Source organism: Streptomyces doebereineriae (assembly GCF_031845645.1).
Lineage (GTDB): Bacteria > Actinomycetota > Actinomycetes > Streptomycetales > Streptomycetaceae > Streptomyces > Streptomyces canus.
In genome coordinates this window covers 228,988-430,585 of record NZ_JAVREZ010000009.1, presented here as the reverse complement: position 1 = coordinate 430,585, position 201,598 = coordinate 228,988, and the positions used below count along the sequence as shown (strand labels likewise).

Here is a 201,598-nt window from a genome sequence, read left to right as displayed (position 1 = left end):
CCCCGCCACCCGCCACCGCGGCCGCCGCCGAACCGCCCTGGTCGCCGCCGGAAGCACGGTCGCCGCAGGTGCCGCCGTGGTCGCGATCATCCTCGCCACCACCTCCGGCTCGCCCGGCGACGACAAGGCGGGCGGCTCCCCGTCCGCCTCGGGCTCCGCTTCCGTCTCCGCCCCGGAATCCGGCGCCTCCACCCCCGCCGGCACCCCGTCCTCCACCGTCGAGGGCACCTCCCGCCCCCGTTCGCTCCCGCCCGGCGCACACGAGGAGGCCGGTGGGTTCGCGTGGGCGACCCCGACCGGCTGGCGGCGGGACGTGAAGACCGGGGCGGAGGTCCACTACACCTCGCCCGACGGAAAGCAGGAGCTCGCGGCCAAGTCGTCCCTCGCCCGGGGCGACTTGATGGAGACCTGGCGGACCTCCGAGCAGAACGCCCACCAGGGCCAGGACTACGCCAAGATCCGCCTGGAGGAGACGACGTTCCGCGATCACCCCGCGGTCGTGTGGGAGTACACCTTCACCCTCGACGGCATCCCCTGGCACGCCCAGCTGCTCGGCTTCAACGCGGGCGACAAGTCGTACCAGATCAACACCTGGTACCAGCCGGACACGGAGACGCAGGCCCTCAAGACGTACGAGAAGGTGAAAGACAGCTTCACCGTGCTGTGAGTGCACAACGCACAACGCACAACGCACACGCGAAGGGCCCCGCGGCACACGCCACGGGGCCCCAATCACACGCCTGTTCAGCCGACGGAGACCTTGTCCGTCACCTCACCGGCCGAGGCGGCGGTCGCCCGCCCGCGCCCGACCTTCTCCTTCACCACGGCGATGACCAGCACCACCGCCGCGACGAGCAGCGACAGCAGCACGGTCTCCCGCCCGTCGTGCTCCGTGTCGGTCAGCATGTACCCGAGGACGAACACGATCAACGCGGCCGTCGCCCAGGTCAGATACGGGTACAGCCACATCTTCACGACCAGCTTCTCCGGCGCCTCGGCCTGGATGATCTTCCGCATCCGCAGCTGCGAGAAGCAGATGACCAGCCACACGAACAGGGCCACCGCACCGGAGGAGTTGACGAGGAAGAGGAAGATCTTGTCGGGGGAGAGGTAGTTGAAGAAGACGGCGACGAAGCCGAACACCACCGACGCGAGAATCGCGGCCATCGGCACACCCCGGCCGTTGACCCGAGCGAACGCCTTGGGCGCGTCGCCCCGCTCGCCGAGCGAGAAGGCCATCCGGGAGGCCGTGTAGAGACCGGAGTTGAGACAGGACAGCACCGACGTCAGCACGATGAAGTTCATGATCTGACCGGCGTGCGCGATCCCGAGGGAGTCGAGCGCGGCGACGTAGGAGCCGTTGTCCTGGATGGACTTGGAGTCCCACGGGATCAGCGTGACGACGACGAAGATGGAACCCAGGTAGAAGACCGCGATACGCCAGATGATGCTGTTGGTCGACTTGGTCACGGCCCGCTGCGGGTCCTCCGACTCACCGGCGGCGAGCGTCGCGATCTCGCTGCCCATGAAGGAGAAGACCACGAGCAGTACACCGGTGAGGATGGCGCCGGGCCCGTTCGGCAGGAAGCCGCTGTGGTCGGTCAGGTTGGAGAGCCCCGCCTGGTCGGCGTCGACACCGGGCAGGACACCGAACACCGCGAGCAGGCCGATGACGATGAACGCCCCGATCGCCACGACCTTGATTCCGGCGAACCAGAACTCGAACTCGCCGTAGGACCCGACGGAGACGAGATTGGTGGCGGTCAGCACCACCATCACGATCAGCGCCCACCCCCACTGCGGTACGGCGGGTATCCACCCTTCGAGGATCTTGGCGCCGGCGGTCGCCTCGACGGCGAGCACGACGACCCAGAAGAACCAGTAAAGCCAGCCGATGGAGAAACCGGCCCAGCGCCCGAGCGCCCGGTCGGCGTGTGCCGAGAAGGAGCCGGAGTTCGGATTCGCGGCGGACATCTCACCGAGCATCCGCATCACGAGGACGACCAGCGTGCCGACGAGCGCGTACGACAGCAGGATGCCGGGTCCGGCGGTGGCGATACCGGAGCTGGAGCCCACGAAAAGGCCCGCTCCGATGACACCGCCGATGGCGATCATCGAGAGGTGACGGTTCTTGAGTCCGGCCTGGAGACCAGTCATACGGGGAATTCCTTCGTGCCGGGTGTGGGGATCCCGTACGAGCGGTGTACGGGCCGGTCCAGTGAATCGGAGGCGAAGAAGTTCGTGAACCTTTGAATCCAGATCGTTACTTGAGGTTTGCTTGAGGTTCCATTGTTGGGTTCACGGTTTTCCTGGCTGACACCCGGGGCTGCTGCCCCGAAACAGCCGTGTCACACTCATCCCATGCGCGTGTATCTCGGCTCCGACCATGCGGGCTTCGAACTCAAGAACCACCTCGTCGACTGGCTCAAGGCGGCCGGTCACGATGCGGTCGACTGCGGCCCCCACATCTACGACGCCCAGGACGACTACCCGCCCTTCTGCCTCCGTGCCGCCGAGCGCACGGCTGCCGACCCCGATGCCCTCGGCATCGTGATCGGCGGCTCCGGCAACGGCGAGCAGATCGCGGCGAACAAGGTCAAGGGCGTCCGGGCGGCCCTCGCCTGGAGCGAGGAGACCGCGTCGCTGGGCCGCCAGCACAACAACGCCAACGTCGTCGCGGTGGGCGCTCGCATGCACACCGCGGAGGAGGCGACGAAGTTCGTCGAGACCTTCCTCGCGACACCGTTCTCGGGCGACGAGCGTCACCAGCGCCGCATCGACATGCTGGCCGACTACGAGACGACGGGTGACCTGCCCCCGATCCCGGCACATCACCCCCAGCAGTAGCAATTCAGCCCCTCCGGCGTTTGAGGAGCGGGGGTCCGGGGGCCGAGCCCCTGGGGCGGGGTCGAAGGGGGCGGCGCCCCCTGGGGATGGGACGGGTAGGGGCGGCGGGGGCGAGAAAGACCCCGGCGCTCACCCCCGACACACAACAGAGGAGCCACCGTGCCTGAGGGGCACACCATCCACCGCCTGGCACAGGACTACGCCGAAGCCTTCACCGGCACGAAACCCCGCGTCACCAGCCCCCAGGGCAAGTTCTCGGACGCCGCCGCCCTCCTCACCGGCTCCGAACTCACCCACACCGAAGCCCACGGCAAACACCTCTTCCTCGGCTTCCGCGACACCGACTGGATCCACATCCACCTCGGCCTCTTCGGCAAGGTCGCCTTCGGCGCGACCCCCGCACCCCCGCCCACCGACACGGTCCGCCTCCGCCTCGCGAACACCACGGCGTACGTCGATCTCCGCGGCCCCACGACCTGCGCCCTGATCACCCCCACCGAGAAACAGTCGATACACGACCGCCTCGGCCCCGACCCGCTCCGCGCGGACGCCGACCCGCAGGTCGCGTACCAGCGGATCTCCCGCAGCCGTACGACGATCGCCGCCCTCCTGATGGACCAGAAGGTCATTGCGGGCGTGGGCAACGTCTACCGGGCGGAGGTCCTCTTCCGGCACCGCGTCGACCCCTACCGCGCGGGCAAGGACGTCACCTCCGCCGAGTGGGACGCGATCTGGACCGACCTCGTCGAGCTCATGCGCGAGGGCGTGCGGAACAACCGCATCGACACCGTCCGCCCGGAGCACACCCCGGAGGCGATGGGCCGCCCGCCCCGCGTCGACGACCACGGCGGCGAGGTCTACGTGTACCGCAGGGCCAATCTGCCCTGCCACATCTGTGGCGGCGAGATCCGCACCGCCGATCTCGCCGCCCGCAACCTCTTCTGGTGCCCGGCCTGCCAGAAACCTTGAGCGGGGCCTAGAACCCGTGCGGCAGCCAGGGCGCCACCGCCGACCCGAACCCCACCGCCGCCTCGGCCAACGCCCCCTGCCGCACCTCCCGCACCAGCCCGGCCCCCGCCAGCGAGGCGAGGCTCACGCCGCCGAGATAGGCGGCCGCCAACTCCCTTACGGACAGGACGAGATCGGCCGGGTCCGTCGTACGGTCGCACGACGCGCCCTTCGCGTCCCCGCTGAGCCGCCAACGCCCGGAGTTCCAGGGGCAGAAGGAGTCCTCGACCTCCAACACCACGTCCACCGGCGTCTGATACGTCCGTGCCTCCAGTGCGGCCCCGACGTCCACAAGCCGCACATGCAGCGAGTCCCGCACCAGCAGCGAACAGCGCCGGACGTCGGAGACGAGGTACTGCCAGGTCTCGTCGACCGGCCGCCGCCGCACGTCGATCCGCGAGGTGAGGTCGAGGTCGAACAGGAACCGCCACAGCGCGCCGTGCGTGGCCGGATCCAGCGCCTCCAGGTCGGAGACCACCACCGTGCCCCTGGGCCCGGCCGGCTCCCAGTCCGCCTTGACCCGGTACCGCACGAACCCCACGACCTCCCCGTCCCGCTCCGCGACCACGCACTGCAGGGGTGAGGCGCCGTCCCGGTCGCTCTCCGGGTCGAGCAGCCACAGCCGCTCCCAGCCGGGGACCCGGGCGATCATCCCGGGCCGCCGCGGCACGAGCCGGGCGTACACCGCCTCGCACGCGTCGAGCACGTCGGCGGGTGCCGCGTACCGCAGCCGTACGTCGTCGGTGCCGGGCGGCACGGACAGCCGCACCCGGGTCGTGTCGATGTCGGCGTTGACGTGATAGGTGGCGGCGCCGTACCCGAACCGGCCGTAGATCACCGGCTCGGAGGCCGTGAGCACCGCCAGCGGCTCGCCCCAGGACCGTACGTCGTCCAGCTGGCGCCGCATCATCGAGGTCAGCACCCCGCGCCGCCGGTGCGTGCCGGCCACGCCGACCATGGTGACGCCGGCGGCGGGCACTGAGGCGCCGCCCGGCACGGTCATCCGGAAGGCGAACGCCCCCGCCGTGCCCACACACCGCTCGCCGTCCCAGGCGCCGATGAACCGGTCGTCCACGCTGAGCTCACGCCACAGCTCCCGCTCCTCGGCCGACTCCGGGACCCCGCCGAAGGCGCGGATCAGGTTGCCGTACCACTCGTCCCATTCGTCCTGCCGAAGCACCCGCAAGTCAGTCCCCATGAACCATGCCTACCAGGGCATTGCGGGACGAGCGAGGGAATTTCCCCGGCACCCGTCGCCGGCCGGGGCGTGCACGGCCCCCCGGAGACTGTGAAGTTGAACCTCGCACGGGGGACAAGTCGTACCTCCTGTGCCAAGCAGGGGGTTCGACGGATAAGGTCCCGAACTAATGGCAGCAGGACGAGAGCGGCGCGCTGAAGCCGAGACGTTCACGGCCCGGTTGAGGATGCAATGGCACCGGGTCCGCGTCGGCCTGCGCAGAAGTGCCGTGGACTACTTCCGCGGCGACGGCTCGGACTGGGTCGCGCTGGCCGGTCTGCTCCTGACCGTCCCGGTGATCGCGGCCATTACTTTGATGAACTCGGTGTGGTGCTCTCCGGCCGCGCTGGTCCTGCCGATCGTCGCCGGCGGACTGCTGCTGCGCCCGGCGAGCCTGCTCGGCCTGTACGCGGCGGCGGCGACGGCCCTGATCGTGGAGTCGGTACAGCTGGGGCCGTACACCGAGGGACCGTCCCGGGTCACCCCGGGCGTGGTCCTGGTGGTGGCCGCCTGTGGCTTCTTCGGCCTGCTGATCGCCCAGTTCCGCAGCCGGGTCGGTGTGCCCTGGCGGCGCGGCGGCACCATGCTGTTCGACCTGCGGGAACGCATCCGGGTGCAGAGCAAGCTGCCGCAGCTGCCGCAGGGCTGGCACCGGGAGATGGCGCTGCGTCCCGCGGGCGGGCAGTCGTTCTCCGGAGACTTCGTCGTCGCGGCCCGTACCAACGGCGGCCGGACGATGGAGGTCGTTCTGACGGACGTCTCCGGGAAGGGCATGGACGCGGGATCGCGTGCGCTGCTGCTGTCGGGGGCGTTCGGCGGCCTGCTCGGTTCGCTGCCCCCGCATGCCTTCCTGCCCGCCGCGAACGGCTATCTGCTCCGCCAGGACTGGGACGAGGGTTTCGCGACCTCGATCCACCTGGTCCTGGACCTCGACTCCGGCGACTACGAGCTCTACTCGGCCGGCCATCCGCCGGGGCTGCAGCTCAGCGCGGGCAGCGGCCGGTGGGAGGAGAAGGCCGCGGAGGGCCCGCTCCTCGGGGTCTACGACGGCGCCCAGTTCGACCCGGTGAAGGGCTCGCTCCGGCCCGGTGACGTGTTGATGCTCTTCACCGACGGTCTGGTCGAGACGTCCGACCGGGACATAGTGGAGGGCATCGACCGCCTGACGGGCGAGGCCGACCGTTATGTGGCGGGCGGCTTCCACGGTGCCGCGTGGCACCTGATCGAGGCGGTCGCGAAGGACGTCAACGACGACCGCGCGCTCCTGCTGATCTGCCGGGAAGGCCCTACGGCCCAGTCCGTGCCGCGCTGACCAGGAACCCCGGGGTGGGGACACGGCTGGAGCCGTGGACGACACTGGAGGCATGACCGACGAGTTGACCCTGGCCGAAGTCGAGGCCCTCGCCCGCGCCGCGCACGAGGGCCAGACCGACAAGGCAGGACGGCCCTACGCCGAACACCTGCGGGCCGTCGCCGAGGGCGTACGCGCGCGGGGCGGCGACGACGAGCAGATCGCGGCGGCCTGGCTGCACGACTCCGTCGAGGACGACGCGCTCTCCGCGCACTGGCTCGACCAGGCCGCGCTGAGCCGCCGTACGAAGGACATCGTGCTCGCCGTCACCAAGCGGGCCGGGGAGCCGCCGGAGGAGTACGCCCGGCGCATCTTGGCGACCCCGGGCGCGCTGCTGGTGAAGGAGGCCGACCTGGCGCACAACGCGGACCCGGCGCGCCTGGCGGTCCTGGACGAGGCGACGCGGAAACGACTGACCGAGAAGTACGCGGGGATGCGCGCGCTTCTCGGTCTGAGCCCGGGGTCTGTCTAGGCGTCGACCTTCTCGCGAGGAGCAGCCGTCGTCCGTTCGCGCACCCGGGCCACGTCGGTGGCGTCCTTCTTGAACGCCCAGTTCATGTCCGGCTCCATCGAGAACCGGAAGACCCGGCGCACCGGCGAGGTGCACAGCAGGGTGACGGCGATCGCGGCCAGGGCGCTCACGAAGAGCTCGCCGAGCGGCCGGTGCAGCCAGGCGTGGTCGAACCAGCCCGCGAAATCCACACCCTTGATCAGGAAGCCGTGCAGCAGATAGCCGTACAGCGTGCCCGCGCCGAGCGCCGTGAACCACATCCGCCGGCCCGGCACCCAGGCGAAGAAACAGGCCGTCAGCAGCAGCGAACTGCCGAACATGGCCAGCACCATGACCGGTCCCGTCCACCAGGGCGCGCCCATCTCCTGGACGGCGTTGCGGTGGTAGAACCACTCGGTGTTCATCCGCGGCACCGCCCACCAGCCGACGGCGAGGGCGGCCACGAACACCGGCACCGCCGCGATCCGCATCGAGCGGCGCCGCACCATACGGAAGTGCTCGGGCTTCATGACCAGGCCCAGCACGAAGTACGGCAGGAACTGCAGGACCCGCTGGAGGTCCAGGTCGTCGCCGATGTCCGGGGTCACGGACGCCAGCATCGCGATGCCGAGCGCGAGCGGCAGCGGCCACCGCACCAGCTTCCAGATCGGCGTGGTCAGCCGCCAGATGAACAGCGCCACCAGGAACCAGGTCAGGAACCACGGGTCCAGAAGGCTGATGTCCATGCCGGGATCGTGGTCGGCGTAGCGCTTGAAGAGGGAGTACGCCGTCTCGAAGAGGACGTACGGCACGGCGACGCCGGTGATCAGCCGCCGCAGCCGGTCCGGGCGCATGTCGAAACTGCGGGAGAAGAAGCCGGAGATGACGATGAACGCCGGCATGTGGAACGAGTACACGACCGTGTACACGCCCTCCAGGATCCGGCTGTCGCCCTTGAGCGGCTCCCAGGAGTGAGCGACGGCCACCAGGACGATCGCCAGGTACTTGGCGTTGTCGAAGAAGGCGTCGCGCTGCTTGCTGGGCGGCGGGTCCTGCGGCGAGCGCGGACGGGGGACTGCGTCGGCGGCGGCTGGAAACATCTGAGGCACCCTAGCCTCGGCTGTGTGTTCCCGTAAAACCGGTCGTCTCGTGGCCGGTTGTTCACTTCTGAGCCGACTTCAACAGGTCTGCATTGTCAGGATTCATCCATCTGAAATGCCGCATAGCGACAGCCTTCGCAGGTCTGTGTCGACCATTCGAATTTGCTGCGAACGGGATGTGCGGAAGCGGTGGGTGAATGTGGGTCAACACCGAAAGGAACCGGCCAGGGGGTGCGGAGCGTGTATCGGCATGGCCAAACGTTGCCTCACCGGCCGCATATGCGGGCCTCGTTGGTGGCACGATGGTTCTGGCGGGGGTCGCGGGGTCGCGTCCCCGGGCCGGGAGAGCGGGACCGACCGAGGGTGTGATGAGTTGTGGCCATTTCGCTGTCAGTGGTGCTGCTGTTGGGGATCATCCTGGTGGTGTTGATGCGGGGAGGATCCATCAAGGCCGGCCCCGCCATAGTCGCGGTGCTCTTCGGCTTCTTCCTCGCCTCGACCGGGATGGCCGACGACATCCAACGCTTCCTGGACTCGATAGCGGACACCATCAACTCGATCCAGTTCTAGCCCGGACCACCGGACGAACACGACGAAAGCGGGAGGAGTTCACGGTCTCGCCCCAGTCGCGGTGCCGAAGGATTGCGGTGATCCTGTCAGTGGAGCGTGGCCGGCGTCCGTTGCGCGTCGGCGACCGTGCTGTACAGGAAGGTGGCGGCCATGGCAGCGACGCCGAGCGAGACACGGCGAGGGTACGGGAGGCCGGGCGGCAGCGAAGGACTCAGCGGCCCGTCCCTGTTCGCCGGGGCCGCGCTGATGCTCAGCGGGCCGCTCAGCATTCTCATGGGTGCGTCCGGCATCGCGGACGACACCTTGTTCGCCGCCTCCCGGTACTCCTATCGGTTCGACCTGACCGCTTGGGGCTGGATTCACCTTGTGGTCGGACTGGTACTCGTCATCGCCGGCCTCGGGGTCGTGACGAACAAGAGCTGGGGGCGCGGGGCCGGCGCGGCGGCGGCAGGCATCAGCCTGATCACCCAGTTCATGTTCGTTCCGTACTACCCGGTGTGGGCCATCCCCGTGATGACCCTCGACCTCTTGATCATCTTTGCGCTGACGAGGTTCCATGTCGCAACCGACGGTCGGTGAACCAAAAACGATCAGGGTCAGGCGGAGGATTGATCCTCTGACCTGGCCCTGAGTCGTATGGAGCGGGCGACGGGAATCGAACCCGCGTAGCTAGTTTGGAAGACTAGGGCTCTACCATTGAGCTACGCCCGCACAGCACGCGCCGCGGTCCGGTGACCGACGGCACGAAGGCATCGTACCGGGTCGTCACCCCTCGTCGCACACCCCTTCCGCCCTGCCCGTCGAACGCACGGCCTACGGAAACGGCGCACCGGGGCGCGCAGGGGCGCTGTCGCAGGGGTCACGCGCCGCTGGCGACGGGAACGCCGCGCCCGGACACCAGTGCCGGGAAATCGTGTCCGTCGAACGCCCTGAGTGTCCTCGCCCCGGGCCACGCGCGGGCGGTCCCGATCCCGCCGACGCCCACCCGCGCGGAAGGGCCGCCACCGCAGTGGGCTGCGGAACACCGCGGTCCGCGCCATCCACATCGGCCGACGCCGCCCCGGCCCGCTGGTGGGTGCGCTCGCCGCGTGTGTCCCTTGCGGTGGGCGCCTCGCGCGTCGTGCGCAGCCTGTCGCCGGAGCATGAGCGGGCCGACCCGCGACGCGCCGCTCGCGAGGCGTGACAACCACTCCCACTCGGCTACCGAGGTCGGGGTGGGCTGCGGGAGGCCCGGCCTCGGGCGCCCGGGGCTCGCGGTACGTGTCCGTTTGCTTCGACGCGCGGTGCGTGTCGGGTGTGCTCCGTGTCGAAGTGCGGGCGGGCACTTCGTGACGGCGCGGCGTGGCTGCTCCAGGCACCCCGGGGGAGGCGCGCGGGGCATGGTTCTGGCTGGCGCTCGCGAAATGCGGCAACCCCGCTGCCTGCGGGCATGTACCCTACGTGTCGCACCAGACGGGGTGTGGCGCAGCTTGGTAGCGCGTCCGCTTTGGGAGCGGAAGGCCGTGGGTTCAAATCCCGCCACCCCGACCACCTGCGCGATCACCTCGCGCGGCCGTACACAGTGATCGCCTTTGGGGCGTGTCGCCGCTGCCGTTACTATGCAAGCTGCACGCCCGTGTGCCTCATCCTCTGGATCTCCACTGGAAGTCCTCCGGGCGGCGAATCCGCCGGAGCCGCTCTGGCTCCGGCAGAAACCAAGAAGTCAGCCCCCAAGGAGACCGAACCGTGAAGAGCGCCGTGGAGACCCTGAACCCGACTCGGGTTCGGCTCAGCATCGAGGTGCCCTTCGAGGAGCTCAAGGACAGCCTCGACGCGGCGTACAAGAAGATCAACCAGCAGGTCACGGTGAAGGGCTTCCGGAAGGGCAAGATCCCGGCGCGCGTCATCGACCAGCGGTTCGGCCGCGGTGCGGTGCTGGAGGAGGCCGTCAACGACGCGCTTCCGAAGTTCTACACCGAGGCGGTCAACGAGGCCGAGATCGACGTCCTCGGCCAGCCCGAGGTCGACATCACCGAGCTGAAGGACGGCGAGACGCTGAACTTCACCGCCGAGGTCGACGTCCGCCCGGCCATCGAGATCCCGGACTACTCCGGCATCGAGGTCGAGGTCGACGCGGTCGAGGTCAGCGACGAGGACGTCGACAAGGCCGTCACCGAGCTGCGTGAGCGCTTCGCCTCGACCTCCCCGGTCGAGCGCGCCGCCGAGGACGGCGACGTCATCACCATCGACCTGGAGGCCAAGGTCGAGGGTGAGGTGCTGGAGGACGGCGTCGCGAGCGGCGTCTCCTACACCATCGGCTCCGGCGAGCTGCTGGACGGCATCGACGACGCCGTGAAGGGCCTGGAGGCCGGTGGCGAGGCCACCTTCACCTCCGAGCTCAAGGGCGGCTCCGCGGCCGGCAAGGAGGCCGAGGTCACCGTCAAGGTCACCCAGGTCGCCGCCCGCGAACTGCCCGAGCTGGACGACGAGTTCGCGCAGCTCGCCTCCGAGTTCGACACCCTCGACGAGCTCAGGGCGGACAGCCGCAAGCGCCTCGAGAACATGAAGCAGTACGACCAGGCCACCCAGGCCCAGGAGCGCGTCCTGGAGAAGCTCCTGGAGCTCGTCGAGGTGCCCGTCCCCGAGAAGCTGCTCGAGGACGAGATCAACACCCGCAAGCACAACCTGGAGCACCACCAGCTCGGCCAGATGGGCCTCGACCTCGAGAAGTACCTCGAGATCCAGGGCAAGACGGCCGAGGAGTTCGACACCGAGACCAAGGAAGCCGCGGTCAAGGGCATCAAGACCCAGTTCGTGCTGGACGAGCTCGTCAAGCGCGAGAAGCTGAACGTCAACCAGGAGGAGCTCACCGAGCACCTCATGCGCCGCGCCGCCTCCTCCGGCATGTCCCCCGACCAGTTCGCCCAGGCGGTCGTCGAGGGCGGTCAGGTCCCGCTCCTCGTCGGCGAGGTCGCCCGCGGCAAGGCCCTGGCCGTCGTGGTCGAGGCCGCCACGGTCAAGGACACCAACGGCGAGGTCGTCGACCTGGAGGACGACGAGGACGAGACGGCCGCGGCCCCTGCCGAAGACGCCTCGGCCGCCTCCGAGGACGCCCCGGCCGAGGCCGAGGAGAAGACCGAGGGCTGAGCCCACGGCACCTTGCAGGTCGTAGGACGGGCCCCCGGGGACTTGCGTTCCCCGGGGGCCCGTCCCGTCGTACGGGACGGCGGCCGGCCCCAGGGGCGCTACGCCCCCGGCGAACACCCCGCTTACCGGGATTCTCCGAAGGGACCAGCGCGTTAGGGTCCATAACTACGAGGGCAGGGAAGTCCCCGACTGCCCCAGCCCCGCACGGAACACGCAGGGAAACGTGAGACGGCCCGGCGCCGTCGTAAGACGAGCAGGTGGATACGTGACGAATCTGATGCCCTCCGCCGCCGGCGAGCCTTCCATCGGTGGTGGCCTCGGCGACCAGGTCTACAACCGGCTGCTCAACGAGCGGATCATCTTCCTCGGCCAGCCGGTCGACGACGACATCGCGAACAAGATCACCGCACAGTTGCTGCTCCTTGCCGCTGCGGACCCCGACAAGGACATCAACCTCTACATCAACAGCCCCGGCGGCTCGATCACGGCCGGCATGGCGATCTACGACACCATGCAGTTCATCAAGAACGATGTGATGACGATCGCGATGGGCCTCGCCGCCTCGATGGGCCAGTTCCTGCTCAGCGCGGGCACCCCGGGCAAGCGTTTCGCCCTTCCGAACGCCGAGATCCTGATCCACCAGCCCTCCGCCGGCCTGGCCGGCTCGGCCTCGGACATCAAGATCCACGCCGAGCGGCTGCTGCACACCAAGAAGCGCATGGCCGAGCTCACGGCCCAGCACACGGGTCAGACCGTCGAGCAGGTCACCCGTGACTCGGACCGCGACCGCTGGTTCGACCCCGAGGAGGCCAAGGCGTACGGCCTCATCGACGATGTCATCGCCACGGCTGCCGGTATCCCGGGCGGCGGCGGCACCGGGGCCTGAGCCCCGTAGAGCCCCTCAGCCGACCGCCTAAGCCCCTAGGAGACAGACAGTGAACGACTTCCCCGGCAGCGGCCTCTACGCCCGCACCGAGGCCGAGTACACCGGCCCGCGCGCCGAGTCCCGCTATGTGATCCCCCGGTTCGTCGAGCGCACCTCGCAGGGCATCCGCGAGTACGACCCGTACGCGAAGCTCTTCGAGGAGCGCGTGATCTTCCTCGGCGTGCAGATCGACGACGCCTCCGCCAACGACGTCATGGCGCAGCTGCTGTGCCTGGAGTCGATGGACCCCGACCGGGACATCTCCGTCTACATCAACAGCCCCGGTGGCTCCTTCACCGCGCTGACCGCGATCTACGACACCATGCAGTTCGTGAAGCCGGACATCCAGACGGTCTGCATGGGTCAGGCGGCCTCCGCCGCCGCGATCCTGCTCGCCGCCGGTACGCCCGGCAAGCGCATGGCGCTGCCCAACGCGCGCGTGCTGATCCACCAGCCCTACAGCGAGACCGGCCGCGGTCAGGTCTCCGACCTGGAGATCGCCGCCAACGAGATCCTCCGGATGCGCGCGCAGCTGGAAGACCTGCTGGCCAAGCACTCCACCACGCCGATCGAGAAGATCCGTGAGGACATCGAGCGCGACAAGATCCTCACGGCCGACGACGCCCTGGCGTACGGCCTGATCGACCAGATCATCTCCACCCGGAAGATGAACAACGCCGCCGTCCGCTGACGCGGACCCCGTAGGATATGCCGCCCCTTGGCACAGTGCACGTCAAAGTGAACCCTGCCAAGGGGGGCCCGAACGGGGGGCCCGGCAAGGTACCGTCGGACATAAGGCAGCACCAGGAGCCGCTGGACCTAGGCGTCTCCCAGGCGAAGGGGAAGCACACCGTGGCACGCATCGGTGACGGCGGCGATCTGCTCAAGTGCTCGTTCTGCGGCAAGAGCCAGAAGCAGGTCAAGAAGCTCATCGCAGGGCCTGGTGTGTACATCTGCGACGAGTGCATCGATCTCTGCAACGAGATCATCGAGGAGGAACTCGCGGAGACGAGCGAGGTGCGCTGGGAGGAACTCCCCAAGCCCCGCGAGATCTACGAGTTCCTGGAGGGCTATGTGGTGGGCCAGGAGTCGGCCAAGAAGGCCCTCTCCGTGGCGGTGTACAACCACTACAAGCGCGTCCAGGCCGGCGAGAACGGCGGCGGCAGCAGCCGTGACGACGCGATCGAGTTGGCGAAGTCCAACATCCTCCTGCTGGGCCCCACGGGCTCCGGCAAGACGCTCCTCGCGCAGACGCTGGCCCGCATGCTGAACGTCCCGTTCGCGATCGCCGACGCGACGGCGCTCACCGAGGCGGGATACGTCGGCGAGGACGTCGAGAACATCCTGCTGAAGCTGATCCAGGCGGCCGACTACGACGTCAAGAAGGCCGAGACCGGGATCATCTACATCGACGAGATCGACAAGGTCGCGCGGAAGAGTGAAAACCCGTCGATCACGCGGGACGTGAGCGGCGAGGGCGTGCAGCAGGCGCTCCTGAAGATCCTCGAGGGCACCACGGCCTCGGTTCCGCCGCAGGGCGGACGCAAGCACCCGCACCAGGAGTTCATCCAGATCGACACGACGAACGTCCTGTTCATCGTGGGCGGTGCCTTCGCGGGCCTGGAGAAGCTCATCGAGTCCCGGGCGGGCGCGAAGGGCATCGGCTTCGGCGCGACGATCCGCTCCAAGCGTGAGCTGGAGGCCAAGGACCAGTTCGAGGACGTCATGCCCGAGGACCTGGTCAAGTTCGGCATGATCCCCGAGTTCATCGGCCGTCTCCCGGTCATCACGAGCGTGCACAACCTGGACCGGGAAGCCCTCCTCCAGATCCTGGTCGAGCCCCGCAATGCGCTCGTCAAGCAGTACCAGCGCCTCTTCGAACTCGACGGCGTGGAGCTGGACTTCGAGCGCGAGGCCCTGGAAGCCATCGCCGACCAGGCCATCCTCCGCCAGACCGGCGCGCGCGGCCTGCGCGCCATCATGGAAGAGGTCCTCCAGGGCGTCATGTACGAGATCCCGTCCCGCAAGGACGTGGCCCGCGTCGTCATCACGGCGGACGTCGTCCACTCCAACGTGAACCCGACCCTGATCCCGAGGGACGCCCGCGGGCGGGGCCCGGGCGAGCAGAAGACGGCGTAGCGACAGCACGCAGCACATCCGAAGGGGCCCCGGTCAACCGACCGGGGCCCCTTCGGTGTCGAGTCCTCGGCGTCAGGCCTTGACGCGAACTTCCTTGCGGAGCTTGGCCGTCATGTCGGCCGCGCCCGAAAGGTCCGCCGTCTTTCCGGCCATGGCGTCCGCCATGTCGATCGGGATGACCACACCCAGCGTGCTGTGGTCGCCCCAGATGCACACCGGCATGCTGATCGAGCTCGGACCGGAGCCGGAGCTGTCGGAGACCTTCGTCTCCTGGCACTTGAGGACCGCGCCGTCGAGGCCGGCAGGTGTGTACGCCTTCGGGCTGCCGACGGCCTCCCCCTCGGAGTCCTTCTCGGCGCTCTTCTTCATCTCGGCGAACATGGCGTCGACGACCTTCTCGGGGTCGTCGATGTCGCCGTAGACGCCCATGAAGTTGACCATCTTCATGGCGAGGTAATTGGTCGCGTCGCCGGACTGGTAAGTGGCGCTCACGTCCTTGGCGTTCTTCACGCCGTGCTTCTCGGCGTCCTTGACGTCGTCCGCGCTGAAGCCGTCGCCGTCGGCGCTCGCGGACTTCTTGTAGTCGGTGAGGACCGTGGCCGGCGTGCTCAGCGTGTGCGCCCCGTCGTCCGCGATGTCCGAACCGCCGCCGCCGTTGCCGCCCCCGCCGATCACGAGGTACGCCCCCACCGCGATCGCGGCCACGACCGCCACCGCGCCGATGATGATGCCGATCTTCTTGCCGTTGCCGCCGCCCGGCGCCGGGGGCTGCGGGGCGCCGTAGGGGGCCTGGCCGTACGGCGGCTGCTGGCCGTACGGGGCCTGCTGGCCGTAGGGAGCCTGCGGCTGGCCGTACGGCGGAGTCTGCGGCGGCACCCCGCCCTGCTGCGGATAGCCGTAACCCGGCTGCTGCGCGGGCTGCTGGGGCTGCGGTGGCTGCTGGGGGTAGCCGTAGCCGGGCTGGGGCTGGCCCTGCGGAGCCTGCGGCGGCTGGCCGTAGGGGCCCGGCTGGCCGTACGGCCCGGGCTGCTGCGGCTGACCGGGCTGCTGGGGCTGCCCGTACGGGCCCGGCTGGTTGTGACTCATCTCTGGGTTCCCCTCCAGATGCTTATGTGTTCCCGACATCCTGGCTCAGGTACAGGCGCCACACGGCATTGGGGCCCCCACCGTTACAGAGCAAACACGTTTCGGGACACGCCCGGGACACCTCTAAACTGACCCCGTGACCGAGAACGCTCAGCAGCAGCCCACAGCGCCCATCACCGAACTGCCGACCCAGTACACGCCGGCCGAGGTAGAGGGGACGCTGTACGAGCGCTGGGTGGAGAAGGGTTACTTCACCGCCGACGCGAAGAGCGACAAGCCCCCGTACACCATCGTCATCCCGCCGCCGAACGTCACCGGCTCGCTCCACCTGGGCCACGCCTTCCAGCACACGCTCATGGACGCGCTGACGCGCCGCAAGCGCATGCAGGGCTACGAGGCGCTGTGGCTGCCGGGCATGGACCACGCCGGTATCGCCACCCAGAACAAGGTCGAGCAGCAGCTCGCCGAGGAGGGCAAGTCCCGACACGACCTGGGGCGCGAGGAGTTCGTCGAGCGCGTCTGGCAGTGGAAGGAGGAGTACGGCGGCCGGATCCTCGGCCAGATGCGTCGCCTCGGTGACGGCGTCGACTGGAGCCGCGAGCGCTTCACGATGGACGAGGGCCTCTCCAAGGCCGTCCTCACCATCTTCAAGCGGCTCTACGAGGACGAGCTGATCTACCGCGCCGAGCGCATCATCAACTGGTGCCCGCGCTGTCTGACGGCCATCTCCGACATCGAGGTGGAATACCAGGAGGACGCGGGCGAGTTGGTCTCCATCCGCTACGGCGAGGGCGAGGACAGCCTCGTCGTCGCGACCACGCGCGCGGAGACGATGCTCGGTGACACCGCCGTCGCCGTCCACCCGGACGACGAGCGGTACAAGCACCTCATCGGCAAGCAGATCAAGCTCCCGCTCACCGACCGCACCATCCCGGTCGTCGCCGACACCCACGTCGACCCCGAGTTCGGCACGGGCGCGGTCAAGGTGACCCCGGCGCACGACCCGAACGACTTCGAGATCGGCCGCCGTCACGACCTGCCGTCCCTGACGATCATGGACGAGCACGGCGTCATCACCGTCCACGGCCCCTTCCTGGGCCTGGACCGCTTCGAGGCCCGCTCGACCGTCGTCGGCGCCCTCAAGGAGCAGGGCCGCATCGTCGCCGAGAAGCGCCCCTACATGCACTCCGTGGGCCACTGCTCGCGCTGCAAGACCACCGTCGAGCCGCGCCTGTCCATGCAGTGGTGGGTCAAGGTCGGCCCGCTCGCCAAGGCGGCCGGCGACGCCGTCCGCGACGGCCGCGTCAAGATCCACCCCGAGGACATGTCGAAGCGCTACTTCGACTGGGTCGACAACATGCACGACTGGTGCATCTCGCGCCAGCTGTGGTGGGGCCACCGCATCCCGATCTGGTACGGCCCGGACGGCGAGGTCGTCTGCGTCGGACCCGACGAGGAGCCGCCCACCGGCGAGGGCTGGACCCAGGACTCCGACGTCCTGGACACCTGGTTCTCCTCCGGCCTGTGGCCGTTCTCCACGCTCGGCTGGCCCGAACAGACCGAGGACCTGCGGAAGTTCTATCCGACCGACGTCCTGCTCACCGGCCACGACATCATCTTCTTCTGGGTCGCCCGGATGATGATGTTCGGCCTCTACGCCATGGACGGCGAGGTCCCCTTCCACACCATCGCGCTGACCGGGCTGGTCCGCGACGAGTTCGGCAAGAAGATGTCGAAGTCGAACCCGAACGCGGTGGACCCGCTGGTCTGGATGGACGCCTACGGCTCCGACGCCGTCCGCTTCACCCTCGCCAACGGCGCCAACCCGGGCGCGGACGTGCCGATCGGCGAGGACTGGGTCAAGGCCTCCCGGAACTTCACCAACAAGATCTGGAACGCCACCCGCTTCGCCCTCATGAACGGCGCCACGGTCGAGGGCCCGCTGCCGGATGCCTCCGAGATGTCGGCGACGGACCGCTGGATCCTCTCCCGCCTCAACACCACGGTCGCCCAGGTCGACGCGTACTACGACGACTACCAGTTCGCCAAGCTCGCCGACGCGCTCTACCACTTCGCGTGGGACGAGGTCTTCGACTGGTACGTCGAGCTGTCGAAGACGACGTTCTTCGCGGGCGGCGAGCAGGCCAGGGTCTCCGGGCGGGTCCTCGGCGAGGTCCTCGACGTGACGCTGCGGCTGCTGCACCCGGTCATCCCGTTCGTGACGGACGCCCTGTGGACCACCCTGACCGGCGGCGAGTCCCTCGTCATCGGCGAGTGGCCGGCCGACAGCGGCTTCCGGGACAAGGACGCCGAACTCGAGATCGAGCTGGTCCAGCGGGTCGTCACCGAGGTCCGCCGGTTCCGCAAGGACCAGGGCCTGAAGGACGGCCAGAAGGTCCCCGCCCGTCTGGAGCTCGACGGCACCGCCCTCGCGCCCCACGAGGCCGCCATCCGTCAGCTCCTGCGCCTCCAGCCGGAGGGCGAGGGCTTCGCGGCCACGGCGACCCTCCCGGTCGCGGGCGCCACGGTCGCGCTCGACCTCTCCGGCACGATCGACGTGGCGGCGGAACGCAAGCGCCTCGCGAAGGACCTGGCGGCGGCCGAGAAGGAGAAGGCCCAGGCGAACGCCAAGCTCGGCAACGAGGCGTTCCTCGCGAAGGCCCCGGACAACGTGGTGGACAAGATCCGCGGCCGCCTGGCCAAGGCGGACGAGGACATCGCGAGGATCAAGGCTCAGCTGGACGGTCTGCCTCAGCAGTAGTGCTTTTTAGGGGCGCGGGGAACTGCGCGATCAACCACAAACCTCCCCGCGCCCGCCAAACAGGACCAGCCACCCCCTTCCATAGGCGCGGCCCTAAACTGGCCATGTGAGTGACACGGACCCCTTCGACGAGATCGTCGCCGCCGAGACCGACCGAGACCCCGACCTCGCGGTCATCGAGGCCGGCAGCCGCACCTTGCGCACCCAGGGCGCCCCGCCGGAGGCCGACGTCCCCGGACGCCCCGAAGACCCCGAGGTCGACAAGGCCCTGCGTGCGGTCGAAGCGGCGCTGGCCGCCCGCTGGGGCGAGACCAAGCTGGAGCCCTCCGTCAGCCGCATCGCCGCACTGATGGACGTCCTGGGCGAGCCGCAGCGGTCGTACCCCTCGATCCACATCACGGGGACGAACGGCAAGACCTCCACGGCCCGCATGATCGAGGCCCTCCTCGGCGCCTTCGAACTGCGCACGGGCCGGTACACCAGCCCCCACGTCCAGTCGATCACCGAGCGCATCAGCCTGGACGGCTCCCCGATCTCGGCCGAGCGGTTCATCGAGACGTACGAGGACATCAAGCCGTACATCGAGATGGTCGACGGCCAGCAGGAGTACCGGCTGTCCTTCTTCGAGGTGCTGACCGGCATGGCGTACGCCGCCTTCGCGGACGCGCCCGTCGACGTGGCCGTCGTGGAGGTCGGCATGGGCGGCTCCTGGGACGCCACCAACGTCATCGACGGCGATGTCGCCGTGGTCACCCCCATCGACCTCGACCACACCGACCGGCTCGGCGAGACGCACGCGGCGATCGCCACGGAGAAGGCCGGGATCATCAAGCAGGACGCGACCGTCATCCTGGCCCAGCAGCCGGTCGAGGCGGCGCAGGTGCTGCTGAAGAAGGCCGTCGAGGTCGACGCCACCGTCGCGCGCGAGGGCCTGGAGTTCGGGGTCGTCTCGCGGCAAGTTGCCGTGGGCGGCCAGCTGGTGACCCTGCGGGGCCTCGGCGGCGAGTACGAAGAGGTCTACCTCCCGCTGCACGGCCCCTACCAGGCACACAACGCGGCCGTGGCGCTCGCCGCCGTGGAGGCGTTCTTCGGTGTGGGCGCCCAGCGCGCGGACCGCCTCGACATCGACACCGTCCGCAAGGCCTTCGCGGCCGTCTCCTCCCCGGGCCGCCTCGAAGTCGTACGGCGTTCCCCGACCGTCGTCCTGGACGCCGCCCACAACCCTGCGGGCGCCCGCGCCACCGCCGAGGCGGTCGGCGAGGCCTTCGACTTCAGCCGGCTCATCGGCGTGGTGGGCGCGAGCGCCGACAAGAACGTACGGGGGCTTCTCGAGGCCTTCGAGCCGATCTTCGCCGAGGTCGTGATCACACAGAACTCCAGTCACCGCGCGATGGACTCCGACGAGCTCGCCGCGATCGCCGTCGAGGTGTTCGGCGAGGAGCGCGTGCAGGTCGAACCGCGGCTGCCGGACGCGCTGGAGGAGGCGATCACGCTGGCCGAGGAGGACGGCGAGTTCGCGGGCGGCGGAGTACTCGTCACCGGGTCGGTCATCACGGTCGGCGAGGCCCGGCTGCTGCTGGGAAGGGGCTGAGTCCCGAGCATGCGTACGCTCTGTGCTTCCACGCTGATCGGCGAGTTGTTCGTCATCGGCTTCGCCGGACTGGTCGCGATGAAGGACCCCGACCTGGCCACCTCCACGGTGTGGACGGTCAGCGGTATCGCCATGTTCCTGTGCCTCGTGCTGTGCGGGCTGGTGACCCGGCCCGGCGGCGTCGCCCTCGGCTGGGCCCTCCAGATCGCCCTGATCGCCTCCGGTTTCGTCTTGCCGACCATGTTCTTCATGGGCGCGATCTTCGCGGCACTGTGGTGGGCCTCCGTGCACTACGGCCGGAAGATCGACGAGGCCAAGGCGAGATTCGCCGCCCAGGCCGACTCCCCTGCACCTGACGCTGTGTGACGAGCGCACCGACACGCCCTGTAATCTCGTCCCACCGCACATGTCAGCAGGCAAGGAGCCCCTCGTGAGCCAGCGCACCCTCGTCCTCCTCAAGCCCGACGCCGTCCGTCGTGGCCTGACCGGCGAGATCATCAGCCGTATCGAGCGCAAGGCCGGCTGGCAGATCACCGCGCTGGAGCTGCGCACCCTGGACCAGGACACGCTGGAACAGCACTACGGCGAGCACAAGGGCAAGCCGTTCTACGAGCCGCTGGTGGAGTTCATGGCCTCCGGTCCGGTCGTCGCGCTGATCGTCGAGGGCGAGCGGGTCATCGAGGGCGTCCGCGCGCTGGCCGGCCCGACCGACCCGATCGCCGCCGCGCCCGGCTCCATCCGCGGCGACTACGGCGTCATCGTCCGGGAGAACCTGATCCACGCGTCGGACTCGGAGGAGTCCGCCGAGCGCGAAGTGAAGATCTTCTTTCCTGGGCGCGCATAGGTTTCCTGCGTAGGTTCAGTGGCATTTTCTGACAGGCTGTCAGTTCATCCGCCCGTCTGACCTGGGACGGCCGTACATTTTCGGCCGTCCTTCGGCATATGCGTGCCGATCGGGGGAACGAGTGCTCCCTATGGACCGTCTCCACAAGCGGGGCGGCTTTACATCTGCTGACAATGGCGAAGACCCTCGCGCAGTGTTCGTGCAGGCGCGTCTACGATGGAAGCCTTCACGTCACAGCACCCACTTCGCCGACCTGAAAAGCCCTCAAAAGCTCCCGGGAAGGCCAGACGAATCCTGATGGGGAACTCAATGTCGTTCATCGGCCGTGACATGGCTGTCGACCTCGGGACCGCCAACACGCTGGTGTACGTCAGGGGTCGCGGGATCGTACTCAACGAGCCGTCCGTCGTCGCGATCAACACCAACACCGGTGGCATCCTCGCGGTCGGCGCCGAAGCGAAGAAGATGATCGGGCGGACCCCCGGCAACATCGTTGCCGTGCGGCCGCTGAAGGACGGTGTGATCGCCGACTTCGAGATCACCGAGCGGATGCTCCGCTACTTCATTCTGAAGATCCACAAGCGGCGGTATCTCGCGAGGCCGCGCGTCGTCGTGTGTGTCCCCTCGGGCATCACCGGCGTCGAGCGCCGCGCCGTCATCGAGGCGTCGTCCCAGGCCGGCGCCCGCCAGGTGCACATCATCGAGGAGCCCATGGCGGCCGCCATCGGTTCCGGCCTGCCGGTCCACGAGGCCACGGGCAACATGGTGGTGGACATCGGCGGCGGCACCACGGAGGTCGCGGTCATCTCCCTCGGCGGTATCGTCACCGCCCAGTCCATCCGCGTCGCGGGTGACGAGCTGGACAATGCGATCATCCAGCACATCAAGAAGGAGTACTCCCTCCTTCTGGGTGAGCGGACGGCCGAACAGATCAAGATCACGATCGGTTCGGCGTACGACCTCGACGCTGACGAGCACACCGAAATCCGCGGCCGGGATCTCGTCTCCGGGCTGCCCAAGACCGTCGTCATCTCGGCCGCCGAGGTCCGCAAGGCGATCGAGGAGCCCGTCAACGCGATTGTCGACGCCGTCAAGACGACCCTGGACAAGTGCCCGCCGGAGCTCTCCGGCGACATCATGGACCGCGGCATCGTCCTCACCGGCGGTGGCGCCCTGCTGCGCGGGCTCGACGAGCGGCTGCGCCGGGAGACCGGCATGCCGATCCACATCGCCGAGGACCCGCTCGACAGCGTGGCGCTCGGCTCCGGGAAGTGCGTCGAGGAGTTCGAGGCGCTTCAGCAGGTGCTGGACGCGCAGCCGCGCAGATGACGTAATTCTTCGATTCCGCCGTACGAGATGATCTCCTCTCGTACGGCGGATCGTTGATATAGAGGCATAAACTCCCACAAACGCAACTCCAATAAGAAGGGCACGGCCGCCGCACGTGAGGGACACACGAGAGAGCCGGCTGCTCCTGGTGCTGCTGATCGCCGTCGCGTTCGCGCTGATCACGGTCGACATCCGCGGCGGGGAGGACTCACCGGTCGACGGCGCCCGCCAGGCCGCGGCCGCCGTGTTCGGCCCGATCGAGGACAGTGTGTCGACCGCGGTCAACCCGGTCGGCAACGCCGTGTCGGCCGTCCGCGACTCCGGCGAGCGGCACGACCGGCTCGCCGAGTTGGAGAAGGAGAACTCGGCCCTCAAGGCGAGACTCGGCAGCGACGACCGCAACTCCAGCCGTCTCAAGCAGCTCGACAAGATGCTGAAGATCGCCGGGCAGGGTCAGTACGGCATCAAGGGCGCCGAGGTCATCGCCATAGGAGCGGCCCAGGGCTTCTCCTGGACGATCACCGTCGACGTCGGCGCCAACGACGGCATCCAGCGCGACATGACCGTCCTCAACGGCGACGGCCTGGTCGGCCGCGTCACCACGGTCGGCCCGAACACCGCCACCGTGCTCCTCGCCAACGACCCCGACTTCACCGTCGGTACCCGCATGGAGGCCACCGACGAGCTCGGCTTCGCCTCCGGCCAGGGCGACCGTCCGCTGCGCGTCGAACTCCTCAACGGCAAGGCCGAGGTGAAGAAGGGCGACCGCCTGGTCACCTTCGGCTCGCAGGCCGACAAGCCCTTCGTCCCCGGCGTCCCGGTCGGCGTGGTCTCCCGCGTCGACCCCTCCGGCGGCGACCTCACCCGCACCCTCTACGTCACGCCGTACGTCAGCTTCACCAAGCTCGACATCGTCGGCGTCGTCGTCCAGGCCCCGAAGAAGGACCCACGCGACACGGTCCTCCCGGCCAAACCGAAACCGACGCCCACGCCGACCGTGACGGTCACCGTCACCCCGTCCGCCAATGCGCCGGTCGACGGCGAGATCCAGCAAGAGCAGTAGGAGCTGTAATCATGCGCGTCAACCGGATCCTGCTGTCCTCCGCCCTGGTCGTGGTCGCCCTGGTCCTCCAGGTGAGTGTCCTCGCCCGCCTCCACCTCCCGGGCGCCGTCCCCGACCTGCTGCTCCTCACCGTCCTCGGCCTGGCTCTCGTCTACGGCCATGTCGGCGGCGCCCTCGTCGGCTTCGGCGCCGGCCTCCTCGCCGACCTCGCCCCGCCCGCCGACCACGCGGCCGGCCGCTACGCCCTGGTGCTGTGCGTCATCGGCTACCTCGCCGGCCTCGCCAAACCGGAGAACGGCAGACTCAAGTCGGCCACCGGCCCCATGGTCGTCGTGGTCGCCGCCGCCATCGGCACCACCCTGCTGTACGCCGGTGTCGGCGCCCTCGTCGGCGACACCGCCGCCCGCCATGTCGGCCTCGGCAGCCTGCTGTTCACGGCCGCCCTGTACGACCTGCTGCTCGCCCCCTTCGTCGTCCCCGGCATCATGGCGCTCGCCCGGCGCGCCGAGAACGACCCGCTCGCCGAGACCGGCTCCGCGGCCAAGTCGGCGAACATCTCCTCCGGGTGGCTGTCCTCGGGCACCGGTCTGAAGATCGGCGGCCAGCGGGGCGGCCTCGGGAGCCTGAAGACGAAGGCACGGACCCGGACCACGCGGGTGGGCCGCATCAAGGGGGTCAAGCGGCTGTGAGGGCGGGCGAGTTCAGCAGAGGCAATTTCACCCGAACGGGTGCGCCGGGGCGGAACGCGGGTTCACAGGTCCGCCGTTCATCATTCGTACGCGCACACACGTCGGCGCACTGAGAGGGGGCGGACACCGCAGTGACCAACATTCCCGAGACCGGGCGGACCCCACGGGTCCAGATCCGGCTCGTCGTGATCCAGATCCTCGTCCTCTCCCTCCTCGGCACCCTCGGCGGCCGCCTCTGGTACCTCCAGATCCGCGAAGGCGACGCGTACGCCAAGGAAGCCTCCGGAAACCACGTCCAGCAGGTCGTCGACCCCGCGGTGCGCGGCTCGATCCTGGACGCCCGCGGAGTGCCTCTCGCGGACAACGAGACCCGGCTGGTGGTCTCCGCCTCCCGCACCGACCTGCTGAAGATGAAGGACGACGGCAAGGCCGTCCTCACCAAGCTGGGCAAGGTCCTCGGCATGTCCGCCAAGGACGTCATGCAGAAGGTCCGGCTGTGCGACGCGAAGACGCCCCAGCCCTGTTGGAACGGCTCGCCGTACCAGCCGATCCCCATCACCGACGAGGCCACCCCCAAGCAGGCCCTGCAGATCCGCGAGCGCGCCGAGGACTTCCCCGGCATCACCGCCGAACCCGAGGCCGTGCGCCGCTATGCCGCCCCCGGCAAGTCCAACGCCGCTCAGGTCCTCGGATACCTCTCGCCGGTCACCGACGAGGAGATCACCAAGGCCCAGGACACCGATTCGCCCTACCTGCGCTCCGACCAGGTCGGCCGCTCGGGCCTGGAGCGCCAGTACGACAAGGCACTGCGCGGCAAGGCCGGCGTCACCCGCTACGAGGTCGACAACCTCGGCCGCGTCATCGGCGAGGCCGAGGCCGACGCGGCCCAGCCCGGCGCCAACCTCGTCACCAGCATCGACGCCCGCGTCCAGCGAGTCGCCGAGTACGAGCTGCACGAGGCGATGAAGACCGCCCGCAAGCAGTTCGACAAGATCACCGGCGAGAACTACAAGGCCGACTCGGGCGCTGTCGTCGTGATGGAGGCCAAGACCGGCCGGATCGTGGCGATGGCGTCCGCCCCGACCTACGACCCGAACGTCTGGGTCGGCGGAATCTCCGCCAAGGACTACAAGAAGCTCACCGGCAAGGGCTCCGACTACCCGCTGCTCAACAGGGCCATACAGGGTCAGTCCGCACCCGGTTCGACGTTCAAGGTCGTCTCCACGGCCGCCGCGGTCGAGGCCGGCTACGAGTGGGACGGCGGCTACCCGTGCACCAGCTCGTACTCGGTGGGCGGCCAGGTCTTCAAGAACTTCGAGGGGGAGAGCTTCGGCCCGATCTCGCTCGGCCGCGCCCTGGAGGTCTCCTGCGACACCGTCTTCTACGGCCTCGCCGACCGGGAGTGGAAGAAGGACGGCGGCATCAACCCCAAGAAGGGCGAGCCGAAGGACTACTTCTACAAGGCCGCCCACCAGTTCGGCCTCGGCAAGGAGACCGGCATCGACCTCCCCAACGAGGTCACCGGCCGCGTCCCCGACCGCCAGTGGAAGGAGTCGTACTGGAAGGCCAACAAGGACAGCTGGTGCAAGACCGGCAAGAAGGACGGCACCTACGTCGAGAAGATCGCGTACGAGAACTGCCTCGAGGGCAACAAGATGCGCGAGGGTGACTCCATCAACTACTCCATCGGTCAGGGCGACACCCTCGTCACCCCGATCCAGGAGGCCAGGATCTACGGGGCGCTCGCCAACGGCGGGACCATATACCAGCCGAGCATCGGCAAGGCGATCATCAGCGCCGACGGCAAGACCGTCCGGGAGATCAAGCCCAAGGCGACCGGGAAGCTTCCGGTCAGCCAGGCCGCCCTCAAGGGCATGGACACCGCCCTGGAAGGCGTCGTCACCCGCGGTACGGCCGCCTGGAAGTTCGGCGGCTGGCCGCAGGACAAGATCCCGCTGCACGCCAAGACCGGCACCGCCGAGGTCTACGGCAAGCAGACGACGTCCTGGCTGGCCACGTACTCCAAGGACTACACGGTCGTCATGACGATCGCCCAGGCCGGCACCGGCTCCGGCGCCTCGGGTGAGGCAGTGCGCCACATCTACAACGCCATGTACGGCGTCTCGGCCGACGGCACCATCGACAAGAAGAACGCACTGCTGCCGACCCCCGAGAAGAGCCTGCCGAAGGTCCAGACGGACGGGACCATCAAGTCCCCGAAGGTCGCCAAGGACCCGGCCAAGGACCAGCGGGTGAGCCAGGAGGGCGCGCCCGAGCCGGACGAGACACAGCAGGCGGCGACCGTGAACACGCCGACCACCGGGAACCGTGACACCCGGAGGCGGCGCCGCAAGAGGGGGAGCCGGAGGATGCTCACATGACCGGGGCGAACAGCTTCCAGGTCTCCGGGTACGGCCCCGCGCGCGCGGGCTGGACCCGGCTGCTGGCCCGCGACTCGCTCGCCCGCCGACTGGACTGGCCGATACTGTTCTCGGCCCTCGCCCTGTCCATGATCGGCTCGATCCTGGTCTTCTCGGCGACCCGCAACCGCACCGAGATCAACCAGGGCGACCCGTACTACTTCCTGATCCGCCACCTCATGAACACCGGCATAGGGTTCGCCCTGATGATCGGCACGGTGTGGGTCGGCCACCGCACCCTGCGCACCGCCGTGCCCCTGCTGTACGGCGCCTCGCTCTGCCTGATCCTGCTGGTCCTCACCCCGCTGGGCTCCACGGTCAACGGCGCCCACTCCTGGATCGTGATCGGCGGCGGCTTCTCGCTCCAGCCCTCGGAGTTCGTGAAGATCACGATCATCCTGGGCATGGCGATGCTGCTCGCCGCCCGGGTCGACGCGGGCGACAAGCCCTACCCCGACCACCGCACCGTGCTCCAGGCCCTGGGCCTCGCCGCCGTACCGATGCTGATCGTGATGCTCATGCCCGACCTCGGGTCGGTCATGGTCATGGTCATCATCGTGCTCGGGCTGCTGCTCGCCTCCGGCGCCTCCAACCGATGGGTCTTCGGACTGCTCGGCGCGGGCACGGCCGGTGCGATCGCGGTCTGGCAGCTGCACATCCTGGACGAGTACCAGATCGCCCGCTTCGCCGCCTTCGCCAACCCGAGCCTCGACCCGGCGGGCGTCGGCTACAACACCAACCAGGCGCGCATCGCCATCGGTTCGGGAGGTCTGACAGGCGCGGGCCTGTTCCACGGTTCGCAGACCACCGGCCAGTTCGTGCCCGAGCAGCAGACCGACTTCGTCTTCACCGTCGCCGGCGAGGAGCTGGGCTTCGTCGGCGCGGGCCTGATCATCGTTCTGCTCGGGGTCATCCTGTGGCGGGCCTGCCGGATCGCCCGCGAGACCACCGAGCTGTACGGCACGATCGTGGCCGCCGGAATCGTGGCGTGGTTCGCCTTCCAGTCCTTCGAGAACGTCGGCATGACCCTCGGCATCATGCCGGTCACCGGTCTGCCCCTGCCGTTCGTGTCGTACGGAGGATCGTCGATGTTCGCTACGTGGGTCGCGGTCGGGCTGCTGCAGTCGATCAGAGTGCAGCGGCCGATGTCGGCCTAGCCGGGTCGGCCGGGCGGCGGCGGCCCTCTGCCGTAACCGCCCGCTGACCACTAGATTCGAATCATGGCGGACACAAAGCGGGAGATCGAGCGGAAGTACGAGTCCGACGACAGCGGCCTGCCCGATCTGACCGGAGTCGCCGGAGTCGAGGCCGTCGTCGACAAGGGCGTCGCACACCTGGACGCCACCTACTACGACACGGCCGACGAACGCCTCGTGGCGTCCTCGATCACCCTGCGCCGCCGCACGGGCGGATCGGACGCGGGCTGGCACCTGAAGTTGCCCGTGTCCGAGGGCGTGCGCGACGAGATCCGGGCCCCGATCTCCGACACCCTCCCCGACGAACTCGCCGCCCTGGTCCGCTCCCGGGTCAGGGAGGTCGAGCTGCTGCCGGTGGTCCGACTGCGCTCCGACCGTGATGTGCGCCACCTCCTCGACGCCCAGGGGCGCTTGCTCGCCGAGGTCAGCGTGGACGCCGTGCACGCCGAGCGGCTCAGCGGCGGCGTCGGCGACGCCCAGTGGACCGAGATCGAGGTGGAGCTCGCCGACGGCGGCGACCCGGCCTTCCTCGACAAGGTCGAGAAGCGGCTCCGCAAGGCGGACGTACGGCCGTCCGCTTCCCCCTCGAAGCTGGCCCGGGCCCTCGCGGAGACGGCCCCCAAGAAGGAGAGCCCCGTCACAGCGGATCCGGTGACCGCCGGCGACCACGTCCTCGCGTACGTCCGCGCCCAGCGGGACGCGATCCTCGAACTCGACCCGGCCGTCCGCCAGGACGCCGAGGACTCCGTGCACAGCATGCGCGTCGCCACCCGCCGGATGCGCAGCACCTTCAAGTCGTACGGCACAGTCCTCGACCGGGACGTCACCGACCCGATCGGCGACGAACTGAAGTGGCTGGCCGGCGAACTGGGCGTGGACCGGGACCGCGAGGTGCTGTCCGAGCGCCTGACCGCGGCTCTCGACGAGGTGCCGCAGACGCTGGTCTACGGGCCGATCGCCTCGCGACTGAGCACATGGGCCGGTGACCGCCCCGGCGGAGCGAGCGCCCGGCTGATCGGCGTCCTGGACTCCCGGCGCTACCTCGCCCTGCTCGACACCCTGGACGCGCTGATCGCCGACCCGCCGCTGCTGAAGGCGGCCGGGAAGAAACCCCACAAGGTCATCGCCAAGGCCGTACGGAAGGACTTCCGGAAGGTCGCCGGGCTCGTCGGGCAGGCGCTCGAGCTGGAGCCCGGAACCGACCGGGACACCGCGATCCACGAGGCCCGCAAGAAGACCAAGCGCACACGCTACGCGGCCGAATCGGCCCGCCCGGTCCTCGGCAAGCCGGCCAAGACCATGGTCAAGTCCATGAAGTCGCTCCAGAACCTGCTGGGGGAGCACCAGGACAGCGTGATGGCCCGGCAGACCCTGCGCGAGCTGTCCGCGGTCGCCCACGCGTCGGGGGAGAGCGCCTTCACCTACGGGCTGCTCCACGGGCGTGAGGAACAGCGGGCGGCGGCCGTGGAGGCCGAACTGCCCGCCTTCTGGGACGGCATCAGGGGCGAGGCGGACGCCCTCTGACCTTCCGGGCGTACGGGGGGTGGTCGCAGCCGCGTTACGCTAGATGGTCACCCCTGTCAGTTCAGTCCAGCCCACCGAAGGTTCGCGAGATGCCTGCCGAAGTCGCTGCGGCCGCAGAGTCTGTGTTTCCGCAGCTCGAAGCTCTGCTCCCGCATGTGCAGAAGCCGATCCAGTACGTCGGCGGAGAGCTCAACTCCACCGTCAAGCCGTGGGAGTCCTGTGACGTCCGCTGGGCACTGATGTACCCGGACGCGTACGAGGTCGGTCTGCCCAACCAGGGCGTCATGATCCTCTACGAGGTCCTGAACGAACAGGAGGGCGTCCTCGCCGAGCGCACCTACAGCGTGTGGCCGGACCTGGAGGCCCTGATGCGGGAGCACCACGTCCCGCAGTTCACCGTGGACAGCCACCGGCCCGTGGGTGCCTTCGACGTGTTCGGCCTGTCCTTCTCCACGGAGCTGGGCTACACCAACATGCTGACGGCGCTGGACCTGGCGGGCATCCCGCTGGAGTCCAAGGACCGTACGCTCGACGACCCGATCGTGCTGGCCGGCGGCCACGCGGCCTTCAACCCCGAGCCGATCGCGGACTTCATCGACGCGGCGATCATCGGCGACGGCGAGCAGGCCGTGCTCGACATGACGAAGATCATCCGTGAGTGGAAGGCGGAGGGACGGCCGGGCGGCCGCGAGGAGGTCCTCTTCCGCCTCGCGAAGACGGGCTCGGTGTACATCCCCGCGTTCTACGACGTCGAGTACCTTCCCGACGGCCGTATCGCGCGCGTGGTCCCCAACAAGTCGGGCGTCCCGTGGCGTGTGTCGAAGCACACGGTCATGGACCTCGACGAGTGGCCGTACCCGAAGCAGCCCCTCGTCCCCCTCGCGGAGACGGTCCACGAACGCATGTCGGTCGAGATCTTCCGCGGCTGCACCCGCGGCTGCCGCTTCTGTCAGGCGGGCATGATCACCCGCCCGGTCCGCGAGCGCTCGATCACGGGCATCGGCGACATGGTGGAGAAGGGCCTGAAGGCGACGGGCTTCGAGGAGGTGGGTCTTCTCTCGCTCTCGTCGGCGGACCACTCGGAGATCGGCGACATCGCGAAGGGCCTGGCGGACCGGTACGAGGAGGACAAGATCGGCCTGTCCCTCCCCTCCACCCGCGTCGACGCCTTCAACGTGGACCTGGCGAACGAACTGACGCGCAACGGCCGCCGTTCGGGCCTGACCTTCGCCCCCGAGGGCGGCTCCGAGCGCATGCGCAAGGTCATCAACAAGATGGTCTCGGAAGAGGACCTGATCAGGACGGTCTCCACGGCGTACGGCAACGGCTGGCGCCAGGTGAAGCTGTACTTCATGTGCGGCCTGCCGACGGAGACCGACGAGGACGTCCTCCAGATCGCGGACATGGCGACGAAGGTGATCGCCGAGGGCCGCAAGGTCTCCGGCCAGAACGACATCCGCTGCACGGTCTCGATCGGCGGCTTCGTCCCCAAGCCCCACACGCCCTTCCAGTGGGCCCCGCAGCTCTCGGCGGAGGAGACGGACGCCCGCCTGGCGAAGCTCCGCGACAAGATCCGCGGCGACAAGAAGTACGGCCGCTCGATCGGCTTCCGCTACCACGACGGCAAGCCCGGCATCGTGGAAGGCCTGCTGTCGAGGGGTGACAGGCGGATCGGCGCCGTGATCCGCGCGGTCTACGAGGACGGCGGCCGCTTCGACGGCTGGCGCGAGCATTTCTCCTACGACCGCTGGATGGCCTGCGCAGACAAGACGCTGCCCGCCTTCGGCGTGGACGTCGACTGGTACACGACCCGCGAGAAGACGTACGAGGAAGTCCTCCCCTGGGACCACCTCGACTCCGGCCTCGACAAGGACTGGCTCTGGGAGGACTGGCAGGACGCCCTCGACGAGACGGAGGTCGAGGACTGCCGGTGGACGCCTTGCTTCGACTGCGGGGTGTGCCCGCAGATGGACACGGCTATACAAATCGGTCCGACCGGGAAGAAGTTGCTTCCGTTGACGGTCAAGAATGCTGGTCCGGCGCCGGCTTCGAGTGGTCACTCGCACTGAGGTGAGTGAGGCACTCGATCGGATGGTTGAGGCGCTGGCGGGGGCGGGTGAAGACGAAGTGGCTGCTGCGCTAGCTGCGGTCGGTGCCTCCCGCCCGCGCCCGTTGGCGTCGTCGGCTTTGTACAGGACGCCGCTTCCGGACGCGCGAGGGGGCTCGCAGATGATTTGCGAAGTGGAGTGGGTCGATTCCGCGGAGACCTCTTAACACTGACATGCGCACTGAGGACAGCAGCTTCAGCACGTCTGGAGGGGACGCGATGGCGGGGGAGCCGGCTGGTAAGCAGGACGTGAGCAACTCTGTATCGGGTGGTTCTCTGAGGAATCTCGTGCAGGCCGGAACTATCAACGGCCTCACCATCCAGCTGACATCCGGCGATGATGTTCCCCGCTACCTTCGGGACCCTGGGCTATGGCCGTTGTCCAATGAGTGGGACCCTGTGCAGGCAGGCGCTCACCGTGCCCGGCGCGGCACGGATGGCAGCCTCGTGCCCCCGTACATACCTCGGGACGTGGACTATGAGTTGCGGCGGCAACTGCAGCTGGCTGAGACCGAGGGTGGCCTCGTCCTGTTAGTTGGGGACTCAACGGCAGGTAAGACGCGCGCCGCATACGAGGCCATGCACGCCGAGTTGCCGGAGCGTCGAGTCGCGCGCCCGACGCAAAGCAGGGATCTATTTGCTGCAGTAGATGTAATGGGAAGAACTGCAGTGCCCTCGGTGCTGTGGCTTGATGATTTGGAACGATTTCTCGGGAATGACGGCCTCGATCTTGCTCTGCTCGATGAACTGATCCGCCTGCGGCTACCTGCCATTGCCACAATGCGCCTTCAACAATATGAAAAATTTAGCCCGCAGAATCGTGACCGTGCCGGAGCACAGGTACTTAGAGCGATTGATCCCATCAACATTCCGCGGATCTGGTCGGCGGAGGAGCTCGGTCGTGCTGCAGAGTGTGATGACGGACGCATCGTGGAGGCACTCACCCGCCACGGTCCCTACGGAATCGCTGAGTATGTGGCTGCAGGGCCATTTCTCCTTGCGGAGCTCGATCGGGCCCGCCAAGCGGCTGCTGGCCATGCGCGTGGGGCTGCCTTGGTCATGGCAGCTATTGACTTGGCCCGTACCGGGCTGCACCCGCCTTATTCACTCACCCTCCTAACCGCGCTCCACGAACACCACCTCTCCGCATATGGTGGCGCGCTGCTTCGCCCTGAACCTTTAGAGGACGCAATCCGTTGGGCCACAGAAATCCGCTACGGCGTCACGAGCCTCCTCCTCCCTGCAGAAGATCCCCAGGCGTGGGACGTTTTTGACTATTTGAAGGATCACATCAAGACTTCTGTGCCCAGGTGTGCATGGACGGCAGCCTTGGAGCACGCCACGGGCGAGGATCAATTCGCCGTAGGGCTCGCTGCTGCCGAGGCCGAAATTTATGACATCGCTGAAGCTGCCTGGCGTCCCCTTGCCGCAAAGAGTCTGATGGTTGCCCACAACCTCGGAGTTCTTATGTGTCACCAGGAAGGGAGGGAAACGGAGGCGGAAGCGTTCTTTCGTGCTGCACTCGCGGACGGGTACAAGAGTACCGCAACCAATTTGGGCCTCCTGTTGTCCAAACAACAAGGCAGGGAGGTGGAGGCCGAGAAGTTTCTCCGTGATGCACTTGATCACGGGCACGGCGTAGCGAACAACCTTGGTCTTCTGCTTGTCGAGCAGCAAGGGCGGGAGAGGGAAGCTGAAGAATTCTTCCTCATAGCGCTTTCCAATGAAGAAGCAGCTGATGCGAATAATAACCTTGGTCGTTTACTGTCGCGTCAGGAGGGGCGGGAGGATGAAGCCGAGGCGTATCTGCGTGCTGCTCTCGCTATGGAAGAACCTACCCATGCCATTTACAATTTGGGCCTTCTTCTGTACCGGCAGGAGGACCGTAGGGCTGAGGCAGAGGAGTACCTTCGTAGGGCGCTGGCCTCTGGAGATACTCAAGCGGCCTACTTCCTAGGGGACCTTCTCAGTGAACAGGAGGGACGGGAGACGGAGGCAGAGGAGCTTTTACGTGCTGCGCTGGTCACGGATCTTGCCAGCACGGCTGCGTATGACCTTGGTCAGTTAATGATGCACGCAGGGCGGCAAGCGGAAGCCGAGGCGATGTACCGCTTTGCGGTCGAGAGAGGAAACGCAAGCGCCGCAAACAATCTGGGCAACATCTTGTCCAAGCAGGAAGGGCAGGAAGCCGAGACTGAGGACCTGTATCGGGTTGCACTGGCGTCCGATACCGCGTCTGTTGATGCTGCCTACAACTTAGGCATATTTCTGTCAGATCAGCCTGGGCGAGAATCCGAAGCCGAGGAGCTCTACCGCACCGCGTTGAAATTTGGGCACGAGCAGGCTGCCAAAAACCTAGGGCACCTCTTGGCGAGGCAGCCTGGGCGGGAGGGAGAGACCGAAAACTACTTCCGCCTCGCTCTGTCCGCTGGAGATCCCGACGCCGCATTCAACCTCGGTGTTCTCCTGGCAGAGCAGGAGGGGCGAGAGGATGAAGCAGAGAAGTTCTATCGCATGGCCTATTTAGGAGGGGATGACGAAGCTGCAAACAATCTCGGCCTCCTTTTGGCCAGACAGAAGGGACGGGAGGCTGAGGCGGAGCGGTTCTTTAGTATCGCTCTTGCTGCCGGTGATCCTTACGCCGCCGAAAATCTGGAGATCCTTCGGTGGCTGACTGGGTAGATTTCTAGGCGTGCCGCGCACTCACTGTTCCCGAGGCTAACATATCAGGCGGCACACAGCCGCGCGGTGCCGTTGCACCGATCGGAATTTGTTCTATTGGGTACCTGCCAGAGACGCGATGGGCCAGGATGTAGGATTTGACTCATTCAGAGGGGGCGACATGCAAGAGGGGCGTATGGATCGCAATGCCCGCAGCCATGGTACGAATCAGACCAAGAATGAGGCTAGCGGTGGAACTTTTCACGGCCCGGTGATCATGGGTGGGCAGGTTCAGTTTGGGCCACCGCAACAGGAAATTCGCAGCGGCACTCGACTGGGAGCGCACGATCAGATGTTCTCCAGTGGAGATTGGGTTGACCTTGCCCACGACCCCGTTCCCGATACTGGCAGTGGCGACTTCAAAGAGGACCTCCAGGCGGCCGGTTCTCTCCGTGGTTCACGGCAAATGGTTTCGCTGATGAAGCTGAGAGTACTTACTCTCATGACCTGCATATACCGCTGAACCTGGTCGTCTACGAGCGCCATGCGCGTGTGCCTCGATTTGCAATCCAGTTGACTGGAAATACTTGGGGGGCCGTACTTACTACATACGCTGCTGCTCTTCCCGACCTTATGAACCTCCTTGCTCAGTGGACGCCGACTCTTAATGTGCTCGCTCAGATCGATCGGATAGCCCACGAAGAGCGAAAGCAGCAAGAATTGAAGGCCCTCCGAGGCCTGCCGTCGACCTAGATTCCATCTTGCAGGGTGCGAAGAAAAGCCAGCTCGGCTCTCAGCCGCCCTGAGTACGAACACCCAACTATGAGGGTGCCCTTTAGGCGTGGGCGACTCACCGGACGCGTCGCACAACCCGTATTGGTCCTACCGGCCCTCCCTCAGCCGAACCTTGCATCGAGAAACGGTCTGATCTCCTCCTCATGGTGCCGGGCGATGGGCGGGCGGCGTGTTGAAGGAGATACCGCTGAAGTCACGCCCTTGCAGCACCGGACCATTGAAGGTGCCGCCGCTGATCTCGTTACGAACGTCTCCATCACCCGTACGCACCAGCCGGGCGTGTTCGGACCACTGCTGCAGTGCAGTGGCAAAGTCTGCATCGAGCGCCGCCCGGACGGCGAGCGCTGCACTCAAGGCTTGTGCTCTTACCGGATCGGCTGGGTCCTGCTGGAGCCCGACCAGCTCCGCTTCTCCGGAGCTAACGCCTGGACGAGGCTCGGCTTGATCTGAACCACCGAACGGCCGGCGTACGAGTGCTCCGAGTGATGTCCACGCTTGCTTACCGACTTCTCCTGCTGCTCCACTTGCCAAGGCAGCCAGCAGTGTCAGCGATACAGGATCCATGCTGGGAGTCCTCCAATGAGGTCGATGTGTCAGAGAAGTAGACACCCAGCGCCCTCGTCCAGTTGCAGGAACTGGGTACCTCGTATCCGTTGACGGTAAAAACGGTGGTCCGACGCCGGCTTCGAGTGGTCACTCTCACTGAGGTGAGCGAGGCACTCGATCGGGTGGTGCAGGCGCTGGCACGAATGAGTGAAGAGGAGCTGGCCGCTGCACTGGCCGCGGTCGGCGTTTCGCGCGGCCGTCCGTCGGTGTCGGCGACCTCCTCCCCGATGCCGCTGCCGAGCCCTGGAAGCACCCCATAGATCGTCTCCGAGGTGGAGTGGGTCTGAGGGCTACCTCACGCTGTGTGACTCGTTGAGCCCCCTTCCATGGTTGGGAGGGGGCTCAATGGTGCTTTGCACAGTCCGCTGCCGGATCCAAGTACAACCTGCAACAATTCGCTCGCCCGTCCTCCGCTGCCTCTCGAAGGGGATGCTGTGCCTCGCTTGCAACGACGACTCAGACAGGCGCCGATATCCGTTCCCGGGGCGCCGCTTCTGGGGCTGTTCGTCGTGCTTCTTTGTCTGGACGGGTGCGCCACCGGCGCGCCTAGGCCGACGGTGACCCGCACGGTAACGGTGACCCCAACCGTGGTCGTGAATAGTGCCTTGGGTCAACAACCTGCGAGCACAGCCCCTACCCGCGCAACGTCGGCACCCGCTATCACCGGGTCACCGCCGGCGACTGCCGCCAGTGCCGTCAAGGCGCCCCAGGGGGAGGTGACTCTCGCGGAGTGGCACGATGAAGAGGCCAGTAATACGTGCGTCTCTGTCTCAACTCGCTATGAAAATCGGTCTGATACTGCCGTCAATACCATCAGTCAGACATTTCAGACTCTTTACACCCCTAGGCACAAGGATGGCGAATTTCCGGACCAGGTGAACGGGCCTGTGGAGACTCTCACCCAGGTGGCTGGCATCGCTCCGTACCAAGAGCGCAACCTCTACTGGAACGTGTGCGCGCCAGAGCTCGCCAGCAAGCAGAATCCTCCGCCATCGGACGGTATCGACGGATTCATGAGTGAGATTGGGGCGCAGCCGACACAGTACTCCTGGAACTGGAGCACACCGTAGCTGCGTCGTCGACGTGCCGCTTTCACAGCGCAGCGGACATGATCTGCCGCCTGCGCGGGTTGGGCTGGCCCGAGGGCCTCGCGAGACGATGTCGCAGAGTCCCCCATCATGTGACCTATGAAGGATCTCCAGGGAATCGGGGCAGTCGCTGCGGCCGTCGTCGCAGCCGTTGGCATCGCGTCAACCATCCTGATTGGACGTTGGACACTGCGGGGCGCCCTGCGCGGAGCGGAAGAGACTGCTCGTGCCGGTTTGGCACAAGCAGACGCGAGCTATCGGGCTGCACTTGATGCCGTGAAAGCGCAGGGACGGAACGACCACCTACAGTGGCGCCGTGGTGTCCAGCGAGACGCCTACGCGGCGTTCCTGCAATCCGTTCTCACTTACACCGACAACGCCCACAACGACCTCGGCCGCGCTTCTGGGCAGGAGGAAACCCGGGCTTGCATCGCTGCCCTGAGAGGTCTGGAGACGGACATGTCGCACAGAGCTTGGGTAGTGCGGCTGGAAGGACCCGACGACGTTGCCGGAGCAGCCATCAACCTTGAAACGTCTGCCAAGGTCCTGGTGGTGGTTGAACAGACCCACGCGCGCAAGAGGGCCGCGATGCACGAAGTCGGTCTCCGCGGTCGCACACATCGGCAAGAGGTAGCGCGCATCTGGGAGTTGGTCCCCGTCGCCCAAGGCTTCTGGCACACCATTGGCACTCCCGGGATGGAAGACAGCTCCAATGAGGTGTTGGCAGAGCTGCGTGCTCTGTTCAGCAGGTGTGAGCTACCGGCTGGCTTTATCGCCACGCTCTGCCAGCCGCACGACGACAGCCCACTGCCCGTGGACATTCCCACGTTTGATGAGGCCATCAGGGGCTTCATCCGTGCGGCACGTGAGGCGCTGCACCCTGCAGGAACGCCCACCCTATGAACCCTTGGCGCGTGCTGCCACGACTTCGGGGGCTCGTACCATTCAGGGTCGTCGTCCTCGTTGGCGTCTGACGCCGGAAGATACCGCAAGCTCTGTCGAGGATGAGCTCGATGAGTCATGCTGGGAGTATGCAGAGTGCCGAGGGGCTCGAGCAGCCCTCCCAAGCTCTCGGCTCCAAGGGAGCGGTGGGCGGAGCCGCAAACGAAATCGGTGCAATGCACCGTGCTGGTGTCGCTGCCCTTGTTGCCGTGCATGGCCTAAGAGGGGAGAGCGTACCTTGGCTGGCGTCGGATAGCCCTCCGGTGCAAATTGACCTCGAATCTGATTTCTCTGTTGACGATATACTCGTACGTTTCGCCGATGGTTCCAAAGTATTCATTCAGGCTAAGGCATCCAGCGATCTCGGCGCTCCATTCAAGTCTGCAGTTTCTCAATGGTGTGAGGCAGTCAAAAAGGAAGAGTGCAACGACGGCGATCAACTCCTACTAGTCGTAGCCGAACCATCTGGAACTCTGAGGAAACTCGCCCGCCATTTGGTTGAATATCAAAATGGAGTCGCACTCAGCAAAGAAGCTGCAGGGAGCTTGAAAGTATTTCGTAGCATATTTGCAGCAAGAGGAGTTGATGAAGCGGCTGCGGAGCGAGTTCTACGTGCGGCAGCCGTTCGCTTCATTGACGCCCGCCTTCTCGGATCGGAGGAGGGGCAGGGTGCGGCTTGGCTCGACGGGGCAGTTGTTGCGGCTGGACGAGGTATGAGTGCTTTTTCTGCATTGCGTGCGGCCATACGGGATGAAGCGACATCCAGGGGATCATCATCGAGTCTAGATAGGTGGCTCCACTGGCTCTCGAAAGCGGAAATTCCACTCCTATCAGATAAGGAAGGACTGCTGGCGGCACGTCTCCAAGCAGAAGAAGATGTTATTGCCGAGTACCGCAGCCGCTTGGCGCAGAACCGGGATATGCTTCCGCTCGCCGATCTAAATTTTGGGCTAACTTCGATCCGCATCCCAGGCCTAGCGGAAAACCTTAAAGCGACATGCATTGACGAGACGCTCAACGAAGTCAGGCAGGGGGAGAAAGAAGATCTTCTAAACCTCGTACGCCGTGAAGGGCGCATGGTGATAGTAGGTCTTCCCGGAGCAGGAAAGTCTGTAGCGCTTCAGCTAGTAGCGGCCGAGTGGAGTAGTAGGAAAAGTGCGCCACTTGCTGTGCAGGCAAAACTTTCCGATTTGGCTCGAATAATTCCAAAAGGAGGACCGTATCGTCTAAGCATTGAGGAAGTTGTTAAGTCTGCAACGCAGGGTGAAAATTCGCTACTGGCAGACGCGATGGCCCGCAAGTTGCAGCGTGGTGAAGCGGTGCTGCTCCTCGACGCCTTGGATGAAGTGCTTGATAATCGAGATGCAATCATTGAGGCAATTGAACGGCTTTTGCAGGACCTGCCAACCTCGACAGACATAGTAATAACCACCCGACACTCCTCATTCAAGGCGGCGGGACTTCTCAACCTTCCCACGTTTGAGCTAAATGAGCCTGAAAACCTTGACAGCACGTTGGACCTACTTCTGCAAGAGCTAGCCGAAAAAAGAGGCGCCGAGTCTACAGGCTGGTTGGAAGAGCGCAGACTCTATATAGAGGCTTCCCGAAGCATAGATCGGCACCTTTGGCAGGTTCCTCTCCTGGGAACGCTAATGGTTTTCCTGCTTGTGGAACGGGCTCCCCAAGCGATGCCTAATTCCCGAGCCATGCTTCTAGTGGAAATCATTGAGGCGAGCGTGCATCGTTGGGAATCTCGTCGGACTGTGACAGGCATACCTGGCATCAGCGCGTCACTCACTTCCCAAGTGCTACTCGACTGCTATGACGATATTGCCCATCATGTCGCATGCGATGAAGCTGAATGGAACGAAGTGATGAGTGCGGTCGATAAGCGGCTGCAAGAATATTGGGGGAAGTCGAAAGGAGAAGCTAAAGCTGCCGCTCAGGGCGTACTGAATCACTGGGATGCCACTGCTGGTGTGTTCGTCACCTCTCATCCGGGCGGACGTCTCTCGGCACGAACTCGACTCTTCGCTGAGATCGGAGAAGCACGGTGGGTACTCAGGAACGATGACAGAGCTGAAGAATGGTTGCGAGATTCCGTAGCAGACCCAGAGCTAAGAGAATGCGTAAGGCTAGCTGCTGGCCTTTCCCCACATGTGATGCGGTCTCTGTGTGATCTAGCCTTGGAGCAACGAAATGACCTTCTGGATCTAGTGCTATCCGCTATGGAAGATGGCGCTCAATTGGATGAGAATAGGGTGCAAAGTTTCAAAAGAATGCAGATCGATCGCATCTCCACACTTCCTTTGACGCCCACTCGGGAAAAAATAGGGAAACTAAGAATTCCTGGCGACTCTGCACCGGCGAAGCTAGCCATTCGCCTTGCTCGTCTGAATTTGAGCGAAGATGATTTGCTGCTTCTTCTTGACCGTGTCAACAGACTAGGGGCTTGGCAGTCTTCCGTCGTGCAAGCCATAGCTCTGGCATCGCAAGCAAAAAATAACGGGAGGAAGTTGACTTCTACGGGCCTCGACGTCCTTGAGCGAGCACTGTTTGATCCAGACCGCGAGGAGGAGGGTGCAAGCAGTAGACCAGCGGGCTTGGACCAAGTCGTTCAACTGGCCCTGGAAGAGTTGGTACCTATCCGCCCATCGACTGCTTTAAGGGTTGCCGCCACCGCGTATCGTTGCAGAGTCAGCACCGCTTCTAATGCTGAAGTCGAGCTCAAGCGACTCGGCCATGAGAGCGTCCTCCGGGATGCGCGTCCGGAGCGCAATCGGTTCATAAGTGATTCGACCCGAAGAGCCATGATGAGGCTTGGAGACTTCGATCGAAATTCTGTTTTCCGTCTCATGATACAAATCGCAGACGATCGAGTTGAGCTAACTCCCATGCAGGCCTGGCACCTGGATGAGGCGTCTGCACTCGTGCAAGCCCTAAATATAAATTACGCAGGAATAGGGATGCTGGATCATGCCACTTCTAAGGTGCCAAGGATCACTCTGGATTTGTTCCGCTGTATAGCTGCCGGATATGAGATTGATATGCAAAGAGTTACAGCAGAGCTTGAATCCCTTCAATGTGAAAATGTCGAGCGCCCTGACTGGTTCATTCTGGTAATTCCCTCTAGACGTCGACCTATCTCGAAGTCTAGTTTGCCAACAGGTTCTCCTGCACTCATCTTGCAAGCGTTCCAGACCAATAACGAGTGGCTTGCGGACCTTGCCGTAGACCTTGCGTGGGATGCCGTCGATCTAACTGAAGAATGGCGTGATCAAGTTATTAGGCTACGTCCACGGCTAGCTGCCAGGATACGACAGTCGGCAAGTGTAATAGTCGCCCAAAAGTGGCCCAATTACCCGGCCCCCAGCGATCCTGTCTCACGATCAGGTTTTGCGAGAGTTGCGGCACATCGGTTCGCTTCTCAAGGCAAAGTGGAAGACGCGGCGCACCTCCTGCGCGATCCTGACTTGCTTGTTCGTAAGAACGTCGCTGAAATCCTTTCAAAGACTCCTTTTGGGAAAAGTGAATACTTTTTCGAAGCTCTGTCATATCCTGCCGAGCAATGGACCTGTATCCACTGTGACCGTGTGATTGAAATCAGTTCTTCGGCGTGTGAGAATCACCATCCTAGGCCCGACCCATCTGTAACAGACTAGGGATGGTCAATCGCAGAGCAGGCTCCCTGCGGTCAGACTCGCGTCTCCCATCTGCTCTCGTTTTGCGTACGAAGTGCAGGTACGGTCGGGTCGTGTCCGGTGCATGTTGGGTTGGTCACCCGTTGACGTACGCCGGTTGATCGCGCGCGACTAGGGGAGCTGGTACGGGCATGGCGGTTGACGCTGCTCGATCGGAAGAGGGGTTCACGTCGGCGGGGGCTACGCGGGTGATGGTGGCCGCGTGCCTGGCGGCGGGGCTCGACGACAGAGACGCGGAGTTGATCCGGCTCGGAGAGAACGCGTTGTTCCGGCTGGCCTCTGCACCGGTGATCGTGCGTGTGGCCCGCGGGGAAGAGTGGCTGCCGAAGGCTCGTACGGAAGTCGCCGTCTCGAAATGGCTGGCGGAGGAAGGATTCCCTGCCGCACGCATCGTTGGGGATCTTGAGCAGCCGCTCTTGGTTGATGGTCACCCGGTGACGTTCTGGCACCTCATAGTCGAGGGTGATCGCAAGGCCACCTATGGAGAGTTGGGCGGTGTCCTGCGGGATCTGCACTCCTTGGAGGTGCCGGCGGGGCTCGAACTGCCGTCGTTCGAGCCGTTCGACAAGCAGGAACTACGGATGGAGCGGGCTGTGATCCCGCCAGATGACAAGGTCTTCCTGCGGAAACGGTGGCGGGAGCTGCAAGACAAGTACGCGGAGCTGCGGTTCGAGACGCCCAAGGGACCGGTGCACGGGGATGCGCACGTGCAGAACCTCATGGTGGATGATCGCGGGCAAGTGATCTTGATCGACTTCGAGGCTTTCTGCTACGACCATCCTGAGTGGGATCTGATGGTCACGGCTGTCGAGCATCACAGTCTTGGGTGGCAGACGGATGAGCAGTACGCCGACTTCGTGGCCGCGTACGGGCGGGACCTGTACGACTGGCCCGGGTACGAGACGCTGCGTGGTCTACAAGAGTTCGGCATGACGACGTGGCTCATGCAGAACGTGCAGGAGGATGAGGAGACAGCGGCTGAGTACCGCCGGCGCATCGCTGGTCTGCGGAACGATGACGCTCCTCGGGACTGGCGGCCCTGGTAGCCGCTAGTCGTCGTCCTCCAGGCGGGCGAGTGCGTCGCGCACCTGGTCGTTGAATGCGGCCACGGTGGGGATCGTCGCGTGGATGCTTACCTCGGCTTGGAAGTCGGTCACGTACCGCTGGAAGCGTGTTGATTGGAGTGTGTCGCCGCCGTCCACGGCCAGGCTGGCTGTCGTAACGGCGGCTTCCAATTCGCCGTTCAGGAGCTGGCTTTGAGCAAGCACCATGCGGCAGAACCCCAATGTGCGGGCGTACTTCGGATCGGTGCTGTCGACGGCACGCTGAGCCTGCTCGACGGCTTCGCGGCGCATCTTGAGATCACGGAAGCAGTGGCAAAGTTCGCCCATGAGCTCCGCGGAGTCGAAGTAGCCGAGCCACGCGGGGTCCTCAGCTGTGTCGGCTTGCTCAAAGTGGCGCTGTGCCTCATTCATGGCGCGGCCCGCGGCGATGCGATCACCTGCGTTGGACAGGGCGCGGGCCTCCATGGCTGCGTAGTCCGCCATTGCGCGCGGCGTAGCACGTCCCTTGGCGCCCTCGACGGCGGCGCGGGCCAGTTGGATGGCCTGAGCGTGGTTGCCGAGGTAGTTGGCTTGGTGGCTGAGGTTGCCGAGGATGCGGGCGCCGAACATGCGGTCGTCGATGACCTGGGACAGGCGCAGCGTGGAAGTCAGGTAGCGGTGGGCGAGGTGGTGGTTTCCGGTGTCGTACGCGGTCCACGCGAGCAACTGGGAGACCTCGGCGGCTGCACCGAAGAGCGCCGTGCCCACCTTCTCGCTGTAGCTGGCATCCAGCAGGGGTAGAACCTCGTGGCGGAAGTAATGGCGTAGGGCCTTGTGGCCATGGCCTCCGCCGTACTTGAAGTCGAGCTGCATGAACATTCCGGCCGCGTCCTTGATCGCGCGGACGTCGCGCATGCCGACGCGCTGATGACTGGGTCTGTCGGACTGAATACCGTCCGGACGCGCGATCATCCACGACAGGACGGCGGAATTTAGGTCGCCGTCCGCGATGGCCAACTGGTCCGATGCCACGGCGTCGGGGCTCTGGTCGGCAAGGCACTCCAGGAGGGACAGCACGTCGGGCACTGTGTCCGGGTAGCCAACGGGCTGGGGTGCCGGCTGCTGCGAGTGATCGAAGAAACCGAGATCGCCGGGTGTGATCCGACGGCCGGTTTTGGTGCTCAGTACGTCTGCCATGATCGCGGCGGTCTGAGGTGTAATGCCTGCCCCGTCCCGCCATCGCTGAACGGAAACGTGGGTTGTTCCGAGGTGCACACCGCGCTGAGCGGCGGCGTCCTTCATCCGCTTCGCAAGGCCCTTGTTCGAGACCTGCGCTTCGTCCATGACGGCAACTAAGTGCGCGTTCGGCTCTCGGCTCATGCTCCCCTGCCAACCCGAGAATGACGGCGAGTGCTCATCCTGTCACAGGAGTATCGCCCCAGGGGGTTCATTGGTGAACCCCCTTTGCCTTTGCTGGTGTTCATGTGAACCCCCTGGTGAACGCTCCCGGAACCAGTCTGCTCGCCGTGTACTGGCACGCGTGCAACAAGCGATGCCGTGAGGGCCGTGGGCGGCTCGGAGAGGGACGCAAATGGATGCGGGGAAAGCCAAGAGCGTGTCAAGGGAACTGGACGCCTACGCGCACTGGTTCGTGGCGCCGGATCCGTCCTCTGACGGGCACTTCCTGACGCTGACGCTCTTCGCCGAGTTCGGTGACACGGGGCGCATGGCGCGCGACATGACGGCCGTGTTCTTGCGGGGCGCTGGGCTGGATGCGCTGGTCGATGATGCTCGACTGGCCGTTTCAGAACTCGTGGGAAACGTGGTGAACCACGCCGTACCGGATCGGCACCTCAGCCGTCCTGGAGGCTGCCGACGTATCGATGTGATCTTCAAGCTGTACCCAAGATGGCTCTTTATCGGCGTTGCCGACGAGGACTCGACGCCCCCATTGCTTCCAGCAGGAGAGGCGTTCGCGCCGGGACTGCTCGGTGAACTGTCCGAGGCAGTGTTGCCTGACACGGGCCGTGGGCTGCACATCGTTCAGCGGCTGGCGACGTCGGTCTGGTGGTCGGCGGAGGATCGCGGAGGCAAGACCGTCTGGTGCCGCTTCGATCTCGATCCGTTGACGGCCGATCACGTGGCCTGACAGACGCCGGGGCACCGCGTCACCGTTGCTCTGCTCCTTCGCGATCGGGAGCAGAGGTGCCCCGGTTACCGGCCGGATCCTGACCGCTCCGGTCGAAGGGGCGCGGCTCCTCGAACGTTTCGGGAGCTCCCCTCCCGAGTGAGGGGCCGCGCTTCACAACCTCATACCGAGACCGGGCCACCCCATCAGCCCTGGAAAGCGAAGGGTGGCCCGGCTGGGAACACGGCGGTTCCCGGTGCCTGATGGTACCGGGGCCGTCGTGCTGCATTTCGGTCCTGGTCCAAGGAAGTTGACGATCCGTTACCTAGATCAGGACAGAGGTGGGCCAGGTGTCTGGCGCGGGTGAGGACAGGTTGAGCGACGGTCTGGACATCCCTGACAGCAACTCAGGGCTGTGGGTGTCTGGCGTCGACTACATCGCGGGCTGGCGTGTGGCGCGCGGGTCGGCCGACCGGTTCAACCGGGCGCTCCTGGCCGCGGGGTTCGAGTTGTCAGAGGTGCGTGCGGTGGCCTCGACGAACGAAGAAGGACGTGGCGTTGTACGCGTGGCCGGCTGGCCGGACGCCGTGGAACGGCTTGCCATCCTCCTGGAGACGCTCGCCGACAGCCAGGGCGGTCGGACATGAGAGGTCTTTCCGCTGGTGAGCGGGACACGTGGGCACGTCGCCGGCCGCAGAGACTTTGGGCGGGAGCTGTCATGGGGCGAGCGAACAGGGGGCCTTACGCTCGCCAGCGGATCGGGCAGTCCTTGGACCTGCCCGCAACAGCCCGATCGGCCCCCTGTTCTTCGAGGCTCGCCCCATGGCGGCTGCCTAAAGTCTCGGAGGTCGTCGACCCCCAGCCCCGAACGCCCGGGCATGCGACGGCCAGTCGACGCGTCAGGCCCTCCGGCGCTCTGCGGTGCGGGGCGCTGGCCGACCGGACGGGACCGGCGGTCACGCCGCACGCCCGGCCGGGGCGGCGGGGCGCCCTGGCACGCCGCAGGCGTGCCCTTGAGGAAGTGAAGAATGTTTCGACCGATTGCCGTTGCCGATCACGGCTGGCGGCGTTGAGCGAGCACCTTGTCGGCAGTGATCCGGTAGGCAAGCTCGGCGCGGTCGGCGCCGATGCGGATTTCTTCGAGGATCAGGGCCTGGTCGTCGGTGCCGCAGGTGACGCGGGACAGGTGAAGGACCGGGGTCGCATCGGGCAGGCGCAGGGCGGTGCGCTCATCCGGGAGCGGCATGCGCGCGCGGACCGTCTCGGACCACCACAGTTTGTGTCCGGCCTTCGTCAGCATCGCGTACACGGCGGCAGGTTCGGCATTTGGCGCTTCGGCAAGATCCGGTACGGCGTCGGCAGTGGCGAGCGGGATCAGCGTGCGGTGCATCGCGCGCGTGCCAGTGGCCGGATCAGTCAGCAACCTGTCGCAACCGAAGAGCGCTTCCTCGACCTGTACCTCAAGGAGGTGTGCCGTGGGTTCGGTCGCATGCGTGCGGTAGGTGCTCGGCTCCTCGGTCTGCTCCCATGTAGCTACGCCATGGAGTGTGAAGCGACCGCCGGACGTGCGGCCCACGTGGCCGGCGAGGCTGACGACAGGGCGGCCGTTGGAGCGTACGAAGCTCCCCTTGCCGTGCCGTACGTCGATGAGGCCTTCCGCCCGCAGTGCGGAGACGGCGTTGCGGACCGTGGGACGGGAGACCTGGTAGCGGGTCATGAGCTGGGCCTCGGACGGCAGGAGCGAGTCCGGAGCGAACTCTCCGGACAGGATCGCTTCCCGGATCGCGGCGGCCACCTGTTGGTAGAGGGCTCCGGGGCGCTGGATCTCTGTCATCTCGGCATCTCCGGGTTGGAGTCGTAGGCACGTCGCACGCGCGACATCACTCGTCAGCATAAGTAGTTGCTCTCTCGTCGTACAGGGCTTCATAGTCGTAACTCGTAAGGACAAGTGACGTCAGTACCTGACTGACGTCCTGACTGGCCAAGGAGGCCAACACCAATGCAGTCCATTCCCGTGGACGCGGCGCGACTCGGCGTACTGCGATGCGCCATCGCACCCGAAGCAAAGCTCAGCAACCCCGAGACACAGGAGGTGAAGAGGGACCGGGACGGAAACCCCGTCTACACGGTGGCCGTCACCGTGCGCCAGGACCGGCGGCGCATCTCCGTCATCGAGATCGCCGTGAGCGGCGAGCCGAAAGGCATCGAGGAAGGCCAGATCGTGAGAGTCACCGGGCTGACCGCGTTCGCCTGGTCGATGGGTGACCGGCACGGGATCAGCTTCCGCGCCGACGCGATCACACCCGTGCACGGTGCCGCCGCGCACACCAAGGGCGGTGATGCGTGATGGGGCCGTACCTGCTTGCCGTTGCCCTGGCCGCGCTCGCCTGGGTGCTGCTCGTCGGTGACCTGGTGCGTCGGCATCGTCCGGTCTGGCACTGGTACGTCGCTGGCTACCCGGTGACTACGTGCCGGGTGCTGTTCACCTGGCGCAGAGTCGCTCTGCTCAACGATCTGTCGGTGTCGCGACTTCCGTCGCGCACGGTGGTCGGGCATCTGTTGGTCAAGGGTGATCCGGTACGGCCAGTGGCTCCGCGGCTGTCGTTTCCGCGCGCTACGCGCATGGGGCTGGCCGTGACCGTACGGCTGCACGCGGGCCAGACCCCGGCGACGTACATGAAGGCGGCTGATGCCCTCGTGCACGCGTGGAAGGTCCACGCGGTGCGGGTCACCTCGCCGGAACGTGGGGTCGTGTTACTGACAGCCATGGCCAGTGATCCGCTGCAACGTCCCGGCCTGGCCACGGCCCCCACCGAACTGCTCTCTGCCCTCATCGGCGCTCTGGAAAGCGGCGGTGCCTGGGTCATGAACCTGCGGCTCGTGCCGCACTGGCTCATAGCCGGGGCCACCCGGTCCGGCAAGTCCACCCTGCTGGCCAGGTTGATCACCCAACTCGCGCCACAACCCGTCGCTCTGGTCGGCATCGACTGCAAGGGCGGTATGGAACTCGGGCTTTTCGCGGAGCGGTTGAGCGCGCTGGCGACGTGTCGCCGCGAAGCGGTCGCCACTCTCTCCGCCCTCGTCGTCGACATGCAGGACCGGATGAGCGCGTGCCGGTCGGCCGGTGTCCGTTCGATCTGGGAACTCCCTGACAGCCTCCGGCCGATACCCGTGGTCGTGATCGTCGACGAGATCGCAGAGCTGTACCTGTCTGACGGCACCCGCGAGAGCAAGGCGGAAGCCGATCAGTGCTCCACCCTCCTGCTCCGGCTGGCCCAGCTCGGGGCCGCCCTCGGACTGCACTTGGTCGTCGCCGGCCAACGCGTCGGATCCGACCTGGGTCCCGGCGTCACGGCGCTCCGGGCCCAACTCGGCGGCCGGATCTGCCACCGGGTGAATGACCCCGGCACGGCCGAGATGACCTTGGGCGACCTCAACAAGGACGCCGTGGCCGTCGCTCAGTCCATCACGGCGGAGGAACGGGGTGTGGCCGTGTGCAGCGGACCGGACGGCGGCTGGAGCCGTGCCCGCTCGCACCTGACTCCAGCGGAGGAAGCCGTCTCGACAGCCCGGAAGTACTCCGGCATGACCCCGGAACTGCCCGCCCTCGGTCATGCGCTCGTTGCGCTGGAAGGGGACGACAAGTGATCAGCGAAGGAACGGCGTTCACGTTTGCGGTGATCTTCGGGATCATCACCGTCCTCCTCGTCCGCTCCCGTGATGTCCGCGCCTGGGAAGCCGTGTGCGTCGGCCTCTTCGGCCTCTACCTCGGACAGACCCCCGTGCTCTTCACCGTCCACGGACTCGTGACCTGGTTCGTCAGCGGCTTCTCCCACACCTGAGCGGAAAGGACGTACCGCCATGCCTATGCCTCGCGTGAGGTGCCCTCACTGCAAGGGCGACGGCGCCCGCAGGACCTGGACCGGACGGCTGCACCGCTGCCGCGTCTGCCGGGGCACCGGAACCATCCGCTGACCGAAACCCACACACCACACCAGACGAGGGAGGACCCATGCCCCACGACGTGCCGTCACCCATCACCCGTGCCGCTACGGCGGCCCAACCCGGAAGGTCACCGCCATCACCGCGGACCTCACTCCGGCTGGCAGGCGCCCCGTTCTCGACCGGGCGGGGCGCCTGCGTCGGCTCTCCGAGACAGATCGCGACGCAATACGCGTTGCCCAAGATGCCAACTTCCAGCGCTGGTTGGAACAGATCACCGCCACAGGTGGGTGTGCCAACCCCGTCCACCTCTCCGGCTCGACTACGACCCTGGCCCCGGATACCGGCGAGATCTTCCGTCACTATGACACTCGCGATGAACCCGGAGAGCGCCTTCTCGTCCGGTGCCGCAACAGACGCGCGACCGTCTGTCCGGCGTGCTCCCGGCTACACGCTGGGGACACCTTCCACCTTGTCCGTGCGGGTCTCCTCGGCGGCAAGGGTGTTCCCGCCGCAGTCCGCGAGCGACCCCGGCTCTTCGTCACCCTCACTGCACCGTCCTTCGGTGCGGTTCACCGAGTCGGGGAGCGATGCCGCCCTCGTCGTGACGGCGGTGCCTGCGAGCATGGTCGTCCCCTCGGCTGCGACGTGCTCCACGCTCCCGATGCGCCGATTGTCGGTCAGCCGCTCTGTCCCAACTGCTACGACTACACAGCCCACGCGCTGTGGCACGCTCACGCTTCCAAGCTGTGGGATCGGTTCGTCATCGACGTTCGGCGGCGCCTTGCGGGCTCAGTCGGCCTCGTGCAGTCCCGCTTCGCACACCATGCCCGGCTGTCCTTTGCGCGTGTGGCCGAGTATCAGAAGCGAGCGGCCGTTCACGTACACGCCGTCGTCCGCCTCGACGGACCGAACGGCCCTGACGATGAACCCCCGGCTTGGGGCACTGCGGCTCTACTCATCAACGCGGTCCGTGCCTCCGCTGAACGGGTCCTGGTCCGCACGCCCCACAGCCCGGCCGTGGGTGAGCTGGGTATGCGATGGGGCGTCCAAATCGACGTCCGGCCCCTGCGGGCTGATGGGGGTGGACTCGAAGATGACGCCGTTGCCGCGTACGTGGCCAAGTACGTCACCAAGGGGGCGAGCGAGACCGGCGTCGGCCTGGACCACTCGCTCTCCACCTTCGCCGAAATCGACACGGCACCCGTCAACGATCACGTCCGCACCCTCATGCGTACCTGCTGGCGCCTCGGTGGGCTTCCCGAGTACGCGCCCCTCCGGCTTCGGGCCTGGGCTCACACGTTGGGCTACCGGGGCCACATCCTGACCAAGTCCCGCGTCTACTCGACGACGTACGCAGTGCTCCGCGCCGAACGCGCTGACCACATGGGCCATGGCGACCTGCCCGACGGGGTCACCGAGAGGCACTGGCGGTACGTCGGTTCCGGCCACACGCCAGGCGCTGCGCTCATCGCCGCCGGAATCGCCGATGACCTCGCGGAGTCCCGGCGGCTCGGCCTCGAAGCGAGGCATGAGGGGGAGTGGTGCGGATAGCTGCGCCTCCTGAACGTGAGCCCCGAAAGCCTCTGCGCTCGTTGTCCCTCGGACCTCACGACGATGGGGATCGGATCTTGATCGAAAGCGAGATCGTGATGGTCGATGACGACGGCACGGAGGAGCCGTTCGACCCCGAGTCGTGGTTCGAGTGAAGGCAGGCGCTGCCTCCTCAAATTCCTCAGGACGGCAGCGCCGCATTCATAGGCCACGCGTGTCCTCAGAAGGCTTCCGCGAAGTCGTCTTCCTTCAGTATCAGACGGTCCCGCACGTCCTTGGGAATCATGAGCTTCATGTGGATGCGCGGTGCGCGTACGCCTGGGACCTTGCTCCGCTTGATCTTGCACTTCACGCCGACGCGGAGCAGGTCTGCGGCCATGGCCTCCATGCCACCCTCCTCCCACTGAGATCGGAACGTCTTGCCGTTGTGCACGGCCACCCAACGGTCCTGGGTCGACTCGGGATCGATGGTCTCCAGTTGTTTGATGAGGTCGTCGAGTGTTTTCTCTGCCTGCTCCTTGGTGAACCGCGTCTTCGTGAAGCGGCCTCCGGGCTCAAGCCCCGTCATGTAGTAACTGATGGACTGTTCGAGACGCTGCTGTTCCTTCCGCGCCTCGGCGCCCTGACGGTACTCGCGCGTCATGACCGGCTCGTCCCCCAGCACCTTCAGGACGTCCTCGACGAGCTTGCTGTAGATGTCGTGGGGGTTCGGTGCGCCATGGCCTCCCGCCTTGCACTTACCGCACCGGAGGTACATGTAGGAACGATCTTTGACGCGGTTCCTCTGTACGGTCATGTTCGTGCCGCAGTCGGCGCAGATCAGGACACCGAGGAACTGCGTGGCTCCGCCGGGAGCACGGGTGGGCTGGTTCTTTGCGCGTCGGTCCAAGGCGGCCTGAAGGCTGTTGAACTCATCCTCGGTGAAGATCGGGTCAGCTACGCGGATGGGCTTGGCGTCGCTGCCAAGCACGATCTTCGAGCGGCGCACGCCTCCGTTCTTGTCCTCTTCTACGCGGTACCCCATAAGTGCTGGGTTCCGGAGTCGACGGAGCTGGGTCGACGTCGTCAGACCTGGTCCGCAGAGTCCGGCGCGGACGAGAACCTTGACGATGCGGCGGGCGGAAGCTTGCCTCGGCCGCATCGCGGCGTTGCGACACCAGTGCAGCGCTCTGTACGCGTCCTTGTTGATGACCAGTACGACCCTGCCGTTCTCGTCCTCTGCTGTCTCGTAGCCGTACGCGGGCTTGCCTACGAGCCAGGCGCTCTGCGTCTTGGTGTAGTCCCAGAGGCTTGTGACGCGGGTGCTCGTGTTGGCGGCCTCGATCTCGGCAATGCCGCCGACGATCGTGACCATGATCTTCCCGGCGGTCGTGGTCAGATCGATCGAGTCGTTCTTGGAGACCAGGTTCTTGCCGTACTTCAGGCACCAATCGATCATGGTGCTGAGGTCTGTAAGTCGTCGTACGAAGCGGTCGAGCTTCCAGAAGAGCAGTACGTCGAACTCAGGCGCCCGGTTATTGAGCCAGTCCCCGAGTTCCTTCCGCTTCCACGGCGGGACCTTCGTTGCCGAGACGTTGAGATCGCTGGCGACCCCCACCACTCGGTAGCCGCGTTCCCTGGCGAGTATGCGTAGATCGAGCTCCTGGCGTACCGGCGACGTGGTGTCGTCGGTGAGGACGGAGAGCCGCACGGACAACAGGGCCCGTGGGGCGTCGTCGGGTAAGAGGTCCTCCGCTCTCTTCAGATCGTCTAAGAGCGATAAGTCGGCGGTGCTCCACTCCGCCTCAACGTCGTACGATCCGCGGTCACTTGGCGTCCTCGCTCGTTTCCCCATGTCATCGAAGGTAGCGCGGTTTTAAGGCAGTTGGTATATGGCCTCAGATGGACACGCAGATTCAAATCGGCCCGACCGGCAAGAAGTTGCTGCCTCTGACGGTCAAGAACGGCGGCCCGACTCCCGCCGCGAGTGGTCACGCGCACTGATGTGAGCGAGCCGGTCGGCAGGGCGGTCGGGAACGGGGATTGTGTCCCTGTTCCCGACCGCCCTGCGTTGGACGGGCTTCACATGTGCGGTTGTGTGGTGTTGCGGCTGACGGCCTGGAAGTGCCGTCGCCTGTGCGTCAGTTGCAGAAGTTGAGGATGAGCAGGAGGCCGTTGTTGCACTGGTGATCCTCGCCGCCGCCGCCACCGTGGCCGCCGACCGGGGCGGCCTTGGTGACAGCGTGGGTGGCGGGCGTCGCGGCCACGGCGGACGTGGCGGTTGCCACCCCCGCCGCACAAGCGATGCCCAGGGCGACGGTCACCGCGAATACTCGCGGAATGCGGGAAACGGCCTTCTTGGAGAGAGGTGTTGTGTTCATGAACTCACCATGCACACCCCCGCGATCAGTTGCTTGCCGAGCGCATCTGAGTGGGTGAGCCGCCCTCGGGTCCGCTACTTGCTCGCGGCGAAGCGCATGAGGGCCAGTTGGTCGCCCTGCTTGATCTTGCCGGTGATGTTGATGACTTCGAGCTTCCAGGTGTTGCCGACCCGGACCGCCTTGGCGACCGCGCAGCCGTTGTCCGTGGTGAGCATGCTCGGCCAGATGTCGGCGACCTGCTGGGAGCTGCCGCCGCTGGCGTCGTAGACCTTGAAGCTGATGTTGCGGGCCTTCTGGAAGGAACTGCCCTTCTTGTAGGCGGCGGCGACGAAGACGATCGACGTGATGTGCGGCGGGATCTTCGCGAACTCGACGGTGACCGTCTCGTCGTCGCCGTCTCCGTGGCCGGTCTGGTTGTCGCCGCTGTGCAGCAGGGAGCCGTTGCCTATGGGGTCGAGCGAGTCGAGGCCCGCCAGGCGCACCGGGTCGCCGTCGTGCATGGCGATGGCGATGAGGTCGAGGTCGGTGCCCTTCTTCTGGCGGAGCTTGCCGAGCACTCCGCCGCTGGCGCCGACGCTGGGGTCCCAGGAGACCCCTATGGACAGATGGGTCACGCCGTCCAGGTCGGCGGGGCCGTCTTCCTTCGTAAGCGTAATCATGGGGACATAGTGCACGGGCGCCCGCCGGGTCAGGGAACGGACCCGTGAAACCATGAGGCGATGCCACAGCTGACCCTGCCCGACGTCCGGTTCCACGCCTCCTACCTCGACGCGGTACGCGAGTTCACCGAGGCGGGTCTCGACCCGGCCGTGCTGGAGAGCGGGGAGATCGGACCGTACGGGAGGACGTGGCGGGAGCCGGCGGGGTTCGCGTCCTTCGTGCTGGAGCTCGGTGGCCACATCGGATACGTGGTCCGCCCAGGCGCCCGGCGTCGGGGACACGCCACCGCCATGCTCGCGGCCGCCCTGCCCGTCTGCCGTCAACTGGGCATCGCGCGGGCCCTGGTCACCTGTGACGCCGGCAACACCGCGTCTCGTAAGGTGATCTAGGCCAATGGCGGAGAATTCGAGGACCGGCGCGGCATAAAGCTGCGGTTCTGGATCCGTACGGGGAACTGAGGCGTCTACGTCGTTATGGACCTGGAGAAGCAGCCCGCGCCGCAGGCGCCCCCGCCGGAGGGATGCCTGACCGTCGCGATTCGCATCCCCGTACGCATCGTCGTGCTCGTGCTGGTCGTGCCCGTGCGGATCGTGTGGGACGCGTTGGTCGTGGTGGGGCGGTTCCTGCGGGACAGTGTGCTGCGGCCGCTGTGGCGGGCGCTGGTCGTCTGGCCCTGCGTGGGCCTGTGGCGCTACGTGGTCGTGCCCCTCGCCAGGGCGGTCGGATGGCTCGCCAAGGTGCTTGTCGTTCTTCCCCTGGTGTGGCTGTACCGGCATGTGCTGACGCCGGTCGGGCACGGCATCGCGTGGGTCGCGCGGGGGATCGTGGCCGGGCTGGTGTGGGTGTACGCGCGCGTGCTCACTCCGGTCGGGCACGGGATCGTGTGGTTCCTCAAGGGCGTCGGCGCGGTACTCACACTGATCGGGCACGGCATCGCGTGGGTCGCGCGGGGGATCGTGGCCGGGCTGGTGTGGGTGTACGCGCGCATGTTCACTCCGGTCGGGCACGGGATCGTGTGGTTCCTCAAGGGCGTCGGCGCCGTGCTCGCCTGGATCTTCACGCCGATCGGGCGCGCGATCGTCTGGTGTGCCAGGGGGCTCGCATGGCTGGCGGGCGCCGTCGTCACCGGCATCGGTGTCGCCCTGTACTGGATCGCCCGCGTCCTGCTCGTCCTGCCCTTCGTTGCCCTGTGGCGCTGGGTCCTCGCGCCCATGGGAAGGGTCCTTGCCGTCGTCGGCCGGGAAGTGTGGGACGCGCTCGGGCACGCCTGGCGGATCGCCGGGCACATCTCCCTCGCTGTCGGGCGGTTCCTCGGGACCCTCTTCCGGTGGATCTTCGTCGAGCCGGTGCGCTGGGTGTACCGCACGGTGCTGACCCCGGTCGGGCACGTGGTCCGGGACGTGGTGCTGCGCCCGGTAGCGGAGGCCGCGCGCAGTGTGGGACGGATCACCCGGGCCGCTCTCGCCTCGGCCCGTGAGTCCGTACGGCAGGCCCGGGCCGACGTCCGGCGGATGCTCTTCGGCGACGCGGGCGCTGTGCGCGATGTCGGCGCCGTCGGCGAGACCCGTGAGCGTGAGGCGGTGGCCCTGCGGGAACCGACGGGCGCCGACACACGTACTCTTGGTAGCAGTACGACCGCACTCACGAAGGACTGAGCGACACTGGGCAAGCGACAGCCCGAAGGCCCGCCGCCCGCACCGGCGGTGCAGCGCATCCGACTGCGCTACACCAAGCGCGGCCGCCTCCGGTTCACCAGCCACCGTGACTTCCAGCGCGCCTTCGAGCGTGCGCTGCGCCGCGCCGAGGTGCCCATGGCGTACTCGGCGGGGTTCACGCCGCATCCGAAGGTGTCGTACGCCAATGCCGCACCCACCGGCACGGGCAGTGAGGCGGAGTACCTGGAGATCGCGCTCACGCAGACGCGCGACCCGGAGAAGCTCCGGCTTCTCCTCGACGAGTCGCTGCCCGCCGGGCTCGACGTCGTCGACGCGGTCGAGGCCAGGACCTCGGGACTCGCCGACCGGCTCACCGCTTCCGTGTGGGAGCTCAGGCTGGACGGCGTGGACCCGGCAGAGGCCGGGCGTGCGGTCGCCGTGTTCAACGCCGCCGAGGCGGTCGAGGTCCAGCGCACCACCAAGAACGGTCTTCGGACCTTTGACGCCCGCCCCGCGGTCGTACAACTTGAAACGCACAGTGATTCTGCTGATAGGCCGACCGACCAGCCCTGTGCGATACTGCGGCTGGTTGTTCGGCACGTGACGCCTGCCGTACGACCCGACGACGTCCTGTCCGGTCTCCGCGCCGTGGCCGACCTGGCGCCGCCGGTCCCCGCAGCGGTGACCAGGCTGGCGCAGGGGCTGCTCGATGAAGAGACCGGCACGGTGACCGACCCGCTCGCGCCCGACCGCGAGGCAGTCGAGGCCCACTCAACGGCCGAACCGACTGCCGCCGCGAAGGCGCCGGCGTAAGGAAGGTCCCGCGAAGGACGGGCGTCGTAGCGCAGCCCTCGTACTCGGGAGCCACCTGGGTCGGGCAGTGCACTGACCACAAGACTTTCGCCAGGCCGTACCCAACAAGGGCGTACGGAACCGGCGAGACAGGACACAGAGAGCTCCCGTGCGGCGCCCGCGCCCCGGACGGCGGCACCGCGCATCGCGCGAGCCGCGGACGTCACCGGCATCCCTGCCGGACCAGGTGCGGCGCCCGGGAGCCTGACGGGAGAAATGCCCGCATGCTCGAACCGACCGAACCCACCGAGGGTTCCGAACAGAACACTCCCAGCGACACCCTGCCGCCGCGTCGTCGGCGCCGTGCCGCGTCCAGGCCGGCGGGACCGCCGGTCGCCGCCGCCCCGGGCGGTGAGGAGGTCGTCGCTCCGGCCATACCGGCCGCGGAGGCGGAGGACCTCGTCACGGACGAGGAGGAGAAGCTCGACGAGAACGTCGAGACCACCGAGGCCGCTGCGCCCGCCGGGCGTCCGCGTCGGCGTGCGACGCGCCGGGCGTCCGCGCCTGCCGGTGCGCCCGCGGCGGCCGAGGCTGCCGAGACCGTGGTGCCGGTGGTCGCCGAGGCACCCGCCGAGACCGCGGCCGCGGAGAGCGCGCCTGCCGTCGAGGCCGAGGACGCGGCTCCGCCCGCCGGGCGGACACGTCGGCGCGCGACGCGTCGGGTGTCCACCCCCGCTGATGCGCCCGTGGCCGCCGAGGCCGAGGCTCCGGTGACCGCCGAGACGCCTGCCGAGGCCGAGACCGCCGATGAGGCGCCCACCGTCGAGACCACGGCGCCCGCCGGGCGTACGCGTCGCCGGGCCTCCCGGCGTGCCGCCGCGCCCGCCGGTGCTCCGGAGTCGACAGAGACCGTCGAGTCGCCTGCCGCCGCGGAGGTCGCCGAGGTCGTCGAGACCGTCGAGCCGGTGGTCGCGGAAGTGCCCGCCGAGACCGCCGATGCCGAGGACGCCGCCCCGCGTCGTTCCCGTCGCCGTGCCACGCGCCGCGTCTCCGCGCCTGCCGGTGCCCCCGAGGGCGAGGCCGCCGAGGCCCCCGCCGTGCAGGAACCCGCCACCGAAGCCCCCGCACCCGTCGCCGAAACCCCCACCGAGACCCCCGCCGAGGACGCCGCCCCGCGCCGTGCCCGTCGTCGGTCCGTCCGCCAGGCCGCCACCGGGTTCTCCGAGCCCGCGCGGCGCGCTCGCGTTGCCGAGACCGAGGACGAGGACGAGTCGGTGCGTCGGCCGGCGCGCCCCGCGGTCGCCGTGTTCCAGGCGCCCGTCTTCACCGAGCCGCAGTTCCAGACCGCGCAGCGGGCCGCCGCCGAGGCCGCCGCGGAGGCGGAGACCGAGCAGAGCGAAGAGCCGGTCGAGTCCGCCGAGCCGGTCGAGGAGATCGCCGAGGAGCAGAGCGGCTCGCGGCGCCGCCGCCGTCGTCGGGGTGCCGTTGACGAGCCCGAGGTGCAGGAGACCGCCGCCGAGACCGCCGTAGAGGAAGAAGAGACGGACGAGGCCGCCGACGAGGACTCCTCAGACGCGGACGACTCCGAGGAGACCGGGTCGCGGCGTCGCCGTCGTCGCGGGGGCCGTCGCAGGCGCCGTGGCGAGTCCGCCGAGGCGTCCGGTGACGAGGACTCGGAGGACTCCGACGAGTCCGCCGCCGGGCAGTCCGCCCAGGACGACGAGGGTGCCGAGCAGGACGACGAGGACGACGAGGACGCCCGTTCCGACGAGTCCGGCGGCTCCAGCTCCAGCCGTCGCCGTCGTCGCCGCCGGCGTCGGGCCGGGGACTCCTCCTCGGACACCGAGCCCGATGACGGCGACCCCGAGCGGACCGTCGTCAAGGTGCGCGAGCCCCGTCCCGCGCGGGAAAGGGTTTCGGAGCCGTCCGACGAGGTGCAGTCCATCAAGGGCTCGACCCGTCTGGAGGCCAAGAAGCAGCGCCGCCGCGAGGGTCGTGAGCAGGGCCGCCGTCGGGTCCCGATCATCACCGAGGCCGAGTTCCTCGCCCGCCGCGAGGCCGTCGAGCGGGTGATGGTCGTCCGGCAGAGCGGTGAGCGCACGCAGATCGGCGTGCTCGAGGACGGTGTGCTCGTCGAGCACTACGTCAACAAGGAGCAGGCCACCTCGTACGTCGGCAACGTCTACCTGGGCAAGGTCCAGAACGTGCTGCCGTCCATGGAGGCCGCCTTCATCGACATCGGCAAGGGCCGCAACGCGGTGCTCTACGCCGGTGAGGTCAACTTCGAGGCGCTCGGCATGGCCAACGGGCCGCGCCGCATCGAGAGCGCGCTGAAGTCCGGTCAGTCGGTGCTGGTCCAGGTGACCAAGGACCCGATCGGCCACAAGGGCGCGCGGCTCACCAGCCAGGTCTCCCTGCCCGGGCGCTACCTCGTGTACGTCCCCGAGGGCTCCATGACCGGCATCAGCCGCAAGCTGCCCGACACCGAGCGCGCGCGTCTGAAGACCATCCTCAAGAAGATCGTCCCCGAGGACGCGGGCGTCATCGTGCGCACCGCCGCCGAGGGCGCGAGCGAGGACGAGCTGCGCCGCGACGTCGAGCGGCTGCAGGCGCAGTGGGAGGACATCCAGAAGAAGGCGAAGAGCGGCAACGCCCCGACGCTGCTCTACGGCGAGCCGGACATGACCGTCCGGGTCGTCCGCGACATCTTCAACGAGGACTTCTCCAAGGTCGTCGTCAGCGGTGACGAGGGATGGGAGACCATCCACGGATACGTCTCGCACGTCGCGCCCGACCTGACCGACCGGCTGTCGAAGTGGACCTCCGAGGTCGACGTCTTCGCCACGTACCGGATCGACGAGCAGCTCGCCAAGGCGCTGGACCGCAAGGTCTGGCTGCCCAGCGGTGGTTCGCTGGTGATCGACCGGACCGAGGCGATGGTCGTCGTCGACGTCAACACCGGCAAGTTCACCGGTCAGGGCGGCAACCTCGAGGAGACGGTCACCAGGAACAACCTGGAGGCGGCCGAGGAGATCGTGCGTCAGCTCAGGCTGCGCGACCTCGGCGGCATCATCGTCATCGACTTCATCGACATGGTCCTGGAGTCCAACCGGGATCTGGTGCTGCGGCGCCTGCTCGAGTGCCTGGGCCGGGACCGGACCAAGCACCAGGTCGCCGAGGTCACCTCGCTGGGTCTGGTCCAGATGACCCGCAAGCGGGTCGGCCAGGGCCTGCTGGAGTCCTTCTCCGAGACCTGCGTGCACTGCAACGGCCGCGGTGTCATCGTGCACATGGAGACGCCGACCTCCGCCGGTGGCGGCGGCAAGCGCAAGAAGCGCGGGCGCGGTGGTGACGGGCACGAGCACGTCCAGGAGGCCGTGGCCGCGGTAGAGGCTCCCGAGGCGCCCGAAGAGGTCGAGACCGAGGCCGAGGTCGCCGCCGAGGTGGCCGAGCCGATCGCGCTCACCCCGGCCGAGTTCGCGCCCGACGAGGAGCTGTACAGCAGCGTCGCCGAGGCGGAGGCCGCGGCCACGCGTGGGCGTGGCCGTCGTAGGGCGAGCCGTCGGGCGTCCGCTCCGGCCGGCGCCCCGCGGGGTGGCGGGTCGAGGAGGTCGGGCGGTGCCGAGGCGCCGGCCGACCTGGAGAGCCCGGTCTCCGAGGACGTCGAGGTGCCGACCGCTCAGGCCGTGCCGGCCGAGGTGGAGGCCGAGCGTCCCGTGCAGCCGGAGACGGCCGCCGAGGCGCAGGCCGAGCCGTTCGCCGCGGAGGACCCCGTCGTGGAGGCGGTGTCCGCGAGCGAGCCGGCCGCGGACGAGGCCGCTCCCAAGGGCCGTACGCGCCGCCGGGCCACCCGAAGGGCATCGGCCCCGGCCGGTTCCCCGACGGGCGCCGAGCCCGCCGTGGTGACGGTCGCCGAGACCGCGCCGGTGGCCGAGCCGCAGGCCGAGCCGGCCCCGGCCGCGTCGGCCGAGCCCGAGGCGGTCGCCGAGAGCGCCGCCCCGGCCCGTCCGCGCCGTCGTGCCGTCCGCAAGGCCACCGCGCCCACCGCGTCCGAGGAAGCGGCCGTCGTGGTCGTGCCCTCGGCGGAGGCCCCGGCCGAGGCGGCCGCGGAGGCAGCCGCCGAGGAGGCGGCTCCGGCCAAGAAGACGGCCCGTAAGACGGCCAAGAAGGCCACGGCGAAGAAGGCCGCGACCAAGAAGGCCACCACCGCCAAGAAGACGGCCGCGAAGAAGACCGTGGCCAAGAAGACGACCGCGAAGAAGGCGGCGTCGAAGAAGACGGTGGCGGCCGAGCAGCAGTCGCCGCGGTCCGTCTCGACCCCGGCCGACGAGGCCTGACGGACGGTCACCGCATAGTTTCAGCCGTCTGAAGATCGAAATCCGCTCCCGGTTCGCCGGGGGCGGATTTCGTGATTCCGTGGGTATTGCGTCCGACCAAAAGTTGTCAATCGGTGATCGATCATGTGAATGGCTAGTGAATCTCTGGCCTGTCCACAGGGTTATGATGTGAGCCGAGATTGACGCTTAATTTAGACAAAAAGGGATTTTCGTGAAGGCTCTCGTGCTCTCCGGGGGAGCGGGCACCCGCCTCCGCCCGATCACCCACACCTCCGCCAAGCAGTTGGTGCCGGTCGCCAACAAGCCGGTGCTGTTCTACGGCCTGGAGGCGATCGCCGAGGCCGGGATCAGCGAGGTCGGCATCGTCGTCGGCGACACCGCGGACGAGATCCGTGAGGCGGTCGGTGACGGCTCCCAGTTCGGGATCAAGGTCACCTACATCCCGCAGGAAGCGCCGCTGGGCCTCGCCCACGCCGTCCTCATCGCCCAGGACTTCCTCGGTGACGAGGACTTCGTCATGTACCTCGGCGACAACTTCATCGTCGGTGGCATCACCGGCCTGGTGGAGGAGTTCCGCGGCGAGCGCCCCGACGCGCAGATCCTGCTGACCAAGGTCCCCAACCCCACCTCCTTCGGTGTCGCCGAACTCGGCGCCGACGGCCGGGTGGTGGGCCTGGAGGAGAAGCCGAAGCAGCCCAAGAGCGACCTGGCCCTCGTCGGCGTCTACCTCTTCACTCCGGCCATTCACGAGGCCGTCCGCTCCATCGAGCCCTCCTGGCGCGGCGAGCTGGAGATCACGCACGCCATCCAGTGGCTGATCGACCAGAAGCGCGACGTCCGCTCCACGACCATCTCCGGGTACTGGAAGGACACCGGCAACGTCACCGACATGCTGGAGGTCAACCGGTCGGTCCTGGAGACCGTCGAGCCGGTGGTCGAGGGCACCGTCGACGAGAGCAGCGAGATCATCGGGCGAGTGCGCGTCGAGGCGGGCGCCACCGTCAGTGGCAGCCGGATCGTCGGGCCTGCCATCATCGGTGCCGGCACGGTGGTCAACGACGCCTACATCGGTCCGTTCACGTCCGTCTCCGAGGACTGCCGGATCGAGGACAGCGAAATCGAGTACTCCATCGTGCTGCGCGGCTCCTCCGTGACCGGCGTGCGCCGTGTGGAGGCCTCGCTCATCGGACGTGACGTCGAGGTCACGCCCGCGCCCCGTAACCCCAAGGCACACCGGCTCGTGCTCGGTGATCACAGCAAGGTGCAGATCTCTTCATGACCACTCGGATTCTGGTGACCGGCGGTGCCGGCTTCATCGGCTCGCACTACGTCCGTACCGTGCTCGGCCCCGAGGGCCCCGGTGACATCGCCGTCACCGTCCTCGACAAGCTGACCTACGCGGGCAACCCGGCCAACCTCGACGAGGTGCGCGAGCACCCGGGCTTCGCCTTCGTGCAGGGCGACATCTGCGACCCCGAGCTGGTCGGCAAGCTGATGGCCGAGCACGACCAGGTCGTCCACTTCGCCGCCGAGTCGCACGTCGACCGTTCCATCGACGGCGGCGCGGAGTTCGTGCGCACCAACGTGGTCGGCACCCACACGCTCATCGACGCGGCCCACCGCGCGGGCATCAAGACCTTCGTGCACATCTCCACCGACGAGGTCTACGGCTCGATCGACGAGGGTTCCTGGCCCGAGACGCACCCGCTGGAGCCCAACTCGCCGTATTCCTCGGCGAAGGCGTCCAGCGACCTGATCGCGCTGTCGTACCACCGCACTCACGGCCTGGACGTGCGGGTGACCCGCTGCTCCAACAACTACGGGCACCACCACTTCCCCGAGAAGGTCATCCCGCTCTTCGTGACCAACCTTCTCGACGGCAAGAAGGTCCCGCTGTACGGCGACGGCGGAAACGTCCGCGACTGGCTGCACATCGACGACCACGTCCAGGGCATCGAGCTCGTGCGCACCAAGGGCCGCGCCGGCGAGGTCTACAACATCGGCGGCGGCACCGAGCTCTCCAACAAGGAGCTCACCGGTCTGCTGCTGAAAGCGTGCGGCGCCGACTGGGAGACCAGCGTCGAGTACGTCGAGGACCGCAAGGGCCACGACCGCCGCTACTCCGTCGACTGCACGAAGATCCGCGAGGAGCTGGGCTACGAGCCCCGTAAGAGCTTCGAGCAGGGCCTCGCCGAGACCGTCCAGTGGTACCGCGACAACCGCGCCTGGTGGGAGCCGCTGAAGGAGCGGGCCGCGCTGTGACCGACAACCGCACCTGGCTGGTCACGGGCGCGGGCGGCATGCTGGGCCAGGACGTCCTGGCCCGGCTGGCCCAGGCGGGGGAGCGGTATGCCGCCCTCGACCGCGCGGCGCTGGACCTCACCGACGCCGACGCCGTGAGCGCGGCGCTGGACGAGCACCGGCCCGCCGTGGTCGTCAACTGCGCCGCCTGGACGGCCGTCGACGACGCCGAGACCCGCGAGGACGAGGCGCTCGCCATCAACGGCGACGGGCCCCGCCACCTTGCCGAGGCCTGCGCCCGCACCGGGGCTGTTCTGCTGCACGTCTCCACGGACTACGTCTTCGCCGGGGACGCCCAGGAGCCGTACGCGGAGGACGCCCCCACCGCGCCCCGCAGCGCCTACGGCCGCACCAAGCTGGTCGGCGAGAAGGCCGTGCTCGGGATCGAGCGCGGGTACGTCGTCCGCACCGCCTGGCTCTACGGCACCGGCGGCCCGAACTTCGTCCGGACGATGATCAAGCTGGAGGGCGTCAAGGACACCCTCGACGTCGTCGACGACCAGCGCGGCCAGCCCACCTGGACCGTCGACCTGGCCGACCGCCTGGTGCGCCTCGGCCAAGCCGCCCTCGCGGGGACCGCTCCCGCGGGTGTGTACCACGGCACCAGCGGTGGCGAAACGACATGGTTCGGGCTCACCCGGGAGATCTTCCGGCTGCTGGGCACGGATCCGGAGCGGGTCCGGCCGACCACCAGCGCGGCGTTCGCCCGCCCCGCGCCCCGGCCCGCGTACAGCGTGCTGGGGCACAACCGCTGGCAGCAGGCCGGCATCGAACCGATTCGTGACTGGTCCGAGAGTCTCAGCTGCGCGATGCCCGTGTTGGTCGCGGAGCTCCAGGAGGGGAACCCATGACCGTGAAGGTCAGCATCATCATCCCGGTCTACAACGCGGGGGTCTACATTGAGCGCCCGATCAACTCGCTTCTGAAGCAGTCCATGCCGCAGGACGAGTTCGAGGTGATCTTTGTCGACGACGGATCAACCGATGACTCCGCGGAGCGGCTGAAGACAATAGCCGACAACACGGAGAACTTCCGGGTGTTCTCCATGCCGAACTCGGGCTGGCCCGGTCGTCCCCGTAATGTCGGTGTCGCCAACGCACGCGGCGAGTACATACATTTCCTCGACCAGGACGACGCCTTGGGACCGAAGGCGCTGCAGGTGATGTATGAACGGGCGCAGAAGAACAATTCCGACATAGTCGTCGGCAAGGTCAAGGGCAACATGCGTGGCCCCATTCGTCTTTTCCGCGAGTCGGCCGACAGCGTCGGCCCGGAGTTCGCCGAGCTGTACGAGACGCTGACCCCGCACAAGATGTTCCGGCGCCAGTTCCTGCTCGACAACGACATCAACTTCCAGGAGGGGCGCTGCCGCCTGGAGGACCAGATGTTCCTGGCGAAGGCCTATCCGCTCGCCAAGAGCATAACGATAGTCGGCGATGTCGTGTGTTACGACTGGAGCAAGCGCGACGACGGCAGTAACAACAGCAAGACCCGGACCGAGCCGGGGGACTACTATCCCTGGCTTGCCAAGACCGCGCAGATAGTCAAAGCCAGCACGAGCCCGGGACCGGTGCGCGACGCCTTCCTGACGCGCAACTACCGGGTCGAGGTTCTGCGGAACACCTCCACGCAGGGCTTCCTCAAGGGCGATCCCTTCAGCATGGGGCACTACGAGGCGGCCCGGAAGGTGGCGGTCGAGGAGTACTCGGATTCCGTCCGTGAGGGGCTGCCGCCGCTGTGGCGGTTCCGCGCCGAACTGCTCGAGGCGGACCGTGTCGAGGACCTGCGCAAGGTGGCCGAGCGTTACCGTGACACCGTCAGCGAGGTCGAGTTCAGCGGCCCGGTGCGCTGGCGGCGGGGTGTGCTGGTCGCGCCGTTCCGCGCGCGGTTGCGTTACCAGGACGGTGCCACGGTGAAGGTCAGGAAGCTGGGCGACGGCTATGGCCTCGACCTCGCCGTGGTCCAGGGGATCGACGGCGGGCCGGAATGGTCCTTCAAGGACATAGAGAACCGTGCGGTCGTGGATTTCCAGCTGCGCCAGCGCAACAAGGCGCAGGCTTGGTTCCCCGAGGTCGAGTACAAGCTGGCGGTTGCCGCCGACGGGACTGTGGAGATCACGGGAACCGTGAGCATCGATCCCGACACGGCGGCATGTGGAGGCCGGCTCCCCAAGGGGTTGTACGACGTCCACGTCAATGTCCAGTTGCTCGGGATCGAACGCATGGCCCGTATCGAGGGCGGCCCGGTGAGCGAGCTGCTGCCCTGCGGTGGTGAGCGGTCGCAGCGCCTGAACATCCAGGCCGCTCCCTACTGGACCAGGGACGGGCGGCTCGCTCTCGACATCGGCGGAAACATGCACCCGGTCCCGGACAAGTCCCGGGAGTCCCAGCCCGCTTGGCGCAAAATCGCCAAGAAGGTCAAACGAGTTCTCTCATCCTGAACCGGAGGTCCCGCTCCATCATGAAGCCCCTTTCGATCGAAGGCGCCTGGGTCCACGAGCCCAGCGTCTTCCCGGACGAGCGCGGCAGCTTTCACGAGTGGTTCCGCGGAGCGGATTTCCGCACGAGCACCGGGCACGACCTGTCGCTTGCCCAGGCGAACTGCTCGGTCTCCCGCCGCGGCACCCTCCGCGGTGTCCACTTCGCAGACGTGCCGCCCAGCCAGGCCAAGTACGTGAAGTGCGTACGCGGCGCCGTGCTCGACGCCATCGTCGACATCCGGGTGGGCTCCCCCAGCTACGGGCAGTGGGAGCTGGTCCGGCTCGACGACGAGACACACGCCTCGGTCTACCTGTCCGAGGGCCTCGGACACGCCTTCCTGGCGCTGACCGACGACGCGACCGTCGTCTATCTCTGTTCCGAGGGCTACGCGCCGGGGCGGGAGCACGGCATCCATCCCCTCGATCCCGAGCTGGGTATCGAATGGCCGGCGGATGTGGAGCCGCTGCTTTCGGACAAGGACGCCGCCGCTCCGACGCTGGCGGAGGCGGCGACGCAGGGGCTGCTGCCCCGTTACGAGGACTGCGTCGCCTATCGCTCGGAACTCTGAAGGCCTATGAAGTTACTGTCCGGTAGGTGTTTACTCCCCGGTCGAACCCCGGCTAGCTTCCGTAAATCGCTTAGTCGTCAACCATCCCTTGAAGGGCGCACTTTACGTGGATCGGCACGGGTTTCTCCGCCAACTGCACAAGGTCTATCGCCCCCGTAACTACCTTGAGATCGGAGTGAACGACGGCCGCAGCCTGACGCTCTCCCGCGTTCCCACGGTCGCCGTCGACCCGGCGTTCAAGGTGACGTCGGAGGTCAGCTGTGATGTGCACATGGTCAAGGCCACGAGCGACGACTTTTTCGCTCGCAAGGACCCGCTGATCCACCTGCGCAACGGCCGCAACCCGTTCCGCGCGCTCGCCCGCCGCGATCCGCTGAACCTCCTGGGTGCTGACCCGCGGCTCGAGATGGCGTTCATCGACGGCATGCACCTCTTCGAGTTCGCGCTGCGGGACTTCATGAACGTCGAGCGGCACTCGCGCTGGTCCAGTGTGATCGTGCTGGACGACATGCTGCCGCGCAACGTCGACGAGGCGGCCCGCGACCGGCACACGGGCATGTGGACCGGTGACGTGTTCAAGGTGGCGCAGGTGTTGCGGCGCTTCCGCCCCGATCTGGTGGTGGTGGAGCTCGACACCAAGCCGACCGGTGTCGTGGCGATCTTCGGAGCCGACCCGACCAGCACCGTGCTGAAGGACAACTACGACAAGATCATGGAGGAGTACCGCGCCGACGACCCGCAGGTCGTTCCGGAAGAGGTACTGCTGCGCAAGAACGCCGTCCAGGGCGAGATCCTGCTCGGGGCGGACTTCTGGCCGGCCCTCGTGCGGGCCCGCAATCTGCGCCGCCCCCGCTCGGCGTTCGCGCCGATCCGCCGCGGCATCCAAGCGGTGACCGGCTGACACCGGCTGATCCGCCGGGCCGGATACCTCCGGCCCGGCGGGCACCCTTGTGTGCCATGTCTGGTTCAGCCCTGCGGCCGCTCCCGCTTTCCGGCCGGTCCGGGGTCCGGTTTGACCCCCACGCCGGGGCCCCGTAACCTGGACCGTCGGCGTGTCCATCGTGGCCGCCACATCCCCGTAAACCTCTTCCTTCCGGGTGCTCCGGCTGTCCGGGAGAGGTCGTCCGTGCTCTGTGCCGGGCGGCTGGACTGCGGGGGTGCCGTCCCGAGCGAGAGAGTGAGATCCGCGTGTACGCCATCGTGCGCAGCGGTGGTCGCCAGCACAAGGTTGCTGTCGGCGACATCGTTGAGGTTGACAAGATTTCCACTGCCAAGGTTGGCGACACGGTCGAGCTCTCGACCCTGCTCGTTGTCGACGGCGAAGCTGTCACCAGCGACCCGTGGGTCCTGGCCGGCATCAAGGTCCAGGCCGAGGTCGTGGACCACCACAAGGGCGTCAAGATCGACATCCTTCGCTACAAGAACAAGACCGGCTACCGCCGTCGTCAGGGCCACCGCCAGCAGTACACGGCGATCAAGGTCACTGAGATCCCCGCGGCTGCGAAGTAAGGGACTGAGGAGAGATGGCACACAAGAAGGGCGCATCGTCCACCCGTAACGGTCGTGACTCCAACGCTCAGCGCCTCGGCGTGAAGCGTTACGGTGGTCAGGTCGTCAACGCGGGCGAGATCCTGGTCCGTCAGCGCGGCACCCACTTCCACCCCGGCGCGGGCGTCGGCCGTGGCGGCGACGACACGCTGTTCGCCCTCGAGGCCGGTTCGGTGCAGTTCGGCACCAGCCGTGGCCGCAAGGTCGTGAACATCGTTCCGGTCGCCTGATCGGAAACTTTCGCGAGGCGGACCTCACTTCCCTGGTGGGAAGGCGGGTCCGCCTTTCGCGTGTTAAGCCAGTAGTACTCGTGACGTTTTTGGAGGCACCGAACCATGACCACCTTCGTGGACCGCGTCGAACTGCATGTCGCCGCGGGTAACGGAGGCCACGGCTGTGCCTCCGTCCACCGTGAGAAGTTCAAGCCGCTCGGCGGCCCGGACGGCGGGAACGGCGGTCGTGGCGGTGACGTGATCCTCACCGTCGACCAGTCCGTCACCACGCTGCTCGACTACCACCACTCCCCGCACCGCAAGGCCACCAACGGCAAGCCCGGCGAGGGCGGCAACCGCTCCGGCAAGGACGGCCAGGACCTGGTCCTGCCGGTACCGGACGGCACCGTCGTCCTCGACCGGCAGGGCAACGTCCTCGCCGACATGGTCGGGCACGGCACCTCCTACGTCGCCGCCCAGGGCGGCCGCGGCGGCCTGGGCAACGCGGCGCTGGCCTCCGCCCGCCGCAAGGCCCCCGGGTTCGCGCTGCTCGGCGTGCCGGGAGACCTCCAGGACATCGTCCTGGAGCTCAAGACCGTCGCCGACGTGGCGCTGGTCGGCTACCCGAGCGCGGGCAAGTCCTCGCTGATCTCGGTGCTGAGCGCGGCCAAGCCGAAGATCGCCGACTACCCCTTCACCACGCTGGTCCCGAACCTGGGCGTGGTGACCGCCGGCTCGACCGTCTACACCATCGCCGACGTGCCGGGTCTGATCCCGGGCGCCAGCCAGGGCAAGGGCCTGGGCCTGGAGTTCCTGCGGCACGTGGAGCGCTGCAGTGTCCTCGTGCACGTCCTGGACACCGCCACGCTGGAGTCCGACCGCGACCCGCTCTCCGACCTCGACATCATCGAGGCGGAGCTCAGGGAGTACGGCGGCCTCGACAACCGTCCCCGCATCGTCGTCCTGAACAAGATCGACGTACCGGACGGCAAGGACCTCGCCGAGATGGTGCGGCCGGATCTGGAGGCGCGCGGTTACCGCGTCTTCGAGGTGTCCGCCGTCGCGCACATGGGGCTGAAGGAGTTGTCCTTCGGGCTCGCCGAGCTGGTCGGCAAGGCGCGGGCCGCCAAGCCCAAGGAGGAGGCGACCCGGATCGTCATCCGGCCCAAGGCCGTGGACGACGCGGGCTTCACCGTGGTCCGCGAGGAGGACGGGCTGTACCGGGTGCGCGGCGAGAAGCCGGAGCGCTGGGTGCGGCAGACCGACTTCAGCAACGACGAGGCCGTCGGCTATCTCGCCGACCGCCTCAACCGCCTCGGTGTGGAAGACCAGTTGATGAAGGCGGGCGCCCGCTCGGGCGACGGCGTCGCCATCGGCCCCGAGGACAACGCGGTCGTCTTCGACTGGGAGCCGACCGTCATGGCCGGCGCCGAGATGCTCGGCCGGCGCGGCGAGGACCACCGTTTCGAGGAACCCCGGCCGGCCGCCCAGCGCCGCCGCGACAAGCAGGCCGAACGGGACGAGGCAACCCAGGAGTTCGACGACTTCGAGCCCTTCTGAGTGAATGTCGGGCGACGTCCCGGCATACCGAAGGACGACGAAGAGGGTGACGCCGGGGCTCGCCGCCGCCCCGGTATGCCCGGCGAGGACCTGGGCACGCCCCACCGACCCGGACGTCTGGCCCGACGCGGGTTCCGCCGGCTCCCACCGCCTCGGCAGGACCGCGTCCATGTGGGTGACGCGAACGCGGGCGCGGGATCCCTGTGGTCCTTCCGCTCCCGGGGGGAGTACGTCGTGTCGCCTGGCGATGCGCCAGTTCCGGCCGCCATCCTGGCGCTGAACGGAACGTTCACCTTCGGCCACACCCTGCTCGGTACGACCGCCGCGAAGACCCGTCTGGGCTCGGGCTTCGCCAACTAAACCCAAAAGATCGTCAGTCGGCAGTGTCCTGAAGGCCGTTGCGCCGGGATCACCTTCATCATGTGATACCCGAGTCGCAACGGCTCTTCTGTTGTCTACCTATTTGTCATGTACGCGAACACTCTGGTTCAACGCACGGATCCCCCCGAAGCGTGAGCTTCCAGGGTGTCCAAGAGGTCAGCGATGCAAGGGAGTTCGCCCATGCACGGAGCAGCATCACCCGGCCGACGCCGCTTTCTGACCACCGGCGCCGCCGTGCTCGGCGCCGCTGCCGCTGCCCAGCTGTGGCTGCCGGGCACCGCGCGAGCGGCGGAGACCCCGCTGCCCGACGGTGTGTTCAGCCTCGGTGTGTCCTCCGGTGACCCGTTGCCGGACGGCATCGTGCTGTGGACCCGACTGGCCCCGGATCCGCTGAACGGCGGAGGCATGCCCGACAGAGTGGTGCCGGTGGATTGGGAACTCGCCGAGGACCAGCGTTTCAGAAAGGTCGTCCGCCGGGGCACCGCCCAGGCCCTGCCCGCGTTCGGACACAGCGTTCACGTCGATGTACGGGGCCTGCGCGCGGGCCGTGCGTACTGGTACCGCTTCCGCGCCGACGGCCAGCTCTCGCGCACCGGCCGCACCCGCACCGCCCCCGCCCGGCACACCTCCCTGGGCAGCCTGCGCGTCGCGCTCGCCTCCTGCCAGAACTGGCAGCACGGCTACTTCACGCCGTACGCCGACATGCTGGACCAGGACCCCGACGTCGTGCTGTTCGTCGGCGACTACATCTACGAGTCGGCGCCGTCGTCGGCCGGTCCGCGCCGGCACGAGGGCACGGGGGAGCCGTACACCCTCGTCCAGTACCGCAACAGGTACGCCCAGTACCGCACCGACCCGGACCTCGCCGAGATCCACGCGAACGCGCCCTGGGTGGTCACCTTCGACGACCACGAGGTGGACAACGACTGGGCCGGCGAGATCCCGCAGGACCCCGACAAGCAGCCGCACGACGCGTTCGTGGCCCGGATGACCGCGGCCTTCCAGGCGTACTACGAGCACATGCCGGTCCGCGCCACCGCCTTCCCGGACGGCCCGCACATCCAGATGTACCGGCGTCTGGAGTTCGGCCGTCTGGTCCGGCTGAACGTGCTCGACACCCGGCAGTTCCGCAGCGACCAGGTCACCGGTCAGGCGGCCGCTCAGGATCCCTCGCTCACCATGCTCGGCGCCGAGCAGAAGCAGTGGCTCCTGGACGGGCTGCAGGACTCGCCGGCCCGCTGGAACGTCATCGCCTCGCAGATCATGATGGCCGAGACCGACATCCTGCTCGGCGAGGGCAAGCTCTGGTACTACGACGCCTGGGACGGCTACCAGGTCGAACGCAACGCGCTCCTGGAGGAGCTCGGAAGCGTGGGCAACCCGGTCGTGCTCTCGGGCGACCGCCACTTCACGATGATCAGCGACCTCAAGGAGGACTACGCCGACCCGTCCTCCCGGGTGGTCGGCGCCGAGTTCGTCGCGACGTCCATCACCAGCAACGGCGACCAGGACCAGGCCGCCTTCCACGCCCAGTGGGACCCGCTGCGGGCCGACAACCCGCACTGGAAGTTCATCGACGCCCACCGCGGCTACCACCTCTTCGACATCGACCGGCACGGCATCGACGCCCAGGTCCGGGGCGTGGACACGGTGGTCGGACCGCAGGCGACGCCCAGCACGCTGGCGCAGCTCCGTGTGGACGCGGGCAAGCCCGGAGTCCGGCTGGTGTGAGGACGTTGCCTGAGCGGGGCGTGGTCCTCATCGCCGTCCCACGCTCCTCTCAGGTCACACTCAGGCACTTCTCTTACCGTCCTCTGACTATGGAGACGGACTGTACGAGTGACGACCTTCCGGTGAACGGCGTGACCGCTCCGCTGCCCGCCGGCACCCGCCTGCTGCACATCGGGCCCCACAAGACCGGCACGACCGCCATCCAGGGCGCGCTGTTCGCGGCGAAGGACCTGCTGCCCGAGCACGGCGTCGTGTTCCCGGCGCACAGCAGACACCCCATGGAAGCCGCCCTGGCCGCGTGCGCGAGGCCCGCGATGATCGGCGACACCGCGCCCACCGAGAAGCACTGGACGCGACTGCTGGCACAGGTCGAGGCCACCGGCGGGAAGACCTCGGTGATCAGCAGCGAGTTCTTCGCCGACGCCGAGGACGACGACACGATCGCGCGGATCGTCGAGCAGCTCGGCGGGATGGGGGTCCCCCCGCTCGAGCGAAGCCGAGAGTGGGGGAGCGTCCACGTGCTGGTCACCCTGCGTCCGCTGGTGAAGATCATGCCCTCGCAGTGGCAGCAGTACGTGCAGAACGGCCTGCGCATGGGCTACGACAACTGGCTCACCCACATGCTGAGGAAGGCGCCGTACGAGCACCCCAACCCCAGCTTCTGGCGCCGCCACCGGCATGACCGGCTCGTCGAGCGCTGGGCCCGGGCGGTCGGTGCGGAGCGGATCACCGTCGTCGTGGTCGACGACCGCGACCGCGAGGGGCTGATGCGCACTTTCGAACAACTCCTCGGGCTGCCGGCGAATCTCCTCCAGCCCGTTCCGGATGCGACGAATCGCTCTCTTACTCTCGCCGAGACCGAAATGCTGCGGAATCTTAACAAGGAATTCCGCGGCAATGGACTGCCGGACGAGTTGTATTCCAAGCTCGTCCGCAACGGCGCGGTCATGCATATGAAGAACGCGTGCAGTCCATCGCCCGAGGACGTGAAGATCCTCACTCCCGAGTGGGCCGTGGAGGCCGCCGCCGAGATCGGTGCCGGGATGGTGCGGCGCATCGGTGACCTGGGTGTGCGGGTCATCGGTGACCCCGCGCTCCTGGCCGCCGTACCGAAGACGCCTGCCCTGGACGGGATCCCCGCCCCGCGGATCGCACCCGAGGTGGCGGCCCGGGCGCTGTACGGGGCGCTCGCCGCGGCCGCCGAGTCGCCGGTGCGGCACACCTCGCCCGCCAAGGCGCGCACGGTGCACCAGACGTCGTCGAAGGAACTGATGCGGGTACTCGGACACCGCTGTCTGAAGAAGCTGCGCCGCCGCTGAACTCCCGCACGGCCGTCGTTACTGGCAGTGCAAGATGAATGACAGGTAGCGCGTACATATGCGGTGAACGGCGGTCGCCTTGCACAGCGGTAACCGCAAGTGGGACCATTTCCCCGTTCCCTGTCGCCCCGAGGTAGGTCTTCTGTGTCCCAGCACATCGCCAAGCCCCGTACCACCGCAGTGATCCTGGCCGGTGGTACCGGTCAGCGTGTGGGTCTCTCGATCCCCAAGCAGCTGCTGAAGATCGCCGGCAAGGCAGTCATCGAGCACACTCTGACCACCTTCGAGAAGGCCGACTCCATCGACGACATCATCGTGCTGATGGCGCCGGGTTATGTTCCGGACATAGAGAAGATCGTGGCCAAGGCCGGCTTCCGGAAGGTCAAGAAGATCATCGAGGGTGGCGCCACCCGGAACGAGACCACCGAGCGTGCCATCGCGGCCCTCGGTGAGGGTCTGGCCGAGGGCGAGGACCTCAACGTCCTGTTCCACGACGCCGTGCGCCCGCTGCTCTCGCGCCGTGTGATCGACGACTGCGTGGTCGCCCTGGAGCGCTTCCAGGCCGTCGACGTGGCCATCCCGTCCGCGGACACCATCATCGTGACGCGCACCCACGGCCTGGACGGCGAGTTCATCACCGAGATCCCGGACCGCTCCCGGCTGCGCCGCGGCCAGACCCCGCAGGCCTTCAAGCTGTCCACCATCAAGCGCGCCTACGAGGTCGCCGCCGGGGACCCCAACTTCCAGGCCACGGACGACTGTTCGGTCGTGCTCAAGTACCTGCCGGACGTGCCGATCCACGTCGTCGCGGGTGACGAGTACAACATGAAGGTCACCCAGCCCGTCGACGTCTTCATCGCCGACAAGCTCTTCCAGCTCGCCTCGACCGCGGCTCCCGAGCAGGTGAGCGACGAGGCCTACCGTGAGCTGCTCACCGGCAAGACCGTCGTCGTCTTCGGCGGCTCCTACGGCATCGGCAAGGACATCGGCGAACTCGCCGAGTCCTACGGCGCCAAGGTGTACGCGCTGGGCCGCTCCACCACCGGCACCCACGTGGAGAACCCGGAGGAGGTCGACGACGCGCTGTCCAAGGCGTACGCCGAGACCGGGCGCATCGACTACGTCGTCAACACCGCGGGCGTGCTGCGCATCGGCAAGCTGGCGGAGACCGACAACGCCACCATCGAGGAGGCACTGAAGGTCAACTACCTGGCCCCGGTGCAGATCGCGCGCTCCTCGTACAAGTACCTGGCGGAGACCAAGGGCCAGCTGCTGCTGTACACCTCCAGCAGCTACACCCGCGGCCGCGCCGAGTACAGCCTGTACTCCTCGACCAAGGCGGCGATGGTCAACCTGACGCAGGCCCTGTCCGACGAATGGGCGGGTGACGGCGTCCGGGTGAACTGCATCAACCCCGAGCGCACCGCCACGCCCATGCGCACCAAGGCCTTCGGCCAGGAGCCCACGGGCAGCCTGCTGTCCTCCGAGGCGGTGGCCCGCACCTCCCTCGACGTGCTGCTCTCCGAGCTGACCGGGCATGTCATCGACGTCCGCCAGCAGGACCCGACGGCCTCCGCGGGGCAGGCCTCCGGCTTCGAGGCCGCGCTGGCCAGTGTCCTGGACCGTCAGGACGGCGTGGCATAATCAGGGCCAATTAGTTTTCGGTAAATTCAGGCCTCTGTGGCTGCCCGTTCCTGGTGCATTCACAGGGGCCTGAACCTTAAGCACCGTCAATTCGTAAACAACCGGCATCCCTCCCAGAGCAGGTTTTCAGTGATAAGCACCGCTATTCGCGTCGCCCGGGTGGGCAGCGCGGCCGAGCTGGCCGCGGCGGTCCTCATGCTGGCGGGTTTCCCCGCCATAATGGTGGCCGCGCTCATTCCGAGCGTCCCAGCCTTCGCGGCCGCGACCGCCGTCACGTACCTTGCGGACCACTATCTGCACCGCCAGGGCAGTTATCTGATCAACCGCCTCAGCAAGGTGCGCGCCGGACTGTCGATCCGCTTCCTGATCAGACAGCTCCTGCTGATCCTGCTGCTGGCCCGGCTCGACCTCTCCGACAACCTGATCTTCTACGGGGCCACCGCCTGCTTCATCGCGTTCTACGGCCTCCAGGCCCCGCACGGCGCGCTGGTCACCCTGATCCGCAACCGCCGCCGGCTCCCGGTCGCCACCCGCAACGTCGACCTGGCCTCCCGTATCCGCATCCCGGACGCTCCGCCGATGGGCCTGCTGAACCGGTCGGCAGAGAAGATGCTCCACCTCGACCTCGCGGCCGTGGTCGGCATACTCGTCGCCGCCGCGATGGACTTCGCGCTGCCCGGCTTCATCGGCATCGGCGTGACGATCGCCCTGGGCTCCCTGTACGTCCTCGCGCTGATGCCGTACGTGAGCAAGAAGAAGATCCCGCCGAACGCCGACGAGGTCCTCGCCACGGTCGACGACTGGCTGAGCGACTACAAGCCGGAGACGGTGCTCTACTTCTCCGGCTCCAAGGACTCCGCCTACCAGGTCAACATGTGGCTGGAGACCATGGAGCAGCTGGACTCCAGGCCGCTGATCATCCTGCGTGAGCGCGTCATCCTGCAGAACCTCGCGCCCACCACGGTCCCCGTCATCTGCGTGCCCGGAGGGGTGCACCTGATGAACATGGACCTGTCCACGGTGCGGGTCGCGCTGTACGCGGCGAACGTCGGCAAGAACATCCACCTGCTGCGCGTCCCCACCATGAAGCACGTGTTCATCGGCCACGGGGACAGCGACAAGCTGGCGAGCGTCAACCCGTTCAGCAAGGCGTACGACGAGGTGTGGACCGCGGGCCGGGCGGGCCGCGACCGCTACGCCATCGCCGACGTGGGTGTCCGTGACGAGGACATCGTCGAGGTGGGCCGCCCGCAGTTGGCGCCGATCCAGAAGTCGCAGGGGACGCCGGAAGGCCCCCGCGGCGGAGCCGCTGATGGATACTGCCCGACCGTGCTCTACGCCCCCACCTGGGAAGGCTGGGACGGCGACCCGGGCAACACCTCGCTGATGCTGGCCGGCGAGAACATCGTGAAGAAGCTGCTGAAGGCCGACCCGCCGGTCCGCGTCCTCTACAAGCCGCACCCCTTCACCGGCACGGTCCTCGCCAAGGCGGGCGCCGCGCACCAGAAGGTCACCGCGCTGATCGAGAAGGCCGCCATCGAGCGCGCCACCGATCCCCGCTTCCAGGCCGACGCCGCGGCCCAGGTCGCCGCCAAGGCCGAGCTCGCCCGGATCGAGGCCCGGATCGCCGTCCTTGCCGGCAACGGCGGCGACAAGGGCGACGAGGCCGAGGCGAGCCGTGACGGCGTGGTCGACGTGGCCAAGTACGAGGAGATCGCCCGTCTGCGCGGCGAGTGGAACGACGCGTACTGGCGCTCCTTCCCCACGTGGGAGCACCGGGTGGTCACGGGCGCCGAGCCGCGGCTGTACGACTGCTTCAACGTCTCCGACGCGATGGTCTCCGACATCTCCAGCGTGGTCTCCGACTTCATCGCGAGCGGCAAGCCGTACGCGGTGACGGACTCCGCCGAGGTGGGTGCGGAGGAGTTCAAGCAGCAGAACACCGCCGTGCGCGCGGCGACGATCCTGTCCAACAGCGCCGCCGAGCTGGGCGAGCTGCTCCAGGCGGTCCGCGACCCGGCGGCCGACCCGCTGGCCGAGGACCGGGTGGAGCTCAAGCAGTACCTGCTCGGACCGGACGAGCCCACGTCCATCGAGCAGTTCAACACCGCGGTGGCGAACCTCGCGATCAAGGCCGAAGCGCGCAATGTCGGCCAGGAGTCACGGACGGCGGCCTCGGCGGCGGAGGCCACGACCAAGGCCTGACCTCCCCTTCGTAAAGAAAGGGCCCGGATTTCGGAGTGATCCCGAAATCCGGGCCCTTCCTGCGTATGTCCCGGTGCCGTGTGCAACCCTTTCCCCCGGCCGGGCGTCTAGGGGATTGCCCCCGAGCGAAACTGGGGGAAACAGACCGTGACTGGGGGAGACGTGACCGTTGTGCAGCCTGATGTGACCGTTGTCATCGGGGCGTACGAAGCGATGCCGTATCTGGTCGACTGTCTGGCCTCCGTCGAGGCACAGACCATCGGCCACGCGCGCATCGAGGTCATCGCGGTCGACGACGGCTCGGCGGACGGCACCGGGGAGTACCTGGAGGAATTCGCCGAGCGGACCTCCCTCGACGTCACGGTGATCCGTCAGGACAACTCCGGCGGCCCCAGCGGCCCGCGCAACGTCGGTCTGGGCAAGGCGACCGGGCGTTACGTCTTCTTCCTCGACGCCGACGACCGGCTCGGCCCCGAGGCCCTGGAGCGGATGGTCGCGATGGCCGACCGCAACGGCACGGACGTCGTCCTCGGCAGGGTCGAGGGCGTCAACCGCAAGCCCCCGACGTCGATGTGGGGGCAGACCCTGGAGCGCACCGACGTCTTCTCCTCCAACATCAAGTTCACGCTGAGCGCGCAGAAGCTGTTCCGCCACGCGTTCCTCGAGCGGCACAGCATGCGTTTCGACGAGTCCCTGTGGACCGGCGAGGACGCGCTGTTCACCATGGAGGCCTATCTGCGGGCCGACGGCGTCTCCGTGATCGCCGACCACACCTGCTACTACCTGGTGGGCCGCGAGGACGGCAAGCACGTCACCAGGACCGGCAGCCACACCCTGCGCTTCGACTCCGCGCGCGCCCTGATGAACCTGATAGCCGACATGGTCCCGGCGGGCGCGAGACGCGACGCCCTGATGGTCCGCCCCTTCCTCGTCACCCTGCTCCCGCAGTTCGGCCCGAAGTTCCTGAAGGACGGCGAAGCGGTACGCCGGGAGAAGCTGGAGTTGGCGAAGCCGCTGGTGGACGCGTACTGGACCGGTGAGGTGGCCCACCGCCTCCGGGTCCACGAACGTCTGCGGCTCCAGCTGGTGGCGATGGGCCGCTCGGATCTCCTGGTGGAGGTCCTGGAGTTCATGAAGGCGAAGAAGACCCCGGAGACCGTGTTGGAGAAGGGCGGCCGCCGGGTGTATTTCGCCTACCCGTTCTTCCGTGACCCGTCGGCGGGCCTGCCCGACGCGCTCTATCTGGCCGAGCCGCGCGAGGCCCGCAAGGTGCCGGGCTACAAAGAAGTAGGGGTCGACCAGTTGCTGCGCCGGGCCGTACGCAAGGCGCGAAGGGTCCTCACCCCGGCAGGGTGAGCGTCCCGGAGACGGACACGGTCTCCTCGTCCCGCCGCTGCCCGGGAACCCGCCGCTTCCGGGCCACGGCACACAGCGCCTGAACGGCCATGTCGAACCGTTCCTGCGAAGAAGGCTCGTCCGCCCCCAGCAACCGCCGCTTCAACTCGGCCCGCGCCTCGGCCAGTGCGTCCGGTTCAGGCTGTCGTACGGCATCCAGCAACCCTCGCACCCCCACCGCGTCCGGCGTCAACACGGTCGCCGCCCCCGCCGTGGGAAACGCCGCGCGAAACGCAGCCTCGCTCAGCCCGCTGGTGTTCGCGACAGCGTACGGTTTCCCGCTCGCCAGGAAGTCGCTGACCACGCTCGACACATCGCTGATCAGCAGGTCGGCCCGGTTGAAGCAGGCGTACAGCGCGGGCCGGGCGTCGGTCACGACCTGGTGCTCCCATTCCGGCAGCGAGGCCCAGTACGCCCGCTCCCAGGCGGCCGTCGCGCGGGCCACCGCCTCCGCACGGCCCGGCTCCGGCGTTGACTGCAGCAGCATCCGCTCGACCGAGTCCGCGGCGGCCCGGAACGACGCGATGGTGAGCCGGTCCAACTCACGTGTCCTGCGGGAGAGTTCACCGTCGTCGGCAGGTCGTTCCCCCGCCCGCTCCCGGTTCGCCGCCCGCACCAGCTCACGGATCCTGAGGTCCGCCGCGCCGGCCCGTGCGTCCACCGATCCGGTCAGCGGATGCGGCTTGTACAGCAGCCGTACCCCGGTATCGGCCAGCAGCGCTCGCACGATGTTCTCGCCCGCCTCGATCACCGAGGTGTTGCCGGGATTGCCGTCCCAGCCCTCCCAGGTCGGCGCGTAGAGCACCGTCGTGTACGGCCCGGTCGGCGGCCCCTCGTACGGCCGTACGGCGTCCAGCTGCGGGCGGCCGATCTCCACCACGTCCTTGTCCTCGACGCCCACCTCGGCCGCCGCGTACCGCTCGCGGGCCGCGGGACCGGCCACCCACACCTCGTCGTAGGCCTTGGCGTACGGGTTGCAGGAGGACAGCTTGTCGCTCTCGCCGTGGTTGACGAAGGTGTGCTTGATCGTGGGGATGCGCAGGACCTGGGAGGTCTTGCCGGAGTTCGACGGATGGATGAGGACCTGGAGCGTGGACTGCTCCAGGCGCAGCAGCGTGGACACCTTCGGCAGACAGACGATCGGGACGTCGGTCGCGGCGATCTTCTGCATCATGAACCGCTCGCGCAGGATGATGACCGGCCTCCCGTCGAGCTTCGCGAGCGGCTCCAGCCACATGTTGGCCTGGTAGGCGGAGGAGGCCCCGCCGGAGAAGTACAGGCCGACGGTCGGCCGGTACTCGGCGAGCCATGCGTCGAACCAGTCCAACACCTCCTGCTCGCCCGCCGGACGACGGCTCGGCAGCAGTCGTACGAGAAGGTCGTACAGACCCATGAGGGCGAGACCGAGGGACATCGCGATGCCGAAGGCCGCGCACCGGGGCTCGCCGGTGGCGGCCGTGACCAGCAGGCCTGCCGTGGCGGGCAGGCCGTGGACCAGGAGGCGGGGGCCGGGGCGGCGCAGCAGGGCGGGCGGGGCCGGGGTCAGGCGGAGCGCCGAGGAGTCGATGTTCCGGGTGACCACCGGCAGGGTCCGGGTGCGGCGGACCAGGACGGAGGCCGCCTGGATCGCGCAGTGCAGCGCGTAGAAGGCGAGCAGACCGGCCACCAGCACGGTGTACGCCGTCTCCTCGTCCTCCGGGGTCAGCCGCAGCAGGCCGAGAACCAGCAGCAGGTCGCGCAGGACGTGCCGCACGGTGATGTCCGCGTGGGACTTGGCGAACAGGGAGACCATGCCGCGCTGCCACCGGTGCAGGACGCCCTCGACGGCCAGGGAGGCGGCCGTCGCGGCGAGCAGCAGCGGGATGTGCGGACGCAGGGCGGCGACGGCCTGGGCGACGACGGCGGCTGCCAGGACGGCGGCGACGAGGACTCTCGTCGCGGTCTGCCGGCCCGGCAGCCGCAGCGCGGACCGGAGGCGGGGGAGGGGTTTTCGCACGGGGGTCTCTCCAAGGTCGTCGCGAGACGGACGCCTTGGTTAACGCGTGCCGACCTCCGGACGACACGCGCGTGTCCTCTGCCCTCCGGGCCGGGGAAGTGCTATGCGACGGGTTCGCGCTGTGCGGGGTGTGCGACCGGCGCGGCGAGATCCTCGGCCCGTTCCGCCACCGCCTTGTCGGCCAGGTCGCTCACGGCGACGTTGAACCGCTCCATGGACGTGGGCCGGTCGGGTCCCAGCACGTACTCCTTGAGGGTGCGGCGCTGCGGGGCCAGCGGGTCGTGACGGGGTTCGCGGACCGAGCGCAGGATCTCCGGCAGCCGGGTGCAGGCGCGGTCGAGCAGATACGCGCCGCCCGCGGTGGTGTAGGCGGCCCGGAACTCCTCGTCGGGCAGGTCCTGGGCGTTGGTCAGGACGTACGGCTTGAGGCCGGCCACGAAGTCGGCGACCACCGAGGAGACGTCACTGATGAGCAGGTCCGCCTGGTTGAAGCACGCGTACAGCGTGGGGAGTTGTCCGAGGATCACGTGATGCCGTGCGGTGCTCCGGCTCGCCCAGAAGATCCGGTGCCACTCGTCCCGCAGGTCCTGCCACTCGGCCGCGCCGTCCCGGTCGGGGACCCGCGACTCTCGCAACTGCTGGGCGTCGTCTCCCTCGTGACGCCCGGACATCTCGTCGAGACGGGCCCGGATCTCCCGCAGCCTCGGTCTCGCGGCTTCGGTGGCCTTCTCGTCGTCGGCCCGCAGCAATCCCCTGATGGCCCGGTCCGCGGCGGCCGCCTCGGGCGAGCGCTTGCCGGTGAGGGGGTGCGGCTTGTAGATGATCCGGACGTTCTCCGCGAGGAGCTTCTCGATCAGGGGTACGCCCATCGGGATCAGGGAGGTGTGGCAGTCGTCGTCGCTCCAGCCCTCCCAGGTGGGCGCGTAGAGGACGACGGGCACCGGGCCCGCGATGTGCTCGGCGTGCGGCCGGACCGGGGCCAGCTGCGGGCGGCCCACCTCGACGATGGCGTCGTCGCTGATGGCGTGCCGCACCCGCCGGTAGCGGTCCCGGCCCGCCCGTCCGGCCACCCAGATCTCGTCGTACACCTTGCTGACGCGGTTGCTGCTGGCGAGCTTGTCGCTGTCGCCGTGACCGATGAAGACGTGCTTGGCCTCGGCGACGCGCAGCATATGGACGTTCTTGCCGGCGTTGCCGGGATAGAGGACGACCCGGACGCCGGACAGCTCGAGCTCGGCCAGGTCGTCGGCCTTGGGCACGCAGACCACGGGGATCCGGGTGCGGCCGAGGAAGCGGAAGGAGGCCCGCTCGCGCAGGACGATCACCGGGCGCCGGTCGAGCTGCTCCAGCGTCTCGATCCACATGTTGACCTGGTACATGAAGTCCCGGGAGACCGCCGCGAAGCTGAAGTACAGGGCCACCTCGGGCCGGTAGCCGGCGAGTTGGCGGTTCACCTCGCCGATCACCGCGTCCCGGCGCGGCATCCGGCGGACCGCGCGGAACTGTCCCAGCAGGGCCAGGAGGGCGGCCGAGGCCGCGCCGATCGTCAGCGCGTAGCCGACATAGGCCGAATACCAGGTGCCGGTCGCCAGCGCGACGACCAGACCCGCGTGGGCCGGCAGATCGAGGTGGAGCAGCTTGCGCAGGAAACGCCGATAGAGGTAGGCGGGCGGGCGTTCCGGTATGTCGATCCCGCTCATGTCGAGATTGCGCACGATCACCGGGAGAATCCGACGCCTGCGGATTGCGTGATGCAGTGCCGAATACATCATCACGAGCAGGAAATGGGCGCTGAGGACGGCGAGCCCGGTGACCAGCACCGCGCCCGGCGCGTCCGCCCGGTCGGCCAGGGCGAGCAGCATCACCGTGCGCACGGCGAACCGCATTACGCGGCTGAGCTGCAGTGTCGCCAGGCGGCGGACGAATCCCGGGGCCTTGATGTGCAGGGCCTCGTCCGCCAGGTACGTCACGGCCCACGCCGCCGTGAAGCCCCACAGTGAGGGCAGCAACGCCAGGACGGGCAGCGCCGCGAAACCGGCACCGAAAAGGATCACCAGGAGAAGTTCGGTCTTCCCGGGAACGCGCAGGGCGGCGCACAACCGACGGATCGTCATGGGCAGGGCCTTCTCGAGCTACGGCAATGACCTTGTTGTCGGCAGTTGGACGCGAGGCGGAGATGAATGGTTGTACATCTTGGCGTCGAAAAGAATTCACTTCCGATTGAGAGGAAGGTGTAATTCCGCCTTTCCCGCAAAGGGAACCGGACCGGCCCCGGGACGCGTCCGGTACCGGGTCCGGGGACTGGACGGACGCGCGTCCCCGCGTCCCCTTCGCGTACATTGCGGACGAGGTACCCGAAGTGGCGCGAGGGGACAGGACACAAGGTGGCAGGGGCAAGGCAGGCTGTGGGCGAGGCCCGCAGGATCGTCGTCAAGGTGGGTTCCTCGTCGCTGACCACCGCCACCGGCGGCCTCGACGCCGACCGGGTCGACGCGCTCGTCGACGTCCTCGCCAAGAGCCGCAGCGGCGGAGAGCGCGAGATCGTCCTCGTCTCCTCAGGAGCCATCGCCGCCGGACTCGCCCCGCTGGGGCTGCGCCGCCGCCCCCGGGACCTCGCCCGTCAGCAGGCCGCCGCCAGCGTCGGCCAGGGCCTGCTCGTCGCCCGCTACACCGCCTCCTTCGCGCGATACGGCGTCCGCGTCGGCCAGGTGCTGCTGACCAGCGACGACATGAGCCGCCGCGCCCACCACCGCAACGCCTCCCGCACCCTCGACAAGCTCCTCGCGATGGGCGCCTTCCCGATCGTCAACGAGAACGACACCGTCGCCACCGACGAGATCCGCTTCGGCGACAACGACCGGCTGGCGGCCCTGGTGGCGCACCTGGTCCACGCCGACCTGCTGGTCCTGCTCTCCGACATCGACGGCGTCTACGACGGCGACCCCAGCAGGCCGGGGACCTCGCGGATAGCTCAGGTGCGGAAGCCGGAGGACCTGGCGGGCGTCGAGATCGGCAGCGCGGGGAAGGCGGGGGTCGGAACCGGCGGCATGGTCACCAAGGTCGAGGCCGCCCGGATCGCGGCCGCCGCCGGCATCCCCGTCGTGCTGACCAGCACGATCCACGCGGCCGAGGCGCTGTCCGGCGGTGACACCGGCACGTACTTCCACCCGGCCGGCAAGCGCTCCGCCGACCGGCTGCTGTGGCTCCAGCACGCGTCCACCCCGCAGGGCTCGCTGACCCTGGACGACGGCGCGGTGAAGGCGGTCGTGGACCGCCGCAAGTCGCTGCTGCCGGCCGGGATCGCCTCCGTCGAGGGCGAGTTCGTCGCGGGCGATCCCGTCGAGCTGCGTGACGGCACGGGTCACGCGGTGGCCCGCGGGCTGGTCAACTTCGACGCCAAGGAGATCCCGCAGCTGATCGGCCGCTCGACCCGGGAGCTGGCGCGCGATCTGGGGCCGGCCTACGAGCGGGAGGTCGTCCACCGGGACGATCTGGTGATCCTGCACCCCTGAGGGCCGCCGTCGGCGTCTTCCGGCGGCGCCCGGTGCCCCGGGCGCCCCGGGCGCCCGAAAACGGGGTGAACGCCCTGCCAAGAGCGTCGCCCTGAGGTGGACGTTCCGCAAAATCGCCCCATGAGCCCTTGCGGCCTGCTCAACTTTGTCCCAGGGACACATTCCGCCCGACCCTATGGGGTCGACCTGTGCATGAAGGAGGCCGTCGTGAGACGAGTGCGCCCTGGGGCGGCGGCGTCCCGCGATGGTGCGGCGGCTTCCCGCGGAGGGTCCGGTCCGCCCGGCGGGCCCGTCGTGCGGGCGTCCGGCGGTTCTGCGGTGCGGGCGGTGGGTGAGGTCGGTGGTTCTGCCGCGCAGGCAGTGGGTGAGGTCGGTGGTTCTGCCGCGCCCGCGGTGGGTGAGGCCGGTGGTTCTTTGGCGCGAGCTGCGGGCGAGGCCGGTGGCTCGGCGACGCGGGCAGTGGGTGAGGCCGGTGGCTCGGCGGTGCGGGCTGCCGGCGCGACCGGTGGCTCTGCTGCGCGGGCGGCCGGAGAGGAGCGGGCCCTGACGAGTGTCGCGGCCGGGGACCGGTTCGAGGGCGAGGAGCCCCGGGATCTGCCGCGTCTGTGGCATGTCACCCTCAGCGTCTCCGGTGAGGAGGCCCCGCTCAAGGAGGTCCGGCGCGCCCTCGAGCAGCTCGCCCACGACCACCCCTTCCTGCTGACCAGCCGCTACGCCAACGACCACGCGGAGATCAGGTACTGGGAGGAGGCCCGCGACCTGCACGACGCGGCCGCCGTCGCCCTGCGCCTGTGGGGGGAACACCGCCAGACCGCGGGACTGCCGCCGTGGGAGATCGTCGGCCTGGAGGTCATCGACCGCCAGACCTACCACCAGCGCATCGCCGAGGGGTACGGTCCGCCGCCGGCCACACCGGTCGGAGCGCACCCGTTCTGATCGAGGCACCCGGTGTCCCTTTGATCCCGTCTCGCGCTGTGGAACAACAGGTGGACGGCTCCGCCCGGCGCACTACCCTTCCGGTATGACCTCGCTCTCGCCGTACGACTCCATGACCCCGGTCACCCAGGCCGCCTACCGGGCCAAGGCCGCCGCCGCCGACCTCGCCCCGCTGCCCAGGGCCGAGAAGGACGACGCGCTGCTCGCCATCGCGGACGCCCTGGAGGTCCGTACGAGCGAGATCGTCGAGGCCAACGCCAAGGACATCGCCAAGGCCCGCGAGGCCGGGACCAGCGAGTCGATCATCGACCGGCTGACGCTCACCCCGGAGCGGGTGCGCGCGATCGCCTCCGACGTCCGTGACGTCGTCGCCCTGCCCGACCCGGTCGGCGAGGTCGTGCGCGGCTCGACCCTCCCCAACGGCATCGACCTGCGCCAGGTCCGCGTACCGCTCGGCGTGGTCGGGATCATCTACGAGGCCCGCCCGAACGTCACGGTCGACGCCGCCGCCCTCTGCCTGAAGTCCGGCAACGCCGTCCTGCTGCGCGGCTCGGCCTCCGCGTACGAGTCGAACGCCGCCCTGGTACGGGTCCTGCGCGACGCCGTGGGCGGCGCCGGGCTGCCCGCCGACGCCGTCCAGCTGGTCCCCGGCGAGAGCCGCGAGAGCGTGCGCGAGCTGATGCGCGCCCGCGGCCTGGTCGACGTGCTCATCCCGCGCGGCGGCGCCTCGCTGATCCAGACCGTCGTCACGGAGTCGATCGTCCCCGTCATCGAGACCGGCACCGGCAACTGCCACGTCTACGTCGACGCCCACGCCGACCTCGACATGGCGATCGACATCCTGATCAACTCCAAGGCCCAGCGGGTCAGCGTCTGCAACGCCGCCGAGACCCTCCTGGTCCACCAGGACATCGCCCCCGAGTTCCTGCCGCGCGCCCTGGACGCCCTCGCCGAGGCCGGGGTGACCGTCCACGCCGACCAGCGGGTGCTGGCGTACGCGAAGGACACCAAGGCGACCGTCGTCGAGGCCACGCTCGACGACTGGGACACCGAGTACCTCTCCTACGACATCGCCGCCGCCGTCGTCGACTCGCTCGACAAGGCCGTCGAGCACATCCGGCTGTGGACCTCCGGACACACCGAGGCCATCGTCACCACCTCCCAGCAGGCCGCCCGCCGCTTCACCCAGCTGGTCGACTCCACGACGGTCGCGGTCAACGCCTCCACCCGCTTCACCGACGGCGGCCAGTTCGGCTTCGGCGCGGAGATCGGCATCTCCACCCAGAAGCTGCACGCGCGCGGTCCGATGGGCCTGCCGGAGCTGACGAGCACGAAGTACATCGTGACCGGGGACGGTCACATCCGGCGCTGACGGCCTTCGCGCCCAGGGGCGCGCACCTGCGCATATGCGTCCGTCACGCGCCCCCGCCCCGCTTCCGCGGCGCACGAGAGGTGTCTCACCAGGCGGATGAATTTCCATACCGTCTGCCCAAATTGACCCCCCAGGTCTACTCTGGATCCGTGCCGGAGGACGTGGGGGGCACGCCGTTCCCTGACGGCTGGGAGCCCGACGACGACCACGACCGCGGGGTGTCGGACGAAGAGTTCGCCTCCGTGGTCTTCGACGAGGCCTTCGTACGGGCGGCCGTGGTGCACGAGCCGACCGCCGTCGAGCGCCTCCTGGCCGCAGCCCAGGCGAGAGCGGAGGCCTCCGAGGCCGAGGCCCGCCGCGCACGCCCCAGAGGCGAGCGGTACGAGGACGGCTACGGACCCGGCGGTTTCGGCCATGATCCCGAGCTCGACGACCTGGACGACACCGAGGTCCTCGAAGGCCGCTACGGCGCTCCGGGGACGTACGGCAAACAGGTCCGCTGGCACCGCCCCGTCGCCTGGATGCTCGCCCTCGTCATGGGTATCGGCATGGTCGCGCTGGCCTTCACGGCGGTCTACCGGGGCGCTTCCTCGGGCAGCCGCGACCGGGTTCCGCCCCCGGCCTCGACCGGCCTGGAACAGGGGAGCACGGTGACGCCCTCGGCATCCGCCGACTACTCCCAGCCAGCCGCCTCCGCCTTCCCGCGAACGCCCTGACACTCCTGGTGAGAACCTGTCAGAACTTGTCGCACAGCAGGGCGTTTACCTGAGCTCCCCGAGACCTACTCTGAAGATATGGGAGGGCCAGGAGACCCACCTGAGGGGACACCCGAGGGCGGCCCCGTGGGTGGTGAGGACGAGTACCGATCCGTCGTCTTCGACGAGTCGTTCGTTCGCGCTGCCCGACTCCAGGAGTACTCCGCGCAGGAGCGCATGACCGACCACGCGCCCGCCGTACGCCGTCGCCCGCCGCTGCGCCGGGGACTGTCCCGGCAGGCGCTGATCCTGTTCCTGCTGATCGCCCTCGCCTTCGGCACTGCGATCTACATGGGTGTACGGCACCCCTACCAGACCTCCGCGGTCCGGCAGCCTGTCGAGCCGCTGCGGATGACCGTCATCCCGCTGGCCCCCCAGGGCAAGGTCCCGGGGCACACCGACGCCGAGTACCTGTACGGGCACAGCCCGGCAGCGCAGTACCGCGTCGGCGCCGAGGGCATCCCGCTGCCGGCCTCCCGCCGCACCGCCCACTTCTCCGACAGCCAGGTCGTGTCCGCGCTGAGCACCGCCAAGGACTACATCGTGCGGTCCGCGCTCGACCCGGACGTCCTCGTCGGCGACCAGTTCCGTGCCGTGCGGGTGCTTCTCGACACGGACCAACTCGACCAGTTCGACCAGAGTTTCGCCCACCCGGCCGCGGACGGGCGGCACGCGCCGACCGGGTGGCTGGTTCGCTTCGACCCCGCGGAGACGCGGCTGGCCGACCACCGGATCCGGGTGCAGGGGAGCCTGCAGGCCGCCGAGACCGACTCGTCGACGCTGGAGGTCACGGCGGACCACACGTTCGTGTACGCGCTGCGTTCCGCGGCCGCGGACGCCAGGGCCGAGGTGTCGCTGTTCACCGTCCGGCGTGAGCTGCACTTCCGGTTCGACCGGGACGATCTGCGGATGCACACGGCTCAGCTGGTCGTGTCCTATGTCCAGGCCGGGCCGCTGTCCTGTGCGGAGGACTCCACGAATCGGCTGCATCCCTTGCTGGCCGGGGAGACGGCGAAGGCAGGCGGGCCGGCGGGGACGGATCCGTATGCGACGGGGAGTGCCACGGCACTGTGCGGGTCGTTGGCGACCGGTGCGCAGCCGAAGGTGTGACCGGGCGCAGGGTCGGATCGTCCCGTGCGGGCCCGTGCGGGCCGGCGGGGGGCCGGTCGCGCCCACGCGGCGGAGCCGCACAGCGACACAGCCCCCACACCCCGGAGCCTCAGTCCTCCTCGTTGTTGCGGGACGTGTCCGTCGGCGGCTCGTCGTCCCGTGGGGCCGAGTTCGAGAAGCCGCCGAAGCCCCTGCGCACCCTGCCGCCCAGATCGCCCGCTCCGCCCGCGATGTCGCTGACCAGCTTCATCAGGGGGTCCTTGGAGCCCTTGACGTTGGTCGCGTAGCTCGCCGCCGACTCGCGGAAGGAGTCCGTGACCGAGGTGTCCTTGTCCTCGGTGCGGCGAGGGTAGTGGCCGTCCATGATCCGCTGGTAGTCGCGTGACTCGGCCCACTTCTTCAGCTCGGCCGCCCGTACGGTGGTGAAGGGGTGGGAGCGCGGCAGGACGTTCAGGATCTTCAGCACGGAGTCGCGCAGGTCGCCGCCCGCCTCGTACTCCTCGGCCTGCTTCAGGAACGCGTCCACGTTCATCTCGTGCAGATGGTGACCGCCGGCCAGCTTCATCAGGCCGCGCATCGAGGCCTTCAGATCCTGGCCGACCAGCAGGCCCGCCCGGTCCGCCGACAGCTCCGACTTGCGGAACCACTCGCGCAGCGCGGTCACGATCGCCATGATCGCGATGTTGCCCAGCGGGATCCACGCCACCCTGAGGGCGAGGCTGGTCAGGAACAGCAGTATGGTCCGGTAGACCGAGTGGCCGGACAGGGCGTGGCCCACCTCGTGGCCGACGACCGCCCGCATCTCCTCCTCGTCGAGCAGGTCGACGAGACCTGTGGTGACGACGATGATCGGCTCGTCCAGGCCGATGCACATCGCGTTCGGCTGCGGGTCCTGGTTGACGTACATCGGCGGGACCTTCTCGAGGTCCAGGATGTAACACGCGTCCCGCAGCATGTCGTTGAGGTACGCGAACTGCTGGTCGGAGACGCGCACCGAGTCGGACAGGAACAGCAGCCTCAGACTCCGCTCGGGGAGCAGACCGCTGAGCGCCTTGAACACCGTGTCGAAACCGCTCAGCTTGCGCAGCGCCACCAGGGCGGAGCGGTCGGCGGGGTGTTCGTACGCACGGGAGGAGATTCCCGGGAAACGCTTGCGCTGCCTGCTCGGCACGTTCTCGTGCCCGTTGTTCTGATGGCCGTCGTCGGACATGTCTTCCCCCATGTGCGTCTTTGGCTGTGCCCTTTGACCTCTGTGATCCTTTGCGGACCCTTGTGCGGCCCTTTGCGCCCCCCGAAGCAGAGCCCAGCCTAGGCGGAGATAGCGTGGACGGGCAGTACAGCGAAGGAGTCCACGTCATGGAGCACACCCGGGCCGCCTGGCTCACCGAGGCCGCGAGCGCCGCCGAGCAGCAGGGGTCCGGAGATCTGCTCCGGGTGGTACTGATCGTGATGTTCGTGGGTTGTGCGTTCACCGCGTGGTTCCTGCTGCGGGGGTACAAGCGGAAGGACGACTGAGAAAGGGCGAAGGTTCCCCGCCGTCCCCCAACGGTGGAGTCGGCGTGTTCGCCCTCACCGCGCCCGCTTACGATGGGCCGACATCTTTATCCCGCCCACCGGATAGGTCCTGCCGAAGATGAGCTTCCACAGCACCGCTGCCCAGTTGGTCACCCTCGCCGCAGAGGGCGAGGAGCACGGCGGCAACCACGAGAGCCTCGACCCCTTGGTGACCGGCGGCGCCGCTTTCCTCATCCTGCTGCTCCTGCTGTGGATCACCACCCGTTTCAACCGCGACCGCTGAGGCGCCGAGTGCCCAAAGCGGGGCACTTGGGGCCTCCACCGGCCGGTGTCCTCAGATCGGGCCGGTAGGGTCTGCACGCATGGGAGAGCAGGACATGCCTACCGGCCCGGGCAACAGCCCGTCGAACCCCGGCAAGCGCCGCCTCGGCGTCATGGGCGGGACGTTCGACCCGATCCACCACGGGCACCTCGTGGCGGCCAGCGAGGTCGTCGCGCAGTTCCACCTGGACGAGGTGGTGTTCGTACCGACCGGCCAGCCGTGGCAGAAGACCCACCGCCGGGTCTCCCCGGCCGAGGACCGCTATCTGATGACGGTCATCGCGACCGCCGAGAACCCGCAGTTCTCGGTCAGCCGCATCGACATCGACCGCGGCGGCGCGACCTACACCACGGACACGCTGCGCGACCTCAAGTCCCTCAACCCCGACACCGACCTCTTCTTCATCACGGGCGCCGACGCCCTCGGCCAGATCCTCACCTGGCGGGACGCGGAAGAGCTCTTCTCCCTCGCGCACTTCATCGGAGTCACCCGGCCCGGCCACACCCTGGCCGACCCCGGGCTGCCCGAGGGCGGTGTCTCGCTCGTCGAGGTTCCCGCCCTGGCCATCTCGTCCACCGACTGCCGGGCGAGAGTCGCCAAGGGCGACCCCGTCTGGTACCTGGTGCCGGACGGAGTCGTGCGTTACATCGACAAGCGCGAGCTGTACCGCGGCGAGTGAGCCGAGAGGGGCACCGGTGAACGACCGATACGACGCGGGCTACGGCGACGATCAGGAGAACCAGTACGCACTCGTCGGCTACGACGAGTACGGCCGGCCGGTGTACCAGCAGGTCCCGCCGCAACAGGCCCCGCAGCAGCAGTACGACCCCTACGCGCAGCAGGGTTACGGCTACGACCCGTACGCCACGGACAGCCGACAGGCCGCGCCGTACGACACGGGCACCCAGAACCCCGTCCCGCCGTACGACCCCTACGGCGCCGGCGACACCGGTCAGCAGGCGCCCGTGCCGCCCTACGACCCCTACGCCAACGGGGCCCAGCAGGGCGGCGGTCCGGCGGCGTACGACCCTTACGGCCAGGCCGCCGCGAGCGGTCAGCAGCCCCGAGTCGCCGAACAGACCGCCTACATCCCGCAGCAGGGCGGGCCGGACCGGGGCAGGCAGGCCGGCCGGGGCCATGCGCAGGGCACGCAGGCCGACCAGAGGCACGCTGCGGGCCAGCAGGCCGGCCAGGGCTACCGCCCCGCGGTCGAGGAGGACCTTGCCGACGCGGGTCGTCCCGGCGCCGCCCGTCCCGGTGCGGACCCCGCCGACGGGGACGAACGGCAGTACCACACCGCACAGTTCGCGTTCGTCGAGGATCCCGACGGTGACTCCGAGGACGTCATCGACTGGCTCAACTTCACCGAGAACCGCACCGAGCGCCGTGAGGAGGCCAAGCGCCGCGCCCGCAGCCGGCTCGTCGCCCTGGTCGTCGTCCTCGCCCTGGTCGCGGTGGGCGGCGTCGGCTACCTCTGGTACGCCGGAAAGCTGCCCGCTCTGTCGGACCCGGAGAGCAAGAAGGGCACCACGATCGCGGCGAGCGCCCAGAACCGCGACGTGATCGTCGTCCATCTGCACAACACCGCGAAGGGCGGCACCTCCACGGCGCTGCTCGTCGACAACACCACCACCCAGCAGGGCACCACCGTCCTGATCCCCAACTCCCTCGCCCTGACGGCCGACGACGGCACCACGACGACCCTCGCCAAGTCGGTCGACGACGACGGCTCCTCCGGGACCGTCGACTCCCTCGACACCGCCCTCGGCACCGACATCGAGGGCACCTGGCGTCTGGACACCCCCTATCTGCAGAACCTGGTCGACCTCGTCGGCAACATCGACGTCGACACCAACACCGCCGTGCCCGACCCGGACGCCAAGAAGAAGGGCCAGGCGCCCCTGGTGAACAAGGGGAAGGGCCAGACCCTCAGCGGCAAGATGGCCGTCGCCTACGCCACCTACCGTGCCTCCGGCGAGGCCCAGAACGCTCAGCTGGAGCGCTTCGGCCAGGTCATGCAGGCTGTGCTGCGCAAGCTGTCCTCCGATCCGACGGCCGCGACCACCACCGTGCAGACACTGGCCCAGATCCTGGACCCGTCCCTGACCGACAAGGACCTCGGCACCTTCCTCGCCAAGCTCGCCGACCTCGCCAAGGGCGGCGACTACAAGACCGCGCTGCTGCCCGTCCAGCAGGACGGCACGCTGAGCGCGGCGGCCAGTGCGAGCGTGGTCAAGGACGTCCTCGGCGGCAAGGCGAAGAGCCCCGACAAGGACGCCGCCGTGAGCGTCTCCGTCCAGAACGCCACCGGCACCAAGGACAACACCGAGAAGGCCCGCGTCGTCCTCCTCAACGGCGGCTTCACCTTCGTCGACGGCGGCACGCCCTCCTCGGCGCAGGCCACCTCCAAGGTCGTCTACGCCGACGCCGCCGACAAGGCGAACGCCACCGAGGTCGCCAAGACCCTGGGCCTGCCCGCCGGCGCGGTCGCCAAGGGCACCCTGCAGTCGAGCGCGAACGTCTCCGTGGTCCTCGGCCGGGACTACAAGCCGTCCTCCTCGTCCTAGGCCCGGGCTCCGGCTCCGAAGCGGCACCCCGCGTGATCTCCACGATCACGTGGGGTGCCGTCGGCGGTCCGTGAGACCCTTGATGTCAATCGACCGCCGACCGAAAGCCTTGTAGTGACCGCCACTGACCGTTCTCTCGAGCTCATCAACGCCGCCGCGCAGGCGGCCGCCGACAAGCTCGCCCATGATGTGATCGCCTACGACGTCAGCGACGTCCTGTCGATCACCGACGCCTTCCTGCTGGCGTCCGCACCCAACGACCGCCAGGTCAAGTCCATCGTCGACGAGATCGAGGAGCGGCTCTCGAAGGAGCTCGGCGCCAAGCCGGTGCGCCGCGAGGGCGACCGCGAGGCCCGCTGGGTCCTGCTCGACTACGTGGACATCGTCGTCCACGTCCAGCACAGCGAGGAGCGGGTCTTCTACGCTCTGGAGCGGCTGTGGAAGGACTGCCCCGAGCTGGAGCTGCCGGCCGACGCCAAGGCGACCCGCGGCAAGGCGGAGGAGCACACCAAGCTCCGGGCCGAGGAGGACGCCGCCGAGTTCGGGGAGCCGCGGTGACCGCTCCCGCCGACCGCAAGGGCCGGGGCCGTCGCGTCATCCTGTGGCGGCACGGCCAGACCGCCTGGAACGTGGAGCGCCGCTTCCAGGGCACCACCGACGTCGAGCTCACCGAGACCGGTGTCGGCCAGGCCCGCCGCGCCGCCCGGCTGCTGGCCTCCCTCCAGCCCGACGCCATCGTCGCCTCCGACCTCCAGCGGGCCGCGAACACCGCGGCCGAGCTCGCCGCGCTCACCGGCCTGGACGTGGCTCACGACGAGGGCCTGCGCGAGACCTACGCGGGCGTCTGGCAGGGGCTGACGCACGAGGAGATCATCGCCCGGCACGGCGAGGAGTACGCCGCGTGGAAGCGCGGTGAGCCGGTCCGCCGCGGCGGCGGCGAACTGGAGACCGAGGTCGCCGACCGCGCCGCTCCCGTCGTGCTCCGGCACGCCGAGAAGCTCCCCGAGGACGGCACCCTTGTCGTGGTCAGCCACGGCGGCACGATCCGCACCACCATCGGCCGACTGCTCGGTCTGGACGCCCGGCACTGGGAAAGCCTCGGCGGCCTCTCCAACTGCTGCTGGTCCGTCCTCGGCCAGGGCGCCCGCGGCTGGCGCCTCATGGAGCACAATGCCGGCACCCTCCCGGAGCCGGTGCTCGGCGACGACGACTGAGGGCTCCGGACCGGATTTCACTTCCGGCAGGTCGCAGGCTAAAGTTCTTCTTGTTCGCCCGCCGAGCGGGAAGAACACAAGGGGCTATAGCTCAGTTGGTAGAGCGCCTGCATGGCATGCAGGAGGTCAGGAGTTCAATTCTCCTTAGCTCCACAGATCGACACTCTGTTGAGTTGTCAAAGATCGGTGATCATCAGGGTCCCGTCTCCTTCAGGAGGCGGGATTTTCTGTGTGCTCCCGCAGCCGCGCCGCTTTCTCCCGCGTCTCCTTGTCCTCAGGTGTGTAGACCACGATCCGGCACTCCGGCATCCCGTCGATCGACAGCGACTGGGACGTCATCCGCAGTTCGCCCACCGCCTTGTGACGGAACGTCTTGACCCGTGGCCCCGGTTGCACCACCTCTCCGCTCGCCCACAGTTCGGCGAAGTACGGGCTGGCCGCCGCCAGCCCGGCTATGAATCTCTCCCAGGCCGGCTCGCCCACATTTCTGCCGTACGAGGACCGCAGCGTCGCCACCATGACGGGCAGCTCGCGCTCCCGGTGCATCAGCGGACACGCCTGCTCGGAGACCGTGAACAGCGTCCACAGCGCGTTCGCCACCCCGATGTCGACGATCTCCGGGATCAGGAACAGGTCCCGGTAGCCCGGATTGGTGGCCAGGATGTCGTAGCGCGAGTTGTAGACGACAGCCGGGAGCGGATCGAGGGCGTCGATGATGCCCTGCACCTCCGGTCCCGTCGACCGCGTCAGGCTCTCCGGGTCCGGGGCGAACGGCACCTGCGCCAGGCGGTACAGATGCTCCCGCTCCGGGGGGTCGAGCCGGAGCGTGCGGGCCACGGCGTCCAGGACCTGCGCGGACGCGTTGATCGGCCGGCCCTGCTCCAGCCACGTGTACCAGGTCACACCGACGCCGGAGAGCTGGGCGACCTCCTCGCGGCGCAGTCCCGGGGTGCGGCGCCTGAGGCCCGGCGGCATGCCCACGTCGGCCGGAGTCACCCGGGCCCGCCTGCTGCGCAGGAACGTGGCCAACTCGGGCCGTCGTCGCTGTGTCGTCCTCATCGTCACGTCCCCCTCGTCACGACCATCCTCGGTCCCGCACCCAGCGCTTGCCAGGTGCTGGCAGTACCAGCATCGGCGGGCTCTCGGCACCCTTACCCAGATGTCCTCAGGCTCGACGGCATGACGACAACTCCCCGGACAGGACCGGATCCCGCACCCGTTTTCCCCTCTGCCAAAAGTGAAGCACCCGCCACTGACAACCGGCCCCGGCCGCTGCTCGCGCTCGTGCTCGCCGCCCAGTTCATGGCGCTGCTCGACGTGTTCATCGTGAACGTCGCGGCCCCGACGATCGGCACGGAACTGCACGCCTCGGGCGCCCAACTCCAGCTGGTCGTCGCCGGATACGCCATCACGTACTCGGTGCTGCTGATCACCGGCGCCCGGCTCGGCGAACGGTTCGGGCACGGCCGCGTCCACCTCGCCGGACTCGCCCTGTTCACGACGGCCTCGCTCGCCTGCGGGCTGGCGCAGGGAGCCACCGAACTGATCGTCTTCCGGCTGGTGCAGGGCGCCGGTTCGGCGGTGATGATCCCGCAGGTGCTCAGTCTGATCCAGCGCAACTTCACCGGCGAGGCCCGGATGAAGGCGCTCGGCGTGTACTCGGCGGTCCTCGCGGTCGGCGCCGCCGCCGGGCAGGTCGTCGGTGGAGTCCTGGTCGGCGCCGACCTGTTCGGCACGGGCTGGCGGCCGGTGTTCCTCGTGAATGTGCCGGTGGGTCTCGTCCTGCTCGCCGTAGGCACGCGTGTCCTGCTGCCCGGGGACCGTCCGACGCCCCGCGACCGGGCGCGCGGTCTCGACCTGCCCGGTCTGGTGCTGCTCGGCGCAGCCGTGTCGCTGTGCACGGTGCCGCTGGTGCTCGGGCAGGAGGAGGACTGGCCGCTGTGGTCCTGGCTGTCCCTGGCCGCCGCCGCGATCCTGTTCACCGTCTTCTGCGGCTACGAGTCCCGGCTGGCGAGGCGCGGCGGTGCCCCGCTGATCACACCGAGCGTGCTGCGCCATCCCGGCATGGGCCTCGCCGTCTTCCGGATCATGGCGGTCATGGCCGTCAACGGCGGCTTCCTCTTCGTTCTCACCCTGTACGTACAGGGCGGCCTCGGCTACAGCGCGCTGCGGGCCGGGCTCTCCTTCGCGCCGACCGCGGTGATCTTCGGCATCGTCGGACTGACCTGGCGCGCCTGGCCGGCCTCCTGGCAGCGGCTGTTGACGCCCGCCGGGTTCGTGATCACCGCGCTGGCCTCCCTGGGGGTGGGCCTGGCGCTGAAGGACGGCGGCGACGGCGGCGTCGCGCTGTACGCGGCGTACGCCGGGGTGGGCGTCGGGCTCGCGCTCGCCTTCAGCCCCACCCTCACCGGCGCCCTGGCCACGGTGCCGCCCCGGCACGCGGCGGACGCGAGCGGTCTGCTCGCCACGGTCACCCAGCTCGGCCAGCTGATCGGCGTCGCGGGCTTCGGCACACTGTTCTTGAACCGACTTGAGTCACTCGGCCCCTCTGAGGCGTATACCTCTGCGGAGGCGCTTTGGACGTGCATGTTCGCGCTGGCCGGGACCGCCGCGGTGGGCGCCGTGTCCGGACTGGTACTCAGGCGTCGCTGACCGTATTGGTCCGGCCGTGGCAGAATCAAACGGCCGGAAGGGGGCGCGGCCCGACGGGAGGGAGTAGTGATGCCTGCGAGCATCCTCGTGGAGGTCGGCCACCTCCGCGAAGCGGCGTCGACAAGGGACACGACGGTCCGCCTCATCTGCCCTTCCTGCGGTTCTGTCCATGTCGCCCAGGTACTCGGTGACAATGGCGGAATCTCCTACGTGTGCACGGCCTGCGGCCACAGCTGGAGCTGACGGATGGGTGCACACAGGCGAAAGTGCGACTGGTGCGGCAGCGGGACGCCGATCGTGCGGGACATGGAGCCGGTCAATCCCGACTACCAGTACTGGTGCGAGGAGTGCGCGCGGGCGCTGATCATAAAAGGCGATCCCATCGAGACGTACCGCGAACTCGAGGGTGAGCCGATCTACGGCCGGCTCCTCGAAGAACACTGCACGCTGAAGCGGTTCTACTCGTTCGTGACCGCTTGACGTTGCCCCTCCCGCCCCAGCGAAACGATTTGGTGTTCCACCCGGTGGACCGTGTAATGTTGGCGTCGCCGCCGGGGGAACCCGCGGAACACCGCTCGGGGCTATAGCTCAGTTGGTAGAGCACCTGCATGGCATGCAGGGGGTCAGGAGTTCAAATCTCCTTAGCTCCACAGAAAGATCCCGCCAGATCATCGATCCGGCGGGATCTCGGCGTTTTCAGAGGCAGTTGTGGCCGGACAGCCGAAAGGGCCGCCCTCTTCAGGGCGGCCCTTTCGTGGTGTCGGTTCAGCGGCCCAGCGCACGCCTCCCGCGGCCCTGGGAGAGGACCGGCAGGTTGCGGGAAGGGCCCTTGTCGCGCGCTGTCTCCTCCTCGAGGCGCAGGGCGAGCGCGGGGCAGCGACGCACCGCGCGTAGCGCCTTGGCCTCGGCGTAGCGCGGCACCTGCGCCTGGGCGACGGTCGGGAAGCCGTCGGCGCCGAGTTCGAAGACCTCGGGCAGGATGTCGGCGCACAGACCGTGGCCCCGGCAGAGTGTCCAGTCGACGTAGATCTTCTGACGGCTGGGACCGCTCTCCTCGGCCTCGGCGCCACCCGGGATGCCGGTGGGCGTCCTGCCGCCCTCGAAGAGCGGCAGAACGCCCTCCACGGGCCGTCCGCAGCCGTTGCCGAGAACATGGGCGGCCAGGTCGTCGGTGAACGCCTTGATGGTCGACTCCAGGAACATCGCGGAGCCGTCCGGGTGCGAGCAGGCGCCGCGCCGCTTCACGTTCTTGGCGACCTGCTTGAGGGCCTCCAGAGCGGCAGGCCCGCCGCCGTTGAGGATGTCCTCCAAGCCGCGCGCGGCGGCCGGCAGACCGAGATAGCAGGGCCCGCACTGGCCCGCGCTCTCCTCGGCCAGCCACTGCGCCACACGCAGCGACTCACCCAGCGGGCAGGTCTCCTGAGTGATCGGCAGGATCGCGCCGGCGCCGAGCGCGCCGCCCACGGCGTCCAGGGAGTTGCGGGAGACGATCGCCTCGTTGACCGTCGCCGCGTCGATCCACTTGCCGTGGTAGCCGCCGGTCAGCACGCCCTGCGGAACGGGCGGGGCGCCGGCCAACTGCAGGACGTAGCGCAGCGGTACGCCCGTGGGGACCTCGATCACCATCGGGCGAGCGACGGCGCCGGAGACCGTGAGCATGACGGTGCCCGGCTCGTCGTACAGCCCGGTGTTGCCGTAGCGCTCCGGGCCGATGCGGGCGGCGATCGCGAGCTGCGCGAAGGTCTCGGCGTTGGACAGCAGGGTCGGCGCCCCGCCGACGCCGCTCTGGGAGGCGCTGATCTTGCGGCCGGGCGGGATGGCCGGGCCGCCGTCGATGGAACGGATCAGCGAGGCCGCCGCTCCGGTGACCATACGGACGGGATTGCGCTGCACGCGTGCGCGTAGAGCCGATCTGCGGCCGTTGCTGAGACCGCGTTCGGCGAGGGCGGCCTCCATGGACCGCTGGGTGGACTCCCGGGTGACCCCCACCACGAGCGTGCGGGCACCCAGGGCTTCGGCGGCCAGGAGGGCGCCGTCCAGGATGAGGTGCGGGGCACGGTTGATGAGCACCGTGTCCTTGCGGCAGGCCGGTTCGTCCTCGCTGCCGTTGACGACGACGACCGGGCGGACGCCGCGCTTGATCGCTGCCTCGGCGACCGAGCGCAGCTTCTTGTGGAAGGGGAAGCCGGCGCCGCCGCGTCCCTTCAGGTTGATGGCTTCGGAGAGCTTCGCGAGTTGCTCCCCGCCCATGGGTTCGAGCGGCCCGTGCACCTTCAGGTGCATGGGCAGGTCAAGTCGTTCGACAAGGTCGAAACCCGACGTGAGCTGAGGAAGGCCGACCACGCGGACTTCTGGTACGTCGGGCAGGGCCTCGTTCACCTATAGCCTCCGGAAGGCGTGTTCCAAGGTTCGCCCGAGCCCGGTGCGTCGAAGTCGTACGACTGACCGGGCGTTGTATCCGTGGCGGGACCGCTGTTGTACGTGTCATTCGGGTTGTACGTGCCGTAAAGGGTGTTCGTCTCACCTGTGTCGCGCACATCACCTGAGAGATAGCTGGCCGTGCCCGAATTACCGCCATAGGTCGGGATGTTGTACCCCGTGTCCTGGAGCGGGTCGTAGGCGGAGGGGGGCGCTTCGCCGACCGGTGGCGGGGATGGGACCGGCCAGCTGCCGGAGGTGCTGCCGCCGCTGTCCATGCGCGCGATGGGGTCGGTGGCGGCCTGCATGTCCATCGGCATGTCCATGCGCGCGGTCTGGCCGGTGTCGAAGGGCTGCTGTGTGTTGGGTGACACAGCGCGATAGGCGGCGGCGAATCCGCTGCCTGCGGGCTCCGGGGCCGGTGGGGCCTGGTAGAGGGGCATGCCGCCGGTCTGCTGGGTCAGGCCCTCGTAGCCGGGCAGGGCGGACTCCGAACGCCGGCCGGCGGACTCGGCGGGCCGGCGGCTCTCGCGTCCCGGTGCGGCGGTTTCCGCGGCCCGCCTGGCGCGGCTGGCCTCCAGTCCCTCGCGGCCCGGTCGCTCCTCGGTGCCGAGGAGCATGGCGATCCGGTCGGTGACCTTGCGCTTGAAGGGGCGAGGTGCCGAGCGCAGGGCGAGGGCCGCGATGACACCGAGGACGCAGAGCACGTACATGTACGTGAAGATCGGGGCCTTCACCGCGCGCCCCGCGTACAGGCCGTGGATCAGCCCGGCGCACCAGGCCGGGTAGGCCAGCATGTGCATCGCCCGCCACCGTGCCGCGACCGGTGCCGGGGACGCGAACCGGTTGCGCAGGGCGCCGGTGATGCCGACGAAGATCATGAGCTGGCCGGCCAGGGTGCCGAGACCTATGAGGCCTCCGCTGCTGCTGAAGCCGAGCCCGAACGGGATGAACGCCGCGATCCAGGTGGTGTGGTCGAGGGTCAGTTTGATTCCGATGTGCAGCAGAAGGAACGCGATCGAGCCCACGGCGGTGATCCGGTGGATCCCCTGCGCGACGATCCGCTGCCGGGTGTTGAGGATCAGCCGGTCCTGTGCGACGAGCCCCCAGATCACGGAGCAGGTGAGGAGGACAAGCGTCACCACGCCCGCTCCGAAGTTGAGGAAGTCCTGGAGCGGGACACCTCCGTACACCACGACCAGAGGGATGGCCAGCAGAAAGACGGCCGTCGCCACCCCGTAGGCCGACCGGCCGGTCCTGGGGAGCGTGTTGCTAGTACTACGAGGGTTCATGGGGGCAACTCCGAGCGGTTCGGGAAGGCGGTCCCGCTGCCGCACTCTAAGTGGCGCCATACCGACGGGTACGGCATTTGAGTTATTGCGTTGTTATCAAACGACTGCGGGGCCGTTGTGATGTCCCTTAGTAGCTGTTACGCGAAGTAACCATTGGCCATGGCTCAGTTCCTGTGTCGGATCGGACGGTTGCGCTCGACTGCGGCGGCGAGTGCGGCACCCGGTGCCAAAGAGGCATACGTAAGCTCGTCGCGGCTTGCTCAACGGCTGCGGTACTCTGACGCCATGCGTGCCGTACGCCTTCTGCTTAGCGAGCCGCGCTGATCAGTCCCGACCACCGGTGAAGACGTGGTCGGAATCGGCGCGGCGTCCCCTCCTGTGCGAGGGGATTTTTCGTTTCCGGACGACACAGCCGCTGGCAGAGACGATCGATGGAGCTTTGAGGACCATGAGCGAGACGAACCCCGCTGCCGCCGAGGTGGCCGCGCCGCACCGCTACACGGCCGCCGTCGCGGCCGAGATCGAGGCACGCTGGCAGGACTTCTGGGAGGCCGACGGCACCTACGCGGCGCCGAACCCCAAGGGTGACCTGGCCGGCGACCCCGGGCTGGTCGCCAAGCCCAAGAAGTTCATCATGGACATGTTCCCGTACCCCTCCGGTGCGGGACTGCACGTCGGCCACCCGCTGGGCTACATCGCCACCGACGTCTTCGCCCGCTTCCAGCGGATGACCGGCCACAACGTCCTGCACACCCTGGGCTTCGACGCCTTCGGCCTGCCCGCCGAGCAGCACGCCGTGCAGACCGGCGAGCACCCCCGGGTCACCACCGAGGCCGCCATCAACAACATGAAGTCCCAGCTGCGCCGGCTGGGCCTGGGCCACGACAAGCGCCGGTCGTTCGCCACGATCGACCCGGACTACTACAAGTGGACCCAGTGGATCTTCGTCCAGATCTTCAACTCCTGGTACGACGACGTGGCGAAGAAGGCCCGCCCGATCTCCGAGCTGGTCGCGCGGTTCGAGTGCGGTGAGCGCGCGGTTCCCGGTGGCCGTTCCTGGGACGCCCTGTCCGCCGCCGAGCGTGCCGACGTCCTGGGCGAGTACCGCCTGGCGTACGCCTCCGACGCCCCGGTCAACTGGTGCCCGGGTCTGGGCACCGTGCTGGCCAACGAGGAGGTCACCGCGGACGGCCGCAGCGAGCGCGGCAACTTCCCCGTCTTCAAGGCCAAGCTGCGCCAGTGGAACATGCGGATCACCGCGTACGCCGACCGCCTGCTGGACGACCTGAACGAGCTGGACTGGCCCGAGGCCATCAAGCTGCAGCAGCGCAACTGGATCGGCCGCTCCGAGGGCGCCCGCGTCGACTTCCCGATCGACGGCGAGGCGATCACGGTCTTCACCACGCGCCAGGACACCCTGTTCGGCGCGACCTATATGGTGCTGGCCCCCGAGCACCCGCTGGTCGAGAAGTTCACCCCGGCCGCCTGGCCCGAGGGCACGCACGACGTGTGGACCGGCGGCCACGCCACGCCGGCCGAGGCCGTCGCCGCCTACCGCGCCCAGGCCGCCTCCAAGTCGGACGTCGAGCGCCAGGCCGAGGCCAAGGACAAGACCGGTGTCTTCACCGGCGCGTTCGCCACCAACCCGGTCAACGGCGAGCAGATCCCCGTCTTCATCGCCGACTACGTCCTGATGGGCTACGGCACCGGCGCGATCATGGCCGTACCGGCGCACGACACGCGTGACTTCGCCTTCGCGCGCGCCTTCGAGCTGCCGGTCCGCTGCGTGGTCGAGCCGAGCGACGACCGGGGCACGGACGCCTCGACGTGGGACGACGCCTTCGTCTCGTACGACGCCAAGATCGTGAACTCGCACGGCGAGGACGTCTCTCTGGACGGCCTGGGCGTGACCGACGCCAAGGCGCGCATCACCGAGTGGCTGGCGCGCAAGGGCATCGGCGAGGGCACCGTCAACTTCCGGCTGCGCGACTGGCTGTTCAGCCGCCAGCGCTACTGGGGCGAGCCCTTCCCGATCGTCTACGACGAGGACGGCATCGCCCACTCCCTGCCCGAGTCGATGCTGCCGCTGGAGCTGCCCGAGGTCGAGGACTACTCGCCGCGCACCTTCGACCCGGACGACGCGGACACCTCCCCGGAGACCCCGCTGTCCCGCAATCAGGACTGGGTCGACGTCACCCTGGACCTGGGCGACGGACGCGGTCCCCGCCCGTACCGCCGCGAGACCAACACCATGCCCAACTGGGCCGGCTCCTGCTGGTACGAACTGCGCTACCTGGACCCGCACAACAGCGAGAAGCTGGTCGACCCGGAGATCGAGCAGTACTGGATGGGCCCGCGCGCGGGGCAGCCGCACGGCGGTGTCGACCTGTACGTCGGCGGCGCCGAGCACGCCGTGCTGCACCTGCTGTACGCGCGCTTCTGGTCCAAGGTCCTGTACGACCTGGGGCACATCTCGTCGCCCGAGCCGTTCCACAAGCTGTACAACCAGGGCATGATCCAGGCCTTCGTCTACCGCGACAGCCGGGGCTTCCCGGTGCCGGCCGCCGAGATCGAGGAGCGCGACGGCGCCTTCTTCCACAACGGCGAGCAGGTCAAGCGCGAGCTGGGCAAGATGGGCAAGTCCCTGAAGAACGCCGTCACCCCCGAGGCGATCTGCGAGGAGTACGGCGCCGACACCCTGCGCCTGTACGAGATGGCGATGGGTCCGCTGGACGTCTCGCGTCCGTGGGACACGCGCGCGGTGGTCGGCCAGTACCGCCTGCTGCAGCGGCTGTGGCGCAACGTCGTCGACGAGGCCACCGGCGAGGTCACCGTCGCCGACGCCGAGCCCGACGAGACGACGCTGCGTGCCCTGCACAAGGCGATCGACGGGGTGCGCCAGGACCTGGAGGGCCTGCGCTTCAACACCGCCATCGCCAAGGTCACCGAGCTGAACAACCACCTGACCAAGACGGGCGCCGCGGTTCCTCGTCCGGTCGCCGAGTCGCTGGTGCTGCTGATCGCGCCGCTGGCCCCGCACATCGCCGAGGAGCTGTGGCGCAAGCTGGGCCACACCGACTCGGTCGTCCACCAGGACTTCCCGGTCGCCGACCCGCGGTACGTCGTGGACGAGACCGTGACCTGTGTGGTCCAGGTCAAGGGCAAGGTCAAGGCCCGTCTGGAGGTCTCGCCCGCCATCTCCGACGACGAGCTGGAGAAGGTCGCGCTGGCCGACGAGAAGGTCGTGGCGGCGCTGGACGGGGCGGGCATCCGCAAGGTGATCGTGCGGGCGCCGAAGCTGGTGAACATCGTTCCGGCGTAGGGTCCGCCCGGCGTGATCCGCCGACCAGGACCTCTGGCCCCTAGGGGTTGTGTGCGGGCAGGTTCGGGGTTCCTCCGGAACTCAGGGCCTGCCCGTGGCGTTTACCTTTGAAGAACGGCACGGCGACCGTCGGCCGGGCGGAGGAGGAGTTTCGTGGAAGCGGTGATCGCGATCGTGGCCCTGCTCTTCGTGCTCTTCGTGGCGCTCGGCGTGTACGCGACAGTGAAGGCCGTCGGCGCCGCCAAGCGCGGTGTGGACCGCACCATCAGTCAGGCCCGGCGCACGGTCGAGGACCACACCCTGCGCGCCAAGTCCTTCGCCCAGCTCGGCCCGGCGGGCGAACTGGCCCAGCTGCGGCTGAAGCTGCGCACCTCGATGCGGGCCACCCAGGACGCGCTGCACGCGGGCGTGGCCGAGGACGAATCCCTCAAGGAGTCCCTCGGCCTCTTCCAGCGGCTCAGCGCCCACGGTCACGAACTGGACGGCGAACTCAAGCGCCTGGAGTCCGAGCCCGACCGTGCGACGCTCGCGGAGCGCCTGCCCGGACTGCGGGAGCGCACCGAGCGCATCACACAGTCGGCGGACTCCCTGCGCTGGGCGGCACGCGACCGCGCCCGCCGTTTCGCCGACGATGACCTGGACACGCTGAGTGCGCAGATCGACGTCGAGTCCGGCGCCCTGCGGCACTGGACGAAGACCGAGCCCGCCGCGACACCGCCCCCGTGGCCCGAGACCCCCACCGTCGGCGGCAGCACCGAGCAGCAGACCTGGCCCGAGACGCCAAGCTCCCGCACCGCCGAGGAGCCGGCGCGGCCCGCGATCACCCCGCCGGGCCCTCGTCCCACCTACCCCTGGCAGAAGAAACCCCGTCCTGAGAGCACGACTTGATCGGGACACGGCGGCCCTGGGTGACAGGGGCCGGGCTGCCACCCGGGCGCTACGGCAGGTAACCTCCAGCTCATGTCCCGCCATGTCGCGATCGTCACGGATTCAACGGCCTACCTGCCGCAGGGGACGATGGAGCGGCACGGCATCACAGCGGTACCCCTGACCGTGGTCCTCGGCGACCGCGCGCTCGAAGAGGGCACCGAGATCTCCACCCGGTCACTGGCCCAGGCGCTCCAGAAGCGACGCCCCGTCACCACCTCGCGGCCCAGCCCCCAGGTGTTCGCGGAGCACTACCGCAAGGTCGCCGAGTCCGGCGCCACCGGCATCGTGTCGCTGCATCTGTCCGCCGAGCTCTCCGGCACCTACGACGCGGCGGTCATGGCGGCGCGTGAGGCGCCCGTGCCGGTGCGCGTGGTCGACACCGGCATGATCGCCATGGCTCTCGGGTTCTGCGCGCTCGCGGCTGCCGAGGCCGCGGAGACGGGCGGCACGGTCGACGAAGCGGTCATGGCGGCGGAGAAGCGGGCCGCGGGCACGTCCGCCTACTTCTACGTCGACACCCTCGACTATCTGCGCCGTGGCGGCCGGATCGGCGCCGCGCAGGCGCTCCTCGGTTCCGCGCTCGCCGTCAAGCCGCTGCTGAAACTGGTCGGCGGGCGGATCGAGCCCCTGGAAAAGGTGCGGACGGCGTCGAAGGCCATCGCCCGCCTGGAGGAGATCGCGGCCGACCGGGCCGGCAGCGCGCCGGTCGACATCGCGGTCCATCATCTGTCCGCCCCCGACCGGGCGGCGGCCCTCGCGGACCGTCTGCGGGCGCGGGTGACGGGACTTGCCGACCTGCATGTGAGCGAGGTCGGGGCGGTGATCGGGGCGCACACGGGACCCGGGTTGCTGGGGGTCGTGGTCTCGCCCCGGTGACGGAGCCACGCCGGGTGCCTGAATCACTCGTTCGGGTGGTGGAGTTTTCCACAACCAGTGGGTAATCCCCGGGAATTGACCAAGATCATCGCGAGAGTGCGGATGTGGCCGATCCTCGGCGCATGGCACTTCGATCACGCTCACGTACAGCGACGGCGACCAGCGGGCCGGGCCGCGGCCCTCGTTCCGACGGGCGCTCACGGCACCGCCGACCGCCCGGCACCCGAGGCCGGGTCCGGCATCGGCATGCCGCCTCGGCGGACGAACTCCAGCGGCGGGCGGAGGTGCTCTTCGCCGAACGGGCCGCGGAGCGGCGGGACTCGGGGAAGGGGCCGCCGCCGGGTGGGCCGGGCGTAAGCGACGAGGTGGCGGGGAGCGAACCGGAGCGTCTGGAGGCTCTCGGTGCCGGTGCCGGTGCCGGTGCCGGTGCTGGTGCCGGTGCCGTCGACGTCGCCGAGGCCGGTTCGCGCGCCGATGCGGTCGGGTTCGTGGAGAGGGCTCGGTGGGAGGCGGATGCTGCCGAAGAGAGCCGGCGGGACGGTGGTTCCGCGGCGGGGGGCCGGCGGGACGCAGGTTCTCGGGAGGGGATTTGGCGGGACGCCGATACCAGGGCTGGGACCTGGCAAGACACCGATTCCAGGAGCGGGAGCGGGAGCGGGTACGGGTACGGGTACGGGGACTGGCGGGAGCGGGCCGGGTCGGCTCTGCGGGAGCGGATGCCGGTGTGGCTGCAGGCGCGGTGCGGGCTGGAGCGGCGGAACGTGGTCGCCCTTTCGGTGCTGCTCGTCGTGGCCGCGGTGTTCGCCGTGCAGCACTTCTGGACGGGCCGCACGCAGTCCGTCCAGGCTCCCGAAGTGGTGCGCGCGGCGGCCCCGTTCGGGGAGAGCGGGGCGAGCAGCGCGGGTGGACGGCGAGGGGTGGCCGGGCCGGCCGACTCGGGCGGGATCCCGAACACGGCCGGACCGGCCGGGGCCGAGATCGTCGTGGATGTCGGTGGCAAGGTCCGTGAGCCCGGCATCCAGCGGCTGCCGGCCGGCTCGAGGGTCGCCGACGCGTTGAAGGCGGCCGGTGGAGTGCGGCCGGGCACGAACACCGACACGCTCAACCGAGCGCGGTTCCTCGTGGACGGCGAGCAGGTGATCGTCGGCGGCCCGGCCGCACCCGCCCCCGCGCCCGGCATGGGCGGCCCCGTCTCCGGCGGCCCGGCCGGCCCGGCGGCTCCCGTCTCCTTGAACACCGCCACCGTGGACCAGCTCGACACCCTGCCCGGCGTCGGCCCTGTGCTGGCCCAGCACATCGTCGACTACCGCACCCGGCACGGCGGCTTCCGCTCGGTGGACGAACTGCGCGAGGTCAACGGCATCGGCGATCGCCGCTTCGCCGATCTGCGGAATCTCGTACGGCCATGAGGCACGGCTCCAGGATGCGGCGAGACCATGAGAGCGAGGCGCCAGTGCGGGCCGCTGTGCACGCTGCCTCGGGGAAACGGCTGGGGGACGCCCACCCCCGGCAGGAAGGCCCTACGGATCTGCGGCTGGTACCGGCGGCGCTCGCGGCCTGGGGCACGGCCGCTGTGACCCTGGATGCCTCGTCGGGGTGGGTCACGGGGCTGGTGGCCGGGTCCCTGGTGCTCGCCTGCGTGTTGTTGTGGGGACGGTGGCGCGGAGTGCGGGGCCCGGGAAGGGGCGGCCGGGTGCCGGTCGCCGCTGTGCTGCTCTGTGTCGCCGCGGCCGCCGTATCCGCCGGGCTGCACGGGGCCGATCTGCGACGGGGGCCGGTGCCCGTGCTGGCCCGGCAGTACGCCACCGTGACCGCCGAGGTCGAGCTGACCTCCGACCCCCGACTGACCCGGCCCCGGATCACGGGGGACCACACGGCCCCGACCGCCGTCGTCATCAGCGCCGACGTCCGGCGGGTGGAGACGGCGCACGGCCGGGCGGTGGTGACGCGGGCGCCGGTGCTGTTGATCGTCGACGCGCGTGCGGGGGCCGACTCGGGTGCGCGGGGGGCACGTAGTGCGCCGTCCGCCGTGGAAGGTCCGGCTCGGTCGCCCTGGCTCGGCTTGTTGCCGTCCACGCGGGTGCGGGTCACCGCCCGTGCCGCGCCGGCGTTGGCCGGGAGTGACCGGGTCGCGGCCGTACTGCGGGTGCGGGACCGGGGAGGGCCCGAGGTGGTGGCGGAGGCGTCGGGGACGCAGCGGTTCGCGGGGCGGTTGCGGGGAGGGCTTCGGGAAGCCACCGACGGGTTGCCGGCGGATGCCCGGGCGTTGTTGCCGGGGCTGGTCGTCGGGGACACCTCGCGGATCACGCCCGAGTTGGACGAGGCATTCAAGGAGACCGACCTCGCGCACACGCTCGCCGTCTCCGGCAGCAATCTCACGATCCTGCTCGCCCTGCTCATCGGGCCACCCGGACTCGCCCAACTCGTCGAGCGACGGGGGCTGGCGCCGCGCCTAGGGGTGTCGCTGCGGACGACCGCGTTGCTCGGCGGAGGGCTCACGCTGGGCTTCGTCGTCGTGTGCCGGCCGGACCCGAGCGTGCTGCGGGCCGCGGCCTGCGGGACCGTCGCGTTGCTCGCTCTCGCGACCGGACGCCGCAGATCACTGATCCCGGCGCTGGCGACAGCCGTACTGCTGCTGGTGCTGTACGACCCGTGGCTGGCCCGCAGTTACGGCTTTCTGCTCTCCGTGCTGGCCACCGGCGCCCTGCTCACACTCGCGCCGCGCTGGAGCCTGGCGTTGCGTCGGCGCCGGGTGCCGCCGCGATCGGCGGAGGCGTTGGCCGCCGCGGCCGCCGCGCAGGCCCTGTGCGCGCCCGTGGTCGCCGTGCTGTCGGCGCGGGTGAGCCTGGTGGCCGTGCCATGCAATCTGCTCGTGGAGTTCGCGGTCGCCCCGGCCACGGTGCTCGGCTTCGCGGCGCTGGCGACGGCACCCGGGGCGATGCCGGTGGCCAAGGGGCTGGCCTGGTGCGCGAGTTGGCCTGCCGGGTGGATCGCGGACGTCGCCCGGGCCGGGGCGTCGCTGCCCGGCGGGGGAGTGGACTGGCCGGGCAGCTGGACAGGGGCGGGGCTGCTCGCTCTCGTCACCGGGCTCCTGCTGCTCGTCGGGCGACGGCTGCTGAGGCATCCCTGGTGGTGTGCCGTCTGCGCCCTGGCGTTCGTGCTGGCAGTCGTGCAGCCGCCACCCCTGACCCGGGTGATCACGGGCTGGCCACCGCCGGGCTGGCGGCTGGCGATGTGCGACGTGGGCCAGGGCGACGCGATGGTGCTGGCGGCGGGCGAGGGCGCGGGAGTGGTCGTGGACGCCGGACCCGATCCGAGGCTCGTCGACGACTGTCTGCGCACGCTCGGCATCACCAAGGTGCCGCTCGTGGTGCTGACCCATTTCCACGCCGACCATGTCGCGGGGCTGGCCGGAGTGCTGCGGGGGCGGTCGGTGGGGGCGATCGAGACGACGGGGTTCGAGGAACCGCTGGACCAGGCCGAGGCCGTACGGCGGGAGGCGGCCGCCCGGCGCATTCCGGTGACGCGTGCCGTGGCCGGGGAGGAGCGGTGTACGGGAGCGCTGGCCTGGGAGGTGCTGTGGCCGCCGGCGGGCCCGGCGGCGGTGGCGGCGACGGACGGGCCGAACGACGCCAGTGTCACGATGCTCGTACGGTCGGCCGGGCTGCGCTTCCTCCTCCTCGGGGACCTCGAACCCCCGGCCCAGCAGGAGCTGTTGAGATCACCGGCGGGTGCGCGGCTGGCCGGGGTGGATGTCCTCAAGGTCGCTCACCACGGTTCGGCCTACCAGGACCCGGAGCTGATACGCCGGGCCGCCCCGCGGCTGGCGCTCATCTCCGTCGGTGCCGACAACTCTTACGGCCATCCGGCTCCCAGCACGGTCGCCGCGCTGCGGGCCGGGGGCGCTGTGGTGCTGCGGACGGACCGGGACGGGGCGCTGGCGGTCGCCGGGGCGGGCGGCGGAAGCGGAGACGGAGGAGGTGCGGGGCGCGGCGCCGGTGGCGGTGAAGGCGGTGGCGCGGGCGGTGGGGAGCTGTGGGTGGCGCGAGACTGGAGGCATGAATCCCACACAGGTTGACGCGTATCTCCGCCGACTGGGAGTCCAGCACCCGGCGTGGCCCACCGTGGAGGTCCTGCGCGAGCTGCATCTGCGCCATCTGCAGACCGTGCCCTTCGAGAACCTGTCGATCCACCTCGGCGAGGAGATCGTGCTGGAGGAGGAGCGGCTGGTGGAGAAGGTGGTGGGCGCCCGGAGGGGAGGGTTCTGCTACGAACTGAACGGGGCGTTCGGGGCGTTGCTGGCCGCGCTCGGCTTCGACGTCGCGTTGCTCGCCGGCCGGGTGTACGGGGACGAGGGGCGACTCGGGATCCCCTACGACCATCTCGCGCTGCGGGTGCGGACGGTGGACGGGGGCGAGTGGCTGGCCGACGTCGGGTTCGGGGCGCACAGCCACTACCCGCTGGCGTTCGGGGCGCGGGGTGAGCAGGAGGATCCCGGCGGTACCTTCCGGATCGTCGAGGCGGGGCCGGATGCCGCCGGGGTGCGGAGCGGGGACGGTGCGGCGAAGAAAGGAGGCAGTGACGCCGCGGATCTGGATGTACTCATGGGCGGCAGGAGCCAGTACCGGCTGGAGGTGCGGCCCCGGGCGCTCGGTGATTTCGTGGCCGGTGCCTGGTGGCACAGCACCTCGTCGGCCTCGCACTTCACCCGGTCACTGGTGTGTTCGAGGGTGACGGAGGACGGCGGGCGGATCACTCTCAGCGGTCGTACCTTCAAGGTGACGGCGGCCGACGGGGCGCGGGAGGAACGGGAGTTGGAGACGGACGAGGAGGTGCTGGGGGCGTACCGGGAGAGGTTCGGCATCGAGCTCGACCGAGTGCCGACTGCGCGTCACCCCGACGGGAACGGCTGAGCGCAGGTCGTGTCGAAGGGGTGAGCGGTCGGGCACGGGGGCCGAGCTGGAAAATGGTGCCGTGAGCGATGTGAGACATGTGCTGGTGCTGCCAGATCGGGATGCCGCGGAGGAGGTCGTCGAGGCGCTCTCGGAGCGGTTCGGGGTGGACGAGGAGCCGCAGGTCGTTCGGGACGCTCTGGCGGGGGAGGACGATGCGGAGGACGCGCAGTGGCTTGTGGTGCTGCGGGATGCGGCGGGGCGGTTGGACGCCGGGGAGCTGAACGAGTTCGTGGGGGAGTGGGACGGGTGGCGGGAAGAGCCGTGATGCGCCGGCTCAGGGGTGCTTGAGGCGGGTTTCGCTCGCCGGCGCTTGGCCCCCACCGGCCCGCAGCCACGGCGCTGTCAGTGCCCCGTGCCATGCTGTACGCGATGGCCAAGAAGACTGCTCATGACGACCCTCTCGCCCCTGTGACCCTTGCCGTGGGCCAGGAGGAGCTCCTGCTCGACCGGGCTGTGCGGGAGGTGGTCGCCGCTGCTCGGGCCGCCGACGCGGATACGGATGTGCGGGATCTGAATCCGGAGCAGTTGCAGCCGGGGACGCTTGCCGAGTTGACCAGTCCGTCGTTGTTCGCGGAGCGCAAGGTCGTGGTCGTGCGCAATGCGCAGGATCTCTCCGCCGACACCGTCAAGGATGTGAAGGCGTATCTCGGGGCGCCCGCCGAGGAGATCACCCTCGTGCTGCTGCACGCGGGGGGAGCCAAGGGTAAGACACTGCTCGACGCCGCGCGGAAGGCGGGGGCCCGAGAGGTCCTCTGTCCGAAGATGACCAAGCCGGCGGACCGGCTGGCCTTCGTGCGGCAGGAGTTCCGGGGGACGGGGCGGTCCGCCACACCCGAGGCATGCCAGGCGCTGGTCGATGCGATCGGGAGTGATCTGCGGGAGCTGGCGTCCGCCGTGTCCCAGCTGGTCGCGGATGTCGAGGGGACGATCGACGAGGCCGTCGTGGGACGGTACTACACGGGGCGGGCCGAGGCTTCCAGTTTCACCGTTGCCGACCGGGCCGTGGAGGGGCGGGCCGCGGAGGCGTTGGAGGCGTTGCGGTGGTCGTTGTCGACCGGGGTTGCGCCGGTCCTGATCACCAGTGCGCTGGCCCAGGGCGTGCGGGCGATCGGGAAGTTGTCGTCGGCACGGGGCGGGCGGCCCGCTGATCTCGCGCGTGAGCTGGGGATGCCGCCCTGGAAGATCGATCGGGTGCGGCAGCAGATGCGGGGGTGGACGCCGGACGGGGTCGCCGTCGCGCTGCGGGCCGTGGCTGAGGCGGACGCGGGGGTGAAGGGCGGGGGGGACGATCCCGGGTACGCCCTGGAGAAGGCGGTAGTGGCGATTGCTCGGGCGGCGCGGTCTCGGGGGCGCGGTTAGCGTACGGCGTGCCTGTGCCTGTGCCTGTGCCTGTGCCTGTGCCCGTGCCTGTGCCTGTGCGGGAGCCGTAGGGCCATCGGGGGTGCTTCGCATTGCCGTAGTGCGTCTGCCGCGTGCGCTGTGGTCGGCCGCGCAGTTCCCCGCGCCCCTTCGGGCGCGACCCCTCACGCCATGCCCCACCTGGCTCCCCCCAGCGCTCGGGAGGAGAATCGTCGTGTCAGCCGAACATCGCCGGACAACGGAGAGGTGGCGGTCGTCATGGCTGAGCATCCGCACGCAGTGCTCGTTCGCAAGGGGTTCGAGGCGTTCATGCGGGGGGATCTGGACACCCTGCGGGAGTTGATCGCGAAGGACGCCACGCATCACGTGCCCGGTAGTCACCCGCTCTCGGGGGACTTCAAGGGGCAGGACGCGATCATCGACATGTATCAGAGGCTCGGGCAGGAGACCGGCGGTTCGATGCGTCTGGAGATGCTCGGGATCGCCGTGGACGGGCGTGGTCACGCCGTCGGGATGTGCCGGTTCACGGCCGAGCGGAAGGGCCGTCGCCTGGACGACACCGGGTGCATCGTCTTCCGGATCGTCGGGGACAAGGTCACCGACCTCGACGAGTGCGTCGAGGACATCGACAAGAGCAATGAGTTCTGGGCGGACTGAGCCCCCCGGCAGACAGGAATCCAGGCACGTCATGACGAAGGCCCCGGTCACCCTGCCCTGGGGAGGGCACGGCACCGGGGCCTTCGGTTCAAGCTGTCGGAGTCACGCCCGCGTGGCGAACGCAGGCCGCGCGTGACTCCTGGGGGCCGGTCGGGAGCGGATGAGAGAGGGCCCGCTCTGGGTCCTTCCGGCGGTTCGGTCCCGTAGGAACAGGACCGGTCAGATCAGAAAGAGTCAGCCTTAGACGCCGGCGACCTTCGAAGCAAGCGCCGACTTCTTGTTGGCGGCCTGGTTCTTGTGGATGACGCCCTTGGCGACGGCCTTGTCGAGCGCACGCGCAGCAGCGCGCTGGTACTCGGTGGCCTTCTCGGCGTCACCCGCGGCAGCGGCCTCACGGGCCTTGCGGATCGCGGTCTTCAGGGAGGACTTGACGGCCTTGTTGCGCAGCCGGGCCTTCTCGTTGGTCTTGATCCGCTTGATCTGGGACTTGATGTTCGCCACGAATGAGCCTCTACAGGTTCAGGCACGGGGCCAGGAGGATTTCCACGAAGGAAAACCCAGGGTCCCGTACCAGGTGATTTCTCGGAGTTGTGCCTCGCGCTGAGAGGGCATGAGGACACAGCCACTCAGAGTACCAGCGGCTCCGCGAGTGGCCCAAACCGGTCGCCGGTCCCCGCCCGTGGGACCATGGAGGCTACGTATCGATCCGACCCGAGACCGCAGACACTGCGGACGCCTCAAGAATCAGGACCCTGCGTGCCCGCGATCCCCAGCCACGTGCCCGAGCCGAGCCGTACCGACCCGGCTCAGATCCGCAACTTCTGCATCATCGCGCACATCGACCACGGCAAGTCCACGCTCGCCGACCGGATGCTCCAGCTGACCGGCGTGGTCGACCAGCGCCAGATGCGTGCTCAGTATCTCGACCGCATGGACATCGAGCGTGAGCGCGGAATCACGATCAAGTCGCAGGCGGTGCGTCTGCCGTGGGCCCCGACCCACGACAAGACCGACACGCACATCCTCAACATGATCGACACCCCGGGGCACGTCGACTTCACCTACGAGGTCTCGCGGTCGCTCGCCGCCTGTGAGGGCACCGTCCTCCTCGTCGACGCCGCCCAGGGCATCGAGGCCCAGACCCTCGCCAACCTCTACCTGGCGATGGAGAACGACCTCAAGATCATCCCCGTACTGAACAAGATCGACCTGCCGGCCGCCCAGCCGGAGAAGTTCTCCGAGGAGCTCGCCAACCTCATCGGCTGCGATCCCGAGGACGTGCTCAAGGTCTCCGCCAAGACCGGGCTCGGCGTCGAGGCGCTGCTGGACAAGGTGGTGGCGGAGGTTCCCGCCCCGGTCGGCGTCCAGGACGCTCCGGCCCGCGCGATGATCTTCGACTCGGTCTACGACTCCTACCGGGGCGTGGTGACGTACGTACGAGTCATCGACGGACAGCTCAACAAGCGCGAGCGCATCCGGATGATGTCCACGAACGCCACGCACGAACTGCTGGAGATCGGGACCAACTCGCCGGAGATGCTCTCCGCCGACGGTCTCGGCGTCGGCGAGGTGGGCTACATCATCACCGGCGTGAAGGATGTCCGCCAGTCCAAGGTCGGTGACACGATCACCACCCTGAACAAGGGGGCGACCGAGGCGCTCGGCGGCTACAAGGACCCCAAGCCGATGGTCTTCTCGGGTCTGTATCCGCTGGACGGCTCCGACTACCCCGAGCTGCGCGACGCCCTCGACAAGCTCCAGCTCAACGACGCCGCCCTCGTCTACGAGCCGGAGACCTCCGCCGCCCTCGGCTTCGGCTTCCGCGTCGGCTTCCTCGGCCTGCTGCACCTCGACGTGATCCGGGAGCGGCTGGAGCGCGAGTTCGGCCTCGACCTGATCGCCACGGCCCCGAACGTGGTCTACCGCGTCCTCATGGAGGACGGCACCGAGCACACCGTCACCAACCCGAGCGAGTTCCCGGAGGGGAAGATCAGTGAGGTGTACGAGCCCGTCGTACGCGCCACGATCCTCGCCCCGTCCGAGTTCATCGGCTCGATCATGGAGCTGTGCCAGACCCGGCGCGGCACCCTGCTCGGCATGGACTACCTGTCCGAGGACCGGGTCGAGATCCGCTACACGCTTCCCCTCGCGGAGATCGTCTTCGACTTCTTCGACCAGCTGAAGTCGAAGACGCGCGGTTACGCGTCGCTGGACTACGAGCCCACCGGCGAGCTGGCCTCCAGCCTGGTCAAGGTCGACATCCTGCTGCACGGCGACAAGGTGGACGCGTTCTCGGCGATCACGCACAAGGACGCGGCCTACGCCTACGGGGTGCGGCTCGTCGCCAAGCTGCGCGAGCTGATCCCGCGGCAGGCCTTCGAGGTGCCCATCCAGGCCGCCATCGGCTCCCGGGTCATCGCCCGCGAGACCATCCGCGCCATCCGCAAGGACGTCCTCGCCAAGTGCTACGGCGGTGACATCTCCCGTAAGCGGAAGCTCCTTGAGAAGCAGAAGGAAGGCAAGAAGCGGATGAAGATGGTGGGTTCCGTGGAGGTTCCGCAGGAGGCCTTCATCGCCGTGCTCTCCAGCGATGACAGCGCGGGGTCGGGCAAGGGCAAGAAGTAACCGCGGGTTACAGCCGGTTACCCGTCGAATCGGATGGAAAGGGGTCCGTCGTGCGAAAGTGCGGTGGACCCCTACGCGTGCGTAGGGTCGCGCTCTGTAGGAAGTGACAGGCCGCCGCCCCTTACGAACGGGTCGGCCGCGCTTTACTCTGATCCCTGCTCGATAGTTACTCGCGAGTTAAACAACAGCCGCAACCTGAGCCAGCCGCATTGTCGCGGGCCCGGAGGATGTCGTGAGCGACACACAGACACTGATCGAGAACCGTCCGCCGAGTGTGGCGACCGTCTTCCTGGAGCGCGTTGCGGCCACGCCGGACGCCGAGGCGTACCGGTACCCGGTACCGGCGGCCTCCGGGCAGGGCCCGGACGACTGGAAGTCGCTCAGCTGGGCGCAGGCCGCGGAGCGGGTGTACGCCATCGCGGCCGGACTGATCGAACTGGGAGTGCAGCCGGAGCAGCGGGTCGCCCTCGCCTCCTCGACCCGGATCGACTGGATCCTCGCGGACCTCGGCATCATGTGTGCCGGCGCCGCCACGACCACGGTCTACCCGCAGACCAACGCCGACGAGTCGGCGTTCATCCTCTCCGACTCCGAGAGCCGGGTGCTGATCGCGGAGGACGCGGCCCAGCTCGCCAAGGCGGTCGAGAAGCGCGGCGAACTGCCCGCCCTCACCCATGTCGTGGTGATCGACCCGGCCGGTGTCGAGACCGCCGACTGGATCCTGACCCTCTCCGAGCTGGAGGCCCGTGGTGCCGCCCGCCTCGAGAAGGACCCCGAGCTGATCAAGGAGCGGGTCGGCGCGATCACCAAGGACCAGCTCGCGACGCTGATCTACACCTCCGGCACCACCGGCCGTCCCAAGGGCGTACGGCTGCCGCACGACAACTGGGCCTACATGGCGAAGGCGACCGCCGCGACCGGCCTGATCAGCAGCGAGGACGTGCAGTACCTGTGGCTGCCGCTCGCCCACGTCTTCGGCAAGGTGCTCACCTCCGGGCAGATCGAGGTCGGTCACGTCACCGCCGTCGACGGCCGCGTCGACAAGATCATCGAGAATCTGCCGGTCGTGCAGCCGACGTACATGGCGGCCGTCCCGCGCATCTTCGAGAAGGTCTACAACGGGGTCGCCGCGAAGGCCCGTGCGGGCGGCGGCGCCAAGTACAAGATCTTCCAGTGGGCCGCCGAGGTCGGCCGCGCCTACGCCAAGGAGAGCCAGGACAACTTCCGGCGCACCGGCACGGCGTCCGTCCCGTTCTCGCTCGGCGCCAAGCACAAGGTCGCCGACGCGCTGGTCTTCTCGAAGATCCGCGAGGCGTTCGGCGGGAACCTGCGGGCGTGTGTCTCCGGGTCCGCCGCGCTCGCACCCGAGATCGGGTACTTCTTCGCCGGCGCCGGCATCCACATCCTCGAGGGCTACGGCCTCACGGAGTCCTCGGCCGCCTCCTTCGTGAACCCGGGCGAGGCCTACCGCACCGGTACGGTCGGCAAGCCGCTGCCCGGCACGGAGGTCCGTATCGCGGACGACGGGGAGATCCTGCTGCGGGGCCCGGGGATCATGGAGGGGTACCACGGGCTGCCCGAGAAGACCGCCGAGGTTCTCGAGGCCGACGGGTGGTTCCACACCGGGGACATCGGTGAGCTGTCGCCCGACGGGTATCTGCGGATCACCGACCGCAAGAAGGACCTCATCAAGACGTCCGGCGGCAAGTACATCGCGCCCGCCGAGGTCGAGGGGCAGTTCAAGGCGGTGTGCCCGTACGTGTCCAACATCCTGGTGCACGGGGCGGACCGGAACTTCTGCACGGCGCTCATCGCGCTGGACGAGGTGTCCATCCTGGAGTGGGCCAAGGAGAACGGGCTCGAAGGGAAGTCGTACGCGGAGGTCGTCGCCGCGCCCGTCACCGTCTCCATGGTCGAGGGCTATGTGAAGCAGCTCAACGAGGGGCTTCAGCGGTGGCAGACGATCAAGAAGTTCCGGTTGCTGCCGCGGGATCTGGACGTGGAGCACGGTGAGATCACGCCGAGTCTCAAGCTGAAGCGGCCTGTGGTGGAGCGGGAGTACAAGCACCTCATCGACGAGATGTACGCGGGGTCTCGGGAGGCGTAGCGCGTAAGCGGGAGGGTGGTGGGGGCTGCTTGGCGGCCGCGGGTTCGTCGTGGCTGGTCGCGCAGTTCCCCGCGCCCCTAAAATCGCCCCAGAAGCTGACGTAGTTCTCTCACCTGGGTGCGCTGGGGATCGGCCAACTCGGTCTCCAGCGCGGCCAGTTGCTTGTTCACCTCCTCGTAGTCAGCCCGTTGTCGCGCCAGCAGACTCTCCAACTGCTGCTTCTTCCTGTGCAGTTCCAGGAAGACGCTCACCTTCGCCCTCAGCACCCAGGGGTCGAACGGCTTGGTCAGATAGTCCGCGGCGCCTGTCGCGTAGCCGCGGAAGGCGTAGCCGGAGTCGTCCTCCGCGCCCGTGAGGAAGATGATCGGGACGTCCTTCGTCTGGTCCAGGCGTTTGATGTGCGCCGCCGTCTCGAAGCCGTCCATGCCCGGCATGCGGACGTCCAGGAGGACCAGGGCGAACTGGCGGCGGAGCAGGGCCTTCATCGCCTCCTCGCCCGAACGGGCGCGGAACAGTGGTTCGTTGAGAGATCCCAGGACGGCCTCCAGTGCGATCAGGTTGTCCTCCATGTCGTCGACCAGGAGGATGCCCGCGCTCTCGTCGGTCCTTGCCTCGGCGCTGCTCATGTGACTGCCTCATTCAGTCGTCGGTGGGCGGGACCACCGCTTCCTCGACGTCGGTCCGCTCCTCCGCCTGAGCGCCCTCGGGGTCCAGGAGTGCCCAGACGACGGTCAGCAGCTGGTCGACGTCCACCGGCTTGGGTACGTAGTCGTTGGCGCCGCGCGCGATCGATTTCTCGCGGTCTCCGGGCATCGCCTTCGCGGTGAGCGCGACGATGGGCAGACCGGACCAGCGCGAGGTGCGGCGGATGGCGGCGATGGTCTCGTAGCCGTCCATCTCCGGCATCATGATGTCCATCAGGACGAGTTCCACATCCGGGTTGCGCTCCAGGGTCTCGATGCCCTCGCGGCCGTTCTCCGCGTACAGGACCGGCATGCCGACCCGGCCCAGCACATGGGTGAGGGCGAAGACGTTGCGGATGTCGTCGTCGACGATCAGCACCCGCCGTCCCGACAGCACCTGCCCTGCCCGGCCCGCCGTCCACGCCTCCAGCTTGGTGGGGGCCGGCCATGAGTCCTCGGCGTCGTGGGCGGTCGGGTAGGGCTCGGTGGACAGGTCCTCCGGGGCCGGCAGGAGACGGTCCTCGGTGGTCGGGCCGGTCGCCGAGTGGCCGGGGCTGACGACGGGGACGTAGAGCGTGAAGGTGGAGCCCTTGCCGGGTTCGCTCTCCGCGACGATACGGCCGCCCAGCAGTCCCGCGATCTCCCGGCTGATGGACAGACCGAGCCCCGTGCCGCCGTACTTGCGGTTGGTCGTGCCGTCGGCCTGCTGGAACGCCTCGAAGATCACCGGGAGTTTCTCCCGCGCGATGCCGATGCCGGTGTCGGAGACCGCGAAGGCGACCACGTCGTCGCTGTCGCGGACGTGCTCGTGCTCGGGGTCCTTGATGCGGTTCACGCGCAGCTCGACCCGGCCGCCGGCGGTGAACTTGATCGCGTTGGAGAGCAGGTTGCGCAGAATCTGCTGGAGGCGCTGCTCGTCCGAGTACATCTCGCGCGGTACGTCCTCGCCCACCGCCACCTCGAAGGCGAGCCCCCGGTCCAGGGTGAGCGGGCGGAAGGTCGCGTGGACGTAGTCGAGCAGTTTGATGAGCGGCAGCTTCTTCGGGCGTACGTCCATCCGGCCGGCCTCGATCTTCGACAGGTCCAGGATGTCGTTGATCAGTTGGAGCAGGTCCGAGCCCGACCGGTGGATCGTCGTCGCGAACTGCACCTCCTGGTCGGAGAGATGGCCGTCGGGGTTGTCGGAGAGGAGCCTCGCCAGGATCAGCAGGGAGTTCAGCGGCGTGCGCAGTTCGTGCGACATGTTCGCCAGGAACTCCGACTTGTACTGCGACGAGGTGGCCAACAAGGCGGCCTTCTCCTCCAGCTCCGCGTTCGAGCGCTGCAACTCCGCCTGTTGCTTCTGGAGTTCGTCCGAGCGCTCCTGGAGCTGCATCGCCAGGCGCTGGGACTCGCCCAGCAGGGACTCGGTGCGGGAGTTGGCGATGATGGTGTTGATGGCGACGCCGATGGTGTTCACGAACTGGTCGAAGAAGGCCAGGTGGACATCGGAGAAGCGGGAGAAGGACGCCAGCTCGATCACGCCGAGGAGCTTGTCCTCGAAGAGGATCGGGATGATCACGACGCTGCTCGGGGCCGCCTCGCCGAGCCCGCTGTTGATCTTGATGTAGTCCGGCGGGGCCTCCTCCACCAGGATGCGCTTCTTCTCGCGGGCCGCCTGGCGCACCAGGCCGTGGACCGGCATGCCGCCGGTGTCGACGGTCGCGCCCTGCGCCGAGCCGTAGCCCGCGATGAACGCGAGTCCCTTTGCGGGAACGGTGGTGCGCAGAGCGGCGCCGTCCTCGTCCGGGTCGGCCAGGAAGAACGCCCCGTACTGGGCGTTCACCAGCGGGGTGAGCTCGCGCAGGATCAGGTCGGCGACCTCCATCAGGTCCCGGTGGCCCTGCATCAGGGCGGCCAGGCGAGCGAGGTTCGACTCCAGCCAGTCCTTGGCCCGGGTCGTCTCGCGGAGGTTGGCCACCATCAGGTTGATGTTGTCCTTGAGCTCGGTGACCTCGCCCTGGGTCTCCACGGTGATGGCACGGGACATGTCGCCCTGGGCCACCGCGGAGGCGACCTCGGCGATCGCCCGGACCTGGGTGGTCAGGTTGGACGCCAGCTCGTTGACGTTCGTCGTCAGCCGCTTCCAGGTGCCGTACACGCCCTCGACCCGTGCCTGGCCGCCGAGTTGGCCTTCGGAGCCCACCTCGCGGGCCACGCGGGTGACCTCGGAGGAGAAGGAGGAGAGCGTGTCGACCATGGTGTTGATGGCGGTCTTCAGCTCCAGGATCTCGCCGCGCGCGTCCACGTCGATCTTCTTGGAGAGGTCGCCGTTGGCCACCGCGGTCGTCACCTGGGCGATGTTCCGCACCTGCGAGGTCAGGTTGTCGGCCATGTAGTTGACGTTGTCGGTCAGATCCCGCCAGACCCCGGAGACACCCAGCACCTGGGCCCGCCCGCCGAGCCGGCCGTCGGTGCCGACCTCGCGGGCCACGCGGGTGACCTCGTCGGCGAAGGCCCGCAGCTGCTCCACCATCGTGTTGACGGTGTCCTTCAGTTCGAGGATCTCGCCGCGGGCGTCGACCGTGATCTTCTTCGACAGGTCGCCGTTGGCCACGGCCGTGGTGACCTGGGCGATGTTCCGCACCTGCGACGTCAGGTTCAGGGCCATGAAGTTGACGTTGTCCGTCAGGTCCTTCCAGACACCCGACACGCCCCGTACCTGCGCCTGACCGCCCAGGTTTCCCTCGGTGCCGACCTCGCGGGCCACGCGGGTGACCTCGTCGGCGAAGGCCGACAGCTGGTCCACCATCGTGTTGATGGTCGACTTCAGCTCGAGGATCTCGCCCTTCGCCTCGACCGTGATCTTCTTGCCGAGGTCGCCCTGGGCCACCGCCGTCGACACCAGCGCGATGTTGCGGACCTGCGAGGTCAGGTTGTCCGCCATGAAGTTGACGTTGTCGGTGAGGTCCTTCCAGACGCCACTGACACCCCGTACCTGAGCCCGCCCACCGAGATTGCCCTCGGTGCCGACCTCGCGCGCGACCCTCGTCACCTCGTCCGCGAAGGCGGAGAGCTGGTCGACCATCGTGTTGATGGTGGACTTGAGCTCCAGGATCTCGCCCTGCGCGTCGACGGTGATCTTCTGGGACAGGTCGCCGTTGGCCACCGCCGTGGTGACCTGGGCGATGTTGCGCACCTGCGACGTCAGGTTCGACGCCATGAAGTTGACGTTGTCCGTGAGGTCCTTCCAGACCCCGGACACCCCGCGTACCTGGGCGCGGCCGCCCAGCTGCCCCTCGGTGCCGACCTCGCGGGCCACCCGGGTGACCTCGTCGGCGAAGGCCGACAGCTGGTCGACCATCGTGTTCACGGTCAGCTTCAGTTCGAGCAGCTCGCCCGTCGCCTCGACCGTGACCGTACGGGTCAGGTCGCCGCGGGCCACCGCCGTGGTCACCAGGGCGATGTCCCGGACCTGGGCGGTCAGCCGGGACGCCATGGTGTTGACCGCCTCGGTCACGTCCCGCCAACTGCCCGACAGGCCCGTCACCTTGGCCCGCCCGCCGAGCCGCCCCTCCGTGCCGACCTCGCGGGCCACCCGGGTCACCTCGCCGGTGAACAGGGAGAGCTGGTCGACCATCTTGTTCACGGCCCGGCCGAGACGTCGTAGATCACCGCGCAACTGCCGGTTGCCGTCGTGCAGATCGACCCGCTGGGTCAGATCGCCGCCGGCCACCGCGTCCAGGACCCGGGTCGCGTTGGCGGCCGGGGCCACCAGGGCGTCGAGCAGCTGGTTCACGTCGTTCACCCGGGACGCCCATGATCCCTGACCGGGGCTGGGGGAGAGCCGCTCGTCGAGCCGGCCGTGCCGCACCAGCTCCCGCTTCACCCGGTTGACCTCGCCGGTGAAGTGGACGTTGCGGTCCACCAGCTGGTTGAAGACGGCCGTCAGTTCGGCCACGATCCCGTCCCCGGACTCCGGCATCCGGCGGAAGTCGCCGTCCCGGGCCGCGGTCATCGCGGCGAGCAGAGGGCGCAGATCCGATGCTCGCATCCGGTCGGCGTTCTGTCCGTCTTCGAGCACAGGCGTACCACTGTTCTCACTCATGGCGGCCCACTTCGGTAACTCGGCGCTTATGGGCGTGGCCAGTCTGTCACTCTGTCCGCATCGACTGAGGTGTATTCGTCCGAACTGGTTCGGGAGACGGACATGGGGGCCATTCCTGCGCAACGGGAGTCCGTTGCCCGTGCGTCCGGCGTGCCGACGCGCGACGGTGACGCGCTCCCGCCCGCCCGGGCGCACGCCCACGCCACCTTCTCCGGCGGTCCGCTCGCGGCGGGCTCGGCGCGGGCCCTGTTACGGGCCGCGTTCACCGAATGGGCCGAACTCGCCCTGCCCGGCACCGAGTTCCTCACCGACCGGCAGACCGACGACGCCGTGGTCGTGGTCAGCGAGCTCGTCACCAACGCCGTCATCCACGCGGGCACCGACGTCGAGCTCGACTGCCGCCTGGAGGCGCACACCGGTGCCCTCGTCGTCGAGGTCCTCGACCACCATCCCTCGCGTGCCCCTCGCGACGGTGACCCCGAACCGTCGTACGGCACACCGGAGTACGGGCGCGGGCTGCGCCTGGTCGCCGCGCTCGCCGAGACCTGGGGCATCACCTACCGCACGGGCGCCAAGACCGTGTGGGCGCAGCTGCCGGCCGGAGGGAAGGAGGCCCTCGACGGGATCCAGGCGTACGCCGGGGACCGCGCACGTGACCGGGCGCTGCGGGTCGCCGGGATACTCGCCCCGGAGCCGCCTCCGTCCCGGGCCCCGGTCTCGCCCGAGCCCGTCCCTCGCGGTGGGCAGGACCGGGACTGGCTGAACCGCGGTGCACTGTCCTTCCTCGCCGAGGCCTCCGACCTGCTCGCCGGCCAGCTCGACGAGAACCTGGTGGCCGCCCTCGCCGGCCAGCTGATCGTGCCGCGGCTGGCCGACTGGTGCGCGGTGTGGCTGGAGGACGAGGTCGCCGGGCGCTGGGGGTCCCCTCGCCCGGGTGAGGCCGAGAGCGGGACCGGCTGGAGCGAGGGCGGTGTGTCCGGGCCCCGGCTGGCCCGGGTCTGGCACTGCTCAGAGACCCGGATCGAGGATCTGCGGCAGGCGCTGGAGAAGGAGCCGCCGGGCACCTCGGGGCCGGACCATCCCGGGCCCGTCCCGTTCCCCTGGCCCGGCCAGGCACTGGGCCCGCACGGCACGCACGGCTCCGCGCTCGCCTACCGCCTCACGGCCGGCGGCCGCCCGCTGGGCACCCTGGTCATCGGACGGGCCGGGCTGGTCTCCTTCCCCGACGAGATCACCGGGCTCGTCGAGGATCTCAGCCGCCGGGTGGCGCTCGCCATCGGCGCGGCCCGCCAGTACGCACGCCAGGCCACCATCAGCGCGGTGCTCCAGCGCGGTCTGCTCCCCGGCGCGGTCGCCGAGATCCCCGGGGTGCGCAGCGCCCTGGTGTACGAGCCGTGCGACAAGGGCGGGCCCAGCGGCGACTTCTACGATCTCTTCCCGGCCGGCGACGGCCGCTGGTGCTTCGCCGTCGGTGACGTTCAGGGCAAGGGCCCCGAGGCCGCCGTGGTCATCGGTCTCGCCCGGCCCTGGCTCCGGCTGCTGGCCCGCGAGGGCTACCGCGTCGCCGATGTCCTCGACCGCCTCAACCAGCTGCTCCTCGACGACGCGACGGAGGCCGCGGACGCGGCGGCGCGGGCCCTGGCCTCCGCGGGCGGCCGCCCCATGAACCCCGGCGACGGCCCCCAGACCCGTTTCCTGTCCCTCCTCTACGGCGAGCTCGCGCCCTTCGACGGCGGAGTGCGCTGCACCCTCGCCTCCGCCGGACATCCGCTGCCGCTGCTGCTCGGATCGGATGGCGAGGTCCGCACCACCGCGCGGCCGCAGACCCTGCTCGGGGTCGTCGAGGACGAGACGTACACCAGTGAGACCTTCGAGCTGCGGCCCGGTGACAGCCTGCTGTGTGTCACCGACGGGGTGACCGAGCGGCGCAGCGGCTCCCGGCAGTTCGACGACGAGGACGGCCTCGCGGACGCGCTGGCCGGCTGCGCGGGGCTGGACGCCGAGCTGATCGCGGAGCGGATCAAGCGGCTGGTCCACGAGTTCGGGGCGCGGCCGCCGGAGGACGATCTGGCGTTGCTGGTGCTGCAGGCGGAGTAGGTGTCCGCCGGGGTGCGGGACAATGGAGGACATGCCTTCCGCACTCCCCGACGGCGAACCCGTCCCCGACGACGGTTCACTCCCCGCGTCCGCGCTCACCGGGTCCGCCGACCGCCCTCTCGGCTTCTATCTGCACGTCCCGTACTGCGCGACGCGCTGCGGCTACTGCGACTTCAACACCTACACCGCGACCGAGCTGCGCGGTTCGGGCGGGGTGCTGGCCTCCCGCGACAACTACGCGGAGACGCTGATCGACGAGATCCGCCTGGCGCGGAAGGTCCTCGGCGACGACCCGCGCCCGGTCCGCACGGTGTTCGTCGGCGGCGGTACGCCCACGCTGCTGGCCGCCGGGGACCTCGTACGGATGCTGGGGGCGATCCGTGACGAGTTCGGGCTGGCCGCGGACGCGGAGGTGACGACCGAAGCGAACCCGGAGTCGGTGGACCCGGCGTATCTGGCCGAGCTGCGGGCGGGCGGCTTCAACCGGGTGTCCTTCGGGATGCAGAGCGCGCGGCAGCATGTGCTGAAGGTGCTGGACCGTACGCACACCCCTGGGCGGCCGGAGGCGTGCGTGGCGGAGGCGCGGGCGGCGGGGTTCTCGCATGTCAACCTGGATCTGATCTACGGCACGCCCGGGGAGTCGGACGACGACTGGCGGGCGTCCCTGGAGGCGGCGATCGGGGCCGGACCGGATCATGTGTCGGCGTACGCGCTGATCGTCGAGGAGGGCACCCAGCTGGCTCGTCGCATCCGTCGGGGCGAGGTGCCGATGACGGACGACGACGTGCACGCGGATCGGTATCTGATCGCGGACTCGGTGCTGGCGGAGGCCGGGTTCGACTGGTACGAGGTGTCGAACTGGGCCACGTCCGAGGCGGGCCGGTGCCTGCACAACGAGCTGTACTGGCGGGGCGCGGACTGGTGGGGGGCCGGGCCCGGGGCCCACTCGCACGTGGGCGGGGTTCGTTGGTGGAACGTGAAGCATCCCGGGGCCTACGCGGCGGCGCTGGCCTCCGGGAAGTCTCCGGGAGCAGGGCGTGAGCTGCTGTCGGACGAGGACCGGCGGGTCGAGCGGATTCTGCTGGAGCTGAGGCTGCGGGAGGGTGCGCCACTGTCGCTGCTGCGCGAGGAGGGCCTGGCAGCTTCTCGGCGTGCGCTGGGGGAGGGCCTGCTCGAGGAGGCGCCCTACGGGGAGGGCCGGGCTGTACTGACGCTCCGGGGGCGGCTGCTGGCGGACGCGGTGGTGCGGGATCTGGTGGACTGAGCGAACCGGCGGGGCAGGTTCTTTAAGGATGTCCTAGGGCGCCGTGACGAAGTCGATCAGTTCCTCCACCCGGCCCAGCAGCTCCGGCTCCAGGTCCTTGTAGGACCCCACCCGCTTCAGGATCGCCTGCCACACCGCGCCCGTGTTCTCCGACGGCCAGCCCAGGGCTTTGCACACGCCCGTCTTCCAGTCCTGGCCGTGCGGTACCCGGGGCCACGCCTCGATGCCCAGGGAGGACGGCTTCACCGCCTCCCAGATGTCGATGTACGGATGGCCGACGACCAGGGCGTGTTCGCTCGTCACCTCCTGTGCGATGCGCCACTCCTTCGTGCCGGGGAGCAGGTGGTCGACCAGGACGCCGAGGCGGGCGTCCGGGCCCGGCGCGAACTCGGCCACGATCGACGGGAGGTCGTCCACGCCCTCCAGGTACTCCACGACCACGCCCTCGATGCGCAGGTCGTCGCCCCAGACCTTCTCCACCAGCTCCGCGTCGTGGCGGCCCTCGACGTAGATACGGCCCGCGCGGGCCACGCGTGCGCGGGCGCCGGGGACGGCCACCGAGCCGGACGCGGTACGGGTGGGTCGTACAGCAGCGCCCGAAGCGCCCGACGGCTTCACCAGCGTCACCACCCGGCCCTCCAGGAGGAAACCGCGCGGCTCCAGCGGGAACACCCGGTGCTTGCCGAAGCGGTCCTCCAGCGTCACCGTGCCCGCCTCGCAGCGGATCACCGCTCCGCAGAAGCCCGTCCCCGGCTCCTCGACCACCAGGCCGGGCTCGGCGGGGACCTCCGGCACCGCCTTGGGCTTCTTCCACGGAGGGGTCAGGTCGGCGGAGTACTGGCGCATTCGGATGACGATAGGAGAAGCGGCTCGGGAGTCATCACGACACGCCGAAGCGGGCCGCGAGCGCGTCCCGCTGCGCCCGGACGAACGCCGCGTCCACCACCGCTCCGTGACCGGGCACGTACAGCGCGTCCTCGCCGCCCAGGTCCAGCAGCCGGTCCAGCGCGGCGGACCAGTGCGACGGTACGGCGTCCGGGCCGGCCTGCGGTTCGCCCGACTCCTCGACCAGGTCGCCGCAGAAGACGACCTCCGGGGAGCCGGGGACGAGGACGGCGAGGTCGTGGGCCGTGTGGCCGGGGCCGACGTTCGCCAGCAGCGCCTGGCGGCCGCCGCCGAGGTCGAGCGTCCACTCGCCGGAGACGTGGTGCCGGGGCGAGACGAGGGCGTCCACCGCCTCGTCGGCCACCTCCGGGGCCAGTCCGTTGCGCAGCGCGTCCGCCCGCAGCTCCGCGCGGCCCAGCCGTCCCCTCAGCACCGTCTCCACGCCCACCGCGCCGAACACCTCCGCGCCAGCGAACGCCGCCGCCCCGAAGACATGATCGAAGTGGGGGTGGGTGAGCGCGAGATGGGTCACACGTTGGCCGGCGAGTTCCTCGGCCTGTGCGCGCAGGCGGGCGCCCTCCGCGAGGCCGGAGCCGGAATCGATCAGCAGGGCCGTCCCCTCGCCGATCACCAGGCCCGCCGTGCAGTCCCAGCCGGGCAGCCGGCACCGCCCCACCCCGGTCGCGACCCGCTCCCACCCCAGCTCTTCCCAAGTCACCGTCATACCGCGACGCTAGCCCTACAACCCGTCACGCCGGGACCAGCCTTGCCCAGGGACTACCCCACCGCCGTACACTGGCCGGGGAGCGCTGGCACTCGGACGGACAGAGTGCCAGGCGAGGCGCCAAGGGAACGACTTCTGGAGGTGTGCGCGATGCTGAGTGAACGCAGGCTCCAGGTGCTGCGCGCCATCGTCCAGGACTATGTCGGCACCGAGGAGCCGGTCGGGTCGAAGGCCCTGACCGAGCGGCACAACCTCGGCGTCTCCCCGGCGACCGTCCGCAACGACATGGCGGCCCTGGAGGACGAGGGGTTCATCGCCCAGCCGCACACCAGTGCCGGGCGGATCCCGACCGACAAGGGCTATCGGCTGTTCGTCGACAAGCTGGCGGGCGTCAAGCCGATGACCGCGCCGGAGCGGCGCGCCATCCAGAACTTCCTCGACGGCGCGGTCGACCTCGACGACGTCGTGGCCAGGACCGTGCGGCTGCTCGCGCAGCTGACCCGGCAGGTCGCCGTCGTGCAGTACCCGTCCCTGACCCGCTCGACCGTGCGGCATGTGGAACTGCTCTCGCTCGCCCCCGCGCGCGTGATGCTCGTGCTGATCACGGACACCGGCCGGGTCGAGCAGCGCATGGTCGACTGCCCGGCGCCCTTCGGGGAGGCCTCGCTGGCCGATCTGCGGGCCCGGCTCAACAGCAGGGTCGCGGGGCGGCGGTTCGCCGATGTGCCGCGACTGGTCGAGGACCTGCCCGAAGGCTTCGACGTCGAGGACAGGGGTACGGTCACGACAGTGCTCTCCACTCTCCTGGAGACACTCGTCGAGGAGAACGAGGAGCGGCTGATGATCGGCGGCACCGCCAATCTCACCCGCTTCGGACATGACTTTCCCCTCACCATCCGGCCCGTCCTGGAGGCTCTGGAGGAGCAGGTCGTCCTCCTCAAACTCCTTGGCGAGGCGGGGGATTCGGGCATGACCGTACGCATCGGTCACGAGAACGCCTACGAGGGACTCAACTCCACTTCAGTGGTGTCGGTCGGCTACGGTTCGGGCAACGAGGCAGTCGCCAAGCTCGGCGTGGTCGGACCGACCCGCATGGATTACCCGGGAACGATGGGAGCGGTACGCGCAGTGGCACGGTACGTCGGACAGATCCTGGCGGAGTCGTAAGTGGCCACGGACTACTACGCCGTTCTCGGCGTGCGCCGCGACGCGTCGCAGGATGAGATCAAGAAGGCGTTCCGTCGGCTCGCACGCGAGCTGCACCCGGACGTCAACCCGGATCCGAAGACCCAGGAGCGGTTCAAGGAGATCAACGCCGCCTACGAGGTGTTGTCGGACCCGCAGAAGAAGCAGGTCTACGACCTCGGTGGCGACCCGCTCTCGCAGGCCGGCGGCGGTGGCGCGGGCGGCTTCGGGGCCGGTGGGTTCGGGAACTTCTCGGACATCATGGACGCGTTCTTCGGTACGGCGTCGCAGCGGGGTCCGCGCTCGCGCACCCGGCGCGGCCAGGACGCGATGATCCGTCTCGAGATCGAGCTCGACGAGGCGGCCTTCGGCACCACGAAGGACATCCAGGTCGACACGGCGATCGTCTGCACCACCTGCAGCGGTGAGGGCGCGGCGCCGGGGACCTCCGCTCAGACGTGTGACATGTGCCGCGGTCGCGGTGAGGTGTCGCAGGTGACGCGGTCCTTCCTGGGCCAGGTCATGACGTCCCGGCCGTGCCCGCAGTGCCAGGGCTTCGGCACCGTGGTCCCGACCCCGTGCCCGGAGTGCGCCGGCGACGGCCGGGTCCGCTCGCGCCGCACGCTGACCGTGAAGATCCCGGCCGGTGTGGACAACGGCACGCGGATCCAGCTCGCGGGTGAGGGCGAGGTCGGTCCCGGTGGCGGTCCCGCCGGTGACCTCTACGTCGAGATCCACGAACTCCCGCACTCGCAGTTCCAGCGGCGCGGCGACGATCTGCACTGCACGGTCACGCTCCCGATGACGGCGGCGTCGCTCGGCACGAAGGTGCCGCTGGAGACGCTGGACGGCATGGAGGAGGTCGACATTCGGCCCGGTACCCAGTCCGGCCAGTCGATCCCGCTGCACAGCCGGGGCGTCACCCACCTGCGCGGCGGCGGCCGGGGCGACCTCATCGTCCACGTCGAGGTCCAGACCCCGAGCAAGCTGGACCCCGAGCAGGAGCGCCTGCTGCGCGAGCTGGCGAAGCTGCGCGGCGAGGAACGGCCCACGGGGCAGTTCCAGCCCGGGCAGCAGGGGCTGTTCTCCCGGTTGAAGGATGCGTTCAACGGCCGTACGTGAGCTGTGGGACGACTGCCGGGGGTCCGGGGGTCGTCCCCCGGGCAGACACAGTCAGCCGGGGCAGCAGGGGCTGTTCTCCCGGTTGAAGGACGCGTTCAACGGTCGTACGTGAGCTGTCGAAGGCCCGATTCGGACTTGTTCGGAGGACGTGACAACATGCCGTCATGTCCTCCGCGCTGACCGGTCTCTTCCGTCATCCGATCGTGCAGGCCCCCATGGCGGGCGGCGTCTCCGTGCCGCGGCTCGCCGCCGCCGTGTCCGAGGCGGGCGGGCTCGGGTTCCTCGCAGCCGGGTACAAGACGGCCGACGGGCTGTACCAGGAGATCAAGCAGCTGCGCGGGCTGACCGGGCTGCCCTTCGGGGTCAACCTGTTCATGCCGCAACCCGAGTATGCCGACCCGGCGGCCGTCGAGGTCTACGCCCATCAGCTCGCCGGCGAGGCCACCTGGTACGAGACCGAGCTGGGCGACCCCGACAGCGGCCGGGACGACGGGTACGACGCCAAACTCGCCGTACTCCTCGACAACCCCGTGCCGGCGGCCTCCTTCCACTTCGGCATCCCGAGCAGCGAGACCCTGGAGTCGCTGCGCCGCGCCGGCACCTTCACCCTCGTCACCGCGACCACCCCCGAAGAGGCCCTCGCCGTGCAGTACGCGGGCGCCGACGCCGTCATCGCGCAGGGCGTGGAGGCCGGCGGGCACCAGGGCACCCACCGGGACCTCCCCGAGCAGGACGGCTCCGGTCTCGGACTCCTCTCCCTCGTCGCCCAGATCCGGGAGACGGTGACCATCCCGATCGTCGCCGCCGGCGGCATCATGCGCGGCAGCCAGATCGCCGCCGTCCTCGCCGCGGGCGCGAGCGCGGCCCAGCTCGGCACGGCGTTCCTCGCCACACACGAGTCCGGCGCCCACGACGTGCACAAGCAGGCGCTGACCAACCCCCTGTACGTCCGCACCGAGTTGACCCGCGCCTTCTCCGGCAGACCGGCTCGTGGCCTGGTCAACCGTTTCCTGCGCGAGCACGGACCGTACGCGCCCGCCGCCTACCCCGAGGTCCACCACCTCACCGCCCCGCTCAGGAAGGCCGCCGCCAAGGCCAAGGACCCGCAGGGCATGGCGCTGTGGGCGGGCCAGGGGCACCGGATGGCACGCGAGCTGCCCGCGGGGCAGCTGGTGGAGATACTCGCCGCCGAACTCGACGCGGTCAGGACAGCGTTGTCAGGCACGGGGGACCCGCGATGACCGCACCGGTGTTCGTGGTCGAGCACTTCGACACGGGCGGCGGCGGACGCTACGTCCTCGACGGCGCCGAAGGCCGCCACGCCGTCTCCGTGAAGCGGCTCCAGCCCGGCGAGGACGTCATCCTCACCGACGGGGCCGGGCGCTGGGCCGACTGTGTCGTGCTCGGCACCGAGGGCAAGGACCGGCTGATCGTCCAGCTGGACTCGGTGGCCGAGGAACCTCAGGCCCAGCCCCGTATCACCGTCGTCCAGGCCCTCCCCAAGGGCGACCGCGGTGAACTCGCCGTCGAGACCATGACCGAAGTCGGCGTCGACGCCGTCGTGCCCTGGCAGGCGGCCCGCTGCATCACCCAGTGGAAGGGCGACCGGGGCCTGAAGGCGCTCGCCAAGTGGCGGGCCACCGCCCGCGAGGCCGGCAAGCAGTCCCGCCGGGTCCGCTTCCCGGAGGTCGCGGACGCTGCGACGACCAAACAGGTTGCCGCACTTCTCGCCAAAGCCGACTTCGCCGCCGTGCTCCACTCCGACTTCGACCGCGGCAGCGAGCCGCTGGCCACCGCCGAACTCCCCGACGAGGGTGAGATCGTGCTGGTCGTCGGCCCCGAAGGAGGCGTCGCCAAGGACGAGTTGGCGCTCTTCGAGGAGGCCGGCGCGCGTGCCTACGTCCTCGGGCCCACCGTGCTGCGTACCTCGACCGCCGGAACCGCGGCGACCGCACTGCTCCTCGGCCGCACCGGCCGCTGGTCCTGACCCCCCTGGAAGGACGGCTGTGGAACTCGCCCAAGTACGCCTGCTCGTCACCGACTTCGCCGCCTGCTACCGCTTCTACGCCGAGGTCCTAGGCCTCAAGCCCCAGTCGGGGGCGAAGGGCGGGCCGTACGAGAAGTTCAGCCCCGCCACCGGCTCGGCGGGCATCGCCCTGCAGGACCGGTCGATGATGGCGGCGGTCCTCGGCGAACTGGGCGACACGGCCACCGGCCACCGCTCCCTGGTCGTGCTCCGCGTCGACGCCCTGGACACCTACTGCGAGCAGATCGCGTCCCGCGGTGCCACCCTGCTGCACGGCCCGTCCCCGATGACGGACCGGATGCGCGTCGCCCACCTCAAGGACCCGGAGGGCAACCTGGTGGAGCTGCAGGAGTGGCTGCTGCTGCGCGCCTGAGCACCGCGTCGAACAGGTCCCAGCCGTCCAACTCGGCTGCACTGGCCAGGAGTCCGCGGTCCGTCGCCTCGTCGATCCCCCTCGCTCGTCCTCGACCGGCGCGCAGGTGGCCGTATGCGCCCTACCGTCCCGGGCGGGACAGTGGCAGGCTGCCCTCCATGGTGGCGTTGAGACGGAACTGGCGTCGGCCGCGCGGGGTGCGAGTAGCGGGTGTGATCGGGGTTGCCGTGCTGGCCGTGGGCGGGGTCGCCGCGTGTGATCCGACCGGCGTGGTCAGCTCCGCGACCGTGTCGTACACCACCGACCAGCTGGTCACCAAGGAGCTGAACCGGCAGAAGGCCGACGTGAGTTGGCTGACCTGCACGGCCTCGTACGACAACGGCGACCGGACACCGAGTTCCAGCGTGAACACCGTCGCCACCGTCGACTGCGACGGCAAGACACGGGACGGCAAGGACATCACCGTCAAGGGCAAGGTGACCCGGACCGTCAGCGGCGCGTGTGTGCGCGGAGACCTCACCGCCACCGTCGGCGGCAAGCAGTGGTTCCACGTGGAGGGGCTCGGCGACTGCAATGCCACTCCCACCCCGCCGGTCAACAACCCGCGACAGCCCGGTCCGACCGTCACCGTGACCGTCACGAAGACGATCTGGTGCCAGAACGACCCCCAGTGCTGGCCCGACGGCAAGTGATCGAAACCTCTGTGCACGGGGACCGCCCGTGCATAGGGTGATCGGGTGACACAGCCTGCGACGTCTGCATATCTCCGGTTTCCGCATCTGCAGGGCGAGCTGGTGGCCTTCACCGCCGAGGACGACGTGTGGATCGCGCCGCTCGACGGTGGGCGCGCCTGGCGGGTCAGCGCGGACAACGTGCCGGTCACCCATCCCCGTATCTCGCCCGACGGCACCACCGTCGCCTGGACCTCCGCCCGCGACGGCGCCCCCGAGGTGCACATAGCCCCGGTCGACGGCGGACCCTCCAGGAGGCTGACCCACTGGGGCAGTGCACGCACCCAGGTGCGCGGCTGGACCCCGGACGGCGAGGTCCTCGCGATCACCACCCACGGCCAGGCCAGCCTGCGCCGCAGCTGGGCACACACCGTCCCGCTCGACGGCGGCCCCGGCACCACCCTGCCGTACGGGCCCGTCGGCCAGGTCGCGTACGGACCGGCGACCGTGATCCTCTCCGCGCCCATGGGCCGGGAGGCGGCCTGGTGGAAGCGGTACCGGGGCGGTACGGCGGGCAAGCTGTGGATCGATCCCGAGGGCGACGGCGAATTCGTACGCCTGCATGAGGAGTTGGACGGAAACCTGGAGTACCCCGTGTGGGCGGGCGACCGGATCGCCTTCCTCTCGGACCACGAGGGCACCGGGGCCGTCCACTCCTCCCTCGCCGACGGCTCCGACCTGCGACGGCACACCCCCCTCGACGGCTACTACGCCCGGCACGCGGCAGGCGACGGCACCCGGGTCGTCTACACCTCGGCCGGCGAGCTGTGGATCCTCGACGACCTCGACGGCGCCGAACCGCGCCGCCTGGAGGTCCGGCTCGGCGGACAGCGTGCCGACCGGCAGCCGTTCCCGGTGGACGCCTCCCGCTGGTTCGGCTCGGCCGCCCCCGACCACACCGCGCGCGGCAGCGCGGTCGCGGTGCGCGGGGCCGTCCACTGGGTCACCCACCGCTCGGGGCCGGCCCGCGCGCTCGCCGCCGAACCCGGCGTCCGGGCCCGGCTGCCGCGCACCTTCCGCACGGAGGGCGAGGAGTGGGTGGTGTGGGTGACGGACGCGGAGGGCGACGACGCCCTGGAGTTCGCGCCCGCCACCGGCCTCGCTCCCGGCGCCACTCCGCGCCGCCTCGCCGCGGGACAGCTCGGCCGCGTCCTGGGTCTCGCCATGGCCCCCGACGGCAGCCGGGCCGCGGTCGCCGCGCACGACGGCCGCGTGCTGCTCGTCGAGCGGGAGACCGGCGAGGTCCGCGAGGTCGACCGCAGCGAGGACGGCGACGTACGGGGGCTGACCTTCTCGCCCGACTCGGCCTGGCTCGCCTGGTCGCACCCCGGCCCCGCCCCGCTCTGCCAGCTCCGCCTCGCCAACACCACCGACCTGTCGGTCACCGAGGCGACCCCGCTGCGCTTCCAGGACTACGCCCCCGCCTTCACCCTCGACGGCAAGCACCTGGCCTTCCTGTCCAACCGCTCCTTCGACCCGGTCTACGACGAGCACGTCTTCGACCTCGCCTTCGTGGTCGGCGACCGCCCGCACCTGATCACGCTGGCCGCGACCACCCCCTCCCCGTTCGGCCCGCAGCGTCACGGCCGCCCCTTCGAGGCCCCCGACAAGGACGAGACCCCCGACAGCGAGGGCACCCCGGCCACCCGTATCGACCTCGAGGGCCTCGCCGACCGGATCGTGCCCTTCCCGGTGGAGGCCGGCCGCTACTCCAACCTCCGCGCGGCCAAGGACGGCGTGCTGTGGCTGCGCCACCCCGTCCAGGGCGTCCTCGGCTCCTCCCGGGCCACCCCGGACGACCCCGACCCCAAGACCGACCTCCAGCGCTACGACCTCGCCCAGCAGCGCCTCGAGCATCTCGCCGCCGATGCCGACCACTTCGCCGTCAGCGGCGACGGCAAGCGGGTCCTGCTGTGGACCGACGGCCGCCTGAAGGTCGTACCGAGCGACCGCCGTGCCTCGAACGACGACGACAGTGACACGAACATCAGCGTCGACCTCGGCCGCATCCGCCAGACCGTCGACCCGTCGGCCGAGTGGCGCCAGATGTACGCGGAGACCGGCCGCATCATGCGCGACCACTTCTGGCGTCCGGACATGAGCGGTGTCGACTGGAACGGCGTGCTCGACCGCTACCGGCCCGTCCTGGACCGGCTGGCCACCCACGACGACCTCGTCGACCTCCTCTGGGAGGTGCACGGCGAACTCGGCACCTCCCACGCCTACGTCACCCCCCGCGGCGGCCACGGCCACGGCCCCCGCCAGGGTCTGCTCGGCGCCGACATCACCCGCCACGAGGACGGCCCCCAGGGGGCGGCACAGTGGCGCATCGACCGCATCCTGCCGACCGAGACCTCCGACCCCGACGCCCGCTCCCCGCTCGCCGCACCCGGCGTCGCGGTCCGCGCCGGGGACGCGATCGTCGCGGTCGGCGGCCACCCGGTCGACCCGGTCACGGGCCCCGGCCCGCTCCTGGTCGGCACGGCGGGCAAACCGACCGAGCTCACCATCTCCCCGTCCGGCGGCGGCGAGCTGCGGCACGCGGTCGTCGTACCGATCTCCGACGAGGAACCCCTGCGCTACCACGCCTGGGTCGCCGACCGCCGCGCCTACGTCCACGAGAAGTCCGCCGGGCGGCTGGGGTATTTGCACGTCCCGGACATGCAGGCCCCGGGCTGGGCCCAGATCCACCGCGACCTGCGGGTCGAGGTGGCCCGCGAGGGGCTCGTGGTCGACGTCCGGGAGAACCGCGGCGGCCACACCTCCCAGCTGGTCGTCGAGAAGCTGGCCCGCCGGATCGTCGGCTGGGCGCTGCCGCGCGGCATGCGCGCCTACAGCTACCCGAGGGACGCGCCGCGCGGTCCTGTCGTGGCGGTGGCGAACGAGTTCTCGGGCTCCGACGGCGACATCGTCAACGCGGCGATCAAGGCGCTGGGCATCGGCCCGGTGGTGGGAACGCGCACATGGGGTGGGGTCATCGGCATCGACAGCCGCTACCGCCTGGTCGACGGCACGCTGATCACCCAGCCCAAGTACGCGTTCTGGCTGGAGGGTTACGAGTGGGGTGTGGAGAACCACGGAGTGGACCCGGACGTGGAGGTCGTGCAGCGGCCGCAGGACTACGCGGCCGGCAGGGACGCGCAGCTGGACGAGGCGGTGCGGATCGCTCTGGAGGCACTGGAGAGCAGTCCTGCCAAGATTCCGCCGACTCTGCCTGACTAAGATGCCCCCGAGATCCGAGGCGAAAGGAACACCATGCCAGGGGAACCCCAGGGCGACTGCCTGTTCTGCAAGATCGTCGAAGGCCACATCCCGGCGACGATCATCCGGGAGACGGACACCACCGTCGCCTTCCGGGACATCAACCCCCAGGCTCCCACCCACGTCCTGGTGATCCCCAAGGCCCACTACGAGACCGCCGCGGTGCTCGCCGCCGCCGCGCCCGAGCTCGCCGCCGACGTCCTTCGCGAGACCCAGGCCGTCGCCGACGACGAGAAGCTGGAGAGCTACCGCACGGTCTTCAACACCGGCAGCGGCGCCGGCCAGACCGTCTGGCACGCCCACGCCCACGTGATCGGCGGCCGCGGCCTGCACTGGCCGCCCGGATAACCCACCGTGTCCGTACGTGAACTGGTCGTCCTCGGCACAGCCAGCCAGGTCCCCACAAGGCACCGCAACCACAACGGCTACCTGCTGCGGTGGGACGGCGAGGGCATCCTCTTCGACCCCGGCGAGGGCACCCAGCGTCAGATGCTGCGCGCCGGGGTCGCCGCCCACGACCTCAACCGGATCTGTGTCACCCACTTCCACGGCGACCACTCCCTCGGCCTCGCGGGCGTGATCCAGCGCATCAACCTCGACCGGGTCCCGCACGAGGTCACCGCCCACTACCCGAAGTCGGGGCAGCGCTTCTTCGAGCGGCTGCGGTACGCGACGGCGTACCGGGAGACCGTCCGGCTCACCGAGGCACCGGTCGCCGAGGACGGGGTCGTCGCGCGCACCGGCGGCTACACCCTCCGGGCCCGCAAGCTCTCCCATCCCGTCGAGTCCTACGGCTATCTCCTCGCGGAAGCCGACGGCCGCCGCATGCTCCCGGACCGCCTCGCCGCGCACGGCATCAAGGGGCCCGACGTCGGCCGGATCCAGAGGGAAGGCTCCCTGAACGGCGTCTCCCTCGACGACGTCAGCGAGAACCGCCGGGGCCAGCGGTTCGCGTTCGTCATGGACACCCGCCTCTGCGACGGCGTCCACGCCCTCGCGGACGGCTGCGACCTGCTTGTCATCGAGTCGACCTTCCTGGACGAGGACGAGCAACTCGCCGTGGAGCACGGCCACCTGACCGCCGGTCAGGCCGCGAGGGTCGCCCGCGACGCCGGCGTACGGCATCTCGTGCTCACGCACTTCAGTCAGCGGTACTCCGAACCGGAGGAGTTCGAGCGGCAGGCGCGGGCGGCCGGCTACCAGGGCGAGCTGACCGTGGCCCACGACCTCCTGCGGGTCCCGGTTCCGAAACGGCGATAAAGCAGCCGTACGATGCTTTGATGTCCCTCCCCAAAGCTGAACTGCACCTGCACATCGAAGGCACCCTGGAGCCGGAGCTGGCTTTCGAGCTGGCCGCGCGCAACGGCGTCGAGCTGCCGTACGCCGACACGGACGCGCTCCGAAAGGCGTACCGGTTCGAGGACCTCCAGTCCTTTCTGAACCTGTACTACGAGCTCATGGCCGTCCTGCGCACCGAGCGGGACTTCGAGGACCTGGCGAACGCCTATCTCGCCCGGGCCGCAGCACAGGGGGTGCGGCACGCGGAGATCTTCTTCGACCCGCAGGCGCACATCGCGCGGGGCGTGGAGATGGGGACGGTCGTCGAGGGGCTGTGGCGGGCGCTGGCCCGCAGCGAGGACGTGCACGGCGTCTCCACGCAGCTGATCATGTGCTTCCTGCGGGACGAGTCCGCGCAGTCCGCTCTCGAGACCCTCGAGGCCGCCAAGCCGTATCTCGACCGGATCGTCGGTGTGGGGCTCGACTCCGCCGAGGTGGGGCATCCTCCGGTGAAGTTCCGCGAGGTGTACGAGGCCGCGGCGGCGCTGGGGCTGCGGCGGGTGGCGCACGCCGGGGAGGAGGGGCCGCCGGAGTACATCGTCGAGGCGCTGGACGTGCTCGGGGTGGAGCGGATCGACCATGGACTGCGGTGCATGGAGTCTCCGGAGCTGGTCGCGCGGCTGGTACGGGACCGGGTTCCGCTGACCTTGTGTCCGTTGTCCAACGTGCGGCTCCGTACGGTCGATGTGCTCGCCGACCATCCGTTGCCGGCGATGCTGGACGCCGGGTTGCTCTGCACGGTGAACTCCGACGACCCGGCGTACTTCGGGGGGTATGCGGGGGACAACTTCGACGCGGTGCACTCGGCGCTGGGCCTGGGCGAGGAACGGTTGCGGGAGCTGGCCCGCAACTCCTTCCTCGCGTCCTTCCTGGAGCACGATGAGGAGCTGCGGGCTCGGTACCTTGCGGAAGTTGACGCGTACGAGTTCTCCCCGCGCCCCTGAAGGCAACTATGCGGCCGTTGCTTTGTCGTACGCCTGGGTCTCCACCGGGATTTCCACCACCGGCAGCGTGCGCCTGCCCGCGCCCATTGCCACCGCCGTCATCGGTACGGCGATCAGCAGCAGGCCGACGGCCAGGACCGTGCCCATCGCCGGGAAGCCGGCCCGCGTGGCCAGCAGGCTGCCGGTCAGCGGGCCCGCTGCCGTGCCCAGCGAGGATGCCGAGCCGACCAGGACCGCCCAGCGGCCGCGGGGGTCCAGGGAGGCAGCCAGGCCGATGACGTACGACAGGACGATCGGGTAGAGCGTGTTCCACGCGATCTCGCCGGACGCGAAGGACGTCAGGTCGGTCGCGGAGGCGCTGAGGGTGATGCAGGCGGCGATGAGGACGGTGCCGCCGCCGATGGGGAGCGCGCGGCCGAGGCGTGGGCCCAGGGCGCCCGCGCCGACGACGCCCAGCAGGCCCGCGCCGAGGGCGATCGCGAAGACCGCGCCGACCGTCGCCTCGGAGAGGTGGGCCTGGGTGAGGCCGATGCGGCCGCTGACGCCCCAGAGGGCGTTCTGGGCGAGGGACCAGCAGAGCAGAGTGCCGGCGAGGAGGAGGCCAGCACGGAGGTGGGGGAGCGGGGCGCGCGTCTCCCGGCTTCGGATGGGGGCGGTGGCCAGGGGGAGACGGCCCGTCAGGGGCCAGACCGCCAGCGCGGTGAGGGCGATCGCGGCCAAGGGCTGGCCGTGCCCCGGGCCCAGGTGGGGGACGGTCAGGTAGACGGCGCCCGCCAGTGCGGAGACACCGAGGAGGCCGACCGTGGTGGTGCGGTGCGGGTCCGGCTGGGCGGCGATGCCGGTGGCGGCCACCGCCGTCGACGTACCGGATCCGAAGCCGCCGATCAGCGCGCCCATGACGACGGCCGGGACGGCGTGGGCGAGGGCGGCGCCGCCGTAGCCGAGGACGGCGAGGGTGAGGCCGATGCGGGCGAGGGTGCGGGGGCCGGCACGGTCGACGCGGGAGGCGAGCAGGAAGCCTGCCGCCGCCGAACTCAGCAGCAGCGCGCTGCCGACCGCACCCGCCTCGGTGGCGGTGAGCGGAAGCCCCGAGTCGAGCCTGCCGACGGTGGTCGGGAGGAGGTAGGGGGCGAGGTACCCGGCCGTGAAAAGGGCAACGAGGGGCCAGGGCAAGGTGGTGCGGGCGAACACGGGCGTTCCCAGGGCATGCGAAAGAAGCGGCTCAAGAAGGGGGTTGGCGCAGGCCGTCGACGGACAGGAACGCGCGAAGAATTTGTATCAAGCACGCGGTTGCGGAAAAAGCCCAGGCTGCGTGATGTGGATCACGTTCCGTTTGGGGTGAGGGAAGCCGGGTAGACGAGCGCCCCCCAATGCCCGCCTAACGCCAACTGGGGGCGCCGCTCGCACCCGGCGCCGTCGCCTCGATCTTGCCTCTGATCTCGCGCATCACCGCGATGATCTGCTGCTCGTGTTCCGCCGTCAGACGGGCTACCGGGACCGAACAGCTGATGGCGTCCTGCGCGGGGGAGTCGTAGCGCAGACAGAACCCGAAGCCGACGATGCCGAGGACACCTTCCTCGCGGTCGATCGAGTAGCCGCGCGCGCGGACCTCGGCGAGGTCGGCCAGCAGGGACTCGCGGGTGGTGTGGGAGTTCGGGGTGAGTGCCTCGTACGGTCCCCCGGGGAGCCTCTCGTCGGGCCACTCGGCCAGCAGCGCCTTGCCCAGCGCGCCGACGTGCGCGGGCAGCCGGCGGCCCACCCTGCTGATCGTCCGCAGGTATTCGTGCGACTCACGCGTCGCCAGATAGGCCACGTCCCGGCCGTCGAGCCGGCCCATGTGGATCGTCTCGCCCAGCGCCTGGGACGCCTCGTCCAGATACGGCCGTACGACCCGCACGCGCGGGTCGGAGTCCAGATAGCTGGTGCCGGTGAGCAGGGCGTGGATGCCGATGCCGTAGAGCGAGCCGGTGACGTCGGTGCGGACCCAGCCGCGCGAGATCAGGGTCTGGAGCAGCGCGTACATCGAACTGCGCGGCACCGCCAGCGCGTCCGCGAGCTCCTGGAGCCGTGCCGGGCGGTCGCCGCGCGCGGCCAGCAGTTCGAGGAGTTCGACCGTGCGGGCCGCCGACTTCACCTCGCGGACGCCACCTGTCTCTGACATGCGCCGATGGTAATCGGCCTGTCGAACTCCGCGCCGGACCCATTGACGGACGGGATTCGCGTATCTAACCTTCATCTTCATACGTAGATATTGTCTACATGGGGAGATGACCGAGGGTGACCCTCGACCCGGACACGGCCCGACGCCTGCGGGACGGCATGGCACGCGGCGTGCTGTCGTTCCCGCTCACGAGCTTCCACGACGACGGCACCCTCGACCCGGACGGCTTCCGCGCCCACGTCGCCGCCCAGATCGCCACCGGCCCCGGCGCGCTCTTCCCTGCCTGCGGCACCGGTGAGTTCTTCTCGCTGGACGAGGACGAGTACCGGCAGGTCGTCACCATCGCGGTCGAGGAGGCCGGCGGCCGGCTGCCCGTCGTCGCCGGAACCGGCTACGGCTGGGCGCAGGCCGTTCGGTTCGCCCGGATCGCCGAGGAGGCGGGCGCGGACGCGCTGCTGGTCCTCCCGCACTACCTGGTCGCCGCCCCGCAGGACGGGCTGGTCGCGCAGCTGGAGCACATCGCGGCGCGGACGCGGCTGCCGCTCATCGCCTATCAGCGCGGTCAGGTCGCCTTCGGCGTGGACGCGTTCAGGCGGGTCGCCGAGATCCCCGGTGTCATCGGCCTCAAGGACGGACACAGCGACCTCGACCGGCTCCAGCGCCTCACGCTCGCCGCCCCCGAGGGCTTCCTGTTCTTCAATGGCGCCTCCACCGCCGAGATCCAGGCCCGCGCCTACGCCACCGTCGGCGTCCCCGCCTACTCCTCGGCCGTCCACGCCTTCGCCCCCGAGATCGCGAACGCCTTCTTCACCGCCCTGCGCGACGGCGACGACGGCACGGTCGGGAAACTGCTGCGCGACTTCTACGTTCCGCTCGTCGAACTCCGCGACCGTGTGCCCGGATATGCCGTCTCGCTGGTGAAGGCGGCGGCACGACTGCGGGGGCGTCCGGTCGGACCTGTGCGCGCGCCGCTCACCGATCCGTCGGCCGCCGACCTGGCGGACCTCGAGCGGCTGTTGGCCTCCGGACTCGACCTCGTAGGAGCCGACCTGTGAACCTCACGATCACCGACGTCCGCCTCACACCGATCCTCGTCGCCGATCCGCCCCTGCTGAACACGCAGGGCGTCCACCAGCCGTACACGCCCCGGCTGATCGTCGAGGTCGAGACCGCCGACGGGGTCACGGGTGTCGGGGAGACGTACGGCGACACCAAGTACCTGGAGCTGGCGCGGCCGTTCGCTTCGAAGCTGATCGGACGTCAAGTAGGTGACCTGAACGGACTGTTCACCGTCGCGGATCAGATGGCCGTCGATTCCTCCCGGGTCTCCGGACAGGTCGACGTCGGCGGGCTGCGAGGCGTGCAGACGGCCGACAAGCTGCGGTTGTCCGTGGTCTCCGGGTTCGAGGTCGCCTGCCTCGACGCGCTGGGCAAGGCCCTCGGGCTGCCGGTGCACGCGCTGCTCGGGGGCAAGCTGCGCGACGCGGTCGAGTACAGCGCGTACCTGTTCTACAAGTGGGCCTCGCATCCCGAGGGCGTCGTCTCCGAGAAGGACGACTGGGGGGCGGCCGTCGACCCCGCGGGGGTGGTGGAGCAGGCCCGGTTGTTCACGGAGCGCTATGGCTTCAAGTCCTTCAAGCTCAAGGGCGGGGTTTTCCCGCCGGACGAGGAGATCGCGGCGGTCAGGGCGCTGGCCGAGGCGTTTCCCGGGCACCCGTTGCGGCTCGACCCCAACGGGGCCTGGAGCGTGTCGACTTCGCTGAAGGTGGCCGCGGAGCTCGGCGATGTCCTGGAGTATCTGGAGGATCCCGCGCTGGGGACGGCGGCCATGGCCGAGGTCTCCGCCGGGACCGATGTCCCGCTGGCCACCAACATGTGTGTGACGACCTTCGCGGAGATCAAGGAGGCGTTCGCCCGGGACGCGGTCCAGGTGGTGCTCTCGGACCACCACTACTGGGGCGGGTTGCGGAACACCCAGCAACTCGCCGCGATCTGCCGGACGTTCGGGGTGGGAGTGTCCATGCACTCCAACACACATCTGGGGATCTCGCTCGCCGCGATGACGCATGTCGCGTCCACCGTGCCCAACCTTCACCACGCCTGTGACTCGCACTATCCGTGGCAGTCGGAGGACGTGCTCAGCGAGCGCCTGACGTTCGAGGACGGGGCCGTGAAGGTCTCCGACGCGCCCGGCCTCGGCGTCGAACTCGACCGGGAGAAGCTGGAGTTCCTGCATCGGCGGTGGCTCGATGACGACGGCTCGCTGCGGGAGCGGGACGACGCCGCGGCCATGCGGGTGGCCGAGCCGGGGTGGGTCACGCCGGGTGTGCCCCGCTGGTAGCGCTGGAGGGGCCTGGCCTGGACGTACGGTCCCTCTCGCCGGGGGGCATGAGGAGCGGATCCGGACGCGGACGGAGACGACCCCGGCGGTCATCGCCGCCCCCGGGGCCCCTGGAGCCCCTGGGGCCACACCCGGCGCGGACCGGACGGCGCGCCCGGGACCTGCGACGGCCTGACGCGGCGGGTGGGTCGCAGGTGAGCGCCGACGCGTTGTCGGCAGTGTGGTGCAGACTGGCCTGATCCGCACCACGTCCAGGGAGCGCACCGTGATCGCGTCCAACGCGTCCACCGGAAAGGGACCGTCGCACTTCGGAGGGACCGGGCACGGCCAGGCCCGGGTCGACCCTCTCGCAGCCCTGCGGGTACCCGGCGATCCCCCCTGGGACGTCTATCTCACCGGCACCGTGTTCCTCGACATCATCTTCACCGGGCTCGACTCCGCCCCGGTGCGCGGGACCGAGTCCTGGGCACGCGGGATGGGGTCGAGCCCCGGCGGCGTGGCGAACATGGCCACGGCCCTGGCCCGGCTCGGGCTGCGCACCTCACTGGCCGCGGCCTTCGGCGACGACCACTACGGCGAGTACTGCTGGGACGCCCTCGAGCAGGGCGAGGGCATCGACCTCTCCCCGTCCCGCACGGTCCCCGGCTGGCACTCCCCGGTCACCGTGTCGATGGCGTACGAGGGCGAGCGCACCATGGTCTCCCACGGCCACGAGCCGCCCCCGGAGGCCGTGCTCATCCAAGAGGGAGCGCCCGACCGCCCCCCACGCGCGCGTGCGGCGGTGGCGTCGCTCGAGCCGGGGAAGCGTGCCCCCTGGATCGCTCAGGCGGCACAGGAGGGCACCTGCATCTTCGCCGACGTCGGCTGGGACGAGACCGGGGCGTGGGACCTGGCGGGCCTCGCCGACCTCGAACACTGCGAGGCCTTCCTGCCGAACGCGCAGGAGGCGATGCGCTACACCGGCGCCACCTGCCCCCGGGAGGCCGCGCACGCGCTCACCGAACATGTACCGCTCGCCGTGGTCACCCTCGGCGCGGAGGGCGCGTACGCCGTGGACCGGCGTACCGGGGAGACCGCCGAGGTCCCGGCGATCGAGGTCGAGGCGCTCGACCCGACCGGCGCCGGGGACGTCTTCGTGGCCGGCTTCGTCACCGGCACCCTCGCGGGCTGGCCGCTGGCGGACCGCCTGGCCTTCGCCGGCCTGACCGCCGCGCTCTCCGTCCAGGAGTTCGGCGGCTCCCTGTCCGCGCCGGGCTGGTCCGAGATCGGCGCCTGGTGGCGCAAGGTCCAGTCCGTCGCCTCCCAGGACCCGACCGCCCTGCGCCGGTACGCCTTCCTGGCGGACCTGGTCCCGGAGGAGGAGTCCCCGGGCTGGCCCCTGCGACGGGCGGTCCCGACGATCGGATTCGGCCGGTCGGCCTGAGGGCGGGGGGCCGACATGGGAGACGAGCCAACTGTCCAACTGCCCGCTGAGGAGGGCATGCGTCCTTGCGACTTCTGTGGACAGCCGGTGGTCGTGGACTCGGTCGACGAGTACGACTGCCCGGTTTGCGGGGATCCTGAGCCTCGGTGATTCATGCCGAGCCGACAGGGGCCGGGTATCGCCGCTGGTCGGCCCGTCTCCGTGGCTCGTCGAGGAAATCGGCTCGTCAGTGCTGCGGGAGGTCGGGGTCGGGTGGTGTTGCGGCGGGGTGGCCTGTCTCCGCGGCGCGTCGGGGGCGCTCGGGGGTGGGCGAGGTCAGGCCCGGGGGCGTCACTGCTGGTCGACGTCTCTCCGTGGCTCGTCGAGGACGCCGGCCCGTCGGCGCCGTGGGAGGCAGGAGCCTGGCGGTGCTGCGGCTGGGTCGTCCGTCCCCCGTGCTCGTCGAGGGGGCGGGTTCGGGGGTGACGGAGGTGGCCGGACCTGTCCCTGCGGCTCGTCGAGGGCTCGGTTCGTCAGCGCTGTGGGAGGTCGGGGGTCGAACCCTGTCGCCGCTGGGCAGTCCGCCTCCGTGGCGCGTCGAGACGTTTGGCCGGTCAGTGTCCGCCCGCCCGCTCCAGCACCGTCACCACCTGCTCCCGGACCACCTCGCGGGCCGCGGCGGGCAGCGCCCCGATCGTCGTACCGCTCAACGCGTCGAGCACGCTGTCGGCGCCCGCGTCGCAGGGCGCACTCTCGCTCAGGAACTCGTAGCCGTCGCGGACGGCGACGCGCAGGACCGGGCGGTCGTCCGCGTGGACGGCCGTCGCGACGACCAGGGGCGGCGGCCCACCCGGGGCCTCGGCCACCTTGCGGTAGCCGCTGACGAGCGGATCGCGCCAGTGCAGGCTCAGCAGCAGCGGCTTCTTGGCGAGCAGCTCGGCGAGGTCGATCTCGAACGGCCCCTCCGCCGCCAGCACCTGCGCGCGGGCGTCCAGGACGAGCGCCGCGGGCAGCAGACAGCGCAGGGTGCTGCCGACGATGTTCCCGCCGACCGTGGCGGCCCGGCGCACGGCCCCGGTGCCGATGCCGGCCGCGGCCCGGTGCAGCACCTCCGGCACCCCCTCGTCGATCCGGTGCAGCAGGACCGCCGCCCCCACCTCCCCGGCCCCCAGAACGTTCGCCTCCGGCACCTCGCGCAGCGACACGGCCTGCTCGGGAAAGCCGTCGCGTTGCCAGGCGGCCCACACCAGCGTGGCACCGCCGACGGGTATCGCCCCGTCGGTCAGACACTCCTGTGCCTCCGGCAGGGACGTGGGCAGACGCAGCAGCACGGTCTTCCTTCTTCGAACAGTCGAGGTCGTCGAACACGCATGGCAGTGAGCGCATTCTTTCCGGGGGCCCGGGGGAGCATGCAGGGCTCACCGCTGCATTCAGGGCGCCCTGACCCTCGAAAAGCCCTACGGCGTTGTCAGTGCACCGTCGTACCCTTGAAACCGCGAGGCCGCCTTCCACTGCGCGGCCATGACGAGGAGGAACCGCAGGCGTTGAGCGCCGGCCCATGACTCAGACACCCACAGGTCACAGCCCCGCGCAGGGGCAGGCGAGAGCACAGTTCACGGTCCCCGCCCAGCACCCCATGGTCACGGTCCTGGGATCCGGCGACTCCCTCCTGCGCGTGATCGAGAAGGCCTTCCCGGCGGCCGACATCCATGTCCGGGGCAACGAGATCAGCGCGACAGGCGAGGCGGCGGACGTCGCCCTCGTCCAGCGCCTGTTCGACGAGATGATGCTGGTGCTCCGCACCGGACAGCCGATGACGGAGGACGCAGTGGAACGCTCGATCGCCATGCTGCGAGCGAGCGAGAACGGGACGAGCGACGGCCTGGAGACCCCGGCCGAAGTGCTCACACAGAACATCCTGTCCTCGCGCGGCCGCACCATCCGCCCCAAGACCCTCAACCAGAAGCGGTACGTCGACGCGATCGACAAGCACACGATCGTGTTCGGCATCGGCCCCGCCGGTACCGGCAAGACCTACCTCGCCATGGCCAAGGCGGTGCAGGCCCTGCAGTCCAAGCAGGTCAACCGCATCATCCTGACCCGCCCCGCGGTCGAGGCGGGAGAGCGGCTGGGCTTCCTGCCCGGCACCCTCTACGAGAAGATCGACCCGTACCTGCGCCCGCTGTACGACGCCCTGCACGACATGCTGGACCCGGACTCGATCCCGAAGCTGATGGCTTCGGGGACGATCGAGGTGGCGCCGCTGGCGTACATGCGGGGTAGAACCCTGAATGATGCTTTTATCATCCTGGACGAGGCCCAGAACACGAGCCCCGAGCAGATGAAGATGTTCCTCACCCGTCTCGGCTTCGACTCGAAGATCGTGATCACGGGTGATGTGACGCAGGTCGACCTGCCCACCGGCACCAAGTCGGGTCTGCGTCAGGTCCAGGACATCCTGGAGGGCCTCGACGACGTGCACTTCTCGCGCCTGTCGTCCCAGGACGTCGTACGGCACCGGCTGGTCGGCCGTATCGTCGACGCGTACGAGAAGTACGACAACGAGAACGGTACGGAGAACGGCACCCACAAGGGCGGCCGGAACAAGCGGAAGTAGACAAGCCAGCACCATGTCGATCGACGTCAACAACGAGTCCGGAACCGAGGTCGACGAGCAGGCGATCCTCGACATCGCCCGCTACGCGCTCGCGCGGATGCGCATCCACCCGCTCTCCGAGCTCTCGGTGATCGTCGTGGACACCGACGCCATGGAGCAGCTGCACATCCAGTGGATGGACCTGCCGGGGCCCACCGACGTCATGTCCTTCCCGATGGACGAGCTCAGGCCGCCCAGCAAGGACGACGACGAGCCCCCGCAGGGCCTCCTCGGCGACATCGTGCTGTGTCCCGAGGTCGCCAAGCGGCAGGGCGAGGAGGCCGAGACGCAGCACTCCATGGACGAGGAGCTCCAACTCCTCACCGTCCACGGCGTGCTGCACCTTCTCGGGTACGACCACGAGGAGCCGGACGAGAAGGCCGAGATGTTCGGCCTGCAGGCGGCCATCGTGGACGGGTGGCGGCAGGAGAAGGGGCTCACCGGCCCGTCCCCCGCGCCGACCGTCTCATGAGCCTGCCCCTCGTCTCCGGTGCGATCGCCCTGGTCGTCGTCGCCTGGCTCGCCGCCTGCGCGGAGGCGGGCCTCGCGCGCGTCTCCAGCTTCCGCGCCGAGGAAGCCGTACGCAACGGCCGGCGCGGCAGCGCCAAGCTCGCGCAGATCGCCGCCGACCCGACCCGCTATCTCAACGTGGCGCTGCTGGTGCGCGTCGCGTGCGAGATGGCGGCGGCCGCCCTGGTCACCTATGCCTGTCTCCAGGAGTTCCCCGGCACCACCCGCGCCCTGCTCGTCGCGATCGGGGTCATGGTGCTCGTGTCGTACGTCGCCGTCGGCGTCTCCCCGCGCACCATCGGGCGTCAGCACCCGCTCAACACGGCGACCGCGGCGGCGTACATCCTGCTCCCGCTGGCCCGGATCATGGGGCCGATCCCGTCGTTGCTGATTCTCATCGGCAACGCGCTCACCCCCGGCAAGGGCTTCCGCCGCGGCCCCTTCGCCTCCGAGGCGGAGCTGCGCGCGCTGGTCGACCTCGCCGAGAAGGAGTCGCTGATCGAGGACGAGGAGCGCCGGATGGTGCACTCGGTCTTCGAGCTGGGCGACACGCTGGTGCGGGAGGTCATGGTCCCGCGGACCGATCTCGTCGTCATCGAGCGCTACAAGACCATCCGCCAGGCGCTGACCCTCGCTCTGCGCTCGGGCTTCTCGCGGATCCCCGTGTCCGGGGAGAGCGAGGACGACATCGTCGGGATCGTGTATCTGAAGGACCTGGTCCGCAAGACGCACATCAGCCGGGACGCCGAGTCCGAGCTGGTCTCCACCGCCATGCGGCCCGCGGCCTTCGTGCCCGACACCAAGAACGCCGGCGACCTGCTGCGCGAGATGCAGCAGGACCGCAACCACGTCGCCGTCGTCATCGACGAGTACGGCGGCACGGCCGGCATCGTCACGATCGAGGACATCCTCGAGGAGATCGTCGGCGAGATCACCGACGAGTACGACCGCGAGCTGCCGCCGGTGGAGGATCTCGGCGACGACCGCCACCGGGTCACCGCCCGCCTCGACATCACCGACCTGGGCGAGCTGTACGGGCTCGACGAGTACGACGACGAGGACGTGGAGACCGTCGGCGGGCTCCTGGCGAAGGCGCTGGGCCGTGTGCCCATCGCCGGGGCCTCCGCCGCCGTCGAACTTCCGGACGGCCGGCAGCTCCGCCTGACCGCGGAGGCCGCGGCCGGACGCCGGAACAAGATCGTGACGGTTCTGGTGGAGCCGGTGGGCGCGGCCGGAGCGGCCGAAGAGGAGAAGGAGTCCGAGTGACCCCTCAGGAACTGCGCGCCCTCTGCCTCTCCTTCAACGCGGTGGTGGAGGACTTCCCGTTCAACCCCGAGACCTCGGTCTTCAAGGTGCTGGGCAAGCTCTTCGCCCTGACGAACCTGGACGCGCGGCCCCTGAAGGTCAACCTCAAGTGCGACCCGGAGGACGCGATCCGGCTGCGTGCCGACCATCCCGGGCTGATCGCCCCCGGCTACCACATGAACAAGCGCCACTGGAACACCGTCACCGTCGACGGCGAACTCCCGGACCGTCTGGTCCGGGAGCTCGTCGAGGACTCGTACGACCTGGTCGTGGCCGGTCTACCGCGCGCCGACCGGCTTCGCCTCGACCGCCCCTGAGCGCACCCGCAGTCCCGTCGCGACCAGCACCGCCGCCGCCAGGACGATCACCGTGTCCAGGGCGAGGACCGTGTGGACGCCGGAGAGCAGGTCGTCCGAGGTGGTGGCGAGGACGCCCAGCAGCGGGATGCCCACGGTGATGCCGACCTGCTGGGTGGAGGTGACCAGGCCGGTGGCCAGGCCCTGCTCCTCGTCCGGGACGCCGGAGGTCACGGTGATGCCGTACGAGATGATCGCGCCGAGGTGGCACATGCTGGCCAGGGAGACGGCGGCCGTGGCGAGCCAGACGGACCAGCTCCCGGTGCCCAGGCCCAGCAGGGCGGCGATCAGGGTGCCCTGGCCGACGAGCGAGCCGACCAGCGTGCGGCGCGGGCCGAAGCGGCCGATGACCCTGGGGGCGTAGGTGCCGGCGACCGCCGACAGGACGCCCTGGACGCCGAAGACCAGGCCGGTCTCGAAGGCCGACAGGTGCAGGACCTCCTGGAGGTAGAGGGTCAGCACGAAGACGACGGTCGACATCATCGAGAAGGTGACCAGACCGCCGATGTTGCCCCACGCCACCGTGCGGCGGCGCAGCATGGGGAGGGACACCAGGGGTGTTTCGGTACGGGACTCGATCGTCACGAAGGCGGCCAGGAGCAGGATGCCCGCGACCAGGGTGGTGAGGACGTCGGTGCGGGCGAAGCCGTGGTCGGCGGCGGTCGAGAGGGCGTAGATCAGGGAGAGCAGGCCGCCGGTGACCGTGATCGCGCCGGGTACGTCGAGGCGGGGGCGGTCCGAAGTGCGGGACTCGGGGAGCAGGCCGGGGGCCAGCGGGAGCACGATCAGGGCGAACAGGGAGAGCAGGCCCATCGTGGAGCGCCAGCCGAAGGTGTCGGTCAGGGTGCCGCCGGCCACCATGCCGATGGTGAAGCCGAGCGAGAGCAGGGTGCCGGAGATGCCCAGGGCCCGGTCGCGGGCGGGACCCTCGGGGAAGGTCGTGGTCAGCAGGGACATGCCGGTCGGCACGATCGCCGCCGCGCCGAGGCCCTGCAGGGCACGTCCGGCGAGGAAGGACGCCGGGTCCCACGCGAAGGTCGCCAGCAGGGAGGCGGCGCCGAACAGGGCGAGCCCTGCGAGGAAGAGTTTTCTACGGCCGTACAGGTCGCCGATCCGGCCGAACAAGAGAAGGAAGCCGCCGGACGGCAGCGCGAATGCCGTGACCGCCCACTGCAGGGCGGAGGGGCTCATGCCGAGGTCCGTGCCGAGGACGGGCAGGGCGACGTTCAGGACGGAGAAGTCCAGCGCGACCATGAACTGGGCGGCGCACAGGACGAACAGGACGAGCTTGTCGCGCGTCGACAGCCGGGGGGTGTCGAGCGAATCGGGGACGGGCTTTGTGGTGTCGATCGCCATGGGCAAGAGCCTGCGCGCGTCGGAATAGCCGTGGGGAGCGGCAAGTTGTGCTGGTGGTGGCACCACCAGGCAACAACGAGGGGGATGCGTTCGTGCCCGAGGTCGTACCCAAGAGCGAGCGGCATCGTGAGCTGCGCGAGTTCCTGATGAGCCGGCGTGCCCGGGTCTCGCCCACCGACGCGGGGCTGCCGGACGGCGGGGCGCGGCGGCGCACGCCCGGGCTGCGGCGCGAGGAGGTCGCGGTGCTCGCCGGGGTGGGTGCCTCCTGGTACCAGTGGCTGGAGCAGGGGCGGGACATCTCCGTCTCCCCGCAGGTCCTCGACTCGGTCGGCCGGGTGCTGCGGCTGAGCAACGCCGAGCGGCGGCATCTGTACGTCCTCGCCGGGCTGAACCCGCCCGCGCCGGAACCGGCCGCGGACCACGGCTGTGAGGGGCTGCTGCGGCTGATCGACGCGTGGATGCCCTATCCGGCACACATCATGGACGCGTACTACAACTGCGTGCTGTACAACGAGGCCGCGGGCTGGGTGCTCGGTATGCGGCCGGAGAACACCCAGAACTGTCTCGTCGACTTCTTCACCGATCCGCTGTACCGGTCGCGATCGCACAGCTGGGAACAGAACGCGCGCACGGTCGTCGCCCAGTTCCGGGCGGCCGCCTCGGCGCGGCCGGACGACGAGGGGTTCCAGGACGTGCTGGCCCGGGTGCGGTCGGCGAGCGCCGAGTTCACCGAGTTGTGGGAGCGGCGGGACATCGAGGACGCCGGAGTGATCCGCAAGGAGCTCGACCATCCGCTGGTCGGGCTGCTGTGCGTGGAGTCCACGGCGCTGCGGGTGCCGGCCCGCCCCGACCTGACGGTCGTGCTGCACACCCCCCTGGACGAGGCACACACCGCGGCCAAACTGGAGTGGCTGGCCTCCCCGGAGGGGCGACGGGGGGCGATGTACCCCGTGGCGGGGTGAGGTGTCCGGTGGCGGTGGGCGGCTGCGGGGTGGGTGGCGTCTGTGTGGTGGGTCGGTGCTCTGGGCGGGCGGCGTGTCCCGTGGCGGAGCTACGTGTCCGGTAGCGGGGCTGTCCCGGCCGTCGGTGGCGAGCGCGCGGCAGGTGGTGTCCCGGCCCTGGGCGGTGGAACCCGTGGCAGGCGGTGACCCGGTGACGGTGGGCGTACCCCGTGGCGTCGACCGGGCGGGGCCGCTTCGTATGCTCCTGTCATGACCGACAACAGTGCGCTTGACGCCGAGGACCGCAAGATCGTCACCCTGGCTCGTTCGGCGCGGGCTCGTAACGGGGTGCCCGAGGGGGCGGCCGTACGGGACGACACCGGGCGGACGTATGTCGCGGGGACGGTGGCTCTTCCCTCGTTGCGGTTGAGTGCTTTGCAGACGGCGGTGGCGATGGCCGTGGCGTCGGGGGCGAAGTCCCTGGAGGCGGCGGCCGTGGTGACGGACGCCGAATCGGCCTCCGACGAGGACCGGGCCGCCGTCCGGGATCTGGGCGGCCCGCAGACCCCGGTGCTGGTGGCAGGGGTCGACGGCACCGTGCGGAGCACCGTGACCGCAGGCTGATACCCCCGGTAACACTTGGCCGGAATTCCGGCTTGCAGTCCCCCGTCCCACGCGCATCAATGGAACCGGAGATTCCGACGGACCGTCAGATTCAGCTCGCGCGGCGTCCCGCACCACGCCCGTGAAGCCAGGCCGTCCGTCGGAACGCACCCCCCGTCCATCCCCACATGGCAGTCCCCACCACGGGAAGGGAACCGGATTCCATGAAAGGCAAGCGCACAGGCACTGGTGCGGCACTGGCCGTCGGCACGCTCGCGGCCCTCGGGCTCGCGTTCGCACCCACCGCCCTGGCCGTCACCCCGGACACCGCGACCATCGACGCTGACTGCGGCCTCTACGGCAGCGGCCAGGCCACCCTCACCGCCACCCAGGACGGCACCGCCGCCACCGTGACCGTCACCTCGGCCATCAACGCACCCCTCGCGCTCGACGAGGACTCGATCGCCTCGACCCTCACCTTCGTGAACGCGAACGGCGGCACCACCACCTTCACCGGCACGGAGAACCCCGCCACCGCGGCCGGCGACCCCGTCACCGTCGGCCCGCTCAACGGCACCGTGGCGTCCGGCGACAGCCTGGAGTCGTACGGCGGCTCGCTCCAGATCGTCGTCTTCGGGATCACCGTCACCTGCACGGCGACCGGTCCGCAGTCGCCCGGACCCTTCGTGTTCGACTGATCCTCCCGGCACGTCCCGTGTTGCCGCAGAAACTGACGGCTCGTCAGGTTTCTGCGGCAACTCCATTGACTTCTCACGCGATCCACACATCAATGCCCCCTGTCGGCGCAGGACTTCAGGAGCTTCCGGAGGGGGCACATCCATGGGTTCGACGACTCGAAGACGCCGTCTGGCGTCCTTTCTCGGGGCGACCGCGCTCGCGGTCACCGCGGGCGGCGCACTGGCCTGTCCGGCCGGTGCCGCCACCAACGTGGACTTCGCCACGCACTGCATCCCGCCCGCGGTCGCGGGCATCCCGCCGATCGACGGCACCACGACTGCCGCCATCGCCGTGGACAACACCAGCCCCAAGGTGGGCGACACCGTCACCGTGACCTACACGGTGGTCAAACCCGCCGCCAGCAACCCCACGGCCATCGCACTGCCGGCCGACATCATGACGCCGACCGGCAAGGTCACCCTCGGCGGCGCCCAGACCGGTGCCGTGACGGTCGCCGGACCGAAGAAGAACGACCCGGTGCCGGGCAACGGCGCCTTCCCGTCGTTCTCGATGACCGGCACCTTCAAGGTCACCTCGCCCGGCGCGATCACGCTCTCGCCCGGCGACTACAACATCCACACCAGCTACATCCTCGAACTGGACACGCCCTGCACGGTGATCACCCCGCCCGCCCCGGTCTCCGAGACGGTCACCGCGACGGACGCGAACCCGGTCAACGAGCGGGACATCGCGCTGGGTTCGGCCTCCGGGAAGCCCGGCGACAGCGTCACCGTCACCGGCAGCAAGTTCACTCCGGGCGCGACGGTGACCCTGGCCGGGCGGTCCGGCGCCGCCCAGACCGCGGACACCGCCACCGCGACCGCCGACTCCTCGGGCGCGTTCAGCGGCTCGCTCGTCGTCAACGACAAGACGACGACCGGTGTCGTGGCGTACGAGGGCAGCGCGTACAGCGACGCCAAGGGGGCGGGGCCGAAGGCGTACGTCGTCATCGACGACACCCCCGTACCGGACGGCAGCCAGAAGGTCACCACCACGGTGAAGGCGGGCACGCTGTCCATGTCCCAGGCCGGGGACGCCGTCAGCCTCTCGGCGGTGGACTACGGCAAGGGCGGAGCCTCGACCGGTGACCTGAACAAGGTGACCGTCCAGGACTTCCGCGGCGGACCCGCCGGCTGGTCCCTCACCGCCAAGGTCACCGACTTCACCGGACCCGGCGCCAAGATCGACGCCGGTGCGCTGAGCTGGAGCCCCGCCTGCGCCACCAAGGCGGGCAGCCCGAGCACCTGCCAGGCCGGTTCCGCCGGCGCGGTCGGTTCCTCGGGAGCGACGCTCGCGTCCACGCCCAACGGCACCCTCACCGGCGGTGAGTTCACCGTGGACGCCGGACTCTCCCTGAACGTACCGGCGTTCACGCCTCCCGGCACGTACTCCGGCGTTCTCACCCTCACGCTCAGCTGACCGTACGGGCGCCCGCACCCGCCCGTCCGCCTCTTGGGGGTCCGCACCCATGCGCAAGCTGTACGTCCTGTTCCTGAGCCTGTTCCTGGTCACGGCCGCCGCACCCGCGTACGCCGCCGACAACGGCAGCTGGTCCGTGTACCCCGCTGCCTCCCAGATCGCGGCGCGGCCCTACTTCTACCTCTCCGCCGACCCCGGGCAGACCATCGACGACAAGGTGGTCGTCACCAACAAGACCGGTCGGCCGCTGACCTTCCGGCTCTACGCCGCCGACGCCTACAACACCGCCCGCGACGGCGGTTTCGCCGTGCGTACCGTCGCCGAGAAGCAGCGCGGGGTGGGGGTCTGGGCGAAGCCCTCGAAGTCCCGGGTGACCGTCCCCGCGCACGGCAAGGTCAGCGTGCCCTTCACGCTGTCGGTGCCCGAGGGCGCCGAACCGGGCGACCACCCAGGCGCGTTGGTGGCGCTGGACGAACGGATCGACAAGGGCGACGGCGCGGTGGCGCTCGGCGTGCAGCGGGCCGTCGCCGCGAGGATCTATCTGCGGGTGGGTGGACCGACCGTGCCGGCGATCGCCGTCGAGGACGTCCGTGTCAGCCATCACCAGCCGCTGGTACCGGGGTTGGGGGACAGCGGTGCGACGATCTCGTACACCCTGCGCAACACCGGCAACGTCACTCTGAACCCGAAGGTGGAGCTGCGGGCGACGGGGTTGTTCGGGCGTACGCTGCTCGCCCGCGAACTCGCCAGGATTCCGGGGGAGTTGCTGCCCGGGCAGCGGGTGCGGCTCAGTGAGCCGTGGCAGGGCTCGCCGCAACTCGACTGGGGCGACGTGAAACTGACGGCGAGCGCGAAGGACACGCGGGAGTCGGCGAGCGCGTCCTTCTTCGCGTTGCCGTGGCTGGTCGCGGTGATGCTGGGGGCGGCGGCCGCCGTGGGGACGGTGCTGTTCGTCAGGGCACGCCGGGCCCGGACGCGGATCGTCTAGTCACGGCCCAGGGCGCGGCGCAGGACGCCCTTCTTCGACGCGGGGCGCTCTGCGGGAGGAGGTTCCTTCGAGGCGACGAGCTCGGCGACGGTCAGGCGGGCGTATTCGGTGCGTGTGTAGGGCTCGTCCTCGTCCGAGGGCCACGACTCCCTGGTGAGCTCCAGCAGCCAGCTCGTCTCGGAGGTCCGGAACACGAGGTGGCCGTACTCCTCGGCGCGGTAGAGGCCCTCCCGGTAGGAGAGGCTCAACTCCTCGGCGCGCGCGAGAGCCTGCTCCCTGCCGCCCTCCACGTGCACCTTGTCCTTGAGGCGCCAGTTGCTGTCGCTCCAGCCCTGGTTCTCCTCGACGAGGACGTACCACTCGCCCACGACGCCTCCCCTCAGAGCGCGTCCGGCCCGCGCTCGCCCGTCCGTACCCGTACGACCGTCTCCACCGGCAGCGCCCACACCTTGCCGTCACCGATCTTGCCGGTCCGGGCGGCCTTGACGATCGCGTCGATCACCGCGTCCGCGTCGGCGTCGTCGACGACGACCTCGATGCGGACCTTGGGGACCAGGTCGACCTGGTACTCGGCGCCGCGGTACACCTCGGTGTGGCCGCGCTGACGGCCGTAGCCACTGGCTTCCGTCGCGGTCAGGCCGTGGACGCCGATCTCCTGGAGCGCGGTCTTGACCTCGTCGAGGCGGTACGGCTTGACGATCGCGGTGATGAGCTTCATGCCTGGGACTTGACCTTCTGGGCGGAGGGGACGGAGGACGCGCCGACCGGGGCACCGTGGCCCAGGACGCCGTGATCGTATGCGGTCTCGGCGTGCACCGTAAGGTCCAGGCCGGTGTGCTCGTGCTCCTCGTCGGCACGGAAGCCCATCACCTTGTCGATCAGCTTCCCGATGCCGTACGTCACCAGGAAGGCGTACGCCCCCACGGCGACCACGGCCACCAGCTGCTTGCCGAGCTGGGCGAGCCCGCCGCCGTACAGCAGTCCTTCCGTGCCGCCGGTCATCTCCTTCACGGCGAACACGCCGATCAGGAGCGTGCCGATGACTCCGCCGACCAGGTGGACGCCGACCACGTCGAGCGAGTCGTCGTAGTTGAGCTTGAACTTCCAGCCCACCGCGTAGGAGCAGACGACACCGGCGGCGAGGCCGACGACGAGTGCGCCGAGGAGGGAGACCGAGCCGCAGGACGGGGTGATCGCGACCAGGCCCGCGACCGCGCCGGAGGCCGCGCCCAGGGTGGTGGGGTGGCCGTCGCGCTTCTGCTCGACGAAGAGCCAGCCGAGCAGGCCGGTGCAGCCGGCGGCGAGGGTGTTGAGGAAGGCCGCGGCCGCGAGGCCGTTGGCGCCGAGAGCCGAGCCCGCGTTGAAGCCGAACCAGCCGAACCAGAGCAGGCCCGCGCCCAGGACGACCATGGGGAGGTTGTGCGGCCGCATCGCGTCCTTCTTGAAGCCGAGACGCGGGCCGAGGACGAGCGCGAGGGCGAGACCGGAGGCGCCGGAGGTGATCTCGACGGGCAGACCACCCGCGAAATCGAGCGCGCCGAGCTTGTCCAGGACCCAGCCGCCCGGGCCCCACACCCAGTGGGCGACGGGAACGTATACGAGCAGTGCCCAGACCGGGACGAACACCAGCCAGGCCCCGAACTTCGCACGGTCCGCGATCGCGCCGCTGATCAGCGCGGCCGTGATGATCGCGAAGGTGAGCTGGAAGGTGGCGAAGAGGAGGGTGGGGACGGTGCCGTGGACGCTGTCGGGGCCGAGGCCGCTCATGCCGGCGTGCTTCAGGTTGCCGATCAGGCCGCCGAACGTGTCGTCGCCGAAGGCGAGGGAGTAGCCGGCGGCCAGCCACACCACGGTGACCAGGGCGATCGACACGAAGCTCATCATCAGCATGTTGAGGACGCTCTTCGTGCGGACCATGCCGCCGTAGAACAGGGCGAGGCCCGGGGTCATCAGCAGGACGAGGGCGGTGGCGGCGAGCAGCCAGGCGGTGTCACCGGTGTCGATGCCTTGCGCGGCGAAGGACATGGGGGTCTCCAACGAGGTGGGGGCTCGTCAGAGGGTCACCGGTGTGCGTTTCCGGTTGCGCACGAGGGTGTTTCCGTCGTGTTTCATTGCGCTTGGGTTTCCGGAAGCTCACGGTCGGGCCGGTGTGCGGGCGCCTGTGCGGCGGGGCTCTGTGGATCAGGGAGAATGGGGCGCATGAGCGTTCGCAGTCAGTCATCCGAGCCGCCGGCATCGTCGGAGGCACCCCACCGCGCCGGCTTCGCCTGCTTCGTGGGCCGCCCCAACGCGGGCAAGTCCACCCTTACGAACGCTCTGGTCGGCCAGAAGGTGGCGATCACCGCGAACCAGCCGCAGACCACGCGGCACACGGTACGCGGGATCGTGCACCGGCCCGAGGCCCAGCTGATCCTGGTCGACACCCCCGGACTGCACAAGCCGCGCACGCTGCTGGGGGAGCGGCTCAACGACGTCGTGCGGACGACCTGGGCCGAGGTCGACGTGATCGGCTTCTGTCTGCCGGCGAACGAGAAGCTCGGGCCCGGTGACCGTTTCATCGCGAAGGAACTGGCGGGGATCAAGAAGTCCCCGAAGGTCGCGATCATCACGAAGACGGACCTGGTCGACTCCAAGACCCTGGCCGAGCAGCTGATCGCCGTCGACCAGCTCGGCAAGGAGCTGGGCATCGAGTGGGCGGAGATCGTCCCGGTGTCGGCGACCGCGAACAAGCAGGTCGACCTGCTGGCGGACCTGCTGATCCCGATGCTTCCCGAGGGCCCGGCGCTCTACCCCGAGGGCGATCTCACCGACGAGCCCGAGCAGGTCATGATCGCGGAACTGATCCGCGAGGCCGCGCTGGAGGGCGTCCGCGACGAGCTCCCGCACTCCATCGCGGTGGTCGTCGAGGAGATGCTCCCCCGCGAGGACCGCCCCGCCGACAAGCCCCTCCTCGACATCCACGCCTTCGTCTACATCGAGCGTCCCAGCCAGAAGGGCATCATCATCGGCCCCAAGGGCAAGCGCCTGAAGGAGGTCGGCATCAAGTCCCGCAAGCAGATCGAGGCACTCCTCGGCACACCGGTCTTCCTGGACCTCCACGTCAAGGTGGCGAAGGACTGGCAGCGGGATCCTCGGCAGTTGCGGAAGCTGGGGTTCTAGGGGGTCGCCGTCTGTGGGGACAGGTCCTGCAGGCCCACCACCCTCAGCAGTTGGAGTCGTTCGTACGCCTCCGTCCCGGGGCGGGCCGTGTGGACCACCAGGAGGTGGTGGTGTTCGTGGCTGACCATGACCTCGCAGTCGAGTTCCAGTAGGCCGACCACGGGGTGGACGAAGCGTTTCGTCGCCTTGTTGCGCTGGGACACCTCGTGTTCGTCCCACAGTCGCGCGAACTCCTCGCTGGCCGCACGGAGTTCGGCCACCAGCGCGTTCGGTTCCGGATCGTCGGGGCGGGCCGCGGCCACCGCGCGCAGGGTGGCGACCTGGGTGCGCGCGTGGTCCGCGAGGTCCTCCTCGGGGAAGAGCGTGCGCGCGGTCGGGTCCAGGAAGAAGCGCCGGACCAGGTTGCGGTCGCGGCGCGGGCGGGACATCGCGTCACCCACCAGGGCCCTGGCCATCGCGTTCTGCGCCAGCACCTCGCCACAGTCGTTCACCACCTGCGCCGGGGTGTCGTGCAGCCGGTCCAGGATCAGCAGCAGCCCCGGGCGGACGTGCGCCGACGCCGTCTCGCGGCGCGGGGGCTCCTCGCCCGTCAGGTGGAACAGATGGTCCTGCTCCACCTCGGTCAGGCGCAGCGCCCGGGCCAGCGCGGTCAGCATCTGACGGGACGGGCGGGGGCCACGGGACTGCTCCAGTCGCGTGTAGTAGTCCACCGACATCCCCGCCAGCTGTGCCACCTCCTCGCGGCGCAGACCGGGCGTGCGGCGCCGGGCGCCCGGCGCCAGACCCACGTCGGACGGGTTCAGCCGGGCACGGCCACGGCGCAGGAAGTCGGCGAGTTCGGCTCGGTTCACCCCTCCAGCGTGCGGCACCCCGTCCGGCTTATCCAGGGTCTGCCGATCCCCCGATCAAGAGGTCTCTCCCGGTGCCCGCCCGACCGTTCCACGCTGGTCCCGACGAGAGGAGCACAACATGCTGACTTTGGTGACAGGTACGACGGGACAGGTCGGCCGGCGCTTCGTGCCCAGGCTGCTGGCGCAGTCCCGGCCGGGGGAGCAGGTACGGGTGCTGGTGCGGGACACGGCTCGCGGTGAGCCCTTCGCGGAACTCGGCGCCGAGGTCGTCGTAGGAGATCTGCGCGACACCGACGTCCTCGGCAAGGCCGTAGCGGGCGCCGACGCGGTCGTGAACGTCGCCGCCGCCTTCCGGGGAGTGCCGGACGAGGAGGCCTGGGCCGTCAACCGGGACGCGGCCGTGGAGCTGGGCCGTGCCGCGGTGGCCTCCGGCGTCCGTCGGTTCGTGCAGGTCAGCACCGGTCTTGTGTACGGCGAGGGGCGGGGGCGCCCGGTGACGGAGGAGGACGAGAGCCGGCCCGGCGGGTCCATGTGGGGTGCCTATCCCGCGTCCAAGGCGGAGGCCGAACGGGAACTGTTCGCGCTGGACGGGCTCGACGTGCGGGTCGGGCGGCTTCCCTTCGTCTACGGCGAGGGGGATCCGCATCTCGCCCAGTCCCTGATGTGGGCGAAGAACTGGGCGTCGGCCCAGCGGCTGCACATGGGGCACCATGCGGATGTCGCCCAGGGGTTGCTGCGGATCCTGCATGCGCCGGGGATCTCGGGGCGGGTGTACAACATCGCCGACGACGCGCCGGTGACGGCGGTGGAGTTGCATCAGCTCAATGGGGTCGAGATTCCGGCCGAGTCGTACGAGCGGGTTGATCCCGATCCGTGGCTGGTGATCATGTCCACGGAGCGGATTCGGCGGGAGCTGGGGTATCGGCCGGTGTATCCGTCTGTTTATGCCGCGAGGGAGGCCGGGGCGTTGTGATGCTTCGGCCGGTGGTTCTCTGCGTGCCCGTTGTGGCTGGTCGCGCCCACGCGGCGGAGCCGCACATCGATACAGTCCCGCGCCCCTAGGGAGACCTAGTCGACGCCTCTTATACGGCCCACCAGCACCGCCCCCGCCAGACCCACCACCGCCGCCAATCCGTACAGGACCCGGTATCCCCCCAGGTGCGTGACGATCGGTGCGGCGATGGCGGGGGCGGCGACCTGGGGCAAGGCGTTGGCCACGTTGATGACGCCCAGGTCCTTGCCCCGGTCGAGAGCCGTCGGCAGGACGTCCGTCATCAGGGCGAAGTCGACCGACATGAACACCCCGAGGCCCACCCCCAGCAGCGCCGCCACGACGATCGCGCTCGGCCAGGTCTGCCACACCGCGAGCACTCCCGTGGCCACCGCCATCAGCACGCCGGACCAGCGCACGAACGGCTTGCGGCGTCCCACCCGGTCCGACCAGACGCCGCCCACCACGACCGTGGCCAGCAGCGCCACACTGTCCACCGCGGTCAGGATCAGCACGCCCTGCTCGGGGTCGTCGTAGTGCAGGCGGTCCCGCAGGTAGTAGAGGAGGTAGAGGAGCACCAGCGCGTTGCTGAGGTTGATCAGGAAGCGGGTCAGCCAGGCCCAGGCGAAGTCGGGGTGGCGGCGGGGGCTCAGCCAGAAGCCGCGCGCGAACGACCGCCACGACCAGGCGGGGCGGTCGGCCGGCGCCAGCCGGAGATCCCGGTGGCGGAGCACGTACGGCAGCACCCCCGCCAGGGTGAACACCGCGCACGCGGCATAGCCCGCCGCGATCCCCCCCGCCGCCGTCGCCAGACCCGTGCCGACGACAGCGCCCAGGATCTGTGCCGCCCCGATCCAGCCGCCCACCGCGCCCCGCTGGAACCGCGGCACCCGGTCCGGCACAGCCGCCGTGACCGCCGCGAAGGCCGCGTTCAGGGTCAGCTGGACCAGACACCAGCCGAGCGTCATGACCCACAACCCGCTCGCCCCGCCGAGCACCAGCAACGACAGCGCGCCGCCCGCCGCACCAACCACGATCCAGGGGCTACGGCGGCCCCGGCGGGCCGTGGTCCGGTCCGACAGCGCGCCGAAGAACGGGTTCGCCGCCAGCGACACCACCGCGCCCACGCCGGTCACCCAGGCCAGCAGCGTCTCCTTCGACATCCCGGCGCCGGGCGCGAAGTCCTCCGCCTGCCGGGCCAGCAGGATCTGCAGCGGGCCGTACCAGCCCACCCAGATCGCCACGTTGGCCAGCGACAGGGAGGCCGTCCAGCCCTTGCCGACGCGCTCGACGGGCTCCGAGAGAGCCGTGCTCACCTCTGGGCCCGGAGCAGCTCCTGGTACCACGCGTACGACGCCTTGGGGGTCCTGGCCAGCGTCTCGAAGTCGACGTGCACCAGCCCGAACCGGCGTGCGTACCCCTCCGCCCACTCGAAGTTGTCCATCAGCGACCACACGAAGTACCCGCGCACGTCCACGCCTGCCTCGACCGCCTGGTGCAGGGCGCGGATGTGGCCGTCCAGGTAGGCGATCCGGTCCTGGTCGTCGACACCCTCGTAGGAGCAGCCGTTCTCCGTGATGACGACGGGCGGGAGCCGGTCGCCGTAGCGCTCGTGGAAGGCGGTGAGGAGTTCGGTGAGCCCCTCCGGGACCACCGGCCAGCCGAAGTCCGTCACCGGGACGTTCTCGATCTCCTGGACGGAGAAGGGGAGTTCGGCGGGGATCGTCAGACCGCCGAACTCGATGTCCTCGCCCTGCGGGGCGCCCACGCGGGTCGGGGCGTAGTAGTTGACGCCGTAGAAGTCCAGCGGCTCACTGATGATCTTGAGGTCGGCTGCGACGTCGCCCGGCATCAGGTCGCCCAGTCCTGACGGGTATTCACCCAGCAGGACCGGTTCGGCGAACAGCCGGTTCAGCAGCAGGTCGTAGAAGTCCGCCGCTTCCAGGTCCGGTTGCTCCTGGGAGGCCGGCCACGTGGGCCCGTGCGAGTTGGCGATCCCGATGTCCGTGGCGCCGGACGCGCGCAGTGCCTGTACGGCCAGGCCGTGGCCCAGGAGTTGGTGGTGGGCGGCGGGCAGCGCGTCGAACATCAGCTGCTTGCCCGGTGCGTGGGCACCGAGCGCGTGGCCGAACAGGGTGTGTTCGGCGGGCTCGTTGAGGGTGATCCACTTCTTGACGCGGTCGCCGAGACGGTCGGCCACGAGGGACACGTACTCGGCGAACCGGGACGCTGTGTCCCGCTCCAGCCAGCCGCCCTTCTCGTGGAGCGCCACCGGCAGGTCCCAGTGGAAGAGCGTCGGGACCGGACGTACGCCGGCCGCGACCAGTTCGTCCACGAGACGGTCGTAGAAGTCGAGGCCGCCCTCGGAGCGCACCCGCGGCCAGGAGATCGAGAAGCGGTACGCGTCCACGCCCAGGCCGGCCAGGAGGGCGACGTCCTCGCGGTAGCGGTGGTAGTGGTCGCAGGCCACCGCCGCCGTCGAGCCGTCCTTCACCCGTCCCGGTTCGGCCGTGAAGGTGTCCCACACGGATCGCTCACGCTGGTCCGCCGCGCCCTCGATCTGATGGGCCGAGGTCGAGACGCCCCACAGGAAGCCTGCCGGGAACCGGGGGATCGCATGCTCTTGAGTCGCCATGCGCCGGATCATCGGTACCGGCGGGTAGGGAAGTCAACGGGCAGGCGTGAACAAGCAGTTACGCGCCCTCTTTGAGCACCTTCGAGATCAGTTTCCGCTGCTCCTCCGTCAACCGGGGATCGGCCGCGTACACCGTCCTCCCGTCCACGGTGATCTCGTAACTGAAGCCGTCCGGGACCCCGATGGGCCGGGTGCCCCGGCCGGCGGCGAGAGCCCTCTCGGCCAGGGCCTGCCATTCGTGGGCATCGGGCAGCCCGGAGGTGTCGACCTCCTTGTGCCGCTCGATGCCCGCGAATCCGCCCGTGCGCCGCACCTGAATACGCATGGGTCCCTGTCTAGTACGGACTCAGAGGATCCGCACCCCGACCTGCTCCCAGGCCTTCGACACGGCCTGGAGTTCGTCGCCCTCGCTGAAGCGGGCCTTCGCCGCCGCGACGGTGAGCTTCGCGAAGTCGGTGAACAGGGCCCGGTCCGAGAGTTCGCCGCCGGTCAGGACGTCGTACCAGATCTGTCCCGCCTTCTCCCAGGCATGGCCACCGAGTGCGTTGGCCACCAGGTAGAACGCGTGGTTGGGGATGCCGGAGTTGATGTGCACGCCGCCGTTGTCGCGGCCGGTGCGGACGTAGTCGTCCATCGTCGCGGGCTGCGGGTCCTTGCCGAGCACGTCGTCGTCGTAGGCGCTGCCCGGCTCCTTCATGGACCGCAGGGCCTTGCCGGAGACGCTGGGCGCGAGCAGGCCCGCGCCGATCAGCCAGTCGGCCTCGGCGGCGGTCTGGCCGAGCGTGTACTGCTTGATGAGCGAGCCGAAGACGTCGGACATCGACTCGTTGAGGGCGCCCGGCTGGCCGTAGTACGTGAGGTTCGCCGTGTGCTGGGTGACGCCGTGGGTCAGCTCGTGGCCGATGACGTCGATGGGGATGGTGAAGTCGAGGAAGATCTCGCCGTCACCGTCGCCGAACACCATCTGCTCGCCGTTCCAGAAGGCGTTGTTGTAGTTCTCGTCGAAGTGGACGGTCGCGTCGAGCGGGAGGCCGTCGCCGTCGATCGACTGGCGCGCGTAGGCCTTCAGGTAGAGGTCGAAGGTGGCGCCGAGACCGGCGTAGGCGCGGTTGACGGTGGCGTCCTGGCCGGGCTCGGAGCCCTCGGCGCGGACCTTCCTGCCCGGCAGGCCGGTCTTGTGCCCCGCGTCGTAGATGGTGCGCAGCGGCTGGTCCGACGGTGCCTTCGCCGTCGGCGCGGCCGCGAGGCCGAACTCGGTCGTCACGCGGCGGCGGCCGCGCAGCTCGCTGTCGCGCATCAACGTGCGCCGGGCGGGACCGGAGAGTGCGGGGTCGTCGTTCCTGGCCAGCTTGTCGAGGACATGCGGCGGAATGACGGTGCAGAAGACGGGCTCGAAGCCCCCGTGAGTCGTCATGCCCGGCACCCTTGCACTGAGTCATGACCGTGTCACTAGCCGCAACCATGATTGGTGAAATATACGGACAGAGGTGCGCACTCTCCGTGACGAAGTGGTATGGCGCACTTTTTGTCCGCTTCTCTCCCTTTCGATTCCCTGGTCCCGCATACTGATACGGCGCCCCGCACGGGGAGCGGCTCCGCTAGCATTCTGCGCATCATGCGTTTCGGGCTGCTTCTTCTTAGCTGCCGCGGCGAGGGCCTGTAGTCCAGGTCGACTCCCTCCCCGCGGAGCTTTGCGTTGCGTGTCGGCCGTCCTTCCCGGACATCCTGAGGAGCCCCGCAATCATGGCGAACCGCCAGCAGCCCAGCACCATGCCGATCCACAAGTACGGCCGGTACGAGCAGGTCGACATCCCGGACCGCACCTGGCCGAACAACCGGATCACCGTCGCTCCCCGCTGGCTCTCCACCGACCTGCGTGACGGCAACCAGGCCCTGATCGACCCGATGTCGCCCGAGCGCAAGCGCCGGATGTTCGATCAGCTGGTCAAGATGGGCTACAAGGAGATCGAGGTCGGTTTCCCGGCCTCCGGGCAGACGGACTTCGATTTCGTACGGTCGATCGTCGAGGAGCCGGGCGCGATCCCGGACGACGTCACCATCTCCGTACTGACCCAGGCCCGCGAGGACCTGATCGAGCGGACCGTCGAGTCGCTGAAGGGCGCCAAGCGCGCGACCGTCCACCTGTACAACGCCACGGCTCCCGTCTTCCGCCGTGTGGTCTTCCGCGGCTCCAAGGACGACATCAAGCAGATCGCCGTCGACGGCACCCGCCTGGTCATGGAGTACGCGGAGAAGCTGCTGGGCCCCGAGACCGAGTTCGGCTACCAGTACAGCCCCGAGATCTTCACCGACACCGAGCTGGACTTCGCGCTGGAGGTCTGCGAGGCGGTGATGGACGTCTACCAGCCGGGTCCGGGCCGCGAGATCATCCTCAACCTGCCCGCCACCGTGGAGCGTTCGACGCCGTCCACGCACGCGGACCGCTTCGAGTGGATGAGCCGCAACATCTCCCGCCGCGAGCACGTCGTCATCTCCGTCCACCCGCACAACGACCGCGGTACCGCCGTCGCCGCCGCCGAGCTGGCCCTGATGGCCGGCGCCGACCGCGTCGAGGGCTGTCTGTTCGGGCAGGGCGAGCGCACCGGCAACGTCGACCTGGTCACCCTGGGCATGAACCTGTTCTCGCAGGGCGTCGACCCGCAGATCGACTTCTCCGACATCGACGAGATCCGTCGTACGTGGGAGTACTGCAACCAGATGGAGGTCCACCCGCGCCACCCGTACGTGGGCGACCTGGTCTACACGTCCTTCTCCGGCTCCCACCAGGACGCCATCAAGAAGGGCTTCGACGCCATGGAGGCCGACGCGGCCGCGAAGGGCGTCACCGTCGACGACATCGAGTGGGCGGTCCCGTACCTGCCGATCGACCCCAAGGACGTCGGCCGCTCCTACGAGGCGGTCATCCGGGTCAACTCGCAGTCCGGCAAGGGCGGTATCGCGTACGTCCTGAAGAACGACCACAAGCTGGACCTGCCCCGCCGGATGCAGATCGAGTTCTCGAAGCTCATCCAGGCCAAGACGGACGCCGAGGGCGGCGAGGTCACCGGCTCCGCCATCTGGGCGACCTTCCAGGACGAGTACCTGCCCAACCCCGAGAACCCGTGGGGCCGTATCCAGGTCAGGAACGGCCAGTCGACGACGGACACCGACGGCGTGGACACACTGCGGGTCGAGGCGACGGTCGACGGCGAGGACACCGTCCTCACCGGTAGCGGCAACGGGCCGATCTCGGCCTTCTTCGACGCGCTGACCAAGGTCGGCATCGACGCCCGGCTGCTGGACTACCAGGAGCACACGATGAGCGAGGGTGCCTCCGCGCAGGCCGCCTCCTACATCGAATGCGCGATCGACGGCAAGGTTCTGTGGGGAATCGGCATCGACGCGAACACGACGCGTGCGTCGCTGAAGGCGGTCGTCTCCGCCGTCAACCGAGCCGCTCGATAATCCCTCTGACCGGTGATTTTGGGGCCTTGACCGCTGTATACGGCGATCAAGGCCCCGTCGTTTATCGGCCACCGGCGCGTGGAGGTCACGGGTAGGTCTCGTCGGGGGGCTGACTCCGCCCCTCTGATGTGGCTAACATCACGCAAGCGCGGCGATGTTGCCGCGGCGTTACGCGGAGGTGCGACGTGCTGCCAGGACGGGGACGAACCGGTGCCGCCAGGCCTGCGCGCCTACTGGGCACCCGTACCGCGTGGACGACCGTCGGCGACGGCGAGTTCTTCTGCCCCGGATGCGGGGGCGACCGCAACTACCAGCGACTGACGGGCCGTCGCCGCCTCGTCCTCCTGGGCGTCCCGGTGCTGCCGCGCGGTGACACCGGTCCGGTGGTGGAATGCGCGGCCTGCCAACGCCACTTCGGCACGGACGTCCTCGACCACCTCACCACGACCCGCTTCTCCGCGATGCTCCGAGACGCCGTCCACACCGTCGCGCTCGCGGTCCTGGCGGCGGGCGGCACCTGCTCGCGCACCTCCCTGGAGACCGCGGCCGCCACGGTCCGCGCGGCGGGCTTCGACGACTGCACGGAGGACCAGCTGGAAGCCCTGGTCGAGGCCCTCGCCCAGGACACCGGCCGGGTCTACGACCGCCCCTGCGGAGCCGGCCTCGCCATAGAGCTCCACGAGGCCCTTGACCCGCTCGCCCCCCACCTCGCCCCGGCGGGCCGTGAGTCGATCCTCCTCCAGGCCGCCCGCATCGCCCTCGCGGACGGCCCGTACACCCCGGCGGAACGGGACGTCCTCACCACGGTGGGCACGGCCCTGACGATCTGCGCGGACGACGTGACCAGGCTGCTGGTCGCGGCCCGGACGCCGTCCTGATACTCCCCGGGGAGTAGTCCGCGCCCCGGGCCACCCCTGGCAGTACCCCCCGACTCGCCCTTCCGCCCGACGAACACCGGCCCTTTCGCCGGGAGTCTGGAAGCGATCCAGACATCCGAACCGGAGGGAGGCCCGTCGATGGGGGCCGCAAAGATGAGCGCACGGCGACGACGTGCCGTGCCCTGGCTCGTGCTGGGGTTGTGGATCGTCGTGCTGGCGGCCGTGTCGCCGTTCGCGTCGAAGCTCGCGGACGTGCAGCGGGACCGGGCCGTGGACTATCTGCCGGCGAGCGCGGACTCGACGCAGGTCGCGAAGATCCAGGAACGGCTGCCCGGGGGCGAGGCCACGCAGATGGTCGTCGTCTACCACCGGGACGGCGGGCTGACGGCGGCCGACAAGGCGACCGCCGCCGGGCAGATCGGGCGGATCGCGGACGCGCACACGCTCACCGCCGAGCCGCAGGGCATTCCGTCCAAGGACGGGACCACCGTGATGTATCCCGTCGCCAGTACCGAGCCGGGCACGGACGAGAAGGCCCGCGACCGCCTCGTCAACGACGTGCGGGACATCGCGAAGGGCCGGGACGGACTCGGTGTCGAGGTCGGCGGGGAGGGGGCCCTCGCCACCGATGCCGGCGAGGTCTACGACTCGCTCGGCGGGCCGCTGCTCTACACCACCGCCGCGGTGGTCGCCCTGCTGCTGATCGTCATCTACCGCAGCCCACTGCTGTGGCTGGTGCCGCTCGGGGTCGCGGGCATGTCGGAGTTCCTGGCGCGGGCCGTCGCCTACGGGCTCAACCAGGGCTTCGGAACCTCCGTCACCGGTCAGAGCTCCGGCATCATGACGATCCTCGTGTTCGGCGCCGGGACCGACTACGCGCTGCTGCTCGTCTCCCGGTACCGGGAGGAGCTACGGCGGACCGAGCGGCCGTACGACGCCATGGCGGCCGCGCTGAAGGGCTGCGGGCCCGCCGTGCTCGCCTCCTCCGGGACCGTGGCCGCGGGCCTGCTGTGTCTGCTCGCCGCCGACCTCAACAGCAGCCGCGGCATGGGCCCGTTGGGGACGGTCGGGGTGCTGGTCGCGCTCGCCGCGATGATGACGCTGCTGCCCGCGGTCCTCGTGCTCCTCGGCCGCCGGGTGTTCTGGCCGCTGGTGCCGCGCCACGGCAGCACCCCCAAGGTCCGCCGGTCGCTGTTCGCCGCGATGGGCAGCTCGGCCGGGCGGCGGCCGCTCACCGTGCTGGCCGGCGGGGCCGTGCTGCTCGGGGCCCTCGCACTGGGCGTGCTGAATCTGCCCGGCACCATCAAGCAGGAGGACTCCTTCACCAGCAAGCCCGACGCCGTCGCCGCCATGGGGACGCTCGCCGAGGCCTATCCCGAGCGGGGCACGCAGCCCATCGGCGTCATCACCCCGGCCGACCGCGCCGACGCGACCCTCGCCGCGATCCGTGGCACCCAGGGCGTCGACAGCGCCCAGAAGGGCCGGAGCGGAGACGGGTGGACCGAGATCACCGTCATGGCGGACAGCGCTCCCCAGTCCGCCGGGGAGACCGCGACCATCAAGGCACTGCGGGACCGACTCGACGGCTCCTACGTCGGCGGGCCCAGCGCCGAGCAGCTCGACCTGGAGGACACCAACGCACGGGACCGGACGATCGTCGTGCCGATCGTCCTCGTCTCCGTGCTGCTCATCCTGATCGCCCTGCTGCGGTCCCTCGTCGCGCCGCTGATCCTCGTGGCCGCCGTGGTCGCCGTGTGGGGCGCGGCCCTCGGCATCGGCGGACTGGTCTTCGGGCCGGTGTTCGGGTTCGAGGGCACGGATCCGGGGCTCGGGCTGCTGTCCTTCGTGTTCCTGGTCGCCCTCGGCGTCGACTACGGCATCTTCCTGATGCACCGTATGCGCGAGGAGTCCCTGGCCGGCGCCGAACCGGTCACCGCCGCCCTCACCGCGCTGCGCACGACGGGCGGGGTCATCGCCTCGGCGGGCCTGGTCCTCGCGGCCACCTTCGCGGTGCTCACCAACATGCCGCTGGTCCAACTCGTCGAGCTGGGCTTCGTGATCGCGGTGGGCGTGCTCCTCGACACCTTCCTCGTGCGGACCTACCTCGTCACCAGCGCGGCCGTCGCGCTGCGACGGAAGGTGTGGTGGCCGGGCCCGCTGTCCCGGGCGCCCGAGCCGCCGGTCCGGACCGAGCGTGAGCCGGAACGCGTGTGACGAGGTCACTCCTGGGCGCCCTTCCCTCCCGGAAGGGCGCCTTCCTCCCCGAGGATGACACCGTGCACGAGACCACGAGGCCCCGGCTGGGGGACCGGATCATGGCGGCGGTCAACCGCGACCCGCGGACCGCCCCGCACGGCACCCGCAACGACGCGCTGCTCGCCGTCGTGCTGGCGGTGGCGGCCGTGTGCGGCGCGCTGTTCACCGACGAGGCCCGCCGCCCGGACGCCCTCGGATGGACGCTGCTGCTGGCCGCCCATGTGCCGATCGTGTGGCGGCGGCGCCGCCCGGTGCTCGTACTGGCCGCGCTGGTGGCGGTGATCGTGCCGTACCACGCCCTCGAGTACAACCACCTCGCGGCCACCCCGGTCGCCTACGTCGCCCTCTACACGGTCGCGGTCACCGGCCGCCCCCTGCGGACGGTCCTGACGGGCGCCATCGTCCTCGGCCTCTCCACGAGCGTCATGCTCACCGTCAGCACCCACCAGGCCGTCGAACTGCTGCGGATCTCCGGCTGGATCATCGCGGTCCTCTTCTGCGGCATCGACGTCCGCTACTACCGCCAGTACGTCGCCTCCATCGTCGAGCGCGCCGTCCGCGCCGAACGCACCCGCGAGGAGGAGGCCCGCCGCCGCGTCGCCGAGGAACGTCTGCGCATCGCCCGCGACCTGCACGACCTGCTCGCCCACAGCATCACCCTGATCGGCGTCCAGACCTCCGTCGCCGCGCACGTCCTGGCGGCCGACCCCGAACGCCTCGACCGGGAGGCGGTCGCCAAGTCCCTCGACGACATCGCCGAGACCTGCCGGACCGCGCGCGGCGAACTCCGTACCACCCTGGAGGTCCTGCGCGAGCACGGCCTGCCCGACACCCGCGGCCCGCTGCCCGGCCTCGACGGCCTGCCCGACCTCGTCGCGGCGGCCCGGCTCTCGGGCGCCCGCGTCGAACAGGACCTGCGCATCCGCACCGATCCGCCGCCCGCCGTCGGCGCCGCCGCCTACCGGATCGTCCAGGAGGCGCTCACCAACGCCGTCCGGCACGCAGGACCCGAACCCGCCGTACGTCTGAGGCTTTACGACGAACCGGGCGCCCTGCGGGTCTCGGTGACCGACGACGGCACCGGGCCCACCCCCGGCGGCACTCCCGGCTTCGGTCTCGTCGGCATGCGGGAGCGGGCCCGCAGCGTCGGTGGCACACTCGACGCCGGACCACGCCCTGACGGCGGCTTCGAGGTGACGGCAGCGCTGCCGCTCACCATGGGGGAGGGAACCGTATGACCATCCGCGTGCTGCTCGCCGACGACCAGACCCTGGTGCGGGCCGCGTTCGCCATGCTCGTCGAGTCGGCGCGGGACATGGAGGTCGTCGGAGAGGCGGGCAGCGGACGGGAGGCCGTGGGGGCGGCCCGCGAAGTGCGGCCCGACCTGGTCGTGATGGACATCCGCATGCCCGACCTGGACGGCATCGAGGCGACCCGGCTCATCGCGGCCGACGAGGAGCTCGCCGGGGTGCGGGTGCTGGTCCTGACCACCTACGACACCGACGAGAACATCGTCGAGGCGCTGCGCGCCGGGGCCTCCGGGTTCCTGGTGAAGGACACCCGGCCGGCCGAACTCCTCGACGCCATCCGCACGGTGGCGGCCGGCGAGGCGCTTCTCTCCCCGGGGCCGACGGCCCGGCTGATCGAGCGGTTCCTGCGCAGCCCGTCGGTGCCGATGCCGGTGCCGGGCGGTGGGCCCGAGTGCCTCTCCGACCGGGAGCGCGGGGTGCTGGCGCTGGTCGCCCGGGGCCTGAACAACACCGAGATCGCCGAGGCCCTGGGCCTCAGTCCGCTCACCGCGAAGACCCACGTCAGCCGGATCATGGGGAAGCTGGGGGCGCGGGACCGGGCCCAACTGGTCATCGTGGCGTACGAGTCGGGGATGGTGACTCCGGGGACCCTGTAGAGCTCAGAGCAGCCCGGCCCCGGCCAGGAATTCGCCCACCCGCGCCACCTCCGCCTCCGACAACGGCACCTGTGGCTCCGCCGTCGCCGGGCAGTCGATCACGCCCCGTAGATACAGGGCCGCCTTGAAGGCGCCGAGCGCCGACGACGATGCGCCCATGCGGGCCCGGTCGCCCACGCCCACCATGCCGAACAGGGCGCACAGCCGCTCCTGTTCGGCGCGGGCCGCCTCCCGGTCCCCCGCGCGGAACAGGCGGTCGAGGCGGACGTATCCCTCGGGGTCGACGTTGGCGAGACCGGGCACCGCCCCGTCCGCGCCGACGGCGAGGGCCGCGTCGACGATGAGTTCGGAGCCGGTCAGGGCACTGAACCCGGTGATGCCGGGGTGGGCGCGGGCACCGGAGACGACCGTGCGGAAGCCGGCGAGGTCTCCGCTGGAGTCCTTGAGTCCGGCCAGGACGCCCTCGGCGGCCAGGTCCAGGACCACGTCCGCGGGGAGCTTGGTGTGGACACCGCTCGGCAGGTCGTACGCGATGACCGGCACCGGGCTGCCTGCCGCGACCAGCCGGTAGTGGCGGGCGATCTCCACCGGGTGGGTACTGGCGTAGAACGGGGCGGTGACGACCACCGCGTCGGCGCCCGCCGCCGTCACCGCCCGCACATGGTCCAGGACCCGGGCCGTCGTCATGTCGATCACCCCGGCCAGCACGGGCAGCCGGCCCCCGACATGCCCGGCCACCGTCTCCACCACCAGCCTGCGCTGGGCGTCCGTCAGGAAGGCCGCCTCGGACGACGTACCGAGCACGAACAGCCCCTGCACCCCGCCCGCGACCAGATGGTCGACGAGCCTGAGCAGCGAGGGGACGTCCACCTCGCGGTCCGGTGTCAGGGGCGTGCAGACGGGCGGGACGACACCGGTCAGCGGGGCGGGAAGGGTCATCGGGGCTCCTCGGGATCGGCCGTCCGCTGATCCTCCCGTACAGGGGGCGCCGACCCCTGTACGGCGCCCCCTGTCCCGAGCTGTCTCGCTACTGCACCTGCTGGTACGTCTTGTCCTTGTCGGAGTCGTAGATCAGCTTGCCGCCCTTGTCGTAGCCCTTGATGTGCGGGTTCCTGGTGACCTGCTGGGTCAGGGTGCCGGAGGCGACGAACCAGCCGTGGTCGAGGACCGCCTCGCCGCCGACGCCGCCGTAGGAGACGGTCACCTTGGCCACCGTCGGATCCACCGTGCCGACGAAGCCCCAGCTGAACGGAAGTTTCCAGTTGCCCTTGTCCATGAACGACTGCTGGTAGAGCTTGTTGCTGCTCATGTCGGGCAGCACCGGCGGGGAGTCCGGCTGCCGGTCGCTGCCACTGCTGATGTTGTACCCGGAGGCTTCGCCGCCCTTGATGTTGCAGATCAGCCGGATCTCCTTCGGCTTCTCCTGCACGGCGACCACGAAGATGCCGTCACCGGGCGAGTTGAGGTCGCCGGTGCTGTTGACCGCCAGGATGATCCGGTAGTCGTCGGCCTTGCCCGGGTCCTCGCCGTGGGAACCCTGGGCGATGTTCTGCCGTTGCAGCGCGAGGCACTTGTCCAGCCCCTCCACGGCCTGCTCCAGCGTGATCCCGTCCCGGAGCTGCCCCGCCGTGGCCGGTCCCGAGGGTCCACTGGGCGTTGGGGAGGGGGTGGGAGTGGGTGTCGGTGTGGCGCTCGCGGACGCCGTGGGTGTCGTCGCCGTGTCGGCCGTCCCCGTGCCCCCGCCGCCCGCCGCGAACGCCCCCACCGGCACCGCGGCCAGGGTCGCCAGGACCGCCCCGGCCACCGCCACCCGGCGGCGCCGCTCGACCACGCCCTGGCGGCGGATCTGCGGATAGGGCACCGGCGACGGCCGGATCGTGTACGCGTCCTCGGAGAGCAGCTCCCGCAGTTGCTCCTCGAAGTCCCGCTCCTCTTCGCTCATTTCGTGCCTCCCTGCGGGGCGCGGTCCATGACCTGCGCGAGCCCCGGATACGTACGCAACTTCGCCAGCCCCTTGGACGCCTGGCTCTTGACCGTGCCGGGGGAGCAGCCGAGCACTTCGGCGACCTCCGCCTCCGACAGGTCCTCCCAGTACCGCATCACGACCACCGCCCGCTGCCGGGGCGGCAGCCCGGCCAACGCGCCCAACAGCACCCCGCGCTCCTCGACCCGCGCCACGGCCTCGTCCCGCCCTGCCCGCTCCGGCGGCACGTCGGTCAGCGACTCCTTCACGCGCCGCTTGCGGAAGCGGTCACTGTTGCAGGTGACGAGCATCCGCCGGACGTACGCCTCCGGGTTGTCGCTGCCCGACACGCGCCGCCAGGAGCGGTACGCCTTCGCCAGCGCCGTCTGCGTCAGGTCCTCGGCGTGATGGGCGTCGCCGGTGAGCAGATAGGCGGTCCGCACGAGGTGCGACCATCTGGCTCTGACGAATTCCTGGAACCGATCCTCTTGTTCGGCCTGCATCAAGCACCCTCCCTCGCCCACCAGACCACGCTCGGGGCGGATTCGGTTGCCCGGGCGTCGATGACGGGTTCGAATGGGGTCATGAACGGGTGGGACGAACAGGATCCTGGTGTCCTCCGGCTGCCGTCCGGACGCCTGGTGCGGGGCCGGGGCCTGCGGCACGCCCTGGACCCCGACGCGCCGAGACCGTCGTACGGAATCTATCTGCTCGGCGACAGCCCGCCGGAGGTTCCCTGGACCTCCCACTGGCTCCGCTGGCCGGACTTCCGCCTGCCGACGGACCGGGAGGAGTGCCGCACGGTACTGCAGGATGCGTGGCGGCGGACCGCCGAGGAACGGGTCGAGATCGCCTGCGGAGGCGGCCGCGGCCGCACCGGAACGGCCCTGGCCTGCCTGGCGGTTCTGGACGGCGTGCCCCCGGAGAGGGCGGTGGCCTACGTCCGGGAGCACTACGACCGACGGGCGGTGGAGACGCCGTGGCAGCGCCGGTACGTCAGGCGGTTCCGGCCGGTCGGGTGAGGATGTCGGCGACCGCCCGCGCCGCGTCGGCGACCAGCGCGTCGTCGCGTACGGCGTCCGGCTCGGGCATCGTCGACAGCACGGCCAGGACGATCGGGTCGCCGTCGTCGGTCCAGGTGACGCCCACGTCGTTGGCGGTGCCGTAGGAGCCGCTGCCCGTCTTGTCGGCGATCGTCCACGTCTTCGGCAGTCCTGCGTGGAAGCGGTCCACGCTGGTCGTGTTGCTCAGCAGCCAGTGCGTGAACAGCTCACGGTCCCGGCGGTTCAGCGCGTCGCCGAGGACCAGCCGGCCGTAGGTGCGACCGATGGCGTACGGGCTCGTCGTGTCCGTGCGCCGCCACGGCTCGGCGGTGTTGAGCTCGGGCTCCCAGCGGTCGAGGCGGGTCACCCGGTCGCCGAGGGAGCGGGCGAAGCGGGTGATGGCGGTGGGGCCGCCGAGTTCGCGCAGGAGGAGGTTGCCGGCCGTGTTGTCGCTGAAGGTGATGGCCACCTCGGCGAGCTCGGCGATCGTCATGCCCTCCGCGAGATGCGCGGCCGTCTGGTCCGAGCCCGGCATCACCAGGTCGTCCTCGGTGTAGTGGATGCGGCGGGCGAGGACCTCGCCGTCGCGGTCCAGGTCGCGCAGGACGGCGGCGGCCGCGAGGGCCTTGAACACGGAGCACATCGGGAAGCGCTCGCCGGCGCGGAAGCTGACGGACCGCTTGGTGGCGAGGTGGTGGGCGAAGACGCCGAGCCGGGCGCCGTACCGCTCTTCCAGCGCGCGCAGACGGGCGGTGACGTCGTCGGCAGCATACGCGGTCGTGCCGGTCAGAAGGGTGGCCGTACCGGCGGCCAGGAGGGCGCGGCGGGACAGTTTTCCGGAGCCTAAGATCTTTCTCTCCTTCGCTCGGGGACAGAAGCCGATCTTTTCGGTTCTCCCAGTGATCGACGTCGACGGTCATCCCTTGGTTGCACCTCCGTAGACCATCGGCGGACGGACAGACCCCTCCGCGGCCGACACAGTGGCGGCATGGAGAAGACAACGGGGATCAACCGGGCACAGTTTCTCGCCGGGGCCGCTGCCGTGGGGGCCGCGGCGCTCCTGCCCGCGGGACGGGCCGACGCGAAGGGACGACGGCACGGACTCACACGCCACGGCGTCGTCTACACCCTCGGCGAGGGCGAGACCCCCGCCACCGCCTGGAACGCCGCCCGCATGCGCGCCGACGTCCGCGCCATCCGCGACGACCTGCACGCCGACACCCTCGACGTCACCGGCGACGGCGTCGAACGCCTCACCGCCACCGCCGCCGAGGCCGCCGAACGCGGGCTGCACGTCTGGCTGCAGCCGACCCTCGGGGACGTCCCGCGGCGGGACATCCTCGACCACCTCGCCGAGTGCGGCCGGTTCGCGGAGCGGCTGCGCCGGCAGGGCGCCAGCGTCGAGCTCAGCGTGGGCTGCGAGTTCTGGCTGTTCGTGCCGGGGATCCTGCCGGGGGACACGGTCCTGGAGCGCGTCGAGAACCGGATGAAGGGCAACTTCGACCCGGTGCGGATGCAGCGCGAGCTGGACCGCTTCACCGCGAAGGCGGCCGAGGTGGGCCGCTCGGTCTTCCACGGCCGCCTCAGTTACGCCGCCGCCCAGGACGACAAGGTCGACTGGAACCTGTTCGACGTGGTCGGCATCGACTACTACTCCTACTTCCGTCAACCACGGGATTACGTGAGGGAGTTGCGGCAGTACCTGCGCTGGGGCAAGCCGGTCGCCATCACCGAGTTCGGCACCTGCACCTTCGTGGGCGCCCCCGAGGCGGGCGGTATGGGCTGGAACATCGTCGACTACGACAAGAACCCGCCGGAGATCAGAGGAGACGTCGTCCGCAGCGAGCACACCCAGGCCGTCCATCTCACCCAACTCCTCGATGTCTTCGAGTCGATGGGCCTCTACGCGGCGATGGCCTTCGAGTTCCTCACCGCCGACGCCCCCCACCGCCCCGACGACCCCCGCCACGACCTCGACATGGCGAGCTACGGCATCGCCAAGGCGGTCGAGGACCGCCCCGACGACCCGCGTTCGGACTGGCACTGGGAACCGAAGGAGGCGTTCCACGCGCTGGCCCGCCGGTACGGAAGGTGCACTCACTCGCAGTAGAGGTCCGCGGCCGGCCGCTTGCCCGTGGCCAGGAAGCGGGACACGGTCGCGTCCCCGCAGGCGGTGCCGTTGTCGAGGTAGGCGTCATGGCCGGTGGAGTCGTTGGTGACCATGACGGCTCGCCGGCCGAGCGCCTCGCGGAGCTTGAGGGCACCGCTGAGCGGGGTGGCCACGTCCCGTTCGTTCTGCACCATCAGGACGTTGGAGGGACCGCGGTCGGTGACGCGCACCGGCGCCTCCTTCGGCTCCCACGGCCAGGCGGCGCAGGGCATCGCGTTCCTCGGCATGCCCCCGGTCAGCGGGTACTTCGCGCGGCTCTCGGCCACGCCCTTGCGGTAGACCGCCGGGTCGCTCGGCCAGTCGGCGTCGTTGCAGATGGTGGCGGCGGCGACCGCGGTGACGTTCTGGAGGACGGCCTCGGGCGGTCCCGCCGGCGCGGGCGGCACGGTGCCCTGCTGCGCGGCGCGGATCAGCCGGGCCAGGGCCGGGTAGTCCTCGGGGTCGTAGAAGGAGTCGAGCATCGACTGGCGCAGGACGTTGCCGTTCAGCTCCGCCGGGTTGGCGCCCGGCCAGGGGATCGGCTCCCGGTCGAGGCGGGCGGCGAGGCCCAGGAAGAGCGGGCGCACCTCGGCGGCCGTGTCGGCGAGGCGGTCCGGATTGCCGGGAGCGGAGGCCCACTTGGCGAACTCCGGGAAGTTGTCCTCGGCGCCCCGCTCGAACGCGGCGAGCCACGCGCGTTCCGCGAGGACGGGGTCCGGGTGATCGTTGCTGTCCAGGACCACGCGGTCGGTGCGCTGCGGGAACAACTGGAGGTAGGCGGCGCCGACATAGGTGCCGTAGGACACGCCCCACGCGGACACCTTGCGCTCACCGAGCGCGGCGCGCACGCGGTCGAGGTCGCGGGCCTCGTTGAGGGTGCTGATGTGCCGGATGAGCTCGCCGCCGTTGCGCGCGCAGGCGTCGGCCATACGCTTCCCCGCGGCCATGTTCGCGTCGACGGATCCGTCCGGGGCGGGCCAGGGCAGCAGGGTCGTCCGGGCCAGGTCCCCCTGTTCGAGCCCGCAGTCGACGGCCGTCGAGGGCGCCATCCCGCGCGGCGCGAACCCGATCAGGTCATAGGCGTCCCGCACGGACTGCGGCAGCTTCTGCCCCTTCTCGGACGGGTCGTTCATGCTGTCACCGCCGGGTCCGCCGGGGATCAGCAGCAGCGCACCGCGCCGGGCGTCCGGGTTCTCGCTGCGGATACGGGAGACGGCGATCTCGATCTGCGGGCCGTCCGGGTCGGCGTAGTCCATGGGCACGGAGACGGTCGCGCACCGCTGACGCGGATCGAGACCGCTGCCCTCGCACTTGGTCCACTTCAGCGCCTGGGCGCCGGAGGAGGCGGAGGCGGACAGCGGGGTCAGGACGCCGAAGACGACACCCGAGGCGGCGGCGATCAGGGCGAGGCTTTTCGTCATCTGCTTCATGGCAGGAGCCTCGCGGATCAAGCGCCACGGCCCCATCCGGTCAACTGCCCGATTCCCAGGGGGGTTTACCCCCCTCAGTGCCCTCGGGTCCACCCGCCCCCGGGGTGTTCGGAGAATGGCCGAAGTGGCGGTGGGGGTGTTTGTGCCGGTTCGGATAGCCTCGGAGTCCCCGACGACGGAGGCGAGGCAGTGGTGGCGGCCAGTGTGGTGGTGATCGGCGCCGGGGTCTCGGGGCTCACCACGGCGGTGTGTCTGGCGGAGGCCGGCCTGGACGTCCGGGTGGACACCGACCGGCTCCCCGGCGCGACGACCTCGGCGGCCGCGGGCGCGATGTGGGACCCGTATCTGGTCGAGCCGCGCGACCTGGTCGACGTCTGGAGTCGGCGGACGCTGGCGGAGCTGACCGCGCTGAGCACGGACCCGGACACCGGAATCCGCCTCATGGAGGGCACGCACGAGTCCCGGATCCCCTGCGACATGCCGGCCTGGGGCAGCGTGGTCGGCGCACTCCCGTGCCCACCGGAGGACCTCCGCGACGGCTATGTCACCGGCTGGCGCTACCGGGCGCCGCTCGTCGACATGCCCCGCTATCTGGACCATCTCGTACGACGGCTGGAGCGAGCCGGCGGATCCTTGCGACAGCGCCGCTACGACACCCTCGGCGAGGCGCTCCGGGAGGCACCGGTGGTCGTCAACTGCGCGGGCGCGGAAGCCCGGTTCCTCGCGGACGACCCGGCGGTGGACGCGGTGCGGGGGCAGCTCGTCGTGGTCGAGAACCCCGGCATCCGGGCCTTCTTCTGCGACGACACCCCCGGCGCGGAGGACCTCACCTACATCTACCCGCACGCCGACGCGGTCGTCCTGGGCGGCACGGCCGAGCCGGGAAGCTGGGAACTGCGGCCCGACGAGGCGGCGACCCGGGAGATCGTGCGGCGCTGTACCGCCGTGGAGCCGTCGCTCGCCGACGCCCGGGTGATCGGGCAGCGGGTGGGCCTGCGACCGGTCCGCACCGGCGTCCGGCTCGCGCAGGAGCGGCGGGGCGACCGGCTGCTCGTGCACAACTACGGCCACGGCGGAGCCGGGTTGACCCTGTCCTGGGGCTGTGCCCGCGAGGTCGTGGACCGCGTCCGGACCACGGCGGGGTCTACGACCTGACCCTGATCCGCCACTGCCGCCGCTCCGCGACGTCCGCCTCCGCGCCCCGGCGGAAGAGATACAGCCAGGTCCGTGCCGTCAGCGTGGCGATCAGGGCGATGCTCCACGGCCAGCTCGTCGTGTCCGCCGCCACCAGCGCCGCACCGATCGCCGGCGACGCGGCCGTGAACACCTTCAGGGCGAGTTCGGTACGGCTGCCGCGGAACCGGTGGGCGATCGAGAACTCCGACCGCTCGTACCAGCCGATGGCGAGGCTCAGGACGACGGCCAGCATCATGGTGGTCCAGGGATCGCCACTGGCCTGCGCGTAGGTGACGGGCAGCGAGATCACGAAGGGGAGGACACCGCCGTACTCGGACAGGACGTTCCCCCACTTCATGATCCTGCCGAACGAGTTGGCGCGGATCCGCGCGAGTTCGCCGGACGCGCTCGCGTAGACGATCAGGGAGAGCACGGTGGCGAAGGTCGCCCCGATGAGCAGCAGCCGTACGTCGTCGGGGAACCGGGTCGAGGAGAAGGCGAAGCCCAGCAAAAAGGTGATGGCGGCGAGGATCGAACCGGAGAAGGCGATACCGGCCGCGGCCTCTCCGGACTGGAGGGCGGCGGGGTCGTCCTTCTCGAACCGGGCGATCTCGAAGGCGGGTTCACCACCGAGGGTGACCAGGGCGGTCACCGCGTGGTCGGAGGGCGCGAGGGACTCGGCGAGCTGCTCCCGCGCGGAGACGGGTACGAGGTGGCGGGCCTCGGGATCGATGTACTCCACGCGGGACTTGTACTGGTAGTGGACGGGGAGTCCGCTCAGGCGCATCACCCTGGTTCCTATGAACCCGGACGCCAACAGGAGCCGGGTGAGCGTGAGTTGCTCCGTCCTGGCGATCGCGGACATCAGGGGCGGCTCGTCGTCCGACGCACCGAGGAAGTGCCGCAGCATCTCGGCCAGGAGCTGTGCGGCCACACCCTGCCGACGTGCCTCCGCCCGCACGGCGACGACCATCAGCCGCGCATGCCCCGGCGAGGGCCTCTCGGCGACGACGCAGCCCACCGGCACTCCGTCGGACACGGCCACGCGCACGAGGTCGCCGGCCACGGCCTCGGCGAGGAGTGCCGGTGAGGGGATGTCCTGCGGCTCACAGGTGTCGGTCAGCAGGGAGCGCAGGCCGGCCAGATCGGCAGGGCGGGCCGCACGGACGGTCCACTCGCGCATCGTCTGAAGTCCTCCGCCGCCGATCGGCTCAGGGCGAGGGACGCCTCCGGCGACAGCGCGGCACCCCGGAGCAGATCGTAAGCTCGGCTCGCGGGCGTCCTCCACCATAATCACGGACACCGACGACCACGGTTCTCGCGTAGGCGAGAATGGGCTCATGAGTCTGTTCCGCTACGACGGCATCGCGCCGCGCACCCAGTGTGGAGGCGCGCGATGAGTCTCTTCCGGGACGACGGGGTCGTGCTGCGGACGCAGAAGCTGGGGGAAGCGGACCGGATCATCACGCTGCTCACGCGCGGGCACGGGCGGGTGCGGGCCGTGGCCAGGGGGGTGCGCCGGACCAAGTCGAAGTTCGGGGCGCGGCTGGAGCCCTTCTCACATGTCGACGTGCAGTTCTTCTCGCGGGGGAGCGAGCTGGTGGGGCGCGGGCTGCCGCTGTGCACGCAGAGCGAGACCATCGCTCCGTACGGTGGCGGGATCGTCTCCGACTACGCCCGGTACACCGCCGGGACGGCCATGCTGGAGACCGCCGAACGGTTCACCGACCACGAGGGCGAGCCGGCGGTGCAGCAGTACCTGCTGCTCGTCGGAGCCCTGCGCACCCTCGCCCGGGGCGAGCACGCGCCCCACCTCGTGCTCGACGCGTTCCTGCTGCGCTCTCTCGCCGTCAACGGCTACGCGCCCAGCTTCAGCGACTGCGCGAAGTGCGGAATGACCGGGCCGAACCGGTTCTTCTCCGTGGCCGCCGGAGGCTCGGTCTGCGTGGACTGCCGGGTGCCCGGCAGCGTCGTACCGTCGCCGCAGACCCTGGAACTCCTCGCCGCGCTTCTTACGGGAGACTGGGAGACCGCGGACGCGAGTGAGCCGCGGTACGTCCGGGAGGGCAGCGGGCTGGTGTCCGCCTACCTGCACTGGCATCTGGAACGCGGGCTCAGATCCCTGCGTTACGTAGAGAAGCAACCCTGAGAGGGAGACGAGAACCACCATGGTCGTACGCGGGATCCTCGGTCGTCAGCGCCGTGAGTACAAGGCGCCCGAGCCGCACCCGTCCGGCGCCCGCGCGCCGAAGCTCCCCGGTGAGCTGATCCCCGAGCATGTGGCGATCGTCATGGACGGGAACGGCCGGTGGGCCAAGGAGCGCGGCCTGCCCAGGACGGAAGGGCACAAGGTCGGCGCCGAGCGGGTGCTGGACGTGCTCCAGGGGTCGATCGAGATGGGTGTGCGCAACATCTCCCTCTACGCCTTCTCCACCGAGAACTGGAAGCGCTCGCCCGACGAGGTCCGCTTCCTCATGAACTTCAACCGTGACTTCATCCGCAAGACGCGTGATCAGCTCGACGAGCTCGGCGTCCGGGTGCGCTGGGTGGGGCGGATGCCCAAGCTGTGGAAGTCCGTCGCCAAGGAGCTCCAGGTCGCCCAGGAGCAGACCAAGGGCAACGACAAACTGACGCTGTACTTCTGCATGAACTACGGCGGCCGGGCCGAGATCGCCGATGCCGCGCAGGCCCTCGCCGAGGACGTGAAGGCGGGCCGCCTCGACCCGTCCAAGGTCAACGAGAAGACCCTCGCGAAGTACCTGTACTACCCGGACATGCCCGACGTGGACCTCTTCCTGCGGCCCAGCGGTGAACAGCGCACCTCCAACTACCTGCTCTGGCAGAGCGCGTACGCCGAGATGGTGTTCCAGGACGTCCTGTGGCCCGACTTCGACCGCCGTGACCTGTGGCGGGCGTGTATGGAGTTCGCCTCCCGGGACCGGCGCTTCGGCGGAGCCGTCCCGAACGAGGAGCTGCTCGCCATGGAGGAAGCGATGAAGGGCGAGCCGGAGGACTGACCTCCGACCCGCCCCGTCGTCGTCGTTCAGGGGATCAGCTCGTCGTCACCGCAGTGTCGTCGATCACGAAGCTGGTCTGGAGCGAGGAGTCCTCGACGCCGGTGAACTTCAGGGCGACCGTCTGACCGGCGAAGGCCGACAGACTGAAGGACTTCTGGACGTACCCGGAGGCCGCGTTCAGGTTGGAGTACGTGGCCAGGGTCGTCGACCCGGCGGTCACCGTCAGCTTGTCGTACTGCGTGCTGGTGGTGGTCTCCGCGGTGTCGACGTGCAGGTAGAAGGTGAACGTCGTTCCCGTGCAGCCGCTCGGGATCGTCACCGACTGGGAGAGCGTGTCGGTGTGGGTGGAGCCGTAGCCGTCCAGCCACGCCTTGTACGAGCCGGTGCGGGCGGCCTGGCTGCTGGAGTTGGTGATCACTCCGCTGCTCGCGGTCCAGGTGGTGCTGCCCGACTCGAAGCCCTGGTTGCCCAGCAGCTGGCCGGAGGTGCAGCTGCCGCCGCCGGACGAGCTCACCGTCCAGGTGAAGGACGCCGTACCGGTGGCTCCGGTGCTGTCGGTCACCGTGACCGTGGTGCTGTAGCTGCCGGCCGTGGTCGGGGTCCCGGAGATCAGCCCCGTGGAGCTGCTGATCGACAGACCGGTCGGCAGTCCGGTCGCGGCGTAGGTCAGTGAGCCGCTGTTGGTGGAACTGGCCGAGACCTGCAGGCTTACGGCCGTCCCGACCGTGGTGGACTGGCTGCCCGGGTTGGTCACCGTCACGCCGGTCGACGGCACGGTGATGTGGCTGCCGACGTTGATGCCCGCGAAGGCGTTGCCGACCCCGGCGTACTGCGCGGAGCTGGAGCCGTAGAGGGCGGCGGCCGCGTTCAGGGCGGCGGTGCGGGCGCCGGCGTAGGTGGTGCTCGACGTCATGTACGTCGTCAGCGCCTTGTACCAGATCTGCAGGGCGGCGGCCCGGCCGATCCCGGCGACGGCGACACCGTCGGAGGTCGTGCTGTTGTACGTGACCCCGTTGATGGTCTTGCTGCCGCTGCCCTCGGAGAGCAGGTAGAACATGTGGTTCGCGGGCCCGGACGAGTAGTGCACGTCGAGGTTGCCGACGCCCGAGTACCAGCTGTCGGCCGAGCCGCCGTCCTTGCTGGGCTTGTCCATGTACCGCAGCGGCGTGCCGTCGCCGTTGATGTCGATCTTCTCGCCGATGAGGTAGTCGCCCACGTCGGTCGAGTTGTTGGCGTAGAACTCCACGCCGGTGCCGAAGATGTCGGAGGTCGCCTCGTTCAAGCCTCCTGACTCACCGGTGTAGTTGAGGCCGGCGGTGTTGGAGGTGACGCCGTGGGTCATCTCGTGGCCGGCCACGTCGAGCGAGGTCAGCGCGTGGGTGCTGCTGGTGCCGTCGCCGTAGGTCATGCAGAAGCAGTCGTCGTCCCAGAAGGCGTTGACGTACGCCGAGCTGTAGTGGACGCGGCTGTAGGCGGCGACACCGTCGTTCTTGATGCCGCTGCGGCCGAAGGTGTTCTTGTAGAAGTCCCAGGTCTCCTGGGCTCCGTAGTGGGCATCCACACCGGCGGTCTGGGTGTTGGAGCCGGAGCCCGTGCCCCAGACGTCGTCGGCGTCGGTCATCAGGGTGCCGGTGCCCGACGTGCCGTTGTTGAGGCTGTACGTCTTGTGGCCGCCGCGCGAGGTGTCGTACAGCTGGTACGTCGAACCGGACAGCGTGGTGCCCATGGTGACCGTGCCGCTGTACTGGCTGTTGCCGGTGCCGGTCTCGATGCCCTCGAAGCGGGAGAGCTCGGCGCCGGTCGTGGCGTCGGTGACGACGTGCAGCTTGCTGGGCGTGCCGTCGTCCTGGAAGCCGGAGACCACCGTCTCCCACGCGAGCTTCGGCGTGCCCGAGCCCGCCCAGATCACCTTGCGGGCGCTCTGTGCGGCGGGGTTCTCGGCGTCGAGCGCCTTGGCTGTCCTCAGCGCCTTGGTCTCGGCGGACGCCTTGCTGTACGCGGCGGTCGTGGACCTGACCGAGACGGTACGGCGGTTGTTGTTGAAGGTGGTGCTGAGCGTGCCCGTCGCCTGTGCGGCCGGGGCCGTGTGCACGACCAGGTCGCCGCCGAGGACGGGGAGGCCGTCGTAGGTGCGCTCGTAGCGGGTGTGGAGGGTGCCGTCGTTGTCCTTGACGACGTCCTTGACGACCAGCTTCTCCTTGGCACCGAGGCCGAGGGAGTCGGCGGTCGCCCCGGCCTTGCCCGACGCGTTCTTGATCAGCGCCGTGCGCTGGGCCGGGGAGAGTTTCGCCTCCAGGCCTCCGGCGCGCAGCGGGCTGGGGTGGGGGGCTTCGGGCTTCGCGGTCGCGGGGACCGTCTGTATGCCTACGGCGAGCAGTGATGCGGCGGCGACCAGGGACGCGGCGGCGGCCGATCTTCGGGGGGAGGGTCTCACTCGTACTCCTACTGCAACGGGGGTGGAGGTGCCGTGCGGGAACTGCGTGAGAGCTGGGGGGAGCGTGGCACTGTTGACCCGTCCATGTCATGCAAAGGAGGCCGAGTCAAGGGTTAACCCTCGGCTCGGCTGTGAGGTCCTTGTGTGTCAGCCCTGGGCGGCCGCGCAGTCCGCGCAGGTGCCGAAGATCTCCACGGTGTGCGCCACGTTGACGTATCCGTGCTCGGCGGCGATCGCGTCGGCCCACTTCTCGACGGCCGGTCCCTCGACCTCCACCGCCTTGCCGCAGACCCGGCAGACCAGGTGGTGGTGGTGCTCGCCGCTGGAGCAGCGGCGGTAGACGGACTCGCCGTCGGAGGTGCGCAGGACGTCGACCTCGCCCGCGTCGGCGAGGTTCTGGAGCGTGCGGTAGACCGTGGTCAGACCGACGGCGTCGCCCTTGTGCTTGAGCATGTCGTGCAGTTCCTGCGCGCTGCGGAACTCGTCGACCTCGTCGAGGGCCGCCGCCACGGCGGCCCGCTGCCGGGTCGCGCGGCCCTTCACGGGCGGTCCTGCGGTCGTCACGGGTTCCTCCTTCGATCGGCGCCTGCCGGGCCATTGTGCCAGCCCGGCCTGTGCCGGGTCAGACGCCGACGGTGCCGTCCGCCTCCCGACTGGCCGGAATCGCACACTCCGCGGGGTCCGGGACGGGTCGCGCGGCGGCGGCCGCCCGGGCCCGTCGCCTGGCCAGCGGGGTGGCCAGACCCGTCAGCACGACGAAGGCCCCGATGGTCAGCAGCACGATCGTCGCGCCGGGCGGCACATCCTGGTAGTACGAGGTCACGGTGCCGCCGATCGTCACCGTCACGCCGATCGCCACCGCGATCGCGAAGGTCGCCGCGAAGCTCCGGCTGAGCTGCTGCGCCGCCGCCACCGGCACCACCATCAGCGCGCTCACCAGCAGCAGCCCGACCACGCGCATCGCGACGGTCACCGTCACCGCGGCCGTGACCGCCGTCAGCAGGTTGAGCGCCCGCACGGGCAGACCGGTGACCCGCGCGAACTCCTCGTCCTGGCTGACCGCGAAGAGCTGCCGGCGCAGACCGAGGGTGACGAGCACCACGAACGCGGCGAGCAGGCAGATCGCCGTCACGTCGGACTGACTCACGGTCGACAGGGAGCCGAAGAGGTACGACGTCAGGTTGGCGTTCGAGCCGCCGGGCGCGAGGTTGATGAACATCACGCCGCCGGCCATACCGCCGTAGAAGAGCATGGCGAGGGCGATGTCACCCCGTGTCCTGCCGTACCAGCGGATCAGCTCCATGAGGACCGCGCCGAGGACCGAGATCAGGGTCGCCATCCACACCGGCGACCAGGAGAGCAGGAAGCCGAGGCCGACGCCGGTCATCGCGACATGGCCGATGCCGTCGCCCATGAGGGCCTGGCGGCGCTGGACGAGGTAGATGCCGACGGCGGGGGCGGTGATGCCGACCAGGACGGCGGCGAGCAGAGCCCGCTGCATGAAGGCGTAGTCGAGGAAGTCCATCAGCTCAGCAGTCCCGTGCGGATCGGCTCGTGGTCGTGGGGGTGGACGTGGTCATGGCCGGGCAGGGCGTGCTGGCCGACGGCTCGCGGGGGTGGGCCGTCGTGCTGGACACAGCCGTCGCGCAGGACGACCGCCCGGTCGATCAGGGGCTCCAGCGGGCCGAGTTCGTGCAGCACGAGCAGGACCGAGGTGCCCTGGGCGACCTGTTCCCCGAGCGTCCGCGCCAGCACCTCCTGGCTGGCCAGGTCCACGCCCGCCATCGGCTCGTCCATGATCAGCAGTTCGGGTTCGGAGGCGAGCGCGCGGGCGATCAGCACCCGCTGGTGCTGGCCTCCGGAGAGGGCGTCGACGGAGTCCTTCGCGCGGTCCGCCATGCCGACCAGCTCCAGGGCCCGGCGCACGGCTTCCTTGTCGGCCTTGCGCAGCACACCGAAACGGGCGCGGGACAGGCGCCCGGAGGAGACGATCTCGGTGACGGTCGCGGGGACCCCGCCCGCGGCGGTGGTGCGCTGCGGGACGTACCCGACCCGCGCCCAGTCCCCGAACCGCCCGCGCGGGGTGCCGAAGAGCTCGATCTCCCCCGCGGACAAGGGCACTTGGCCGATGATCGTGCGGATCGCGGTGGACTTGCCGGAGCCGTTGGCGCCGAGCAGCGCGACGACCTCACCGCGGTGCACGGTGAGGTCGATGCCGCGCAGGACGGGCCGCGAGCCCAGGTCGGCGCGGACTCCGCGCAGCGCGATGACGGGCTCGGTCATGCCGTCCTCCGGTGTCATTTCGCTCCCAGGGCGCTCTGCAGCGCCTTGAGGTTGGCTTCCTGGACCGCGAAGTAGTCCTTGCCGCGGGACTTGGCGGTGATGCCCTCGATGGGGTCGAGGACGTCCGTCTTCAGCCCGGCGTCGGAGGCGATGGTCTTCGCGGTCTTGTCGCTGACGAGCGTCTCGTAGAACACGGTCGTGACGCCGTCGGCCTTCGCCATCTTCTCAAGGTCCTTGACGCGGTCGGCGCTGGGCTCGGACTCGGGGTCGAGGCCGTTGATGGCCTCCTCGGTGAGGCCGTAGCGCTCGGCGAGGTAACCGAAGGCGGCGTGCGTGGTGACGAAGACCTTGGTGTCGGTGTTCTTGAGCCCGGTCTCGAACTCGGTGTTCAGGGCGCCGAGCTTCTTCACGAGAGCCGCGGTACGCGCCTTGTAGTCGGCCGCGTGGTCCGGGTCTGCCTTCTCGAAGGCCTTGCCGACGCCCTCGGCGACCTGGGCGTAGCGCACCGGGTCGAGCCAGATGTGGGGGTCGAGACCCTCGAGTTCGCCGTTCGCGTGGTCGTCGTGCTCGGCCGCGTGGCCGCCGACCTCGTTGCCGTGCTTCTCCAGCTCGGTGAGGGAGGAGGCGTCGATCTTGGTCTTGATCTCGGACTGGCTGACCGCGTCGTCGACGGAGGGCTGGAGGTTCTTGAGGTAGAGCACCGCGTCCGACTCCTGGAGCTGCGCGGTCTGCTTGGCGCTGATCTCCAGGTCGTGCGGCTCCTGGCCGGGCTCGGTCAGGCTGGTCACGCTCACATGGTCGCCGCCGATCTGCTCGGCGAGGAAGGCCATCGGGTAGAAGGACGCGACGACGTCGAACTTGCCGGTGTTCCCCGCGGCGGCGCTGTCTGTGGAGCAGGCGGAGAGGGCGGCGAGGGCAGCGGCCACGGCGACCGTGGGTATGAGGTGACGTCGTACGTTCATGACAGTCATTTTCATCAATTATGGAAACCGTTGTCAACAAACGGGCTGAGCGGCACCGATTTGATTGGGGGGGAGCCTCCGCCGGTAACCTGAGGCATTCGCTCTGAAGCACTGCTCCGTAGAGATTGCTTCGTCGCCCGTCGTCGTAATGAAGAGAGCACCGTGGCCGCCGACAAGATCGACACCATCGTCAGCCTGAGCAAGCGCCGTGGCTTCGTATTCCCCTGCAGTGAGATCTACGGTGGCCAGAAGGCCGCCTGGGACTACGGACCGCTGGGTGTCGAGCTCAAGGAGAACCTGAAGCGTCAGTGGTGGCGTTACATGGTGACGTCCCGCGAGGACGTGGTCGGTATCGACTCGTCCGTGATCCTGGCCCCCGAGGTCTGGGTCGCGTCCGGTCACGTCGCCACCTTCTCCGACCCGCTCACCGAGTGCACCTCCTGCCACAAGCGGTTCCGCGCGGACCACCTGATCGAGGCCTACGAGGCCAAGCACAAGCGCGAGCCGGAGAACGGCCTGGCGGACGTGAACTGCCCCAACTGCGGCAACAAGGGCCAGTTCACCGAGCCGAAGCAGTTCTCGGGTCTGCTCTCCACCCACCTCGGCCCGACGCAGGACACCGGCTCCATCGCCTACCTGCGCCCCGAGACCGCCCAGGGCATCTTCACCAACTTCGCCCAGGTGCAGGTCGCTTCGCGCAAGAAGCCGCCGTTCGGCATCGCGCAGATGGGCAAGTCCTTCCGTAACGAGATCACGCCCGGCAACTTCATCTTCCGCACCCGCGAGTTCGAGCAGATGGAGATGGAGTTCTTCGTCAAGCCGGGCGAGGACGAGAAGTGGCAGGAGTACTGGATGGAGCAGCGCTGGAACTGGTACACGGGCCTTGGTCTCCGCGAGGAGAACATGCGCTGGTACGAGCACCCGGCCGAGAAGCTCTCGCACTACTCCAAGCGCACCGCCGACATCGAGTACCGCTTCCAGTTCGGCGGCAACGAGTGGGGTGAGCTGGAGGGCGTGGCCAACCGCACCGACTACGACCTCGGCGCCCACTCCAAGGCGTCCGGCCAGGACCTCGCCTACTACGACCAGGAGGCCGGCGAGCGCTGGACGCCGTACGTCATCGAGCCCGCGGCCGGTGTCGGCCGCGCGATGCTGGCGTTCCTGCTCGACGCATACGTCGAGGACGAGGCGCCCAACGCCAAGGGCAAGCTGGAGAAGCGCACCGTGCTGCGCCTCGACCACCGCCTGGCCCCGGTGAAGGTCGCGGTCCTCCCGCTCTCCCGCAACGCCGAGCTGTCCCCGAAGGCCAAGGGTCTCGCCCAGGCGCTGCGCCAGAACTGGAACATCGAATTCGACGACGCCGGCGCCATCGGCCGCCGTTACCGGCGCCAGGACGAGATCGGTACGCCGTACTGCGTGACGGTCGACTTCGACACGCTCGAGGACAACGCGGTGACGGTCCGCGAGCGCGACTCCATGAAGCAGGAGCGGGTGTCTCTCGACCAGATCGAGGGTTACCTGGCCGGGCGTCTCGTCGGCTGCTAGCTCCCCCCGGTTTGTCATTGGCCCCCGATACAGGCCTCGCTTTGGCCCTGTGTCGGGGGCTTTGGCGCGTCCAGGCTGGCCCCATGAGCCTCGCCTTTCTCCTCACCACCCTCGTCGTGGTCGCCACTCCCGGCACCGGGGTCGTCTACACGCTCGCCGCCGGGCTCTCCCGTGGTCCTCGCGCGAGCGTCGTGGCCGCGTTCGCCTGCACGCTCGGGATCGTGCCGCACGTCCTGGCCACCGTCACCGGCCTTGCCGCGCTGCTGAACGCGAGTGCGGTGGCGTTCCAGGTGGTCAAGTACGCCGGGGTCGCCTACCTCCTGTACATGGCCTGGGCGACCGTGCGGGACAAAGAGGTGATCGAGGTCGACCAGGGCGACGCACCCCTGTCCGCGGGGCGCGTGATCGCCCGGGGGGTGCTGATCAACCTCCTCAACCCGAAGCTGACGATCTTCTTCTTCGCGTTCCTGCCCCAGTTCGTGAGTCCGGCCGAGCCGCACGCCCTGCCGCGCATGCTGGTGCTGAGCGGGGTCTTCATGCTCGCGACCTTCCTGGTCTTCGCCGCCTACGGGGTGCTCGCGGCCTCGGTCCGCAGCCATGTGATCTCCCGGCCCCGGGTCATGGCCTGGCTGCGGCGGAGCTTCGCGGCGTCCTTCGTGCTGCTCGGAGCGAAGCTGGCCACGACCGACGCGTGACCGCCGCGTGACAGATGACAGCTGACAGATATTGAAATCTGTCAGCTGTCATGGCAGGGTGGACGGCATGACGATGCGAACCCGAACCCTCGGAACCACCGGCCCCCAGGTCTCCGCCCTCGGCCTCGGCTGCATGGGCATGTCCGGCATGTACGGCGAGACGGACCGCGCGGAGTCGATCGCCACCATCCACGCCGCCCTGGAGGCCGGCGTCACCCTGCTGGACACCGGCGACTTCTACGGCATGGGCCACAACGAACTGCTGATCAGCGAGGCACTGCGCACCGCTCCGGCCGCCCTGCGCGAGAACGCGCTGCTCAGCGTGAAGTTCGGCGCCCTGCGCGACCCGGACGGCGCCTGGGCCGGCTTCGACGGCCGCCCCGGCGCCGTGAAGAACTTCGCCGCGTACTCCCTGCAGCGCCTCGGCGTCGACCACATCGACGTCTACCGCCCCTCCCGGCTCGACCCGCAGGTGCCGATCGAGGAGACCGTCGGCGCGATCGCCGAACTGGTCGAGAAGGGCTGGGTGCGGCACATCGGGCTCAGCGAGGTCGGCGCCGACACCATCCGCCGGGCCGCCGCGACCGCCCCGATCGCCGACCTTCAGATCGAGTACGCCCTCATATCCCGTGGCCCCGAGCGGGAGATCCTGCCCACCCTGCGCGAGCTGGGCATCTCCGTCACCGCGTACGGAGTGCTCTCGCGCGGGTTGATCTCCGGCCACCTCACGGCCGACCGGCAGCTCGCCGCGAACGACTTCCGTGCCCACTCGCCCCGCTTCCAGGGCGAGAACCTCCAGCACAACCTCACGCTGGTCGAGTCCCTGCGCAAGATCGCCGAACAGAAGGGCGTCACGGTCGCGCAGATCGCCATCGCCTGGGTGCTCTCGCAAGGTGACGACATCGTGCCGCTGGTCGGCGCGAGGACCCGCGAACGGCTCGGCGAGGCACTGGGCGCCCTGGACGTGACCTTGGACGCCGCCGACCTCGCCGCCATCGAGGACGCCGTACCGGCGGACGCGGCGGCCGGCCAGCGGTACGCGGCCCCGCTGATGGCCATGCTCGACAGCGAACGATGAACACCGTGCCAGGTACGGTCTAGGCATGCCACCGAGCACCGAGACCCTGACCGCCGAGCGCATCCTCGAAGCCACCGAGGAGGTGCTGCGCCGCCACGGCCCCGCCAAGGCCACCGTGGTCGACGTGGCGCGCGCGCTCGGCGTCAGCCACGGCAGCGTCTACCGGCACTTCCGGACGAAGGCGGCGCTGCGGGAGGCGGTGACGAAGCGGTGGCTGGACCGGACGACGGGGATGCTGGCCGTGATCGCCGAGGCGGACCGTGACCCGGAGGCCCGGCTGCGGGAGTGGCTGGCCGCGCTCTTCGAGGCCAAACGCCGCAAGGCGGGCGACGATCCGGAACTGTTCGCCACGTACACGGTGCTGACCGGTGAGAACGTCGACGCGGTAGTCGAGCACCTCACCGAGCTGACCGACCAGCTGACCCGCGTCGTCCAGGACGGCATCGACGCGGGCGCCTTCACCGTCACCGCCCCGGCCACCACGGCCCGAGCCCTCTTCCAGGCCACGGCCCTCTTCCACGACCCCGGCTATGCCGGTGAGTGGGAAAAGCCGGGTGCGGAAGAGGAGTTCACGGCGCTGCTGGACCTGCTGGTACGCGGCCTGAAGACCTGACCGCCGCTACGTCTGCGACGGGTCCACCGTCGCCTGGTGCGCCTCCGCCAGGTGTTCCTCCGCCTTCAGCCACGGCAGGAACTGCGCTCCCTTGCGCCAGCCGCAGGTGTCACATCTGATCGTGCGTTGCGCGCCCTTGCGCTGCACTTGGACCACGTGTTCGCGGCCGTGCTGGTCCCAGCGGCTCACCCTGCTCGTGTTGATCTGCAACATGTGCCTCGCCTCCGGCTAGGAGTGTGCAGCAAGAACAACATCAACAGCAGTATCTTCACGGGGCGTTCGCCAGGACTTGAGCCAGGCCGGCGGCTCGGTCGGTCGATCGGTCAGTCGATCGTGCGCGGCAGACGCAGGCTCAGTACGCCCGTCAGGGCCACCCCGGCCAGCTGGACGAGGAGCGTCGTCACCAGGGCGTCCCGCATGCCCATGCCCGGCGCCAGGGCGAGGAAGAGGGTGCCCAGCGTGGCCACCCCGAGGGCCAGGGAGACCTGCTGGGTGGTGACCATCACGCCGCTGCCGACACCGGCCCGGGCGGGCGGCACCTCGGACAGGACGATCCGGAAGACCACGGGCAGTTGGAGGGCCTGGCCGACTCCGGCGATCGCCCCGCCGGGGAGCAGGGGGAGCAGGCCGAGGTCCGGCCAGGAGGAGTGCGCGGCCAGGATCATCAGGCCCAGACCGACCCCCTGGATCAGCGCGCCCGCGGTCACCACCCGGGTGCCGTGGCGGGCGATCAGCCGCGGTCCGGCGATCGACGTGAACAGGAACGTCACCGCCAGCGGGACCAGTGCGAGACCCGCCTGGACGGGACTGCGGCCCGCCCCCTCCTGGAGCGCCACCGCGATCACGAACATGAAGCCCGCGAAGCCCATCGAGAAGGGCAGGATGAGCAGCAGACCGCGGCGCAGGGACACCAGCTGGAAGAGGCTCGGCGGGACCAGGGGAGTGCGGCCCTCGCGGTCCGCCCTGAGCTCCACCGCGAAGAACGCCCACGCCAGGAACGGGAACGCCGCCAGCGACAGCCACGTCCACAGCGGCCAGCCCGCCGCCCTGCCCTCGGTCAGCGGGGCCAGCAATGCGAGCAGGGTCGCCGCCAGCAGGACCGTGCCGGGGCCGTCCACCGGCTCCGGGCGGGGGGAACGGGTCTCGGGGACCGTACGGGCCGCGAGGAACAGGCCGAGCAGGACGACCGGGACGTTCACCAGGAACGCCGCCCGCCAGCTCGTGCCCGCGATGTCGGCCGCCACCAGGACACCGCCGAGGATCTGGCCCGCCACCATGGCGAGGCCCGCCGTGGCGCCGTACAGGCCCATCGCCCGTGCCCGGCGGGGTCCGGCCGTCGCCGACTGGATCGTGGCGAGCACCTGCGGCAGCATCGCCGCCGACGCGGCGCCCTGGGCGACCCGCGCGGCGACCAGCGTCCACGCGGTCGGCGCGAGCCCGCACGCCAGCGAGGTCAGCCCGAAGGCGAGCATGCCGCCCAGGAACAGCCGGCGCCTCCCGAACAGGTCGCCGAGGCGGCCGCCGAGGACGAGGAGGACGGCGTACGCCAACCCGTAGCCCGCCACGACGAGTTCGAGGACCGACTCGCTCGCGGACAGGTCCGCGCCGATGGTGGGCAGCGCGACGTTGACGATGAAGAAGTCGATGAGGGGGAGTGCCGCGGCGAGCAGCACCGTGAACAGTCCGAGGCCGCCCAGCTCGGGTGGTGCGGCCGGGCGGACGGCGTGTGGAGTGGTGGTTTCGGTGGTCACACCCATGAGCCTGCGCCCGCCCCCAGAGGGGTACCAGAGTCTTCTTATCCTGGTAGAAGAACCACCTGGCAACAGGGTCCCGACGGAGGCAGGCTGGAGGCATGACGACCATGGCCCAGGAGACAGCCGTACCGGCGACACCGACCGCGTCCGCCGCGGCGATCCGGCGCCATGAGCTCGCCGCCTTCCTGCGCCACCGCCGCGAGCACATCGCCCCCGAACAGGTCGGTCTGCCCCGCGGCCGCCGGCGCCGCACCCCGGGCCTGCGCCGGGAGGAGGTCGCCCAGCTCTCCGCGGTCGGCGTCACCTGGTACACCTGGCTGGAGCAGGCCCGTGACATCCAGGTCTCCGTGCAGGTCCTTGACGCCCTGGCCCGCGCACTGCAGCTGGACCCGACCGAGCGCTCGCACCTCTTCCAGCTCGCCGGGGCCGTCGACCCGACGCCGGCCACCGTCTGCCCGTCGATCACTCCTGCGATCCAGCAGGTACTCGAACAGCTCGAGCCGGTCCCGGCCTGTGTGCAGAACAGCCGCTACGACATCCTCGCCTACAACCGCACCTACGGCCTGCTGCTGTGCGACCTGGACGCGGTGCCGCCCGAGGACCGCAACTGCATGATCCTCTCCTACACCAATGACGACTGGCGCTCCTCGATCGTGCACCTGGCGGAGGCGCAGCGCCTGATGGCCGCCCGCTTCCGTGCCACCATGGCCGGACACCTCGCCGAGCCCGGCTGGAAGATGCTCCTGAAGCGGCTGCGCACGGAGTCCCCGGAGTTCCGCGAGGTCTGGGACCGGCACGAGGTCATCGAACACCGGGGCCGCCGCAAGGAGTTCATGAACCGTTACGTCGGCCATGTCTCCGTCGACCACACCGACCTGTGGCTCGGCCCCGACGCGGGGCCGCGCATGGTGACCTACGCCCCCGCGGACGAGGAATCCCGGCTGCGGCTGGAGAAGCTGCACGCGATCGCTCTGGAACGGACCCCGCGTCCTTCGGCGTGAGCGAGATCTCAGCGCCCTTCTCCCACCGCTCCCGCCTCGTCGTATGCACCAGATGGATGCAACATGCACCTGGTGTATTGGATCGTGCCCCCGTCCGCTCGATGTACTTCCCGGGCTGATCGAGGCCGCACCACAAGTGCGGCCCAGTCAAAGGGGAGAGCAACAGCGTGTACGAACAGTTCCTGTCGGCGTACCGGGAGAAGACCGACGCGGCCTCCCCCTGCGAGCGCCTCGGATGAACCGGCTCCACATCCTCGTCCTCGGAGCCTTCGCGCTCGGCCTCGACGCCTACGTCATGGCCGGACTGCTGCCCAAGGTCGCCGCCGACCTGCACACCAGCGAGTCCGCGGCGGGCCAGATGGTGACCCTCTTCACCCTCTGCTACGCCCTCGCCGCACCGGTGTTCGCGACCGCGCTGGCCGGACGGCCCGCCAGGACCATCCTGACCGCGGCCCTGCTGCTGTTCACCGCCGCCAACGCGCTCACCGCCCTCGCCGGCAGCCTGGCCGTGCTACTCGTCGCCCGGGCCCTCGCGGGCGTCGGCGCGGGTGTCTACTCACCCATGGCCGCCGCCACCGCGGCCTCCCTCGCCGGTGAGGAACGGCGCGGCCGGGCCCTCGCCCTGGTCATGGGCGGGATGAGCATCGGCACGGTCATCGGCGTACCGGTCGGCGTGCTGCTCGCCGACCACGTGGGCTGGCGCGGCACGCTGTGGCTGATCACCGGCCTCGGCGCCGTCGCCTTCGCCGGGATCGTCCTCGCACTGCCCCGCCTGGAGGCCGTCCCGCCGCCGCCCCTGCGCGAGCGGGCCCGCATCCTGGCCCGGCGTCCCGTGGCCGCGATCGCGGGGGTGTCCCTCATCGCCGGTGTCACCAGCCTCGGCCTGTACACCTACCTCGCGCCCTTCCTCACCGACGCGGGCGGCATCGACGGGACGCTCGGCGCGATGTGGGCCTGGGGCCTGGGCGGTGTGGCCGGAAGCCTGCTGATCGGCCGGATCGTCGACCGCACGGGACGGCCCTACGCCGTCGTCACCGTCGTCCTGCTCCTGCTGTGCCTCTCCCACCTGCTGCTGCCCGTCGCGGCCCGGGCCACCTGGGTGCTCGCCGTGCCGCTGGTGGTGTGGGGCGCGACCGGCTGGGCGCTCCAGGTGCCCCAGCAGCACCAGCTCATCGCCGCCCGACCCGACCAGGCGCCCGTCGCGGTCTCCCTCAACAGCTCCGCCGTCTACCTCGGCAGCGCGCTCGGCTCCGCCCTGGGCGGGGTCGCCCTCGCCGCCGGAGTGGCCCCCGCGGACCTGCCGTACTGGACGGGCGCGCTCGTGGCCGTCGGGCTGGTGCTGCACCTGGTTCTGGTCCGCATGCCCCGATCCGCCGACGCGGAGGAGGAGCCCGGCCGGAACGCGCGCACGCCGGAATCGGTCAACGCGGGTGAGTAGTACCGTCGTGACGATGGACGTAGGACTGCAACAGCTGCGCTGTTTCCTCACCTTGGCGGAGGAACAGCACTTCACCTGGGCCGCGGAACGGCTCGGCATCCCCCAGCCCACGCTCAGCCGCACCATCCGCAGACTGGAGGACCACGTCGGCTGCCGGCTGCTCGACCGGACCACCCGCCACCCCCGGCTGACCCCGGACGGTGAACGCCTCCGCGCCGAGCTCCAGGTACTGCTGCCCCGCCTCGAAGCGGCCCTGCGTCCCGTCCCGCAGGAGGAGCCCCTCAGCCTCGGCTACACCTGGGGCTTCCCCCGCCGCCGCGGTCGTGACGCCATCGACCTCGTCGAACGCCGGCACCACATCATGGTCCAGCCGGTACGCCGGGACGAGCGGCTGGCCGGTGTCCACACCGGGGCGGTGGACGCCGCGCTGCTGTGGGGCCCGGTCGAGGATCCCCGCCTCCACACCGTGGAGATCGCCCGCGAGGAGAGGGTCGCCGCGGTGTCGGTCCGCTCGACCCTCGCCACGCGTTCCCGGGTCGGCTGGCGGGACCTGGGCCGCCGCTGCCTCGTCCTGAACACGGTCAGCGGCACTCTGGCGCCCGGCGACTGGCCCGCCGACGCCCGGCCCGAGATCGGCGCCGAGGCCGCCAACCTGGACGAGTACCTGCACGCCGTCGCCGCCCGACGGGGCGTGGGCGTCCTGCCGAAGTCGGTCGCCGCCCAGCATCCCGATCCCGACGTCCTGTACCTCCCCCTCACCGGCGCCCCGCCCGCGGTCCTGCACTACGTCCATCCGCGCACCAACCCCCATCCGCACGCGGAGAACCTCTCCAAGGCGTTGCGGGACGCGGAGCGGCCGGTGCTCCAGAGCGCCTGACCGGTTGCCGCCGGTGGGGATGATCGCCCGCAGTGCGGGAACTCGGTCGGTCCGAGAGAAGACCCCCCACAGGCGAGGCGAGTCATGGCCGAGCAGAAGTCGTCGCAGCAGGTAGCAGAGTCAGAACCACCGTCAACGGCGCAGGGGCTTCCGCAGCCGCTGCGGGCGGCCGCGTCGGTACTGGGGAAGGTTCCCGGGGCCGGGACGGTGGGCCGGGTGGCCGGTGGAGCGCTGGACCGGGTCGGGGCGATGTCGCCGCGCGGCCGGCGGTTCGCGGTGTACGCCGGGGCCGGGGTGCTCGGCGTCGCGGGCGTCGTCGAGTGGCCCGTCGCGGTCACCGGGGCGGCGGTGGCGTGGCTGACGCAGCCGAGGCCTGGGGAGCACGGCGAGTCGGGGGACGAGAGCCGGCCCACACCCCGGGTACTGGCGTCGTCACACGGCACAGCGCCCACTACGTCACGGGGCACGTCGGTCTCGTCATCGCCCTCCGACAAGCTCCCTCCGCACGAGACGGCGTCGCCGTCCGGCCGAGGAGGCCCCGGCGGCGCCACCACGGGCCGTACCCGATCCGGCGACTGAGGACGAGCGATGAACCGAGGACTCACGACAGCCGCCGCGGGCCTCGTCCTGGCCGGACCACGCCTGCTGGCCAGGAACACGCCCGCCGCGGTCGGCGCGGCCGCGGGAGCGGTGGCCGGAACGGCCCGGGCCGGCGTACGCACGGCCGACTTCGCGGCCCGGGCGACGAGGGCCGCCCGGGCAGCCCTCCCGGGAGCACCCCAGGACTGGCGAGCGGGCCACCGGGCCCATCTGGCGCTGCGCGCGGAGACGGACGCGGACGGAGAGCACGACGCGGACGGGGAGCACAAAGAAGCCATCCCCTCCTCTCCACCGCCGCGCTCCACCCGTACCGAACACCGCGCCCGCCGTCTCGTCACCGCCCTCGCCGAGCACCCCGACGTCGCTCTGGCCTACTGGGACCAGGGCCTCGGGCGGCTCGTCGTGACCGCGGCGGAGGGAGTGGCCACCGAGCGGGTCATGGAGCGGGTCTCGGTGCTTGCCGAGCGGTACGGGCTGGTGTCGGCAGGCCAGGATGTCGAGGAGCTCGCCCACCCCGGTGACCCCGGCTCCATCCGGACCGCCGGCATGGCGCTCGCCGCCGACGCCGTCGGAGTCGCCGCCGCGTTCACCGGGTCCGCGCTGCGGCTGCCGGCCTCGCCGCGGCCGGTGACGGCGGTGGCGACGTTGCTGCGGGAGAACCCTCGCTTCAGGGGCTGGCTGGGAGGGCGGCTCGGGACCGCGCGGATGGACGTGGCGCTGGCCGTCGTGAACGCCGCCGTGCACGGCGCAGGTCACAGCCCCACCTCCCTGCTGCTCGACGGAACGCTGCGCACCTGCCAGCTGGCGGAGGCGGTCGTACGGACGGCCACCTTCGAGGCCGTCCACGACGACCTGTGCGTCCCGGACCGGGACAGCGTGCCCGCGGACCTGGCCCTGCGTCCGCCGCCGCGCCCCTCGCCCGCCCAGGAGTACGCGGGCCACGCCTCGGCCGGCAGCATCGCCGGCGCCGTCGCCGCGCTGCTCGTCAAACACGATGTGACCGAGGCCGCCGAGGCGGTCCTCGCCGGTTCCCCGAAGGCCGCGCGTTACGGCCCCGCCGCCTTCCACGCCGTACTGAGCGCAACGCTGTCCCGCTCCGGCGTCCTGGTGCGCGACCCGGACCGGCTGCGGCAGCTGGAGACCGTCGGCACCGTCCTCCTGCACCCGAGCGCTCTGCGCACCCCGGGCGCGGGAGCAGACCCCTGGGCGGAGGCCGTGCTGGACGCGGCCCGGCGCGCCGGACTCCGCGTCGTCGTCGTGGACGACCCCGCGTTGGCCGACTTCACCGGCCTCGCGGACCAAGTCGTGGACGCCGAACGCCCGTTGAGGGACATCGTCGACCAACTCCGCGACGACGCCGATGGCGATGACGACGCCGAGGGTGGCGGTGGCGTTCTCACCATCGCCCGCCCCCAGGACGCCGACGTCGTCGCCGGACTCCTCCGCGGCGACGTGGCCGTCTCCCTCACCGACGGCGGCTGCGCGGTCGCCTGGGGCGCCGACGTCCTCGCCCCGCACGGACTGCCCGACGTCTGGCGGCTGTTGACCGCCGTCCCGGCGGCCCGCGGGGTCGGCCGCCGCTCCCAGACCCTGGCCCGCTCGGGCGCCGCCCTGTCCGGACTCCTCGTCGCCGTCGGTGAGTCGGGCCGCGGCCGACGCCGTACGGCACTCCCCGGCCTCCGGCACGCACCCGTCGACGCGGCCGCGGCCGCCGCCCTTTTCACCGGCACCCGCGCGGCCCTCCGCGTGGCCGGCGCGAGCCTCCCGCACCCGCGTCCCCGGGTGGCCTGGCACGCCCTGGACCCGGACGACGTACGCGACCGGCTGGAACGGGAGGCGCCGCCGGAGCCGACGCTCGTCGAGCAGACGACCGAACGGGTCCGCACCGCCGCCGACACCGTCGTACGACTGCCCGTGCTGGCCCCCGTCAGGTGGTCGGCGCAGCTCGCCCGGGCCGTGCGCGGGGAGCTGGACGACCCGCTGACCCCCGTCCTGGCGGTCGGCTCGGCCGCGTCCGCGATCCTCGGGTCCGCGATGGACGCCCTGCTGGTGGTCGGCGCCCTCGACCTGAACGCCCTCGTCGGCGGACTCCAGCGGCTGCGCGCCGAGCGGGCCCTGTCCGGGCTGCTCGCCCAGCAGAAGCAGAAGGCCCGGGTCACGGAGGAGGACGCGGAACCGCATGTCGTCGACGCCGCCAAGCTGAGCCCGGGGGACGTCATCGAGCTGACGCTGGACGACGTCGTGCCCGCCGACGCCCGCCTGCTGTGGGAGGACGGCCTTGAAGTGGACGAGTCCGCGCTGACCGGCGAGTCCCTCCCGGTCGACAAGTGCACCGACCCGAGCCCGCGCGCCCCCGTCGCCGAACGGCACTGCATGGTCTTCGAGGGGACGACCGTGGTGGCCGGACAGGCCCGCGCGGTCGTCGTGGACACCGGCAACCGCACCGAGGCCGCCCGCGCCGTCGCGCTCGCCGCCCGTACCCCGGCCGCCGCCGGAGTCCAGGCCCGGCTCCAGGAACTCACCCGCAAGGCACTGCCGTTGACGATGGCGGGCGGCGCCGCGGTCACCGGGCTCGCCCTGGTGCGCGGCACGCCCCTGCGGCAGGCGGTCAGCGGCGGGGTCGCGGTCGCGGTGGCCGCCGTACCGGAAGGGCTGCCGCTGGTGGCCACGGTCGCGCAGCTGGCGGCGGCCCGCCGGCTCAGCGCGCACGGCGTCCTGGTCCGCGCCCCGCGCACCCTGGAGGCCCTGGGCCGCATGGACACCATCTGCTTCGACAAGACCGGCACGCTCACCGAGAACCGGCTGCGCCTGGTCCGGGTCACCGACGCGGACGGCACGGTCCACACCCTCGACGAGCCCGACGCCGACGGCCCGCTGCGGATCGCGGCCCGTGCCTGCCCCCAGCTCGACGGCGATTCCGAGCAGCGCCCGGCCCACGCCACCGACGAGGCCGTCCTGGACGCGGCCGCCCCCGACGAGGAGTGGACCCAGCTCGAGGGTCTCCCCTTCGAGGCCGGCCGCGGTTACGCCGCCGCCGTCGGGCACCCGGGGGACGGTTCCCCGGTCCTGGTCCTCAAGGGCGCCCCCGAGACCGTCCTGCCCGCCTGCGCCGACCTGCCCGCCGAGGCCTCCGAACGCGCCCAGTCGCTGGCCCGGGACGGCCTGCGCGTCCTGGCGGTGGCCCGGCGCCCGCTCGACGGCGACGAGCAGGCCGTACTCGAAGAGCCCTTGCGCGACCTGGAGTTCGTGGGTCTGCTGGCCCTCGCCGACGTCGCCCGGGAGACCTCACCGGACCTGGTCCGCGGACTGCGTGAGGCGGGCGTACGGCCTGTCGTGCTGACCGGCGACCACCCGCAGACCGCTCACGCCATCGCCACCGACCTCGGCTGGCCCGAGGACGCCACGATCGTCACCGGCGACGAACTGGCCGCCGCCGACCGCTCGGCCCGCTCCCGGATGCTGCGCGACGCCGACGTCGTGGCCCGGGTCGCGCCCGAGCAGAAACTCCAGGTCGTCGAGGCCCTCAGGGACGCGGGCCGGGTCGTCGGCATGGTCGGCGACGGCGCCAACGACGCGGCCGCCATCCGCGCCGCCGACATCGGCGTCGGCATCAGTGCCCGCGGCTCGGCCGCCGCCCGCAACGCCGCCGACCTCGTCCTCACCGGCGACGACCTCACCGTTCTCATCGAGGCCGTCCGCGAGGGCCGCGCCCTGTGGCACAGCGTCGCCGACGCCATCGCCATCCTGATCGGCGGCAACGCGGGCGAGGTGGGCTTCGGCATCCTCGGCACGCTCCTGTCGGGCTCCGCGCCCCTGTTCACCCGTCAGATGCTCCTGGTGAACCTCTTCACCGACCTGTTCCCGGCGATGGCGGTGGCGGTGACGCCGACGGAGAAACCGACGGAGGACGAGCCCTCGGTCGACTCGATCCTGGGCACCGCTCTGACCCGACAGATCCGCGACCGCGCGATCACCACCTGCCTGGGCGCCACCGTGGCCTGGCTGATCGGCCGCTTCACCCCGGGCACGGCCCGCCGCTCGACGACGATGGCACTGTGCGCGGTGGTGGGCACGCAGCTGGCCCAGACCTGGGCGGACCGCCGGGAGAGTCCTTTGGTCCGCGTGACGTCATTGGGCTCGGCGGCGGTGTTGGTGGCCTTGGTGGAGACGCCAGGCGTGAGCCAGTTGTTCGGCTGCACACCGCTGGGGCCTTTGGCGTGGGCGGGGGTGGTGGCGGCGATCATGCTGGCTCTCGCAAGCCAGCGGTCTTTGCCTGTTCTGGAACGAACGCTGCTGAATCGACTGCGCTGAGTCGGCCCACTCAGGGGCGCGGGGCTGTGTCGACATGCGGCTCCGCCGCGGGGCGCGAGCAACCCCCACCGGCTCCCAGCCGCCGAACTACGCGCTGACCCCCGCCGCCTCGCGAACCTCAACCGACTCCAACCGCTCAGCCGTCCGTTCAGCGGAACGCCGTGCCCACGGCCCAGTGGTCACCGCCCCGAGAGCCAGCACCGCGCCCCCGCACCCGGCCAGAATCCACCACCCCGGCACAGCAGCGGACACGAACGTCTCCTTGTACGACGACGCCCCCACCCCCGAGGCCAGCACCGCCCCGATCACCGCAACTCCCAGCGTCTGCCCCAGCTGACGGCTCGTGGAGGCAACCGCGGCGGCAACCCCGGCCTGGGCGCGCGGCATCCCCGACACCGCCGTGTTCGTGATCGGCGCGTTCACCAATCCGAAGCCGATCCCGAACAGCACGTATCCGAGGAACAGCGTCCGATCCGAGGTCTCCGCGTCGAACGCGGCGAACAGCACCCCGCTCGCCGTCATCATGACCCCCGCGATCACGAGCGGCAGCCGCGGTCCCCGGCTCCCCACCAGCCGCCCGGCGAGGGGCGCGCACAGGAACATCGGCACCGCCATCGGCAGCATCCACAGGCCGGCGTGCAGCGCGTCCAGCCCGCGGACGTTCTGCAGATACAGCGTCGACAGGAACAGGAACCCGCCAAGACCCGCGAAGGCGCAGATCGCGATCACTGTGGCCCCGCTGAACGGCGCGGACCGGAAGAACCGCAGGTCGATGAGGGGCTCGTCACGCCGGGGCTCGTACCAGAGCAGTCCGGCCAGGGCGAGGACGGCCACGACGGCGAAGGGCAGGACGTAGGAGAACCCCGAGGCCGGCGCCTCGATGATCGCGTACGTCAGTGAGCCGAACAGCGCGATCACCAGGACCTGTCCGACCGGGTCGGGGCGGCGGGCCTTGGGCGCCCGGGACTCGGGGACGTACCGCAGGGTGAGCAGCAGGGCCGCGAGGCCGACCGGCAGGTTGACCCAGAAGATCGAGCGCCAGCCGACCGAGTCCACGAGCGCGCCGCCGACCAGCGGTCCCGCGGCCATGGAGATGCCGACGACCGCGCCCCACACCCCGATCGCCCGGGCGCGCTCGCGCGGGTCCGTGAAGGTGTTGGTGATGATCGACATCGCGACCGGGTTGAGCATCGAACCGCCGACCGCCTGCACCATGCGGAAGGCGATCAACGCCTCCAGGTTCGGCGCGGCGGAACACAGCGCGGAGCCGATCGTGAACACGATCAGACCCGCCATGAAGACGCGCTTGCGGCCGATCCGGTCGCCCGTGGAGCCGGCCAGCATCAGGAGCGAGGCGAGGACGAGGGTGTACGCGTCGATCGTCCACTGGAGGCCCGCCGTGCTCGCGTCCAGGCCTCGCTGCATGGCGGGCAGGGCGACGTTGAGGGCGGTGGTGTCGAGACTCACGATCAGCAGGCTCATACAGCAGATCGCGAGTACCAGCATGCGTCGGCGGTGGCTGAGCTCAGGCATGCCGGCCATCGTACGCCGATTTCGATAGTGCGTCTAACTAATGGTTCATGCATGATCAATGCCGGGGCACCCCGGGCCGTGCGTGACAATGGGGGAATGTCCACGACCGCGCTCACCGAGAACACGCCCCTGCGGATCGGTCCGCACACCGTGCAGCCGCCTGTCGTCCTGGCTCCGATGGCCGGGATCACCAACGCGCCCTTCCGCACCTTGTGCAGGGAGTTCAGCGGGGGCAAGGGGCTGTTCGTCAGCGAGATGATCACGACCCGGGCGCTCGTCGAGCGCAACGAGAAGACCATGCAGCTGATCCATTTCGACGAGAGCGAGAAGCCTCGTTCGATCCAGCTGTACGGCGTCGACCCGGCCACCGTCGGCAAGGCCGTCCGCATGATCGCGGAGGAGGATCTCGCCGATCACATCGACCTGAACTTCGGGTGCCCGGTGCCGAAGGTGACGCGGAAGGGGGGCGGGTCCGCGCTGCCGTACAAGCGTCCTCTGCTCCGGGCGATCCTGCGCGAGGCCGTGAGCGGGGCGGGGGATCTGCCGGTCACGATGA

Annotated in this window: 170 protein-coding genes, 4 tRNA genes and 1 pseudogene (1 of these 175 cut by a window edge); 125 read left to right on the top strand and 50 right to left on the bottom strand. The window is 69.6% G+C overall.

The annotated features are described in order from the left end of the window. Positions 1–667: pseudogene (locus RNB18_RS27120) on the top strand (serine/threonine protein kinase); the annotation flags it as partial. Between the two features lie 77 nt (positions 668–744). On the opposite strand, the gene RNB18_RS27115 reads toward RNB18_RS27120, so the two are convergent. Next, positions 745–2,157 (bottom strand): amino acid permease, encoded by a 1,413-nt coding sequence (locus tag RNB18_RS27115; RefSeq protein WP_311716708.1) that lies wholly within the window; start codon positions 2,155–2,157, stop codon positions 745–747. Positions 2,158–2,361: 204 nt separating this feature from the next. Here RNB18_RS27115 and RNB18_RS27110 point away from each other — a divergent pair, with 204 nt between their 5' ends. Together RNB18_RS27110 and RNB18_RS27105 are read left to right on the top strand one after the other, a co-directional pair. After that, positions 2,362–2,847, top strand: a complete 486-nt coding sequence (locus RNB18_RS27110) for a ribose-5-phosphate isomerase (protein ID WP_311716707.1) — start codon at positions 2,362–2,364, stop codon at positions 2,845–2,847. A gap of 159 nt (positions 2,848–3,006) precedes the next feature. Continuing rightward, positions 3,007–3,816, top strand: coding sequence for an Fpg/Nei family DNA glycosylase (locus RNB18_RS27105; protein WP_311716706.1), 810 nt, complete (start codon positions 3,007–3,009; stop codon positions 3,814–3,816). Positions 3,817–3,823: 7 nt separating this feature from the next. Here the strand turns inward: RNB18_RS27105 and RNB18_RS27100 are convergent, their stop codons facing one another. Then, entirely contained in the window at positions 3,824–5,053 is a 1,230-nt protein-coding gene (locus tag RNB18_RS27100; protein ID WP_311716705.1) for a GNAT family N-acetyltransferase, read from the bottom strand. A 169-nt stretch (positions 5,054–5,222) separates the two neighbouring features. On the opposite strand from RNB18_RS27100, the gene RNB18_RS27095 reads away from it, so the two are divergent. After that, complete coding sequence (locus RNB18_RS27095) at positions 5,223–6,404, top strand: PP2C family protein-serine/threonine phosphatase (protein WP_311716704.1); 1,182 nt, start codon at positions 5,223–5,225, stop codon at positions 6,402–6,404. 52 nt (positions 6,405–6,456) lie between these two features. Beyond that, positions 6,457–6,915: an HD domain-containing protein gene (locus RNB18_RS27090; RefSeq protein WP_311716703.1), complete on the top strand. Its 459-nt coding sequence runs from the start codon at positions 6,457–6,459 to the stop codon at positions 6,913–6,915. Here the strand turns inward: RNB18_RS27090 and RNB18_RS27085 are convergent. Further along, positions 6,912–8,033, bottom strand: a complete 1,122-nt coding sequence (locus tag RNB18_RS27085; RefSeq protein ID WP_311716702.1) for an acyltransferase family protein — start codon at positions 8,031–8,033, stop codon at positions 6,912–6,914. The two genes, RNB18_RS27090 and RNB18_RS27085, sit on opposite strands and share 4 nt — an antisense overlap. Before the next feature lie 375 nt (positions 8,034–8,408). On the opposite strand from RNB18_RS27085, the gene RNB18_RS27080 reads away from it, so the two are divergent. Then, positions 8,409–8,603: a hypothetical protein gene (locus tag RNB18_RS27080; RefSeq protein WP_020136157.1), complete on the top strand. Its 195-nt coding sequence runs from the start codon at positions 8,409–8,411 to the stop codon at positions 8,601–8,603. 150 nt (positions 8,604–8,753) lie between these two features. Further along, positions 8,754–9,182, top strand: coding sequence for a DUF7144 family membrane protein (locus RNB18_RS27075; RefSeq protein WP_311716701.1), 429 nt, complete (start codon positions 8,754–8,756; stop codon positions 9,180–9,182). Between the two features lie 58 nt (positions 9,183–9,240). On the opposite strand, the gene RNB18_RS27070 is transcribed toward RNB18_RS27075, so the two are convergent. Further along, positions 9,241–9,314, bottom strand: a tRNA-Gly gene (locus RNB18_RS27070). 742 nt (positions 9,315–10,056) lie between these two features. Here RNB18_RS27070 and RNB18_RS27065 point away from each other — a divergent pair. From RNB18_RS27065 to clpX, 5 genes are all read left to right on the top strand, one after another. After that, positions 10,057–10,133: transfer RNA gene (locus RNB18_RS27065), tRNA-Pro, on the top strand. Between the two features lie 195 nt (positions 10,134–10,328). Further along, entirely contained in the window at positions 10,329–11,729 is a 1,401-nt protein-coding gene (tig, locus tag RNB18_RS27060) for a trigger factor (protein WP_311716700.1), read from the top strand. A 277-nt stretch (positions 11,730–12,006) separates the two neighbouring features. After that, positions 12,007–12,615: an ATP-dependent Clp protease proteolytic subunit gene (locus RNB18_RS27055; RefSeq protein ID WP_062043785.1), complete on the top strand. Its 609-nt coding sequence runs from the start codon at positions 12,007–12,009 to the stop codon at positions 12,613–12,615. A gap of 49 nt (positions 12,616–12,664) precedes the next feature. After that, positions 12,665–13,345, top strand: coding sequence for an ATP-dependent Clp protease proteolytic subunit (locus tag RNB18_RS27050; protein WP_020136160.1), 681 nt, complete (start codon positions 12,665–12,667; stop codon positions 13,343–13,345). Between the two features lie 161 nt (positions 13,346–13,506). Further along, complete coding sequence (clpX, locus tag RNB18_RS27045) at positions 13,507–14,793, top strand: ATP-dependent Clp protease ATP-binding subunit ClpX (RefSeq protein WP_007382022.1); 1,287 nt, start codon at positions 13,507–13,509, stop codon at positions 14,791–14,793. Positions 14,794–14,865: 72 nt separating this feature from the next. On the opposite strand, the gene RNB18_RS27040 is transcribed toward clpX, so the two are convergent. After that, the gene (locus RNB18_RS27040) at positions 14,866–15,879 is read right to left on the bottom strand and encodes a hypothetical protein (protein WP_311716699.1); all 1,014 of its coding nucleotides are present in this window, start codon (positions 15,877–15,879) and stop codon (positions 14,866–14,868) included. Positions 15,880–16,015: 136 nt separating this feature from the next. On the opposite strand from RNB18_RS27040, the gene RNB18_RS27035 reads away from it, so the two are divergent. The 12 genes from RNB18_RS27035 (at position 16,016) to RNB18_RS26980 (ending at position 34,085) form a co-directional block, all read left to right on the top strand. Beyond that, positions 16,016–18,640 carry a valine--tRNA ligase gene (locus RNB18_RS27035; protein WP_311716698.1) on the top strand — a complete coding sequence of 875 codons (2,625 nt, stop codon included), beginning with the start codon at positions 16,016–16,018 and terminating at the stop codon, positions 18,638–18,640. Positions 18,641–18,746: 106 nt separating this feature from the next. Then, entirely contained in the window at positions 18,747–20,231 is a 1,485-nt protein-coding gene (gene folC / locus RNB18_RS27030) for a bifunctional tetrahydrofolate synthase/dihydrofolate synthase (RefSeq protein ID WP_311716697.1), read from the top strand. A gap of 9 nt (positions 20,232–20,240) precedes the next feature. Continuing rightward, entirely contained in the window at positions 20,241–20,597 is a 357-nt protein-coding gene (locus RNB18_RS27025) for a DUF4233 domain-containing protein (protein WP_311716696.1), read from the top strand. A 64-nt stretch (positions 20,598–20,661) separates the two neighbouring features. After that, positions 20,662–21,075, top strand: a complete 414-nt coding sequence (gene ndk, locus RNB18_RS27020; RefSeq protein WP_057615965.1) for a nucleoside-diphosphate kinase — start codon at positions 20,662–20,664, stop codon at positions 21,073–21,075. Positions 21,076–21,384: 309 nt separating this feature from the next. Beyond that, positions 21,385–22,404 (top strand): rod shape-determining protein, encoded by a 1,020-nt coding sequence (locus RNB18_RS27015; RefSeq protein WP_004931372.1) that lies wholly within the window; start codon positions 21,385–21,387, stop codon positions 22,402–22,404. Between the two features lie 115 nt (positions 22,405–22,519). Further along, complete coding sequence (mreC, locus tag RNB18_RS27010; protein WP_311716695.1) at positions 22,520–23,467, top strand: rod shape-determining protein MreC; 948 nt, start codon at positions 22,520–22,522, stop codon at positions 23,465–23,467. An 11-nt stretch (positions 23,468–23,478) separates the two neighbouring features. After that, positions 23,479–24,156 (top strand): rod shape-determining protein MreD, encoded by a 678-nt coding sequence (gene mreD, locus RNB18_RS27005; protein WP_311716694.1) that lies wholly within the window; start codon positions 23,479–23,481, stop codon positions 24,154–24,156. Positions 24,157–24,287: 131 nt separating this feature from the next. Then, positions 24,288–26,537, top strand: a complete 2,250-nt coding sequence (gene mrdA / locus RNB18_RS27000; protein WP_311716693.1) for a penicillin-binding protein 2 — start codon at positions 24,288–24,290, stop codon at positions 26,535–26,537. Continuing rightward, entirely contained in the window at positions 26,534–27,733 is a 1,200-nt protein-coding gene (gene rodA / locus RNB18_RS26995) for a rod shape-determining protein RodA (protein ID WP_311716692.1), read from the top strand. The genes mrdA and rodA overlap by 4 nt, the downstream gene beginning before the upstream one ends. Positions 27,734–27,796: 63 nt before the next feature. Then, the gene (locus RNB18_RS26990; RefSeq protein WP_311716691.1) at positions 27,797–29,296 is read left to right on the top strand and encodes a CYTH and CHAD domain-containing protein; all 1,500 of its coding nucleotides are present in this window, start codon (positions 27,797–27,799) and stop codon (positions 29,294–29,296) included. 89 nt (positions 29,297–29,385) lie between these two features. Then, positions 29,386–31,365 carry a TIGR03960 family B12-binding radical SAM protein gene (locus RNB18_RS26985; RefSeq protein ID WP_311716690.1) on the top strand — a complete coding sequence of 660 codons (1,980 nt, stop codon included), beginning with the start codon at positions 29,386–29,388 and terminating at the stop codon, positions 31,363–31,365. 509 nt (positions 31,366–31,874) lie between these two features. Then, the gene (locus RNB18_RS26980; RefSeq protein WP_311716689.1) at positions 31,875–34,085 is read left to right on the top strand and encodes a tetratricopeptide repeat protein; all 2,211 of its coding nucleotides are present in this window, start codon (positions 31,875–31,877) and stop codon (positions 34,083–34,085) included. 142 nt (positions 34,086–34,227) lie between these two features. Here RNB18_RS26980 and RNB18_RS26975 read toward each other — a convergent pair whose 3' ends face one another. After that, a complete protein-coding gene (locus RNB18_RS26975) occupies positions 34,228–34,452 on the bottom strand; it encodes a hypothetical protein (protein ID WP_311716688.1) in 225 nt (74 codons plus the stop codon). Positions 34,453–35,000: 548 nt separating this feature from the next. Next, complete coding sequence (locus RNB18_RS26970) at positions 35,001–35,423, bottom strand: hypothetical protein (protein WP_311716687.1); 423 nt, start codon at positions 35,421–35,423, stop codon at positions 35,001–35,003. A gap of 1,229 nt (positions 35,424–36,652) precedes the next feature. Here RNB18_RS26970 and RNB18_RS26965 point away from each other — a divergent pair. From RNB18_RS26965 to RNB18_RS26955, 3 genes are all read left to right on the top strand, one after another. Then, positions 36,653–37,456 (top strand): hypothetical protein, encoded by an 804-nt coding sequence (locus RNB18_RS26965; RefSeq protein WP_311716686.1) that lies wholly within the window; start codon positions 36,653–36,655, stop codon positions 37,454–37,456. Between the two features lie 128 nt (positions 37,457–37,584). Next, on the top strand, positions 37,585–41,157 hold the full coding sequence (locus RNB18_RS26960) for an NACHT domain-containing protein (protein ID WP_311716685.1): 3,573 nt from the start codon (positions 37,585–37,587) through the stop codon (positions 41,155–41,157). Positions 41,158–41,327: 170 nt separating this feature from the next. After that, a complete protein-coding gene (locus tag RNB18_RS26955; RefSeq protein WP_311716684.1) occupies positions 41,328–42,242 on the top strand; it encodes a phosphotransferase enzyme family protein in 915 nt (304 codons plus the stop codon). 3 nt (positions 42,243–42,245) lie between these two features. Here the strand turns inward: RNB18_RS26955 and RNB18_RS26950 are convergent, their stop codons facing one another. Then, a complete protein-coding gene (locus tag RNB18_RS26950) occupies positions 42,246–43,619 on the bottom strand; it encodes a tetratricopeptide repeat protein (protein WP_311716683.1) in 1,374 nt (457 codons plus the stop codon). Between the two features lie 211 nt (positions 43,620–43,830). Between RNB18_RS26950 and RNB18_RS26945 the strand changes: the two genes are divergently transcribed. Further along, positions 43,831–44,388: an ATP-binding protein gene (locus tag RNB18_RS26945; RefSeq protein WP_311716682.1), complete on the top strand. Its 558-nt coding sequence runs from the start codon at positions 43,831–43,833 to the stop codon at positions 44,386–44,388. Between the two features lie 329 nt (positions 44,389–44,717). After that, positions 44,718–45,014 carry a hypothetical protein gene (locus RNB18_RS26940; RefSeq protein ID WP_394817669.1) on the top strand — a complete coding sequence of 99 codons (297 nt, stop codon included), beginning with the start codon at positions 44,718–44,720 and terminating at the stop codon, positions 45,012–45,014. Positions 45,015–45,421: 407 nt separating this feature from the next. On the opposite strand, the gene RNB18_RS26935 is transcribed toward RNB18_RS26940, so the two are convergent. After that, on the bottom strand, positions 45,422–46,201 hold the full coding sequence (locus tag RNB18_RS26935; protein ID WP_311716680.1) for a GntR family transcriptional regulator: 780 nt from the start codon (positions 46,199–46,201) through the stop codon (positions 45,422–45,424). 165 nt (positions 46,202–46,366) lie between these two features. Here RNB18_RS26935 and RNB18_RS26930 point away from each other — a divergent pair, with 165 nt between their 5' ends. The 4 genes from RNB18_RS26930 (at position 46,367) to RNB18_RS26915 (ending at position 49,863) form a co-directional block, all read left to right on the top strand. Beyond that, positions 46,367–46,714: an SCO3933 family regulatory protein gene (locus tag RNB18_RS26930; protein WP_123989207.1), complete on the top strand. Its 348-nt coding sequence runs from the start codon at positions 46,367–46,369 to the stop codon at positions 46,712–46,714. Continuing rightward, the gene (locus tag RNB18_RS26925) at positions 46,714–48,015 is read left to right on the top strand and encodes an FtsK/SpoIIIE domain-containing protein (RefSeq protein WP_311716679.1); all 1,302 of its coding nucleotides are present in this window, start codon (positions 46,714–46,716) and stop codon (positions 48,013–48,015) included. The genes RNB18_RS26930 and RNB18_RS26925 overlap by 1 nt, the downstream gene beginning before the upstream one ends. Next, positions 48,012–48,209 (top strand): hypothetical protein, encoded by a 198-nt coding sequence (locus tag RNB18_RS26920; protein WP_030929446.1) that lies wholly within the window; start codon positions 48,012–48,014, stop codon positions 48,207–48,209. The genes RNB18_RS26925 and RNB18_RS26920 overlap by 4 nt, the downstream gene beginning before the upstream one ends. 295 nt (positions 48,210–48,504) lie before the next feature. Beyond that, entirely contained in the window at positions 48,505–49,863 is a 1,359-nt protein-coding gene (locus RNB18_RS26915; protein WP_394817673.1) for a replication initiator, read from the top strand. Positions 49,864–50,083: 220 nt separating this feature from the next. Here the strand turns inward: RNB18_RS26915 and RNB18_RS26910 are convergent, their stop codons facing one another. The 3 genes from RNB18_RS26910 to RNB18_RS26900 form a co-directional block, all read right to left on the bottom strand. Then, positions 50,084–51,697, bottom strand: coding sequence for a recombinase family protein (locus tag RNB18_RS26910; protein ID WP_311716677.1), 1,614 nt, complete (start codon positions 51,695–51,697; stop codon positions 50,084–50,086). A gap of 286 nt (positions 51,698–51,983) precedes the next feature. Continuing rightward, a complete protein-coding gene (locus RNB18_RS26905; protein WP_311716676.1) occupies positions 51,984–52,223 on the bottom strand; it encodes a hypothetical protein in 240 nt (79 codons plus the stop codon). Positions 52,224–52,297: 74 nt separating this feature from the next. Then, positions 52,298–52,882 (bottom strand): TerD family protein, encoded by a 585-nt coding sequence (locus tag RNB18_RS26900; RefSeq protein ID WP_311716675.1) that lies wholly within the window; start codon positions 52,880–52,882, stop codon positions 52,298–52,300. Positions 52,883–52,942: 60 nt separating this feature from the next. Here RNB18_RS26900 and RNB18_RS26895 point away from each other — a divergent pair, with 60 nt between their 5' ends. From RNB18_RS26895 to RNB18_RS26805, 19 genes are all read left to right on the top strand, one after another. Next, on the top strand, positions 52,943–53,272 hold the full coding sequence (locus tag RNB18_RS26895) for a GNAT family N-acetyltransferase (protein ID WP_311716674.1): 330 nt from the start codon (positions 52,943–52,945) through the stop codon (positions 53,270–53,272). 84 nt (positions 53,273–53,356) lie between these two features. After that, the gene (locus tag RNB18_RS26890) at positions 53,357–54,538 is read left to right on the top strand and encodes a phage tail tape measure protein (protein ID WP_311716673.1); all 1,182 of its coding nucleotides are present in this window, start codon (positions 53,357–53,359) and stop codon (positions 54,536–54,538) included. Between the two features lie 48 nt (positions 54,539–54,586). Then, entirely contained in the window at positions 54,587–55,351 is a 765-nt protein-coding gene (locus RNB18_RS26885; RefSeq protein WP_311716672.1) for a TIGR03936 family radical SAM-associated protein, read from the top strand. Positions 55,352–55,614: 263 nt separating this feature from the next. Then, on the top strand, positions 55,615–59,667 hold the full coding sequence (locus tag RNB18_RS26880; RefSeq protein ID WP_311716670.1) for an Rne/Rng family ribonuclease: 4,053 nt from the start codon (positions 55,615–55,617) through the stop codon (positions 59,665–59,667). 211 nt (positions 59,668–59,878) lie between these two features. Then, positions 59,879–60,946 (top strand): glucose-1-phosphate thymidylyltransferase, encoded by a 1,068-nt coding sequence (locus RNB18_RS26875; RefSeq protein WP_057615935.1) that lies wholly within the window; start codon positions 59,879–59,881, stop codon positions 60,944–60,946. Further along, positions 60,943–61,929, top strand: coding sequence for a dTDP-glucose 4,6-dehydratase (rfbB, locus tag RNB18_RS26870; RefSeq protein ID WP_069758982.1), 987 nt, complete (start codon positions 60,943–60,945; stop codon positions 61,927–61,929). Before RNB18_RS26875 ends, rfbB begins: the two co-directional genes overlap by 4 nt. After that, on the top strand, positions 61,926–62,819 hold the full coding sequence (gene rfbD, locus RNB18_RS26865; protein WP_311716669.1) for a dTDP-4-dehydrorhamnose reductase: 894 nt from the start codon (positions 61,926–61,928) through the stop codon (positions 62,817–62,819). Before rfbB ends, rfbD begins: the two co-directional genes overlap by 4 nt. Then, entirely contained in the window at positions 62,816–64,408 is a 1,593-nt protein-coding gene (locus RNB18_RS26860) for a glycosyltransferase family 2 protein (protein ID WP_311716668.1), read from the top strand. The genes rfbD and RNB18_RS26860 overlap by 4 nt, the downstream gene beginning before the upstream one ends. 20 nt (positions 64,409–64,428) lie before the next feature. Next, positions 64,429–65,016 carry a dTDP-4-dehydrorhamnose 3,5-epimerase gene (gene rfbC, locus RNB18_RS26855; RefSeq protein WP_311716667.1) on the top strand — a complete coding sequence of 196 codons (588 nt, stop codon included), beginning with the start codon at positions 64,429–64,431 and terminating at the stop codon, positions 65,014–65,016. A 106-nt stretch (positions 65,017–65,122) separates the two neighbouring features. Further along, a complete protein-coding gene (locus tag RNB18_RS26850) occupies positions 65,123–65,917 on the top strand; it encodes an O-methyltransferase (protein ID WP_311716666.1) in 795 nt (264 codons plus the stop codon). Positions 65,918–66,204: 287 nt separating this feature from the next. Continuing rightward, positions 66,205–66,525: a 50S ribosomal protein L21 gene (gene rplU / locus RNB18_RS26845; protein WP_030601628.1), complete on the top strand. Its 321-nt coding sequence runs from the start codon at positions 66,205–66,207 to the stop codon at positions 66,523–66,525. Positions 66,526–66,539: 14 nt separating this feature from the next. Then, positions 66,540–66,794 carry a 50S ribosomal protein L27 gene (gene rpmA / locus RNB18_RS26840; RefSeq protein WP_266564724.1) on the top strand — a complete coding sequence of 85 codons (255 nt, stop codon included), beginning with the start codon at positions 66,540–66,542 and terminating at the stop codon, positions 66,792–66,794. Between the two features lie 105 nt (positions 66,795–66,899). Further along, a complete protein-coding gene (gene obgE / locus RNB18_RS26835; RefSeq protein ID WP_266523376.1) occupies positions 66,900–68,336 on the top strand; it encodes a GTPase ObgE in 1,437 nt (478 codons plus the stop codon). 171 nt (positions 68,337–68,507) lie between these two features. After that, the gene (locus RNB18_RS26830; RefSeq protein ID WP_311716665.1) at positions 68,508–68,696 is read left to right on the top strand and encodes a hypothetical protein; all 189 of its coding nucleotides are present in this window, start codon (positions 68,508–68,510) and stop codon (positions 68,694–68,696) included. Between the two features lie 201 nt (positions 68,697–68,897). Continuing rightward, positions 68,898–70,448 carry an alkaline phosphatase D family protein gene (locus RNB18_RS26825; protein ID WP_311716664.1) on the top strand — a complete coding sequence of 517 codons (1,551 nt, stop codon included), beginning with the start codon at positions 68,898–68,900 and terminating at the stop codon, positions 70,446–70,448. 89 nt (positions 70,449–70,537) lie between these two features. Beyond that, on the top strand, positions 70,538–71,767 hold the full coding sequence (locus tag RNB18_RS26820) for a hypothetical protein (RefSeq protein WP_311716663.1): 1,230 nt from the start codon (positions 70,538–70,540) through the stop codon (positions 71,765–71,767). A gap of 144 nt (positions 71,768–71,911) precedes the next feature. Then, the gene (locus tag RNB18_RS26815; protein WP_311716662.1) at positions 71,912–73,411 is read left to right on the top strand and encodes a bifunctional cytidylyltransferase/SDR family oxidoreductase; all 1,500 of its coding nucleotides are present in this window, start codon (positions 71,912–71,914) and stop codon (positions 73,409–73,411) included. A 129-nt stretch (positions 73,412–73,540) separates the two neighbouring features. Beyond that, positions 73,541–75,616: a hypothetical protein gene (locus RNB18_RS26810; RefSeq protein WP_311716661.1), complete on the top strand. Its 2,076-nt coding sequence runs from the start codon at positions 73,541–73,543 to the stop codon at positions 75,614–75,616. A 162-nt stretch (positions 75,617–75,778) separates the two neighbouring features. Continuing rightward, a complete protein-coding gene (locus tag RNB18_RS26805; RefSeq protein WP_311716660.1) occupies positions 75,779–76,972 on the top strand; it encodes a glycosyltransferase family 2 protein in 1,194 nt (397 codons plus the stop codon). On the opposite strand, the gene RNB18_RS26800 is transcribed toward RNB18_RS26805, so the two are convergent. Further along, positions 76,956–79,007, bottom strand: a complete 2,052-nt coding sequence (locus RNB18_RS26800; protein ID WP_449657638.1) for a hypothetical protein — start codon at positions 79,005–79,007, stop codon at positions 76,956–76,958. The two genes, RNB18_RS26805 and RNB18_RS26800, sit on opposite strands and share 17 nt — an antisense overlap. A 101-nt stretch (positions 79,008–79,108) precedes the next feature. After that, positions 79,109–81,121: a hypothetical protein gene (locus tag RNB18_RS26795; protein WP_311716659.1), complete on the bottom strand. Its 2,013-nt coding sequence runs from the start codon at positions 81,119–81,121 to the stop codon at positions 79,109–79,111. Positions 81,122–81,412: 291 nt separating this feature from the next. On the opposite strand from RNB18_RS26795, the gene proB reads away from it, so the two are divergent. From proB to RNB18_RS26770, 5 genes are all read left to right on the top strand, one after another. After that, positions 81,413–82,519 carry a glutamate 5-kinase gene (gene proB, locus RNB18_RS26790; RefSeq protein ID WP_311716720.1) on the top strand — a complete coding sequence of 369 codons (1,107 nt, stop codon included), beginning with the start codon at positions 81,413–81,415 and terminating at the stop codon, positions 82,517–82,519. 483 nt (positions 82,520–83,002) lie between these two features. Continuing rightward, positions 83,003–83,455 (top strand): hypothetical protein, encoded by a 453-nt coding sequence (locus RNB18_RS26785; RefSeq protein ID WP_057615899.1) that lies wholly within the window; start codon positions 83,003–83,005, stop codon positions 83,453–83,455. A gap of 85 nt (positions 83,456–83,540) precedes the next feature. Further along, on the top strand, positions 83,541–84,827 hold the full coding sequence (locus RNB18_RS26780; protein WP_311716658.1) for a glutamate-5-semialdehyde dehydrogenase: 1,287 nt from the start codon (positions 83,541–83,543) through the stop codon (positions 84,825–84,827). Between the two features lie 149 nt (positions 84,828–84,976). After that, the gene (locus tag RNB18_RS26775; RefSeq protein WP_311716657.1) at positions 84,977–85,543 is read left to right on the top strand and encodes an SCO2584 family spore wall biosynthesis protein; all 567 of its coding nucleotides are present in this window, start codon (positions 84,977–84,979) and stop codon (positions 85,541–85,543) included. Positions 85,544–85,621: 78 nt separating this feature from the next. Further along, positions 85,622–86,692, top strand: a complete 1,071-nt coding sequence (locus RNB18_RS26770; RefSeq protein ID WP_311716656.1) for an SCO2583 family membrane protein — start codon at positions 85,622–85,624, stop codon at positions 86,690–86,692. A 109-nt stretch (positions 86,693–86,801) separates the two neighbouring features. On the opposite strand, the gene RNB18_RS26765 is transcribed toward RNB18_RS26770, so the two are convergent. Beyond that, positions 86,802–87,902, bottom strand: a complete 1,101-nt coding sequence (locus tag RNB18_RS26765) for a M48 family metallopeptidase (RefSeq protein ID WP_311716655.1) — start codon at positions 87,900–87,902, stop codon at positions 86,802–86,804. A 146-nt stretch (positions 87,903–88,048) separates the two neighbouring features. On the opposite strand from RNB18_RS26765, the gene RNB18_RS26760 reads away from it, so the two are divergent. The 7 genes from RNB18_RS26760 (at position 88,049) to RNB18_RS26730 (ending at position 92,463) form a co-directional block, all read left to right on the top strand. Beyond that, a complete protein-coding gene (locus RNB18_RS26760) occupies positions 88,049–88,207 on the top strand; it encodes a hypothetical protein (protein ID WP_167363013.1) in 159 nt (52 codons plus the stop codon). A gap of 118 nt (positions 88,208–88,325) precedes the next feature. Continuing rightward, positions 88,326–88,490, top strand: coding sequence for a hypothetical protein (locus tag RNB18_RS26755; RefSeq protein WP_031051387.1), 165 nt, complete (start codon positions 88,326–88,328; stop codon positions 88,488–88,490). Between the two features lie 79 nt (positions 88,491–88,569). Continuing rightward, on the top strand, positions 88,570–89,208 hold the full coding sequence (nadD, locus tag RNB18_RS26750; protein ID WP_311716654.1) for a nicotinate-nucleotide adenylyltransferase: 639 nt from the start codon (positions 88,570–88,572) through the stop codon (positions 89,206–89,208). 16 nt (positions 89,209–89,224) lie between these two features. Beyond that, positions 89,225–91,096 carry an LCP family protein gene (locus tag RNB18_RS26745; RefSeq protein WP_311716653.1) on the top strand — a complete coding sequence of 624 codons (1,872 nt, stop codon included), beginning with the start codon at positions 89,225–89,227 and terminating at the stop codon, positions 91,094–91,096. Between the two features lie 114 nt (positions 91,097–91,210). Continuing rightward, the gene (gene rsfS, locus RNB18_RS26740) at positions 91,211–91,654 is read left to right on the top strand and encodes a ribosome silencing factor (protein ID WP_057615887.1); all 444 of its coding nucleotides are present in this window, start codon (positions 91,211–91,213) and stop codon (positions 91,652–91,654) included. Then, positions 91,651–92,310: a histidine phosphatase family protein gene (locus RNB18_RS26735; protein ID WP_311716652.1), complete on the top strand. Its 660-nt coding sequence runs from the start codon at positions 91,651–91,653 to the stop codon at positions 92,308–92,310. The genes rsfS and RNB18_RS26735 overlap by 4 nt, the downstream gene beginning before the upstream one ends. Before the next feature lie 80 nt (positions 92,311–92,390). Then, positions 92,391–92,463, top strand: a tRNA-Ala gene (locus tag RNB18_RS26730). Positions 92,464–92,520: 57 nt separating this feature from the next. On the opposite strand, the gene RNB18_RS26725 is transcribed toward RNB18_RS26730, so the two are convergent. Continuing rightward, the gene (locus tag RNB18_RS26725) at positions 92,521–93,369 is read right to left on the bottom strand and encodes a helix-turn-helix transcriptional regulator (RefSeq protein WP_311716651.1); all 849 of its coding nucleotides are present in this window, start codon (positions 93,367–93,369) and stop codon (positions 92,521–92,523) included. A gap of 225 nt (positions 93,370–93,594) precedes the next feature. Between RNB18_RS26725 and RNB18_RS26720 the strand changes: the two genes are divergently transcribed. The 4 genes from RNB18_RS26720 (at position 93,595) to RNB18_RS26705 (ending at position 95,612) form a co-directional block, all read left to right on the top strand. After that, entirely contained in the window at positions 93,595–94,962 is a 1,368-nt protein-coding gene (locus RNB18_RS26720) for an MFS transporter (RefSeq protein WP_311716719.1), read from the top strand. A 69-nt stretch (positions 94,963–95,031) separates the two neighbouring features. Continuing rightward, positions 95,032–95,205 carry a hypothetical protein gene (locus RNB18_RS26715; RefSeq protein WP_106409891.1) on the top strand — a complete coding sequence of 58 codons (174 nt, stop codon included), beginning with the start codon at positions 95,032–95,034 and terminating at the stop codon, positions 95,203–95,205. Positions 95,206–95,208: 3 nt separating this feature from the next. Beyond that, positions 95,209–95,442, top strand: a complete 234-nt coding sequence (locus tag RNB18_RS26710; protein ID WP_003976229.1) for a hypothetical protein — start codon at positions 95,209–95,211, stop codon at positions 95,440–95,442. 97 nt (positions 95,443–95,539) lie between these two features. Continuing rightward, positions 95,540–95,612: transfer RNA gene (locus RNB18_RS26705), tRNA-Ala, on the top strand. A 115-nt stretch (positions 95,613–95,727) separates the two neighbouring features. Here RNB18_RS26705 and RNB18_RS26700 read toward each other — a convergent pair. Then, positions 95,728–97,341, bottom strand: a complete 1,614-nt coding sequence (locus RNB18_RS26700) for an NADH-ubiquinone oxidoreductase-F iron-sulfur binding region domain-containing protein (RefSeq protein ID WP_311716650.1) — start codon at positions 97,339–97,341, stop codon at positions 95,728–95,730. Continuing rightward, on the bottom strand, positions 97,338–98,672 hold the full coding sequence (locus RNB18_RS26695; RefSeq protein ID WP_311716649.1) for a cytochrome b/b6 domain-containing protein: 1,335 nt from the start codon (positions 98,670–98,672) through the stop codon (positions 97,338–97,340). Before RNB18_RS26695 ends, RNB18_RS26700 begins: the two co-directional genes overlap by 4 nt. A 448-nt stretch (positions 98,673–99,120) precedes the next feature. Between RNB18_RS26695 and leuS the strand changes: the two genes are divergently transcribed. The 3 genes from leuS (at position 99,121) to RNB18_RS26680 (ending at position 103,800) form a co-directional block, all read left to right on the top strand. Beyond that, on the top strand, positions 99,121–101,994 hold the full coding sequence (leuS, locus tag RNB18_RS26690) for a leucine--tRNA ligase (protein ID WP_311716648.1): 2,874 nt from the start codon (positions 99,121–99,123) through the stop codon (positions 101,992–101,994). 153 nt (positions 101,995–102,147) lie between these two features. Continuing rightward, positions 102,148–102,882: a hypothetical protein gene (locus tag RNB18_RS26685; protein WP_311716647.1), complete on the top strand. Its 735-nt coding sequence runs from the start codon at positions 102,148–102,150 to the stop codon at positions 102,880–102,882. 72 nt (positions 102,883–102,954) lie between these two features. Further along, positions 102,955–103,800, top strand: a complete 846-nt coding sequence (locus RNB18_RS26680) for a DegV family protein (protein WP_311716646.1) — start codon at positions 102,955–102,957, stop codon at positions 103,798–103,800. Positions 103,801–103,997: 197 nt separating this feature from the next. Here the strand turns inward: RNB18_RS26680 and RNB18_RS54115 are convergent, their stop codons facing one another. Continuing rightward, positions 103,998–104,426 carry a hypothetical protein gene (locus RNB18_RS54115; protein WP_449657640.1) on the bottom strand — a complete coding sequence of 143 codons (429 nt, stop codon included), beginning with the start codon at positions 104,424–104,426 and terminating at the stop codon, positions 103,998–104,000. Between RNB18_RS54115 and RNB18_RS54110 the strand changes: the two genes are divergently transcribed. The 6 genes from RNB18_RS54110 to RNB18_RS26650 all read left to right on the top strand — a co-directional run bounded on the left by RNB18_RS54110 (position 104,388) and on the right by RNB18_RS26650 (position 110,771). Then, positions 104,388–105,209, top strand: coding sequence for a helix-hairpin-helix domain-containing protein (locus tag RNB18_RS54110; RefSeq protein WP_449657639.1), 822 nt, complete (start codon positions 104,388–104,390; stop codon positions 105,207–105,209). The two genes, RNB18_RS54115 and RNB18_RS54110, sit on opposite strands and share 39 nt — an antisense overlap. Positions 105,210–105,223: 14 nt before the next feature. Beyond that, entirely contained in the window at positions 105,224–107,878 is a 2,655-nt protein-coding gene (locus tag RNB18_RS26670; protein ID WP_311716644.1) for a ComEC/Rec2 family competence protein, read from the top strand. Beyond that, positions 107,859–108,713, top strand: coding sequence for an arylamine N-acetyltransferase family protein (locus RNB18_RS26665; RefSeq protein ID WP_311716643.1), 855 nt, complete (start codon positions 107,859–107,861; stop codon positions 108,711–108,713). Before RNB18_RS26670 ends, RNB18_RS26665 begins: the two co-directional genes overlap by 20 nt. 61 nt (positions 108,714–108,774) lie before the next feature. Continuing rightward, positions 108,775–109,020, top strand: a complete 246-nt coding sequence (locus tag RNB18_RS26660) for a hypothetical protein (RefSeq protein WP_311716642.1) — start codon at positions 108,775–108,777, stop codon at positions 109,018–109,020. A gap of 104 nt (positions 109,021–109,124) precedes the next feature. Continuing rightward, entirely contained in the window at positions 109,125–110,114 is a 990-nt protein-coding gene (holA, locus tag RNB18_RS26655; protein WP_311716641.1) for a DNA polymerase III subunit delta, read from the top strand. A gap of 258 nt (positions 110,115–110,372) precedes the next feature. Then, positions 110,373–110,771: a nuclear transport factor 2 family protein gene (locus tag RNB18_RS26650; protein ID WP_057616045.1), complete on the top strand. Its 399-nt coding sequence runs from the start codon at positions 110,373–110,375 to the stop codon at positions 110,769–110,771. A 240-nt stretch (positions 110,772–111,011) separates the two neighbouring features. Here RNB18_RS26650 and rpsT read toward each other — a convergent pair whose 3' ends face one another. Continuing rightward, positions 111,012–111,272 carry a 30S ribosomal protein S20 gene (gene rpsT, locus RNB18_RS26645; protein WP_266382658.1) on the bottom strand — a complete coding sequence of 87 codons (261 nt, stop codon included), beginning with the start codon at positions 111,270–111,272 and terminating at the stop codon, positions 111,012–111,014. Positions 111,273–111,527: 255 nt separating this feature from the next. Between rpsT and lepA the strand changes: the two genes are divergently transcribed. Next, complete coding sequence (gene lepA, locus RNB18_RS26640; protein ID WP_057615863.1) at positions 111,528–113,396, top strand: translation elongation factor 4; 1,869 nt, start codon at positions 111,528–111,530, stop codon at positions 113,394–113,396. A gap of 232 nt (positions 113,397–113,628) precedes the next feature. Further along, positions 113,629–115,503 carry an AMP-dependent synthetase/ligase gene (locus RNB18_RS26635; RefSeq protein WP_311716640.1) on the top strand — a complete coding sequence of 625 codons (1,875 nt, stop codon included), beginning with the start codon at positions 113,629–113,631 and terminating at the stop codon, positions 115,501–115,503. A gap of 77 nt (positions 115,504–115,580) precedes the next feature. Here RNB18_RS26635 and RNB18_RS26630 read toward each other — a convergent pair whose 3' ends face one another. Continuing rightward, a complete protein-coding gene (locus RNB18_RS26630) occupies positions 115,581–116,129 on the bottom strand; it encodes a response regulator (RefSeq protein ID WP_059205384.1) in 549 nt (182 codons plus the stop codon). A 13-nt stretch (positions 116,130–116,142) separates the two neighbouring features. Continuing rightward, entirely contained in the window at positions 116,143–120,273 is a 4,131-nt protein-coding gene (locus RNB18_RS26625; protein ID WP_311716639.1) for a HAMP domain-containing protein, read from the bottom strand. 102 nt (positions 120,274–120,375) lie between these two features. Here RNB18_RS26625 and RNB18_RS26620 point away from each other — a divergent pair, with 102 nt between their 5' ends. Both RNB18_RS26620 and hemW read left to right on the top strand, forming a co-directional pair. Further along, the gene (locus RNB18_RS26620; protein WP_311716638.1) at positions 120,376–122,370 is read left to right on the top strand and encodes a SpoIIE family protein phosphatase; all 1,995 of its coding nucleotides are present in this window, start codon (positions 120,376–120,378) and stop codon (positions 122,368–122,370) included. Positions 122,371–122,401: 31 nt separating this feature from the next. After that, on the top strand, positions 122,402–123,634 hold the full coding sequence (hemW, locus tag RNB18_RS26615; protein WP_311716637.1) for a radical SAM family heme chaperone HemW: 1,233 nt from the start codon (positions 122,402–122,404) through the stop codon (positions 123,632–123,634). A 33-nt stretch (positions 123,635–123,667) separates the two neighbouring features. On the opposite strand, the gene RNB18_RS26610 is transcribed toward hemW, so the two are convergent. Both RNB18_RS26610 and RNB18_RS26605 read right to left on the bottom strand, forming a co-directional pair. Continuing rightward, positions 123,668–124,480 carry a DUF3097 domain-containing protein gene (locus tag RNB18_RS26610; protein ID WP_311716636.1) on the bottom strand — a complete coding sequence of 271 codons (813 nt, stop codon included), beginning with the start codon at positions 124,478–124,480 and terminating at the stop codon, positions 123,668–123,670. Positions 124,481–124,514: 34 nt separating this feature from the next. Then, on the bottom strand, positions 124,515–125,243 hold the full coding sequence (locus RNB18_RS26605; RefSeq protein ID WP_311716635.1) for an MBL fold metallo-hydrolase: 729 nt from the start codon (positions 125,241–125,243) through the stop codon (positions 124,515–124,517). A gap of 150 nt (positions 125,244–125,393) precedes the next feature. Between RNB18_RS26605 and hrcA the strand changes: the two genes are divergently transcribed. The 10 genes from hrcA to RNB18_RS26555 all read left to right on the top strand — a co-directional run bounded on the left by hrcA (position 125,394) and on the right by RNB18_RS26555 (position 136,223). Then, positions 125,394–126,410: a heat-inducible transcriptional repressor HrcA gene (hrcA, locus tag RNB18_RS26600; protein ID WP_057615852.1), complete on the top strand. Its 1,017-nt coding sequence runs from the start codon at positions 125,394–125,396 to the stop codon at positions 126,408–126,410. Then, positions 126,411–127,550 carry a molecular chaperone DnaJ gene (gene dnaJ, locus RNB18_RS26595; RefSeq protein ID WP_057615850.1) on the top strand — a complete coding sequence of 380 codons (1,140 nt, stop codon included), beginning with the start codon at positions 126,411–126,413 and terminating at the stop codon, positions 127,548–127,550. 164 nt (positions 127,551–127,714) lie between these two features. Beyond that, on the top strand, positions 127,715–128,791 hold the full coding sequence (locus RNB18_RS26590; RefSeq protein WP_311716634.1) for a nitronate monooxygenase: 1,077 nt from the start codon (positions 127,715–127,717) through the stop codon (positions 128,789–128,791). Beyond that, positions 128,788–129,537, top strand: a complete 750-nt coding sequence (locus RNB18_RS26585) for a 16S rRNA (uracil(1498)-N(3))-methyltransferase (RefSeq protein WP_311716633.1) — start codon at positions 128,788–128,790, stop codon at positions 129,535–129,537. Before RNB18_RS26590 ends, RNB18_RS26585 begins: the two co-directional genes overlap by 4 nt. Before the next feature lie 19 nt (positions 129,538–129,556). Continuing rightward, the gene (locus RNB18_RS26580; RefSeq protein WP_311716632.1) at positions 129,557–129,949 is read left to right on the top strand and encodes a VOC family protein; all 393 of its coding nucleotides are present in this window, start codon (positions 129,557–129,559) and stop codon (positions 129,947–129,949) included. A gap of 158 nt (positions 129,950–130,107) precedes the next feature. Next, positions 130,108–130,641, top strand: coding sequence for a hypothetical protein (locus tag RNB18_RS26575; RefSeq protein ID WP_311716631.1), 534 nt, complete (start codon positions 130,108–130,110; stop codon positions 130,639–130,641). A gap of 45 nt (positions 130,642–130,686) precedes the next feature. Further along, a complete protein-coding gene (locus RNB18_RS26570; RefSeq protein ID WP_311716630.1) occupies positions 130,687–133,902 on the top strand; it encodes a S41 family peptidase in 3,216 nt (1,071 codons plus the stop codon). Positions 133,903–133,935: 33 nt separating this feature from the next. Next, positions 133,936–134,289 carry a histidine triad nucleotide-binding protein gene (locus RNB18_RS26565; RefSeq protein ID WP_280857558.1) on the top strand — a complete coding sequence of 118 codons (354 nt, stop codon included), beginning with the start codon at positions 133,936–133,938 and terminating at the stop codon, positions 134,287–134,289. A gap of 6 nt (positions 134,290–134,295) precedes the next feature. Beyond that, entirely contained in the window at positions 134,296–135,201 is a 906-nt protein-coding gene (locus RNB18_RS26560) for a ribonuclease Z (protein ID WP_311716629.1), read from the top strand. Between the two features lie 20 nt (positions 135,202–135,221). Next, positions 135,222–136,223: an adenosine deaminase gene (locus RNB18_RS26555; RefSeq protein WP_311716628.1), complete on the top strand. Its 1,002-nt coding sequence runs from the start codon at positions 135,222–135,224 to the stop codon at positions 136,221–136,223. A 6-nt stretch (positions 136,224–136,229) separates the two neighbouring features. Here the strand turns inward: RNB18_RS26555 and RNB18_RS26550 are convergent, their stop codons facing one another. Together RNB18_RS26550 and RNB18_RS26545 are read right to left on the bottom strand one after the other, a co-directional pair. Next, positions 136,230–137,414 (bottom strand): MFS transporter, encoded by a 1,185-nt coding sequence (locus RNB18_RS26550; protein ID WP_311716627.1) that lies wholly within the window; start codon positions 137,412–137,414, stop codon positions 136,230–136,232. Positions 137,415–137,601: 187 nt separating this feature from the next. Then, entirely contained in the window at positions 137,602–138,384 is a 783-nt protein-coding gene (locus RNB18_RS26545) for an IclR family transcriptional regulator (RefSeq protein ID WP_311716626.1), read from the bottom strand. Positions 138,385–138,542: 158 nt separating this feature from the next. On the opposite strand from RNB18_RS26545, the gene RNB18_RS26540 reads away from it, so the two are divergent. The 3 genes from RNB18_RS26540 to RNB18_RS26530 all read left to right on the top strand — a co-directional run bounded on the left by RNB18_RS26540 (position 138,543) and on the right by RNB18_RS26530 (position 142,148). Beyond that, positions 138,543–139,439, top strand: a complete 897-nt coding sequence (locus tag RNB18_RS26540) for a 5-dehydro-4-deoxyglucarate dehydratase (RefSeq protein ID WP_394817672.1) — start codon at positions 138,543–138,545, stop codon at positions 139,437–139,439. Beyond that, complete coding sequence (locus RNB18_RS26535) at positions 139,436–140,725, top strand: glucarate dehydratase family protein (RefSeq protein ID WP_311716624.1); 1,290 nt, start codon at positions 139,436–139,438, stop codon at positions 140,723–140,725. Before RNB18_RS26540 ends, RNB18_RS26535 begins: the two co-directional genes overlap by 4 nt. 265 nt (positions 140,726–140,990) lie before the next feature. Beyond that, positions 140,991–142,148: a carbohydrate kinase family protein gene (locus tag RNB18_RS26530; protein WP_311716623.1), complete on the top strand. Its 1,158-nt coding sequence runs from the start codon at positions 140,991–140,993 to the stop codon at positions 142,146–142,148. A gap of 593 nt (positions 142,149–142,741) precedes the next feature. Here RNB18_RS26530 and RNB18_RS26525 read toward each other — a convergent pair. Next, on the bottom strand, positions 142,742–143,458 hold the full coding sequence (locus tag RNB18_RS26525) for an FAD binding domain-containing protein (RefSeq protein ID WP_311716622.1): 717 nt from the start codon (positions 143,456–143,458) through the stop codon (positions 142,742–142,744). Between the two features lie 227 nt (positions 143,459–143,685). Here RNB18_RS26525 and RNB18_RS26520 point away from each other — a divergent pair, with 227 nt between their 5' ends. From RNB18_RS26520 to RNB18_RS26505, 4 genes are read left to right on the top strand one after another with little or no spacing between them, the layout of a single operon-like run. Beyond that, on the top strand, positions 143,686–144,744 hold the full coding sequence (locus tag RNB18_RS26520) for a PhoH family protein (protein WP_311716621.1): 1,059 nt from the start codon (positions 143,686–143,688) through the stop codon (positions 144,742–144,744). A gap of 13 nt (positions 144,745–144,757) precedes the next feature. Beyond that, positions 144,758–145,255: an rRNA maturation RNase YbeY gene (gene ybeY / locus RNB18_RS26515; RefSeq protein ID WP_007381932.1), complete on the top strand. Its 498-nt coding sequence runs from the start codon at positions 144,758–144,760 to the stop codon at positions 145,253–145,255. Continuing rightward, entirely contained in the window at positions 145,252–146,559 is a 1,308-nt protein-coding gene (locus RNB18_RS26510; RefSeq protein ID WP_311716620.1) for a hemolysin family protein, read from the top strand. The genes ybeY and RNB18_RS26510 overlap by 4 nt, the downstream gene beginning before the upstream one ends. Continuing rightward, positions 146,556–146,915: an MmcQ/YjbR family DNA-binding protein gene (locus RNB18_RS26505; RefSeq protein ID WP_266523279.1), complete on the top strand. Its 360-nt coding sequence runs from the start codon at positions 146,556–146,558 to the stop codon at positions 146,913–146,915. The genes RNB18_RS26510 and RNB18_RS26505 overlap by 4 nt, the downstream gene beginning before the upstream one ends. On the opposite strand, the gene RNB18_RS26500 is transcribed toward RNB18_RS26505, so the two are convergent. Then, entirely contained in the window at positions 146,877–148,310 is a 1,434-nt protein-coding gene (locus RNB18_RS26500; protein WP_311716619.1) for an MFS transporter, read from the bottom strand. The genes RNB18_RS26505 and RNB18_RS26500 overlap by 39 nt on opposite strands. A gap of 146 nt (positions 148,311–148,456) precedes the next feature. Here RNB18_RS26500 and RNB18_RS26495 point away from each other — a divergent pair, with 146 nt between their 5' ends. The 5 genes from RNB18_RS26495 to RNB18_RS26475 all read left to right on the top strand — a co-directional run bounded on the left by RNB18_RS26495 (position 148,457) and on the right by RNB18_RS26475 (position 152,999). Beyond that, positions 148,457–149,272 carry a helix-turn-helix transcriptional regulator gene (locus tag RNB18_RS26495; protein WP_311716718.1) on the top strand — a complete coding sequence of 272 codons (816 nt, stop codon included), beginning with the start codon at positions 148,457–148,459 and terminating at the stop codon, positions 149,270–149,272. Between the two features lie 249 nt (positions 149,273–149,521). After that, positions 149,522–149,875 (top strand): cytidine deaminase, encoded by a 354-nt coding sequence (locus tag RNB18_RS26490; RefSeq protein WP_311716618.1) that lies wholly within the window; start codon positions 149,522–149,524, stop codon positions 149,873–149,875. Positions 149,876–150,078: 203 nt separating this feature from the next. After that, positions 150,079–150,552: a hypothetical protein gene (locus RNB18_RS26485; RefSeq protein ID WP_311716617.1), complete on the top strand. Its 474-nt coding sequence runs from the start codon at positions 150,079–150,081 to the stop codon at positions 150,550–150,552. A 142-nt stretch (positions 150,553–150,694) separates the two neighbouring features. Further along, entirely contained in the window at positions 150,695–152,011 is a 1,317-nt protein-coding gene (locus tag RNB18_RS26480) for a WxL domain-containing protein (protein WP_311716616.1), read from the top strand. 49 nt (positions 152,012–152,060) lie between these two features. After that, a complete protein-coding gene (locus RNB18_RS26475; RefSeq protein WP_311716615.1) occupies positions 152,061–152,999 on the top strand; it encodes a WxL protein peptidoglycan domain-containing protein in 939 nt (312 codons plus the stop codon). Here RNB18_RS26475 and RNB18_RS26470 read toward each other — a convergent pair. The 3 genes from RNB18_RS26470 to RNB18_RS26460 are packed head-to-tail and all read right to left on the bottom strand — an operon-like array spanning position 152,996 to position 155,024. Continuing rightward, positions 152,996–153,367 carry a hypothetical protein gene (locus RNB18_RS26470; RefSeq protein WP_057615805.1) on the bottom strand — a complete coding sequence of 124 codons (372 nt, stop codon included), beginning with the start codon at positions 153,365–153,367 and terminating at the stop codon, positions 152,996–152,998. The genes RNB18_RS26475 and RNB18_RS26470 overlap by 4 nt on opposite strands. A gap of 11 nt (positions 153,368–153,378) precedes the next feature. Further along, the gene (locus RNB18_RS26465) at positions 153,379–153,717 is read right to left on the bottom strand and encodes a P-II family nitrogen regulator (protein WP_057615803.1); all 339 of its coding nucleotides are present in this window, start codon (positions 153,715–153,717) and stop codon (positions 153,379–153,381) included. Further along, entirely contained in the window at positions 153,714–155,024 is a 1,311-nt protein-coding gene (locus tag RNB18_RS26460; RefSeq protein WP_311716614.1) for an ammonium transporter, read from the bottom strand. The genes RNB18_RS26465 and RNB18_RS26460 overlap by 4 nt, the downstream gene beginning before the upstream one ends. A gap of 174 nt (positions 155,025–155,198) precedes the next feature. Here RNB18_RS26460 and era point away from each other — a divergent pair, with 174 nt between their 5' ends. Beyond that, complete coding sequence (era, locus tag RNB18_RS26455) at positions 155,199–156,158, top strand: GTPase Era (protein ID WP_057615799.1); 960 nt, start codon at positions 155,199–155,201, stop codon at positions 156,156–156,158. Here era and RNB18_RS26450 read toward each other — a convergent pair. Beyond that, on the bottom strand, positions 156,155–157,009 hold the full coding sequence (locus RNB18_RS26450; RefSeq protein ID WP_311716613.1) for a helix-turn-helix transcriptional regulator: 855 nt from the start codon (positions 157,007–157,009) through the stop codon (positions 156,155–156,157). The genes era and RNB18_RS26450 overlap by 4 nt on opposite strands. Positions 157,010–157,127: 118 nt before the next feature. Here RNB18_RS26450 and RNB18_RS26445 point away from each other — a divergent pair, with 118 nt between their 5' ends. Continuing rightward, positions 157,128–157,982, top strand: coding sequence for an NAD-dependent epimerase/dehydratase family protein (locus tag RNB18_RS26445; protein ID WP_311716612.1), 855 nt, complete (start codon positions 157,128–157,130; stop codon positions 157,980–157,982). 95 nt (positions 157,983–158,077) lie between these two features. Here the strand turns inward: RNB18_RS26445 and RNB18_RS26440 are convergent, their stop codons facing one another. The 4 genes from RNB18_RS26440 to RNB18_RS26425 are packed head-to-tail and all read right to left on the bottom strand — an operon-like array spanning position 158,078 to position 162,049. Continuing rightward, complete coding sequence (locus tag RNB18_RS26440) at positions 158,078–159,316, bottom strand: MFS transporter (protein WP_311716611.1); 1,239 nt, start codon at positions 159,314–159,316, stop codon at positions 158,078–158,080. Then, on the bottom strand, positions 159,313–160,635 hold the full coding sequence (locus tag RNB18_RS26435) for a GH1 family beta-glucosidase (RefSeq protein WP_311716610.1): 1,323 nt from the start codon (positions 160,633–160,635) through the stop codon (positions 159,313–159,315). The genes RNB18_RS26440 and RNB18_RS26435 overlap by 4 nt, the downstream gene beginning before the upstream one ends. 58 nt (positions 160,636–160,693) lie before the next feature. Beyond that, positions 160,694–160,960 (bottom strand): protealysin inhibitor emfourin, encoded by a 267-nt coding sequence (locus RNB18_RS26430; protein WP_311716609.1) that lies wholly within the window; start codon positions 160,958–160,960, stop codon positions 160,694–160,696. A gap of 21 nt (positions 160,961–160,981) precedes the next feature. Further along, positions 160,982–162,049 carry a M4 family metallopeptidase gene (locus tag RNB18_RS26425; RefSeq protein ID WP_311716608.1) on the bottom strand — a complete coding sequence of 356 codons (1,068 nt, stop codon included), beginning with the start codon at positions 162,047–162,049 and terminating at the stop codon, positions 160,982–160,984. A gap of 329 nt (positions 162,050–162,378) precedes the next feature. Here RNB18_RS26425 and leuA point away from each other — a divergent pair, with 329 nt between their 5' ends. From leuA to RNB18_RS26400, 5 genes are all read left to right on the top strand, one after another. Continuing rightward, entirely contained in the window at positions 162,379–164,100 is a 1,722-nt protein-coding gene (gene leuA, locus RNB18_RS26420) for a 2-isopropylmalate synthase (protein ID WP_311716607.1), read from the top strand. 185 nt (positions 164,101–164,285) lie between these two features. Next, positions 164,286–164,978, top strand: a complete 693-nt coding sequence (locus RNB18_RS26415) for a TerB family tellurite resistance protein (protein WP_311716606.1) — start codon at positions 164,286–164,288, stop codon at positions 164,976–164,978. Positions 164,979–165,116: 138 nt separating this feature from the next. Then, positions 165,117–167,192 (top strand): MMPL family transporter, encoded by a 2,076-nt coding sequence (locus RNB18_RS26410; protein ID WP_311716605.1) that lies wholly within the window; start codon positions 165,117–165,119, stop codon positions 167,190–167,192. Continuing rightward, positions 167,189–168,472, top strand: a complete 1,284-nt coding sequence (locus RNB18_RS26405) for a sensor histidine kinase (RefSeq protein ID WP_311716604.1) — start codon at positions 167,189–167,191, stop codon at positions 168,470–168,472. Before RNB18_RS26410 ends, RNB18_RS26405 begins: the two co-directional genes overlap by 4 nt. Then, positions 168,469–169,140 (top strand): response regulator transcription factor, encoded by a 672-nt coding sequence (locus tag RNB18_RS26400; protein WP_311716603.1) that lies wholly within the window; start codon positions 168,469–168,471, stop codon positions 169,138–169,140. Before RNB18_RS26405 ends, RNB18_RS26400 begins: the two co-directional genes overlap by 4 nt. Before the next feature lie 3 nt (positions 169,141–169,143). On the opposite strand, the gene RNB18_RS26395 is transcribed toward RNB18_RS26400, so the two are convergent. The 3 genes from RNB18_RS26395 to RNB18_RS26385 form a co-directional block, all read right to left on the bottom strand. Continuing rightward, positions 169,144–170,079: a dihydrodipicolinate synthase family protein gene (locus tag RNB18_RS26395; RefSeq protein WP_311716602.1), complete on the bottom strand. Its 936-nt coding sequence runs from the start codon at positions 170,077–170,079 to the stop codon at positions 169,144–169,146. An 88-nt stretch (positions 170,080–170,167) separates the two neighbouring features. Next, positions 170,168–171,082 carry a hypothetical protein gene (locus tag RNB18_RS26390; protein WP_311716601.1) on the bottom strand — a complete coding sequence of 305 codons (915 nt, stop codon included), beginning with the start codon at positions 171,080–171,082 and terminating at the stop codon, positions 170,168–170,170. Beyond that, positions 171,079–171,606 carry a SigE family RNA polymerase sigma factor gene (locus RNB18_RS26385; protein ID WP_311716600.1) on the bottom strand — a complete coding sequence of 176 codons (528 nt, stop codon included), beginning with the start codon at positions 171,604–171,606 and terminating at the stop codon, positions 171,079–171,081. Before RNB18_RS26385 ends, RNB18_RS26390 begins: the two co-directional genes overlap by 4 nt. An 81-nt stretch (positions 171,607–171,687) precedes the next feature. Here RNB18_RS26385 and RNB18_RS26380 point away from each other — a divergent pair, with 81 nt between their 5' ends. Continuing rightward, a complete protein-coding gene (locus tag RNB18_RS26380; protein ID WP_311716599.1) occupies positions 171,688–172,125 on the top strand; it encodes a protein-tyrosine phosphatase family protein in 438 nt (145 codons plus the stop codon). On the opposite strand, the gene bla is transcribed toward RNB18_RS26380, so the two are convergent. Then, positions 172,100–172,996 (bottom strand): class A beta-lactamase, encoded by an 897-nt coding sequence (bla, locus tag RNB18_RS26375; RefSeq protein ID WP_394817671.1) that lies wholly within the window; start codon positions 172,994–172,996, stop codon positions 172,100–172,102. The genes RNB18_RS26380 and bla overlap by 26 nt on opposite strands. A 138-nt stretch (positions 172,997–173,134) precedes the next feature. Here bla and RNB18_RS26370 point away from each other — a divergent pair, with 138 nt between their 5' ends. Further along, positions 173,135–174,256, top strand: a complete 1,122-nt coding sequence (locus RNB18_RS26370) for an abortive phage infection protein (protein ID WP_311716598.1) — start codon at positions 173,135–173,137, stop codon at positions 174,254–174,256. Here the strand turns inward: RNB18_RS26370 and RNB18_RS26365 are convergent. Further along, positions 174,244–175,725, bottom strand: a complete 1,482-nt coding sequence (locus tag RNB18_RS26365) for an alpha/beta hydrolase (RefSeq protein WP_311716597.1) — start codon at positions 175,723–175,725, stop codon at positions 174,244–174,246. The two genes, RNB18_RS26370 and RNB18_RS26365, sit on opposite strands and share 13 nt — an antisense overlap. A 189-nt stretch (positions 175,726–175,914) precedes the next feature. Here RNB18_RS26365 and RNB18_RS26360 point away from each other — a divergent pair, with 189 nt between their 5' ends. After that, positions 175,915–176,880 (top strand): FAD-dependent oxidoreductase, encoded by a 966-nt coding sequence (locus RNB18_RS26360; RefSeq protein WP_311716596.1) that lies wholly within the window; start codon positions 175,915–175,917, stop codon positions 176,878–176,880. Here the strand turns inward: RNB18_RS26360 and RNB18_RS26355 are convergent. Further along, positions 176,870–178,084: a GNAT family N-acetyltransferase gene (locus tag RNB18_RS26355; protein ID WP_311716595.1), complete on the bottom strand. Its 1,215-nt coding sequence runs from the start codon at positions 178,082–178,084 to the stop codon at positions 176,870–176,872. The genes RNB18_RS26360 and RNB18_RS26355 overlap by 11 nt on opposite strands. 213 nt (positions 178,085–178,297) lie before the next feature. On the opposite strand from RNB18_RS26355, the gene recO reads away from it, so the two are divergent. Together recO and RNB18_RS26345 are read left to right on the top strand one after the other, a co-directional pair. Next, positions 178,298–179,050 (top strand): DNA repair protein RecO, encoded by a 753-nt coding sequence (gene recO / locus RNB18_RS26350; RefSeq protein ID WP_266523220.1) that lies wholly within the window; start codon positions 178,298–178,300, stop codon positions 179,048–179,050. Positions 179,051–179,069: 19 nt separating this feature from the next. Next, on the top strand, positions 179,070–179,918 hold the full coding sequence (locus RNB18_RS26345; protein ID WP_311716594.1) for an isoprenyl transferase: 849 nt from the start codon (positions 179,070–179,072) through the stop codon (positions 179,916–179,918). 34 nt (positions 179,919–179,952) lie between these two features. Here RNB18_RS26345 and RNB18_RS26340 read toward each other — a convergent pair whose 3' ends face one another. The 5 genes from RNB18_RS26340 to RNB18_RS26320 form a co-directional block, all read right to left on the bottom strand. Continuing rightward, complete coding sequence (locus RNB18_RS26340) at positions 179,953–182,352, bottom strand: M4 family metallopeptidase (protein WP_311716593.1); 2,400 nt, start codon at positions 182,350–182,352, stop codon at positions 179,953–179,955. A gap of 147 nt (positions 182,353–182,499) precedes the next feature. Further along, entirely contained in the window at positions 182,500–182,916 is a 417-nt protein-coding gene (locus RNB18_RS26335) for a Fur family transcriptional regulator (protein WP_057615751.1), read from the bottom strand. Positions 182,917–182,974: 58 nt separating this feature from the next. Next, positions 182,975–183,877, bottom strand: coding sequence for a metal ABC transporter permease (locus RNB18_RS26330; RefSeq protein WP_059205427.1), 903 nt, complete (start codon positions 183,875–183,877; stop codon positions 182,975–182,977). Continuing rightward, positions 183,877–184,653 (bottom strand): metal ABC transporter ATP-binding protein, encoded by a 777-nt coding sequence (locus RNB18_RS26325; RefSeq protein WP_057615747.1) that lies wholly within the window; start codon positions 184,651–184,653, stop codon positions 183,877–183,879. The genes RNB18_RS26330 and RNB18_RS26325 overlap by 1 nt, the downstream gene beginning before the upstream one ends. Then, entirely contained in the window at positions 184,650–185,597 is a 948-nt protein-coding gene (locus RNB18_RS26320; RefSeq protein ID WP_311716592.1) for a metal ABC transporter substrate-binding protein, read from the bottom strand. The genes RNB18_RS26325 and RNB18_RS26320 overlap by 4 nt, the downstream gene beginning before the upstream one ends. A 162-nt stretch (positions 185,598–185,759) precedes the next feature. On the opposite strand from RNB18_RS26320, the gene RNB18_RS26315 reads away from it, so the two are divergent. From RNB18_RS26315 to RNB18_RS26300, 4 genes are all read left to right on the top strand, one after another. Continuing rightward, positions 185,760–187,142, top strand: coding sequence for a glycine--tRNA ligase (locus RNB18_RS26315; RefSeq protein ID WP_311716591.1), 1,383 nt, complete (start codon positions 185,760–185,762; stop codon positions 187,140–187,142). A gap of 83 nt (positions 187,143–187,225) precedes the next feature. Further along, entirely contained in the window at positions 187,226–187,837 is a 612-nt protein-coding gene (locus RNB18_RS26310; protein WP_311716590.1) for a LysE family translocator, read from the top strand. A 67-nt stretch (positions 187,838–187,904) separates the two neighbouring features. After that, a complete protein-coding gene (locus RNB18_RS26305) occupies positions 187,905–188,915 on the top strand; it encodes an aldo/keto reductase (RefSeq protein ID WP_311716589.1) in 1,011 nt (336 codons plus the stop codon). A gap of 25 nt (positions 188,916–188,940) precedes the next feature. Further along, entirely contained in the window at positions 188,941–189,528 is a 588-nt protein-coding gene (locus RNB18_RS26300) for a TetR family transcriptional regulator (RefSeq protein WP_311716588.1), read from the top strand. A 6-nt stretch (positions 189,529–189,534) separates the two neighbouring features. Here RNB18_RS26300 and RNB18_RS26295 read toward each other — a convergent pair whose 3' ends face one another. Both RNB18_RS26295 and RNB18_RS26290 read right to left on the bottom strand, forming a co-directional pair. Further along, complete coding sequence (locus tag RNB18_RS26295) at positions 189,535–189,741, bottom strand: hypothetical protein (protein ID WP_069759084.1); 207 nt, start codon at positions 189,739–189,741, stop codon at positions 189,535–189,537. 110 nt (positions 189,742–189,851) lie between these two features. Continuing rightward, the gene (locus RNB18_RS26290; RefSeq protein WP_311716587.1) at positions 189,852–191,285 is read right to left on the bottom strand and encodes an MFS transporter; all 1,434 of its coding nucleotides are present in this window, start codon (positions 191,283–191,285) and stop codon (positions 189,852–189,854) included. Between the two features lie 95 nt (positions 191,286–191,380). Here RNB18_RS26290 and RNB18_RS26285 point away from each other — a divergent pair, with 95 nt between their 5' ends. The 5 genes from RNB18_RS26285 to RNB18_RS26265 all read left to right on the top strand — a co-directional run bounded on the left by RNB18_RS26285 (position 191,381) and on the right by RNB18_RS26265 (position 199,509). Continuing rightward, a complete protein-coding gene (locus tag RNB18_RS26285) occupies positions 191,381–192,283 on the top strand; it encodes a helix-turn-helix transcriptional regulator (RefSeq protein ID WP_311716586.1) in 903 nt (300 codons plus the stop codon). Positions 192,284–192,518: 235 nt separating this feature from the next. After that, complete coding sequence (locus RNB18_RS26280) at positions 192,519–193,721, top strand: MFS transporter (protein ID WP_311716585.1); 1,203 nt, start codon at positions 192,519–192,521, stop codon at positions 193,719–193,721. A gap of 13 nt (positions 193,722–193,734) precedes the next feature. Further along, positions 193,735–194,598 (top strand): LysR family transcriptional regulator, encoded by an 864-nt coding sequence (locus RNB18_RS26275; protein ID WP_311716584.1) that lies wholly within the window; start codon positions 193,735–193,737, stop codon positions 194,596–194,598. A gap of 84 nt (positions 194,599–194,682) precedes the next feature. Further along, positions 194,683–195,177 carry a hypothetical protein gene (locus RNB18_RS26270; protein WP_311716583.1) on the top strand — a complete coding sequence of 165 codons (495 nt, stop codon included), beginning with the start codon at positions 194,683–194,685 and terminating at the stop codon, positions 195,175–195,177. Between the two features lie 9 nt (positions 195,178–195,186). Then, the gene (locus RNB18_RS26265; protein WP_311716582.1) at positions 195,187–199,509 is read left to right on the top strand and encodes a cation-translocating P-type ATPase; all 4,323 of its coding nucleotides are present in this window, start codon (positions 195,187–195,189) and stop codon (positions 199,507–199,509) included. A gap of 87 nt (positions 199,510–199,596) precedes the next feature. Here the strand turns inward: RNB18_RS26265 and RNB18_RS26260 are convergent, their stop codons facing one another. Beyond that, positions 199,597–201,042 (bottom strand): MFS transporter, encoded by a 1,446-nt coding sequence (locus tag RNB18_RS26260; protein WP_311716581.1) that lies wholly within the window; start codon positions 201,040–201,042, stop codon positions 199,597–199,599. 96 nt (positions 201,043–201,138) lie between these two features. Between RNB18_RS26260 and dusB the strand changes: the two genes are divergently transcribed. Further along, on the top strand, positions 201,139–201,598 hold the start of the coding sequence (gene dusB / locus RNB18_RS26255; protein WP_311716580.1) for a tRNA dihydrouridine synthase DusB. The gene runs 695 nt beyond the window's last position; only the first 460 of its 1,155 coding nucleotides appear in the window; the start codon lies at positions 201,139–201,141; the stop codon falls past the right edge of the window.

Bases quoted from the DNA above. Each gene is read 5' to 3' on its own strand.
- RNB18_RS26380 (WP_311716599.1), top strand. From the start codon at position 171,688: ATGAACGGGTGGGACGAACAGGATCCTGGTGTCCTCCGGCTGCCGTCC.
- RNB18_RS26665 (WP_311716643.1), top strand. From the start codon at position 107,859: ATGAATCCCACACAGGTTGACGCGTATCTCCGCCGACTGGGAGTCCAG.
- RNB18_RS26310 (WP_311716590.1), top strand. From the start codon at position 187,226: ATGAGCCTCGCCTTTCTCCTCACCACCCTCGTCGTGGTCGCCACTCCC.
- RNB18_RS26715 (WP_106409891.1), top strand. From the start codon at position 95,032: ATGCCTGCGAGCATCCTCGTGGAGGTCGGCCACCTCCGCGAAGCGGCG.
- RNB18_RS26990 (WP_311716691.1), top strand. From the start codon at position 27,797: ATGGCGGACACAAAGCGGGAGATCGAGCGGAAGTACGAGTCCGACGAC.
- RNB18_RS26280 (WP_311716585.1), top strand. From the start codon at position 192,519: ATGAACCGGCTCCACATCCTCGTCCTCGGAGCCTTCGCGCTCGGCCTC.
- RNB18_RS27055 (WP_062043785.1), top strand. From the start codon at position 12,007: ATGCCCTCCGCCGCCGGCGAGCCTTCCATCGGTGGTGGCCTCGGCGAC.
- RNB18_RS26435 (WP_311716610.1), bottom strand. From the start codon at position 160,635: ATGGCGACTCAAGAGCATGCGATCCCCCGGTTCCCGGCAGGCTTCCTG.
- RNB18_RS26400 (WP_311716603.1), top strand. From the start codon at position 168,469: ATGACCATCCGCGTGCTGCTCGCCGACGACCAGACCCTGGTGCGGGCC.
- RNB18_RS26265 (WP_311716582.1), top strand. From the start codon at position 195,187: ATGAACCGAGGACTCACGACAGCCGCCGCGGGCCTCGTCCTGGCCGGA.
- RNB18_RS26825 (WP_311716664.1), top strand. From the start codon at position 68,898: ATGCACGGAGCAGCATCACCCGGCCGACGCCGCTTTCTGACCACCGGC.
- RNB18_RS26390 (WP_311716601.1), bottom strand. From the start codon at position 171,082: ATGAGCGAAGAGGAGCGGGACTTCGAGGAGCAACTGCGGGAGCTGCTC.
- RNB18_RS26355 (WP_311716595.1), bottom strand. From the start codon at position 178,084: ATGCGCGAGTGGACCGTCCGTGCGGCCCGCCCTGCCGATCTGGCCGGC.
- recO (WP_266523220.1), top strand. From the start codon at position 178,298: ATGAGTCTCTTCCGGGACGACGGGGTCGTGCTGCGGACGCAGAAGCTG.
- RNB18_RS26925 (WP_311716679.1), top strand. From the start codon at position 46,714: ATGGGGCCGTACCTGCTTGCCGTTGCCCTGGCCGCGCTCGCCTGGGTG.
- rfbB (WP_069758982.1), top strand. From the start codon at position 60,943: ATGACCACTCGGATTCTGGTGACCGGCGGTGCCGGCTTCATCGGCTCG.
- RNB18_RS26495 (WP_311716718.1), top strand. From the start codon at position 148,457: ATGAGCCGGCGTGCCCGGGTCTCGCCCACCGACGCGGGGCTGCCGGAC.
- ybeY (WP_007381932.1), top strand. From the start codon at position 144,758: ATGTCGATCGACGTCAACAACGAGTCCGGAACCGAGGTCGACGAGCAG.
- RNB18_RS26260 (WP_311716581.1), bottom strand. From the start codon at position 201,042: ATGCCTGAGCTCAGCCACCGCCGACGCATGCTGGTACTCGCGATCTGC.
- RNB18_RS26910 (WP_311716677.1), bottom strand. From the start codon at position 51,697: ATGGGGAAACGAGCGAGGACGCCAAGTGACCGCGGATCGTACGACGTT.
- RNB18_RS26410 (WP_311716605.1), top strand. From the start codon at position 165,117: ATGGGGGCCGCAAAGATGAGCGCACGGCGACGACGTGCCGTGCCCTGG.
- RNB18_RS27040 (WP_311716699.1), bottom strand. From the start codon at position 15,879: ATGAGTCACAACCAGCCGGGCCCGTACGGGCAGCCCCAGCAGCCCGGT.
- RNB18_RS26510 (WP_311716620.1), top strand. From the start codon at position 145,252: ATGAGCCTGCCCCTCGTCTCCGGTGCGATCGCCCTGGTCGTCGTCGCC.
- RNB18_RS26985 (WP_311716690.1), top strand. From the start codon at position 29,386: ATGCCTGCCGAAGTCGCTGCGGCCGCAGAGTCTGTGTTTCCGCAGCTC.
- RNB18_RS26425 (WP_311716608.1), bottom strand. From the start codon at position 162,049: ATGACGACTCACGGGGGCTTCGAGCCCGTCTTCTGCACCGTCATTCCG.
- era (WP_057615799.1), top strand. From the start codon at position 155,199: ATGAGCGTTCGCAGTCAGTCATCCGAGCCGCCGGCATCGTCGGAGGCA.
- RNB18_RS26695 (WP_311716649.1), bottom strand. From the start codon at position 98,672: ATGAACCCTCGTAGTACTAGCAACACGCTCCCCAGGACCGGCCGGTCG.
- RNB18_RS26445 (WP_311716612.1), top strand. From the start codon at position 157,128: ATGCTGACTTTGGTGACAGGTACGACGGGACAGGTCGGCCGGCGCTTC.
- RNB18_RS26565 (WP_280857558.1), top strand. From the start codon at position 133,936: ATGCCAGGGGAACCCCAGGGCGACTGCCTGTTCTGCAAGATCGTCGAA.
- RNB18_RS26575 (WP_311716631.1), top strand. From the start codon at position 130,108: ATGGTGGCGTTGAGACGGAACTGGCGTCGGCCGCGCGGGGTGCGAGTA.
- RNB18_RS26880 (WP_311716670.1), top strand. From the start codon at position 55,615: ATGCTCGAACCGACCGAACCCACCGAGGGTTCCGAACAGAACACTCCC.
- RNB18_RS26970 (WP_311716687.1), bottom strand. From the start codon at position 35,423: ATGGATCCTGTATCGCTGACACTGCTGGCTGCCTTGGCAAGTGGAGCA.
- RNB18_RS26905 (WP_311716676.1), bottom strand. From the start codon at position 52,223: ATGAACACAACACCTCTCTCCAAGAAGGCCGTTTCCCGCATTCCGCGA.
- RNB18_RS26545 (WP_311716626.1), bottom strand. From the start codon at position 138,384: ATGTCAGAGACAGGTGGCGTCCGCGAGGTGAAGTCGGCGGCCCGCACG.
- RNB18_RS26950 (WP_311716683.1), bottom strand. From the start codon at position 43,619: ATGAGCCGAGAGCCGAACGCGCACTTAGTTGCCGTCATGGACGAAGCG.
- RNB18_RS26590 (WP_311716634.1), top strand. From the start codon at position 127,715: ATGTCCTCCGCGCTGACCGGTCTCTTCCGTCATCCGATCGTGCAGGCC.
- RNB18_RS26275 (WP_311716584.1), top strand. From the start codon at position 193,735: ATGGACGTAGGACTGCAACAGCTGCGCTGTTTCCTCACCTTGGCGGAG.
- RNB18_RS26270 (WP_311716583.1), top strand. From the start codon at position 194,683: ATGGCCGAGCAGAAGTCGTCGCAGCAGGTAGCAGAGTCAGAACCACCG.
- RNB18_RS26625 (WP_311716639.1), bottom strand. From the start codon at position 120,273: ATGAGTGAGAACAGTGGTACGCCTGTGCTCGAAGACGGACAGAACGCC.
- RNB18_RS26960 (WP_311716685.1), top strand. From the start codon at position 37,585: ATGCAGAGTGCCGAGGGGCTCGAGCAGCCCTCCCAAGCTCTCGGCTCC.
- RNB18_RS26330 (WP_059205427.1), bottom strand. From the start codon at position 183,877: ATGGACTTCCTCGACTACGCCTTCATGCAGCGGGCTCTGCTCGCCGCC.
- RNB18_RS26605 (WP_311716635.1), bottom strand. From the start codon at position 125,243: ATGACGGTGACTTGGGAAGAGCTGGGGTGGGAGCGGGTCGCGACCGGG.
- RNB18_RS26520 (WP_311716621.1), top strand. From the start codon at position 143,686: ATGACTCAGACACCCACAGGTCACAGCCCCGCGCAGGGGCAGGCGAGA.
- RNB18_RS26610 (WP_311716636.1), bottom strand. From the start codon at position 124,480: ATGCGCCAGTACTCCGCCGACCTGACCCCTCCGTGGAAGAAGCCCAAG.
- RNB18_RS26895 (WP_311716674.1), top strand. From the start codon at position 52,943: ATGCCACAGCTGACCCTGCCCGACGTCCGGTTCCACGCCTCCTACCTC.
- RNB18_RS26585 (WP_311716633.1), top strand. From the start codon at position 128,788: ATGACCGCACCGGTGTTCGTGGTCGAGCACTTCGACACGGGCGGCGGC.
- RNB18_RS27075 (WP_311716701.1), top strand. From the start codon at position 8,754: ATGGCAGCGACGCCGAGCGAGACACGGCGAGGGTACGGGAGGCCGGGC.
- RNB18_RS26900 (WP_311716675.1), bottom strand. From the start codon at position 52,882: ATGATTACGCTTACGAAGGAAGACGGCCCCGCCGACCTGGACGGCGTG.
- RNB18_RS26320 (WP_311716592.1), bottom strand. From the start codon at position 185,597: ATGAACGTACGACGTCACCTCATACCCACGGTCGCCGTGGCCGCTGCC.
- RNB18_RS26385 (WP_311716600.1), bottom strand. From the start codon at position 171,606: ATGCAGGCCGAACAAGAGGATCGGTTCCAGGAATTCGTCAGAGCCAGA.
- RNB18_RS26540 (WP_394817672.1), top strand. From the start codon at position 138,543: ATGGCACGCGGCGTGCTGTCGTTCCCGCTCACGAGCTTCCACGACGAC.
- obgE (WP_266523376.1), top strand. From the start codon at position 66,900: ATGACCACCTTCGTGGACCGCGTCGAACTGCATGTCGCCGCGGGTAAC.
- RNB18_RS26430 (WP_311716609.1), bottom strand. From the start codon at position 160,960: ATGCGTATTCAGGTGCGGCGCACGGGCGGATTCGCGGGCATCGAGCGG.
- RNB18_RS26760 (WP_167363013.1), top strand. From the start codon at position 88,049: ATGGAGCACACCCGGGCCGCCTGGCTCACCGAGGCCGCGAGCGCCGCC.
- RNB18_RS27090 (WP_311716703.1), top strand. From the start codon at position 6,457: ATGACCGACGAGTTGACCCTGGCCGAAGTCGAGGCCCTCGCCCGCGCC.
- RNB18_RS26325 (WP_057615747.1), bottom strand. From the start codon at position 184,653: ATGACACCGGAGGACGGCATGACCGAGCCCGTCATCGCGCTGCGCGGA.
- RNB18_RS26395 (WP_311716602.1), bottom strand. From the start codon at position 170,079: ATGACCCTTCCCGCCCCGCTGACCGGTGTCGTCCCGCCCGTCTGCACG.
- RNB18_RS27095 (WP_311716704.1), top strand. From the start codon at position 5,223: ATGGCAGCAGGACGAGAGCGGCGCGCTGAAGCCGAGACGTTCACGGCC.
- RNB18_RS26860 (WP_311716668.1), top strand. From the start codon at position 62,816: ATGACCGTGAAGGTCAGCATCATCATCCCGGTCTACAACGCGGGGGTC.
- RNB18_RS27085 (WP_311716702.1), bottom strand. From the start codon at position 8,033: ATGTTTCCAGCCGCCGCCGACGCAGTCCCCCGTCCGCGCTCGCCGCAG.
- RNB18_RS26670 (WP_311716644.1), top strand. From the start codon at position 105,224: ATGCGGCGAGACCATGAGAGCGAGGCGCCAGTGCGGGCCGCTGTGCAC.
- hemW (WP_311716637.1), top strand. From the start codon at position 122,402: ATGCCTTCCGCACTCCCCGACGGCGAACCCGTCCCCGACGACGGTTCA.
- RNB18_RS26285 (WP_311716586.1), top strand. From the start codon at position 191,381: ATGACGACCATGGCCCAGGAGACAGCCGTACCGGCGACACCGACCGCG.
- RNB18_RS26370 (WP_311716598.1), top strand. From the start codon at position 173,135: ATGGAGAAGACAACGGGGATCAACCGGGCACAGTTTCTCGCCGGGGCC.
- RNB18_RS26555 (WP_311716628.1), top strand. From the start codon at position 135,222: ATGTCCCTCCCCAAAGCTGAACTGCACCTGCACATCGAAGGCACCCTG.
- RNB18_RS27025 (WP_311716696.1), top strand. From the start codon at position 20,241: ATGCGTACGCTCTGTGCTTCCACGCTGATCGGCGAGTTGTTCGTCATC.
- RNB18_RS26620 (WP_311716638.1), top strand. From the start codon at position 120,376: ATGGGGGCCATTCCTGCGCAACGGGAGTCCGTTGCCCGTGCGTCCGGC.
- RNB18_RS26345 (WP_311716594.1), top strand. From the start codon at position 179,070: ATGGTCGTACGCGGGATCCTCGGTCGTCAGCGCCGTGAGTACAAGGCG.
- RNB18_RS26365 (WP_311716597.1), bottom strand. From the start codon at position 175,725: ATGAAGCAGATGACGAAAAGCCTCGCCCTGATCGCCGCCGCCTCGGGT.
- RNB18_RS26955 (WP_311716684.1), top strand. From the start codon at position 41,328: ATGGCGGTTGACGCTGCTCGATCGGAAGAGGGGTTCACGTCGGCGGGG.
- RNB18_RS26755 (WP_031051387.1), top strand. From the start codon at position 88,326: ATGAGCTTCCACAGCACCGCTGCCCAGTTGGTCACCCTCGCCGCAGAG.
- RNB18_RS26820 (WP_311716663.1), top strand. From the start codon at position 70,538: ATGGAGACGGACTGTACGAGTGACGACCTTCCGGTGAACGGCGTGACC.
- nadD (WP_311716654.1), top strand. From the start codon at position 88,570: ATGGGAGAGCAGGACATGCCTACCGGCCCGGGCAACAGCCCGTCGAAC.
- RNB18_RS26480 (WP_311716616.1), top strand. From the start codon at position 150,695: ATGGGTTCGACGACTCGAAGACGCCGTCTGGCGTCCTTTCTCGGGGCG.
- RNB18_RS26295 (WP_069759084.1), bottom strand. From the start codon at position 189,741: ATGTTGCAGATCAACACGAGCAGGGTGAGCCGCTGGGACCAGCACGGC.
- holA (WP_311716641.1), top strand. From the start codon at position 109,125: ATGGCCAAGAAGACTGCTCATGACGACCCTCTCGCCCCTGTGACCCTT.
- RNB18_RS26765 (WP_311716655.1), bottom strand. From the start codon at position 87,902: ATGTCCGACGACGGCCATCAGAACAACGGGCACGAGAACGTGCCGAGC.
- mreD (WP_311716694.1), top strand. From the start codon at position 23,479: ATGCGCGTCAACCGGATCCTGCTGTCCTCCGCCCTGGTCGTGGTCGCC.
- RNB18_RS26465 (WP_057615803.1), bottom strand. From the start codon at position 153,717: ATGAAGCTCATCACCGCGATCGTCAAGCCGTACCGCCTCGACGAGGTC.
- leuS (WP_311716648.1), top strand. From the start codon at position 99,121: ATGAGCGAGACGAACCCCGCTGCCGCCGAGGTGGCCGCGCCGCACCGC.
- RNB18_RS26680 (WP_311716646.1), top strand. From the start codon at position 102,955: ATGTCCCGCCATGTCGCGATCGTCACGGATTCAACGGCCTACCTGCCG.
- hrcA (WP_057615852.1), top strand. From the start codon at position 125,394: ATGCTGAGTGAACGCAGGCTCCAGGTGCTGCGCGCCATCGTCCAGGAC.
- RNB18_RS26890 (WP_311716673.1), top strand. From the start codon at position 53,357: ATGGACCTGGAGAAGCAGCCCGCGCCGCAGGCGCCCCCGCCGGAGGGA.
- RNB18_RS26935 (WP_311716680.1), bottom strand. From the start codon at position 46,201: ATGACAGAGATCCAGCGCCCCGGAGCCCTCTACCAACAGGTGGCCGCC.
- leuA (WP_311716607.1), top strand. From the start codon at position 162,379: ATGGCGAACCGCCAGCAGCCCAGCACCATGCCGATCCACAAGTACGGC.
- RNB18_RS26945 (WP_311716682.1), top strand. From the start codon at position 43,831: ATGGATGCGGGGAAAGCCAAGAGCGTGTCAAGGGAACTGGACGCCTAC.
- rpmA (WP_266564724.1), top strand. From the start codon at position 66,540: ATGGCACACAAGAAGGGCGCATCGTCCACCCGTAACGGTCGTGACTCC.
- RNB18_RS26630 (WP_059205384.1), bottom strand. From the start codon at position 116,129: ATGAGCAGCGCCGAGGCAAGGACCGACGAGAGCGCGGGCATCCTCCTG.
- rfbC (WP_311716667.1), top strand. From the start codon at position 64,429: ATGAAGCCCCTTTCGATCGAAGGCGCCTGGGTCCACGAGCCCAGCGTC.
- RNB18_RS26930 (WP_123989207.1), top strand. From the start codon at position 46,367: ATGCAGTCCATTCCCGTGGACGCGGCGCGACTCGGCGTACTGCGATGC.
- RNB18_RS26300 (WP_311716588.1), top strand. From the start codon at position 188,941: ATGCCACCGAGCACCGAGACCCTGACCGCCGAGCGCATCCTCGAAGCC.
- RNB18_RS26475 (WP_311716615.1), top strand. From the start codon at position 152,061: ATGCGCAAGCTGTACGTCCTGTTCCTGAGCCTGTTCCTGGTCACGGCC.
- RNB18_RS26290 (WP_311716587.1), bottom strand. From the start codon at position 191,285: ATGGGTGTGACCACCGAAACCACCACTCCACACGCCGTCCGCCCGGCC.
- rodA (WP_311716692.1), top strand. From the start codon at position 26,534: ATGACCGGGGCGAACAGCTTCCAGGTCTCCGGGTACGGCCCCGCGCGC.
- RNB18_RS27015 (WP_004931372.1), top strand. From the start codon at position 21,385: ATGTCGTTCATCGGCCGTGACATGGCTGTCGACCTCGGGACCGCCAAC.
- RNB18_RS27110 (WP_311716707.1), top strand. From the start codon at position 2,362: ATGCGCGTGTATCTCGGCTCCGACCATGCGGGCTTCGAACTCAAGAAC.
- RNB18_RS26490 (WP_311716618.1), top strand. From the start codon at position 149,522: ATGACCGACAACAGTGCGCTTGACGCCGAGGACCGCAAGATCGTCACC.
- RNB18_RS26460 (WP_311716614.1), bottom strand. From the start codon at position 155,024: ATGTCCTTCGCCGCGCAAGGCATCGACACCGGTGACACCGCCTGGCTG.
- RNB18_RS26795 (WP_311716659.1), bottom strand. From the start codon at position 81,121: ATGACGATCCGTCGGTTGTGCGCCGCCCTGCGCGTTCCCGGGAAGACC.
- RNB18_RS27115 (WP_311716708.1), bottom strand. From the start codon at position 2,157: ATGACTGGTCTCCAGGCCGGACTCAAGAACCGTCACCTCTCGATGATC.
- RNB18_RS26710 (WP_003976229.1), top strand. From the start codon at position 95,209: ATGGGTGCACACAGGCGAAAGTGCGACTGGTGCGGCAGCGGGACGCCG.
- RNB18_RS26770 (WP_311716656.1), top strand. From the start codon at position 85,622: ATGGGAGGGCCAGGAGACCCACCTGAGGGGACACCCGAGGGCGGCCCC.
- RNB18_RS26965 (WP_311716686.1), top strand. From the start codon at position 36,653: ATGAAGGATCTCCAGGGAATCGGGGCAGTCGCTGCGGCCGTCGTCGCA.
- RNB18_RS26500 (WP_311716619.1), bottom strand. From the start codon at position 148,310: ATGGCGATCGACACCACAAAGCCCGTCCCCGATTCGCTCGACACCCCC.
- RNB18_RS26650 (WP_057616045.1), top strand. From the start codon at position 110,373: ATGGCTGAGCATCCGCACGCAGTGCTCGTTCGCAAGGGGTTCGAGGCG.
- RNB18_RS26725 (WP_311716651.1), bottom strand. From the start codon at position 93,369: ATGAGGACGACACAGCGACGACGGCCCGAGTTGGCCACGTTCCTGCGC.
- RNB18_RS26780 (WP_311716658.1), top strand. From the start codon at position 83,541: ATGACCTCGCTCTCGCCGTACGACTCCATGACCCCGGTCACCCAGGCC.
- RNB18_RS26485 (WP_311716617.1), top strand. From the start codon at position 150,079: ATGAAAGGCAAGCGCACAGGCACTGGTGCGGCACTGGCCGTCGGCACG.
- RNB18_RS26305 (WP_311716589.1), top strand. From the start codon at position 187,905: ATGACGATGCGAACCCGAACCCTCGGAACCACCGGCCCCCAGGTCTCC.
- RNB18_RS27100 (WP_311716705.1), bottom strand. From the start codon at position 5,053: ATGGGGACTGACTTGCGGGTGCTTCGGCAGGACGAATGGGACGAGTGG.